The organism is Paraburkholderia sediminicola (assembly GCF_046027355.1).
GTDB classification, from domain to species: domain Bacteria; phylum Pseudomonadota; class Gammaproteobacteria; order Burkholderiales; family Burkholderiaceae; genus Paraburkholderia; species Paraburkholderia sediminicola_B.
In genome coordinates this window covers 114,169-344,854 of sequence record NZ_JAQQEK010000004.1, presented here as the reverse complement: position 1 = coordinate 344,854, position 230,686 = coordinate 114,169, and the positions used below count along the sequence as shown (strand labels likewise).

The window sequence follows — 230,686 nt, the reverse complement described above, 5'->3', positions numbered from 1 at the left end:
CAGGTGTTCAATCGCGGCGGCCGTGGCGGTCACTACTGGTTCACGCACGGCTGGAACTGGCGCGCGATGGGCGCGTGGATTCCGAGCGCGGCGATTAGCCTGTGCTTCGTGAATCTGCCGGATCAGTTCGTCGGTCCGCTCGGTCAGCTCGCCGGTGGTCTCGACATCAGCATGCCGGTTTCGCTGACACTGGCGGCCGCGCTGTATATCGCTTTGTTGCAGTGCTTTCCGGAACCGGACGGCGTGTATGGACCGCAAGGCCGACGTTGGCTGCGCGGTGGTTCGCAACACAATGTGACCGTGCATCCCGTGGTGCCGGCGACTAAGCTTAAAGCAGCCGCGCAGCAGCGGACGAAACCGCAACACGCCGTGGGTGCGGAACGCGAGCGCGAGGCAGAGCTGGACACGCAGGACGCAGGTTGAAGCGCACGCTAATGTGCGCGGCTTCGTGCAGTACAAGCAATGGTATTTAAATTGAGTAGGCAAACAGGATGAGCGAGTCAGTAAAGCGCGCGTTTGAAGGGGTAAAACTGTTTCCGTTCTGGCTGGACAATCCGCGCGCGCCGGCTGTCGAACGGGAATTGATCGGTCCGACCACTGCGGATCTGGTCGTGGTGGGCGGTGGCTTCACCGGTCTGTGGGCCGCCATTCAAGCGAAAGAAGCCGACCCGTCGCTCGACGTCGTGCTGGTCGAGGCGGGCAAGGTGGCTTACGGCGCTTCGGGCCGTCCAGGCGGCATCATCTCGACTTCGGTGATGCACGGTTTGCCGAATGCGACGCGCGTCTTTCCGCAAGACCTCGACGTGCTCGAAAAACTGGGCCAGGAGAATCTGGACGGCTTCAAGGAATCGTTGACGCGCTACGGCATCGAGGCGGATGTCGAATGGAACGGCGAGATGACCGTCGCGGTCGATCCGGGTCACCTCGATCATCTGAAGGGCGATTACGAACTGCATGTCTCACACGGGCACGACGTGGTGCTGCTCGACAGTCAAGGCGCACGCGAGCAACTCGATTCACCGCTCTTCGCGGGTGCGATGTGGTCGCGTAATCGCAGCGGCACGATTCATCCGGCGAAGCTCGCGTGGGGTTTGAAGGCCGCCGCGCTGAAACTCGGCGTGCGTCTGCATGAACATTCGCCGATCACGCGTCTCGAAGATTGCGGCGCGAAGATGATCGTGCACACGCAGGCGGGCCGCATCGAAACGCCGCGCGTGCTGCTCGGCACCGGTACGGCGGACGTCGGCGTGACGGACATCAAGCGCCGGGTGATGCAGGTGCGCGATCACATCATCGCCACGGCGCCGTTGAGCGAAGAGCAGATGGCGCGCATCGGCTGGAAGAATCGCCAGGGCATTTACGACACGCGTACGCAGCTCAATTATTTCCGGCTCACGAAAGACAATCGCATCATCTTCGGCGGCCGTGTGAGCTATCACTTCGGCGGCAACCCGAATCCCGCGGAAGATCGCGACGAAAGCACCTATTACAAGCTGGCCGAGGCGTTCTATCGCACCTTCCCGCAACTCGACGACGTGCGCTTCACGCATGCATGGGGCGGCCCGATCGACTATTGCTCGCGCGGCGCCGTGTTCGCGCGCCGCTATCACGGCGGCAAGAGCGTGTTCGTCGCGGGTTATACGGGCTTCGGCGTGGCGGGCAGCCGCTTCGGCGCGAAGATGGGCCTCGACATGCTGTGGCACCGTAAGACGGTGATCACGTCGCTCGATATTTCGCGCAAGGGGCCGTCGTATATTCCGCCGGAACCGGTGCGCTGGATCGCCGCGAAGATCACCTTCAACGCATTCGACGGCGCCGACGATCGCGGCGGCTGGCGGCGTCTGTGGATCAATTCGATCAAGGCGCTGGGTTTTCCGATGTAACCAGAAGGCGTCCGCGCAGTCGTGGCGGACGCGTTTTTTTATGTTGTGACTGGAATAAAAAAACCGCACCTTGACCAGTGCGGTTTCCGTTGAAGCAACGATGCAATGCAGTAAGACTTAACCGCAGTACACGATGCTGTACTTCTTGGTCGCCACCGGCATATGCCACGTGCCCGAGAAGCCTTTGTGCAGGATGAAGGCGTCGCCGGCGGCATAGCGTTCGCTGCGGCCGTCGTCGCTGGTGATCACGACTTCGCCTTCGATCAGCACGCACACTTCGTGGATCGGCAGGTCGGCCAGCTTCAGCGTGCCCGCATCGCATTGCCACACGCCCGCGGACAGCATGTTGGTGGCGTCGGAGTAAGCATTGAGAGCGTGCGGTGCCTTGGCGCCGTCGAGAATGACGTCGGCCGGATCGTGCAGGGCCGGGTTCAGGCCGGAAGCGCCAGGGCCTTTAGCGTCGATGCGGGTGAAAGTGATGTTGCTCATGTGTCTCTCCTGGTTGATTGGATCGAGGTCGCTATCGTTGAGTCGATGCGAAAAATGGATTCGAAGCCGGAGTCTGAGCCAAAGCTGCGTAGCGATGAATTTCGATTTGAAGACATTCAGATTGAGCGGCGTCGATGTAAAGCAGGCGATGCCGCCGCGGGTGCGATTTGCACCGCGTCTGACCTGAAACTTTCATGTAGAGGACAAGCCCCATGCAACACGCCAAGCAGTTTTATATCGACGGTCAATGGGTCGACCCGGTCGACCAGACCCACGCCGCCACACTCGACGTGATCGATCCGTCCACCGCCGCCGCATTCGCGCAGATTTCGCTCGGCAGCGCGGCGGATGTCGATCGCGCCGTCGCCGCCGCGAAGCGCGCGTTTCCCGTCTACAGCGAAACGACGATCGCGCAGCGCATCGACTTGCTGCAAGCGATTCTCGACGTCTATCGCAAGCGCTATGACGACATGGTGCATGCGATCAGCCGCGAGATGGGCGCACCGCTGCAGTACGCGAACGACGCGCAGGCATGGACTGGCGTCGCGCATCTGGAAACGATGATCCGCACGCTCGACACTTTCGAGTTCGAGTATGTGAAGAGCGGCATTCTGATCAGCAAGGAAGCGGTCGGCGTGTGCGGGCTGATCACGCCGTGGAACTGGCCGGCCTTGCAGATCACCACCAAGGTCGCGCCCGCGCTCGCGGCCGGCTGCACCATGGTGCTCAAGCCTTCGGAACTGGCGCCGTTGTCTGCCATCATCTTCGCCGAGATCCTCGACGAAGCGGGCGTGCCGGCCGGCGTATTCAACCTCGTGAACGGCGAGGGCCGCACCGTGGGCGAAGCGATGTCGTCACATCCGGACATCGACATGATGTCGTTCACTGGTTCAACGCGCGCGGGCGTGCAGGTCGCGAAGGCCGCGGCGGATACGGTCAAGCGTGTGCATCAGGAATTGGGTGGCAAATCCGCCAATCTGATTCTCGAAGATGCCGATCTGAAAGAGGCCGTGATGCGCGGCGCACGTGCCTGTTTCGACAATAGCGGCCAATCGTGCGATGCGCCCACGCGCATGTTCGTGCCGCGTGCACGCGAAGCCGAAGCGCTGGCATATGCCAAAGAAGCCTGCGAGACGTTGACGGTCGGTCCCGCGGACGCGAAGGGCACGGACCTCGGCCCCGTGATCAGCGAACAGCAGTTCGACAAGATCCAGCGGCTGATCGGCGTGGGTATGGAAGAGGGCGCCACGCTGGTGGCCGGCGGCCCGGGCCGCCCCGAAGGGCTGAAGGACGGCTACTTCGTGCGGCCGACGGTATTCGGCAAGGTCACGCCTGATATGACGATCGCGCGCGAGGAAATCTTCGGGCCGGTGCTGTCGATCCTCGCGTACGACTCCGAGGACGAAGCGATTGCGATGGCCAACGACAGCCTCTATGGTCTCGCCGGCTACATTCAGTCCGGCTCGATCGAACACGCGCGTGCGGTGGCCAAGCGCCTGCGCACGGGCACGATCTATCTGAATTACGCGGACTACAACCCCGAGGCGCCGTTCGGCGGCTTCAAGCAGTCAGGTAATGGGCGCGAGTACGGCGAGTTCGGTCTGGAGGACTTTCTGGAGATCAAGGGTGTGGTCGGTTACGCGGATTGAATCCGCACAGCGCCGGGAAATACTAAAAACTAAAGCAGCAACTCGATCGAATGAAACAGCCGGCGTTGCTCGGGATTTTGCGAGCGCGCTCCTTCGTCGATCACTTCACGCAGGCATTCGAGAAAGCACGCGGCCGCCGGACTCGTCGGCGCGCCGCGGCGTGATGTGATGCTGACGATGGTTTCGTCCACCGTCTCACGCAATGGCAGCGCCCACAACTGCTCCTTCGCGAGCGTCACTTCCACGAGCGGCCACGGAAAAATGCTGAGCATGTCCGTATGCGCGAGCAGACCCAGCACGACCGCTAGAGAATGCGCGAGAAGAATGGTGTGCGGCACCTGCATGCCGCGCTTGCGGAACACATTGTCCGAGATCGACTCGCGGCTCGCCGGGTCCCAATTCAATATCCACTCAGCGTCTTCCAGTTCGAGCAGCGTGCGGCAGCCGGCCTTCGGATGATCGCGCCGCGCGACCACGGCCGAATGCGTGGAGAAGAGCGGCACGTTGTGAAACTCCGATTGCGGCGACGCGGGTGGCGGCCGGCCGATCGAAAAATCGAGGCTGCCGTCGCGCAAACGCGGCTGTACGACCGCGAGCAAGCCTTCGAAAAACTCGAGTTGCACTTCCGGCATGCGCTGCCGGAAGCGCTGCACCGTGGGCGGCAAAAACGTCAACGCGACCCATGGCGTGACGCCGATCGACAACTTGCCGGCCGCCGCGCCGCGTAATGCCTCGATCTCGGCTTGCGCCCGCTGCAGTTGCCCCAACACCAGGCGCGCATGCACGACCAGCGCGCGACCGAATTCGGTAAACGCGACGCCGCTCGCGCTGCGCACCACCAGCGGCGCTTGCAGATCGGCTTCCAGTTCGCGCATCGCCTTGGTCACGGCAGCAGGCGACAGGTCGAGCGAGCGGGCCGCGGCCCGGATACTTCCAGTATCGGCAATGGCCGCTAAGGTGCTGAGTTGATGCAGTTTCATCTGACGAGGCGGGCGGTGGGGTGGCAACCACGAGTTGCTGCCGCAACGATTCTACGCCTGCCGCTGGAAAATCGGCGTCGTTATGCTGGGTTCACGCTTTCAATGACGGAGACACGACGTGAACACCATGGCCATTCCGGCGGGCATCGCCGAACTCGAAGACGAAATGATCGCGCTGCGCCGCCGCATCCACGCGCACCCCGAGCTGGCTTACGAAGAGTTCGCCACCGGCGATCTGGTCGCCGAACGCTTGCAGGAGTGGGGCTATACGGTGCATCGCGGGCTCGGTCAGACGGGCGTTGTCGGCCAATTGAAAGTCGGGGACGGCACGCGCAAGCTCGGGTTGCGCGCCGACATGGACGCGTTGCCGATTCATGAAACCACCGGCCTGCCGTACGCGAGCAAGCTGCCCGGCAAGATGCACGCATGCGGACACGACGGCCACACGGCCATGCTGCTCGCCGCCGCCAAACATCTGGCGCAGGAAAAGTGCTTCGACGGTACGTTGAATCTGATTTTCCAGCCCGCCGAAGAGGGCCTGGCCGGCGCGAAAAAAATGCTCGACGACGGCCTGTTCGAGAAGTTTCCGTGCGATGCGGTCTTCGCCATGCACAACATGCCGGGTTACCCGACGGGCAAGTTCGGCTTTCTGCCGGGCTCGTTCATGGCCTCGTCGGATACGGTGATCATCAAGGTAACCGGCCGCGGCGGCCATGGCGCGGTGCCGCACAAGGCGGTCGATCCGGTGGTGGTGTGCGCGCAAATCGTGCTGGCGTTGCAGTCCATCGTGTCGCGCAATATCGCCCCGCTCGACATGGCGATCATCACCGTCGGCGCGATTCACGCGGGCGAAGCGCCGAACGTGATTCCTGAGACCGCCGAGATGCGTCTCTCGGTGCGCGCATTGAAACCCGAGGTTCGCGATTATCTGCAGGAACGCATCACGGCGGTGGCGTGCGGCCAGGCGGCCGTGTTCGGCGCGCGGGCGGACGTGGACTATCAGCGTCGCTATCCGGTTCTCGTCAACGATGCGGCCATGACCGGTCTCGCCCGGCAAGTTGCGCTCGACTGGCTCGGCGAAGACGGTCTGATTGCCGACATGCAACCGCTGACCGGCAGCGAAGATTTCGCGTTCCTGCTCGAGCGTTGCCCCGGCAGCTATCTGATCATCGGCAATGGTGACGGAGAGGGCGGCTGCATGGTCCACAACCCGGGCTACGACTTCAACGACGATTGCCTCGCCACCGGCGCCGCCTACTGGGTGAGACTCGCGCAGACGTTTCTGGCCTGAGGCCACGGCGTTTGCACAAGCGGGCAAAGCCGCCGTGCATTCGCAGGAAGAACATCACGGAGACACAGATGGATTATTCCGCCACACCGCAACCCGCAGGCACCGACGCGTTGAGCATGCAGAGCACGCCGGCCGTGCAGCCTGTCGAACGCACGAGCCACGCCAAGGCGATTGCCGCCATCACGCTGGGCAACGGCCTCGAGTTTTTCGACTTCACGATCTATAGCTTCTTCGCGACGATCATCGGCAAGCTGTATTTCCCGGTGGAAGGGCAGCTCGCGCAGCTGATGCTGGCGGTCGGCACGTTCGGCGTCGGTTTCATCATGCGTCCGGTGGGCGGCATCGTGCTTGGTGCGTATGCGGATCGCGCCGGCCGTAAAGCCGCGATGAGCCTCACGCTGTGGCTGATGACGCTCGGCTCGGCGATCATCGCGTTCGCGCCGACTTATGCGGCGATCGGTGTTGCCGCGCCGCTGCTGGTGATTCTCGCGCGGTTGATTCAGGGCTTTGCGCTGGGTGGTGAGGTCGGGGCGTCGACGTCGCTGTTGCTGGAGTATGGGAGCAATGAGACGCGCGGGTTCTACGGCAGTTGGCAGTTCGTGAGCCAAGGGCTGAACACGGTGTGCGGATCGTTGCTGGGTGTCGCGTTGGCGGCGGCGCTTTCGAATGCGGCGCTGGAGAGTTGGGGATGGCGCGTGCCGTTTGTGATCGGCATGGCGATGGGACCGATTGGCATTTATATTCGGCGGCATCTGAATGAGACGCTGCCTGGTGTTGAAGATGGCGCGGCGGTTTCGCAGCCGGGTTTGCAGCCCGCCTCGCAGCCGGTGCGCAAGCTGTTTCGCGAGCATTCGCGCGTGATTACGACGGGCGTGTTGACGACGATCGGTGGCACGGTGGCGAACTATATCGTGCTGTTTTATCTGTCGACCTACGCGATCAGGATCTTGCATTTGCCGATGTCGTCGGCGCTCTGGGCTGCGTGGACCGCTGCGGTGGTGACGGTGATCTGTTCGCCGGTTGCCGGGGCGTTGTCGGATCGGGTTGGGCGTAAGCGCGTGTTGTGGGTTTCGCGGGTGTTGCTGATCGTGGCGGTTTATCCGGCCTTCATGATGATCAATGCTTCGCCGACGGTGCCGGTTTTGTTGTCCGTGGTCGCAGGGTTGGCTGTGCTCGTTGCGTTTACCGCTGTGCCTAATATCGTCATGCTGCCGGAGATGTTTCCTCGTGAGATTCGCGCTACCGGGATGTCGATTGTTTATTGTCTCGGGGTTTCTATCTTTGGTGGGTTTGCGCAGTTTTTTGCTACGTGGTTGATTCAGATTTCGGGGAGTAATCTCGCGCCGGCGTGGTATCTGATTGGGTGTGGGGTGGTTTCTTTGTTGCCGTTGCCGTTTATGCGGGAGACTGCTGGGCAAGATATTGGGTAGTGGTTTTTTTGGGGGGGGCCTGCGTGGCGGGTTTGGTTTGTGTTCTTTAGGGCGTTGGCCTTTCCTTGTGTTCTTAGTGGTCTATTGGCGTAGCCCCTGTGCGGGGCGGCACCTACTTCTCTTTGCCGCCGCAAAGAGAAGTAGGCAAGAGAAAGCGGCTCAAACCGCTAATTCTTAAGCGGGTCCCCCGCGCAGTCGCGGTAGTGGTGCATCTGGAATCTGTGCCCTCGCGCATTCCGCCCTGGTGACAAGGCCGTCATTCTTCCGGCGGCGCTGCGCGCGCCGTCGAGGTCGTTGCACCGTTGGCGGCTTTGCGTTTGAACGTTTCGTCGAGTTGTTGGTAGTTTTCTCGCGGGGCAGCTCGTAGGGCGCGCGGTCGGAATGTCTGATTTTTTGCGCGCGACCGTTCGAACCACCATTTTTGCCGCTCGTTATCTACTCTTTCAACGTGATATCGGCAGGCCGAGGGCAGGCAACTCAGGAATCCGTATAAATACATTCCCGCGTCATCGGGCACAAACATCGAGCCGACAGGAAATAAGTCGACCAACCCCAGATCGCGGACTGCTGAAGCACCACGACGGCGCGCGCAGCGCCGCCGGAAGAATGACGGCCTTGTCACAAGCACCGAATGTGCGAGAACACAGATTCCAGATGCACCACTACCGCGACTGTGCGGGGGGCCCGCTTATGAGTTAGCGGTTTGAGCCGCTTTCTCTTGCTTACTTCTCTTTGCGGCCGGCAAAGAGAAGTAAGTGCCGCCCCGCACAGGGGCAACGCTAATAGACCACTAACCAATCAAGGAAAGGCCAACAACACAGCCAAAAAACCCACCATCACCGCACCGCCGACTTCCCCCCATCCGCCACTGGCGCCTCATCCTCAGCCGCCGCATCGCGAGTCTCCGGCATCGCTGCCCACACGAGCAAAACAGCCAACGCCCCAGCCGCGGCCAATCCAAAAAAGCTAACAGCATTGCCAAAACGATCGGCGACAAACCCAGCAGCGGTAGTACTCAAAGTAGCCCCAATCCCAGCCGCCAACCCAAACAATCCAATACAAAGGTTATAGCGCCCCTTACCGCCAGCCACATCGGCGGCAATCAACGGCAGCATCACCCCAAACACCGCAGCACTCAGCCCATCGAGCATCTGCACCGGCACAAGCAAATAAGGGCTGCTGATCCCAGCAAACAACAACGCCCGTATCGGCAACGCAGAAAACCCGAGCAGCAGAATCGGCCGACGTCCCCATCGCTCGGCCGAGCGTCCGACCCACGGCGACATCATCGCCACGATCGCCTGAGGCACGATGATGCACGCCGCGATCACGAGTTGCACGTTATCACCCATGCCGGCCGTCACTTCGCCGGCAGCGAGATTGAGCATCGCCGCATTCGACAAATGGAACAGCACGATGCACGCCGCGAACAACAGCATCCGCTTGTCGCGCAGCAACTCGCGCAGACTCTCGCGCCGCTCGATCTGCTGCGGCGTCGGCGCGGACTTGGGCAACTCGACGGTGTCGGTGCGCTGGATCATCGTCAGCGCGAAGAGCGCGGGCACGGCAAGCGCGGCGGTCAGCCAGAACACCGCGCGCGGCGAATAGTACTCGCCGAACACGCCCATCAGGCCGGCCGCGACCGCGCTGCCGATCGACGCCCAGCGCGCATTGCGCCCCAACCGGTCGCCGAGATTCGCCCGTCCCACCAGCGCGAACGAGATCGCGGCGAGCGCCGGCGTCAGCATGCAACTCGCGAAGCCGTGAAAGACCTCGGCGGCGATCACCGGCAGCACCGTCGGGCTGACGGCCAGCAGCACCGCGCTCAGGATGATCGCGATGATTGCCCAGGCCGCCGCGCCTTTCTTGTTGCGCAAGGCATCGACGGCGGCGCCGCCGGGCACCTGGCTCACCATCGCGCTGATGGTGCCCACCGAGAGCGCCATGCCGATCTCGCCCTGCGTCCATTTATGCGAGGCGAGATAGGACGCGATGAACGGTCCAAAACCCGTTTGCACATTGGCGACGAAAAAATTCAGCCAATCGAGCGCGCGCAAGCTGCGCGCCGTTACCAGAGTGCGGCCGATCATCGGGCCGCCCGTGCGTTGGAAACCGCCGTGGACGTGGCCGCGGCAGCCGGCGCCGCAACAGCGGCGGGCGCGGAAGCAGGAGCCGGCGCGGGCGCAGGCGGTGGCGCCGGCGACACCGCGCGAATCGGCTTGTCGCTTGCGTATGGCGGTGTCGCGTTGATCTGCGCATCGCTCAAATCGATCAGCGGATGCAGCTCCTTGTCCTTGGTCACGAAGCGCAGCGCCGACCAGTTGGCGGCAATCGTGCGTCGTTCAGTGCTGACCATGCCGTTGACGTCGAGCACGACCGCCTGCGGCTGCGCATTCGCATCGATCAGCACGTCGATCACGCGGCCGACCTTGGCACCGTTCGAGCGCTCGACGGTGGCGTCGATCAGCGGCAATTGCACGGCAACTGCGGCGGCTTTGGCGGCGTTCGCCGGAACCGCGGCGGCATTGAGTGTGATAGGCGCGGCCTTCGCCGTCGGCGTAAAGCGGAACGCGCTCCACGGGAAGTTCACCTTGCGGTCGCCGACACCCAGGAAGCCTTGCAGATTCACGACCATTTCACGCGGCTTGCCGCCGGCGTCCGCGATCAGATCGACCGCGCGTCCGACCACTTTGCCGTCGGGCTTCTGCACTTCGCTGTCGAGCAGCGCGCGCGCCTCGTTGCGCTCGATGGTGCGCAGCACGATCAGCGGCGGGGGCGGCGGAGGGGGCGGCGGAGGCGCCGTAACAACAGGCGGCGGGGGCTCGACCTTGTGCGGCTTGACGACCGGCTTCTTCGGCTTTCTCGATTGCTCGGGTTCGGCCGCTTCGGTCTCGACCGGTTCGGGCGCGGAGGCGGCCACCGGCGCGCTGGCCGGCTCGACGGGCATCACCGTGGCGTCGACGATCGGCGCCTGCTGCGGGCCCCACAGCAGGCTGCAACCGGACAGCGCGAACAGCGCGAACACAGCAAGAATCAAGAGACGCCAGGCAGGACGCGAAAAACCGCCGCTCATCAAGAAGGACTCCATGGGCCGGTGCGGACGGGCGCAGTGAGCCGCCGCAGTTAAAACAGGTACGGGCCAGAGTGTAACCCGCGACGTCGGGCGGCCCCGGTTTTGCAGGCGATCTGACAGGTTGCCCCAAGCACGGTTCATGCCGCGCCTGGCCGATTCACTGGCTCGTCGAACTCTGTTTTCACGCGTGAAAACCCTCAAAACCCTTTCACATCTTCATGACAAACCGTAGGTGTAAACACGCGGACGGTGAAGCCGGTTTGGCGTCCCTTAAAGGATATAAGCATCGCGACATGTCAGGCATGCCATCCATGCGATGGGAGATATATTTGTGTTGCCCTACATTTCGAGACAGCAAAAAGCCCCATCCCACACTAAACCAACGCAACGAGACGACCCTGATGGCGACCGCACCGGCGGCTGCTTCAGTACGCTGATAAAGGAGGCACTCATCATGATGGAACCCCACGCCCAACCGATTTCTGAAGTCGGCGCCGAATCATTCGACGGAAAGGGCTTTCTCGACCGCTATTTCGAAATCTCTTCACGCGGCAGTTCGCAGCGTCAGGAAATCGTCGCGGGCATCACGACCTTCCTCGCGATGGTCTATTCCGTGTTCGTCGTGCCGGGCATGTTCGGCAAAGCGGGCTTCGACACCAGCGCGGTGTTCGTCGCCGTGTGTCTGACCACGGCTTTCGGCTCGCTGCTGATGGGCGTGTGGGCGCGCCTGCCGATCGCAATCGGCTGCGCGATTTCGCTGACGGCGTTCACCGCGTTCGGCCTCGTGCTCGGCAAAGGCCTGCATCCGAACGTCGCGCTCGGCGCGGTGTTTCTGATGGGCGTGGTGTTCACCGCGATCTCGGTGACGGGCGTGCGTTCGTGGATTCTACGCAATCTGCCGACCGGCATCGCGCACGGCACGGGGATCGGCATCGGCCTGTTCCTGTTGCTGATCGCCGCCAACGACGTGGGCCTCGTTGTGAAGAATCCGGGCGCCGGTCTGCCGGTCGCGCTGGGCAACATCACAGCCTTGCCGGCCATCATGTCGGTGGCGGGTCTGGCGGCCATCTTCGGTCTGGTGCGCCGCCGCGTGCCGGGCTCGATCCTGATCGTGATCGTGGCGATTTCGGCGATCGCCTTCGTGATCGATCCGGCCATGTCGTTTCATGGCGTGTTCGCGGTGCCGTCGCTCAGCGCACCGGGTCACGCTTCGCTGATCGGCGCGATGGACATCAAGGGCGCGTTGTCGATGGCGGTTCTGCCTAGCGTGCTGGCCCTCGTGATGACCGCGGTGTTCGACGCCACCGGGACGATCCGCGCCGTCGCGGGACAAGCGGGGCAACTCGACGAAAACGGCCGCATCATCAACGGTGGCCGCGCCTTGACGGCCGACTCGCTGAGCTCGATTTTCTCGGGCCTGCTCGGTGGCGCACCGGCTGCTGCGTATATCGAATCGACGGTCGGCGTAGCGGCAGGTGCCAAGACGGGCATGGCCGCAGCGGTGGTCGGCCTGCTGTTCCTCGTCGTGATGTTCTTCTCGCCGCTCGCCGCCCTCGTGCCTTCGTATGCGACGGCACCCGCACTCATGTACGTGGGTTTGCTGATGCTCTCGAACGTCAGCAAGCTGCATATGGACGATATGGTCGACTCGATGTCGGGCCTGATGTGCGCGGTGTTCATCGTGCTGACCGCCAACATCGTGACGGGCATCATGCTCGGCTTCGCGACGCTGGTGATCGGCCGCGTGGTCAGCGGCGAATATCGCAAGCTGAACGTGGGCACGGTTGTCATCGCCGTCGTGCTGGTCGGTTTCTATCTCGGTGGCTGGGCGATCTGATCGTCACGTCATGGGCACGGGCGTTGCCTGGGCCTCGCCGGGTTTCACTATCAATCTGTTGAATCTGTGCTGGAAAGCGAGAGCGGAGTGGTGCGATTCCGGCCGCTTTGCTCGAGCCTGTAGTCGGTTGTTCTCCACCTTTGACGCGGCGCGTTGCGGGCTTCATCCGCGGCGCGTCGCGTATCTTTTTTGCCGCGCTCCCCGTTTTACTTTCCACCCGCTTTACGAAAACGCGTACCTGGCCTTGACATCCATCGCTTCGTTTCTATACTTAACCTCATGGTTAAGTTTAACGAAGCGCTACTGGATCGCACCTTTGCCGCGCTGTCCGACCCGACACGGCGGGCGTTGCTCGCGCGTCTGTCGTCGAAAGATCTGTCGGTTAGCGAACTCGCCGAGCCGTTTGCAATGTCCTTGCCCGCTGTGATGAAACACCTCGACGTGCTGTCCGAGGCGGGTCTCATCACGCGTAGCAAAACCGGCCGCACGGTGGCGTGCCGCCTGTCCGCCGGGCCGATGGAAGAAGCCATGGAATGGCTTGGCCGCTATCAGCGCTTCTGGTCCGAATCACTCGATCGTCTTGCCGCTTTCGTCGAAGAGGAACAAGCCCCATGTCCACCCAGCCCAGCCTCACCCTCCAGCGGCGTCTCAACGCCTCGCCCGCCAAAGTCTTCCGCGCCTGGACGGAACCGGCGCAATTCATGACGTGGATGCATCCGGGCGGTGCGGACGTGGTGCGCGCGGAACTGGATGTGCGCGTCGACGGGCGCTACGCGATCGTCTATCGCAAGCCGGACGGCAACGAGGTCGAGGTCGGTGGCCGGTATCTTGAGGTGGTGCCCGACCGCAAGCTCGTCTTCACATGGGTGTGGCGCTACAGCCCGGAACATGAATCGCAGGTCACGCTGCTTCTGGAACCGGACGGCGACGCCACATGGCTCACGCTCACGCACGAACGTCTCGCCGACGATGCGCAGTGCGAGGATCATCGCCGCGGCTGGACCGATGGGATCGATTCGCTGGAACGCTACGTGGCGTGAGTTCGTTTGTATTCGTTAGTCTGCACGAAGCAGAGAAGGAGACGCATATGGAACCGCAACACCATACAGGTTCGAGAGAGGAATGGCTGGCCGCCAGCAGGGCATTGTTAGCCGAAGAAAAAGCGCACATGCGCGCCGGCGATGAACTCGCGCGCAAACGCCGCGCGCTGCCTTGGGTCAAGGTCGACAAGACGTATACCTTCGATACACCCCAGGGCCGCAAGACGCTGGCCGATCTGTTCGACGGACGCAGCCAGTTGATCGTCTATCACTTCATGCTGGGCGCGGATTGGGAAGAGGGTTGCGTCGGCTGCTCGTTCCTGTCGGATCACATGACGGGGATCGTCACGCATCTCGAACATCACGATGTCTCGTACGTGACGGTGTCGCATGCACCGCTCGCGAAGATCGAGGGTTTCAAAAAACGCATGGGCTGGACCTTCCCGTGGGTGTCATCGGCCGGCAGCGATTTCAATTTCGACTATCACGTGTCGTTCACGCCTGAACAGCTGGCGAGCAAGAAGGCGTTTTACAACTTCACCGAGCAGGACGTCGGCATCGACGAGCAACACGGCCACAGCGTGTTCTACAAGGACGAGAAGGGCGACGTGTATCACACGTATTCCTGCTATGGACGCGGCGACGAACGTTTCATCAACACCTACGCGCATCTGGACGTCACGCCGAAGGGCCGCAATGAAGACCACAGTCTGACCGACTGGGTCAGGCATCACGACCGCTATGAAGAGAAGCCGCAAGGCGGTTGCGCCGCGTGCGGTTCTTGACTGACGGACCGCGGCGCTAACTCAGGCCTGCGTCAAAAAAGGGGGGACGTCATGTACCTTGGCGTCCCGCTTCGTAAAAGAGCGCGAACAGTTCCGACTGTGAATTGACGTTCAGCTTCGTATAGATGTGCTTCTTGTGCGCGCGCACGGTCTCGAACGAGATCGTCAGTTTCTCCGCGATGGCACGCGTCGAAAATCCACTCAAGGTCAGCATCGCCACTTCCACCTCGCGCGCCGTGAGCGATGCGCGGCCGCCCGATGATGCGACCTGTTCGAAACGCGCGGTGTAGGCGGGGGTGTCCGTGGGCACGAGCGACTCCGTTGCGGTTGCCGTTTCGGTGCCGGCCTCGGTGAGGGCCGACCGCGCCGCATCGAATGCCTCGTACGGCAAGCGTTGCCGCAACAGCGCAATCACCCATGGCGCGCACAGCGCCAGCACGGCCAGATCACGCTCGCCATAGCGATGCGTCGCGCCGAGCGAAAAGGCGAGCGTGTGCCGCGTGTCGATCATGTAGTTGAAATGCACTTCGTCGCCGACGATATTCTTCCTGAAGTACCGCTGGTAGTAGTCGGTCATCGAGAAGTTGTCGGGCGCGACATCGGCTAGCGTGACAAAGCCCGACGCGGGCTTCTCGGTAGCGGCGATATAGAACGGATCGAGTTGATAGAGCGCGGCCAGATAGTCCTGGAACATCGCGTCCACGGTGCCGTCCGGCATCGGCGATTCGGCGCATACGAGCGGTGCCTCGCCGGGGGTGAGGCGCAACGCGACCCAATTGTCGAAGGCCACATAGCGTTCCAGCGCGCGCGTGAGGCGAGTCCAGAATTGCGCGCTATCGAGGGCGTCGATAACCGCGCCGATCTCGCGATGAAAGGCCAGATCGCGCCATTCGAGTTCCATGCGTGCTCCGATGAGGGTAACCCAGCAGGGTAATTACGAACAAAAATATGTCTGGTAATAATAGGCCCAACCTGATCGCGGGGCGGTTGAAAACAGCCGCTGTTCAAAGCGCAGCGAATCAGCATGCAAGGAGACACAATGCTTCAACTAGAACTGGCACAGATTCCCGTCGTGGACGGCGCCGTGGGCGTCGGCGGCGCGAACGTGCAACGCGTGCTGCAAATCATCGGCCAGCGTTCGGCCGAAACCGATCTGATCGTGTTTCCCGAGACCACGCTGTCGGGCTTCCCGACGCGCCATAACGTCGGCGACGTGGCGGAAACCATCGACGGTCCTTCGCTCACCGCCGTGCGCAATGCGGCGCGTGAAGCACGCGTGGCGGTGGCGGTAGGCCTCGCCGAGCGCGACGGCAGCCGCTTTTTCAACACCACGGTGCTGGTCGACGAACGCGGCGAGATTGCGCTGCGCTATCGCAAGACGCACCTGTGGGCGTCGGACGTCGGCGTATTCGAACCGGGCGACCGCTACGAAGTATGCAGCTTCAAGGGCATGACCGTCGGTCTGCTGATCTGCTACGACATCGAATTTCCCGAAACAGCGCGCGCGGTCGCCTCGCTCGGCGCCGATCTGCTGATCGTGACCAACGGCAACATGGACCCATTCGGGCCAGTGCATCGCCGGGCCATCGTGGCGCGCGCCATGGAAAACCAGATGTTCGCGGCGCTCGTCAATCGTATCGGTCCCGGCGACGACAACCTTACGTTTTCCGGCGAATCGGCATTGATCGATCCGTTCGGCGACGTGGTGTGCGACGCCGGCCAGCAGGAAACCGTGCTGCGCGCGACGCTCGACCGCGCGCGTCTTGAAGGCGCGCGCGAACACTATCGCTACCTGCACGACGCGCGCATTGCGCTCGATCTTGCTACCGTTGACGGTGCACAAGGACAACAGGCGCGCGTGATTCGCGCGCGCTGAAGCGGCGAACGCTCGACAGAAACACGACCGGGCCCGCGTGCCGCTCAAACAGTGGTGCGCACAAGCCCGGCACATCAGGCAAAGACAATCGGCGCGAATCCCGCGCTGCCAGCAAGTCCGATCGATCCGGCTCGACCGGGGCGCGTGCCATGCCGCGCCCGGGGCGACGCTTGTCCATTCGCAAGAGGAGACACTGTATGACTTCATCACCATCATCCGCCGCCGAATCCGCGGCCCCGCGCAGCGCGCATCTGAAGCGCACACTCGGCCTGCCTTCCGTCCTGCTGTTCGGCCTCGCTTACATGGCGCCGCTGATCGTCTACGGGACGTATGGCGTGCTGGCGAGCGCCAGCCAGGACACCGCGGCGCTCGCCTACCTGATCGCGCTGATTGCGATTGTGTTCACCGCGCTCAGTTACGGCAAGCTCGCGCGGCTCTTCCCGGTCGCCGGTTCAGCTTATACGTACACGCGCAAGAGCTTCAACCCGCATCTCGGCTTCATGATCGGCTGGGCCACCTTGCTCGATTATTTTTTCCTGCCGATGGTGATCTGGCTGATCGGTGCCGCTTATCTGAGCGCCGCTTTTCCGCACGTGCCGAGCTGGATCTGGATCGTCGCGTTCATCGTGCTGACCAGTGCGCTGAACATTTTCGGCATCGAACTCGCGAACCGTTTCAACATCGTGCTGATGGTGGTGCAACTGGCGATCGTCGCGTTGTTCGTCGTGCTGTGCTGCCACTATGTGACGGCGGCCGTCGGACCCGGCGGCCTCATTTCGGCCGAGCCGTTCTTCAAGCCGCACGTGCCGCTCTCGGCGACGATGGCGGGCGCCGCGATCGCCGCGTATTCGTATCTCGGTTTCGATGCGGTCTCGACGCTGACGGAAGAAACCATCGCCCCTGAAAAGACCATGCCGCGCGCCATCGTGCTGATCGCGCTGATCGGCGGCGCGATCTTCGTGATCGCGGCGTACACGGTGCAGCTCGCGCATCCTGGCGCGGTGTTCAAGGACCCGGATTCGGCCGCCTTCGAAGTCGCGCGCAAAGTGGGCGGCGATATTTTTGTCACGGTGTTCCTGGCGGGCCTGATTCTCGCGCAGTTCGCCTCGGGCATCTCGGCGCAGGCGAGCGTGGGACGTCTGTTGTATGCAATGGGCCGCGATGAAGTGCTGCCTAAACGCATCTTCGGTTTCGTGCATCCGAAGTTCAAGACACCGGCGCTGAACATCGCGATCGCGGGCGCCATCGGTCTGGTCGCCTTGAAGCTCGATGTGGCAACGTCGACGTCGTTCATCAACTTCGGTGCGTTCCTTGCGTTCACGGCTGTCAATCTCTGCGTGATCCGCCAGTTCTTCAACGCGAAGGGCAGTGCGAATGCAATGGGCGTGATCGGCGGGTTGCTGTTCCCGCTGGCTGGCGCACTCGCGGACGTGTGGTTGCTGGTGAGTCTGGAGAAGACGGCGCTGGTGCTCGGCGCGGTGTGGTTCGTGTTGGGCTTGTGCTATCTCGGCTGGATCACGCGCTGTTTTCGTCAGGCGCCGCCGGAAGTCGCGGTTTGACGGAACGGCTTGCGCTCATGTTCAGAGCGACATGTCAAAGGCGGGCCTGAGGAACAACTCGATCGCCATCACGACGAGTCCCATCGCGGCCGCCGACAGCGTCAACGTACCGTATTCGTCGTAGCGTGCATCGTAGAGACACGCCACGACGAAGAGAATCGCCAGCAGATTAGTTAGCCAATCGAAATTCAGCGCCAAAGTCATCGAACAAATCCGGGCTCATGTGCGGCTCGGATTGTCGAATCGCACGATCAGGTGAGCGCGATTCTATCGAGTCGAGCTTACGGATTCGCAACGGCGACGCTTACACTAATTACGCCCTGGAGGGCGCCATAGGCGCCCGGAAGAAGTCCTCTTGGAGGGGCGCCCCGGAGGCAATCCCCTTGGCTTACGCCGCGGACGAAGTCCTCGCGGGGGACACCATGTCGTGCTCGATCCAGTCGATCACTGACGTGCGCTTCGGTTGCCATCCAAGCAGCTTGCGGGCGCGTTCGCCGCGCACGCGGCTATTCGAGCCGAGGCCATACGAGGCCATTTCATAGCCCCATTCCTTTTGCGCTTCTTCGAGCGGCCAGTCTTGCGGCTCGCCGAGCTTCATCGCGCGCGCAATCGCCGCGCTCATCTCGCGGAACGACGCCTCGCCACTTTCGACGAAGTAGAAGGTGCCCGCCGGCGTCTTCTCCAACGCGAGGCGATACAGTTCGGCGACGTCGTCGATATGCACGTTCGACCAGATGTTGCCGCCGCTGCCCACATGACGCACCACGCCGCTCTTCTGCGCCTGACGCACGAGGCGCGGCAGTTGCACGCTCGCGCTGCCAGGCACTGCGCCGTGACCGTAAATCAGCGTGTTGCACAACACGGCCGAGCGAATATTCTGCTGCGCGGCATCGAGCACGAGCTGATCGATCGCGACGCGCGCGGCCTTGTCCGCGGTCGGCTCGGGCAGCGCGTCTTCGTGATAGATACGCGCCTGACCCGCTTCGCCGCCCGACGCATCGCCGACGATGCTCGAACCGCTCGTATGCAGAAACGTTTTGCCGGAGCCCGCGAGTCCGTCGATCAGCGCCTTCACCGCGCCTTCATGATCGCTGCTCGCGGCATTGATGACGGCGTCGGCGGCTTGCGCTTCGGCGATCAGCAACACGCGGTCGTCGAGCGTGCCGATTACCGGTTCGATACCAAGCCGCGTCAGCTCGGCGCTATGTTCGGGGTTGCGGATCAAACCGCGCACGGTGTGGCCGGCGCGCGCCAGATGCGCCGCAATCGAGCCGCCGATAAAACCGCTTGCACCTGTGATGAAAATCTTCAAGACGTTCTCCTTGATGAGAAACACGATGACATGCACGCAGTATCCGCCGACTTGATTCTCGCAAAAACCGTGTTAGTCTCAAATCAATCTTGATTTCAAATCAACAATGAAAACTTCCACCGACGAGTTGCTGGTGTTCGTCACGGTGATCGACAGCGGCTCGATCACCGCGGCTGCGGAGAAACTGGGCCAAACCGTCTCCGGTGTGAGCCGCGCGCTCACGCGCCTGGAAAAGAAACTCGACACCGCGCTGGTACGGCGCACGACAAGACGTCTGCAACTCACCGAAGAAGGCGAGACCTTCCTGCAGCGCGCCCGCGCAATTCTGGACGCGATGGAAGAGGCCGAAGAGTCCGTCACGCGCGGACGCGAGCGGCCTTCGGGACGCCTGCGTGTCGATGCGGCGTCGCCCTTCATGCTGCATTGCGTGGCGCCGCATATGACGGCGTTTTCGGCGCTGTATCCGGAGATCAGGCTGGAGCTGACCAGCAACGAACGGATCGTGGATCTGCTGGAGCAGAAGGTGGACATCGCGATCCGTATCGGCGAATTGCAGGATTCGACTTTGCATGCGCGCGCCCTCGGCACCAGCAAGCTGAGAGTGCTCGCGAGCCCGGCGTATCTGGCCGAATATGGCGAGCCGAAATCGGTGGAAGCGTTGCGCGAGCATCGGCTGATCGGCTTCACGGCGCCGGAGCATCTGAATCGCTGGCCGTTGCGGGAAGGGCGCAAGGGCGGGGCCGAATCGCTGAAAATCGAACCGGCGATCACCGCCTCGAGCGGCGAGACATTGCGGCAACTGGCGCTGTCGGGCTGGGGCATCGCGTGTCTGGCCGACTTCATGAGCGCCGCGGATGTGCGCGAGAAGCGTCTCGTGCCAATCCTCGGCAACGTGCTGGCGGACGAACGGCAACGGGTGAGCGCGGTGTATTACCAGAGCGCGTCGCTGGCGGGTCGCGTGCAGTGCTTCCTGGATTTCATCGCGGCGCGCGTGCAGCTTTAGCGGCGCTGTCCCATCACTAGTCCAATAAGAAGGAGCCTGCGGCTCGCCTGAGCACGCGGGCTTTTTTGCGTCACAAGCCGCCTCTCCTATAACGCTCTTATAGGCAGCGAAGCGTGCCGGTTCGCGGGCGAAATCTTTTTGTCCGCCTCGCGCCTGCCATTTTGAACGTGTATATACAAGTTGAGATTGGCTTCACTTGGAAGGCGGTCCGCAGCGCGCGGCCGCCGGAAATCGCGGCAGTGGCAAGATCCAAGCCAAGCCTGCATCCCACCCTAATGGAAACCCCTGGGCCAAAACCTCAAAAAACAAGTTGTATATACAAGCCGACGTCGCTAGACTTCTCTCAAATTGTATAGACAGGACGACAACCATGATGAATCTGAAGCCCGGCTACCTGACTCTCCCGCAACTGCGCCAGATCGCTCGCGAACATGTCGCGTTGCAACTCGATCCCGCCAGCCACGCCGCGATCGACGCCTGCGCGCAAGCCGTCGCCGATATCGCCGCGAAGGGCGAGCCGGCCTACGGCATCAATACGGGCTTTGGGCGCCTCGCCAGCACGCACATTCCGCACGACCAGCTCGAACTGCTGCAACGTAATCTGGTGCTCTCGCATGCGGTCGGCGTGGGCGAGCCGATGTCGCGTCCGGTCGTGCGTCTGTTGATCGCGCTGAAGCTCTCGAGCCTCGGCCGTGGTCACTCGGGCATCCGCCGCGAAGTGATGGAAGCGCTGATCACGCTGTACAACGCCGACGTGCTGCCGGTGATCCCGGTGAAGGGTTCGGTCGGCGCATCGGGCGACCTCGCGCCGCTCGCGCATATGTCGGCAACGCTGCTCGGCGTCGGCGAAGTGTTCGCGAAAGGCGAGCGCATGCCGGCCACCGAAGGCCTCGCGCTCGTCGGCCTCAAGCCGCTCACGCTGCAAGCCAAGGAAGGTCTGGCGCTGCTGAACGGCACGCAAGCTTCGACCGCGCTCGCGCTCTACAACATGTTCGCCATCGAAGACCTGTACCGCACCGCGCTGGTGTCGGGCGCGTTGTCGGTGGACGCGGCAATGGGTTCGGTCAAGCCGTTCGACGCACGCATTCATGAACTGCGCGGCCATCAAGGTCAGATCGACGCTGCCGCGGCATACCGCTCGCTGTTGCAAGGCTCGGGCATCAACGTCTCGCACGCCGATTGCGACAAGGTGCAGGACCCGTACAGCCTGCGCTGCCAGCCGCAAGTGATGGGCGCGTGCCTGGATCAGATGCGCCACGCTGCGAACGTGCTGCTGCTGGAAGCGAACGCCGTCTCCGACAATCCGCTGATTTTTCCCGACACCGGCGAAGTGCTGTCGGGCGGTAACTTCCACGCGGAGCCTGTCGCTTTCGCGGCCGACAACCTCGCGCTTGCCGTCGCCGAAATCGGCGCGCTGGCTGAACGCCGCATCGCGCTGCTGATCGACGCGACGCTGTCGGGCCTGCCGCCGTTCCTCGTGCGCGACGGCGGTGTGAATTCGGGCTTCATGATTGCTCACGTCACGGCCGCGGCGCTCGCCTCGGAAAACAAGACGCTCGCGCATCCGGCTTCGGTCGACTCGCTGCCCACTTCCGCGAACCAGGAAGACCACGTGTCGATGGCAACGTTCGCTGCGCGCAAGCTCGGCGACATCGCTGAAAACACGGCGAACATTCTGTCGATCGAGTTGCTCGCCGCCGCGCAAGGCGTCGATCTGCGCGCGCCGCACAAGACCAGCCCGAGCCTGCAGAAAGTGATGGACGCAGTGCGCAAGGACGTCGCGCATTACGAGCTCGATCACTACTTCGCACCGGATATCGCGGCGGTCACGCGTCTCGTGCAGGACGGCACGATCGCGAAGCTGAGCCCGCTCTCCTTCGCGTCTGAACAGTAAGCAGTCAGCGAGGCAGAGCAAGCCAATGAACGCACCGGCCTATCAGGGCATCAAGGACTTCATCCTCGCGCGCATTCATGCGGGCGAATGGGGTGAAGGCGACCAGGTGCCCTCCGAAAACGAGCTCGCGCGCGAATTCAACGTGGCGCGCATGACGGTCAACCGCGCGTTGCGCGAGCTGACCTCGGAGCAGGTGCTCACGCGTGTGCAAGGGTCGGGCACCTTCGTGGCCCGTCCCAAGTACGAATCGACGCTGGTGGCGATCCGCAGCATCTCCGACGAAATCGTCGCGCGCGGTCATCGTTATCAGGCGAACGTGCTGCACATCGGCGCGAGCATCGCCGACGAAGCGCTCGCCGAGGAAATGCAGGTGAGCGCGGGCAGTCCGGTGTTTCATTCACGTGTGCTGCATTTCGAAAACGACGAGCCGGTGCAACTCGAAGAGCGCTGGGTCAATCCGGCAGTCGCGCCCGAGTACGCGCTGCAGGACTTCACGAACACCACGCCGAATCAGTATCTCGTACGTGTCGCGCCGTTGCAGCGGGTCGAGTACCGCATTGAAGCGCTGGCCGCAGATGGCGATACGCGCGAGTTGCTGACCATGGACGAACTCGAACCCTGCCTCGTGCTGCATCGGCGCACGTGGTCGCAAAGCCAGGTCGCCTCGATCGCCAATCTCTGGCATCCCGGCAGCCGTTATCGCTTCACCGGACATTTCTGACAACGCCGTTTTTGCCGTACCCGAATCTTTTTCGACCATCTTCAAGCATTCCGAGGGCCCATCATGAACAACCCGAAACACATCGACCCGCGTCTCGATCCCACCCGCACGATCCGCGCACCGCGCGGCGCGGAAAAGACCTGCAAGACCTGGATCGCGGAAGCCGCGTACCGGATGATCCAGAACAATCTGGATCCGGAAGTCGCCGAGCATCCGCACGCGCTGGTCGTGTACGGCGGTATCGGCCGTGCCGCGCGCAACTGGGATTGTTTCGATCAGATTCTCAAGTCGCTGAAGGATCTCGAGGAAAACGAAACGCTGTTGATTCAATCGGGCAAGCCGGTCGGCGTGTTCCGCACGCATGCCGACGCGCCGCGCGTGCTGCTGGCGAATTCGAATCTGGTGCCGCATTGGGCGACGTGGGAACACTTCCACGAACTCGATCGCAAGGGCCTGATGATGTACGGCCAGATGACGGCGGGCAGCTGGATCTACATCGGCAGCCAGGGCATCGTGCAGGGCACCTACGAGACGTTCTTCTCGGTGGCGAATCAGCATTTCAATGGCGATCCTTCGGGCCGCTGGATTCTGACGGGCGGCTTGGGCGGCATGGGCGGCGCGCAACCGCTGGCGGCGACGATGGCCGGCTTCTCGATGATCGCGGTGGAATGCGACGAGACGCGTATCGACTTCCGTCTGAAGACGCGTTACGTCGACAAGAAAGCGGCGACGCTCGACGAGGCGCTCGCCATGCTCGAGGACGCGAAGAAAGCAGGCAAGCCGGTGTCGATCGGCCTGCTCGGCAACGCAGCGGATGTGTTCGCTGAATGCGTGACGCGTGGTATCACGCCGGATTGCGTGACCGACCAGACCAGCGCGCACGATCCGATTCACGGCTACCTGCCGCAAGGCTGGAATGTCGAAGACTGGCGCGAGCGTCAGAAAACCGTGCCGGACAGCATCGTGCTGCCTGCCAAGCAGTCGATGGCCAAGCAGGTGCAAGCCATGCTGACGCTGCAGGAACGCGGCGCCGCCACGCTCGACTACGGCAACAACATCCGCCAGATGGCGCTGGAAATGGGCGTGGAAAACGCCTTCGATTTCCCGGGCTTCGTGCCGGCGTATATCCGCCCGCTATTCTGCGAAGGCAAGGGCCCGTTCCGCTGGGTTGCGCTGTCGGGCGATCCGGAAGATATCTACAAGACCGATGCGAAGGTCAAGGAGCTGATCCCCGACGATCCGCATCTGCACAACTGGCTCGACATGGCGCGCGAACGTATCGCGTTCCAGGGCTTGCCGGCACGGATCTGCTGGGTCGGCGTGAAGGATCGCTATCGTCTGGGCCAGGCGTTCAACGAGATGGTCAGGAACGGCGAGCTGAAGGCGCCGATCGTGATCGGCCGCGATCACCTCGACACCGGTTCGGTGGCGAGCCCGAATCGCGAAACCGAATCGATGAAGGACGGCTCGGACGCGGTCAGCGACTGGCCGCTGCTCAACGCACTGCTGAATACGGCGGGCGGCGCCTCGTGGGTGTCGCTGCATCATGGCGGCGGTGTCGGCATGGGCTTTAGCCAGCACTCGGGCGTCGTGATCGTCGCGGACGGCACGGATGCGGCGAAAGAGCGCCTCGGCCGCGTGCTGTTCAACGATCCGGCAACCGGTGTGATGCGTCACGCGGATGCGGGCTATGAACTCGCGCAGGAAACGGCGCGCGAGGCAGGCCTCAATCTGCCGATGCTGGGCCGCTAATCGTGACGCTTCACGGCACGGTTGTCGGCAGCGGGGCGACCCTCACGCTGATTCGCGGCGCCGACCTCGTGGCGGCGCCGTGGAAGAACGGCGGCGGCGTCACGCGCGAAGTGGCGGCGTTTCCCGAAGGCGCGGGGCTCGATGCCTTCATGTGGCGGGTGAGTATTGCCGATGTCGCGCAAGCCGGACCGTTCTCGCGCTTTGCTGGTATCGATCGCACGCTTGTGTTGTTGTCCGGCGCGGGCATGTTGCTCGATGAAGCGGACGGCGCGCACGGCATGAAGACGCACTCGTTGACGCAAGCGCTCGACATGGCCCGTTTCACCGGCGAGGCGCAAATCGACGCGCGTCTGGTCGACGGCGCGACACGCGACTTCAACCTGATGGTGCGGCGTGACGCGGCGCAGGGTGAAGTCGAAGTGTGGCGGGGCGCAACGCAACGCACGCTTTCCGCCGACGCGGTCCTCCTGTATTGCGCGGAAGGTTCAGTGTCGGTCACCCCTGGCGACGCGCAAGCGCTGTCGCTCGCCACCGGCGACACGCTGCGCTTCGACACGCCGAACGCGCTCTCATGCGCAGTCGAAGGCGAGGGCGCCTTGCTCGCAATCAGCATCCGCTACACGCAACGATGACGACGATTCGCGTGCACGCTTGCTGCCTCTACGGCGTTTGCACGCGAACCACCACAGACACGCAACAAGCTGCAAAGAGCACGCGATGAAGCAAACCGTCTGGCATCACCTGAAACTTTGCCCACAGGGCGATCCCGAACACACGCTGCCCGATGCCGCGATCGCCGTTGAAAACGGCACGATCGTGTGGCTCGGCGCGGCTTCCTCATTACCCGCCGACTACGCCGCATGGCCGCGCGAAGATCTGCACGGCGCGTGGGTGACGCCGGGTCTCGTCGATTGCCATACGCATCTCGTGTACGGCGGGCAGCGCGCGGACGAATTCGCGCAGCGCCTCGCGGGCGTCAGCTACGAAGAAATCGCGCGGCAGGGCGGCGGTATCGTCTCCACGGTGCGCGCCACGCGTGCCGCCGACGAAGCCTCGCTGTTCCGTCAGTCGGCCGCACGGCTCGAACCGTTGCTCGCCGAAGGTGTGACCACGCTCGAGATCAAATCCGGCTACGGCCTCGACCTCGCCAGCGAGCGCAAGATGCTGCGCGTCGCGCGTCAATTGGGCGAGCGCTATCCCGTGACCGTCTACACGACGTTTCTCGGCGCGCACGCGTTGCCGCCCGAGTTCGCCGGCCGTGCCGACGCGTACATCGACGAAGTCTGCAACACCATGCTGCCCGCGCTCGCCGGCGAAGGCCTCGTCGACGCGGTCGACGTGTTCTGCGAGCGCATCGGTTTTTCGCTGGAACAAAGCGAGCGTGTCTTCGAGGCGGCGGAACGTTACAAGCTGCCGGTGAAAATGCATGCCGAGCAGTTGTCGAACGGCGGCGGCACGGCACTCGCGGCGCGCCATCATGCGCTGTCCGCCGACCACCTCGAATTTCTCGACGAAGCCGGCGTTGCCGCGATGAAGGAGGCCGGCACGGTGGCCGTGCTGCTGCCGGGCGCGTACTACTTCATCCGCGAGACGCAGTTGCCGCCTTTGGAATTGCTGCGGCGCTATGAGGTGCCGATCGCGATTTCGACCGACAGCAACCCCGGCACGTCGCCCGCCACCTCGCTGCTGCTGATGATGAACATGGCCACCACGCTGTTCCGCATGACCGTGCCCGAAGTGCTGCAAGGCGTGACGTCGCACGCGGCACGCGCGCTTGGCAAGGCGGATCGGCACGGCTCGCTGGAAGCGGGACGCGCGGCCGATTTCGCGGTGTGGTCGGTCGACTCGCTGGCCGAGTTGGCTTACTGGATTGGGCGTCCGTTGTGCGCGCGAGTCGTGCGCGCGGGCGAGACCGTTTATACGCGGCGTGAATTGAGCTAGAGCCTGAGATGACTGAAACGCACAAGCAATCGAATCAATCGCTGTTCGCCGAGCACGCGTACCTGCCGGATGGCTGGCGCCACAACGTGCTGCTGGAGTGGGACGCAAACGGCACGCTCACCGCCGTCACGCCCGATACGTCGACGCCGCCCGCCGGCGTGCGGAAAGCCGCGGGTCCGGTACTGCCTGGCATGCCGAATCTTCATTCGCACGCGTTTCAGCGCGCGATGGCCGGCCTCACCGAATATCGCGCATCCGGCGCGGGCGCCACGGATAACTTCTGGAGCTGGCGCGATCTGATGTATCGCTTCGCCGCACGCATCACGCCGGAAGGCCTGGCGAGCGTCGCGCAGTGGCTGTACATCGAAATGCTGAAAGCGGGCTATACGTCGGTGTGCGAGTTCCACTATGTGCATCACACGCCCACCGGCAGCCGTTACGCGAACCAGGCCGAACTCGCGCAACGCGTGGTGGATGCGGCGTCGGCGAGCGGCATCGGCATGACGATGCTGCCGGTGCTGTATCAGTACAGCGGCTTCGGTTCGCGCGCGCCACGTGAGGATCAGCAGCGTTTCATCAACACGCCGGAGAGTCTGCTCGATCTGCTCGGCACCTTGCGCGCGGCGCGCCCCGAAACTGCCGCGTTGCGTTATGGCGTGGCGCCGCATTCGCTGCGCGCCGTATCCGCGGATTCATTGCGTGCGCTGCTCGGCGGCATCGAGGGCACGGCGCCCGTTCATATCCATATCGCGGAGCAGACCGCCGAAGTCGACGCCTGCCTCGAAACCGAAGGCGCGCGTCCGGTGCAATGGCTGCTCGATCGTTTCGATGTCGACAGCCGCTGGTGCCTCGTGCACGCCACGCACGTCGATGCGAACGAAACACTGGCGCTTGCGAAGAGCGGCGCGGTCGCCGGTTTGTGCCTGACCACCGAAGCCAATCTCGGCGACGGCATTTTCCCGGCGCAGGACTATCTCGACGCGCAGGGACGCATCGGCGTGGGCTCGGATAGCCATATCGGCGTCGACTGGCGCGCCGAATTGCGTTTGCTCGAATACGGCCAGCGTCTCACGCGCCGGCAGCGCAACGTGCTGGCGTCGGCGCAGGCCACGCACGTCGCCGATCGTCTCTTCGACGCCTCGCTCGAAGGCGGCGCACGCGCGACGGGCCGTGCGGTCGGTGCGCTGCAACCCGGCCGCCGCGCCGATTGGCTCGTGCTCGACGCGGATCATTCGAGCATCGCCGAGCATGCGCCGAACGCCTGGCTCTCGGGCGTTGTATTCTGCGAGCATGGCGAAACGCCGATTCGCGACGTTTACGCGGGTGGCGAGAAGGTCGTCGATAACCGCCGGCATCGCGATGAAGAGGGTGCGTACGCGCGCTATCGCGTGGCGCTGGCGGACCTGCTCAAATGAGCGGCACGCGTTGAGCTGCTGAACTGATCCTTCGATCCTATCGATTCCGGACTGACATGACTGCTTCGAACACTCCGCCGGTTTTCTCGCTGCATCGGGGAAGCCTGCCGTTCCTCATTTCGATTCCGCATCTGGGTACGCAAATCCCGGCCGACATCGCCGCGACGATGACGCCCGTCGCGCAGCGCACCGACGATTGCGACTGGCATCTGGACCGTCTCTATGCGTTCGCGAAACGCATGGGCGCGTCGATTCTCGCGCCCACCTACGCGCGTTACGTGATCGACCTGAACCGTCCGCCCGACGGCGCGAACCTCTATCCAGGCCAGGACACAACCGGTCTGCTGCCGGTCGATACGTTCGACAAGGAGCCGTTGTACCTGGATGGCCATCTGCCGGACGAGGCCGAAGTCGCGCGCCGTCGCGAGGCTTACTGGAAGCCTTATCACGAGGCGCTGCAAGGCGAACTCGCGGCGCTGAAAGCGAAACACGGCAAGGTGCTGCTGTGGGAAGCGCATTCGATCCGCTCGCATGTGCCGCGTTTTTTCGAGGGACGTCTGCCCGATTTCAACTTCGGCACCTCGAACGGCGCGAGCGCGGTGGCGGGATTGGCCGAGGATATGGCCGCTATCGTCGAGCGATACGACGGCGGCTATACGGCTGTCGCCAACGGCCGCTTCAAGGGCGGCTATATCACGCGCGAGTATGGCCAGCCGTCGCAAGGCGTGCATGCCTTGCAACTCGAACTCTCGCAGATCACGTATATGGAAGAGCACATGCCGTATGCGTATGACGAAACGCTGGCCGCGAAAGTCGAGCCTCTGCTGGAAGCGCTCGTCGTGAAAGCGTTGGAGCGCGTCAAGGCTGCGTGAAGCGGCCGCTGTCCTTTCTTCTTCTCCACGCGATGCACGGTGCCGCGCAAGTTGCGCGAAGCCGTGTGCGCGTCGGCCGACACCGCAAAGGTGTAACAGCATGTGTCCGTGATTGCATGCTGCCGTTTTCGCGCAGAACGTATATAGCGCGTTGAAGAAATCTGCCTGCTCCGCGTCGATTTGATGACGAAAAAAAGCCCCGCCTGTAGCGGGGCTTTACGATGTGCCGTACCGGTCAGGGCTTGGCACCGCCATTAATGGCAGCGTTTTTCCCAATGATGATGAACGCGCACCTTGTGGCACTCGGGGTGATGATGCTCATAAGCTTGTGCGGGAGCGATGGCGCTCAGGGCTGCAACGGCTGCGGCGATGGCGAGGACGATCTTCTTCATTACAAAATCCTTAAATCAGTGTTGGGGTACTAACGGCGCGGCACGGGGCGTGCCGCGACCGCCTGCAAGCATGCCACATCGCGAGTGCAGAGCGGAGGAACGCTGAACAAATGCAGGTGTCAATTCACAACGACGATCGTCGTGAGCCGCCACCGGTAATGGATAGCGGGCAATGGTGCGTAATGGCGCAGTGGCGTGTAATTACGACAGATCGACGCTCACGCAATGGCATACCGGGATTGCGCGCCATGCGGTGAAGCGGCTACCCTTTCAAAACGATAACGCGCGAGAGGCGCGTGATCTCTACATCGGGCAAAAAAGATGGAAGACCCAGCGATGGAAGATTCCGACGAATTGCTGCTCCCGGTCTGGCGAGCGAACCTGGTGCTGCTGACCCGCGAGGTCGGCGCGGCGACGCGACTCGCGCGCATGATGACCTTCTCCGCGAGCTATCTGAAACTGATGTTGTCCGGCCAGCGCGAATTCAGCGAGGAATTCGTGCGTGGGATCGAAGCGGTCACCGGACTGCCGGGCGGCTGGATGAACGTGCCGCACACCGAGCACGACATCCCGCCCAACGCGCGAGAAGCGATCGACAACGAACAACCGCTCGCGCGGTTTCGCGGCACGGCGCATCCGGTGCGAAAGAAGACGGTGTTGCGGCCGCCCGAGCCGATTTTCGGTCAGCCGGGGCCGGCCAAGCGTGTCGAGGAAGAAATCCTCGACGCGGAAGCGCATCGGCGTCAGGCGCACTTTCGCAAGGTCCGCGACGTGGCGATTCAGGACGTGCGGCGTTTCGAGCGGCATCTGACTCACGCGCCGGTGGAACTGGCGACGATGCGCGCCAAGGTGGAAGACGTGATCGCCGCCGCCGATCTCGACGACCCGATCCAGGCGGATCTCGCGGGACGGCTCGAGCAGATCGAAAAGCATCGGCATCTGCTGCTCAGGCACGTCGAGCGATTGCAGGCTTTGCTCGGGCAACTCGGTGAAACGGAGTGATGCGGCGAGTCGCGAGCTAGCGCTCGCTTACGTAGGCTGAGAGGAGCTCCTGCGGCGGGCGTGAAACTCCGCCTCGAGTGTCCACGTCACGCCGTCCCGCGCGAGCGCCACGCCGGTCCAACGGAACGAATCCCGCGTGATGTCGGTGAAGTTCCATCGAATCGGCGTGCCGTCGGCGTGCGTGCCGATCTGCACGAGATGCTCGCCAATGCGGCGGCCCACCAACTCGTCACGCTGACCGGTGCGCGGATTGATATACGTGACCCGCCATGCTCGCAGCGCCGGGTCCCAGACACGCAAGGTCGTGCCGTACATTGCGTCGCTGGCCGTCGGCATGTCGCGTGGTTCGGCGAGCGGCGGCATGATCCAGACATCCTGCACGGCGCGGCCTTCCAGCACCCAGCCGAAATGAATTTCGCCGCGGCGGCGAGCGTTGCCCAGGTCGACGCGGTAATGCACCACGTCCATGTCCCAACTGCCGATCAGCCAGCCGTAGAGGTCGTCGGCGGCGTCGATATCGGCGGCCCGCGCGGGCGCGCTCAGGGCAGCGTGAAAGCCGCTGTCGAGGTTGTGCTCCAGTCTTTTCATCGTGTGTGCTCCTTCGGTGCATGGTGGGATCGGCATCGGCGGAACCAACGAAAACGCGCCGGCCGCCGATGTGCTAAAACCACGATACGGACTCAGCCGAGGTGCATCTTGGGGAAAATTGCCGTCACGTTGCAACAGGCGCTGGCCCGCCGCGAACAAGAAGGCGCGCGCGGCGGCACGTCGGCGCGTGCGCTCGCCGGCGACGCCGGGTGGGGCGTCGAGGATGTCTTGTGCACCTTCGGCCCGCGCGACCAGCCGTTCGAAGAGCGGCACAGCGGCGTATGCATCGCGATGGTGGTGGCGGGCTCGTTCGCTTATCGCGCGGCGACCGGCCGCGAGTTGCTCACGCCCGGCGCGCTGCTGCTCGGCAACACGGGCGATTGCTTCGAGTGCGGTCATCGGCATGGCGCGGGCGACCGTTGCATCGCGTTTCACTATGCGCCGGCATACTTCGAAAGGCTTGCCGCGGATGCGGGTCTGGCGAGCGGCAATCCGCAATTCAAACGCGCGCGTTTGCCGTCGCTGCGTGCGCTGTCGCCGTTGATCGCGCGGGCATGCGTCGGCGCAAGTGCGAGCGCCGACGGTTCGGGCCCAACAGCATGGGACGAACTCGCCGTCGAACTGGCCGCCGCGACACTGCAGGCGGCCGGCGCCTTGACGCGTCCCGCCGCGCCCGCCAGCGCCACGGCATGTTCGCGCGTCGCGCAGACCGTGCGGCTGATCGACGACACGCCGGGCGCGCCGCATTCGCTCGCGAGCCTCGCGGCCGCCGCGGGCCTGAGCGAGTTCTACTTTCTGCGCACGTTCCAGCGCGTGACCGGCGTGACGCCCCATCAATACCTGTTGCGGGCGCGCTTGCGCGCCGCGGCGCTGCGTCTTCAGGACGGCAGCGCGAAGGTCGTCGATATCGCATTCGATTGCGGCTTCAACGATCTGTCGAATTTCAATCACGCGTTTCGCGCGGAGTTCGCTTCGAGTCCGCGAGCCTGGCGCGCGCGGGGCACGGTGCGGCGCACATGACGCGGTGCGTGGCGTTTTTTCTCAGGCTGGCCTGCGGGTCGGCGCTAGGCGCGTGCGTCGCGGTCAGCGCGTTCGCCGACGACAGCGTGTCCACCGCATCCGGCGACGATCGCGCGCCTTCCACGATCGAGCGCGACGTCCATCTCTTCACGATCCAGAAAGACGGCTCCGTCGAGGAACACGACGACACCGTCTTGCGCGCCAACACGACGAGCGGCGTCGACGATATCGCGCAACGCTACGTGTGGTTCAACAAGGACATCGAGCAGGTGCAGTTGCTGGCCGCCGAAACGATCGACCTGGACGGCGCCGCGCATCCGGTCGGTCCCGAGGCGATCCGCGACGTGCAGGAGCCGCGCTCGGCAGGCGCGCCGAGTTTCGAGGACGGCGTGTTGCGCACGGTGATTTTCCCGGGCGTGGAGCCGGGCTCGCGCGTGCATCTGGCGTTTCGCAAGACGCGCACGACGCCCTTGCAGGCGGGCACCTTCGCGTATCTTGTCGAACCGACGCGCGACCCCGTCGAACTGCAGCGCCTGATTTTCGATCTGCCCGCCGACGTGCCGCTCTACGCCGACGCGCGCGGCTACGTCGCCGTGCCGCCGGTCACGGCGAACGGCCGAACCCGCTACGAGTTCGACTACCAGCACGGGCCGTATGCGCCGCTCGAAGCGGGCGCGGTCGGCTACGCGAACTGGGGCGACCGCCTGATGGTATCGACGGTGCCGGACTTCGCGAATTTCGCGGCGCGCTATCGCGGGCCCGCCGCCGACGCGACGGCGAGCGATCCAGCGATTGTCCGCCTCGCGCAAGCGCTGACCGCCGGCACCGACGATCCGCGCGTGAAAGCGCAACGGCTATACGACTGGATGCGTTTGAATATCCGCTACGTCGCCCTGTTTCTCGGCGAAACGGCGGCGATCCCGCACAAGGCGATCGACATCCTGCGCAACCGTTACGGCGACTGCAAGGACCACGTCGCGCTCTACGGCGCATTGCTGGCCGCGGTCGGCATCCGTAGCGAGGCGGTGCTGCTCAATCTCGGGCCGTACTACCGTTTGCCGGACGTGCCCGGCTACGGCTCAAGCGCGATCAATCACGCGATTGTCTGGATTCCTGAGTTGTCGTTGTACGCGGATACGACGGCGGGGGGCACGGCTTTCGGTTATCTGCCGCCGAGTGTGATGGACAGGCCGGTATTGCTGGTCGGCGAGGGCGTGCTGTCGCGAACGCCGGCCACGCAGTTGCGCGAACGCGGCGCGCGCGTGCAGATCGACATCGATGAAAGCGGGGCGGCTAATTACGCTTACCGCGCGGAGGACGCGGGTTTTACCGCCGAGATCGAGCGCAACACGTTTCGGCGCTCGACGCGGCAACGCACGCAGCAGATCGCCGCGAATCGTCTATTGCAGACGGGTTTGCATGGCACAACGCAATTGCGCACGGCGGATCTCAGCGCGACGAACGGACCGTTCGCCACGTCGATGCAAGGGAAGGTGGAGCACTTCGTCTGGACCGACGGCACCACCGCGGTACCGGCCTTGACGAGTTTCTCCGGCGGCATGGGCTCGCAGGTGCAGGCGTGGCTCGCGGAGCCCGCGAGGACTCAGCCCTGGACGTGCATCGGCGCAGAGTTCGACGAGACCTTGGAAATGACGCTGCCGCGCTTCGTGCGGGTGACGGATTTGCCGTCCGACACCGCGGTGCAAGACCGCTTTCTGACCTTTTCATCCCGCTACGTCTACGATCCGGCCGCGCGGGTCTTGCAGGTCAGGCGGCACTTGCGCGCCGCCTTTGGCCATCAGATGTGTTCCGCGAGCGAGTTCGCCGAGATGCACGACGATCTCGTGCGAATCGAGCGGGATCTCGAGGCCGAACTGGTGGTCAAGGCCGGCAATTCGAAGAACCCGTAGCGATTCCGCCGGCACGGGCGCAAGCATCGAAACCCGTGCCGGGATCACAAGTCGCTTAACTCCCGCTCTTCGTCACGATGGGCACCCACGCTCCATTCTTGACCTGATAGAGCGTCGATGCGCCGCTCTTCAACGCGCCGGTGTTGTCGAAGGAAATCTTGCCGGTCACGCCTTCGAAATCGATGGCCTTGAGCGCGGGTCGGTAGTCGTTCGGCGAGCTGGACTTGGCCTTCTGCATCGCCTTGATCGCGGCCCATGCGCCGTCATAGCCGAACGGCGCATAGGACAGGATATCCACCCCGAAGCGCTTCTTGAACTTCGAGGAGAAATCCTTGCCGCCAGGCAACTGCGCGAGTGGCCGTCCATATTCCCAGGCCATCACGCCTTCAGCAGAATCGCCGGCCAGCTTGATGAAATCCTGATCCATCACGCCGCCGCCGCCCACCAGTTGTGCGTTCATGCCCAGTTGCTTCATGCGCTTGGCAAAGCCCGCGGCCTGCGTGTCCAATCCGCCGAAGAAGATCAGATCGGCATTGGTCGATTTGATCTTGGTGATCTGCGTGCTGAAGTCGACCGCTTTGTTGTCGGTGTATTCACGCGTCACGAGGTTGCCACCGTGCGCTTTCACCGCTTTCTCGAACTCGTCGGCCTCGCCTTGGCCGAACGCGGTCCGGTCGTCGATGATCGCGATGCGTTTGGCCTTGGTCACTTCCACCGCATACACGCCCGCGTTGCCGGCGTTCTGCGCATCGGTGGAAATCACCATGAAGGTGTTCGCGAAGCCGCGTCCGGTGATGATCGGATTGGTGGCGGCCGGGTCGATCACCGGAATGCCGGCCTGCTCGTAGACCTGCGAGGCCGGAATCGTCGTGCCCGAGTTGAAGTGGCCCACCACGGCCGACACGCCCGCGTCGACCAGCTTTTGCGCGGCCTGCACGCCGACGCGCGGGTCGGCCTGGTCGTCCTCGGAGACGATCTGGAATTGGGCCACCTTGTCGCCGATCTTGATCTTCTGCGCGTTGGCTTCCTCGAGCGCGAGCCGGACGCCGTTCTCCAGGTCCTTGCCGTAGCCGGCGTTGGCGCCCGTCAGCGGCGCGGCAAATCCGACCTTCACCGGCAGGTCGTCGGCGTAGCTGGCCGGCGGCACGATGGCGAAGATAGCGCCAACGAACAGGGCAAGCGGTTTCAGCGTGTAGCGAAGACTCATGGTCTCTCCTTCCATCGACAGTTTCAGGTTGTGAAAGCGGCAAGGCAGTAGCGCTGGATCGACGCGCAAGCATGGACTTCGCATGGCGCGCATCGAGAGACTACGGATGATCGGTCGCTTTGAACAATGCGGGAATGCGCGCACTTGCCTTCAGGCGGAGATCAATCTGGCGCGAATATAGAAAGCCAATTTGCCGTCGTCTTGGCAGTTCGTGGCACTTTGAATGAGCATTTCGGCATAGGCGGCGCAGCGCGTTCGCTGGCGGCGTGTCAGCGCTGATGCGTGGGTGCGGATTGCGGCATATGCTTAAGAGACCGGCGCGAACGCGCCGGCGGTGATTGCGGCGCAGCGGCGGGAGCGATCCCGCGCCTGCGCAATGCGCCGAGGTAAAGCTTTGCTGTGAGCTAAAGCCGGGCGTTCAATGCTCGCCTTGCTGGCGCAACAACTCCTCGCGCAGACGCAGCAGCGGCGCCTTGGTGTCGTCGTCGGCCCAGGTGTCGAGGTCGTCGATGGCGCGCTGGCAGCCGTCGAGCACGAGGTCGAGATCCACCGGCACGCCGTTGTTCAGCGCGAACTCGATGGTCTCGGCGAACTGCTGGCATTCGTCCTCGCCGTACGAGATGTCGAGGTTGTCGGCGATCACTTCGGCGATATTGCTGCGCGCCTTGTCGTCAGCCGTCACCATGTCGACGATGCCGCGCGCCACGGCCGGCGAATAGTACAGCGCGATGTCGAGCCACTGCGCGGGATCGAAGTCGGCCTGGTCGAACTGGCTTTCGAAGAACTCGATCGCTTCCTGTTCGTGCACCTCGTCAGCGTCGACGCTGATGCACAACTGCTCAAAATATTCTTCCCGCTCGCTGCGGATATAACCGTCCATCGATGCCTCGTCTGCTGAATGCCGGATGCCTGAAAAATGCGGAGTGGGCGGGCGGGTGCCTCGTCCACGCGGCACGCATTATAGGACGGGCGGCTGACAGTCGAGAGACGCGGCGCGGATCGGCTGCCACGAGGCGTACATTACGGATTGCTTGCGCTGCGAAAAAACTGCCTTGAGGACGGTGGGATGATCCGACGCACTTTACGCGTTCAGGCGCGGCGACCGCAGCCCACGCCGATGACGCGCGCCGCGTTCCGCACAAGACGCGTCGAACACGCCTACGCTGCGCCCGCCACCTACGCCGTATCCGCCACCCACGCATCGAACCACTCGCGCGGCTGCGCGATTTCATTCTGCGCGGCCACCAGTTCGAGTTCATAGCGGCCGGCCTGCCAGGTCGTCTTCACCACCGCGTTCACGGCGGCCAGCGTGTGCTCGAAGGCCGCGCGAATCGAATCGCCGAGCAGCGTACGCGCGACGAACACCGCGCTCGTCAGATCGCCTACCCCCACCGGTTGCCGCGCGAACGGATAGAGCGGGCGTTGCCCCATCCACGATTCACGTTCGGTGACGACCAGCATGTTGAAACGGTCGGCGGGACTGTTGCGATCGAGCAGATGTTTGACCAGCACCAGCTTCGGCCCGCGTGCGATGAGTTCGCGGCATGCCGTCACGGCTTCTTCCAGCGTCTCGATCTCGCGTCCCACCAGGCGCTGCAATTCGGTGTGATTCGGCGCCATCGCGTCGGCCATCTCGGGCATGGTGCGCACAAGAAATTCCTGGATGCCCGGCTCGACCTTGCAACCGCTCGCGGCGCCCATCACAGGATCGCAGAAGTACCAGGCGCGCGGATTGGCGGCCTTCACGGCCTTGACGATTTCCAGCACCGACTGCGCCTGTTCGGGCGTGCCCAGATAGCCGGACAGCACGGCATCGCAGCGCGGCAGCATGCCGATCGCGCCGATGCCGTCGACCAGATCCTCCATTTGCGAGCCGTCGATCGCGCTGCCGGTCCAATGGCCGTATTGCGTGTGGTTCGAGAACTGCACGGTATTGAGCGGCCAGACGTTGACGCCGAGCCGACGCATCGGAAACACGGCTGCGCTATTGCCGGCGTGACCGAAGACGACATGTGACTGGATGCTCAGAACGTTTTTCGTCATGGTGTGGCCCGCGCAAACGGGTAGGCGCGATCAATGAAAACGGGAAGGGTGCGCCGCGGCGGCGATCCGGCTAGCACCGGACGCTTCATGCGGCAGGACTGCTTCAGATGGTGCAGGAAATCGGCACACTCTGCATCGTCAGGAAACAATACATGAGTTTGCCTTGCGCGAGTCGATCCGTCCCCGCGTTGTTGCGCCGAACCATCAGACGTGAGCGTGGTGAAGGACGGTCGCGAAGCCGTCCCTGGCTCATAAAAAGATGCGTCGCCCGGTTGCCCAACAGCCGTTCGAGCTCAGGCGAGCTCGCGATACAACGCCAGATAACGCTCCGCCGAGGCGCCCCAGCCGAAGTCCTGACGCATCGCGCGCCGCTGGGTCGCCTTCCATTCGGTGCGGCGCCCATAGAGCGCAAAGGCGCGGCGGATCGCGGCGCCGATACCCTTCGGTCCGAATCGCTCGAACACGAAACCGGTGGCGAGGTCGTCGGCGAGATTTTCGAGCGAGGCGTCCACCACCGTGTCCGCGAGACCGCCCACGCAGTGCACGAGCGGCAGCGATCCATACGCCAGCGCATACAGTTGCGTCAGACCGCACGGCTCGAAACGCGAGGGCACTGCGATCACGTCGCTGCCCGCGACGATCGTATGCGCGAGCGTTTCGTCGAATCCCAGTTCCACCGCCACGGATTCGGGATGCGTATGCGCGACGCGTTTCAAACCGTTCTCCAGCGCCGGGTCGCCGGTGCCGAAGACGATCAGTTGCCCGCCGTGCTTGACGATTTCGGGCACCGCCTCGAGCAGCAGGTCGAGGCCTTTCTGCTCGGTCAGGCGGCTCACCACGCCGAACAGTAGCGCATCGCTTTTCTGCGCGAGGCCGAAGCGTTTTTGCAATGCTTCCTTGCACGCCAGTTTGCCGGCGAGCCGCGTCGCGCTGTAGTGGTTCTCGAGCAGCGTATCGGTGCCGGGGCACCAGACCGTGTAGTCGACGCCGTTCAGAATGCCGCTCAGATCGTGCGAGCGATGGCGCAGCAGGCCGTCGAGCCCGCCGCCCTGGGCGAGCGTCTGGATTTCGCGTGCATAGGTCGGGCTGACGGTGGTGATGCGGTCGCTGTAGTAGAGGCCCGCCTTGAGAAACGACAGTTGCCCGTAGAACTCGACGCCATGCACGGCGAAATAATCGTCCGGCAGGCCGAGCTGACTGAACTGATGCGCGGGAAACACGCCTTGATACGCGAGGTTGTGCACCGTGAAGACGCTGCGCGCGAAGCGGCGGCCATGCTGGCGTTCCGCGGCTTTCAGATAGGCCGGCGCGAGCCCCGCGTGCCAGTCGTGCGCGTGGACGATCTGCGGCGACCACGCCGGATCCAGTTGCTGCGCGAGTTGCGCGGCGACCCAGCCGAGCAGCGCGAAACGCTGGGCGTTGTCGCCGTACGGCACGTGCTCGTCGTTCAGATAGGGATTGCCGGGCCGGTCATACAGCGTGGCCGCGCGGATCACATAGACCACCAGGCCGTTCGACGCCAGCGTGCCTCGCTCGAGCGTGACGCCCGGCGCGTCGAAGCGGCGGCCCAGTTGCGCGACCGGCGCCAGATCGGTCAGGCCGGCGACCACCGCCGGAAAGCCGGGTAACAGCACCCGCACATCGGCGCCGCGCTCGATCAGCGCAGGCGGCAACGCGCCCGCGACGTCGGCGAGACCGCCCGTTTTGAGGAGGGGATACAGCTCGCTTGCGACGTGCAGGGCGCGAATCGTCATAGGCTCCGTCTCTGTCCTGTTAGTGCGGGTTGGGTGGGCCGGCGGCAACCGGCCTGACTGACTACGCCTTCTGTTGCAACGCTTCCGGCGTGACCAGCACGACGCCGTCGTCGGTACGGTAGAAGCGCTCGGCGTCGCTCACCGGATCTTCGCCGATCACCGTGCCGTCCGGTATCGCGCAGCCGCGGTCTATCACCACCTTCTGCAACCGGCAGCTCGCGCCGACGGTGACCTGCGGCAACAAGACTGCCTCATTGATGTTACAGAACGAACTCACTTTCACATTCGACGACAGCACCGAGCGCGAAATCTGCGAGCCCGAGATCACGCAGCCGCCGCACACGATCAGATTGTTGCCCGAGCCTTGCAGCCCCTTCAGGTCGCGCACGAACTTGGCGGGCGGCAACTGTTCCTGATACGTCCAGATCGGCCAGTTGCGATCGTAGAGATCGAGCGTCGGGATGGTGGAAGCGAGGTCGAGATTGGCGGCCCAGTAGGCGTCGATCGTGCCGACGTCGCGCCAATACGGCTCCACGTTCGGATCCGACGACACGCACGACATGCTGAACGGATGCGCGATCGCCGTGCCTTGCGTGACGACGCGCGGCAGGATGTCCTTGCCGAAGTCGTGATCGGTGTCGACGGTGGAGATGTTCTCTTCGAGCAGCGAATACAGATAATCCGCGCTGAACACGTAGATGCCCATGCTGGCGAGCGCCATATCCGGGCGGCCGGGCATGGCGGGCGGGTCGGCGGGCTTTTCCACGAAGCCGGTCACGCGGCGGTTTTCGTCGACGTGCATCACGCCGAAGGCCACCGCCTCCATGCGCGGCACTTCGATACAGCCGACCGTGCAGTCCGCGCCGCTTTCCGCGTGGTCGGCGATCATGCGCGTGTAGTCCATCTTGTAGATGTGGTCGCCCGCCAGCACCACCACGTATTTCGGCCGGATCGAACGGATGATGTCGAGGTTCTGGAACACCGCGTCCGCGGTGCCGCGATACCAGTGCGCGCCTTCCACGCGCTGTTGCGCGGGCCACAAGTCGATGAATTCGCCCATCTCGCCGCGCAGAAAACTCCAGCCGCGCTGCAGATGCCGCAAGAGCGAGTGTGCCTTGTACTGCGTGACGACCGCGATGCGGCGGATGCCGGAGTTCAGACAGTTGGAGAGCGCGAAGTCGATGATCCGGTATTTGCCGCCGAAGTGCACGGCCGGCTTGACGCGTTTGTTGGTAAGCGGCCCGAGCCGCGTGCCCCGTCCGCCCGCAAGGACGATGGCGAGGGTGGTGCGTTGCAGATCGTTCAGCCGTGCCGGAGTGTCCATGTCTGTCTCCTGATTAGTATGCCCCGGATGGTTTGGTCGCTTGCTCTCCGCTGATGAATCGTGCTGCGAGGCGGCTCCGTCTTCGCGGGCCCGTCTGCTAGTTCTAGCACTGATTTGCCGCGGGCGAGTAGTCTGAATTGTGCGGATGCCGCTCGTGCGCCCACCTTGCGCACGATCACCCCTTGCATCGCGGCGATCCGTGCGCCACGACACACATAGAGCGTGAGGTGCCGAGCTGCAATATGCGTGCCACGCCCGCTATGCCGCTGTCAGCCAGCGCCGGCGGCAGCAGAGTCGGGCGGCGCGTCGTAGAATCGTGCGCTCCCGGCCGGAGGTTCGGGCGTTGGTCTCACCGTGCGTTTGCCTCGCATGCCTTCCGTGTGTTCTCCCTTTAGAAAAAACTTCGATGAGTTTTCGCCGCCTGTCCTTGCTCGCCACGCTGAGCGTTTGCGCGCTAGCCGCCACCTCCGCGCCCGCCGTTTTGGCGGCGTCAGCCGCCACGCCGGCGAGCGCCGCCGCGCCCGCGAGTGCCGCCGCGCGGAGCCAGGCGAGCGTGGCTAGTCCGGCCAGCCAGGCCGTTTCCGCCGCGACGAGCGCCGCCGGCGATACCGGTCAGGCTTACGGTCCCGAGTTGCAAGGGTTCAACTATCCGGCGCCGGTCGAACAGTACGACTTCACCTCGCAAGGGGTGGCGCTGCATATGGCGTACATGGATATCAAGCCGGCGAAGGCGAACGGCCGCACAGCGGTGCTGCTGCACGGCAAGAATTTCTGCGCGGCGACGTGGGATGTGACCATTCATCGGCTGAGCGACGCAGGTTATCGCGTGATCGCGCCGGACCAGATCGGCTTTTGCAAGTCGAGCAAGCCCGAGCACTATCAGTACAGTTTTCAACAGCTCGCGCGCAATACGCATGCGTTGCTGGAATCGCTCGGCGTGACCGACGCGACCATGATCGGCCATTCCACCGGCGGCATGCTGGCGATCCGCTACGCGCTGATGTATCCGCGCGAGACGCAGCAACTGGTGCTGGTCAACCCGATTGGTCTGGAGGACTGGAAGGCGAAGGGCGTGCCCTCCTTATCCGTGGATCAATGGTATGAGCGGGAACTGAAGACGACCGCCGAAGGCATTCGCCGCTACGAGCAGACCAACTATTACGCAGGGCAGTGGCGCGCCAACTACGAACCGTGGGTGCAGATGCTGGCGGGCATGTATCGCGGCCCGGGCAAGCAGATCGTCGCGTGGAATTCCGCGTTGCTGGACGATATGATTTATACGCAGCCGGTGGTGTACGAACTGGGGCAGTTGAGCGTGCCGACGCTGTTGCTGATCGGGCAGAAGGACACCACGGCGATCGGCAAGGATGCCGCGTCTGCCGAGGTGCGTGAGAAGATCGGCCATTACCCGGAGCTTGGCAAGGCCGCGGCGAAGGCGATCCCGCATGCGACGCTTGTCGAATTCGCCGAACTGGGGCATGCGCCGCAGATGCAGGATCCGCAGGCGTTTCATAAGGCGTTGCTGGATGGGCTCGCGGCGGTGCCGGCGAACCGGTGAGTCAATAGTCGGCTGACTCTCGCAGATCGAAAAAAGGGCAGCCGCTGGCTGCCCTTTCTACATTCGTCGACGTAATTACCTGCCTTACTTACCCGCCCGCCAACTCCTCCCGCACTTGCGCGCCAATCTCAAACGAACGCAACCGCGCCTTGTGATCATAAATCTGCGCGGTCAGCATCAACTCATCGGCACCGGTTTGATCGATGACCGACTTCAAGCCTTCGCGCACCGCCTCACGATCGCCGAGCACCGTGCAGGCAAGCGAATGCGCCACGCCATTCAATTCCATCTCCGACGCCTCGAGCCGTTCGACTGGCGGCTGCAACTGACCCGGCGTGCCGCGTCGCAAGTTGATGAACTGCTGCTGCAACGAGGTGAAAAGACGCTGCGCCTCTTCGTTCGTATCGGCGGCGAACAGATTGACGCCGACCATCGCATACGGCTTGTCGAGCGTAGCCGACGGACGGAATTGCGAGCGATACACCTGCAACGCCGTCAGCATGTAATCCGGCGCGAAATGCGAAGCGAACGCGAACGGCAACCCTAACGCCGCCGCGAGTTGCGCGCTGAAAAGCGACGAGCCGAGCAGCCACAGCGGCACGTTCAGTCCCGCGCCCGGCACCGCGCGAATGCGCTGGCCCGGCACGGGGTCGGCGAAATAACGCTGCAATTCGACAACATCGTCGGGAAACGAATCCGCGCTGTTTTGCAGATCGCGACGCAGCGCGCGAGCGGTGCTCTGATCCGTGCCGGGCGCGCGGCCGAGACCCAGGTCGATGCGGTCGGGATAAAGCGAGGCGAGCGTGCCGAACTGTTCGGCGATGACGAGCGGCGCATGGTTCGGCAGCATGATGCCGCCCGAGCCGACGCGTATCGTTTTCGTGCCGCCCGCGACATAGCCGATCACCACCGAGGTCGCCGCGCTGGCAATGCCCGTCATGTTGTGATGTTCCGCGAGCCAGAAGCGGCGGTAGTTCCAGCTTTCCGCGTGCTGGGCGAGGTCGAGCGTATTCCTGAACGCATCTGCCGGTGTGGCGCCCGCGGTGACCGGCGAGAGGTCGAGGACCGAGAAGGGGATCATTGTCTGTTCACTTGTTGTTTCCGGCGCTGTCGCGCGATGGGGCATTCTCGCAAAGCTTGCGTTTTTCTGCTGACGGCGCCGCGATGTCCACGTTCGTGAAATGGGGTTTGCCCGCACGCCGTGTCGGGAAGGCAAAACGCCGTGCCAGAAGCGCAGAGCGTTACATGCAAATCCGATATAGATATGGCCGATCAATATTTAACAAGCGCATGTCGCGCTGCTACCTTAACCCCTCGCACGAAAGCCATGCATCCAGCCAGTCACGTCACCGCCCCGCCGGGCAGAAACCATTCAGGGAGACACGAACGTGTCCATCGAATTCATCGGCATGATCCAGACCCGCAAGGTGTCCGAAACCCACGCGGCGCAGGGTCCCGTCATCGACATCGATTACGTCGAGCAGTTTGCTCGCGCGCATGAGGAAGCGGGCTTCGATCGCGTTCTCGTGCCGCATCATTCCACCAGCCCTGATGCGCTGTTGACGATCGCGCACGCCGCGAGCGTGACCAGCAAGGTGAACTTCATGCTCGCGCATCGGCCGGGCTTTGTCGCGCCGACGCTCGCCGCGCGTCAACTGGCGACGCTCGATCACTATTCGGGCGGCCGTCTCGCGGTGCACATCATCTCCGGCGGCGACGACACGGATCAGCGCCGCGACGGCGACTTCCTCTCGCACGACGAACGCTATGCCCGCACGGACGAGTACCTGCATATCCTGCGGCGCATCTGGACCGAAACCAAACCGTTCGATCACAACGGCCAGTACTATCGCTTCGAACAGGGCTTCTCCGAAGTCAAGCCCGTGCAGCAGCCGCATATTCCGGTGTACTTCGGTGGCGCATCGGCGCCCGCGCTCGAAATCGCCGGCCGTCACGCGGACGTCTACGCGCTGTGGGGCGAGTCGAAGGCGCAAGTGCGCGAGCAGGTCGCCCGCGTACGCGCGGAAGCCGCGAAGCACGGCCGCAGCGTGCGCTTCTCGGTGTCGTTCCGGCCGATTCTCGCGGCGACGGAAGCGGCGGCCTGGGAGCGTGCGGAACACATCCTCGAAGAGACGAAGCGGCTGCGCGCGGCGCAAGGCATTGGCGTGGGTGGCCCGGCGCAAAGCGAAGGCGCACGGCGATTGCTCGCGGCATCGGGCGATTCGGATCGCGTGGATGAACGTTTGTGGACCGGCGTCGCCAAGGAAATCGGCGGACGCTCGAATTCGACCGCGCTGGTCGGCACGCCGGAACAGGTGGCCGATACGCTCGCCGAGTATTACGCGCTCGGCGTCTCGACGTTCCTCGTACGCGGCTTCGATCCGCTGGAAGACGCCATCGATTACGGCCGTGAACTGATTCCCGCGACCCGCGAACGCATTACGCGCGTCGAGCGCGTCGCGGCGTGAACGGAGGCGCGATGACCGATCTTTCTCTCACTACCTTTGCGAAGGCACCACCGGCAATCCGGCGTCATGCGCCGCTGCGCAAATTCTGGTTCGACGATGTTCCGCCGCGCGAGAGCATCGCAGCGGAACGTCGCTATCGGCAGGAGCGGCTCGCCGTGGCGTTTCGTCTGTTCGCGCGCTACGGTTTCGATCAGGGGCTCGCCGGCCACATCACCGCGCGCGATCCGGAATGGCCCGATCACTTCTGGGTGAATCCGTTCGGCAAGCATTTCAGCCGCATCCGCGTGTCCGATCTGTTGCTCGTGAATGCCGAGGGCGAGATCGTGGTCGGCGAGGGGCCGGTCAATCAGGCGGCCTTCGCGATTCATGCGGCGATTCACGAAGCGCGCCCCGACGTGGTCGCGGCGGCTCATACGCATTCGCTATACGGCAAGGCATGGTCGACGCTGGGCCGCACGCTCGATCCGCTAACACAGGACTCGTGCGCGTTCTATCAGGATCACGCGTTGTTCGACGATTTTCGCGGCGTCGTGCTCGATACCGATGAAGGCGCACGCATCGCCGCGGCGCTCGGCGAGCGCAAGGCGGTAATCCTGAAGAACCACGGCATTCTCACGGCCGGCCCGAGCGTCGAAGCGGCGGCGTGGTGGTACATCGCACTCGACAACGCATGCCACACCCAACTGCTCGCTGAAGCCGCGGGCGCGCCGCAAGCGATTCCGCACGACGTCGCCACGCTCACGCATGAGCAGGTCGGCCGCGCGGGCGGCGCGTTGTTCGCGTTTCAAAGCCTGCTGGAAGGGCTGGTCGAAGCCGAGCCCGACGTCCTCACCTGAACGCTCCCACACGATGACTCAACGTTCGAATTCGCCGGTTTCGCACCGGCGCCGCCGGCTCTTGGCTGCGCTGTCAACCACGTTACCGGCTGCGGCATGGCTCGGCGCCGGCAGCGCTTTGACTGCCCGAGGCGCCATTGCGGCCACGCCCACGCCCAACACCGCAACCGATCCGCATCTGGACCTAAGCAAAGTCCGCCTGCGCGTCGCCACTTACAAAGGCGGCGACGCCACGCTGCTGAAAACCGCGGGTCTGACCGATACGCCTTACACGATCGACTGGTCAGAATTTCAATCGGGCAACGCGATGGTCGAAGCGATGAACGGCGGCTCGCTCGATATCGCCTCGGGCAGCGAGATTCCACCGATCTTCGCGCGCCTGCAGAACGCACAGGTCCGCGTGATCGCCGTCTACAAGGACGATGTCAACAACCAGGTCGTGCTGGTGCCCAAAGGCTCGACGATCCGCTCGATCGCCGATCTGAAGGGCAAGCGCGTGGGTTACCTGCGCGCGACCACCACGCATTACTACCTGCTGCGCATGCTCGAGGAAGCAGGCCTCTCGTTCAACGACATCCAGGCGACCTCGCTGGCGCCGCGCGACGGCTTCGCCGCTTTCAACGCCGGTTCGCTCGATGCCTGGGCGATCTACGGCTACAACGTGCCGCTCGCGATCTCGCAAGCTGGTGCGCGCGTGCTGAAAAACGCCAACGGCTATCTGTCTGGCAATTACCTGTACTACGGTCATCCGGCAACGCTCGCCGATCCGCTGCGGCGTGCCGCGTCGGCGGATCTGCTGGTGCGCCTGCAACGCGCGTGCACGTGGTTCAGCCAGCATCAGGACGCGTACGCGAAGGTGCTGTCCGCCGAGTTGCGCGTGCCGGAGGAGGCGATCCTCTCGCTCTATCGCAACCAGAGCCAGGCGCGCCGCGTCACCGGCATCACGGCGGCGGATATCGCCAGCGAGCAGCAGGTGGCCGATACCTTCGCGCGTGCCGCCGTGATCGAACGGCGTGTCGATGTCGCACCGCTGTGGACCGACACCTTCAACACCGCGCTCGCCCACGGTGCGTGAGCGCGCCATTCGAACCTATCTTCGGAAACACTCGATGACTCAAGCCCTGAGGCCGGACCGCCTGCGCGCGTTCGCCGGCCGGATTGCGTCGCTCGTCGACGAAGCGGCGCCCGAAGCGCATCTGCTGGAGACCGGCGGCGCCGCGCTGCGCGAACTGATCGCCCACGACGATTGGCTGCCCGATGCCTTCGCGCAACCCGATCCCGACCGGTACCAGCAGTACCTCCTGTACGCCGACGCGCGGCAGCGTTTTTCAATCGTCAGTTTTGTGTGGGGACCCGGGCAGGCGACGCCGGTGCACGATCACACCGTCTGGGGTTTGATCGGCGTGCTGCGTGGCGCGGAAATTGCACAGGGTTACCGTATCGCCGCGGACGGCGCGTTGAAGGAAGACGGCGCGGCAAAACGACTCGACGCCGGCGCCGTGGATGCGGTGTCGCCGCGCATCGGCGATATTCATCGCGTGAGTAACGCTTTTAGTGACCGTACGTCGATCAGCATTCACGTGTACGGTGCAAATATCGGCGCGGTGAAACGGTCCGTCTTCCATGTGGACGGCGCCGCCCGCAAGCCCTTTGTCTCCGGCTACGCGAACGACGTGTTGCCGAATATCTGGAATGTTGCGAAGGAGTCCCCGATCTCATGAGTTTCGTTCAGGCATTTCGTACCCGATCATTCGAAGACGTGCGCCGCGCACTGCTCGAGCGCGAGGAAATCGCGCTCGTCGACGTGCGCGAGGAAGATCCGCACGCCCGCAGTCATCCGCTGTTCGCCGCCAATCTGCCGCTGTCGCGGCTCGAACTCGATGCGCCCGTGCGTTTGCCGCGCCAGGCGGTGCCCATCGTGGTGTTCGATTCCGGCGAAGGACTCGCTGAACGCGCCGCGCGCCGTCTGGGCGAGCTGGGCTATACCGACGTCACCCTGCTTGAAGGCGGTTTGCAAGGTTGGCGCGAGGCCGGCGGCGAGCTGTTCCAGGACGTCAACGTGCCGAGCAAGGCGTTCGGCGAACTGGTGGAAAGCGTGCGTCATACGCCGTCGCTGGCCGCGGCGCAGGTGCAGGCGCTGCTCGATCATGAAGCCGACGCGGTGGTGCTCGACGCCCGCCGCTTCGACGAATATCACACCATGAATATTCCCGGCAGCATCAGCGTGCCGGGCGCGGAACTGGTGCTGCGCGCGCGCCAGCTGGCGCCGAATCCGGCGACGCGGATCATCGTCAATTGCGCGGGGCGCACGCGCAGCATCATCGGCGCGCAGTCGCTGATCAATGCGGGCGTGCCGAACCCTGTCGTGGCGCTGCGCAATGGCACGATCGGCTGGACGCTGGCCGGTCAGGCGCTCGCGCACGGCAGTTCGCGCCGCTTCGAGCCGATTGTCGACGATCAGTTGCGCCTCGCCGCCGCCGATTCGGCGCGCACGGTGGCGGATCGCGCGAAGGTGGGCCGCACTTCACGCGACGAAGCGCGCCGCTGGGCCGGCGAAGCGGTACGCACCGTGTATCGCTTCGACGTGCGCACGCCGGAAGAATACGAAGCGGGCCACGTGCCTGGTTTTCGCAGCGCACCGGGCGGCCAGCTCGTGCAGGAAACCGATATGTTCGCGCCGGTGCGCGGCGCGCGCGTGATCCTCGCGGATAACGACGGCGTGCGCGCGAACATGACCGCGTCGTGGCTCGCGCAGATGAATATCGAGGTGTATGTCGTCGATGGGTTGATGGCGGCGGACTTCGGCGAGAAAGGCGCGGCGCCCGCGGTCCGTCATGCGCCCACGCCGCCCGACGCCGATGAGATCACGCCGGCCGGACTGGTCACGCTGCTGCAATCGCGGGGCACCGCCGTACTCGATTTCACCAGCAGCGCGAACTATGTGAAGCGGCATATTCCCGGCGCGTGGTTCGTGATTCGCGGCGAACTCGAGAAAGCGCTGCACAAGCTGCCGGATGCACAGCGTTTCGTCGCGACCTGTGGCAGCAGCGAACTCGCGCGCTTCGCCGCTCCCGAAGTGGCGGCATTGACCGGCAAGCCGGTGCAGGTGCTGAGCGGCGGCACGACGGCGTGGATCGAAGCGGGCTTGCCGCTCGAGAGCGGCGAGACGCGCATGGCGTCGCCGCGCATCGATCGTTACCGGCGGCCTTATGAGGGCACCGATAACGCGCGCGAAGCGATGAACGCGTATCTGGAATGGGAGTATGGTCTCGTCGCGCAACTGGGGCGCGACGGCACGCATGGGTTTCGCGTGATCTGAGCGGTTTGCCTGGACGAAGCGGTCGAGGTAGGCGAAGCGGTCGAACCAGCCGAAGCGAACGAGGGCGGCGCGGCTCAGGCCGCGCGCTGCGCGCGCGCTTCCTTGAACTGCCGCTCGACGGCCGCGCCGAAGCGCTCAACCGGCTGTTGCAGTTTGCCGAGCACGCGCGGCTGCACGAGCCAGATGTCGATCAGCGGCTTGAAGTCGCTGATCGGAACGATATCGAGCGTGTCCGCGTGCGCGCTCGCCTGGAGTAAAGGCAGCGGCACGAGACCAAGACCGTTGCCATCCGCGACGAGTTGCAATTGCAATTCAGTGCCGAGCGTTTCCAGGTTCAGCTTGAGGGCGAGCCCGAGACCGGTGAGCGCGCGTTGCAGGCCGTCGCGGAATCCGCAGCCGTCCGGATTCAACACCCAGCCGATCGACTGGCATTCCGCCAGCGTATGCGCGCGCTTTTTCAGCAGCCCTTTCCGCGCGACCACCGCCAGTTTGATGCGGCCTAGCGAGCGGGCCGACAGCGCGTCGTCGAAGGTCTTGTTGCTGGGCAGCAGGATCGCCGCGGCGTCGAGTTCGCCCTGTTCCACGCGTTGCAGCAGCTGGCTGCCCCAGCCGGTCGACGCACGCGCCTGCAGATCGGGATAGTCCGCTTTCAGGCCGCGTATCGCCTCGCTGAGCGCGATATCCGCGATCGTCTGCGCGACGCCGAGGCGCAGCGTGCCGACCGGCGGCGTGTCGGTGGCGACGATCTCGCGCAGCACGTCGAGTTCGCGCTGGATCACGCGGCATTGTTCGTAGACGATGCGTCCCGTGGCCGTCGCCTTGAGCGGGCGCGTATTGCGGTCGAGCAGTTCGACGCCGAGCGCTTCCTCGAAATTCTGCAGCCGGCGCGTGATCGCCGGCTGCGTGAGGCCGAGCGAGAGCGCTGCCTGCTGCAGCGATTGACAGCGAATCACGGTGACGTAGGCGTCGATTTCGTCGATCTTCATGATGAGCGGTGAGCGGATAGAGGCGCAAAAGAATGCGCTCGATGATACCCGCGCCGACACCTGATCGCGTCGGGTCATGCAAGAAAATTTCGCATATTTGCTTAGCAGAATAATGCGTTTGTCTTATACAAAGGCGTGACTTATCGTCGATGGCAAATCAACTCGTTGCCACGACATACGCGCTGCCCATGACGACTTCCCGTTTTTCTTTCGCAATCCGATCTGTTCTGAAACGCGCGTTGTCCACAACGCCCGGCGTTGCCGCGCTTGCTGCGTCAGCATTACTGTGCGCCGCGCCTTCGTATGCCGCCGATGTGCCGGTGCTCAAGGTCGGCGACCAAGCCTTGCAAACGCGCGGCATTCTCGAAGCGTCCGGCCAGTTGAAGGACCTGCCGTACAAGATCGAATGGTTCAACTTCCCGGCAGCGCAGCCGCTCGGCGAAGCATTGAATGCGGGCGCGGTCGATGTCGGCGGTCTCGGCGATGCGCCGCTCGTCTTCGCGCTGGCCGCCGGCGCGCGGGTGAGGGCGGTCGCGGCGACACGCTCGAATCCGCTGGATCTGGCGATCGTGGTCGGCGCGCAGTCGCCGCTGAACGACGCGGCGAGTCTGAAGGGCAAGCGCATTGCCACGACGCGCGGCTCGATCGGCCACTACCTCGCGCTCGCCGCCTTGAAAAAGGCCAACGTGCCGCTCACCGACGTCACCTTCGTATTCCTCGCCCCCGCCGATGCGAAAGCGGCGCTCGCCTCGGGCAGCGTCGACGCATGGTCGGTCTGGGACCCGTACACCGCGCTCGGCGAAGCGCGCGATCACGACCGTATCATCGCCAACGGCGTCGGTCTGTCGGAAGGGCTGAGCTATCAGGTCGCGACCGAACGCGCGATCACCGAGAAACGCGCGCAACTCGCCGACTTTTTACGGCGGGTGGCGATCGGCCAGCGCTGGGCGCTTTCGCATCCCGACGAAGTCGCGACGATGCAGTCGCGCGTCACGGGCCTGCCGACCGATGTGCTGAAGACCGTCTATCAGCGCGGCCAGGTGCATCCGGTGGCGATCGACGACAGCGTCGTGGCCGCACAGCAGCGCACGGCGGACACCTATGAAGCCGCCAATGTGATCCGCGCGCATCTGGACGTGCGCCCGAGCTTCGATCGCAGCTTCCCTTTGCCTTGACCGGCCAGCCGGAGTCTCCGCATGAATGCCCCGATTGCCGACAGCGCCGTGACGCGGCGTCATCCACCGCTCGATAGCGATGCATTCGACGCATTGCTGGCGCAACTCACGAATGAGTTCGCCGCGAGCGCCGCGCAGCATGATCGCACGGCTGAATTCCCGCATGCGAATCTCGCGCGCCTGCACGCGTTCGATCTGCTTTCGCTGACCGTGCCCGCAACGCTCGGCGGCGCGGGCGCGAGCCTGCCGCAGGCCTTGAAGGTGGTACGCGCGGTGGCGCGCGGCGAGCCGTCCACGGCGCTGGTGCTGGTGATGCAGTATCTGTTTCATCATCGCTTGCAGGGCAATCCGCATTGGCCGGTCGAACTGCGGGAACGTGTGGCGCGCGATGCGGTGCGTGAGGGCGCACTGATCAACTCGCTGCGCGTCGAACCCGAACTCGGCACGCCGGCGCGCGGCGGCTTGCCGTCGACGATCGCGAAGCGCCATGCGGACGGCTGGGTGATCGACGGCAGCAAACTGTATTCGACCGGCAGTCCCGGTCTCACCTGGCTCGCAGTGTGGGCGCGCAGCGACGAAACGCCGCCGCGCGTCGGCGTGTGGCTGGTGCATCGCGACACGCCCGGCGTGCGCGTGGGCAGCGAGTGGAACCATCTCGGCATGCGCGCCACCGGCAGTCACGAACTGGTGTTCGACAACGTGTTCGTGCCGGCCGCGCATGCAGTGGACGTGCATCCGCCGGGCGCGCCGGGCGCCGGGCTCGATGCGCTCGGCCTGGCGTGGATGAGCGTGCTGTTGTCGGCGGTCTACGACGGCGTCGCGCGGGCCGCGCGCGACTGGTTCGCGCAATGGGCCGCCGATCGCACACCCGCCAATCTCGGCGCGCCGCTGTCGAGCCTGCCGGCCTTTCAGCAGACGCTCGGCCGCATCGACGCGCTGCTGTTCAGCAATCGCGTGCTGCTCGACGCGAGCGCGCGTGCCGAACACGTGACGCTCGACGAAGCGCCGCTCGTCAAATACACGGTAACGAATCAGGCGATCGAGGCCGTGCAACTGGCGATCGAAGCGAGCGGCAATCCCGGTCTTTCGCGCGACAATCCGCTCGAGCGTCACTATCGCGACGTGCTGTGCGCGCGGATTCACACGCCGCAAAACGACTCCGTGCTGCAGGCGGCGGGACGCGCGGGTTTTGCATCGACATCGCGCGATTGAAACGCCTCGTCGAAAGTCGCTGAAGACCTCGCCGCCCAACGCAAATCATCTGCCAATTCGGTGTAAACGCGCTCTCGTCTAAACCCGCCAATCCGTTTAGATTAACTGCACTTGGAAGGCTTATCGAGGGACCAGGGCGGCCAATCAAGCAGCGGTTTGCCATTCCGGCGATGGCGCAAGGTGAGCAGCCAAGGTTGCTCACCGCTTCGTCCGGGACCAGACCGCTGCGCGTCGTCCGCGGTGCTTCGTTTTCAGGCGGCCAGTTGGTCGCCGTCACTTTCCGGTTGACCGTATCGACCGACCCGGCGACGCTTTGCACAGCGTCGCCTTTTTGCTTGTGGCCACGGTTTTCAACGTGGTTTGCCACGTTGCCTCCCACCATCGCCGCTTCTTGCCACCGCCATCGTGTACGACGGCGCACACCGCCGTGCCGCGCCCGCTCGCGGTTTTCTCCGAGCGCGGTTATCCTGTAGCAGACACTACACAACGGGATGCGGGCCTTTGCGGCCTGCGTCCGTACAGGAAAAACTCGCTGTGAGCCTCAAACTGCTGACTGTCGCCATGCTGGCCGCGTGCGTCGCGTTGACCGGTTGCGACGACCAATCGAGCGACCGCGCCGTGCAAAAACTCAAGGAATTCTTCAACGCCGTCAAACCGGATGCCTTATTGCTCAAGGACATGACGCCGGGCGTCACGACCGAAGCGCAGATCCGCGACCAGATGGGCAAGCCGGAGACCGAGCGCACCTTCACCGACGGTTCGAAACGCTTTGAGTATCCGCGCGGCCCGCAAGGACTGAATACGTACATGGTCGACATCGATCGTGACGGCAAATTGCAGGCGATCACCCAGGTGCTGACGGCGGCCAACTTCGCGAAGATCCGCGTGGGCATGAGCGAGGACGAAGTGCGCCGCCTGCTTGGCAAGCCTGGGCAGATCGCGGTGTTTCCGCTCAAGCCGGAAACTGTGTGGAGCTGGAAGTGGCGCGAGGGCGGCGTGACCGAAGAAGGGATTTTCAACGTGCATTTCGACCAGTATCAGAAGGTGTACACGACATCGCGATCGGACGTGATCCGAGGGCGATAGAAGTTAGAAGACAGAAGCGGGGAAGAAGATGATTCGTCGACGTCGATACAGCCGGATCGGGCTGGTGTTAGGGGGCGGCGCCGCGCGCGGCTGGGCGCATATCGGCGCGATTCGCGCGCTGCACGATGCGGGCATCAAGCCCGATGTGGTCTGCGGCACGTCGATCGGCGCGCTGGTGGGCGCGGTGTACGCGAACGGCGATCTCGACTGGCTCGAGGAGTGGGTCGCGCGGCTCACGTGGCAGACGGTGGTGCGCCTGCTCGATCTGCGGCTCTCGGGCGGCCTGCTCGGCGGGCGCAAGGTGATCCAGCTCTTCGCCGACAAATTCAATGGCCGTTCGATCGCGCAATTGAACATGCCGTTCGCGGCGGTCGCCACCGAACTCGATTCGGGCCGCGAAAGCTGGCTGCAGGACGGCAGCGTGGTCGACGCGGTGCGCGCCTCGATTGCGATTCCGGGCATTTTCACGCCGGTGTGGCACGACGGTGTCTGGCTGGTGGATGGCGGCTTGAGCAACCCGGTGCCCGTTTCGGTGGCGCGTGGCATGCGCGCGGACTGCGTGATCGCCGTCGATCTGAACAACGATATTCTGAACGGCCGCGATTTCGGTGGCGCGGTGGTCGACACGCCCGCCATCGATCCGAGCGCGCCGCCGCCGCTCGCGCTGCGCCGCAACGGCAAGCCCTGGCCGCGCTGGCTCGCGCCCGCCGAAGGGCGCGCCACGGACGACGTGCGCGTGCCGCCCGCGCCGAGCACGCGCGTGCCATCCATGCTGAGCTCGATCGCGCAGAGCATTGACATCATGCAGGTGCGGATCACGCGCAGCCGCCTCGCGGGCGAGCCGGCGGATATCCTGATCCAGCCGCGCTTGGGCGGCATGGGGATTTTCGACTTTCATCGCGCGGCGCCGGCCATCGAGGAAGGGCGCGCGGCGGTCGAATATATGCTGCCCGCGATTCGGGCAAGGTTGGGGATCGATTAGCGTCTATCGAAAAAGCGACCCGAAACTTGCTAAATCGCGGCGGCGCTCGCCACGCGCTCCCCGCCTTACAAATCCCAATTCCCTGCAAAACCAAGCCCTGCAAGCCGTACAGCACGTCAAAGCCTGCTTTGCTGCGTCGCAGCAAAGCGCCGGCGCGCCTTTGAGAAATTAATTTTCGCTTGCGAGACTCCGCGCCATGCTGGACGAGTGGGGCAGACACAAGCCGACACCGTCCGAGACATCCTCAAACAACCTGGATGGAGACACGCGTGTTCCTATACGGCTTTGGTCCGGTGTTGCTGGCCGGCACGATCCAGACGATCGAGCTGTCCGTCCTGTCGCTGGCGGCCGCCGTGCTGCTCGGCCTCGCGGGCGCGGCGGCGAAACTCTCGTTCAACCGCCCGCTGCGGGCAATCGCGACCGGCTATACGACGCTGATCCGCTCGGTGCCCGACCTCGTGCTGATGCTGCTGCTGTTCTACAGCATCCAGATCGCGGTCAACAATCTCACCGACGCGCTGAATCTCCCGCAGTTCGATATCGATCCGTTCGTGGCCGGCGTGTTGACGCTTGGCTTCATCTACGGTGCGTACTTCACCGAGACCTTTCGCGGCGCCTTCCTCGCCGTGCCGCGCGGCCAGCTCGAAGCGGGCAGCGCGTACGGCATGAGCGGCGCGCGCGTGTTCACCCGCATCCTGTTCCCGCAGATGATGCGTTTCGCGCTGCCCGGCATCGGCAACAACTGGCAGGTGCTGGTGAAGGCGACAGCGCTGGTGTCGATCATCGGTCTCGCCGACGTGGTCAAAGCCGCGCAGGACGCCGGCAAAAGCACCTTCAACATGTTCTTCTTCATCCTGGTCGCCGCGCTGATCTATCTGGCGATCACCACCGCGTCGAATCTCGTGCTGATCTGGCTGGAAAAGCGCTATTCGATCGGCGTGCGGCACGCGGAGCTCTAAGACCATGATCGACATCCTCAATCAATTCTGGCGCGCGTTCCTGTACTGGGACGGCCAGCGCATGTCCGGCCTCGCGGTCACGCTGTGGCTGCTGGTGGCATCGGTCGGGATCGGCTTCTGCGCGGCGATTCCGCTGGCGGTGGCGCGCGTGTCGAGGAAGCGCTGGCTGTCGACGCCGGTGCGTCTTTACACTTACGTGTTCCGCGGCACGCCGCTGTACGTGCAGTTGCTGCTGATCTATACCGGTATGTACAGCCTCGAATTCGTGCGCTCGCATCAAGTGCTGGACGCGTTTTTCCGCAGCGGTTTTCACTGCGCGATTCTCGCCTTCGCACTGAACACCTGCGCGTACACCACGGAGATTTTCGCCGGCGCGATCCGTTCGACCTCGCACGGCGAAGTGGAAGCGGCCCGCGCCTACGGCATGAGCTGGTTCACGATGTACCGGCGCATTGTGATACCGTCCGCGCTGCGCCGGGCCTTGCCGTTGTACAGTAACGAAGTGATCCTGATGCTGCACGCCACCACGGTCGCCTTCACGGCCACGGTGCCGGACATCCTGAAGGTGGCGCGCGACGCGAACTCGGCCACTTACCAGTCGTTCGACGCGTTCGGCCTCGCGGCGCTGATTTATCTGGTGGTGTCGTTCGCGCTGGTGGCTTTGTTCCGCCGCGCCGAGCGTCATTGGCTGGGTTACCTGGCGGTGCGCACGCATTGAAACGCGCCGTGTTTGCAGTAGGCGGCGCCTTGCCTTGGCGCCGTCACGAAGAATGATCCGTATTTTCAAAGGGAGAGCATCTTGCTCCACACGACTCAAACCGAAGCTTGCAAGCTCGCCGTACAGGACATCCACAAGCGCTACGGCGACAACGAAGTGCTCAAGGGCGTGTCGCTCAACGCGAACAAGGGCGACGTGATCAGCATCATCGGCGCGAGCGGGTCGGGCAAGAGCACCTTCTTGCGCTGCATCAATTTTCTCGAGCGGCCGAACGCGGGGCAGATCGTCGTCGACGGCGAGACGGTGAAGACCAAAACCGATCGCGCCGGCAATCTCGAAGTCGCCGATCACAAGCAGCTGCAGCGCATCCGCACGAAGCTCGCCATGGTGTTCCAGCATTTCAACTTGTGGGCGCACATGAATGTGATCGAGAATATCGTCGAAGCGCCGATTCATGTGCTGGGTCTGAAGCGCAAGGAAGCCGAAGACCGCGCGCGCGAATATCTCGAGAAGGTCGGTCTCGCGCCGCGCCTCGAAAAGCAGTATCCGTCGCATTTGTCGGGCGGGCAGCAGCAGCGTGTGGCGATTGCGCGCGCGCTGGCCATGAACCCCGACGTGATGCTGTTCGACGAGCCGACTTCCGCGCTCGATCCCGAACTGGTCGGCGAAGTGCTGAAGGTCATGCAGAAGCTCGCCGAGGAAGGCCGCACCATGATCGTCGTCACGCACGAAATGGGTTTCGCGCGCAACGTGTCGAACCATGTGATGTTCCTGCATCAAGGCCGCACCGAAGAAGAAGGCTTGCCCGCGGAAGTCCTGACCTCGCCGCGCAGCGAGCGGCTCAAGCAGTTCCTCTCCGGCAGCCTGAAGTAACGCGCGGCTCGCGCCGTAGCGTTTGTCTCGTTCAGCGATGGCTCGCACGTCCAGCCCGGCTCGCACCACGCAGGTCGCAATCGTCGCCTTGCCGCCCGTGTCGATGTCGGGCGTCGGGCCGATTGTCGACGCGCTCAATCTCGCCAATGAAATCGACGGCCGTGCGCTGTACCGCGTGCAGGTGTGCTCGTGGGACGGCCGCGCGGTGCCGCTCGCGGGCGGCGCGCAATGGCCGGCCGACGCCGCCTTCGGCGATGCGATTTCATGCGACTGGCTGATCATCGTCAGCGAGCGCTTTCAGCAATTCGCCGATTACCGCCTCTTTCTTGCTAGCCTCTCACGCGTCGGCCAGCGCACGCCGCTTGTTACCGGCATTCATCACGGCGTCTGGTGGCTCGCCATGGCAGGGCAGTTGTCCGGCTATCGCGTGAGCGTCAACTGGGAAACCTATCAGCAGTTCTCGGAGCAGTTCGAACGCTCCATCGTCACGCAACAGATCTTCGAAATCGACCGCGATCGCGCCACCTGCGCGGGCGGTCAGGCGACCGTCGACTTCATGCTGGCGATGATCGGCCGCGAGCACGGCCCTGAACTCGCGGATCGCATTGCGGATACGCTCGGCGTCGGCGTGTTGCGCGCGGGCGAGGAGCGTCAGCGCATTCCGTTCGTGACCGCGCCGGGTGAGCGCCATCCGCGCCTGAACGACGCATTGCTGCTGATGGAAGCGAATATCGAGGATCCGCTCACCACCGACGAGATCGCGGGTCTGGTCGGCGTGTCGCGGCGGCAGTTGGAGCGCCTGTTTCGCCAGTATCTCGGCTCGATGCCGTCCAAATACTATCTGGGACTGCGGCTTTCGAAAGCGCGCACGCAATTGCAGCGCACCAGCAAGTCGGTGGTGCAGATTAGTCTCGCGTGCGGTTTTTCGTCGGCGGCGCACTTTTCGAATGCGTACCGCGAACGCTTTGGTGTCACACCGCGCGAGGATCGTCGTAACTGGATCGACAAGCAGACCGGCGCGAGCGGCGCCGCGGCCAGCGAGCCGCGGCCGGGCGCGCTGATCGAGCGGCCGGATCAGGCGGATTGAAGCGAACGAGCGCGTGGCCCGGGCCAAACCCCAGCCGATTCGCGTGGAACCTCATAGAAAGCGTCGCGTATGCGCAAGACGTATCGCCTGCGGTTTCCTACACTATCTGTATTACCTCTCACCTGTAACGAGGATTTGCCATGAACGACCTGACAGTGACACGCCAGACCTTCGACGAAGTCATGGTGCCGGTGTTTTCGCCCGCCGCCTTCGTGCCGGATCGCGGTCTCGGCTCGCGCGTCTGGGATACGCAAGGCCGCGACTATATCGACTTCGCCGGCGGCATCGCCGTCACCGCTCTCGGTCATGCGCATCCCGAACTGCTGAACGTGCTGCACGAGCAGGGCGGCAAGCTGTGGCACATCGGCAATGGCTACACCAACGAGCCTGTGCTGCGCCTCGCCAAACGCCTCGAAGACCTGACGTTCGCCGATCGTGCCTTCTTCGCCAACTCGGGCGCGGAAGCGAACGAAGCCGCGTTGAAGCTGGCGCGCCGCGTCGCGTTCGATCGCCACGGCGCGGATAAATACGAAATCATCTCGTTCACGCAGTCGTTCCATGGCCGCACGTTCTTCACGGTCAGCGTCGGCGGCCAGCCGAAGTATTCGGAAGGCTTCGGCCCGGTGCCGGCCGGCATCACCCACTTGCCGTACAACGACATCGAAGCAGCAAGGAAAGCCATCGGCGCGCAAACCTGCGCGGTGATCGTTGAGCCGATTCAGGGCGAAGGCGGCGTGATCCCGGCGGATCCGGCGTTCCTGAAGGCGCTGCGCGAAGCCTGCGATCAGCACGGCGCACTGCTGATTTTTGACGAGGTACAAACGGGTGTGGGCCGCAGCGGCTATTTCTACGCGTACCAGGAAACCGGCGTGACGCCGGACATCCTGACTACCGCCAAGGCGCTCGGCAACGGTTTCCCGATCGGCGCGATGCTGACCACCAACGAACTGGCCGCGTATTTCAAAGTTGGCGTGCACGGCACGACGTACGGCGGCAATCCGTTGGGCGCGGCGATTGCAGAAAAGGTGGTCGAGTTGGTCAGCGACCCGAAGCTGCTCGAAGGCGTGCGCGCGCGCAGTGAAGCGTTGAAGGGCCACCTCGCGAAGCTCAATGAGCGCTTCGGTCTGTTCACGGAAGTGCGCGGCCGAGGTCTTCTGATCGGTGCGGAATTGACCGACGCATTCAAGGGCCGCGCGAAAGATTTCGTCACGGCGGCGGGCCAGCATGGCGTGATCATGCTGATGGCCGGTCCTGACGTGCTGCGTTTCGTGCCGTCGCTGATCATGCCGCTCGACGATATGAACGAAGGCTTCGAGCGTCTCGCCAAGGCCATCGAAACGATCGTCGGCGCGCAGGCTGAAGCGGCGTCGCATTGATTCACGGCATTGATCACGCGTCACATTCAACAGGAACGATGATGCTCTTCGTACGCCCAGGCCGCCTCGCCGATCTCGACGCGCTCGAACATATGGCGCGCACCGCGCAACCGGTGCTGCATTCCTTGCCGCACGACCGGCGTGCGCTCGAAGCGCGCGTCGCGTTGTCGGAAGACTCGTTTCGCGCGGAGGTGGATTTTCCGGGCGAGGAGTTCTATCTGTTCGTGCTCGAAGATGCGCTAAGCGGCAAGCTGATGGGCACGGCGAGCATCGTCGCCGCGGCCGGTTACTCGGACCCGTTCTACGCGTTTCGCAACGACGCGCTGATTCATGCGTCGCGCGAACTGCACGTGAATCGCAAGATTCACGCGCTGACCATGTCGCATGAACTGACCGGCAAGAGCCGTCTCGCGGGCTATTACATCGATCCGTCGCTGCGTGGCGACGCCGCCGCGCATCTGATGTCGCGCGCGCGGATGATGTACATCGCCGCCAATCGCAAGCGCTTCACGCCCGAGGTGTTCTCGCTGCTGCTCGGCGTCACCGACGACAACGGCGTATCGCCGTTCTGGGAAGCGGTGGGGCGCAAGTTCTTCGGCCGCAACTTCGCCGACATCGAGATCGAATCGGGCGGCCGCAGCCGCACGTTCATCGCCGAAGTGATGCCGACGTATCCCGTGTATGTGCCGTTGCTGCCCGAGGCGGCGCAGCGCGTGCTCGGCGAGCCGGATTCGAAGGCCTTGCTCGCATACGATATTCATCTCGAGGAAGGCTTCGAGACGGATCGTTATATCGACATCTTCGACGCGGGTCCGGTATTGACCGCGCAAGTGGATCGCAGTGCCTGCGTCACGCGCAACGAAACGCGCGTGGTGCACGAGACCAATGCGGCTGCTGACGGTTCGACGTATCTGATCGCGCATAACGGCGCCGACGGCGAGTTCCGTTGCGTGCTCGGCGAACTGGCGGCGGGCAAGGAAGCGGGCGCGTCGTTGCCGCACGCGGCGCGCGCCGCGCTCGGCGTGGAAGAGGGCGACACGGTGCGCTGCGTGCCGCTGCACCAGCCGCATCAGGATGAACAATCGGGAGACGCACGATGATCGTCGTTCGCGTTGTGCAACGAGGCGATGTGGACGCGCTGATGCGGCTCGCGCAGGAAACCGGCCCGGGTCTCACCACCTTCAAGCCGGACCGCGAGGCACTCGCGGCACGCGTGGAACGCGCGCGCCGCACGATGGAAGACAAGGCCGAGCCGCATGAAGCCGGCTACTTCTTCGTGATGGAAGACACGGACACCGGCGACGTCGCCGGCGTGTGCGGCATCGAAACCGCGGTCGGCCTGCAACAGCCGTTCTACAACTATCGCGTGAGCACGGTGGTGCACGCGAGCCAGGACCTCGGCATCTGGACGCGCATGCGCGCGCTGAACATCTCGCACGACCTGACGGGTTATGCCGAAGTGTGCTCGCTGTTCCTCAGCCCGCGTTATCGCACGAGCGGCGTGGGCGGCTTGCTGTCGCGTTCACGCTTCATGTTTCTCGCGCAGTTTCGCGAGCGCTTTCCTCAGCGTCTGTGCGCGGAATTGCGCGGCCATTTCGACGCCGAAGGCACCTCGCCGTTCTGGCGCGCGGTCGGTTCGCATTTCTACCAGATCGATTTCAACGCGGCGGACTACCTGAGTTCGCACGGCCGCAAGGCGTTTCTCGCCGAGTTGATGCCGCGCTATCCGGTGTATGTCGAGTTGTTGCCGGAAGAGGCGCAGCAATGCGTCGGCCTCACGCACAACGACACGATTCCGGCGCGCCGCATGCTTGAATCGGAAGGGCTGCGTTACGAGAATCACGTCGATATCTTCGATGCGGGTCCGGTGCTCGAATGCCATATCGCCGACTTGCGCACGGTGCGCGAGAGCGTGGTGGTGCCGGTCGAGATCGGCGCGTCGAGTGCGCCGCAGGATGGACCGAAATCGATGGTGTCGAATACGTCGTTGGGCGATTTTCGCGTCGGCGTCGTGGCGGGCGTGCCGCAGGACGGCGTATTCCGCCTGAGCGCAACTGAAGCCGCGGCACTCGACATCAAGGCGGGCGACCTCGTGCGCGTGCTGCCGCAGAAACACAAACAGGGATGATCATGAGCGAGCTTTTCATCGACGGCGAATGGGCCGCCGGCACAGGACCCGCATTCGCGTCGCACAACCCGGGCACGGGCGCGACGGTGTGGGAAGGCAACAGCGCCTCGGCGGACGACGTCGATCGCGCGGTGCGCAGCGCACGCCGCGCCTTCGCCGCGTGGTCGGCGTTGAGCCTCGACGAACGTTGCGGCGTGGTGCGCCGCTTCGCCGCGCTCGTGACCGAACGCAAGGAAGCGCTGGCTGAGGCGATTGGCCGCGAAACCGGCAAGCCGCTGTGGGAAGCGCGCACCGAAGCGGCTTCGATGGCGGCCAAGGTCGAGATCTCGATTCAGGCCTATAACGAACGCACCGGCGAGAAGCGCTCGGCGATGGCGGACGGTACGGCCGTGCTTCGGCATCGTCCGCATGGCGTGGTGGCTGTATTCGGGCCGTACAACTTTCCTGGCCATCTGCCGAATGGGCATATCGTGCCGGCGCTGATCGCGGGCAATGCGGTCGTGTTCAAGCCGTCGGAACTCGCGCCCGGCGTAGCCGCGCTCACCGTGCAGATCTGGCGCGACGCCGGTTTGCCCGCAGGCGTGCTGAATCTCGTGCAAGGCGAGAAAGACACCGGCATTGCGCTTGCGAATCACCGGCAGATCGACGGCCTGTTCTTCACGGGTAGTTCGGATACCGGAACATTGCTGCACAAGCAGTTCGGCGGCCGCCCGGAAATCGTGCTGGCGCTGGAAATGGGCGGCAACAATCCGCTCGTGATCGGACCGGTGGCCGATGTGGATGCCGCCGTGCATCACACGATCCAGTCGGCGTTTCTGTCGGCGGGGCAGCGCTGCACGTGCGCGCGCCGCATTTTCGTGCCGAACGATGCATTTGGCGACCGCTTCATGGAACGCCTCACCGAGGTCACCTCACGCATCACCGTTGGTGAATATAACGCGGATCCGCAGCCGTTCATGGGCGCCGTGATTTCGGCACGTGCGGCGTCGCGACTTGTCGCCGCGCAGGAACGTCTGCTGGCCGACGGCGCCAAGGCGTTGCTGAAAATGGAACAACGCAACTCGAAGCTCGGGTTCGTGACGCCCGCGATTCTGGACGTCACAAGCGTGAAGAACCTGCCCGACGAGGAACACTTCGGTCCTTTGGCGCAAATCATCCGCTACGGCAGCTTCAACGAAGCGCTGGAGCAGGCCAACGACACCGAGTTCGGTCTCTCCGCCGGCCTGCTCGCCGACGACGAAGCGCTCTGGACGCATTTCCAGCGCACCATTCGCGCGGGCATCGTCAACTGGAACCGGCCGACCAACGGCGCGTCGTCGGGTGCGCCGTTCGGCGGGCCGGGCCGCTCGGGCAATCACCGGCCGAGCGCGTACTACGCGGCCGACTACTGCGCGTTCCCGATGGCGTCCGTCGAAAGCGCGCAACTGCAAATGCCCGCGAGCGTCTCGCCGGGCCTTCAATTCTAAGGATCGACGATGCAAGCCACTGAAGCCAATTTCGACGGCCTGGTCGGCCCGACCCACAACTACGCGGGGCTCTCGTTCGGCAACGTCGCGTCGCAGAACAACGAGAAGTCGGTTGCGAATCCGAAGGCGGCCGCGCGGCAAGGCCTGCGCAAGATGAAGCAACTCGCCGATCTCGGCTTTCATCAAGGCGTGTTGCCGCCGCAGGAGCGTCCGTCGATGCGTCTGTTGCGCGAGCTCGGTTTCTCCGGCGACGACGCGACCGTGATCGCGCGCGTGGCCAAGGACGCGCCCGAGTTGCTGGCCGCCGCAAGTTCGGCTTCGGCGATGTGGACCGCGAATGCGGCAACCGTGAGTCCGTCCGCGGATACGCACGACGGCCGCGTGCATTTCACGCCGGCGAATCTGTGCAGCAAGCTGCATCGCGCGATCGAACATGAATCGACGCGCCGCACGTTGCGCGCGATTTTCAACGACGCCGACCGTTTCGCGGTGCATGAGGCGCTGCCCGGCACGCCGGCGCTCGGCGATGAAGGCGCGGCGAATCACACGCGCTTTTGCGCGGAATACAGCGCACGTGGTGTCGAATTCTTCGTGTATGGCCGCAGCGAGTATCGTCGCGGGCCGGAGCCGAAGCGCTTCCCGGCGCGTCAAACCTTCGAGGCGAGCCGCGCGGTCGCGCATCGTCACGGCCTCGCGGAAGCCGCCACGGTCTACGCGCAGCAGAACCCCGACGTGATCGACGCGGGCGTGTTCCATAACGACGTGATCGCGGTAGGCAATCGCAATACGCTGTTCTGTCATCAACTGGCGTTCGTCGAACAGAACGCGGTGTACGACGAATTGCGCTCGAAACTCTCCGGCCTGAAGGCGGACTTCAACGTGATCGAAGTGCCGGACGCCCAGGTGAGCGTGGCCGACGCCGTCACTTCGTATCTGTTCAACAGCCAGTTGCTGACGCGCCCGGACGGCAAACAGGTGCTGGTGGTGCCGCAGGAATGCCGCGAAAACCCGCGCGTGGCCGCTTACCTCGACGATCTGACGTCGCGCACGGGTCCCATCGACGACGTGCTGGTGTTCGATCTGCGTGAAAGCATGAAGAACGGCGGCGGGCCGGCGTGCCTGCGTCTGCGTGTCGTGCTCGACGACGCGGAACGCGCGGCGGTGACGCAAGGCGTGTGGATCAACGACAAGTTGTTCGGCCGGCTGGATGCGTGGATCGAAAAACATTATCGCGACCGCCTCGCACCGGCCGATCTGACCGATCCGCAATTGCTCGCCGAATCGCGCACCGCGCTCGACGAACTGACGCAGATTCTCGGTTTGGGTTCGCTGTATGACTTCCAGCGCTGAGCGCGATATGCCGGTTTCGATGCTCGACGATTTCCTCGCCTACACGCTGGCGGGCACGCGGCCGGCCGCTGGTGAAGCACAAGGTACGTGTGCCGCCGGTGCGCGCTGGTCGTGGCTGGACGACGGCGTGCTGTTGATGGAACCCGCGGCGCGGGAAGAGGGCGTGCGCAGCGTGCTCATCTCCGCCGGCGTGCATGGCGACGAGACCGCGCCGATCGAACTGCTGGGGTTTCTGGTGCGCGACATCGCGCAAGGCACGGCCGCGCTGACGTGCCGGCTGCTGGTGATTCTCGGCAACGTCGACGCCATGCGCGACGCCTCGCGCTATCGCGACGACGATCTGAACCGCCTCTTCAGCGGCCGTCATCTGCAGGTGCCACAGAGCTACGAGGCGCCGCGTGCCGCCGCGCTGGAGCGGGCCGCGGCGCAATTCTTCGCGGCAGCGTCGGATCAGCCGGGCGCGCGTTGGCATATCGACATGCACACGGCGATCCGCGCCTCCGCCTTCGAACAGTTCGCGTTGCTGCCGCATACCGGCAAGCTGTTTTCGCGCGCGATGTTCGAGTGGCTCGGCGAGGCGCGTATCAGTGCGGTGCTGTTGCACACCACCAAGGGCAACACGTATTCGCATTTCACCGCGCAGGCATGCGGCGCCGAAGCGTGCACGCTGGAACTCGGCAAGGTGCGTCCGTTCGGTCAGAACGATCTGACGCGATTCGCCGGTGCAGATCACGCGGTGCGTCATCTGCTGGCCGGCATGCGTGGCGAGGTTCGTGCGGACCTGCCGCGCGCTTTCACGGTGATCGATCAGATCACCAAGCAAAGCGATGCGTTCGAATTGCTGGTCGCCGCCGATGTGGCGAATTTCACGCCGTTCGCGAAAGACACTGTGCTCGCGCGCGATGGCGAGTATCGCTATGTCGTACAGCACGACGAGGAACGGCTGGTGTTTCCGAACGCGACCGTGAAGCCCGGTTTACGCGCCGGCTTGATGGTCATCGAGACGACGCAGGACACGCTGTCGAAACTCGTGTAGTTCACGCAAGATCGAAACGTAGCGCGCCGGGGCGCGCTACGTTTCACATCAAACCCCTTAAGCCGCGTTCGCGCGGATCAAGCCTTCGGCTACCATCGCTTCACGCACCTTCGGCCGTGCCGCTACGCGTTCCAGATATGCGCCCAGGTTCGGATAAGCACCGAGGTCGATCGACAGCATGCGTGCCCAGCTCAGCACCGTGAACGCATAGGCATCCGCGGCCGAAAACTGTCCTGTCAAATAATCGCGTCCCGCAAACACACGCTCGAGTTCGCTAAAGCGCGTGGCGAGTTTCGCGCGGCATTCGGCCTTCGTCGACTCGGCCGTTTCCTGATGCCAGAGCCACGGACTGAACGTCTTGTGCAATTCCGTGCTGATATACGTGAGCCATCCGAGCGCTTCGAGCCGTCGTGGCGAACCCGCGGGCGGCAGCAAGCCCGACTCCGGCGCAAGATCGGCGACGTATTGCAGCAGCGCGGCGCCTTCCGTGTGACGCGAGCCATCGGCGAATTCGAGCAGGGGCACATAGCCGCGCGGCGAGACCGCGTAATAGTCGTCGCCGTTGGCGAGCTTGTGCGTTTGCAGATTGACCTTGACGCCTTCGAAGTCGAGATCCGCTTCGCGCAGCGCAATGTGAACCGCCAACGAACAGGCGCCCGGTGAGTAATAGAGTTTCATGATGGTTTCGCTATGAACGGGAGTGAAGTCCCGGCAGGTGCCGGTGGCGAGGCTCGTCGGCCGACAAGTCCATGTGGTAAAAGTAGCCCGGATCGCATTCGGAATAAACAGGCGGCTTGCCAAACCATGCGTGCAAAAACGCAATACGAACTGACTTCGGCGGATACGCAGACCATTCTCGCGCTGGTGCGCGCCGGCACGCTGGCGGAAGCCGCGCAGCGTTTGGGTATCGACGCGTCGACGATCTTTCGCTCCGTGCAGCGGATCGAACGCGGGCTGGGGCAGCGTCTGTTCGAGCGCTCGCGCAGCGGTTATCGCGCCACGCCGCTCGGCGCACAACTGGCGCGACATGCCGAGCGCATCGAAAGCGAGCTCGCGGCGGCGCGCTCCACGGTGCAGGCGAGCAGCGACCGCGTGTCCGGCAGTGTGCACGTGACGACCACCGATACCGTGCTCTACGGCCTGCTGTTGCCCGCACTGCATGATTTCGCGGCGTTGCATCCGGCGTTGTCGTTCGAACTGACCGCGACCAACGGTCTCGCGAGCCTCACCAAACGCGATGCCGATATCGCCGTGCGTGCCACGCGCCGCGCGCCGGATCATCTGGTCGGCAAGCATGTGGGTCCGCTGCGTATCGCGGTGTTCGCTGCTAAAGGCAGTGGCATCCATGCGAGCGATGCCGATGCGCTGGCGCGCTGCGACTGGGCGGCCCCGGACGCCTCGCTCGGCGATCATCCCTCCGTGTTGTGGCGCAAGCGTCATTGCCCGACGGTCGAGCCGCGCTACAAGACCAACAGCGTGATGGCCGTGTTCGAGCTCGTGGTGCGCGGTTTTGGCGTCGGCATCTTTCCGACTTTTCTGGCGCGCGGCCGCGACGATCTCGTGCAATTGACGCCGCCGCTCGACGAAGCCGAGTCGCAGGTCTGGGTGCTCGCACATCCGGAGTCGCGTCATTTGCCGCATGTGGCGGCGGTCTATACGCATCTGTCGCAGCAGATCAGTGGCGATTTCGCAGCCGGCGATGGCGCGCTCTAATGCGTTTGCCTTTGCTTGAACGCGACAGCTATTTACACCTTTACGCGTGAGTCCAAGGCGCGTACCCAACGACGCGCCGCGCGGCGCGCCCACAGGCGCGGCAGACGAAGCCTGTACAATCGCGGCCTCGCGGCTGTTGCGCCGCACCACACCGGCCGCACGAGTTTGAATCGCAATTTTGGCGCGGCAATCATGCTTGCCCGGATTCGGCTCCGTCTTATTCAATACCGTAGAGGAACACCCGTAATGAAGATGAATTGGCGAAACATGGCTGCGCTCGCGCTGTTCGCAGCGGCTTCGGTCACGGCCGGCACCGCATCGGCTGCCGATATCAAGGAAGTGCATTTCGGCGTCGAGGCATCGTATGCGCCGTTCGAATCGAAGTCGCCGTCAGGCGATCTGCAGGGTTTCGACATCGACGTCGGCAATGCCGTGTGCGCGAAGCTGAAGGCCAAATGCGTGTGGGTCGAGAACTCGTTCGACGGTCTGATCCCGGCCTTGCAGGCGCGCAAGTTCAACGCCATCAACTCGGACATGACGATCACGGATCAGCGCCGCCAGGCGATCGACTTCACCGATCCGATCTACACGATCCCGAATCAGATGATCGCGAAGAAGGGCAGCGGTCTCTTGCCGACGCCGGCTTCGCTCAAGGGTAAGCATGTCGGCGTGCTGCAGGGCACGATCCAGGAAACCTACGCGAAGGCGCGCTGGGCGCCGGCCGGCGTCGACGTCGTGCCGTATCAGACGCAGGACCAGATTTACGCCGACCTCGCCTCGGGGCGTCTGGACGCCGCGTTCCAGGACGCGGAAGCCGCGTCGAAGGGCTTCCTGAAGAAGCCGCAAGGCGCGGGCTTCGAGTTCGCCGGTCCGGCCGTCAGCGACGAGAAGCTGCTCGGCGCGGGCGTCGGCTTCGGCATCCGCAAGGGCGACAAGGCCTTGAAGGACGCACTGAACCAGGCGCTCAAGGAACTGAAGGCGGACGGCACGATCGACCGTTTCGCGGCGAAGTACTTCGATGTGAAGGTGGTGTTGAAGTAACGCGCTACGCGTCTCACGCGATTCGTTGAAGCTGATGCAAACGGCCCTATTGCGGCCGTTTGCGTTTGCATTGGCGGCGGCGCAAGGCCGACGCCAATCGTTCAACGCACGTTCGCTTCCGGCTGATCGAGATAATCGAATACCACTTCGCCGAGACCGAGCGTCAGATCGGCAATCAGATGACGCGCCTCGACAATCTCCAGCACCGGCAACTCGGCAACCGGCGCGAGCGCATGCGGCGCCAGTTCGAGCGCGGCCGGGCCGGTCCAGGCGCCTTTCAGATCGATGTCCTGCAGGTAGTAGCGCACCAGTTCGCAGATACGCGGCGTGCCGTCCACATGAGGAATCACCTTGAGCAAAAAGTTCGGCGTTTCGAGGCGCTTTTTCTGCTGCGCCAGATCGAGCTGCCGATGCTTGTAGCCCATCGTGCCGGTGGCGATACGCACCGGACCATAGTCGAGCGTGCCGACGAGCGTGTCGGTGTGGACGGCGAGCACCGGGTTCGCGAGCTTCTTCGGAAAGCCCCACAGTTCGCGGCCGCCGGCGATCGGCGGGTGGTCGTCCAGATACATGGCCAGCGTGTAGCCGCCCGCCACGCCCTTGTACGACACCGGAATCACCTGGCCGCTTTCCGTGTAATCGCCGAAACCCGTCGAATCCGGCATGCGGATGAACTCGTAATGCACTAGCGGCTCGCCGATTTCGAGCGGCTCGGGCACTACGGCGCGCAGTTTGTCCGGATCGGTGCGGTAGGTGATGATCAGAAATTCGCGGTTGATGAACCGGTACGGGCCCATGGGGAATGCCGGGCTCGTGATCGGCATCGCGAAGGCATTTGACAGCACGCTTTTGACGTCCATGTTTTTCCTTGGTGGTTAAACGCGGTTGGAACGCTTCTGCACTGCACAAGAGTATCGGCGATTTTGCGCCGGATCGCTTTCAGACTGATCTCCAATTATTTCCAGATATTGCTTCACGGACGTGTCCGCGCATGGCGGCCTGCGCTAAAATTGCCGGGTGCACCGCGGGCGCTACAGCCTTCACGGCTTGGAACGCGCGCTAACGGTGCGGCGAAAATCAAAATACAGCAGTAAGCGCCTGGGCGGCGCTTAGCGGGGGAGCGCAATGACCACCATCGCAATCGAGAATCCGGGCCACACGGGTGCAACGGACGATGCGCAATTGAATGCCAGCTTCGCGCGGCAGCCGATTCTGAATCGTGACGGCATGCTGTGCGGCTACGAGATCAAGGCGCGCGCACCGGAATGGACCGCGGAGATGCTGGAGGCCGCGCGAGCCGCCGCAGACGCGAACAGTGGTGCCGACACGCCGTCGTGCCGCGAACCCGATCCGGCGCAACGCGTGGCGCGAGCCATCATTCACGGCCTGCTTCAGGGCAATGTGCGCGGCGCGCTGACCGGGCATCCGGCTTATGTCGACGTCAGCCGCGACATGCTATTCGACGACGCGATCCTGCGGCTGCCCGCCGAGCGCTTCATGCTCGAACTGGCGCCGACGATCGAGTGCGACGAGGCGCTCGTGGCGCGCATCGTCAAGTTGCATGGCCGCCGCTATCGATTCGTGCTCGACGAGGTGACCCAGCCCAACGAAACCTTCGCCAAACTGCTGCCTTACGCGGAAGTCGTCAAGATCGATTTCACCGGCGTGCCGCGCGCGCTGCTGCCGAAACTGGCGAGCGTGCTCAAGTCGGCGGGCAAGCTGCTGGTGGCTTCGGGAATCGACACGCAAGCCGATTTCGAAACGGCCCATGAACTCGGCTTCGATCGCTTCCAGGGTTACTTCTTCGCGCGTGCGCAGACCTCGGCGACGCGCCGTGTCAGCGCGCCGCGCCATGCCTTGCTGAATCTGCTGCAACTCCTCTCGGGCGATCCGACCGTCGCGCAACTCGAAGCCGAACTCAAGCTCAATCCGGTGCTGGTGATGCATCTGATGAAGCTCGCCAATTCGAGCGGCCTCGCCGTCGGCCACAAGGTCACGACGCTGCGCGAAGCGATCAACGCGACCGGCACCAACCGCATCGCGCGCTGGACGCAGTTGCTGCTCTACGCCGACGGCCGCAAGGTCGCTCTCGAGGACGATCCCCTGCTGCAACTCGCCGCGACCCGCGCGCGTTTCATGGAACTGGCGATCGAGCGCTTGCCCGAAGCCGGCCGCGACGAAGCCGATGCGGCGTTCCTGACCGGCGTGTTTTCATTCGTCGACGCGGTGTTCGGCGGCTCGCTCGAAAGCACCTTGAACGTGCTGACGTTGTCGCGTCCGATTCAGGCGGGCATCCTGCATCGACAGGGCGTGCTGGGGTTGCTGCTCACCGCGGTCGAAGCGCTCGAACGCGGCGCGTGGGACGAGATCGAAGCGCTGTGCGCGCGCTTGCAGCCGTTGACGGTGGAAGAGGTCGCGGAACTCGGTCTGGCGGCGGGCGCGTGGGCCGGTGTCGCGGACCGCAGCGCGGAAGGGCTGGAAAGAATCGAGGATTGAGATCAGTGATTCGGCGGGAGGCCGCGGCATGCGATGCATGGCGGCCTCGGCGAGCCTGACTCGACTTCAACGTGGCGTAGGGCAAATACAGAACAGGTGAGAGTGAAGCACCGTGATCAACGATCACGCCAGGTCTTCACATCATCTCCATTTCCCGCATCTGCCCCAAGCCGAAAAAACGTCCTAACTCCCTGGCCAGTTCATTCAACACGCTCATCTCTTTCTGTGAGATGCGCCGTGGCTCCTGGCTATGCGACCAGTCGCCGTAGAGCAAGGCGACGGTTGTGTCGCTTTCATCGACGACCGGCAGCAGCACGAAGGCGCGGGCGTCGTCGAATGAGCGGCGGAACCATTCGGGCAGCCGCGCGACCATCTTCGGGTCGCGTGCGTTCTCGATGAAGATGCCCACCGAGTTCGCGATCGCCAGATGAAACACGTCGGGCTCGAAGGCGGTGTTGAACGTTAGCTTGGGCAACGCCGCGTCGATCTTCGATCCGAGACCGAGGCGCGCCTTGAAGGTGCCGTTGCTGTGCTTGACGAACACCACGGTGCGCGCAAAGCCGAGGCCGGCGAGCAGCGTTTCCGCGGCCATCGCCAGCGCCGGCTGGAGTGGGCTGCCGTCGGGCAGGCCGCGCAGATCTTCGACGCCCACCGCGATACGTGCCTCGGGATTGAGCGCCTCGCGCGCGATCGCGTCCGCATTGGCGCGCAACTCGACGATCTCTCGCATCACGCCGTCGCCGCCTTCTTCACGGGCGAGCGCCACGCTCATCTCGAGCAGCACTTCCGGATCGGTGTTCAGCGCGCCGCTATATTCCTGCGCCAGTTCGGCGATGCGTTGCTCGCGCTCCCAGTCCGGCATGTTCTGCTGGGTGAGCACGTCGGCGACCGCCGTCGAGTAATTGGTGATGGCGCGCAGCCACTGCACCTGGCGCGGCTGCGTGACGTCTTGCGGGTCGAACTCGCCCATGCCGGAGCGGATCATGTCGGGCAGGCGCCAGCGCACGGCGGCTTCGGCGCCGATTTCGTCGAAGGTCACGCCGAGCACCAGCACGCAGGCATCGGCTTCGAGCGTGCCGTCGTCGATATGGCGGCGAATCTGGTCCCATTCGGCGTCGAGATAGAACACCACCAGCAGCTTGCCGATCTGCCGCATCAGCGTGCAGACCACGGCTTCCTCACCGGCGCGCAGATCGCCGCGCTCGGTCAGCTTGCGCGCGACGCAGCCCGACAGCAGCGTGCGGTTCAGTTCGAGTTTCGCGTCGATGCGGCGCGGCGCGCTGTGATGGAAGTGATCGACGATCTTCAGGCCGACCACGAGATGGCCGACCGCGTCCATGCCGAGCACCATCAGCGCGCGCGACACGGTCGTGATGTTGCCGCCGAACGCCATGTACATGGCGGAGTTGGCGAGCCGCAGCACTTTTTGCGTCAGGGCGAAGTCGGACAGCACCACCTGCACGAGGCCGGTGAAGTCGAGGTCGTCATTGTTCATCGCCGCCATGGTGGAGCGCAGCGATTGCGACAGCATGGGGAAATCGCCGCGTTCGCTCATTCGCGTCCAGAGCCGGTCGAGCACCGCCGCCTTTACCATGTGAGTCCCGCCAAAGCCATACATGTTCCAATGAGTGCCACGCTGGCCAGAGGCCGGCTTGTTCCGCTGCATGAGCAGGCAAATGAGCCGCTACATGAGTGCTTTGCCTGCATCGCTAGGCGCTGTGCAAGTGAAGCGTGCGCGCTTCGAAACGCTGCGCGAGTTCGTCGGAGGGCAGTGCCTTGCAGACGAGCCACCCCTGGATGTGGTCGCATCCCATCTCGGTGAGCAGGGTGCGCTGCGCTTCCGTTTCGACGCCCTCGGCCACCAGCTCGAGATCCAGTGTCTGAGCGAGGCCCACGACAGCGCTAACGATTGCCTGATCGTTCCGGGAGGTTAGCAGATTCTCGACAAAACTCCTGTCGATCTTGAGCTTGGCCAGCGGGAAGCGTTGCAGGTAAGCCAGGCTCGAATAGCCGGTGCCGAAGTCGTCGACCGCGAAGCGGATGCCCATTGCCGTCAGGTCTTCGAGCAGACCCTTGGCATGCGCCGGGTCGTGCATCAGCAGGCTTTCGGTGATCTCGAACACGAGGCGGCGCGGATCGATGCCGGTCAGTTCGATCGCCTCGCGCACGGAGTCCTTGAAGCGCGGATCGCGGAACTGCTGCGGCGACACGTTCACGGCCACGTATTGCAAAGCGATGCCCTTCGCATCCCACTGGATCAACTGCATGCAGGCCACCTTCAACACCCAGTTGCCGAGGAAGTTGATCAGGCCGATCGACTCAGCAAGTGGGATGAACATGGACGGCGGCACCAGGCCGTGCACCGGATGCAACCAGCGGATCAGCGCTTCCACGCCGACCACGCCGTGCGTGCGGCTGCTCGTGATCGGCTGGAAGTGTAGCGAGAACTCGCCGTTGCGCACACCGTCGTAGAGGTCGGCCTCCAGCTTCAGGCGTTCGGCGTCGGCGGGGTTGTCGTCGGGGACGTAGAAGGCGAGCGTGTTGCCGCCGGCCGCCTTGGCCTGCAAGAGGGCATGGTCGGCCCAGCGCAGCAGGTGGGTGTCGTGCGCGGCGGTGTCGTTGGCGTGGCGCACGTCGGGATAGAGCGCGATGCCGATGCTCGCCGACAGATGCACCTGCTGGCCGTTGAACACATACGGCTGCTGGATCGCGGTCAAGAGGCGCCGCGCCAGCGTTTCGGCGGCGGCCGCGGCGTCGGTGCGGCTGGCGGCGGGCTTCACGAGGATCGCGAACTCGTCGCTGGCCACGCGCGCCACGGTCTCGCTCGGGCTCGTCATATTCAGTATGCGGCGTGAGGTGTCGCGCAGCATTTCGTCGCCGGCGTCGTAGCCGAGCGCGCGGTTCACGCGCTGATAGTCGTCGAGGTCGAGCAGCAGCAGCGCGGCCGGCGTGCCGTGCGCGTCGGCTTGCTGCTGGACGTCGAGGAGCGCCGGGATCAGCGCCGACTGGTTGGCCAGATTGGTCAGGCGGTCCAGATGCAGCGCCTGGGTCAGGCGTTCCTCGGTGGCCCGCCAGGCCGACACGTCGAAGCCGGCGATGGCATAGCCTTCGGTGCCGTCGTGGCTGCTGCGCACCACGCGCAGCTCGACGGTGATCGGGTAAGTGAGCGACTTGATCAGACCGAGCGTGGCCTTCTCGACGTTGCCCGACACGGCGGCGCGCGTCAGGAGGGTGTCGAGCCGTGGCACGTCGGCCGGCGCTACCAGGTCGTGCAGCGTGATCGTCTCGAGATACTCGCGGTGATAGCCGATGAAGCGCAGGCTGGCCTCGGACACATAGATGAAGCGCAGTTCGTCGTCGACGTGCGCCAGCAGGTCGACGGCGCCGACCACCTGTTCCAGTTGCGCAGCGCGGCTTGCGGCCGTCTGCGGTTTGCCGTCCACGCGCCGGCCGAACGCACGAAGCCGGTCGATGACCGTGCGCAAGGAGCCCCGGCGGGGCGCGGTGATCCTGTTCGCTTCCATGTTTATCGCTGGCAACCTGTATTCGTCTGCAGGCGGGGCGGCTCTCTGCCCGCCGTATGAGGGCGGTCGAGAGGTATCAGGCCGCCCCATCAGAACGAGATAACGACCCCTGCGGGGAAATCTTTAGCGCCTGCTGTAAAAAACAAGTGGTAAGGAAACGCTTGCGCGGCTTGGCGGCGGCCCGGGACCGATTCAGTTAAAGTGCGGCTATTCAACGTCCGTTAATAGGACAAACCTCTGTTGTGCAGTGCCGGCTGTGACGTCGCTGCTGCGTAGCTTCCCGAACACTTGCACCGATGCTCCATGTCTGAACGCCATCAAGCCAAGGCCACTGCCGGGCACATCGAGGTGCTCGACGCAACCGCCCAAGGCGCCGACCCGTCGCCTGCCACGCAATTCGTCTATCTGGGCCGCCAGCCGATCCTCGATCGCGACGGCGCGCTCAATGCTTACGAATTGTTGTTTCGAGCCGGCGCGCATAACTACGCCGAAGTCACCGACGACGCCCAGGCGACCGCGCAGGTGGTGGCGCGCGCGATCGGCGGGATCGGCGTGCCGACGGTGCTGGGCCAGCATCGCGGCTTCGTCAATATCGATCGCGCGCTGCTCTTTAACGACATCGTCCATCTGATGCCGCCCGAGCGCTTCGTGCTCGAAATCCTCGAGACCGTGAAATTCGACGCGCAACTGGTCCGCCGTCTGGGCGAGCTGCGCCGCGCCGGCTTTCAGGTGGCGCTCGACGATGTCAGCGAACTGTCCGACGAGCTGATCGGCGCGCTGCCGCACGCCGACATCGTCAAGATCGACTTTTTGCAGACCGACCGCGCCGTGCTGCCGAGGCTGGCGTCGCTGGTGCGCGGGCAGGGCAAGACGCTGATCGCCGAGAAGGTCGAGACGCGCGAGGATTTCGCGCTCGCGCGTGAGCTCGGCTTCGATCTGTTTCAGGGCTACTTTTTCGCGCGGCCGCAGGTGCTGGCCGCGCCGCGCAACCGCTCGCCGCGGCCGGGCCTGCTGCGCCTGCTGGCCTTGCTGTCGCGCGATGCCGGCATCGTCGAGCTCGAAGCGGAGCTCAAGCTGAACCCGAGCGTGGTGGTGCAGCTGCTGCGCCTCGTCAATTCGAGTGCATTCGGGCTGGGGCGCAATATCGCGTCGCTGCGCGAGGCGATCATTGCCACTGGCACTCGGCAGATCGCGCGCTGGGCGCAACTGCTGCTTTACGCGGACAGCGGTGACCTGCCGTGGCGCGCCGATCCGCTGGTGCAACTGGCGGGGACGCGCTCGCGCTTCATGGAGCTGGCCGCAGGCTGGTTGCGTCCCGCCGACGACGAATTCGCCGATGCCGCGTTCATGACCGGCATTTTTTCTCTGATTCACGTGGTGCTCGGCAGTTCGCCGGGCGCGGTGCTGGAGAAACTCGGCCTCGCGCCGCAGATTCGCGAAGCAATCGTGTCGCGGCGCGGCGAGCTGGGCACCTTGCTGCGCCTCGCCGAGGCGGCCGGCGAGGGCGTCGATGCGGTATCGATCGCGCTGGGCCCCGACGCGCCGGGCGGCTTCGTGGCCTTTACGCCCGAGGTGCTGGCCGAGCTGAATCTGTCGGCTGCAGCGTGGTTCGGCGCGCATATCGCCGAAGTGGCGGCCTGACGGGCAGTTTGGCCGGCTGCGCGTTTTGCCTGTGTTTGCCGTGGTCGCGTTCACGGCAACGACTTCCGCATCCTTCAGGCTGGTTCTTACGTACCTTCTGAGTACGTGGTCCAATAGCGAAGTTGGCCGGCGTTCTTCTGAGCGCAGCGGCCTTGGGTTCATTGGACGAACCGCGTGCATCCACGCCTGGAGAAAAGCAGATGAAGAAGAAATTCATATCGGCGGTACTGGTCGCCGCCGTGTCGGTGGGATTCGCCATGCATTCGCTGACGGCCTCGGCAACCCTCAAGCCGGGCGACGTGGCGCCGGCGTTCACCGCGCAGGCCTCGTTGGGCGGCAAGACCTACACCTATTCGCTTGCCGACGAACTGAAGAAAGGGCCGGTGGTGGTGTATTTCTATCCGGCGGCCTTCACCAAGGGTTGCACGATCGAAGCGCACGAGTTCGCCGAAGCCGTCGATGAGTACAAGAAATATGGCGCGACGGTGATCGGCGTGTCGCACGACAACATCGACACGTTGACCAAGTTTTCGGTGAGCGAATGCCGCAGCAAATTCCCGGTCGCGGCCGATGCCGATTCGAAGGTGATCGGTGAGTATGACGCGGGCCTGCCGATGCATGCGTCGATGGCCAATCGCGTGTCGTACGTGATCGCGCCGGATGGCAAGATCATCTATGAGTACACGAGCCTGTCGCCGGAGAAGCATGTCGAGAACACGCTGAAGGCGGTGAAGGATTGGGCTGCGACGCATAAGCAGCCTTAACGCTCAAGCTGGGCGCCCGCGTGATTTTCGCAATGGTTTCTTGCGGTAAGAGGCGGGCGTCGCTCGTGCTAGGCTGAGTTTTTTTGCCTTGTGAGCTCGCGATGCCGATTCTCGTTGCGTTGATTGCGCTGATCGCGCTGGGGTATGGCGCGGTGCGGGCGTTTTATGCCTTGCAGGCGGCTTTTGGTCTTGCCGTGGCGGTTGGCGTTGCCGTGCTGGTCGCTTTGCTGCTGGTTGCCGCGATGGCTTATTGGTGGCGGCGCCGCAAGGAAGTGGCAGCGAATGTTCGTGATGGAGATTGGACTCACGAACTCAAAGGGAGTTGGGGGTCGGTGCGGCTTGCTGCCGGTAAACGGCTGTGTGAGATTCGTCTTGGTGACGAGCAGGGGGCTTATATTTTTGCCGATCTGCTCGGGGCGGAGGTGCAGGGCCAAGGCGGGCAATGGCAGGTCGCCTTGAAGGTCAAAGATGCTAAGCATCAAACTTGGGTCTTGCCTATGCGGGATGAGCGGCAGGCTAAACAATGGGCGCGGATTGTGGTGCTCGCCGTGGAGCAGAAGCTTTAGGGGTTGGTTGTGGGATCCACGCTCGATCATGCCGAAGGCGTCGGCGAGACAGGGCCGCAACTGCGCGCCCGCCGCTGTCGGGCGATACCCGTATGGTCGCGTTCGAACAGACGGGCGCCAAGGGATTCCTCAAGCATCATGATCTGCCGGCTGACGGCGTCTTGGGTTACACATAGCGCCGCCGCGGTCCGGTTAAAACTCAGGTGACGTGCCGTCTCTTCGAAGAGGCGCAACGTGATCAGTGATGGCAACCGCCGCATGGATCACCTTCAGTCTTTCCGATAGCTCAGGAAAACGAAGCGTCTGGAAGGTGCCGGTCCACCAGCATTCAAGCCAACAGGCGGTCAAAGGGGAAAAACCCCGCCTGGTTAAACCTGCCACTGTTCGTGGACCAGCAGGTCCATTCGATCACACTTCAATGCCACCCAGTAGCGTTGTGTCGAAATTTGACAATCGACCGGCTTCGCTTCAGGTATTCGTTTCCGGCCTTCACTCAAGGCCTGCCTTTTTTCCGCGTACTCATGACCGCTCACGCCAGACTCGAAATCAGACTGCATCCGCAGGTGGCCTGATGGCCCTGCCGCGCAACGGGCGTACCGCAATCGGTTATTCCCGTGTCGCCTTCGAGGATCATATTGGGCTGGACGTCGGGGTGCAGCGGGCATTCTATGAGATCGCCCTTGCGGGCCACGCGCCGCCCGGCATAACGGAGAGTTTGGGAGGCGGTGACGACTTGGCCGCCGTGGTCGGTGGTGTCACCGAGTCGGATGAGGTCGATCATGAGGATTGCTTTCACACTCAGTTATTTGGTGAAGTTTAAAAGACGATGTACATGTGTGGTGACAGCCCACCCGTGCTTTTCTGTCTCCAGTTTGTCGACCCGCAAAGAAAAGTAACCAAGGCGTTCTGTCCATCCGGGAGCCAATATTTTTTGGATCATTTTATTTTCACGGATTGCAAAATATGCGTCGCAGCTCTCGCAGCGTCAACTTTTGATTTGCGATTCGGCATTTCACCGATCCAGTAAGTTAGGGACACCGTTTTGCCTTTCTGAGACACAACCAGTTCGTAGCATTGCGCACCATAAGCATGCGATCGACCGCGACTATCTGTCGTCGGACAAGCTGGAAATGCCTCATAGGCCGTTTGCCCGGTACCCATTGACCTCTTCGGCGCAACTATAGTTGTTGCGCTAAAAAGCATCAGTGTTCCGTCTTCGCTATACCAGTATGGCTTTACCCCGTCGTAGGAGCCACATTTGCGTATATCTCCCTTGCACACCGTCAAGATATCGTCGGCATCGACATCCCTGAGATGAAGAAGATAGGTATAGAAATTACTCTCTGAATTTGCATCGACTTTCACGCTATTGTATCGATTGTCCGGGTATGAAAGCTCAACATGCTCGTCTTCATATGTCCGAGTACCAGTTTTTGCAGAGACATTCGGGTTTGTGAGAAACAGGCATCCGCATAACGCTGCCACTGACAATTTCTCAAACAAACTCATAAGAGATCTCCAAAAAATTTGTACAACCTTAACGTGTGATAGGTTCTATTTTCGAGCCCATTGTCACCACCGTTAATTGCTCTTGTGACGCGCTGGATTTGATTTTCTGTCACCCCGACATCCGCAGGCACGTTTATCGTGCTTTTTTCATGCGGCAATCCGTGATTTGGTCCTGCTTCCCAATACCATGTACCGGCGTCGATTGCATTGTATGGAACAGTCAGCAAGATCTCAGGTGTCGTAATGCTCGGCCGAGTCGGGTGCGGGTGAGTCCACCATGAAGCAGTGAAGTCGCGCCTGCTCAACCATCCTCGATACACCCAGTATTCCGTGTAGTTATATTTACCCGTCAATTGCTTCATACCTCTTCCCCGGAATTTGTACCCATCCCCTGGAAGATCATTTCCGTTCGAATGAGCGTACATAGCGTTGCAGGACGCCTCGCTTCGATGCTCCTCCATCCATGCCAGCGTTCGCGACTCCTCCGCGCCTTGACCAAAGAAGTGTGACATTCGCATCGGGTTTCGGCTGATGGAATGCTTCTCCAGCAGTCGGTTCAGTATGTTTCGGTAGCGCTCGCGTATCTCGGCAGATATGGCATGCGTCGCCTGATGAAGTTGACCACTGGATTTTTCGACATAGGTATCGGGATATACCTGCTCCAGTTCTTTGGCGGAAAGCCAGCGGCATTGCCTGAACTGCCGCACAAACGCCGCCGGCGGGAAATGCCAGACCTCACTGGCATGCGGCAAACCGGGATCGCTGACGTCCTCCCAGAACGCCAGATCACGCGCATGCTCCATCAGCCTGTTGAAATCACTTTCCGACAACGGGTTGGTCAATGCCTCATGCGGACTCTTCAGCCAGTTGTATCGTGCTTCCAGTCCAGCCCGGCTCCACTCGGAAGGGAATTTGCACACTGCATGCCCCATGCGTTGCCGGATTGCACCGAGACCCAGTGCCTGCACAGCGTCAGCGTGGCTGACATGCCCGGAATGATTGACGTCCAGCCAGCGCTTTACCGTGGGCGAATCACACAGGCTGTCGGGCGCCGGATCGTCGTTGATGAAACTCCAACCAGCCCATTCGGGAAAATCAGCATCGCTATAGACGCGCACGCCCGCCTTCGAGAGATTGATCCATCCGTCACCGTCCGGTGTCCTCACTTTGCGCCAGTGATTGAAGCGCGCGCCGTCGGTAAGCTGGGCGTTGATGCAGCGCCCGAAGCGGAGCATCTCGAAGATGGCGCTGGGGGAGGCTACCGCGATGCCCGCGGGAATCCCTGCCAGACTGTTGTCGGTAAAACGCCCATGAAGTGCCATAGCCCTTTTGTACAGGTTGTACTCTGCTTCGCTCTCAACGGGCATGGCTCCGGAGGCGGACCAGTTTCCATCCGTATGCTGCTGGTAGGTCGTGAGCGTGCAGTCCTTCTCGTAATGCATGCGGATAACAAGATCGCGGCTCGTTCCGGCCGGGACGAGAGACGCCTGCGGGTGCAGCGTGGCAACGGCTGGATAGCTATCGTCTTCACGATACGGGTGCGGCTCACTCGCAAAGAGATTTGCGCCACGAGGAACGAAGAACCATATGTCGCCATAGACCGCGTCCGTTCGTGCCGGCGTACTAGCCAGCGGACCCGGAGCGCGCCCAATAAACTTCCGCAGATTCACCTCGTCGCAGACGATCTCAAAGTGGATTTGCGGAAACTGGCCGTAGATCTGGCCCGGTGTGCCGATCAGGTCCTTACGGTAGATCTTCCTGCCCACTGCGAGGGATGAAAGCACCTGCTGCATATGCATGTACACGGAGTAGTAGGTGACCTTCGCATTGTCGCCTTCGCCGATTTCCGTGTCGTGCCGGATGACGACGCAGCCGTCATCCGTGCGGACGTTCCGGTACTTGAGCGTCGGCTTGTGAGTCGTATCCGTCCGCCGCACGTAAACGATCCTGCCGTCCGCAATGGCACGAACGGGGGCAGGCTGATTGCCATCGGCGGGCGCCATCAGATGCGCGCCGCCATGCCAGCTGAGATTGAAGCTGACCGGATACGCACCGTTGCCGGGTGCACACTCCAGCATGCTGGAGCTGCACACATCGCTGTCGTGCACGACGGTGCTGCCGGCGGTCGCCGTGGGCATCATGTCATTCTGCTGCGGGTATGCTGCTGAAAGAAAGGGCGGGCTGATAATCATTCGATGGAATGGCGAGGGTTCAGAGGGAATGCGTATGACCGTCAGTCGGTGTGCCTGAGCCGAATGGGGCGAAACTGGGTATGCGGGCATCGGGGCCTGGAACGTCCCACGATGCGGTCCTTTCGAGAATCGGACCCGGCGACCCGTTGATGATCCCGCTGCCGTTGATCTGGATATACGAGCCGCCCGCGCCAATCCAGACCTCCTTCGCCGCTGTGACGACAACCCGGCCATTGGTGCTGGTGATCGTCACGTCTTTCAATGCGGTGAGCGCCATTTCGTCGCTTTGCGCCTGAACCTCTACCTTGCCCTTTGCCGCGATCAGCCTCATGCCAAGCTGATACGCGAACAGGGAAACGGCACCACGCACTGCTGCGAACAACGAGCGGCCCGACGCAATGCTCACGTCCCGCCCGGTCGTCACGGCCAGGTCGTACCTGCTCGCAATATGGGTGCTCTGCGCCGCCGTCATTCCGATCCCTGCTGCGCTCGCGAGTACCATGTCGGGCCGCGCCAGTTCCGGGAACGGATTGCCGTCCGCTTTCGCGTCGCCACGAATGGCGCTGGTCTGCGCCTTGATATCACCGATGGCGTCGCGCTGGTTCGTGTCGTCCTGCTGGGCATTGTGCTGCCGAGCAACGTCCGCCATATCCTCATGAAGTTCGCGCGCCTGCGTGAGCCGCTGCCCCGTCTCGCCCATGTCCTTGACGGGGGCCGTTGCACCCGCTCGCGTTTCGGTGCTGATGACCATGCCCCGATTGGCGCGCAGCGCGCCCCATGAATCCGTTGCCAGCTCCCACCCCTGGCCGCGTTCCTCCTTGCGCCCGTCGTTGCCGTCGATGTGCGTGTTATAGCCGAGCACCAGCCGCGACTGCGCGTAATCGCTGCTGACCTGCACCTGAAGTTTTCCGGGTGTATCGTCGGCGACGATCTGGTTGGCCTGTAATCCGTCGAGGTCTCGCGTGCGTGTGCCGCTCAGTGCATGATTGGCTGGAAGTTTCCATGGCGGCTGTCTGAACCGGTTGACCATCCGGTCAGCAATGTAGGGCTTGTCAGGGTCGCCTTCGTGATAGTTGACGGTCACTTCCTCGCCGATACGGGGCACATAGATCGTGCCGAACGAGTCACCCTGCCATGGCGATGACACGCGCACCCAGCAGCTTGCGTTTTCGTCCTTTGGCCTGTCCAGGTCCCAGAGGTAACTGATTTTCACCCGCCCGTACGCATCGACCCAGGTGGTCCGGTCTTTCGGTCCGACCACGACCGCCGTTTCCGCGTGACAGCGCGGCTTCTTTTTCGGCCCGTTCTTGAAGAACCGGTCGGTCGGTTGCAGCACGAAGTCGGTCACGCACTGGTACCGGCGTTGGTCGGGCATTCCGGCCGACACCGTCGTCTCGCTCACGCTGAAGATATCGACCGTCGTGGATACCACCAGATACTCAGCGTTAATAGCCGGCTCCGGGTGATCGGTGAGCCGGAATGTCCTGCCCGTTTTCAGGCCGAGCAGGTTACCGCGCCCTCTGAGACGCTCGTTACGCGAGTAAAGCGCATAGGCCCGCACGCCTGCGAGATAGCGGGCTTCCTCCAGATAACTGTTAGGCTGACCCGACAGGCCCATTGCGCCGGCAAGCGGCTGTGAATAGTCGCCCCAGTGCCGTTCTTCTGCCCGGTGCAGGTCTCCGAACGCGTCGTGTTCCTCGGGTAAATTCTGACGTGCGCGCGTATAGTCGTAATCGACCACGCTCACTTTCGCGGCGGTGATCCTGCGCGACGAATTCAGGCGGTAGATGTATTCCTCGTCGATGCGCCCGGCGCTGGGCGCGTGGTAGCGTATTGAGTCGTAAGCATTCCCATGAGGCCGGTGGACACCTGGCGCGTCACAGAACACGAGCCGGTTGTTATCCTCGAAGTAATACAGTCCCCATTCTCGCCACAGGCGGGTCAGGAAATCGAAGTCGGATTCCCACATCTGACGGACGAAGTCGCGCTCCGGGTAGCCGTTTTTCAGCCTGAAGGCGGACACCTTCATGTCATACAGAATCGGATAATCGCGCAGCACATCGCTGGTGATATCCAGCACGCTTCTGTTCTGGAATATGCGACTGCGCGACGTCTTTGTGGTCAGCCATAGGGTGGGCCGCACGACAAGGCGGTAGTACACGTGGCGATCATCGGCGCCGGTCAACTCGACTTTGCTGATGATCCCCGAAATCGTCCTGACGCCAGCGCCGACGTTTGCAGCACCGCTGTAGCTGGCGATGCCGGTGACAAATGTTCCCTTCCCGTCGAACTCAATCGAGATCGTCACCTCTTTGCCGACCAGTTTCTCGGGGGTGATCTGACGGCTGGTGCCGATCCTGGAAATAATCGGCGAGTAAGTTGTCGCCATGTCGAGCGTGTACCTGTACAGCTTGCCGAGTGCCTCAGTACCACGTAACCGCACGGGAAACAGGGTCTGCTTGCCGAGCTCGACCGGGAAGGCATCGCACGAGACACTCAGGGTGCGTGACTGGGTGGGGCTATACATGACCCCTCCATTGACTGACCTGATACAGCAGGCCTTCGCATGACTTCATATGCCTTTCCCCGTCAAAATTCTTTTTTATTATCAGATCGGCTCTATCGCGCGTATATAGGATTTCCGTAAAAATTCGTCAATGAAATTAAATGGATAAGTATTCCGCATAACCAAAAAAATGATTAATGAAGGAATGCAAAATTGGGAAATCTATTTTGAGGCGATTGCCGCCCGTGCGGGTGGCGCGAGGTCATCGACCGCGGGCAGCCATGCCATTGTCGTTCGGTTTCGGACTTGTCCCATAGCCGCATACGTCACCCGTTGGCATAACCATAGTTCTAGCGAACGTGGACGTATAAATGCCAAAAAAGATCGTTCAAAACCTCCTCACCGCAGCATTGATGGAATGCTGCTCCCCCGCTCTGGTCAATAAAATTGCAACGCATGCTCTGTGGCTTGCGGCAGCCAGAGCGGCCGAAAACGATCTGAACGCCTTCGCCACCAAGGACCCCGCATCCCGCGGTTCGGTCGAAGATATCGCCTTCGGATACTCGTCCTACAAAGCAGTACTTCACTACCGCCTTGCTCACGCAATTTTCGACATGGCATCGCTTGGCGGTGACCTCGACAGGGAAATCGAAAGTGTCGCTGCTCTGGTATCGGCGCGGGGCAAGCTGCTCTCGGGCGCGGAGATTCATCCGCGCTGTCATATCGGCCAGCGCTTCGTTCTGGACCACGGGTGGGGCACGGTGATCGGTGAGACGACTCGCATCGGCGACGACTGCTACATCCTCGGTGGCGTCGTGCTCGGTGCCACGGGCATATCCGCCAATCCGTCCGGCAAACGACATCCGACATTGGGCAACCGCATCGAAGTCGGTGCATTCACGCGAATCTTCGGCGACATTGTGATTGGCGATGATGTGTTTATCTCGCCGCATTGCGTGATTACAGAGAACATTCCGTCTGATTCGATCGTCACGCTCAAGTCCGCATTACAACTGACACGGAAGAGAAAGTCCCAACGCCCCGCCACCATTCTGATAGATCTATTCTGACTGCCATGTTTTCATTGAATCGAACGACCAGCAAGCGCTACTACGAAGATTTTAATCTGGACCGTTGCGTCGCAACGGTAGTCAAGATCGGTGCCGGCTATGTGGAGCTCGATGCCACCGTCGCCTATCCGGAAGGTGGAGGGCAGGACGCGGACCACGGAGTCATCGTTTTACAGAATGGCGTCGAAATTCGCTTCATCCATGCAAAGAAGATGTATGGCGATCATCTGACGATCGCGGATTTTCCTGACATCCAGGTAGGCGGGGTGGTTGAACATATCGTTCATCCCGATGACATCGGGCATCTTGCTAACGTGCGGGTAGGCGATCCGGTCGAGGTGCGCATCAACCGCTTGCGCCGTGCGCAACTTTCCCTAAGCCACACGGCTTGCCACCTGCTCCTGATCGGCGTGCAACAAATAAGACCTGACGCGGCTGCCTGGATACTCGGATGTCATATTCGGACTGACGCAGCACGGCTCGATTTTGCCGTGGACGAGCGTATCGCCACCGAAGAAATCCGCGAGATAGAAGACATCGCCAATGCATTCGTCCTGCGAGCCAGCGACGTGCGTGTCTATCCCCACGCGATCCATCCGGACGCCCGCTATTGGGAATGCGAGGGTAACGTGATCCCTTGTGGCGGCACTCATCTTGACAACACGAGGTTGATCGGGCGGCTGGAGATACGTCGCAAGAGCATGGGCGCGGGAAAAGAGCGTCTATCCTGCTCATTCAACGACGCCACGTTTGCCACAGACGTCTTTCATCCATGAAATTTGTCCGATCGCGCGCACTCAACCCTGCTTGGTCGCACCGAAGCGGTTCGTCTGGAGCGCGATAGGAAACGACGGCAACGGAGAATCGTTGCCGTTACTCGAAATAAGCCAGGTAAGACTCGACGCCGTCGTAAATCATGGTGAGCACGATAGCCCCTCTGGGCAGCGTTGTTCTCAGTTTGGAGACTGCTACGAGGTTGGCCGCCGAAGAAATTCCGAGGCTGATCGAGTCGCTCCGCATGGTTCGGCGAATCATCTCCTGACAGTCAGGTTCTGAAACCTTAACCATCCCGTCAAGTACGGACAAGTTCAAGATCGCCGGAACCACGCCGATCGACAATCCCTGGATTCCATGCGGAGCATGCTGGTCTGCGAGCAGATCGCATTGCTCCGGCTCGACGCCGAACACGCGAATATCGGGCCAATGCTGCTTGAGCGTCTCGCCAATGCCGGTGATATGTCCTCCGGTGCCTATGCCAGCCACAAAGCAGTCCACTTGACGGTCGCCGAAGTCGCGAATGATTTCCAGAGCCGTGGACTGTCGATGCGTTTCTGGATTGGCGTAGTTGCGCTGCTGATTGAGCATCACATAGTGGGGATTCTCAAGCTGCAATTCCATCGCACGTTGACCGTGAGAATTGTTTCCCAAGCGGCTGTCTGACAGCACCACCTTGGCACCATACAGTCGCAGCAGTTGTTGCTTTTCTGGACTGTAGTTATCGGGTATCACCAGTACTACTTCGTAGCCGAGAATATTGCCGGCGATCGCGAGTCCGATACCGGTGTTGCCGCCGCTGGGTTCCACGATAGTTTGTTGCTTGCCTCGTACAAGAATGCCTTTGCGCTCAGCGTCGAGGATCATACCCAAAGCGATTCGCGCCTTGTGGCTGCCGCCCAGATTAAGGGATTCGAGCTTCACATAGACATCCAGCCCAAGTTCGCCAGAGAGCGCCCTCAGACGAACGATAGGCGTGTTGCCTATGACTTCGAGTATCGACTGGTAAATCATCGGATTGGCGCCCGATTTTAGACTAATAGATGGGCATGTCGGGATCGACATCCTTTACCCAGCGCTTCATTCCGCCTTCCAGCACTTTCACGTCAGCGAAGCCGGCCTCCTGAAGGATGGTTGCCGCGCGCTCGGCCCGTAGGCCGCCATAGCAGATCAGATAATGTGTCTGACGCGAATCCAGCAGAGCGGTGCGCTCGTTCAGCTCATCCAGAGGGATGTGCAGTATGCCGGGCAGTCGACAGACTTCCAGTTCGTTCGCGTCGCGCACATCGAGCAATATATGTTCACTGTCTGCACGCGCCATGATCGCTTTGAGTGCACGCGGTTCGATGAAGAATTCAGGCGCCAGTCGTTGTTGGCCCGCGTTTGCGCTTGCACACAGTAACTGCTCGGGTTCGGAGAGTTTGCCTTCGCGATTTGGGGAGCACGACGGGCAGTCCGATCGGCGCGGGAATCGAACCTCGTTAAATCTCATGGTCAGCGCGTCGAAACGCATCAGCCGCCCAGATAGTGATTCGCCGATATCGAGAATCAGCTTGATTGCCTCCGTTGCCTGAATGAGACCGACGACGCCGGGTAGCACGCCAATGACGCCGCCGGCGCTGCAGTTTGGTGCCAGTTCCGGAGGTGGGCTCTTCGGAAAAAGGCAGCGATAGCAGGGCCCTCCGCGATGATTGAAAACACTCATTTGCCCTTCGAACCGCGATACCGCGCCGTAAACGAGCGGTTTGCCCAACTGCGCACACGTGTCATTCACCAGGTAGCGCGACGCGAAGTTGTCCGTGCCGTCGACCACCACGTCGTATTGTCCGATCAGATGCCGCGCGTTGTCCGCGTCGAGCGCGGCAGCATAGGTGTTGATCGCAATGTCTGCATTCAGATCATGCAGCCGCTGTTTCGCTGACTCCACCTTGAGCATGCCGAGCGTGCTGTTTCCATGCACGATCTGGCGCTGCAAATTGCTGCTCTCCACCACGTCGAAGTCGATCAGCCCGAGGGTGCCGACTCCGGCTGCGGCCAGATAAAGGCAGACGGGTGCGCCCAAACCCCCTGTGCCGATAATCAGCACTTTTGCCTTCTTGAGCCGCAATTGGCCCGCACGTCCGACGCCTGGCAGCGTGATATGACGTACATAGCGACGGATCTCGTCATTGGAAAGGTGGTCCGTATCGAGACCGCCAGAAGTGGCCAGCATGATTTCGACTTCACTGTGGGCTGCGGGCACATGTTCGAGGTCTGCGAGTTCGCCCGAACAGGTCAGGAGAAAATGTTCCTTGAAGGCGCCGTTTTCATAAAACAGGTGGGCACGAAGCCGCGGATGACGCACGCAAACGCGTTCGATTACTTCGCGCAACGTGTTGCCGTCGGCTTCCATACGCTGGGATGGCAAGTGTGCGGCTCTCGCGAGAACTTCCGGGACTATCACTACTTTCATTGGTCAGCTCCTGACGTGTGTCGTTGAGTCTTGTTCGTTGACTTGAAACTCCTGAATGCAGGCAAAACACTTGCCGTTCCACCGGAACAGCTTTGCCGACCTGGCCTGAGCCTTGTAGACATCCACGACCAGGTAGGCAACCGGGTATGTCGGCTTGCCCATGAACAGCGCCTTGTTCTCGTCTTCACGGCTGAAGTAGGCGCCGACATCCGGATGCGAGTGGTAGATGATCGTGACGGGGTTGCTGCTTCGAAAGCTTCGGTTCATCGCAAGCGTATCCGCGACGGAGAAGGTGTAGCCGTTGGTTGCGGTGCGCGTATGGATATCAGGCTGGCGGCGATTCAACTCGCTCTGGATATTGACGCCGCAGTGCACGGTGCCGTCGGCGAAAACAAAGCCACAACACTCCTCGGGATACGTGCTGCCGGCGTGGAGGTAAATGCGCTGCAGATTTTCGTGATTGAGCGTGTCCATATCGGCCTCACGACGACGTCCGGCTGTTTCTCGCCATGAGTTTTTCCACGGGCAACTTTGTAATGGCGAAGCCGAGGAGCAACATAGCTGAATAGAAACAGAGGTCCCTGGAAATCGGCAGCCCCTCGTACCAGGAGCCGATCACGACGGCAAACACAGGGAAGACGATGAACACGAACGAAAGAATGACCGGACTAAGTCGCTTGAGCAAAAAGAAATAGACGATGAATCCGCCGACTGAAGCCGCCAATCCCAAGTAGGTCAGCGCGCTCCATGAGCGAAGTGTGATCTCGGACAGTCTGGGGTGTTCGAGCAACGTTCCCGCAATGAACAGCATTAACCCGGCGATACCGATCGGCAGCGTGTTGAAGGTGATCACGCTGATGTGCGCGCCCTGACGCTTCGTGATGACGTAGCACAACGCATGCATGATTGCTGCGGCGAGAATCGCCAGAACCCCAAAGAGTTCGGCGTGATCCATGTGCATGCCTTGAGTTTTTACGATCATGAACAGACTGCCGAAACCGACGGCGATTCCGATGAATTGCGAGAGATAAATCTTTTCCCGGAGAAATAATGCGGAAAATATCAAGATAAAGACTGGCATGCTGCTAAACAATAGGGCCGTCAATCCCGATGCGACATGCATTTCCCCGTAGTTGAGAAAATAATACGGAACGCTGAAGTAGCCCAACGTGACGAAAATAAAGAAGCCGATTTTTTCGCGGGGGAAGAAAAGCGACTCCTTGCGGATCAACGCAAAGGCCAGGAACAGCGGGAAGGCGATCAGAAAGCGAAGGCCGGCGGAAGTCAGCGGCGGCGCGCTTTCAACGGCTATCTTGATGCCCAGCCAAGTGGTGCCCCAGCTCAGGCAGACGATCAGAAAGAGGAGGGACGTCACGAACCCAGTGCGCCAACCTCCGTGTGCCTTTTGCGGACTATCGATAGTGGCCGTTATCGCCATGGTGTCAATTGATCCCTTATCTTAATTTAAATCTCGATGAATCAGTAAAATGGGTATTGATCGCTTCAATAAGCGTATTAGGATGCCTAATGACAGTCAAACCAATTATTGACATGGTTTCAATTCTGAAGCCGGCGCTCGAGGGCGGGCAGGCGGCCAAATACAAGCGCCTCGCAGAGGCCTTGGCTGCACGGATTCACGACGGCTCGATCGCGGGCGGCGCCAAGCTTCCACCGCACCGGCTGCTGGCCGACAAGCTTGGTGTGACTGCCGGTACGGTCAGTCGCTCGTACGCTGAATTGGAGCGCATTGGACTGGTCGTCGCGAGGGTGGGAGATGGGACCTTCGTGCGCAAACGCGGCCTGGAGCGTTCACGCGACCGCGGTTTTAAGAATTTTATCGACGAGCCGCACCCGTGCATCGATATGAGCCGCAGCACGCACATTCCCGGACAGGTAGCCGCCATGCTCGCACGGAGCCTCGAGGAACTGGCCGGGGATGCCGAGACCTTGCGTGAGCTCACGCTTTATACGCCGGATCTCGGTTCGGCGCGCCATCGCCAGGCCGGTGCGCGATGGTTGACGCACGGCGACTTCAGGGTCGAGCCGGAGCAGATCGTGTGCGTCAACGGCGGCCAGCACGGGCTGCTCTGCGCGCTGATGGCTCTGCTTCGCGCGGGGGATATTCTGGTCACCGAACGCCTCACCTATCCGGGGTTGATCAGCGCGGCGCGCTTGCTCGGCATCAAGCTGATCGGCATCGAAATGGACGAAGAGGGACTCATGCCTCAAGCGCTACTGGAAGTTTGCCGCACTCATCGTGTTTCTGCCCTGTACTGCACGCCGAGCATCCAGAATCCGACCACCGCCGTGCTGTCGGCCGACCGCCGCGAGGCCATTGCGAGGATATGCCGGGCCCACAATGTCCTGATTATCGAAGATGAAGCGCATGGCGTATTGATGGCAAACCGCCCGCCGCCAATCAGTCTGTTTGCGCCCGAACGCGGCATCGTGATCGGCAGTTTGAGCAAGGTCGTCGCGGCGGGCCTGCGCGTCGGCTATGTCCATGCGCCTTTGCCGTTGATCGGCCGCTTTAGTGCAGCGGTGAGGTCCACCTGCTGGATGGCGACGCCTCTATCGATGGAGCTTGCGAGCCGCTGGATAGAGCAGGGTGTGGCGCAGACGCTCGTGCGTCAGCAGGCGGCTGAACTCGAACGACGCAAGCATCTCGTGGAGAGCTATCTTGCCGGACTGAACTACATGACGCACCCGCAGAGTCCGCACTTCTGGATAGAGGTTCCGGTGCCGGGGCGCGCGTCGGATGTACAGGCGGTTTTGGGGCAGCAGAACTGTCTTGTCAGCGCCGCTGACCTGTTCGCGGTAGGACAGAGCGTCGTGCCTCAGTTCGTGCGCGCGAGCGTCAGCAATACCGGCGAACGCGATGAATTGCTGCAAACCGGGTTCGCGGCGCTGTCAGCCACGTTGCGACAGCACGCGCCGCGAAACCCCAATCACTTCAGGACGGCGCAATCCCTGTTCTGCGCGCCTTCCTCGACTCCCACCTCACCCGAATCCGATCCATATAAAGATACACAACCGGCGTCGTATAAAGCGTAAGCATCTGACTCACAATCAACCCACCAACAATCGCAATCCCCAGCGGCGCGCGAAGTTCCGCCCCTTCACCCCGCCCAAACGCCAGCGGCAAAGCCCCCAGCAACGCAGCGAAAGTCGTCATCATGATCGGCCGGAACCGCAGCAAACAGGCCTGATGAATCGCATCCCGCGACGACAGGCCATGCCGCGACGCTTCAATGGCAAAGTCCACCATCATGATCGCGTTCTTCTTCACGATACCGATCAGCAGAATCACCCCGATCAACGCGATGATGCTGAACTCCGTCTTGAACAGCAGCAACGCCAGCAACGCCCCCACCCCTGCCGAAGGCAGCGTCGACAGAATCGTCAACGGATGGATATAGCTCTCGTACAGCATCCCCAGCACGATATACACGGCGGCCAGCGCGGCCAGAATCAAAATCGGCTGATCGGACATTGACTGCTGGAACGCCTGCGCCGTCCCCTGGAAACTGCCGTGGATAGTCCCCGGCATGCCGATCTGCGCCATCGTGTCGTAAATCGCCTGGGTCGCCGTCGACAGCGAAACGCCCGGCGGCAAATTGAACGAAATCGTCGAGGCAACGAACTGGCTCTGGTGATTCACGGAGAGCGGCGTACTGCCCGGACCGAAGCTCGCGATCGCCGACAGCGGCACCATGGTTTCCTTCGCCGTCGACACCGCCGCACCCGACGATGCGCTCGACTTGCCGCTCGCCGCGATCGAATTGATCGCCTGATTGCGCGCGGAGTCAGAGGCAATGCTCGCCGCGCTCGAGGCGGTCGTGCCCGCCGTGCCTCCTGTCGTGGCACTGATCGACGACGTCGTCGCGGCGGCGGCGGCCGTTGTCACCGTGCCCGCCGGCGCGTTGGTGGTCTGCGCGCCGCTCGCGCTGCCGCCTGACGTGCTGACGTAGATCTGCTTCAGCATGTCCGGGCTCTGCCAGTACTTCGGCGCGACTTCCATCACGACGTGATACTGGTTCAGCGGGTTATAGATGGTCGACACCTGGCGCTGGCCGAACGCGTCGTACAAGGTGTTGTCGATCTGCGCCGGCTTGATGCCGAGGCGCGCGGCGGTGGCGCGGTCGATCGTCACCATCGCTTCGAGGCCGCCTTGCTGCTGGTCGGAATTCACGTCCGCCAGTTCGGGGCGCGCCTGCAGCGCCTCGGTGAGCTTCGGTCCCCACAGGTACAGGTCGGGCGTCGAATCGGCCAGCAGCGTGAACTGGTACTGCGCGTTCGATTGCCGCCCGCCGACGCGAATGTCCTGCACCGCTTGCAGGAAAGTCCGCGCACCGGCCACGTCGCCGAGCGGCACGCGCAGTTCCTGAATTACCTGATCGGCGGAGGCCTTGCGCTCGGACTTCGATTTCAGTGTCACGAACATGAAGCCGGAATTGGTCTGCCGTCCGCCGGTGAAACCGGCCACGCTCTCCACGGCCGGATTCTTGCCGACGATCTCCATCATCTGCGCGAACTTGCCTTTCATGGACTGGAACGAGGTGGCCTGATCCGCCTGAATGCCGCCGATCAGCCGCCCCGTGTCCTGCTGCGGAAAGAAGCCCTTGGGCACAATGATGTACAGCCAGACGTTCAGGCCGATGGTCAGCAGCAGGACCGTCACGATCAGGCGCGGATGCAGCAGCGCCCAGCCGAGCGTGCGCTCATAGCCGCGCTGCATCGACGCGAAGCCGCGTTCCAGCCAGCGGCCGAAACGTCCTTCTTCCTTCCGCTCGTGCGGCTCGCGCAGGAGGCGCGAGCACATCATCGGCGTGAGCGTGAGGGAGACGATCAGCGACACGCCGATCGCGAGCGAAAGTGTGAGCGCGAATTCGCGGAACAGGCGCCCGACAATGCCGCCCATCAGCAGAATCGGCAGGAACACGGCGACTAGCGAAATACTGATCGATAGCACGGTAAAGCCGACTTCGCGCGCGCCGAGAAAGGCCGCCTTCATGCGCGGCACGCCGTTCTCGACGTGTCGAGAGATGTTTTCCAGCACGACGATCGCGTCGTCGACCACGAAGCCGGTCGCGATGGTCAAGGCCATCAGCGAGAGGTTGTCGATCGAGAATCCGAGCAGGTACATCGCGCCGAACGTGCCGATGATGGAAATCGGCACGGCCACGCTCGGAATCAGCGTGGCGCGCCAGTTGCGCAGGAACAGAAACACCACCATCACCACCAGCGCGACCGCGACCACCAGCGTGCGTTCGGTGTCTTTCAGCGAGGCGCGGATCGTGGTGGAGCGGTCGGCGGCCGGCGCGATGTCGACGTCCGCGGGCAGCGACGCGTGCAGTTGCGGCAGCATCGCCGTCACGCGGTCGATGGTGTCGATGATGTTCGCGCCCGGCTGGCGGTACAGAATCACCAGCACCGAACGCTTGCCGTTGAAGAGGCCGAGGTTGCGCAGATCCTCGACCGAATCGACCACCTCGGCCACGTCGGAGAGCTTCACCGCCGCGCCGTTGCGATAGGCGATGACCAGGTCCTTGTATTGCGACGCCTTGCTGGCCTGGTCGTTGGTATAGATCTGCACGCGGTTCGGGCCGAATTCGATCGAGCCTTTCGGGCTGTTCGCGTTGGCCGCGGCAAGTGCCGCGCGCACGTCTTCGAGACCGATGCCGTAGTGCGAGAGCGCATTCGGCTCCAGTTCGACACGTACGGCCGGGTTGGCCGAGCCGCTCACATCCACTTCGCCGACGCCGTCCACCTGCGACAACGATTGTTGCAGCACGGTGGCCGCGGAGTCGTACAACTGGCCGGCAGTGAGCGTTTTCGACGTGAGCGCCAGAATCAGGATCGGCGCATCAGCCGGATTGACCTTGTGGTACGTCGGGTTGCTGCGCAAGCTCGCCGGCAGATCGGCGCGGGCCGCGTTGATGGCGGCCTGCACGTCGCGCGCGGCGCCGTCGATGTCGCGGTTCAGGCCGAACTGCATGGTGATACGCGTCGAGCCGACCGAGCTCGACGAGGTCATTTCGGTAACATCGGCGATCGAGCCGAGATGCCGTTCGAGCGGACTGGCGACGCTGGTCGCCACGGTATCCGGACTCGCGCCCGGCAGCGTGGCCTGCACCGAAATGGTTGGAAAATCGACCTGCGGCAGCGGCGCCACCGGCAGTTTGGTGAACGCGAAAATACCGGCCAGTGCGATGCCGATCGCCAGCAGCGTGGTGGCGACCGGGCGGGAGATAAACGGACGCGACAGATTCATCGCTCAGTTCCCTGCATCGGTGACGGGCGGCGTAGGCTTGCCACGATTGAAGCGCTCACGCGCGCGACGGCCCAGCGAGTCGAACGCGAGGTAGATCACCGGCGTGGTGAACAGCGTCAGCAACTGGCTGACGATCAACCCGCCCGCAATCGCGATACCGAGTGGACGGCGCAATTCCGAGCCGGCGCCGGTGCCGAGCATCAGCGGCAGCGCGCCGAGCAGGGCGGCGAGCGTGGTCATCAGAATCGGGCGGAAGCGCAGCAGACACGCCTGATAGATCGCTTCGCGCGGCGGCTTGCCTTCCTCGCGCTCGGCATAGAGCGCGAAGTCGATCATCATGATCGCGTTCTTCTTCACGATGCCGATCAAGAGCACGATACCGATGATGCCGATGATGTCCAGGTCGTGCCCGGTGATCAGCAGCGCCAGCAACGCGCCGACACCGGCCGAGGGCAACGTCGAGAGAATCGTGATCGGATGGATGAAGCTCTCGTACAGCACGCCCAGCACGATGTACATCGTGACGATCGCCGCGAGAATCAGGAACAGCTCGTTCGACAGCGACGCCTGGAACGCCAGCGCCGCGCCCTGGTAGCGGGTCTGGAACGACGCGGGCATGCCGATGTCCTTCTCCGCCTGGTCGATCGCCTTGACCGCCGCGCCGAGCGACGAGCCCGGCGCGAGGTTGAACGACACGGTGGTGGCCGGGAACTGGCTCAGGTGCGTGACCAGCAACGGTGCGGGCTTCTCGATGAAACGCGCGATCGACGACAGCGGCACCTGTCCACCCGTGGATGTGGAAGAGGGCAGATAGATCGACTTCAGCGACTCGGTGTAATGCTGCATCTCCGGCTGCGCTTCCAGGATCACTCGATACTGATTCGACTGCGTGAAGATGGTCGAGATGATGCGTTGGCCGAACGCGTCATACAGCGCGCTGTCCACGGTGGCCGGCGTGATGCCGTAACGCGACGCGGTGGCGCGGTCGATTTCGATGTAGACCGACTGGCCGTTGTCCTGAAGGTCAGTGGCCACGTCCGCGAGTTCGGGCGATTGCCTCAACCGATCGATCAGCTTCGGCACCCACGTGGTGAATTCGCTGATGTTCGGATCGGTCAGCATGAACTGGTACTGCGTCGGGCTGACGGTCGAGTCGATCGTCAGATCCTGCACCGGCTGCATGTACAGCGACGCGCCGGGAATATGCGCCACGTCCCGCTGCAATTGGCGGATCACTTCGCTCGCGGTGTTGCTGCGGTCGTCGCGCGGCTTCAGGTTGATCAGCATGCGGCCGCTGTTCAGCGTGATATTGCTGCCGTCCACGCCGATGAACGAGGTCAGGCTTTCCACATCCGGATTCTTCAGGATCTGCGCGGCGAGTTCCTGCTGGCGCTCGGCCATCGACGCATACGACACCGACTGCGGCGCCTGCGTGATCGCCTGGATTACGCCGGTGTCCTGCACCGGGAAGAAGCCCTTCGGAATGAACACATACAGCACGCCGGTCAGCACCAGCGTGAGCACCGCGACGACCAGCGTGGAGCGTTGCCGGTTCAGCACCCACGTGAGCGCGACCGCATAACGCGCGATCACCCAGTCGATCGCGCGGTGCGCCTTGGCTTCGAAACGATGGCTCTCGTGCGGCGGCGTGTGGCGCAGCAGTTTGGCGCACATCATCGGCACGAGTGTGAGCGACACGACCGCCGAGATCACGATCGTCACGGCGAGCGTAATGGCGAATTCGTGGAACAGGCGGCCGACCACATCGCCCATGAAGAGCAGCGGAATCAGCACGGCGATCAGCGACACCGTCAGCGAAATAATCGTGAAGCCGATCTGTTTCGAGCCCTTCAGCGCGGCTTCGAGCGGCGCTTCGCCTTCCTCCACGTAACGCGCGATGTTCTCGATCATCACGATCGCGTCGTCCACCACGAAGCCTGTCGCGATGGTCAGCGCCATCAACGATAAGTTGTCGAGCGAGAAGCCGCACAGGTACATCACGGCGAGCGTGCCGATCAGCGACAGCGGCACCGAGAGACTCGGAATGATGGTCGCGTAGACGTTGGCGAGGAACAGGTACATGACCAGCACCACCAGCACGACCGACATGGCCAGTTCGAACTGCACGTCGCGCACGGAAGCGCGGATCGTGGTGGTGCGGTCGGTGACGATCTGCACGTCGAGCGCGGCGGGCAGCGCCTGCTGCAACTGCGGCAGCAGCTTCTTGATGCTGTCCACCACCTGAATCACGTTCGCGCCCGGCTGGCGCTGCACGTTCAGAATGATCGCGGGCGTGCCGTCGACCCACGCGCCGAGCTTGGTGTTCTCCGCGCCCTGCACGATGGTGGCGACGTCGGTCAGCATCACCGCGCGGCCGTTCTTGTACGCGACCACCGCGCTCTTGTAGGCGTCGGCATCGGTCAACTGGTCGTTCGCGTTGATCGTGTAGTTGCGCGTGGGGCCGTCGAAGTTACCCTTCGGCGTGTTGACGTTCAGGTTCGAGATGGTAGTGCGCAAGTCGTCCAGATTCAGACCGTACGCGGCGAGCGCGCGCGGGTTTGCCTGAATCCGCACGGCCGGACGCTGGCCGCCCGACAGGCTCACCAGACCCACGCCCGCCACCTGCGAAATTTTCTGCGCGAGACGCGTGTCGGCCAGATCCTGCACCTGGGTGAGCGGCAACGTCTTCGAGGTGATCGCGAGCGTGATGATCGGCGCGTCGGCCGGATTGACCTTGGCGTAGATCGGCGGCGCGGGCAGGTCGGACGGCAGCAGGTTGCCGGCCGCGTTGATGGCGGCCTGGACTTCCTGCTCGGCGATATCGAGCGGCAGATCGAGGCTGAACTGCAATGTGATGATCGACGAGCCGGCCGAGCTTTGCGACGACATCTGATTCAGCGACGGCATCTGCCCGAACTGGCGCTCGAGCGGCGCGGTGACCGACGACGTCATCACGTCCGGGCTCGCGCCCGGATAGAAGGTCTGCACCTGGATGGTCGGATAGTCGACCTCGGGCAGCGCCGAGAGCGGCAAAAAGCGCAGTGCGACGAGACCGACCAGCATGATCGCCGCCATCAGCAGCGCGGTGCCGACGGGACGCAGAATAAAGGCGCGAGATGGATTCATGCGGTAAGTGCCATGCCCTTATTGCGAGGCTTGCGCCGCGTGTTTGCCATGATGCGCGTGGGCGCCGGATGCGCCCGATGCAGCGGCCGCCCCCCGGGCACCTGAAGCACCACGAGGCTTGTCGGCCGGAATCGTGATCTTCGCGCCTTCCTTGAGCCGGTCCGAACCGTCGATCACGACGCGCTCGCCCACGGCCAGGCCGGATTGGATGCTGGTGCGCTCGCCATCCACGGGGCCGACCTTGACCGGCCGCACGGTCACGGTGTTGTCCGCCTTCACGACGTACACGAACGGGCCCATCGAGCCGTTGAGCACGGCCGGTGTCGGCACGATCACGGCGTCCTTGATCGTATCGACCAGCAGGCGCGTGTTTACGAACTGATTCGGAAACAGCAGGTTCTTGCTGTTCTGGAAGATCGCGCGCAGCTTGACCGTGCCGGTGGTGGTGTCGATCTGGTTGTCCAGCGTTTCGAGCATGCCGCCTTCGAGCGACGTGGTGTTGCTGCGGTCATACGCGGTGACCGAGAGCTTCGCGCCCGACTGGGTCTGCTGGATGATCTGCTGCAGATTGTCTTCGGAGGTGGTGAAGATCACGCTGATCGGCTGCAACTGGGTAATCACGACGAGGCCGTTGGCCAAACTCGGCGTCACGTAGTTGCCCGGATCGACCTGGCGCAGGCCGACGCGTCCCGACACCGGCGCGGTGATGCGCGCATACACGAGGTCGAGCTTGAAGGTGTCGATATTGGCCTTGTCGGACTTCACCGTGCCTTCGTATTGCCGCACCAGCGAGGCCTGCGTATCCACCTGCTGGCTGGCGATAGAGTCCTGCGAGAGCAGCGTCTGATAGCGCTTCAGGTCGAGGCGGGCGGTTTGCAGCAGGGCCTCGTCGCGCGCGAGCGTGCCTTGCGCGTTGTCCAGCGAGATCTGATAGGGGCGCGGGTCGATCTGGGCCAGCACGTCACCCTTCTTGACCATCTGGCCTTCCTTGAAATATACGTCCTGCAACACGCCGCTCAACTGCGGCAGCACGGTGACGTTGGCCAGCGGCGTGACCGTGCCGAGCGCGGTTAGCACCACCGGCATTTCGCCCTGCGTCGCGGCTGCCACATGCACCGGCTGAGGCATATTGCCCATGGCACCGCTGCGGCCCGCGCGGCCGGCTCGGGCGTCGCTGGCGCCGGCCGCGCCGCTCGCGCCACCGCCGGGACCGCCCCACGGATGCCAGCGCCACAGCACCACCCCGAGGATGACCAGCGCCGCGATGATCAACGCGATATTGCGGCCGCGGTGCCGCTTCACCATGCCTGGCGGCGGGTTCGGTGTGCCGGCGGGGCCGCCGCTGGAGGACGGTTGGGAAGCCGGAGGAACAGGGCGTGTGGTTTCCGAATGCTTTTGTTGTTCGTCCATCGGTTCGGTCAGGTGACTGGCTTGGATGTGAGCCGCTCGCGCGTTCGTGCCGTTTCGACAGTTCGGCGGACCGGCACGCGAATGGCATGACAGGCGGTTTCGACAACGGGTGCGCCGCGCTCGTTCAGCGCGATGCTACCCGAGGCGCGGGACAGAGATGTTAACGCAATGCGGCATCGAAACAGGCGGCCGGAACGTTATCGAAGGGGAAAACGGCAAGCCGGGCGCGCGTCCCGCGACAGGAAGGCATGATCCTACGTCGCGGGCTCTGTAACAGTCCACCCGCGTATTTTTCTTTTGATTACGAAGGTTACAGGATGTCTTGCAACAACCCTGGCCGCCGACCGGCGAACCCGCCGCCGTTTCAGGTATCCAGGCGGCGCCCCGGTGTGCCGCCGATCTCCAGCACGATTTTGGCGACGCACTCGAGCAGGGCCGGCGCGGCGCGCGAGATCAGCCAGTCGCGCGGGCACTGGTCGGCGGAGCCGCCGCAATTGACCGCATAGCGCTCGCCCGACGGTCCTGTGAAACCCAGTGCGATCGCGTTCAGTCCGTCGTACCATTCGCCCGTGGCAATCGCGAAGCCGCGCTCGATGGTTTCCTGTAATGCGCTGTCGAGCCGGCTGCTGACGTGGCCCCAGTCGTCGCCTTCAGCCGCCTGCAAGCCGATCAGCAATTTTTCCCGTTCCGGTGCTTCGAGCGCGGCCAGATAGGCGCGGCCGATGGCGGTGCGGCTCAGATTCATGCGCGAGCCGATCTCGAGGCGCGACACCAGCACCGCCGAACGCGGCCGGATCGCATCGATCACCACCATGTCGAGGCGGTCGCGCACGGCCAGATGCACGGACAGCGCAGTGCGTTCGGCGAGTTCGATCAGGAACGGCCGCGCGCGAGCGCGGATGTCGAAGTTGCGCAGAAAGCCATTGCTCAACTCCAGCACCGACGAGGTCAGCACGAAACGCTCGCTGTCGGGCAGACGGAACAGGAAGCCCGCGCTGACCAGCGTGGCGGTGATCCGCGACACGGTGGGCTTGGGAATGCCGGTCAGCTCGGTCAGTTCGCGGTTGCTGAGCGGCGCGTCGGCGGCTGCGACGGAGCGCAGCACCGTCAAGCCGCGCGCGAGGGCGGTCACTTCGTCGCCGGAGCCGTCTTTGTCTTTGGCCGGGTCTGCGGCGGTTCGGGAGGGCGTGGGTCGGTTCATGTGTTTTTCTGGAACTTTATTTCAATTTTTTTCTTCACAGTCTTGCTGGCAACCGTCTCTCAAAGCGCTAGCGACGCCCAAAAATGGGGAATTGAAGTGAATTTTCATCAGAAGATTCATTGTATCGGAATATTTTGCCGCGACGAATGACGCCTCTTTAGATTTTGCTTGACTTAGTCAGCATAACCATAAAAAATGGAATCTCATTTCGAAAGACGGTTTCAGGTTCTGTATTTTGAAGTTTTTGAACCTGCCGTGGCCCGCACAATGTCTGTGTCGAGTGTCTTCTCATAGTCCACCGCAACAGTCCATGTCGCGCACCGTACAGGCGCCGCATCGCAGGCCAAACTTTCGAATACCGTCTCTCAGGTTCTAGCACGGCCCTCGGAATGGCTAGAACTTTTTAAGGCGTCACGGCAACGTGACGCCTTTTTTTTCGGCTATGGGCGCACAACAAAGTTTGCTCCAAACGCGCGCGCTCCTCTTTTGCACAACAAAGTGTGCTCCAAGCCAAGATTCGGCGCCGCGGTGCAGCATCGAACATAGATGTCAACTATTAAGGAGTCGGATGAGTAGGCGCGATCCGCGAAACGAGAACAGCAACCGGGCCAAAGCGAGCCGTCATCTTGCGCGAAACAACCGTTGTACCGGCTCGGCGATAGCCGTCGTCAGAAAAATGCCCAGCTGTTGCCGGCGCTTGAGACCGTTCAAAAGTTGGGGAGGTCGATTTCGTCTGACCGCACTGGCTTATGGCAGGGTTGCAGGATCTGTTCTGTTCGTTGTTCGGTGCCGGCCTGGCAATGCTACCGTGGTGCATTCACCGTGTCGCGACGTGGCTATCTTGAACCCCGAGATGCGATGTGACGAGAATTCCCCGTTCAAAACTGCGACTCTGACCTGCGCCTTGCCATGCGCTCCTTTGTCAGTCCAGCGCATCTGTCGCTTCTTGGCCATACGGTAGCTGACAACCTGGTTCACCGCAGACTCGGCGATGCTGTTGCTGATCGGCAAGCCCTTGCGATGCCGCGCGCTGTAGTTGACCAACGTGCGCGCGTTGTTCTCCAGATAACTGGAGACGGTGTTCAGATTCCACCACAGCGTTTTGAATGCGTATCCTTCTCTCGCCAGCAACCGACTGTCCAGTGCCTTTATCCGCTCGACCGCCTTGCTGCCCTTGCCATGCCAGACCAACCACTTCGCGTGCGTGATTTCGGTCTCCACTGACTCCTGGTCCATCGAGTCGATCATCTTGCTGCCGAACACGGAACGCAGCGCCGCCTGGAACTTCATCGCAATGTGGAACCAGTCGAGGATCCGGCCGCGAGCCAGTTGACTGCCCTCGACCGTCTTTGCAAATTCACCAGCGTCGTCGCTGATCACGGTCACGCGTTCATCGCTCGCCACACCATTCCGGCTGAGGAACTGATCGAGTCGCGCTGCAGCCGAGGTAACCTCCCTGAGCACATACGCATACAGTTTTGGAGGACCATCGGTGAACGTCGCCCTCCCGGCGACGATATTGACGTGGCGGCCAGGGCCTCTCCCTGGGTCGCAATTTCGCAGCCACGCCGAGTCGACGCTCACGGCCGCGACATGGCTGGATTCGCGAACCTGCACGTCTGCGACGGTCTGGGTCAGCTTCGCAATGTCTCGCTCGATATCAGCGTCGAGCTCCTTTCCAATGTCGAGAATCCGATTCCGGATGCCGCTGGACGAAATGCCCTTGTCCAGCGGCAGCACTTCCTTGAGCATGGCCGCGGCCTGCCGGTATGGCAAATGAGCTGCCCACTTCGTCTGGAGGTATTCCAGCTCCGGTGCGACGCGCCAGCTTAGTTCTTTGGACAAAGGATGTACAACATGGTGTGGCGTCCGCGCAGTCCGCTGGCAAGCACACGACCACAGCCGCGGACTCTTCACCGTCACTTTGCCGTAGACGGTGCGCAGCACCGTCGATCGGCTGTCCTTGTGATTTAAGGCCGCACCGCAGCTGCGACAATGCGTCTGGCCTGAGAGCCACGACTGCACCTGTTTCGAAATGAGATCGGCCTGCACCTTTGCCAGCAGCGACCGCCCTTCCGCGAGAGTCAGGCCCAGTTCGGCAAGACAACAGTTAGGGCGCTCAATCACAGCCAGAACTCCGTCACCTTCCTCGACCGTATCATTGTCTGCGTCGACCAACCTTGCTTCGATGATCAACCGCATGGCTTGCTCCTACCGTGGCGAGACCGATCGGCCTACTCCAGACGAAACCGATGCCGCTACCGGTCGCACAAGCGGCCCTCCTTGCGAGCCTCCCCAACTTTTGCGCGCTCTCGTCTACGCTCGACGAGCGGATCAACCGGCATGAAGCACTGCTTCACCGGATCCACAAGTTCGGTCTGCACTGGTGGAGTTGGACGTTTCTGCAAGCATCGGAAGATTGCGGCCCGAAAGAAGATGCGGCGAACGGAATACGCCGAACATCTGGCTGAACACCGTCCACCGCCAGGTGTGGCGCCTGGCGCCGGTCTTCAACGCCTGTCAGGCAGCAGGATCCGCTCGTCCACCTGACGGATGTCAGTGTGGCCGCAAAAGGCCATGGTGATGTCCAGTTCCTTCTGGATGATCTGCAGGCACTGTGTGACACCAGCCTCTCCCATCGCACCCAGGCCGTAGAGGAAGCTGCGGCCGATCAGCGTGCCCCTGGCGCCGAGCGCAACGGCTTTCAGCACGTCCTGTCCGCTGCGGATGCCGCCATCCATCCACACCTCGAGGCGCGAGCCGATCTCACGCGCGATCTCGGGGAGTGCCGAGATCGAAGAGGGTGCACCGTCGAGTTGGCGGCCGCCATGGTTGGAGACGATCAGCGCGTCGGCACCGCTGTTGGCGGCAAGGCGCGCATCTTCGACATCCATGATGCCTTTCAGAATGAGTTTGCCACCCCAAAGCTTCTTGACCCACTCGACGTCCGCCCAACTCAGCGCCGGATCGAACTGTTCGGCGGTCCACGAACTCAGGGACGATAGATCGCCTACACCCTTTGCATGACCGACGATGTTGCCGAAGGTGCGCCGCCGGGTGCCGAGCATGCCGAGGCACCAGCGCGGCCTGGTCGCCAGATTTATGAGGTTCGCTGGGGTCAGTTTGGGCGGCGCCGACAGCCCGTTCTTGATGTCCTTGTGGCGTTGGCCGAGGATCTGAAGGTCCAGCGTCAGCATCAGGGCGCTGCACCGTGCCGCGCGAGCCCGCTCAATTAACCGCACAATGAAATCGCGGTCGCGCATCATATAAAGTTGGAACCAGAACGGCTTGCTGGTCTCGGCGGCAACGTCCTCGATCGAGCAGATGCTCATCGTGGACAAGGTGAACGGGACGCCGAACTTCTCCGCCGCGCGTGCAGCGAGGATTTCGCCGTCCGCATGTTGCATGCCGGTCAAGCCAGTCGGCGCGAGGGCTACGGGCATGGCGGCCTCCTGACCGACCATTTCCGTGCGCGTGCTGCGGCCCGCCATGTTGACCGCCACTCGCTGGCGCAGCTTGAGGCGCTGGAAGTCGCTTTCATTCGCGCGGTAGGTACTCTCGGTCCATGAGCCACTGTCGGCGTAGTCGTAGAACATGCGCGGCACACGCCGTTGAGCAAGCACGCGTAAATCTTCGATGCAGGTGATGACAGGCACAGTTTTTCTCAGCACAGGGAATAACGACGAGTGTACGTTCTCGGACGGTCGCTCGGTATTCTGGGAATGCCTGGGAAAAATTCACGCCCGCCACGCCGCCCCTTGCGGAAAGTGAAATTGGTCGAGCGACTCGGCGCGCATTTCGATGCTATAGCCGGGCAGTTGCGGCGGCTTATAGCGTCCGTTGCGAATTACGACGGGGTCGACGAAGTGCTGGTGCAGGTGGTCGACGTATTCGAGTACGCGGTTTTCAAGCGATGCTGACACGCAGATGTAATCGAACAGAGCGATATGCTGCACGTACTCGCACAGCCCGACACCACCCGCGTGCGGACATACCGGCACACCGAACTTCGCCGCCATCAGCAACACGACGAGCACCTCGTTGAGACCGCCGAGCCGGCAACTGTCGACCTGGCAAAAATCGATCGCCCGCGCCTGCAATAGCTGCTTGAACATCACGCGGTTATGGCAATGTTCGCCGGTCGCCACACCGATCGGGGCGACGCGCCGGCGGATGGCCGCGTGCCCCAGGATATCGTCGGGGCTCGTCGGCTCTTCGATCCACCACGGGTCGAACTCTGCGAGGCGCCGCATGTTGGCGACGGCTTCGTCGACTTCCCACACCTGGTTGGCGTCCATCATCAGCTTGCGATCAGCGCCGATTTCGTCGCGCAGAATGCGCGCGCGCCGCACGTCCTCGTCGAGATTGCCGCCAACTTTCTGCTTGAAGTGCGTCCATCCCTGGGCCACGCCTTCGCGAGCGAGGCGGCGGATCTTTTCATCGTCGTAACCGAGCCAGCCCGCCGACGTGGTGTAAGCCGGATAGCCGTTCGCCAGCATCTCCGTTTCGCGCTCAGCTTTGGTGGCCGCGTGGCGCCGCAGGATCGCAAGCGCTTCGTGGGGTGTTAGTGCATCTGTGACGTAGCGGAAGTCAAGACAGCGCACCAGCGCCTCCGGGCTCATGTCCACCAGGAGTTTCCAGACCGGTTTGCGTTCCGTCTTCGCCCACAGGTCCCACACGGCATTCACGATAGCGGCAGTCGCGAGGTGAATCGCGCCTTTCTCCGGACCGATCCAGCGCAACTGGCTGTCTGACGTGAGGGCGCGCCAGAACGAACCCATGTCGGCAACGATGTCTTCGAGGGTCTTGCCGACGATGAGCGGCGCCAGCGAGTTCACCGCGGTCACGCAAATTTCGTTACCCCGGCCGATGGTGAAGGTGAGTCCGTGTCCCGCCATCTGTTCCGGTGAGTCTGTTTCGAGCACGACGTAGGTGGCCGAATAATCCGGCGCCGCATTCATCGCATCGGAGCCATCGAGCGAGCGGGAGGTCGGGAAGCGGATGTCCCGAACGGACAGGTTCGTGATCGTGGTCATCTGGACGCCCCCCAAGGGTGGCCGGTGCGGCAGCCAGGATGGTACGCGCGTATGGCTCGCACCAAGCGCCGCTGGCAAGCACACACGAGGCCACATTCCAAGCGTTAGCACGCGTTGACAGCACTGATTTCACCACCTAGCATGCTAGCATGTTAGTCGTAAATCAAGCTCTCCGTGAGCCTCTTGATCCATGAAGTCAGCGGCCATCGGCCCTTATGCCGCATTGCAGAAACTGCAGGGCGGCGAACGGAGTAGTTTGACCGACGCCGTGGCAGAGGCGTTGCGCGAGGCTATCGTCACGCTGGCGCTGGAGCCGGGAATGATGATCGACAAGCAGGCGGTCTGCGAACGGATGGGTGTGTCGCGTTTTCCGGTGTCCGCGGCGCTTGCGAAGCTTGCAACCGCTGGGCTCGTCGAGGTGTTGCCGCAACGCGGCACGCGTGTGAAGCCGATCGTGATTCACGACATCCGCCAGCATCTGTTTATCCGCAGCGCGCTCGAAGTCGAGACCGTGCGCGGCCTGTCGTCGACGCGTTCCGACGCGACTCTGGAGGCGCTCGCCGCCAACCTCGACAAGCAACGCGAGGCCGTGGCCAAAGGATTGCGCCATGAATTTCACCTGCTCGATCTCGCCTTCCACGAGATCCTGCTCGACGCTATCGACTTGCCTCGCGTAAAGGAAATCGTCGCCACGTCGCGCGGCGCGCTTGATCGTGCGCGCCAGTTGCTGGGGAGTCCGGAACGTCATATTCATACACTCGAGGAGCACGTGCGCATCTTCGAGGCGATCGCGGAGCGTGACGCCGAAGCTGCGGCCCACGCGATGCACCGTCATCTGGATGAAGTCGTTGCAGAGTTGCGGCGCTTTGCCAGCGAACGGCCCGATTTGTTCGAGGAGTAGACCGGCCTTCGCACGAGTCTTCGTAGGAGTCTCCGGACCGCCGCAGTCCGGGCGCATCGGGCGGGCTGCTCGCCAGCCGCCGAGCGCAGCGTAGTCAACTCGGTATGGAGGAGACAAAAAATGAAACTCGTCAAACGTGCAAGCGTGGCCGTCGCCCTGGCGGCTGCGTGGTTCATGGCAGCGGGGCATGCGCTCGCTGCAGAAGATTTCCATGGCGTCACCATCAATGTGATGACGTTCGTGGGTCCACAAATCGCGGAGCCGCTGCAGCGCCGTGCGCCTGACTTCGAAAAGCTCACGGGTGCCAAAGTCAACATTCTGACCGTGCCGTTCTCCGACTTGTACCAGAAGCTGCTGACCGATTGGGCCTCCGGTACGAACTCGGTCGACGCCGCGGTGTTCGCCCCGCAATGGATGGTCGACTACACGAAGGGCGGCTTCCTCGAGGACCTGTCGGCGCGCGTCGCCCATGATCCGGCGCTGAAGGAAGACGACGTCATGCCGTTCTTCCGCGATTTTTCGGAGCGTTTCAATGGCAAGACCTATCTGGTTGCGCTCGACGGCGACTTCCAGATGGTCTACTACCGGACCGACATTCTGAAACGGCTCGGCAAGCAGCCGCCGAAAACCTGGGACGATTACCTGGACATCGCGAAGGCAGCGAACGGCAAGGTATTCGGCGGCGACGGTAAACCGGTTGCGGGTTCCTGTATTTCGAAGAAGCGCAACGCACAGGCGTACTGGGCGATCATCTCGATTGCGGGTGGCTACATCCAGTCGAAAGGGACGGCGCAAGGAGCCTTCTTCGACCCGGCCAACTTCAAGCCGCTCGTCGACAATGATGCGTTCAAGGCCGCGCTGAACGTCTACAAGGAATCGACCCAATACGGGCCGCCGAACGAAATCAATCTCGACGTCGGCGATACGCGCAGCGCCTTCATTTCAGGACACTGCGCGCTGACGCTCGACTGGGGTGACGTCGGCGTGCTGGCGATCGACCCGAAGCAGTCGAAGGTGATCGACAAGGTCGGCGCGGTCATCCTGCCGGGCTCGACGAAGGTGTTGAACCGTGGCACCGGCAAGCTGGTGGCGTGCGACAAGAGTACGTGCCCGTATGCGGTGGAGGGCGTCAACCATGCGCCTTTTGCAGCATTCGGCGGGTGGTCCGGCGGGATCAATGCCAAGGCCAACCCCAAGGTGAAGGATGCAGCGTACGCGTTTCTCTCGTACATGAGCCAGCCTGCTCAATCGAATATTGACGTGACGATCGGTGCGACCGGTTTCAATCCGTATCGCCGATCGCAGTTCACGGACATGTCGATCTGGAAGAAGTCCGGCATGAGCGACGCGGCGGCGGCCTCCTACCTCGGCGCCATCAAGGCCAGTCTGCAAAGCCCGAATATGATCATCGATCTGCGTATCCCGCAGAACCAGCGCTACGAGCAAGTCGTACTGGACACCGCGGTGGCGCGGTTTCTCGCGGGGGAACTTGATGCCGACGCCACCATGAAGGCGATCCAGACAGGCTGGGATGAAATTACCGATGACCTTGGAAAGGACGGCCAGTTGAAGGCCTACAAGGCGTCGATCGGCGCCAAATAGCCGCATGCCGCGCCGGTCTGCGGCAACCGGCGCCGCTTCCGAAGAGGCGATGACGAACGGCGTCCGAATGTCGTTCGTCTGCCGTAACGATGACACGAGACTGGCTCATGCAATCTTCGTCGCACGTTTCGTCACCTGCTTCACAGCGACGCGCGTCGCGCAGGTCATCCGTTGCCAACTGGCTGGATCGTCAGGCTCCCTACGTGTTCGTGCTGCCGGCCGTGCTGCTCATTCTCGGCTTTTCGATCTTTCCGCTAGTCACGTCCGCCTATCTGTCGTTGATCCGGTTCTCGCTCGGCGAGGGAGGCTACGAACTGAAGTTCGTCGGCATGCGCAACTACGTGAGGCTTTTCAGCGGCAGCCAGCAATTTCACTTTGTCGGTGTATTCCGGCCGCCTGGCATTATTAGCCTCTCGGTGATGGTCGCTGCCGCGCTCGCTACAGGCTGGTGGCTCCTCAGTTACCTGCGCGGCAGGCATCGCTCTGTCGTCGGCGGCATCGGCCGGCTGATCACTGCTGCGTCCTTGCTGGCGCTCGTGTGGCTTGCCGCCAATACGGTCGGTCACAGCGGCGAGCTGGGCAGCCTGATGGTGACGCTCTTTTACGTGGTGTTCGGCGTGGCGCTGCAGTTCCTGTTGGGTCTCGGGCTCGCCTACCTGTGCACGTTGCCGCTCAAGGGCGGCCGATTTTTCCGGATTCTGTTCTTTCTGCCGCTGATGGTGACACCCGTTGGCATCGCGTACATGTTCCGCATGATGGCGGATACCGCAGTTGGCCCGCTTGCGCCGGTTTGGGCGTGGCTTGGGCTGGGGCATATCTCGTGGGCGGCGGACCCGTGGCTTGCGCGCATTGTGGTCATCATCGGGGATACCTGGCAGTGGGTGCCTTTCATGTTTCTCGTTTTGCTGGCCGCGCTGGAAGGCACCTCGCGTGACCAGATCGAGGCCGCGCAACTCGATGGGGCGTCGAGCTGGCGGATCTTTCGCGACGTGACCTGGCCGTCGATCGCGCCGGTCGCCGCGAGCGCGGTGCTGATTCGCCTGATCGAAGCGTTCAAGGTGGTCGACCTGCCGAACGTGCTGACCAATGGCGGCCCCGGCATTGCGACAGAATCAATGACACTGCACGCATTCATCGAGTGGCGCACGCTGAATCTCGGCGGCGCGTCGGCCGTCGCCTACATGTTGTTCTTCGTGTCGACGATCGCGTGTGTGTCATTTTTTCAACTCGTCGTGCGGCGCGCGCGAGGGGGGCAATCATGATCCGGCGCCTCTTTGTTCCCGCACGGCTCGATGAGATCCCCATCGGCACCCGGGTGATTGCCTACGGCCTGCTTGGCTTATGGACGCTGGTCGTATTGTTTCCGTTGTACTGGATGGCGATCACGTCGTTCAAGCTGCCTATCGACGTATCGAACGGGCCGGCCTACGTGCCATTCATCGACTTCAAGCCGAGTCTCGACGCTTGGCATTACATCTTCGTCGACCTCGGGCCGGACACGTTTCGTCCCTACGTGAATTCGCTGATCATTGCCACGTTCTCCACGGCTGCCGCCGTGTTCCTGGGCTCAATAGCGGCTTACGCCCTCGCGCGCATCGAGTACAGACCGCCCGTCGCGGCGGTGGGTCTCGGCGTTCTGATGCTGGCCGTGGTGGTGGCCGCCGTCGGCTGGGGCGGTGTGGATCTGCGGATCGCAGTAGCCGTTTGCGGCGCGCTCTTTTTCCTGCTGCTGCGCCCGATCATCCGACGCGCAAGGCGCCATTTCGGCAACGACGACATTCTCTTCTGGATTATTTCTCAACGCATCTTGCCGCCGGTCGTCACGGTGATCCCGATCTACCTGACCTTCAAGAGCATCGGGTTGCTCGACACCCGGACCGCGCTGATCATCACCTATGCGACAGCGAATGTGCCGATTGTCGTCTGGCTGATGTTCGATTTTTTCGCCAGCGTGCCGAAAGAAATCGAGGAGAGCGCACAGATCGACGGCGCGACACGCTTTGCCATCCTGTTTGGCATCGTGGTCCCGCTCGTCGCGCCGGGTATCGTGGCGACAGGCCTGCTCGTGCTGATCCTCTCCTGGAACGAGTATCTGTTCGCGCTCTTTCTGTCGACGGCCAACGCGCAAACCCTGCCACTTCTCGTCGCCGCGCAGAACGCCACTCGGGGGCCGCAGTGGTGGAACATGTCGGTGCTGATTCTGATCATGATCCTGCCGGTGATGCTACTCACGCTCACGCTACAGCGCTTCATCGTCAAAGGCATTCTCGTGGGAGCGGTCAAAGGATGAACGACATGGAGACGCAGGCGCCACGCCCGTCGCATTTCGCGAGCTCGACGGTGCCGCATTCGAAGAGCGTCTCGCTGCGCAATGTCAGCAAGACCTTCGGAGACACGCGCGTACTGCACGACCTGTCACTGGACGTACATGCGGGCGAGTTTCTTGTCCTTCTCGGCGAATCTGGTTGCGGCAAGACGACCGCGTTGCGCATCATCGCGGGACTCGAATCGGCGAGTGAGGGGAGCATCTACGTCGGCGACAACGACGTGACACAGCAACTGCCGCGCGATCGTGATGTTGCGATGGTATTTCAGTCCTACGCGCTGTATCCGCATAAGACGGTGTTCGAAAATATTGCTTACCCGCTGATCGTGAGAAAGCGCGCGAAGGCCGAGATCGATGTGGCGGTGCGCGACGTGGCGGCGAGCGTTCATCTTGAACCGCAGCTCGACCGGTATCCGCGTCAGTTATCGGGTGGCCAGCGGCAGCGCGTCGCGCTCGCTCGCGCCATTGTTCGCCGCCCCGCGGCGTTTCTGATGGACGAACCGCTGTCGAACCTCGATGCGAAGCTGCGCGGCCATATGCGTGCCGAACTCAAGCACATGCAGCATGAACTCGGTGTCACTACGATCTACGTCACACATGACCAGATCGAGGCAATGACCCTTGCGCATCGTGTTGCGCTGATCGACAAAGGCGTGCTGCAACAACTCGACGTCCCAGCGCGCATTTATTCGGACCCCGCCAATCTGTTCGTCGCGGGCTTCATTGGTTCGCCGCCAATGAATTTTCTGCGCGGCACGCTGACGAACAACCGCTTCGAGTCGGAAGGTCTGGCGCTGGTTGCGGACGTAAATCATCATGGGGAGGCGGTGCTTGGCGTGCGTCCCGAAGACTGCATGCTCGTCACCGCGGCTGATGGTGAGTTCCGGGGACACATCTATTCGGTCGAATTGATCGGCGATCACTCGCTCGTCACGCTGAACGTCGGAGAGCAGCAGATAGTCGTGAAGGTGTCGAACATGTTTGCTGGAGAGATCGGCGCGGAGGTCGGCCTGCGGGCGAACCGCGAGCGTGTTTATTTCTTCGACCAGCGTTCGGGCCTACGTATCCGGCCGTGCTGAGTGTTGCCGGATGCGGGCAGCGGATTGACCCAGATTGGCGCGATGAAGAAACCGAAGTCGCTCGACCGTTGCCAAAACTTTTTGGCGGCAAGAGTTGGGGTGTTTCTGGCTTGGTTCTGATAATCATATAGCCGGCCTCCTGTGCGTCAAGTCGGTGGGTTTGCACCCTGACTATACGTCAGCCGTTCTAACGGAACGGAGGCAGGCCGGCCATATGATTATCAAAACCCAGCGGCGCCCGAGAAGCGCCGCGTCATGCCCTTGAGTCTCGCATTCAACAGCGTCTGATTTCAGGAGATCTCATTGCAGCGTCGCAGGAGATCGAGTACTGGCTGAATCTCCAGCCCGAAGATTCTCGCGCGCGGCGCGTTGAGCGAGTACGGTGCTTTCATCCTAACCCAGAAGGTCCACAGCCTTCGAACAGATCCCCGCAGGCAACTAGCCACTGACAGAGTCCAACGCAAAAAAGACGCCCACGTTAGATCGGCCTTCGGGCAAGTCGTCGGCTAAGGCCGAGTTCCCCACTCTCTACGCTGGCAAATCAATGGTCCGTTACGCTTCGACCGACCATGAAGGTCCCGTTGGATAAATCGGCCGGTGAGGGAGCATCGGGAGATCACGTCGCTCCGCGACGCCGGAGCAACGCCGTAAAGGAAGTCGGTTGCCGTCCGCCGGCGTGACTAATTGGTTATTTTCCTCCGCATTGCACGCACCCGGCGACACGACTGGGGCGGAAAGACGCAACTAACCGTCTGAGCCCCCACACCGCAGCACTCAGTCGGCGCTATAGTGATGCACCGGAACGGCAAACGCGAATCATTTGGCATTCTTGGGTACTTCGCTTCCGAGAACGCAGCATGCATGTTTGCCACTGAATACGTCAAAGCCCATATCGACGGTCGGCGACATCCGAGACCACCGTTCTCCCTCGGGTAAGTCTGCGCCGGCCGTTTGTGCTCTCGAAGTTAGGGACACGGGATGGCCGGCGCAAGTGCAGGAGATATTCCGAATTCATAAAAAAAGCCGCAGACATTGCTGCGGCCCGAACACACACGCCGCGCACGGGGGCGCTGACGTTGGCTCCATCCTACACATCCGCATTTCGGACGCAATCAGGTATTTCATCCGAATACTTGCGAAGGCGCACTGCCGCATCTGTCGGGGCGCGGGCTTTCGTCAATCGCTGATGCAGGCTTTGCAGAATGGCCACAGGGTCGGTCGTCCCGCGCCCGAATGTCACAGGCGACGTCATTGATCAAAAGGCTGGCGATGCCGCTCTGATCGAGACGATGCCCGTCGCCATGACCATCGCGAAGGCCGTTGGTGGAAATGCCTGCACCCCAGGATCGACCAGGATTGAACGTCGGATTCGTTGTTCCCTGATGCCTCCACGCACCTCGACTCTTCACCGGCATTCGATATGGGCCGGGCAGAGTTGGCCCGGGCCAAAGAGTCGAAAAAAATCCAGACTGCGATCGGTCCGCTGCGACGCCTGACGGACATCGACACGCGATATCGAGGGGGCTACCGTTCCGGTCGACACTGCTTGCTCATGCAACGACATGCAACTACATGTGGCTGAGCATCGGTGCGCCAGATTCAGGCCTTTTTCACGTAAGCGTTACACCATCCCTTTGCATAAACCAGCTTGCCGCCGTAGGTTGGGCAGGGGCCTGTCGCCGAGCCGGGCTTGCCCTGATACAGCTGGCAATTAGCGCATGTCTGCTCAGTCTGATACCGGGGAAATTTGGTCTTGTCCACTTTCGCAGCGTCCGTCTTGTAGCCAAGTGCCTGTGCGGTCGGATCGTTCTCGGCAAGCAACGGGGCGTCGGCTCGCGACTCAGCGGAAAGAACCGTCGTTGATGCAACGGATGCGGTAAGTAACATGAAACGCCGGCGGGAGAGTGCCATGGTACGGACTCCTGTAGAAAATGGAAACGACTGGTGCACGGCGTGTCGCCCTTTGTCCGATCACGTTGACTGGATCCGGTCGGTCCATCGAATACCGGTCGCGTACGCCATACCCACCGAAGCGATAACCGGATTACTGGTGCTTCGCGCGCCTCGAAATGAGCATGTTTTGTAATTTTTACGACATCCGCTCCGAACGGCGGCCTTATGAAGTAGTGCATCGTTCGCCTGCGTGGCGGGCGGCCATACCGGGATGCGTCCAGGCTCAGGACAACTGCACGATGGAACGTCGGCAGCTCGACCGGCAACAACTGCAGGTCGCCAGCACACATGCGCTCGAACGCCTGCCAAGCGGCTGCCCCTGTTCGGCCGACAGTAGACGGTCCGTTGCTTGATGTTAAGGGCCGCCGTACCCATTACTAGAAAGCAGGGGTATGCGGCGGGCCCATACATCAACAGTTCTATCGCACTTGCAACTGCCAATTGAGTCTTCCTGGCCTTCTCCTGAGGAAGTCAGGTATCTCTGCCTTCAGGGTCGAAAATATCGGAGGTCTCGTTATCATGGACTTCTCCGGAACCGTAACATCGTGTGCAGAGCTGCCACCGCTCTCCGTCGCATTTTGGGCATGTGATGGTGTTGGACGTGTGAGACATGTCTGAAACAGTCTCGATTTCGGTTATCTGCACCTTTCCCGTCCCGCCACATTTTTCGCACTTGATTTTTCCTTGGCCACCACATTGCTGACAGGCAGTCATGGTCTCCCCTCCTGGTGGTTAGGTGGACATGACCATACTACTCCGAGCGCCTGAGAACACGAAGCCAGATGCTGCCTCCACGAACTCGCGCAGTTCCTTGCCGGGCGACGAGAACTTGTGGGCATGGTACTGGGCCAATTGTGCTTTTTTTAGAACACGTGACGCACCTACGCGGCGGTCAGCCCCACGTCGAGCGTTTGTAGCACCTCGGCTCGCGCGGATTGCCCCTAAATACGCCCTCCCGATATCCGTACGTTCGGGGGGACTGATAGGGGACAAATCTACATCCCGCCGAATCGTGTCGAAGACTGGGCTCAATTCCTCGCAGAACCTGTAAGGCATTGGCGCACCGGCTACTCGGCCCGAAGCCTCGCACGGCTGGCAAGATGCCGATTGCTTTCCGTCGCAGCTCGCCGAGGTCCTAGCGACGACCGAGGCCCCTAATGGAACCTCCATGCTGCTCTGCCTTCCGGAGCATCAGGTTGCGCTTCCCGGCGGCAGCACCAAGTCCCAGAGTGACACTTGGGTACTTGGCAAGGCATGCCAATATTCAGGTTTCGCGACGGGTCACCGCCGGCGGGTAACCAAACGGCCGCCCTGCGGCGCTGCCGGTCGGCACAACATGTGCACTGGTTCTGGATGTGGGCGACCTTGGTCGCGATAAATAGTAGTGTTCAGAGCAGTGCACTTGGTGCACAAGCGGGGATTTAGGAATAATCTGGGGCGTTCCCGCCGCAGCGGTAGCCCAGGCGTACAGGCGGTGCCTGGTAGATGACATCACGGGCGAGGTAATTCAGGTCGTGAAGTGGTAACAGCGGCACCGTCGCCACAGAGAGGCACGCAACAGCGCGCAGGAACCTGACGTGCCCAAAGCGAAGTCAACACTATTCTTATCTCCCACATTGCGGCAGGAAGCCGATGCCGTGGCTGACGACATGGAATGACGAGGGCGGCCATGCCAAGCCGAATCTATTGCGTTTGCAAAGAGCAGCTCGATAGCGCGTTGCCGGTAGCGTTCCCGACTGTTCCAGCGCCATGTCGCAAAACGTTTCACGAGGGTACGCACTTTCATCTTAAGTAGCTGGCACTTGGGAACGCTTGCGACACTATCGGGCTCCAGTCAGAAAGTCTTGCCAGTCCTATGCGTACGCGCAGTCCATCGGCTCCGGGGCGTCTTCAATGAGATGACGCGTTGAGTAAGCTAGGTTGGTCCGGAAAAGCGTTCTCGCCGGTTCAGGTATCTCGCGCAGGCGCACATACCGTAGAACATCGCTTTCGTGCACGAAGACCTCAGGAAGAGTCGGTCTTGCTGGCAGTTGTTCATCGCCGTCATTGAGCGCGGCCGCGATGCTCCGTGCAACCAGATCCCACACCGACACGGATCAGCGAGGGTATCTTCATTGTTTGCATTGGGTCCAGAGGAGTGGCCTCTCGTCTGATCGAACTTGAATCGTCTGTCACACCGCGCTCTATCAAGGGGGCATACCTTCGTCATTACGCCGGTGTCAAGGCAGGACGGGGCGGCACACCAGCGAAGAACTTCGAGAAGTTACAGGAGAAGCGACGAGGTGATGCGGCGATGCAGTGGACGGAAAGAGACCTGCTCACCAGATTTGTCCCTTGGTGACCTGCGACAGTATCCGACTCCGCCCGCGCCCGGACGCATGAACCGGGCTACGGAGGGTCGCGCAGTCCTACGCCGACCTCGTAGCTGCCCGACCCGTGCGCGATGCCGGCTCCGTCAGCCGAAGACGCTGCTGAACTACTGCGCGTAAGCGCGCGTTATTCCACTGGTTGCCGTCCATGCCATGTTCTCGTGGCGACTGCTTTACTGTCATGGCAAACGCGACCGATGGCGCGTGCCATCCATCCGATGGTGCATCGCGACAATCGAGCATCCGGTTCGTATGCGCGGCTACCTTGCCGCGTGTGAATAACGGGCGAGGCAGTGGACCCCTTGTGCGCGCTGGCATCGCCCAGAATCGGGTTCGCACGCGCTGCGGTTTGAGTGCGCAACGCAGCAGTGTTCGTGCGGTAGCGCTCGTGCGTGCGAACTCCGGCGCGTATACGATATCTGAATGAACATGGAGGGGCGGTCATGACCACGGCTGCCAGTTTTCATATCGGCTACACGCAATACCTTGGCCCCGACGGCGAGCCTGCTCAGCCGTTGCCTGCGTTCGCACGGGACCCGACGGAGCTGATTCCGCTCTATCGCGCGATGGTGCTGACGCGGGCGTTCGACACGAAGGCGGTGGCGCTGCAGCGTACCGGCAAGCTCGGCACCTTCGCGTCGTCGGTCGGCCAGGAGGCGATTGGCGTCGGCGTCGCCAGCGCAATGCAGCCTGACGATGTGCTGTTTCCTTCGTATCGCGATCACGCCGCGCAATTGCTGCGCGGCGTCACGATGACGGAAAGTCTGCTGTATTGGGGCGGCGACGAGCGCGGCAGCGACTTCAGCGTGCCCCGCTACGATTTCCCGAACTGTGTGCCGATCGGCACGCAGGTGTGCCATGCCGCCGGCGCGGCCTACGCGTTCCTGCTGCGTCACGAACCGCGCGTCGCGGTGGCGATATTAGGCGACGGTGGCACGTCCAAAGGCGACTTCTACGAGGCAATGAACATGGCTGGCGTCTGGCGGGCGCCGCTTGTCCTCGTGGTCAATAACAACCAGTGGGCGATCTCGGTGCCGCGCAGCCGCCAGAGCGCTGCGCGAACGCTCGCGCAAAAAGCGATCGCTGCGGGAATCGACGGACTGCAGGTCGACGGCAACGACGTGATCGCGGTGCATCAGGTGGTCCACGCGGCGCTCGCCAAGGCTCGCCGCGGCGATGGCCCGACGCTGATCGAAGCGCTCAGCTATCGCCTTGGCGATCACACGACAGCCGATGACGCGACGCGCTATCGCGACTCCGAGGTCCTCAGCAAGCAATGGGAATACGAGCCGCTGCTGCGGTTGCGCACCTACCTGACGCGCATGCACGTCTGGGACAAGGCGCAGGACGAACAACTCGGCAAGGCGTGTCTTGCGCAGGTCGAGCAGGCCGTCGATGCGTATCTGGCGATACCGCCGCCGGACACCTCCGCCATGTTCGATCACCTGTACGAGACCTTGCCACAAGCGATGCGTGAGCAACTCGCGATGGCACAACGTTTTGCTCCTGCCACGGGGAACCAGCATGGCTGACCTCAACATGGTCGAAGCGCTTAATCAGGCGCTCGCCTATGAACTGGCGCACGACCCTGCCGTCCTGCTGCTTGGTGAGGACATCGGCGGGAACGGCGGCGTGTTTCGCGCGACGGTCGGGTTGCAGGCCCGATTCGGTGCGCAGCGTGTGATCGATACGCCGTTGTCCGAAACGGCGATTGCCGGCACTGCGATCGGCATGGCGGCGATGGGCCTGAAGCCAGTCGTGGAGATCCAGTTCAGCGGGTTCATCTATCCGGCCATCGACCACATTCTGAATCACGCGTCGCGTCTGCGGCATCGAACACGCGGACGGCTGACGTGTCCGCTAGTGATCCGTGCGCCGTGCGGCGCTGGGATTCACGCGCCGGAGCATCATTCGGAAAGCCCTGAAGCGTTGTTCACCCACATCCCTGGATTGCGTGTCGTGACACCGTCATCGCCAGCGCGCGCGTACGGTTTGCTGCTCGCGTCAATCCGTGACCCGGACCCAGTGATCTTCTTCGAGCCGACGCGACTGTACCGGCTCTTCAGGCAGCCGGTGGAGGATAGCGGCGAAGCGCTGCCGCTCGACAGTTGCTTGACGTTGCGCGATGGGTCGGACGTCACCCTGGTGAGTTGGGGGGGAGCATTGCAGGACGCGCAGGTCGCGGCCGATCTGCTCGCGCAGGAAGGCGTGATGGCCGACGTGATCGATGTGGCGACGCTCAAGCCGCTGGACATGAACACCATTCTTGCGTCGGTGGCGAAAACCGGACGTTGTGTGATCGTGCACGAGGGCTCGCGCACTGGAGGGGTTGGCGCGGAGATTGCCGCCAATATCGCCGAGCGCGGACTGTACTCGCTGCTCGCGCCGGTGCAACGCGTCAGTGGATATGACGTAGTGGTGCCGCTTTACAGACTTGAGAATCAATATATGCCAGGTGCGGAGCGAATCGTTGCCGCGGTCCGGCAGGCTCTGGAGGCGTCGTGAAGCCATGAAAATCTTCAAACTGCCCGATCTCGGAGAAGGCTTGCAGGAAGCAGAGATCGTCGAGTGGCACGTCAGGAGCGGCGAGGACATTCGCGCGGATCAACCGCTGTTGTCAGTCGAAACGGCGAAAGCGATCGTCGAAATTCCGTCGCCTCAAGCCGGCCGCATCGCGAAGCTGTTCGGTCAGCCGGGCGACGTCGTGCATCTGGGTGCGTCGCTCGTCGCATTCGAAGGAGAGGGCGACGAAGCCGATGCCGGCACTGTGGTCGGCCATATGGAGGTCGGCCAGCATGTTGTGCAGGAAGCGCCGGCGGCGTCTGGCGGCGGCATCGGCGCGGGTGCCGGTGTGATCAAGGCGATCCCGGCGGCGCGGGCGCTCGCGCGCAAGCTGGATGTCGACCTGGCGATGGTGACGCCGTCGGGGCCGGAGGGCGTCATCACGGCGGCAGATGTGCAGCGCGTCGCGAAGGTACTCGCCGAACTCGGGCCGCCCGAAGTGCTGCGCGGCGTGCGGCGTGCGATGGCGCAGAACATGGCGCGGGCGCAGAGCGAAGTGGCGGCCGCGACCGTCATCGACGACGCCGACATTCATGCATGGCCGCCGCATAGCGATGTCACGATCCGGCTGATCCGCGCTCTGGTGGCCGGATGCCGCGCCGAACCTGGGCTCAACGCATGGTTCGAAGGACACACGGGCCGGCGCCACGTGCTGGAGAAGATCGATCTTGGCATTGCCGTCGATCTGCCGGATGGCCTCTTCGTGCCGGTGTTGCGCGACGTCGCGCATCGCGACGCAGCGGATCTGCGCGGCGGGCTCGACCGGATGCGCGCCGACATCCGGGCACGCAAGATCCCTCCGGAAGAACTGCGCGGCAACACGATTACGCTGTCGAATTTTGGCATGATCGCCGGTAAATATGCGGCTCCCATAGTTGTGCCGCCCACTGTCGCGATTCTCGGAGCCGGGCGCATTCACGAGCAGGTCGTGGCGGCAGCCGGGATTCCCGCGGTGCATCGGATCTTGCCGCTGAGTCTGACATTCGACCATCGGGTCGTCACGGGCGGCGAGGCGGCGCGTTTTCTTGCCGCGACGATTGCGGATCTGGGGATGGCGCAGTAGCCATACTCGCGTGTTCGGACGCTCTCGCACCGGCGACATCAGATGGCTGACAATCAGCCTCTCAATGCCGTCCACGCTCCTGCCAATCCGGGCTTCGCGTCGACGCGGCACCCGTCGAATGGCCAGGCCTATTTGCGGGAAATCGGAAGGGGTGACTCGGTGTTGGACGCTCCTGTCATTACGTCCGTGGATCTTTGGCGTTTTGGCACGGTCCGGGCCATGAAGCGACTGTCGCAGTGCCCAAGCTGAGCGGATGCTGCTTCGCTCTTACCGGCCGTTCGTGGCTGGCGGGTCGAGCGCGACTCGGTCGGCGGGGTGTCCGTCCTGCTACTGCAAGCTCTTCATCAGTTGCCCGCGCAATGCATCAGCGATCTGCTGCAAGATGTCCGGTAGCAACACCTGCGCATCCAGTGGGTCGATCACCGAATATCCCGAACCAGCTGCGCCGTCGACGACTATCACGACTGCGCATCGGGCCTGAGTCATATCGCGGACGGTGTTGCATGCGGCATCAAACAGCCCCGCTGATTCACCGCCAGGCACGACTTTTCGTCCAGAGTTGTCGCTCATAGGCTCTCCTGTACAGTGGATGACATTCGTGGACAGTGCGTCGTCAATTCCCGCTGGCGTCTGCTGCGCGGGAGCGGTAGCGCAGCAGATGATCGGTGCCGGACTCGGACAGCCAGACTTCTCCTGGGCGGCCCATCATTTGACGTACGTTCGCGTGCGGACGCGGCAGCGCAAACACGTCGAACCGCGTAGTGCGCGGGTCGAAGCGCACTAGCGCGTTGGCGCTCCATTCACTGAGCCAGACGATGTCCTGGTCGTCTACGAATATCGCGTATGCATGGGGATCGTCGCCGGGCAGGCGCCATTCGCGCCATCGACGCGTCGCTGGATCAAATACGCCGACTTTTCCTGCGTTCCACTCGCTGACCCAGACACGCCCCTTCGAATCGGACCATACACGGCGCGCACCTTGATCCGGCGTCGGCGGATCGATGACCTGCGTTGCGCCGCTTCCGGGATCGATGCGGCCGAGATAACTTCCCGCTAGTGACGCGAAATACAGGCTGCCGTCCGGGGTCACGCAGATGCCGTAGGGGCCGTGCCCGCGCGGCGCATCGAAGACGCGCATGCTGGCGCGCTTCGGATCGAGCTCGCCATAGACGCCGCTTTGGCCGGTAAACCACAGATGCCCTTGCTTGTCGAAGACCGCGGTATTCAGATTGGCGGCCGGCCGGTCCTTCGGCAATGGAAAACGCGTGACGGCAAACGTCTTCGGATCGACGCGCACGATCGCGTTCTGGCCGCCGTCGGTGATCCATGCCGCGCGATCGGGCCCGACGATCACGCCGTGCGGTGCCGACCCATCGCCAAGCGGAATCCTGTCGATCCTGCCGCTACGCGGGTCCAGCCGACCGACCACGCCCTGCGCCTGCGCGGTGTACCACACGGCGCCGTCGGGCGCCGGGGCGACGTCATGTGGCGCACTACCGGTCGGGACGGCGAAAGTCTCGAACGACGGCGGTCGTACCTGCGCCTGCACCGGACAGATGGTGAGCGCGGCGCTTGCCATGGCCGACACAAGACACGGGGTCAGCCGGGATTCGAGAATCTTGCTTACGATTGCCACAAAGCGATCCCCATCTATCTCCAGCATGTTCGATTCCATGTCACAGGATGATTTTCAAAAGGCGCCGACGGCATTTTTATTGTTGCACTTATCCGTAGTTGTCGCTGCGCCGACTCATTCACAGACACTTGCCCGCTCTGGCGTCAATTTACGGCCGCGACGGGCATGGCCAACGTTGAAGGGCGGATCATGTCGACGGCGATGCCACAAATCGCGGCCGTACCCGGTCGTCAAGGCCTATGCGGCATGAAACGACAGCGACGGGGTGCGTCCGGACCTGGCGCGGGACCGGGTTGCGCTGGCAAGTGGGCGTGCTGCAGCCTTTCCTCGAGGGACCGATGAAAACCGTCGTGCTCGGTGAGTCGCTCGGTCAGTCCGCGTGCTTGCTGCGTGAGGCGTTCGACGTCGAGCGCGCGCTACTGCAATGCGGTCTGGCTGCTGCGTGCGCCGCCCGCTCGCGAGCGACGGCGGCGCAGCCTCGGTCAGTTGCAGGTCCGCAACGGCCTGCGCCTCTTCGTCCAGACACGCGGTGAGCCGGACTACAGGATCCCGGATTGCGTCGGACGGCGATCCAGCGCGTGTGAACGATACATCGTCCTTTTCTTGAGGATCGCCGTTTTGGAGCCGGTGTTGCCGAGCGCGATACGTATCGCGTCGAGCGATGGGTGCTGCCCCTGCGCGAGCAGCGCGTCGCGGGCGCGCGCGTTACGCCGCAATTTCTTTCCCGGAGCACCACACATATGCTGGTCTTTAGCGCAAGGTAGAAGGACGCGACGGCGTGTTTCTTGCGGCAGGTCTACATTTCTCGCGGCGTATTGATTGCCGTTGAACGCGTTTCACTCCCGTTTTTCCGACCACGCTCCTGCCTTGATGGAAGACGGAACGAGTCGCGGGCACGCGGGCAGGAGACAGCATGTGGTATTCGTGGCTTGAAGAGCAGCGTGGCCTGATGCAGTCGTTCAGCGACTGGGCAATGCCCGGATGCGATGCCTGGTTGTCGCCGTCGATGTCTTGCGTGCCCGTCGCCGCTGCTGGCTATGACTGGCTGCGCCGGCTGGTTCGACCGGCCCTCGTGGCACCGCCGTTCGGCATCGAGGCGGTGACGGTGGGCACCCGATCGGTACCGGTTGCCGAACAGGTGGTCGACAGCACGCCGTTTTGCGCGCTGCGGCAATTCACGCGCGCGCACTCGCCCGTTGCACCCAGGTGCGGTCAAAAACGCGCGGCGCCACCGGACATCTTTCTCTGCGCGCCACTCGCGGGACACCACGCGGTCATGCTGCGCGAAACGGTCGAAACGCTGCTGCAGGACGGCGATGTGTACGTCACCGACTGGGCCAACGCACGGGACGTGCCGCTCGCCGCCGGCCCTTTCGGACTCGACGACTATGTGCTCGCGGTCGAACGCTTTCTGTTAAAAGTGGGCTGCGCGCATACGCACGTCATCGCCCTCTGCCAGGCCACCGCGCCGACCCTCGCGGCTGCGTCATTGCTGGCGAGGGAAGGAGAGGCGCCGCCGCTCAGCCTGACGCTGATGGGCGGCCCGATCGATGCGCGGCTCAATCCGACCGCCGTCGACCGGTTGGCGCAAAGCCACAGCCTCGACTGGTTCCGCGACACGGTGATCGACACCGTTCCGCCCGGCTATGCCGGTTCCGGCCGCCGGGTCTGTCCGGGCTTCATCCAGCATGCGGCGATTGTCGCCGCGCATCCACACCGCCAGTTGGCACTCGAATTGCACTACTGGTCGAGCCGCTTCTCAGTCGATGCGAAGGCCATTGCGAACAGCCTGCGTGCACTGAACGAATATGCGGCGGTTCTCGACATGGCCGAAGATTATCTGCTCGACACGATTCGCGTAATCTTTCAGGAGCAGCAGCTTGCCCGTGGGAAATGGCACGTCGGCGGACGCTGTATTCAGCCGCAGGATCTCGCAGCTACGGCGCTTTGTACAGTCGAGGGCGACCGCGACGACATTGCCGGCGCGGGCCAGACGCATGCCGCTCACACGCTGTGCAGTGCGGTCCCAGTATCGAAGCGCTGCCGCCTGACGATACCGGATTGTGACCACTATGACCTGTTCACCGGCCCGAGGTGGCGCGAGGTGATTCACCCCGCCGTGGTCCGGTTCTGGAGGTCGATGCGCTGACTGAGGTGTCCCTATGGGCAAGGGCGAATCTCGGCCCTCGTGACGTCAAACGAACTAAAGTTGGTACGAGTTAGTCAATAAAGCTCGGACTTTTTCGATTCGGGGCCGGCCGAGGCAGCACTGGAGCTTGCCGAGTCTGAAGCGAGGCGGGTTATCGCCTTTTGAATGGATCTCTGGATTCAGCCTTGCGCGGCGTGCGCTGACCTTTACGGCCAGCTGGCCGCCACAAACCCGCACGACGAGCTGACGCTTAATGGCGCTAGCGACGTTCGAAAGGTGTTGCCTGAAAAATACGTCATGTCGACGATCAGGTTGAGGATCACGGGCAGTCCCAGCACGGGCGAAGCACAATGTGGAAATTGGAAAACACGATCAACGACCGGACGAGCGCGTGGCCCGCGCCCGCAATGCATTGATTTCATCGAGCAGGTCGGGCGCGAGCGCAATGCCAGGCCCGTTGATGTCGAGATCCTGTGCGATTCGTCCGGCGGTTCGCACGCGCTTCAGCGCAGCAACCGGTTAAGCGCCATTCGCGCGCCGTGGCGCCCTGCGGCTCGACTGCGTCTTCGATCCATAACGTCAACTGTTCTTCCGACGCGCCGCTTGCCAGGGACAATTCAGCGAGCGTGAACTCGACTCTCTTTCGACGAGCCATCGGGAGCCTGAACGGTTACATGGGCAACGAGTAGCGCTCCTAGGGCGCTGCCGGTACATCGAGCCAGACATCGTGTCCGTCGACACGAAAATGCGGATCCTCCCCGGAGGCGATTTCCAGATACAGGTCCCCGGCCGGGCCGGGCCCCGGGCCGACGTCGCGCTGACCGCCAAGACGCAGGTGCTGCCCACCTTCCGCAGGTCGCCGGTCGAATTTCCGCGTAATTTCCCGGGCGCTCGGGTAGGTTAGGGTTCGCGTGGTGCTTCGGCGTCTATCTGAGAGCGTCCGATGCACGAGCTTGCCTGCTCGACCCTACCGTAAATCGTCCCGTTTGGTAACAGAGTTTCCAGCATGCCACGCATCGCACACCGGGATGCCCCTGCCATAATTGAAACGAGTCTGTGTGAATCAGGGCAACGATTTTCGAAGGGCAGCCACTCATGGATCAAAAACCGCAGCGACGAGAGAGCAGGATGTGGCGTATTGAGTTGACCCGGTTCGACGAATTCGCTCGAGGAGGTGATGACGTACGGATGGTCAGGACAGACGACGCAGTGCAACTCGGGGCGTTGTTTTTTACAGCCTTTAAGGGCACGACCGACGACCTTCAGCAAACCGAAGCGGACTACCGCGCAAAAACAAACGCGCTTTTCGAAGGTCTCTATGGCGATTGCATCCTCGCCGCATCGTCGGTTGTCGAGCGTGATGGCGAATTGCTGTCGGCCTGCGTTGTTACCGATTACGAACCGTACGACTGCCCGCTTATCGCGATCGTGGCGAGCAGGCCCTCAATACAGGGAAATGGCATGGCAAGCAGCCTGGTCAAGGCTTCGCTGAGGAACCTTGTCATCGCTGGCCATAGCGCGTGTTGCGCGATGATCACCGTGGGGAACGGGCCCTCGGAACGGCTCTTCGAGCGTTGTGGTTTCGTGCCACGAAACATCGCGCCCGCGGGGATGCGGACAATAGACTCACGACCGTGAACAACGGAGCTGTTTGTGTTCTGACGCCGGAAAAGGTCGGCTACTGCTGGTCGCAAGCGTCCCGGTTCGGGCCAGGAGCGGGACGCAGCCAAGTGGCATGCACTTGCCTCTGCATGACCGGACACATGGTCACGCTTAGGTTGGTGAATTTGGTCGCTGGCGAAACTCGCGTGGCCAATGATATTTCAATGCGCTGTGTGGAGGCGACTCGTTGTAATGGTCGAACGCGATGGCCAGATTTTGCAGCGTCGTCGGGCATCCGGTTTGGGCAGGCCGCAAGGATTGGCGAGCGCGTTGATCGGACTCGATCTGATCGCGAAGAATGTGCAGATCAATGGGCCGCTGACCAACCGCTTGACACGCGGCGCTGGCGTGACGCTCGCCTCAAGCGGCAAGCGCTGCATCGACCGCGGCCAGGTAGTGCCTGAAGCCCGCCTGCAGCAGCACGGTTCGCACGCGCCCAAGCTCGCATCGCACGGCTTCGTCCGCAGGCTCCTGCAGGGGGCGCGCGAGCGCGCGGCCGCGCGCCGCGAACAGCTCGGCCCAGGGCAGCGGTTCGCGCCGCGTGTAGTCCTCTAGTGCCGTCACGTAGAGCAGCGCGCCGACCGGATCGGGGGCAGACAGCATCGCTTCGATGGCGTCGCGGTAGAACCAGAGGTGGTTGTGGCCGACCGCGCCGAGGCGCAGGAGGTTCTCGCCTTCTGCCAGGAGCCGCGCACGCTCGTCGTTCCCGTCGACCGCGCGGGACAGGGCGCCCAGGACCTTCGGCGCGCAGAACTGCGTGCCCACTTCGCGCGAGATCGCGAGCGCCTCGCGAAGCGCTTTCACAGCTTTGCCGCGGCATCCATCGTCCAGCCATACACGTCCCTGCATTTCCAGATTCTGCGCTTCGAAGCGGCGCGCGCCCAACTGCCGGATCACCCGCATTTCCTGCTCCAGATGGACTCGCGCAGCCTGCACATCACCGAGCTCGTAGCAGGCGAACACGCCGAGCGTCTCGCCCAGCAATTGCGCGCGCGGTTGCCCGATCAGCTCGGCGGCGTGCGCGGCGGCAAGCGCGTCTTCGCGCGCCTGCCACGCGTCGTTCAGATAGATGCGGCTGAAGCCCTGCATCGAACGATTCGCGACTTCGATGCGGCCGAACCCGTGCTCGTGGCTCAACGCCACGCAATCGCTGAAATGGCGGAACGCGGTCCGCATCCGTCCCTGCGCGTACGCGGCATCCGCGAGGCCGCCGAGCGCGCGGGCCTCCGCCTCGGGCAGGCCGAGGCGCCGCGCATAGGCGAGACCGAGTTCGTGCTCGGCGTTGCAGGCATCGATCTTCCCGAGCGGAAAGAGGATGTTGCCGCGCAGATGGTGAAGGCTCGCGAGCTCGGCCACCCGGTCGTCGCGCTCCGCGATCCGCTGCGCGGCTGCAAGCAGGTCTAGCGCTTCATCGAGACCTTCGCTGACGCGCAGGTCTTCCGCAAGCCCAAGCTGGCAGCGGCACAGACTGGCGTCGTCGGGGGCGGCCGCCAGCGCCGCGCGATAGGTGGCGATCGATCCGGCAATGTCGCCGAGGTCGCGCTGGAGCTCGCCCTTGCAACAGCTCAGGGCGTGGCGGTCTGCGTCGGTCTGCGCGATCTCGAGGCCGCGCTCGGCGAGGCGCAGCGCGGCCTCGACCAGGTGGGCCGCGCGCTGCGCGTCCGCGGCGGCCAGATAGGCCCGCGGCGCGCATTCGTCCTCGGCGCGGTCGAGATGCTGGGCGTGCAGCGTGGGGTCGCCGTGCGCGAACCAGTCGGCCGCGCGGCGGTGCAGCGCGCGCCGGCGCGCGCGCAATAGCGTCGAGTACGCGCTCTCCTGAATCAGCGCATGGGCGAACAGGAAGTCCTCGCCCTCCGGCAGCACGAGCGCATTGGCAAGCAGGCCGGCGCAGGCGTAGCCGGGATCGTCGATGAGCCGCCGCAGCAACGCGAGGTCGAAACGCTGGCCGATCACGGCGGCCGCCTGGAAGGCGAGGCGGTCGCGCGGCGCGAGCCGGTCCATCCGCGCGAGCACGAGGCTCCGGATCGAGGCCGGCACGGCGCTGCCGCTGCCTTCCTCGGCGTTGCGCAACAGTTGCTCGAGGAACAGCGGGTTGCCGCCCGCGCGCTCGATGAAGGCGAGCGCGACACGCTGCGTCGCGTCGATGAAGTTGCCCGCGAGGCTCAGGGCTTCGTCCTTTCGCAGCGGCCCGAGATCGATCGTCGCAAAGGGGGTGTCCCGGCAGCGCGCGCGCCACGTCGCGTCGATCGGATCGCCTTCCACGCGCGAGGTCATCACGAGCAGGCCCGGCCCGTTCGCGATGCCCGAGGCGAAGGCCGCGAGATAGTCGAGCACTTCGGGGTCAGCCCAATGCAGGTCTTCGACGACGATCAGGGTCGCGGCCTGCGTGCACGCGTCGTCGGTCAGTCTCGTCGCGAGCGCCTGCTTGCCGCGCTTGCGCGCGCCGTGGTCCATCGCGTCGTAGAGGGCTCGCCATTCGCCCGCGAGCGGCAGGTCGAGGAGGTCGTGGAGAAACGTGTGCTGCTCGGCCTTGACGACACCCTCAGCGGCAAGACGCGCGGCGGCGGCTTGCCGCGCGTCGCTCGATGCGCCGGCCGGCAGGCCGAGCAGGCTGCCGACGATCGCGTGCACGGGATCCTGGCCCTTGCCCACACCGAAATCGAGCACGAGGCCCCGATGGATCACGAAGCCCTGCGACTGCGCGTAGCGGCGCATCTCATCGACCAGACGCGTCTTGCCAATGCCCGCTTCGCCGCGCACATGGACGACGTGGCCGGCCCGCCTCGCGACGCACGCGTGGACGATGCCGTGAAATTGCTCGAGCTCGGCCTGACGCCCGACGAAGCGGCTCTGGCTCGCCTTCGCCGCTTCGCTCGCGATGGCGCGCAGCCGCCAGGCCCGCACCGGCGTGTCGATGCCCTTGAAGCGCTGCTCGCCGAGCGGGTCGCAGACGGCGGCGTCGCCGAGCGCGCGCGCCACGTCATCGGAAAGCCAGGTCTCACCGGCCGCCGCCGCAGTCTGGAGCCGCGCGGCCAGGTTCACAGGATTGCCGGTCACGGTGTAGTCCCGTGCGTCGACGCAGCCGAGCGTGCCCGCAACCACCTCGCCGCTCGCGATGCCGATGTGCGCCTGCAACGTCCGCGCCGCCTGTGCGCTTAGCTGTGTCAGCGCGTCATGGATGTCGAGCGCCGCGCGGGCCGCGCGCAGCGTGTCCGTTTCGTGCGCGCGGGGAGCGCCGAACAGCGCCATCACCGCATCGCCGATGTGCCTGTCGGTCGTGCCGCCATAGGCGAGCACGATGCTGTCGACGAGCGCCGTGTAGCGGCCGATCAGCGCGCGCAGTTCCTCCGGATCAAGCGTGCGCGACAGCGCCGTGAAGCCGCAGAGATCGGCAAAGAGGATCGTGACCTGCCTGCGTTCGTCCGCGGGGGTGTCCAGGACGTTGGGCGCCTGCGCCGCCGGCGGGGCCGCCGCGGCCGAGTCCCGCGCGGCGGCAGCGACGATGCGTTTGCGGTGGCCGAGCGACTGTACCCCGAGCTCCTTCAGATCCCCGTCGGTCAACTGCGCGAGCAGCGACAGATCGATGTCGTTCGCCGCGAACGCTTGCGCGTACTGCTCGAGCCCCAGGGCCTGCAGCCATTGTTCAATATCCATGTTCGCCGCCTGCGTCCAATGCCGGGCGGCGCGCGCTCCGTCGCGCGGGTCGCTTCCGGTTCCTTCCCATCGGCTCAAAACGCAGACGAAAGGCGTGCGCAGATTGCCGATGCGAACGGCCCCGAACCTATCGGGGATCGTGCCGATGAATACCCAGTGTAGGCGTCCGCCACGGACCACGTATGGCGTTTGACAGGCTTTCGTTCGAGGACGGATACTGGATCGCTCCCCATCGTGCCGCCGCATTCCACCGGGAATTCACGTGAAGCCGGGCCAGACCGTTTCCGTCTCCGACGTCCCGCCGCGCTCGCGCTTCGCGGGGCTGCCCGGCGATCTGGCGGCCGGGGCGGTATCGGCACTCGTCATGCTGTGCTACGCGATGAGCCTCGGCACGATGATCTTCAGCGCCGATCTGGCCCGCTACGCGATGCTCGGTGTGCCCACCGCGCTCGTCAGTTGTGTCGTCACGGCGCTCGTGATTGCCTTGACGAGCTCGATGCGCCTGAACATCGGCGGCCCCGACAGCAATGCGGCGGCGTTTCTCGCGGGTGTGGCGGCAGGCGTCGCGAGCAGCGTGCGCGCGGACGGCGGCTCCCCGCAGACCCTGCTCCTGACCGTGCTGATCGCGATCGCGCTCTGTTCGCTCGTGACCGGCATCGTGCTCTACGCAATCGGTTCGTCGAAGCGCAGCCGCTCGCTGCAGTTCCTGCCTTACCCGGTCCTCGGCGGCTTCCTCGCCGGCACGGGCTATCTGCTCCTCGCCGGCGCGTTCCGCGTGATGACGGGCGAGTCCCTGCAATGGCATACGCTCGCGCTATTGACTCATCTTCACTGGCTCGCGTGGCTCCCCGCGCTCATCGTAGGCGTGCTGGCCACCATCTTGCTGCGCACCTGGAAGCACGTCGCCGCGTTGCCGCTTACGCTGGCCTTCGGGATCGTCCTCTTTTACGTCCTGCTGCGCGCCGCGGGCCTGTCGATCGACGAAGCGCGCGGCATGGGGCTGCTGTTGCCGCGCGTGGCGCTGCGGCTCGCCGGGCTGCCGGAGCTGCACCTGACAGCGCAGCTCGCGCAGGGCGGCATCGACTGGCCGGCGATCGCCGCACACCTTCCGGAGAGCCTCGTGGTCACGTCGGTCTCGGCTGTCACGATCCTGATGAATTCGACGGCAATCGGTGCAGCGACAGGCGAGGAGGTCGACCTCAATCGCGAGATGCGGGCCGCGGGCCTCGCCAATCTCGCGAGCGGGCTGTTGGGCGGCATGGTCGGCTATCAGTCGTTCAATCGCTCGATGCTCAACGCGCGCGTCGGCGCGACGAGCCGGATGGCGGGCGTGTTCGCGTCGCTCGCGTGCCTCGTGGTGCTTGCCGCGTCGCCCGATCTCGTCGCGCTCTTTCCCGTACCGGTGCTCGTCGGCCTTCAGCTTTTCATGGGGCTGCGCCTCCTCGTGCAGTGGGTGGTCGGCGCCTACGCGAAGCTCAACTGGTATGAGTACCTGCTCGTGCCCATCATTCTCGGCACGATCGCGGGCTGGGGCGTGATCGTCGGCGTGGTCGCAGGCGTCGTCGCTGCTTGCGTGATGTTCACATTGCTCTACGGCCGGGTCAGTTGCATCCGGATGGAGTTCGACCTCCGCACCCGGACCTCGAATGTCGAGCGCAACATCGAGGAGACCGAAGCGCTGCGCGGACTTGGCGCACAGGTGTGCGGAATGTGCCTGCAAGGGTTTCTCTTCTTCGGTACAGCCAATTCGATCCTCCAGCGCATACGCGAGCGGGTCGCCGCGCGCGATCTGGCTGCGGTCCGATTCGTCGTGCTTGACTTCGCGTCGACCCAGGGCATAGACGCGTCCGCATCGATCAGCTTCGTCAAGCTGCGGCAACTCTGCGCGGCGACGGACAAGGACCTGGTCTTGACCGCGCTGCCGCCGCGCTCGCGCGATCTGCTGACTAAAACCGGTACGCTCAATCTGCGGATTCGAGAATTCGACACGCTCGATGCGGGCCTGGAATGGGTCGAAGACAAACTGCTCGCGTCAAGCGCGCTCGCGCTGAAGCGCGGTGACGACCTCCACGCGATGCTCGCGCCGTATTTCACGGCCAGCGCGCTGAACGCACTGTTCACCTATCTCGAAGTGCATGACCTGCTACGTGGCCAGCCACTGTTTCTTCGCGGGGAGCCGGGCGACGCGCTGTACATCATCGAGAGCGGGCGGGTCGCGGTTTCGCTACCGCTCGGTAACGGGCGGTCGGTGAGGCTGCGCGCTTCCGGCCTGGGCACGGTCGTTGGCGAAATGGCCGTGTACACGCAGCAGCCGCGCAGCGCGGACGTGTTCGCCGAGGTGCCGACGCGCGTGCGCAGGCTGTCGCTGGCCGCCCTCGTTGCTCTCGAGCAAGACAACCCGGCAGCCGCGCAGCAGTTTCATCGCTTTCTGGTGAAGGTCATCGCGTCGCGGCTCGCCCTCGCCACTGAGGCCCTGCGCGCGGCCTACTGAGCGGTGGGCGGGGGATGGTGTTCGGGGCAACTGCCGTGGCGCCTGGGAGGCGGCCGACGCGCGGTCGGGGCCGGACCCAGTGTAGCGAGGATACGAGAAGCGTGCTTAAGCGGCGTGAGTCCGGTATCCGATAGTACTCGACGTTTGAATGTCCATCGGAGCGCTCCGGCGAACGGCCGAAAGTGGCCCGGCTCCTGTCCCACACGTCGCACGCTTCTCGGCCCTTTCAGACCGTTTGGGCAAGCGCCGAATCAACATCTGCATCTAACCTTCATCGGACCTCTACGTCATCGCGAGTGCGTTCCGGCAATCGGCGCAAAGAAAGTCATATCAGTCCTTCGAACCTTCCCGGCCATTCAGTGCACGCGTGCCTCATTCGCGAGTTCCCTGGCACTCGTCGTCCGATTAACGGGCAAGCTCATACAGATGTGGTCGCGGTCGCTGACCGACCATCGACTGATGGGCACATGACTGGAACGTCCTATCTCAACCCGAAATAGCCCAGGACGAATAGAACGATGACCACGGCTCCGACAAGCCAGATGATGTTGTTCATGACGCTCTCCTCAAGTTCGACACTAGCCTGATCAGCGGTGCGACGCGCAGGTCGCGGACCAATTGGCGAAGCGTGCAGCGGCACCTGGCGTTTGGCATAACGAAGACTTGCGCGGTCGCGCCAGTTGCCGGCTACGAATGCGCGCCTCGCGAGAGACGCCTGGGAATCACCGGCGCACGGCGGACGCAACGTAGCTTTCTCACATGCGACAGGGTATGTCTGTACGGTAGCAGTCCGAGCGCCTGAAGAAAGCTAAGACGCTCAGAACGAAGTGGTAACGGTCGATCGTCACGGCAGCCTATGAAGCTACTCATGCGACACCTTCAGCGTAGTTAGCATCGGTAGCCGGGCCTATCAGTGTTGGCCGGGTCGCAGGCACGGCCCACGGGTGAAACCTGGACTCCGCTAGAGCCCTCGGATGAACAGATCGCCCATGCATACCAAGTCATCAACGGCACGTCCGTGATCAGGGTGATCTGCTCACTCCCATCGATAAAGCGAGGCACTACGCCGACGAGTGCGACTGGGAAGGAGAGCATATGCGTACGTCCGCCTATCTCTGTCGTGCAGCTCTTACCGCCGCGCCATCCGGATGCATTTGGGCACCCCGCGATGGCTATCGTGGTGATCGAAACGGGGTCGTGGCGGCGTCCACAAAAAGGCTTGGAATCAGGGATTCACGTCCGGCGACCACATGAATCATTCATGGCATCCCAACAGCCAGGGGCGCATGAGTCCGGGCAGAGGGAAGGAGGGTAGGTTCGCTGGGTTCATCGCATCAAAACGGCCGGTCAGCGTCCCTTCCGGTGCACGTCGTCATGACCGGCGCCACGGCTTCGAAATGGAAAGTCGCCAGGCGCAGATCAACCGGCGGTGGCACGTCGCAACACCGGGCGCGTTGCCGCGTGAAGCAGTGACGTATAGCTGGCTACGTATTTCCGCGCCATCGTTCTGGCGCTGAAGCGGCGTTCGAACTGGGTGCGGACTTCCGTACGTGACAGCTCATCGAGTCGTTGCAGCGCGCCTACGGCACTCTGCACGTCTTCGCAGATATAACCGGTGACGCCGTGGTCGATCACTTCGGGTACAGAGCCGCGATTGAATGCGATAACCGGGGTACCGCACGCCATTGCCTCGATCATGACGAGGCCGAACGGCTCGGACCAGTCGATCGGAAACAGCAGCGCCCTCGCACCCGATAGGAATCCAGGCTTCTGCTGCTCGCTGATTTCCCCGAGAAATTCGACGTGCGTCTGCGACAGCAGCGGCTCGATTTCCGTCTTGAAGTATTTCTGGTCGGCCCTGTCTATCTTCGCGGCGATCTTCAACGGCAGACCGCTTTGTGCAGCGATCCTGATGGCGACGTCTGCTCCTTTCTCCGGACTCAGTCGTCCCAGGAACGCGAGATATTGCGGCTCCTTCTGCGTTTGCGGCGTGAGCAGCGTTTCCGGCAGACCGTGATAGATCGTGTCCAGCCAGTTCGCCTGCGGCAGCGGCAAACGTTGTGAATCGGAGATCGACACGACCGGCGCCTTCGGAAACGTATTGAACACGGCTTGCAGTTCCGGCAGGTCGAGGCGGCCGTGCAGCGTCGTCACGAACGGCGTGTCGAGCCGCGAAAACAGCGAGAACGGCAGATAGTCGAGGTGAAAGTGCAACACGTCGAATTCGCGGGCGACACGGCGCACCTGTTCGAGCATCAGCATGTGCGGGGCGAGCACGTCGTGGGTCGACGGGTCGAGGCGCAATGCACGCGGCCACGCGGCCGCGAGCGTCGCCTTCGTGTGCGAGTCGCCGCTTGCGAACAGGGTCACGTCGTGCCCCAGGTCGACAAGCGCCTCGGTGAGGTAGGACACCACGCGCTCGGTGCCCCCATAGAGTGCCGGGGGAACGGCCTCATGCAACGGGGCAATCTGTGCGATGCGCATTGGTACTTCTCCCTGGAAAGTGCACGCGTTAAAACCATCCAGGGTTGAGGGCCCGCAGGGCAACGTGTACGAGGTCCTGGTGAGACGATCGGGACCGGCTCTGGGTGTCTCCCTGGATGGCGGCGCTTCCGGATCGCAGCATCCGGCGGATACGCGCCATGTCGCGACGGGATTGCAGGGCACCTCGTCGCACGCCGCGAAAGTCGCAGTGGATGCAATGTTGTGGAAGCCGGGACGTCGGTGTTTTTTCCGTGAGGACGATGTGTCCGTTTATACGTTCTCACTTCCAGCACGGCAGGTCTGTACGGTAGCGGTCAACACCCTTCATACGGTGCGTCAAGCCGCTGTTCCTGTTTCACCGGGTGATCGATCTGCCGTCCGTCTCCGCAGTGAGTACATTGAGCGGCGATGTAGCAACCGGTTTTCGCAACGGGGCACGTTCGATACACGCGGAGACTGACGCGCGCACGCAAAGAAATGCGTGTCCTGAGATCATCCAATGACGCCTCCGACCTCGATGCGCCATCATCACCAGATCGCTCGGCTCCCAAAAGTCCCGGGTCGGTCAATTGATGCAGCGCACACCGCTGCAGCCTGCACGATTCGGGAAGAACGCAACCGTGGCGCACTTCCTTAACAGTCTGGGAAACGGGCGGGCCCAGCCAGCGCGCTTGCGCCACGCGGAAGGAACCGGACCTGTGTGATTGCAGTGGAGAGTTCTATAGTAAACAGGCCGCCACCCGTCGATTGGCTGAGAACCGCGGCGCAGCAATATGCCACCTGGTTCAGGCAGGCGAGACTGACGGTACCACGTTGGGATCCAGCAAAACGGCGCCCAAACTTACCGTGGAACAACCTTCGAGGAGGAGGTTCATCATGCTGCAAGCCAGTGAAATCCAGAAGCGTTTCACCCATCTGGAGCAAACCATTGAGAAAGCCTCGCAAGTCTGTCACGCCGACGCCACAGTGCCCAAGGAGCTTATGGACTGCGTTGATCAACTCGATAAGAAATCCGGAGGCGCAAAAAAAATAATGGAATCAAAAGACGAAAAGCGCATGCGTCAATGGATCGACGACCTTGAGCAGGTCGGCGACCGAGCAGAGCAGGCGTGTCAACGTGCAACCAATGTAAATGCGAAAGTAAAAAGTGCCGTTACCTCCGTTCATGCCGAACTTTCCGATCTGAAAAAACAGTTGCACTAGCTCATTTCTAGTAAGGGCATCCCTGCCGTGGTTCGCACGAAATTCGCGTTAGCCGTCGCGCGCCGATCCGAGTCTGCACTCGCCCGTGGCGTGGCTGTTGCGGAATTGAAGGTCTGATCTTTTCACGAGGAGAACATCATGACCACACTTGACCCCAGCGCCCAACCGGCAACTGGCGGCAGCGGCGCGAAGATTGTCGGTGGAGGAACTGGCGAAGGCCCCTGCCCGGATGTGATGGCGGCAGCCACGCTCGACGGCGACAAGGTCATCACTTCGGATGGCGAAGATGTCGGCAAAATCTCCGACATCATGCTCGACGTGCGCGGCGGCCGGATCGCCTACGCCGTCCTGTCCAGCGGCGGGTTCCTTGGCATGGGCCACACCCTTTACGCCATCCCGTGGAGCGCGTTGACGTTAGACACTAACGAGAAGTGCTTCCGGCTCGACATCGCCGCCGACCGCATCAAGAACGCGCCCGGCTTCGACAAGGACCATTGGCCCGCGATGTCGGACCCTCAGTGGGGTTCGTCGCTGCACGAGTACTACAACCAGCGGCCCTACTGGCTGGCCACCCGCGGCGCAGTCGAAGGCCGGACGCTCGATCTTTAAGTCGTTAAAACCAGGGATGAGGGTGTCGGTGGTGGTCGAACCAGCAGGACGCCTTCGCCACCTGTTCGAAACGCCAGCCGCAAGGCTGGCGTTTTCCTGTCACCAGGCAGTTGCCGAAGGAGCTTCGAGAGACGGGCTACTGGCGCGGGCTTCCGCAGACACGCGTTCCAGAAATATGCTTCCTGCCGGCGAAGACGCAACCGAAGCCGTTACGGTGGACACCGCGGCGTTGCGCGAGCACGAAACCGGGACACCCAGCCATCTGCATAAGGTGGTCCCACACATGATGCAAACGCAGTTCAGGGAGTTGAGCACCCAATACCCGTACAAGGTGTGGTGCGGACAGGGATAATCGTTCGAATCGTGGAAAATCTGACGGTTGCTGTTCGGGCAGCCTCATCTCGCTTGGGATTCAACGTTTGATCTGGTTTTGCGCTGTGCGTGGTTCGTGAGTTTCTGAATAGGTGCGCTACGATTAGAGGAGCTTTTACAGTGACGTGGGGTCGACTACGGCCCGGCAGCGACGAACGTCGCTTCAAATCCCCATACTATTGAGCTCGTATGGAATCCGATACTGATCCGTCGTCAACGCCGCCCAGCAACGTCAATTCGTGGGTTGAGAAGTTAGGGCCCGGTCTGATTACCGGAGCGGCCGACGACGACCCGAGCGGCATCGCAACGTACTCGCAGGCGGGCGCAGCGTTCGGCTACAACATCCTGTGGACGATCCTGCTGACCTATCCGCTGATGGTTGCCATCCAGATCATCAGCGCCAGGATTGGCAGGGTCAGCGGCCACGGACTGGCGACCAATATTCGACGTCACTATTCCGCATGGCTGCTCTACGGCACGGTTATTCTCCTGCTCGTGGCGAATACGATCAATATTGCGGCGGATCTCTCAGCCATGGGCGCAGCCGTCAATCTGGTCGCTGGTGGCCCGACGCATGTCTACACGGTCGGGCTCGCGCTCTTTTCGCTCGTTTTGCAGGTTTTTGTTCCGTATCGACGCTATGTCCGCGTCCTCAAGTGGCTGACGCTTGTCCTGTTCGCCTACGTCGGCGTCGTGTTCGCCGTCCAGATACCATGGATGACCGTGGCGATCCGGACGGTGTTGCCACATCTGTCGTGGAACGGCGGCTACGTCACGACCGTCGTCGCGGTATTCGGGACGACAATTAGCCCGTACCTGTTTTTCTGGCAGGCCTCGCAGGAAGTCGAGGAGCTACGGGCACGACATGGACAGCTCGCGCTCAAGCATGCGCCGTCTCAAGGCGCGTCAAATCTGAAACGGATCAAATTCGATACGTGGATCGGTATGGGGTTTTCAAACCTGATCGCGTTCTTTATCGTTCTCGCCACGGCCGCGACCCTCCACGCGCGTCACATTACCGATATCCAGACGTCGTCACAGGCCGCCTCGGCGCTGAGACCGATCGCTGGGGAGTTTGCGTTCCTGCTGTTCAGTATTGGCATCATCGGTACCGGGCTGCTTGCCCTGCCGGTCCTGGCCGGTTCTGCAGCCTACGCGATGGCAGGAACGTTCGAGTGGAAGAACAGCCTGGAACTGGAGCCGAAGCTTGCCATGCGGTTCTACGGAATCATCATTCTCGCTACAGTGGTTGGCCTGGCCCTGGGCTTCACCTCGATTGACCCGATCAAGGCACTTTTCTGGAGTGCCGTCATCAATGGCGTCACCTCAGTGCCGATTATGGTGCTCATGATGAAGATGGCGTCGAATCCAGACATCATGGGGACGTTCTTTATTTCAGGCACCCTGCGGGTCGTCGGTTGGCTGGCGACGATCGTGATGGCCGCTGCCGTTATAGGAATGTTCTGCTTTCTGTAGGAAGCGGGCCCGACACATGACATTTGTCCAGAACGGGCCAGGCCTTGATGCGGATTGAACGGGTGCTTTTAGGGGTAATCGTCCTTTTCTTGGCATTGTCACGTTGGCTGATCGACGGCGCAAATCTACAGAGGACGCGTATTTGCTCAGACGGCTGACGGATTCTGGGTGAGTTCGGTGAAACGATGCCATGCGTCAAAACGCTGAGCGAGCTGTTTGCGGTAGAGAGAAGCGCGCAGCAAATGATGATCATGTAGCCGGCCTCCTCGCCGCGGTGGTTCTGTCGCGGTAAGGCAAGCGGATCAAGCAAAGATGATATGCGAAGGATGGCTTACGAAACCAACGAGTAAAATTGCTGGGCGGCAGACAGCGAAGTTCTGCCCGAACATTTCACCTGTCCTTTCTTGATCATGTGCATCAATTCGATGCCACTCAGAATGACGCGCGCGCAGTTGAAATCCTTGAACCCGAGCATCGGTCGGGTTCGGCGTTTGATGGCTCGATGGTCCTGCTCCACGATGTTGTTCAAATACTTGATCTGACGAACCTTGATGGGCGTCTCTCGCTCGGTGTTCACCTCGTTAAGCGCGGCCAAACTGGCGCCGCTTTTGTCGATGGTTACGGTCTCGGGCGAGCCGTTCTGACCAATTGCCTTTTCGAAGAAGCGCCGCGCAGCAGCCTTGTCCCGCTTGGCTCTGAACAGAAAATCGATGGTGAGGCCTGCCTTATCCACTGCCCGGTAAAGATACTTCCACGAGCCCTTGACCTTGATATAGGTTTCGTCAACACGCCAGCTCTTGCCGACCGGACGCTTGTGCTGACGAAATGTCTTTTCGAACAGTGGCACCATCTTGATGACCCAGCGATGCACCGTCGAATGATCGACACAAATGTCGCGCTCGGCCATCATTTCCTCGAGATTGCGAAGACTCAGCGAGTAGGCAACGTACCATCGCACGCACAGCAGGATCACTTCAAGCGGATAGTGCAGCCGCTTCAGAACCTTGGCGATGTCCGGAGCAAGCGTCGATCGTGGCGTCATTGTCTTCTTCATCGTGTGGCCAGAGCGTTTTCGTCCGCCTGGAATTTTACCTCGCCCGCGTTAATGCGACAGAGCCCAACTTGATGATCACTGTTGTCGGCAACGTCGTGCTGGTGCCGCTCGTGCTGTTCTATCTGCTCTATGACAGGCACGAGGCGTTCGATCGGCTGGAAAGCTTCGTGCCGCGACGCTGGCTGGGCAATACGCGGGACTTCATGAGTGAGACGGACCAGATGCTGTCGCAATACCTGCGCGGCCAGCTACTCGTGATGGGAGCGCTCGCCGCGTTCTATCCGATAGCACTGACGATCGCGGGCTTCGAAATCGCGCTACCCGTTGGTCTTTTCACCGGGCTCGCGGTGTTCATTCCGTATATCGGATTTGCGACCGGGCTGACCCTTGCGCTTCTAGCCGCGCTGCTGCAGTTCGGTAGCTGGTATGGCGTCGGCGCGGTGGTCGTCGTGTACAGCGTCGGCCAGATTCTCGAAAGCTTCATTCTCACGCCACGCTTCGTTGGCGAACGTATCGGCCTGCATCCGCTCGCGGTGATTTTCGCCTTGCTGGCCTTCGGCCAGCTCTTCGGCTTCTTTGGCGTGCTGCTCGCGCTGCCGGCCAGCGCGATCCTGGCGACGGGTCTGCGCGAACTGCGCCGCCGTTATCTCGCGAGTGCGCTTTACGGTAGCTGACTGATTTTTACGACGGCATAGGATCAAGCCCAAAACCGGAAGAACCAGCGCTAAGAGAACGCAAAAAACGCCGTATTCGAGCGCATGCAATTCTCCAAACATGTGGGCTGAGGAGACACGACTCAGTGACCCAGATGGGCGGGTGCTCCGTGGGCCTGACGCGATATTTCAATGCTTTCGACCATATAACGGCAGCCTTCACACGTTCGTTGTCGGCGCCGTTTTTCCGATCACAGCTACCTCGCTTGTGGTCTCGCCGCCCCTCTATCGGGGCACTGGGGCTGGAAATTGTCCACCCGATCAGCGGACAGGCGGTTTTGCTCGACAGACCTTGGTTTCTGGCTTACCCGTAGGCAACGGCAACTGCGCAATTCTCTCCGCCTCCGCGCGCTTGAGTCCAAGTGCCTGTAGCACGACCACTGCCGCGCGCTCCGCGAAGTTCTGTTCTCCAAGTCCAGATCCCTTCTGCCGCTGGGCCGCCGGTCTGACGGAGGCGGAAAAGTGCAGTTCAGCGGCGATCGCCGCGAAGATGATGCCCGTAACGGAAATGAGACACAGGAACTGGTCCGGGACGACAAAGCGGTTCGCGGAAATGCCACTTTGACTGTCGCGCAGCAGTCGTTGACCGAGACCCCAGTTCAGCGCATGCACCGAAAAACCCTCGCGGATCAGGAGCTGTCCCCACACGGGCTCGCGGCGGGCGCGCATCAACGTATGGCGCACACAGACTGCGACTACTTCCGCCGGGTCGGACAATCCGCTGGCCAGGCGGTCAAGCGAATCAGCGAACTCCTCGAACACCCACTCGACGAGCGCGGCGAAGATCCCTTCCTTCGACTCGAAGTGGTTGTAGAAGGAGCCGAAACCGACGTCGGCGGCCTCGGTAATGTCGTTGATGGCTACTGAACCCATCCCTTTCTCGGCGATTAGCCTGAGCGCAGCGTCGAGCAGCCGGGTACGAGTCTCCCGCTTGCGGCGGGTGCCGCGCGGCTGCTGCCCTTCGGTCGCCTCGGCCGGAGCCCGCAGCTTTTGTGTGCGCTGCCGGGTCGCACGGGAGTTCGGGGTATCAGGCATCGCGGCTCCAGATTGCTGTGTTGTCATAGTTGAGATTTACACGTCATAGTTGACAATATAATCAATTATGGGTTTAATGTCACTGTCGCGAACGGATTGGCGACCGCATGGACAGACGGATTGAGTTGCGACGGTGCCTGGAACAGGGTGTTGCAGCGGTGAAGATGAGTCGTCCACTGCCGTCCAGATCCACCAGCGCCGGGCTCGGGGCGAGGACCTTTTTTACGCTTGTTCTCTGGCTGTTTCGTGGGAGTGGCCGCGTGCGATGACGAAGTACGAAGAGTTGCAAGCGGTTGTATCAGACGCAGCGAGTAGGAATACTAACTAAGCTGCAGGCATGCCGGATCGAGCGCTAACGCATTTGGCAAAGCATGCTGCCAGACACACCGTGCCTTCCGATGCCTTGCCCATTTTTATTGCTGGACCATCACCTGCCTTGTGAACATCGTGAAACTTTCCGGTCTTAACGCGCAGACGCTTGCGCGTCCTTTCCTGCCGTCCGTCGCCCAGCCATCCCTCCGGGGACGTCTTCTCATTGTGGCTTGCGGCGCAATGCTGCTAGCGGCCTGCCACCAGCGCGAAACCGTCGCTCCCGAGCCCAGGCCCGTCGTCGCTGTCACGGTTCATCCCGACGGGCGCACGGCGAGCGCCTCGTTGCCGGCTCAGATACAGGCGCGGTATTCCACGCCTCTTTCGTTCAGGGTTGGAGGCAAGGTCACCGAACGGCGGGTGCGCATCGGCGATACCGTCAAAGCGGGACAGACCGTTGCGCTGCTCGACCCTACCGATCTGCGCAATAACCTGGCCAATGCGCGAGCGCAGCTCGATGCCGCCGAACATCGTCTCGTGTACGCCAAACAGCAGCTCGATCGCGACCGCGCTCAGGCGCAGGCAAACCTGATCGCAACGGCGCAGATGGAGCAGACCCAGGACGCCTACGCTTCCGCCCTCGCGCAGCGCGATTCGGCGCTCGCCCAGATGGCGCTCGCCGCGGATCACCTGCGCTACGCCACGCTCACGGCAGACCACGACGGCGTCATCACGTCGGAGGAGGCCGACACCGGCCAGAACGTTCAGGCAGATCAAGCCGTCTATCACCTCGACTGGACGGGAGACGTGGATGTTGTCTGCGACGCGCCCGAGCGGACGCTTGGCGCATTGACCGTCGGCAGCAATGCGCACGTGAGCTTGTCCGCGCTGCCCGGTAAGACTTTCGAGGCGCGCGTGCGCGAGGTGTCGCCGGCCGCCGATCCGCAAAGCCGCACCTGGCGCGTGAAGCTCACGCTGGCCGCGCCGAGCCCCGAAGTTCGCCTGGGCATGACGGCGAATGTCACGTTCGATGCCGTCGGCGACGCGCCAACGGCACGTCCGTTCGCGCTGCCTGTGACGGCGCTCTTTCACAAAGGCGAGGACCCCGCTGTGTGGGTGGTGCGCGCGGGCAGCGACACCCTTGAGCTGCGCCCTGTGAGCATCGCGCGCTACGACGAGCGCACGGTCTCCGTCACCGGCGGCCTGCACGACGGCGACCGTGTCGTGATGCAGGGCGTTCACGCAGTGAGCGCAGACCAGCACGTGCAGGTGGTGGCCCCGTTGCATCCGGAGGATTTTTCGTCATGAACGCACGCGATCGTGAAACCGCACGTGACAGCGCGCCCGTCATCCCGTCCGACGCCGAGGCACATGGCGAAGGCGGCTTCAATCTCTCCGCCTGGGCGTTGCGCCATCAGCAGCTCGTGATCTTTCTGATCGGGCTTGCAACCCTGTTCGGCGTGATCGGTTATACGCAACTTGCGCAGTCGGAGGACCCGCCATTCACGTTCCGGACCATGGTCGTCAAGACTTACTGGCCGGGCGCGACGGCCCGCGAGGTGCAGGAACAGATCACGGACCGAATCGGCCGTCAGTTGCAGGCGGCGCCGTACGTCGACAACATCAAGAGCTACTCGCGGCCCGGCGAGTCGATGATCTTCTTCGCCATGAAGGACTCGGCCCCGGTCAAGGAGGTCCCGGAGACCTGGTATCAGGTGCGCAAGAAAGTGGGCGACATCGCCGCGACGCTGCCCAAGGGGACCGTTGGACCGTTTTTCAACGACGAGTTCGGTGACGTCTACACGAACATCTATGCGCTCGAAGGCGACGGCTTTACGCCTGCGCAACTGCACGACTACGCGGACCAGTTGCGCACGGTCCTGCTGCGCGTGCCCGGCGTCGCCAAGGTCGACTACTTTGGCGACCCGGACCAGCACATCTTCGTCGAGATATCGAATGCAGAGCTGACGGGGCTCTCTATCACACCGCAGCAGCTCGCCCAGGCAATCGACGCACAAAATACCGTTGCGCCCGTTGGCACCATTACGACGGCGGACGACCGGGTGTTCGTGCGACCGAGCGGCGCGTTCAAGGACGTGCAGGCGCTCGCCGACACGCTGATCACCGTGAACAAGCGCACGTTCCGGCTCGGTGACATCGCGAAGATCACGCGCGGCTACGACGATCCGCCCGTCACCCAGATGCGCGTCGGGGGGCAGGCGGTGCTCGGCATCGGTGTCACGATGCAGAAGGGCGGTGATGTGATCAGCCTCGGCAAGGCGCTCGACGCGAAAGCCGCCGAACTGCAGGCGGCCATGCCGGCGGGACTCAAGCTGGCTCCCGTCGCGAGCATGCCTCACGCGGTCAAGCATTCAGTGGACGAGTTCGTCAGGTCGGTCGGCGAAGCGGTAGCAATCGTGCTGGTCGTGAGCCTCGTTTCGCTCGGCCTGCGTACCGGCATGGTCGTCGTGATCTCGATTCCGATCGTGCTCGCCGTGACGGCGCTCTGCATGCATGTGTTCAATATCGGGCTGGACCAGGTCTCGCTTGGCACGCTCGTGCTGGCGCTGGGGCTGCTCGTCGACGACGCGATCATTGCGGTCGAAACGATGGCCGTGAAGCTCGAGCAGGGGTGGAGTCGCACGCGCGCAGCGGCCTTTGCCTACTCGAGCACGGCATTCCCGATGCTGACTGGCACGCTCGTGACGGTATCGGGCTTCCTGCCGATCGCGCTCGCGAAATCGAGCACGGGCGAATACACGCGCTCGATCTTCGAAGTGTCAGCCATTGCGCTGATCGTATCGTGGTTCGCGGCCGTCGTGCTGGTCCCGTTACTCGGCTTCCACATGCTGCCGGAGCGCAAGGCCCACTGGCGCGACGGCGCTCATGACGAACATGACGTCTATAACACCGGCTTCTACCGGCGCCTGTCGGATTGGATCACATGGTGTATCGAGCGTCGCTGGGCCGTGCTCGGCGTCACTGCCGTGATATTTGCGATCGCGATGGCGGCCTTCACGCGCGTGCCGCAACAGTTCTTCCCCAACTCTGAACGGCCGGAGCTGCTCGTGGACCTTCGGCTGCCGGAAGGCGCTTCGTTCGAGGCGACCCTGCGCGAAGCGAAGCGCCTGGAAAAGGCGCTCGACGGCAATCCCGGAATCGACCACTTCGTCGACTTTGTGGGCACCGGCGCACCGCGCTTTTACCTGCCGCTCGACCAGCAGCTTCAGCAGCCGAATTTCGCGCAGTTCGTGATCACGGCCAAAAGCGTCGAAAACCGCGACGAGTTGATGCACTGGCTCGATGTCAAACTCGGGAGAGAGTTCTCCGGCGTGCGCACGCGTGTGGCGCGACTCGAGAACGGTCCGCCCGTGGGCTTCCCGATCAAGTTCCGGGTGAGCGGCAACGACATTGCGACCGTGCGCTCTATTGCTGAAAAGGTCGCCGGGAAGGTCCGCGCCGATTCCCGCACCCGCGACGTCCAGTTCGACTGGGACGAGCCGGCGGAACGGTCGATCTCGTTCGAGATCGATCAGAACAGGGCGCGCCAGCTCGGGGTGTCGTCGGAGGACGTGTCGAACTTCCTGGCGATGACGCTTTCCGGCTATACGGTCACGCAGTTCCGCGAGCGGGACAAGCTGATCAACGTCGATCTGCGTGCGCCGAAGAGCGAGCGTGTCGATCCTGCACAGCTCACGAGCCTCGCGATTCCGACGCCGAACGGCCCGGTTCCGCTCGGTTCCCTCGGACATGTTCGGGACGCGCTCGAGTATGGGGTGATCTGGCAGCGCGACCGCCAGCCGACGATCACCGTGCAGGCCGACATTCGGGGCAACGCACAGGGCATCGACGTGACCCGCGATATCGAGCACGCACTCGCGGAGCAAAAAGCCACGCTGCCGGTCGGCTATCGGATCGACGTGGGCGGCTCGGTCGAGGAAAGCGTGAAAGGCCAGACCTCGATCAACGCCGAGATGCCGCTCATGATCATCGCCGTGCTGACGCTGCTCATGATCCAGCTGAAGAGCTTCCTGCGGACGTTTATCGTCGTGCTGACAGCGCCGCTCGGGCTGATCGGCGTCGTGGCCGCGCTGCTCCTGTTCGGCAAGCCCTTTGGTTTCGTCGCGTTGCTCGGCGTGATTGCCATGTTCGGCATCATCATGCGCAACTCCGTGATTCTGGTCGACCAGATCGACCAGGACATCGCGGCGGGATACGGGCGCTTCGACGCGATTATCGGTGCAACCGTGCGGCGCTTCAGGCCGATCATGCTGACGGCTGCAGCCGCCGTGCTGGCCTTGATTCCGCTCTTGCGCTCGGCGTTCTTCGGGCCGATGGCGACCGCGCTGATGGGTGGCATCACGATCGCCACGGGACTGACCATTTTCTTCCTGCCGGCGCTCTATGCGACGTGCTTCAGGATCCGGCGCGATGAGCGCGGCATGCAACCGGTTGTCGTCGAGCATACGGAGATTTGATCATGAAGCTTGCCTATAAGACGTCCGTTCTCGCCGTGGCCACGGCGCTCGCGCTGACGGCCTGCTCGTTCGGCCCCAGCGGCGAACCGCCGGCGATGCCTTCGCCCGAGCACTACGGCGCGCAGGCGCAGCCGTCGAAGACGGTCGTGGCGGATGGTGTTGCGCAGCAGTTCGATATCGGCGCGACGGCCGTTCCGCAATGGTGGCGGCTTTACCGGTCCGACGCGCTCGATGCACTCGTCGATGAAGGCTTGCGCAATAGCCCGACGCTTGCAGGTGCGCAGCGAACGCTTGCGGCCGCGCAAGAGGAACTGCGCGCGCAGGTCGGTTCATCCACGCTACCGTCAGTCGACGGTGTCGCCCAGGTTGAACGCGCGCGTTCACCCGTCGTGCCGGGGCTCGGCCCTGAGCAGGTGCAGTACAACTTTTTCGCCGGGCAGATTCAGGCGCATTACACATTCGACTTTTTCGGCCAGACGCGTTACGCGAACTCCGCGAGCGCCGCTCGCGTAAATGTGCGGGCGTATGAACTGGAAGCGGCCCGGCGCGCGCTCGCGGCAAACATCGTCGGCACGGCGATCAATGTGGCGGCGCTTGATCGCCAGATCGCGCTGACCGAGCGGCTCGTTGCCGTAGCGAGCGAAACCGCAAACGAGGATCAGCAACGGTACACGCTCGGGTCCATTTCGCACGTGCAGGCGCTCAACTCGACACAGGACGCAGATTCGATCGCGGCGAGTCTTCCGGCCTTGCGCCAGCAGCGCGCCTCAGCGGTCCACGCGCTGGCGGTACTGATGGGCCGGACGCCGGATAACGAGCCGACCGTTCCCGACCTCGACAGTCTGGCGTTGTCCGACCATGTGCCCGTCGCCGTGCCGTCGGATCTGCTGCGTTCGCGTCCTGACATTCAGGCAGCCGACGCCGCCGTGAAGGCCGCCGCGGCCGACGTTGGGGCTGCAACCGCGCAACTCTTTCCGAGCCTGTCACTGACGGGCTCGATGGGCCGTGGCGGCTTTAGCTGGCCTGCAGTGCTCTCAGGAGCGGGCGGGCTCTGGGCAATCGGTGCGAGCCTGTCGCAGCCGCTCTTCCATGGTGGGGCGTTGTTCGCGCAACGCAGAGCCTCGATCGATACCTACGATGCGGCCGTTCTGCACTACAAGTCGACGGTCCTGTCGGCATTCCAGGATGTCGCGAATTCGCTGGCCGCACTGGATAACGACGCACAGACACTCGTGTCAACGGAAGCAGCGGCAAAGGCAGCGCATGCGGCATTCGACGAAACGGCGTCGCGCGCCCGCCTGGGTTCCCTGCCGACAACGGCACAGCACGCCAGCGAGCAGCGATTTCTCAATGCACAGCTTGGCGCGGTACGCGCCGGGAGCCAGCGCATGAGCGATACCGCTGCACTGTTCCAGGCGATGGGCGAATTGCCGGCCGATCCGCCGCACGTGGCGTCAAGAGAATGAACTTGATTCCGTGAGGTCGGGGAGAGCGTCACGATGAACCGGCCGCTCGCTATCGGGCGACACTGCCGGTGTTAGGTCAGCCCCGACCAGTTCGTTATGCAAGAAAGAGGGTGCGCCGTCGGCTAAAGCAATTGAGCCGGTGCTACCGCCTGTGCCGGATGCGGCCGTAAATCTCCCTTGTCGTGTCCAATATGGAACATCCGAAACTGATTGCCTGTCACGAATGCGATGTGCTATTCCGCAAACCTCCCAGGCTGGGAGGGTTGGTTGCGCGTTGCACGCGCTGCGGAGCGGGTCTGAAAGGAACACATCGCGTCGGCCTGCCGCTTGAGGGGATCTGCGCCTTGACCATCGCGGCGTTGATCACTTTCTGTATCGCGCAGGCGTTCCCGGTGATAGCACTCGAGACCAACGGCATTGCGTCGCAGACCACACTGCTCGGCGCAGTGCAGGCGTTGTGGGCGGGGCACATGCGCCTTGTCGCAATCATGGTGCTCGGTTCGTCCGTACTGTTCCCGCTGATTGAATTACTCGCCTTGCTTTATGTGCTGGTTGCTGTTCGGATGGGCAGGCGGCCACCGCACTTCAACCAGATGCTTCGCCTTATCCAATTCGTTCGACCTTGGGGAATGATCGAGGTATTTATGCTCGGCGTGCTCATTACGATCGTGAAAATGGTGAGCATCGCCCAAGTGATCCCTGGGACAGGACTGTTTGCGTTCGGCGCCCTGACCGTGATGTTGGCCGTCATCGCCGCGTTCGACCCGGGCATGCTGTGGGAGGTTTGCGACGAGATGAAGATTCGTCGACCCGCAGGCATCCCGCGGTCGAGCGTGAATGACAGGCGCATTGGGGAAGGTCGTGCGTCCAGTCTGCGGGAAGTGGCGGCAACGGGTCATGTCACAGCGAGACATGCCGGACTTGTTGCCTGTCATACCTGCGGCCTGATCCAGACGGCGATCGCGCATCAGCCGCACCAGCACTGCTCGCGATGCAACTCGCTGCTGCATGAGCGCCGTCCGGACAGCGTGACTCGCACCTTGAGTCTGCTTGTCGCCGCCGCGCTCATCTATGTTCCGGCGAACCTCTTGCCGATCATGCACGCATCATCACTGGGCCGCGCGGAGGACGACACGATCCTCGGTGGTGTCGCCTACTTCTGGACATCAGGAGACTGGCCACTGGCGGTCGTTATCTTCGTGGCGAGCGTCCTGGTGCCGATGCTTAAACTGGCCACTCTCGCGCTGCTGACGTTGACCGCTCGCCGGGGTTCAGACTGGCAGCCGCACGAACGCGCGAGGCTGTACAGGATCGTCGAGCGCGTCGGCCGCTGGTCGATGCTCGATGTCTTCGTTGTCGCACTGACGGTTGCTCTCGTGCACTTCGGCTCGTTTGCTTTCATCACCGCGGGGCCGGGCGCGCTCGCTTTCGGGGCGGTGGTGATTCTCACCATGCTCGCGTCGCACCAGTTCGACCCGCGGCTCATCTGGGACAACGTCCGTTGTCAACAGCAGCAGCTTCACGACATCGAGTCTGACCAGGTTCGTAGCTCCGTGGCATCCATAAACTGAAATCAGCAACATTATCTTCGAGCGATGCACCTTCCTGATCTACCCCGTCCTGAAATCCAGCCGCGAAAACGCTGGCTTCCCTCCCTGATCTGGTTAATCCCGCTGATTTCGGCCCTCATCGGCGTGGCGCTGGTGGTCCAATCCATTACTGGAAAGGGACCGACGGTCACTGTCTCATTCAATAACGCAGAGGGCATGGAGGCGGGCAAAACGAAGGTCAAGTACAAGGACGTCGAAATCGGCTTGGTACAGGCCATTACACTGACGAAAGATCTCCAGCATGTCATGGTGAACATTCAGCTCACCAGGGCGGCAGAAAACTTCGCAACCCGAGGCACGCGCTTCTGGGTCGTTCGCCCGCGCGTGGGCGCCAACGGCATCTCGGGCCTCGGTACATTGCTCTCCGGCGCATACATCGGCGTTGACATTGGGCAATCGTCAGAAAGGCAAACCGGGTTTGTGGGCCTCGAGAATCCTCCTATCGTCACTAGCGGTCAGCCAGGACATCAGTACTCGCTGCGAGGGGAGTCGCTCGGCTCGATCGATATCGGCGCTCCCGTCTTTTACCGTCGTGTTCAGGTGGGCCAGGTGGTGGGCTTTTCACTCGATCCACACGGCTCGGGCGTGGTCGTGAATGTTTTCGTCAATGCCCCGTTCGATCAGTACGTCGGGACGAATACACGGTGGTGGCATGCGAGCGGCGTTGACCTTCGTCTCGACTCGAATGGATTGAAGCTCAATACACAATCTCTGGCGACGGTGGTCGTTGGAGGCCTGGCGTTTCAGTCTCCACCGGGCCAGGATGCCGGACAACAGGCTGCTGACAAGGCGGTATTTCGACTCGCAGCGGACGAGTCGGACGCGATGCGCGAGCCCGACGGCCAGCCCCTCAATGTGGTGATGCGATTCAACCAGTCGCTGCGCGGACTGTCTGTTGGCGCGCCCGTGGACCTCCGCGGGATCGCGTTGGGGCAAGTGACGGACATTGGTATCGAATACAACGAACGGGGAAAAAGTTTCAGCATGAAGGTGTCCATGGCGCTTTATCCGGAGCGGCTCAGCAGGCGCAGCAGCGAGGCGCTGCCTGCTCCGAACACGCAAGGCGGGCATGAGTTGCTGCAACATCTCGTCATGGAAGGATTGCGCGGCCAGTTGCGAACCGGCAACCTCCTGACCGGGCAGCTCTATGTGGCGCTTGACATGTTCCCGAAAGCGCCGAGAGCGACTGTTGATGTCCACCAGAACCCGATCGAACTGCCGACCGTGCCCAACACGCTCGATGAACTGCAGGTGCAGATTGCGGACATTGCCAGGAAACTGAATCAGGTACCGTTCGAGAAGATCGGAGCCAACCTGAATGGCGCACTGGAAAACGCCAACAGGCTGTTCGGGCACCTGGATACGGAGGTGGTTCCACAGGCTCGCGACACGCTGGCAGCGGCGCAACGGACCTTCGGCACCGCTGAAGCGACGCTCCAGCAGGCCGCGCCGCTGCAGTCGGACGTTCAGGATGCGATGCAGCAACTGACCCATACGCTGCAATCCCTTAATGCGCTCGCGGACTATCTGGAACGTAATCCTCAGGCGCTTTTGTTCGGCAAGAAAGGAGATCGGCCGTGACGTTGCTTCAGTCTCATTCGCTGCGCGCTTTCGTTCGCGTGGCCACGGGGATCAGTCTTGCCGTTCTTGCAGCGTGCGCGTCCCCGCCGAGCCGGTTCTATACGCTGGGCTCGGAGGGCGGTTCAACCGCGGCAGATCGCACGGTAAGCCCCGCCATTCTGATCGACATGCGCCCCGTCACGGTGCCTTCTGCAGTAGCGAGGAGCCAGATCGTCGTACAGGTGAGCGCGAGTCAGGTGAAAGTGCTGGAGGACGATCGCTGGGCCTCGCCCCTGGCGGACGAAATCCGCAATGCAATGCTGGCGGCGGTGAGCCTGCAGTCAGGCGCGGCTGATGTGCACGGGATGGCACGCGCGGACAATGTGGCGGTGTACGACGTTTCTATCGACGTGCGACGTTTCGAGACGTGGCCAGGGTCACACGTGCTGATTGACGTCGTGTGGACCGTACGCCCGTCAAATAGTCAGGAAACGATGATCTGCCACAGCGTGGTCAGTCGGTCGGTGTCCGCTGGCTACGATGCCATCGTCGATGGCCATCGGCAGGCCTTGCAAAGAATCGCTACGCAGATTACTCAGGGCATCCGGGAGCCTGTAAAGACACCGACAGTACACCTGGGCCGTCAGGCAGCGACACGTTCGATGTCTTGTCCGACCATGGTCGAAGCTGAAACGAGGATTGATGCGCCAGTTTCAGGCGTGGCGCAATGAGAGGTTCGTCCGGTCACGTCCCGGGAACGCTTTTTACGGCGGGAGGCGAACGGTTCAAAAGAAGCGGACGCTTTTCGAAGTCATGATCGGGTTAAAGAATGGAACAAATTTGCAACCACAAATATTCGACACACGTTCGCGTGTGTTCGTGAAGAAAACAGCAATAGCCGTACGCACGACGATTATCGCTTGCGAAAATAGGTCGATGACCTATGTGTCGTGCTTTTCGATCGCTGGTGTGAGCGCCGCGAGATTACGCCTCTCGCTTATCTGCTGCACGCGTGGCCCTTATTCCCGTCGAAACCTCATCCAATCAAGCGGCTCGCAGCCGCGCTCCGTGATCTCTCAATGTTCCATGCGGAAACGCTTGACGATATGGAGCGCGAATTGATCCATAACATCCATGGCGTAACGGGCTACGACATATGATCGCGACAGCTGATTAGGCGCGACTTGAACGGTGCGCGCCAGGTCAAACCGGGCAAACCTTGCTCATCGTGCAGGATCGATGACCCCAATCCCGTAATGTACCTTAACGTCGCTCGCCTCATTCCCCATCGACTTCCGCCTCGATGAGCGGCAACGCTCGCATTGCAATCTTCTCCGCCTCCGCGCGCTTGAGTCCGAGTGTTTGCAGAAGCGTTGCTGCCGTACGCTCGGCGAAGTGCTCTCCGCTGAAACCAAGTTCTTCGAGCAACTGCGCCGCCGGCGCGCCCGGTGCGACGAAATTCAGCTCGGCCGCGGTTGCCGCGAGCACCGTGCCGCCCACTGAAAGAAAGCCGATGAAGGGGTCGGCGACCATAAAGCGCTTGGTGGCGATGCCATTTCCGATATCCCGCAGCAGCCGCTGACCCAGCCCGCGACTCAGCATGCCCGCCGAAAACCCTTCGCGTATCAGGAAGCGTCCCCATACGGGATCGCGCCGCGCACGCATCAGGGTATGACGCACCGAGACGGCGATCACTTCAGCGGGGTCGGACAGGCCCACGGTGAGGCGATCGAGCATGTCGGCGAACTCCTCGAACACGTTGTCCACAAGCGTCGCGTAGATGGCTTCCTTCGACTCGAAGTGGTTGTAGAACGATCCGAAACCGACGTCGGCGGCCTCGGTGATTTCGTTGATGGCTACGCCTTCCATGCCCTTTTCGGCCATCAGCCTGAGGGCCGCGTCGAGCAGGCGGGCGCGCGTCTCGCGCTTGCGACGGGCACCGCGCGGCTCGCGTTCTTCGGGAACGGCAACCGGGGAAACTGACGCCGCACGGGCAGGGCGCTTTGCTGTCGGGCGATTTGAAGTGTTCGGCATGATCGGTCCAGTTTTGGCCATATCGAAGTATAGATGCTATTGTCTATATTGACAAAACACTCAACTATGACTTTAATGTCACTAACGGCCACCGAGTGCCGGTCTAACAAACAACAGACGGAGTGACTGTGGAGACAGCAGCAAAAGATGGTTCCGCGCCTTGCAGCAGGGATGGCGAGGGTCGTGCGCCGATTGAGGCATTTCCGTCGGCCGTCGATGTTTTATTGGTGGGTTGCGGACCGGTGGGTGCCACGATTGCGAATCTGTTGGCACGACACGGCGTGAACGTGATGGTTGTCGACAGGTCGACTGAGGTATTCATGGCGCCCCGTGCGATCGCGCTCGATAACGAAGCGCTGCGCATCCTTCAGCTTGCCGGCGTTGCGGAGAGCGATTTCGAGACGATTGCCATACCGTACGTCCGCATGCGGTCGCCCATGCTGGGCCTGTTCGGCAGGGTGAATTCGCTGGGCAGTCTGGATGGCCACCCGAAGCTCGTCACCTTCTACCAGCCAGACCTGGAGCGGTGTCTGCGCGCCCGGCTCGAGACATACGACTGTGCGCATATTGCGTTGGGGGTCGAGCTCAAGAGCTTCACGGAGGAGCGGGATCACGTGCTCGCATCGTTAGATCTTGGCCAGGGGCGCACTCATCTGTTACGGGCCCGCTATCTGGTTGGCGCGGACGGGGCGAGTTCGTTGGTACGCCAGCTCATCGGGCAGGAATTCAAGGGCAAGACGTTCGCCGAGGACTGGCTGATCGTCGATGCCCGCCACGTATCGCGTCCGATCGATCACATCGAGTTCATCTGCGATCACCGTCGGCCGATCCCACATATGGTCGCGCCTGGCGGCCGTGAACGCTGGGAATTCATGCTCCGGCCTGGCGAGAATCGCGAGGAAATGGAGTCCGAGACGCGTATCCGGGAGTTGCTTTCCCCCTGGGGCAACCTGGAAGACATGATCATCGAGCGCAAGGCTGTGTACCGCTTCCATGCGCGCGCTGTCGATGCGTTCAGCAAGGGGCGAGTGTTCCTCGCGGGCGATGCGGCCCACATCACGCCCCCATTCGTCGGGCAGGGGTTGGTCGCAGGTCTTCGGGACGCCGCCAACCTTTGCTGGAAGCTGGCATGGGTGGTGAAAGGACGTGCGAATCCAGGGATTCTCGATACCTATGACCAGGAGCGGCGCCCCCACGCGAAGGCGATGATCAATCTCGCGAAGTTCATGGGCAAGCTAGTCATGCCCAGAAGTGGTGTCGTCGCACTATTGACTCACGGGCTGATGCGTCTGTCGAGACTGGTGCCGCGCCTGCGCGTGCAATTCGAGGAACTGCAGATCAAGCCGAAGAATGCATTCCGCCACGGGTTGTTCGTCAAGGGCCGCTCGTCGGCGAAGCTTGTTCGTGGCGCTGTCATCGCGCAAGGCTGGGTGAGAGGTTCGGATGGCTCCACGCGTCTGAGCGACGACGTGCTCGGACAGGGCCTCACGCTGATCGGGTTTGGCGTGGATGTGGCGGCTACGCTCGAGCATGCGACTGTCGCAGCGTTTGCGCGTGCCGGCGGGCGCGTTGTCCAGATTGCCCATCGGGGGCAACGGCTTCATCTTGCCCCGCACGACAGTTGGGAAGACCTCGAAGGCGTATTTCTTCCCGGGCTGGTGCCCCTCGGGTGGGCTGCCGTAGTCCGGCCCGACAAGACGATCGTCCACGATGGCCCGGCCACCGATGCAAACCGTATTGTGCGCGAGAGTCTTGCCTTGCTGGGTAATCCCGTGAGCGTGCGGACGCCGGAAGTCGAAACCGCTATTCGAACTGCCTGATTTCTTATCCGATATGAAACTGACCACTGCACAGCCGGCTCGTCACCCTGATCCCACGACGAAGGCGTCGGCATTAGCCTATCTGATATTTGACCGGCCAGACATCGGCAAAGCCGAGCAATTTCTCAATGATTTCGGGCTACGGACCGTATCGCGCGATGACGCGCTATTGCTTCTGCGGGGAACAGACGCTTCGCCCTTCTGTTATGTCGTCCGGAAAGCGCCGAAGTCCCGGTTCGTTGGTTTCGGGCTGCAGGTTGATAGCAGGGCCGATCTTGACGCACTTGCGATGCTGCCAGGCGCCGCCGAGGTCGAACGGTCGGACTTGCCCGGCGGTGGCCATGTCGTTCGGTTGACCGACCCTTCCGGGTTTCGCGTCGATGCAATATGGGGCCAGGCGCCAGCTTCAACGCTGTCCCACCGGCCGCCATTGCCGTTCAACTCCGTGGATGCGGCCGTGCGGATTAACGGGACGCAGCGACCGCCCGAGCGCGCACCTGAAGTTGTCCGGCTCGGACATGTCGTGCTTGAACTTGCCGACTTTCAGGAAACTTGCGCATGGTATACGCGGCATTTCGGGTTTATCCCGAGTGATGTGCAGGTGCTACCCGATGGTTCGCCCGTCGTCGCGTTCATGCGGCTTGATCTTGGTGACAAGCCGTCCGATCACCATACCCTCGCGCTTGCACAAGGCTTCCTGCCCACTTACAGCCATAGCGCCTACGAAGTCGTTGACGCCGACGCGGTTGGCATGGGCCAGCGCGTCCTGCGCGAGAAGGGCTGGACGCACGCGTGGGGGATCGGCCGGCATATTCTTGGTAGCCAGATCTTCGACTACTGGCAGGACCCCTGGGGCGACAAGCACGAGCACTACTGCGACGGCGATCTCTTTACGGCCGACGCGCCGACCGGTGTCCATGTCGTGAGCCGTGAGGCGATGGCGCAATGGGGACCGACAATGCCGCGCAGTTTCACGAAGCCCAAATTCACGCCAGCGAGCATCGTGGCGCTCTTCAGGAACCTGCGTCGCAGCCCCGACCTGACGCTGAGCAAGCTGCGCTCGCTGGCAAAGATTTTCGCCTGAACCAACCCCTTCCATCGAATCCGGAGATCGAAAAATGGCACTTCACGTTCTGCATTATTTGCATCAAGACCGCGCCCAGTGGGGCGTGGTCGCTAATGACGCTATCACGCCGATTCCCGGCGAGTTCAGCTCGACCGCTGAGTTTATCGAGGCCAACCCGGTCGAACGGCTGCTGGTACTAACCGGTCCCACGATTCCCGAATCGGAAGTGCAATGGTTGTCGCCCGTGACCGCCAATCAGCAGTTCATCTGCCAGGGCGCGAATTATCGCCAGCATATGATCGAGTCCGGCATGGACCCGGATGTGAAGAAATTCAACATGATCTTCACGAAGGCGACGAGCTGCATCGTTCCGGCCGACTCGCCCGTGGTTAAACCAGACGGGGTGCAGTTCCTCGACTACGAGATCGAACTCGGTCTCGTCCTCAGACGCGACATTTCGTCCCGCGAAACTGTCACCGAGGAGAACCTGCATGAGTACATCGCCGGCGCCGTGATCGTCAATGACTATTCCGCGCGCGATATCCAGATTCCGCAAATGCAGTTCTACAAGGGCAAGAGCTATCGCACGTTTGGCCCTGTCGGCCCTTACCTTTGCCTCCTGGAGAAACAGGATGTTCCGAAGCTGAAGGAGCTCGTGCTGACGCTGACGGTAAACGGAACGGTCCGGCAGAATGACTCCACGGCGGGCCTGGTCTATGGTCCGGCAGAGACCTTGACGGAACTCTCAGGCATACACGACCTGCGCGCCGGGGACCTGCTCGCGACCGGCACGCCTTCCGGCTGCGCACTGAGCATTCCGTCGCCCGAGAAGCAACGCGCCGCGGCGCAGCTGCCTGAAGCGGAGAAATGGCGTCTGTTCCTGAAGATGCAGGAGGAAAGGCCACAGTATCTGCGAGTTGGTGACGTCGTGGAGTCGTATATCGCCAGCTACGATCGCTCGATCAATCTGGGCGTACAGCGTAACGTCGTCGTGGAAGAGGCAGCATGACAGGCGTCGCAAACGTACACGATGTCCTGGCCATTGAAACGAAGGGGCAGCCAGCGGACCTCCCGTCGAGCACCTACGAGATGATCTGTCGGGGCGCGGCCCTCAATCCGTCGGCGCCCGCACTTTCGTTCTTTGCAACGGCCGACGACCACCGGAACGCTGAGTGCTGGACGTATAGCGAACTCGTACGCGATGTCACGCGCACCGCGAACATGTTTGCGCGCCTGGGAGTACAGCGGGACTCGGTTGTCGCATACGTTCTGCCCAACCTCCCAGAAACGCATTTCGTGATCTGGGGTGGGGAAGCCGCCGGGATTGTCTGCGCGATCAATCCGCTGCTTGAGAGTGAAGCCATTGGCGAACTGCTCAACGCCTCAGCGGCGAGTGTGCTCGTAACCCTGGCGCCGTTTCCCGGAATGGACCTTTGGCAGAAGGTGCAAGCCGTGCTGCACAAGCTCCCGTGCCTGGAGCATCTGGTGCTCGTGAATCCGGCCGAGCGCATCCCGGGCAAAAAGGGATTCGCGGACCGGGCGCTTCAACATGGCGAGTGTTCAAAACTGCATGGGCCTGGCGGCGTTCATGGTGCGGTTCCTTCGCATGTTGGTATCCACGAGTTTGGCACTGCCATCGCGGGAGAGTCCGGGGCGGCGCTTAACAGCACACGTCGAACGAGCATCGACGATGTATCGTCCTTCTTCTGCACAGGCGGCACCACGGGACTGCCGAAGATTGCGGTTCGGCGACACGGCAATGAGGTGGCCAATGCGTGGAGCGCAGGTCAATTCTTCGGCGAAAGCATTGGCCCGGGGAAGACGATTTTCTGCGGGTTGCCGCTTTTCCACGTCAACGCCGTGATCGTGACAGGTCTGCTTGCGTTCTCGCGTGGCGCCCACGTCGTGCTCGGCACACCGCAAGGTTATCGGGGCGAAGGCGTTGTCAAGCGCTTCTGGGAAATTGTCGAACATTACCGCATCAACTTCTTCAGCGGTGTCCCGACACTGTACGGATCACTGCTGGACGTTCCGGTTGGCGAGCGCGATATCAGCTCGCTCGAGTACGGGCTGTGCGGCGCCGCCCCCATGCCGGTGGAATTAATTCGCACTTTCCAAAATCGTACAGGAATCAGAATCCTTGAGGGCTACGGCCTCACGGAAGGTACCTGCGTTAGCAGCGTGAACCCACCGCTTGGCGAGCGCAAGGTCGGTTCGATTGGTCTTCGTCTGCCCGGTCAGGCCATGAAAGCAGTGGTCGTCGACGAAACCGGCCGGTATGTACGGGATTGCGTCGCGGATGAGATCGGCCAACTGGTTATTTGCGGCCCAAACGTGTTCGCTGGCTATACCCGGCCGGACCAGAACAGTGGCATCTGGATGGAGGGTGGTGACGGCGGGCGCTGGCTCAATACCGGCGATCTCGGACGCCGTGACCCCGACGGTTACTTCTGGCTCACGGGCCGGAAGAAGGAACTGATTATCCGGGGCGGACACAACATCGACCCCGCGGCAATCGAAGAACCATTGCATCGCCATCCCGCGGTCCAGATCGCGGCAGCCGTAGGCCGTCCCGATATGCACGCGGGCGAGTTGCCGGTTGCCTATGTCCAGCTAAAGCCGGGCACAACGGCAACCGAAGCCGAATTGGCCGAGTTTCTGCGTCACGAGATTAACGAACGCGCCGCGTTGCCAAAGGGGATACGGATCGTGGATGCGATGCCGCTGACGGGCGTCGGCAAGATCTTCAAGCCGGCGCTGAAACGGCGCGAAACGGCAGACGCCCTGGAGTCGGCCCTCGTAGAGGCTGGCGTCGAGGATGCAACCGTTAGCCTCATTGATGACACCTCGCGCGGGATTTCACTTCACGTCGAACTTGGCGATCCCGCGTTCGAAGCATTGGCCACTTCCGCGCTCGGGCGCTTTCCGTTCGCATTTTCGATCTCGGCCGCCGGGAGACAGCCAAAGGCGGAGCAGGCGACGGGGACGGACCCGGCAGAGACAGATGCGCCGGGCAGCCCAACGTGAGACGAGCCACAACATCAAAGGGACGCGTTCGGTCATGCGCCCGGATTAAAGGTTAATCAGGCGTACGCGCCGCAATGCCACGATTTAAATGCCTACTGGTATCTATAAATTAGTATGCCTAATGGTTTGGAGGAGAAAGGATGGGTATTACATCAGAAAGGTCTTTGCGTTCGCAGGTTGAAAAATGGCTCGGACCGACTTCTTCGACGCCGGTTCGGGTTACCCGATTCAGCCGCGCACGTTCGAATCAGAGACCGTGCGTGCGTATCGAGCTACTGCTACCGACAGGCCCGCTTGGATTCTTTTTCTTCCGGCACCGCGACGGTACGTGGTGCGTGTTCCCGCCTGAGACGGGACGCCTGACCATGCACGCTTACTAGATGCAGGGCGATCGGAGTATGTGGAATGTGTAACTGTACGAAAGGAAGAAAAAAACAAATGAGCAGATGCAGTTGCGGTACCAATGATTCATAAAAATTTCTAGACAGAGCGACAGGAGAAGAGACATGAGGAATTACAAACGCGCAGTCAGTTCGGTCGGTATGGCGGCTTGCATCTGCTCGGCTGCGCTTATCGACAATGCCAATGCGCAGTCGGCAGGAAGCATAACGCTGTCGACAGGATGGCTTCACGTTGCGCCACAGGGTGACGCAACGCCACTAACCGTGGAAAGCATTGGCGGCGTGGCGGTGAATCAGCAGCTATCTGGTAGCGGAGCGCATGCCAGCTCGACGGATACGATGGGAATTAACACCGAGTATTACGTCACCGACAATATCGGTGTCGCCACGCTCATTGGACTGCCACTCACAGTGAACCTGGTTGGTGAGGGCACGCTCAGTAAGTATGGAACCCTCGGGTCGACGAGACCGATCCCGCCCGCTATCGTCCTTCGGTACCACCTGTTTGCAGCCCAGTCAAAATTCCGTCCTTTCGTCGGATTAGGTGTGAACTATACGTGGTTCACCCAGGTTCGGACAACTAATAGTCAGTTTGTAACCGATAACCTTGGTCCGGGCGGTTCGGCGCACGCGTCACTCAGTTCATCCTGGAATCCTGTATTTGAGATCGGGGCAAATTATGCGATTACAAAACACTGGTCTGTCGGAACCGCGGTCGGTTACGTTCCGCTAAAGACTCACCTTACCCTGGACGGGACGACCGCAACTGGAACGCACATCGTTTCCAGATCGACGCTGCGAATCAATCCCATTAATGTCTTCCTGAACGTCGCCTATACGTTCTAGCGCGTACAGGTCGTTAATGCGCGAATCGAGAGGTTTGAACGCTCGTGAAGACATGGACGTTATCTTTTGCCACCCGGACCTGGCTGCGATCCGCGACTTCGCGGTCGAGTACGACATGTGGCGATACACGCTGCTGCAATGAAGCCAGGCGTGATCACGCTCGCCCGGGCTGCTCGCACGCCCGGGCAAGCGGTCAGTCATGCCGCCGCTTGCGCAACAACGCTTCTCTTTGGATCGAATAATGAAACGACAGGTCCTCAAGACCATTCTTTTTGCTTTGCCCAAGGTCCTTGACCTGACGGCACGCCGATTTCCCGCCTATCGTGATCGCCTGAAGGAGCGCGATCTTGTGGCCTGGATCGGACTCATGGATGAAAGCATTGGTCGCGTCATCACGTTCAGGAACGGGCGCGTTCGGTCGCGCGCAGGCAGGCATCGCCGGCCCGACGTGCGCATGGCCTTCAAGGATGTGGCCACCGCCCTGAAGTTCCTTTCGCCCAAGCCGGATCAGGGCGAAATCATCCACGCCGCCAAGAACTTCAAGGTGGTCACTGAAGGCGAGGACGAACTCCTGGTTTGGCTATTGCAAACCCTGAGCATGATGCAGACTGTCGGCCTGCCGATGGGCACGCCCATGCGCGATGGTACTCGCCGCTTTACCACCTGCACCAACGGCGGGCCTCTGTTCGTCTACGTCAAGGATGGCCGCGTCGTTCGCGTGACCCCCATCGATCTGGACAGCACGGATGCGCCAAGTTATGTGGTCGAGGCGCGCGGACGCCGCTTCAGTCCGCCACGGCGTGGATTGGTTGCGCCCCACGCCTTGACGCTCAAGTCCCTCGTCTACTCTGACAAGCGCATTCTTCATCCTATGAAGCGGGTGGATTTCGACCCTGACGGCGAACGTAATCCCCAGAACCGGGGCAAGTCTGGCTATGTGCGTATTGGTTGGGACGAGGCCCTGGACATTCTCGCCAAAGAAATCAACCGGCAGAAGCGCGTTCACGGTCCTGGTTCCATTACCTTTCCCCTGTCGTCCCACCACCAGTGGGGCAACGTGGGCTACTACCTCAGCGCGCTGACACGCTTTGCCAACCTGATCGGCTTCACCCGGGTCGCCGCCAACCCGGACAGTTGGGAAGGTTGGTACTGGGGCGCCATGCATCATTTCGGCAACTCGATGCGCATCGGCGTGCCATCCGGCTATGGCGGCGTCGAGGATTGCCTTCAGGAATCGGAAATGATTGTCTTCTGGTCCTGTGATCCCGAAAGTACCAACGGGGCCTATGCGGGATTCGAGGGGACGCCGCGGCGCCTGTGGGCCAAAGAGCTCGGCATCGAGTTCGTTCATATCGATCCGCACTGCAATCCCACCGCCCAGTTGCTGGGCGGGCGCTGGATCCCGGTCCGACCGCAAACCGACGCAGCACTCGCCACTGCGATCATGTATGTGTGGGCCACGGAAGGCTTGTACGACGAAGATTACGTCGCCACTCGCACGACCGGGTTCGAAGAGTGGAGGACCTATCTTCTTGGCGAAACCGACGGTGTTCCCAAGACTCCTGAGTGGCAGGAGAGCGAGACCGGTGTGCCCGCCAAGGACGCCCGGGCGCTTGCACGCCTATGGGGGAACAGGAAGGTCCATCTGGCCGTCGGGATGACTGGCGCGGGATTCGGTGGCGCGGGCCGAGGCGCGACGGGAGCGCAGTGGGCGCGCTGCATGATCATGATGATGGCGATGCAGGGCTGGGGTAAGCCGGGGGTCAATTTCGGCTGCCTGGAAGTCGGTGTTCCCCATGACCTCCATTTCTATTTCCCCGGCTACGCTGACGGCGGCATTTCCGGCGACCTGGCGTGGACCGCCAATGCGGTGAACAATTACCAGCGCATGCCGCACATCCTGACCATGAATCCTGTCAAGCAAATGGTCCCGCGGCAGCAACTGCCCGACGCCATCATCAACGGCCATGCCACGGGCTACCTCTGGGACGGCATCTCGCAGGAAGCCCAGTTCGCGCCGTTCAGCTACCCCATGCCCGGGTATTCGCCGATCCACATGATCTACCGTTACGGCGGGTCCGCCTTCAGCACGGTGACGAATTCCGGACGCTGGGCCGACGCGTACCGGCACTCCAGTATCGAGTTCGTGGTCAACCAGTCGATCTGGATGGAGGGCGAGGCCCAGTTTGCCGACATCATTCTGCCTGCGTGCACTTCGCTGGAGCGCTGGGACATCGGCGAATGGTCGAATTCCGGGGGCTACGCCCATCATGGGTATGGCACGGTCAATCATCGCATGATGACGCTGCAGCACAAGTGCATCGAGCCTTTGGGCGAGTCCCGCTCCGACTACGACATCTTCACCGCCATCCTGACCCGGCTGGGCCTGGGCGGGGTGTTCACCGAGGGATGCAGCGAGCTTGACTGGGTCAAGCGGGTCTTCGACTCGTCGGATCTGCCCGATCACATTTCGTGGCGCGACTTCTGCCGCAAGGGCTATTTTGTCGTGCCACCCGAAAAGCCCGAGTTGCGCCATCCGGTGGACATGCGCTGGTTCGCGGAGGGCCGGCGCAAAGACCTTCAGGAACCACATCCGCTGCCGTCCCAGTTCGCCGAAAAATTTGGCACAGGACTGCAGACGCCGAGCGGCAAGCTGGAGTTCGTGCCGGAGTTGCTGAAGCGGCACACTGCGGACAATCCCGAGCGCCCGGCGCTGAACCGGTATATCCCCTCCTGGGAGGGGCTGGGCTCGGACCTGGCTGAGCGCTATCCGCTGCAATTGATCGCCACTCACAGTCGTTACAGCTTCCATACCCATTGCGACGGCAAGAATTCCTCGGTTAACAGCATCGAGGACCATCGCGCGCTGATCGGCGGGCACCGCTTCTGGCTGCTGAGGCTTGGTCGGGAAGACGCAGCCTTGCGAGGCATTGCCCATCGCGACCTCGTGAAGGTTTACAACGATCGGGGCGCGGTGATCTGCGCGGCCGACGTCTCGCCGCTGGTCAACGCGGGAGTGGTCAAGTCGTACGAGGCGAGCGCCGAATTTCAGCTGATTGAAATCGACGGCGAGCGTGTCGAGATCGGCGGCTGCATGAATATGCTGACCCCCGACCGGCCTCAAACTGCCGGCACGAGCAGCATGAGCCCCAACTCCTGCCTCGTACAGGTCGAGAAATGGCGAGACGCCGAGGCGTTCGTGCTCGGATATACAGCATGAGGACTACAGAATGAGCAAGTGGAATCTGGTTATCAAGGTCGGGCGTTGCGAGAACTGCCAGAACTGCGTCATTGCCGCGCGCGACGAGCACGTCGGCAACGACTTCCCCGGTTATGCCGCGCCCGCCGCGGCCAACGCCGACAGCCCCGTGCGCATCCTGCGCCGTGTTCAGGGCGACTCGCATATGGTCGAGACCACGTATCTGCCGGTCATGTGCAATCACTGCGACGACGCGCCGTGCATGAAGGTGGGCGGCAGCGCCGTTCGCAAGCGCGCCGACGGCATCGTCATCATCGATCCGGACAAGGCGCGGGGTCGGAAGGACATCGTGAAGTCCTGCCCGTACAAGGCGATCGTCTGGAATGAAGAGCTGCAGCTGCCGCAGACCTGGATCTTCGATGCCCATCTGCTCGATCAGGGTTGGCCCCAGCCGCGTTGCCAGCAGTCGTGTCCCACCGACGTCTTCGAAACGGTCAAGCTGGATGACACAGCGATGGCCGAGAAGGCCCGGCGCGAGGGGCTCAAGATATTGCGGCCAAACCTGGGCACGAAGCCGCGCGTGTGGTACAGCGGCCTCGAGCGTTGGGAAACCTGCTTCATTGGCGGAAGCGTCAGCGCTCGGATGGGAGATGTGGTCGAGTGCGTCACGGATGCGGCGGTGGACCTGTACGTCGGCAACGAGAAGCTGGCCGAAACTGCCTCGGACGGCTTCGGCGATTTCCGGTTCGGTGGCCTCGCCAAGGAGAGCGGCATCTACCGGGTCGAAATCCGTCATGCCCTCGGCAACGCCTGGCGCAAATGCGAGCTCGACGAAAGCGTTTACCTGGGCGAGATCAGGCTTGTCCAATCTACGAACGGCGTCGGGGTCGCGTGATCATGAGCACCGCAACAAAACTGCTTTGCCTGGGACCGGCGGACCCGGTCCAACTGGAGACACGAAAGACCGCGATGCCCCGACCGGGAAAAGGCGAGGTTCTGGTCCGGGTCGACGCGACATCGGTCAATCCCATCGACGTCAAGCATGCCAAGGCGTAAGGCCGGCGACCTCCTGGGCCTCAAAGGGGCAAAAAAGTTTCGTCTGGTCCCCGGCAACGATTTTGCCGGAGAGATCGTTTCCGTGGGCGCCGGTGTCAGCTCGTCGCGACCGGGAGACAGGGTCATGAGGCTGGTGCACCGGTAAGAAAGGCGGTGCGCATGTCACGCACCTGACCATATGGCGAAGCGTTCTTTTCGCATGGGGCGATGACATGCCGCGTTCGTCCGAGGTCCGGGCAACGCGAAGTGCTGTCGGATCAGGCGGGAGCATGAGAGAAACGCCCGTGCGCGACGCGCATCGCGGAAGCGACATATCTGTTGTTCGCGCCTGCGGGTCGGTGCGTGACCATTCTCGGCGAGGTTGTTCACACGTGCAGCCGCTTTGACGAAAATGTGCTTTACCTGAGGGAGTTCGGGAATATCAGCCTTCGGCGCCGGATTACTGTGCAACCGCTCGGTCACGCGCCTGCGCGACACCGTGCCAGAACGCAGCGCACGCCGGAAGAACGATTCCGCCTTTTGCCTCCACTCAGTATAGATTTTATCGTCCTGATTGACTTTAACATCAATAGTGAGTTTAATGTCAGTTATTGGCGTAATGGTATCACAATTGAGGGCGGTGTCATGGACGGAGCGACGTGGCTGGCGACAGTCGGGAAGTTGCCGGGAACATCATGCAGGTTCCGAAAAAGCGTGCACGGGGCGTGCTCGAGTCGTGTGAGAAACGATTGTGCAGAATCCCCGATACTGCGGTGAATCGCAGCCATGAGGTCAAGCCGTTCGTAGCGTCATTCACTATCTGGAGGATTTGGCATGAGGCGTTTGAACTCGCGCGGGGGTCCCTCCGTCTCCGGGGCACTCGCCTTGCGCCCGCTGTGGGGGCCTCGCTCGACTTACCTCGGAGCGCTGGCCGACGCGACCTCCAGCGGGCGCGAGGTGAGTTCGTGTGCGTCGTCGACCGACGGCATTTTTACGCCTTCGAATACCGTGGCAGAAGGCCGGACCGCATCAAATTCAGCAGGCCGATAGAGCTCGCCGAGGCAACTTGATGAATGCAACGCTCCTATCAGCAATGGCGGCACTGTTCGGCGCATCGATCGCTGGCCTGACGTCCGTTGTCACGCAACGAACGCAGGCGAAGGCACAGTGGATTGCGCACGATCGCATCCGCCGGCAGGACCTCTATAAGGAGTTCATCGAGGAGGCGTCGCATTGCTATGTCCACGCGCTTCAGCACGATGAGCCGGACCTTGCTGCTCTTGTCGGTCTGTTCGCGAAGATAAGCCGCATGCGCGTCCAATCCTCGACAGAGGTTGCGAACGAAGCCGATCAGGTTGGACGAAGGATTGTGGATGCCTATCAAGCCCCGGAAAAGACGTTCCTTCAACTGCGCGAAATGCTCGCAGACGGTTCGATCGACGTCCTCGGCCGATTCAGCGACGTTTGCCGCGCCGAATTCGATTCGCTGCGGGCGCAGCAATTCTGAGTGAAGAATCAATCCATGGTCTGTGCGATGCGTCGGGGGCGGTGCCTGACATTGCCAAATCCCTGTCGAGAGAATCATTGCGAAACCCGTCATCTGACACGCGCGGACATGTGATGACGCCGCAGATGGCGATCTGACCGGTACCTTATGCCATGAAACGGGAACGCCTGACACACGGACAGCGCAGGGAGCAGACGCGAGAGCGCCTGCTTGAGGCTGCGCGGAAGATGTTCGTCAAAAAGGGATTGGCCGCTACAAGCGTGGAGGACATCGCCGAGGCGGCCGGCTACACCCGCGGCGCGTTCTACTCGAACTTCGGCGGTAAGCCGGAGCTGCTGCTTGAGTTGCTGCGCCGGGACCACGATAGCGCGCAGGTCAATCTGCGGGCGATCATGGAAGATGGCGGCACGCCCGCGGAAATGAAGGCGCGCGCCATCGCGTACTACAGCCGGTATTTTCGTGATCGAGACTGCTTTCTGCTTTGGGTCGAAGCCAACCTACTCGCGTATCGGGACGCCGCGTTTCAGGAGCGTTTTAACGCGTTCCGGCACGAAAAGCTCGACCAGATCAGCGCGTGCATCCGCACGGTGTCGGAGCGCGATGGCCGGCCATTGCCCCTGCAGGCGGACGCGCTCGCGCTCGGCCTGATGAGCCTGCGCGATGGTGTGCAGTTTTCCAGAATGTGCGATCCGCAGACGGCGAGCGACAAGGTGATGCAGACCGTGCTTGCCGGATTTTTTTCGTGCGTATTGTGGCGGCAACCGGAAGAAATACAGCACGCCGACCATCGCGCGGGCGCGCCCGGTCGCGGACGTCGGACGCCCACCGCGGGCGCCGACAACATCCGTGACCAGGGTCCAGCACAATGAAATTGGAGACAACTGCCTCGGCAACGCGCTGTACCCCGCTCAGCCTGTCGGTCGTTGGAATTCGGTGCCGTTACAGAACCCCTTCGGTCTCCTACGGTCGACGCGGGTAGTTGTGCATGTCAAGCTGTCAAAGGAGATAACCATGTTTTACGACCACACGAATCCCCAAAATATCAATCGCCGAGGCGGTACGAATGATCGAAGCGACGCAGGTTCGGCGTCGAACCATGTCGTCGAGGTGATCAATCCCACTTCGGCAAGGAGCTGGGCTTGGGCGCACCACAGCGACTCATACGACTGGATGGACTGGCACAGTCCGTTTCCTGCGACGGGTCCATTGGAGTGAACGCGGCATGGCGGCGCTACGCTATCGCTGGGGCGAAGCAACCGCCGGGGATGTTTCGCTCGCCACAGATTGCCGAGTTAATCGAGCAGCGCGGCCCATGGCAGCCCTCACTGTTCGACGAGCGCCGGTTGATCGCACTCGACAGCGCGCGCTATCCAGGCGAGCGGCTGGTGGTCTGCCGCAACCCGGCGTTGGCCGAGGGGCGCGTCAGAAAGCGCGCCGAGCTGCTGGCGGCGACCCAGGTGGAACTGGCCGGGGTCGCGCAGGCCACTGCGCGAACGTGTTTTTATGCATGCTGGCCTACTACGTCGAGTGGCATCTACGCGAAGCGCTCAAGCCCCTGCTTCATGACGATGAGGACCTGGCGACGCGGCGTGATCAGCGCGCGCCAATCCGGTGATGTCGACGCCGCGCCCCGCGGGAGCCAACGCCAAAGCCGCGCGCCACCGTACCGACGATGCGCTACCCGTGCATAGCCTGCACAATCTATCTTATTAGCAAGGACGTTCCTTGCCAGCCAGGAGAAAACATGAAGCTACTACACATCGATTCGAGCCCGCTCGGCTCCGCCTCCGTTTCGCGTCAACTCAGCCGCAAGACCGTCGCAGAATGGACGGCCAGCCACCCCGCGACCACCGTGGAATACCTGGACTTGGCTCTGAACGCCCCCTCGCACCTGGACATGGACTCGCTGGGCGTTAAGCTTGGCATCGATGCAACGCAGCTCACGCCGGCCCAGAAACGGGAAAACGCACTTTCCGAACAACTCGTGAGCCAATTTCTCGACGCTGATGTCGTTGTGATCGGTGCGCCTATGTACAACTTCACCATCCCGACCCAGCTCAAGGCTTGGATCGACCGCATCGCGCAAGCTGGCCGCACCTTCCGGTACACAGCAAACGGGCCCGAAGGGCTGGCCAAGGGCAAAACATTGATCGTGGTATCCACCCGCGGCGGTATGTATGCCGGCCTGCCTGTCGAAGTGATGGACCACCAGGAGTGCTACCTGAAGACGGTATTTGGTTTCGTAGGCGTTACCGATATACGCTTCGTGCGCGCCGAGGGGCTGTCCATGGGCGAGCAGGGCAAGACAAAGGCGCTCGCTGCGGCCGAAGTAGACATCCGCGCGCGGACGGGTCAGTCCGCCAACGACCCAACCGCAGCAGTCGTAGCCTAAGACTGTACCGAGGCACGTAAAACAGCAGTATCGAAGAGTAACACTTGTCCTTCGCCACTACCCGCGTACGGCGCGACATGGCCCGCATCGATCATCCGGAGATCCGGGTCGGCATGCGAGGCCGTCACGCTGCTGGTGCCGAGCCTACCTGAAACGCACCACGCCCTGCTCGACGCGCAGGCTGCCGGGATCGTGAGTCCCTCAATCCGATGCTCGACGTCGAATACAACGGGAGCATCGTCGAGGAAGCCGCCCCCGAGGCGCTGGTTGCATTCGCGCCGGCGCCCGAGAGCGACCTTGGGAAAGGCCATGGAAGTGGTCGACCGCTGCCCCCGGATGGGAGCGTTAAAAACCTTGGGGTTTCAGCGCGGGGCGCCTGGGATTCCGGCAGCCATGGCCGCCGGAGGTTGGGATGAAAATCACCATTCGCGTTGAGATCACCACCGATTGGGATGAAACAGATACGTTCGAAATCTGTCAGCTCGAACGTCCCTATCGCCGACTTGAACCGGAGAAGATCGGCCTGTCGCTGGCCGAAGGGAAAGATGTGCTGCACAGGCTTCAGAGGATTGTGGTGGCAGCGCAAGCTGAAGAGGTCTGCATGCTGCGACGCTTCTGTACCCGCTGTCATCGTTTCCTCGAGCTCAAGGACCGGCGGATTCGCAAGGTGGATACGGTCTTTGGCACCGTGCCCTTTCGCAGTGCCCGGATCGTTTGCTGTCCGTGCGAGACGCCCTTCCAGATGGAGTATCCGTATAGGCCGATGACTGAATTCGTCCCGGAGCGGGCGACCACCGAGCTGCTGTCGCCTGAAGCCAGGCTCTCGGCACAGATGCCGTATCGCCAGCTAGTCGCCATGATGCGTGAGTTCCTGCCTGTGCGGGAGACATTGAACCACGTGACCGTGCGGAACAGGGCGCTACGGGCGGGCGCGCGCGTCGAGGCTGTTCAGCCGGCTGCATGTCGCGTCACGAAGGAGGATACGGAGTGGACGCTGACCATCGACGGAGGATTCGTTCGGGGGCGCCGTAAATCAGAATGTTCGAGCTTTGAGGTTCTAACGGGGCGCCTGAGCGCCAGAGACCAGACTTCGCGCGTATTCGCGTTCGTGAGAAACCGGCTGCCGGATATTGTGGAGCGGCTCACCACCCTTGTAAAAGTCACATCCGGAAGCGATCAACCAAAATTGTCGGCCATCACCGATGGTGCCAATGGCCTGCAGTCGATCGCTTGTCAATTGCCGTTTTCTTCTACACCTGTCCTGGACTGGTTCCACATATCAATGAGGGTGAGGTATCTGGAGCAGATCATCAAGGGCATGTGTGCGCGGACGGAAACGGAAAATCGCCCTGCCGGTGTTGAAACTGCAGCTGCACAAAGGTGGAATCACGTCGTGGTGCAATGCCGTGCGCTGTCACCGACGCGAAGGCGTCGAAGGACATGTGTTGGCGACTATACGGATCCAGCCGCCGCTTCTCACATTGTCGTCATTTCACCAGCCGCAACTCACTGAGCGACCCCGAAATCGTACTGAAGATATTTTGCAGTTGCGAAGGATCCGGCGAATCGAATGCGTTCTCGGGCGAGCTGGCACAATGGGTCATCACTTTCGCGGCGTTCGGATCGTTGGTATCGGTACCTCCATAGCGGATCGTGTAGATGATGATGCCGTCCTTTTTCATCGCGGTGCACAGCGCGGTCTGCATGTTGTCCAGATCGACCGGGCTGCCCATATAGTTCTTCACCGTACCTGAATCGGTCGTGCCATACGGTGGTATATCCTTGCGGTTGATACCGCTCATGCCGTTGTAGTGAATCGCATCCGGATAGTCGGCGACGTCCGACGGATCCCAGGCGGTGATGACTTCGTTGCCGCCGTCGCTTAGCAGCACGACGACGCGCGTCAGATACGGATTGCTCGCCGGATCTTGCGGCAGCGTCGCGTGACCCCAGCCGGCCGAGCCTTTCCATAGCGGCGATAGCATCCGCCAGCCCCACAGCAATCCCTCGGGAATCACGGTCGAATATTTCGGCGGCTTCAGCGCGTTGAGCGCGTTGTTCAGCGTGGTCGTGTTCGACGTGAGGAAAGTCGCCGGATGCGATACGCAGCCCCAGTTATAAATCTTGCCTTCGTACTTGTAGTAATAAGGCTTGAATGGATGCGTCGCGGGATTGGTCGGCGTGAGCAGCAAATTGCCGCTCGACGCGCGTGGCTCGATCGTGCAGCCGCCCCAGTTCGACCAGCTAAAACCCGTACCGGCCCAGTCGGCGGGCGCCGTGCTCGACATCCATTTGCGGGTCGTCGCGGTATTGCCCACGTTGACGGTGGTGGCGAACGGCACGATGCCCATGTATGAATTCGAACTCGCGCTGGTCGAGTTGAACATCTCCTTGACGAGTGCCTTCGACGAAGCGATCAATGCCGTAATCTTGCCGTCTTCGATCATCGAGCCTGTGTTGTCGAGCACCAGCGCGACTTCGAGATTGCTGCGCGTCGTGCGCACCGTCTGATTCGAGCCGGGGATCAGGATCGAACCGAGTTTCAGGAGCCCCGCGCTCACGAGCGGCAACTTCAATTGCGCGGACATGGTCACGTACTGGCCCGTCGACGGCGCGCCCGTCAGCGCGACGGTGAAGCTCTTCGGATCGAACGAGCTGCCGAGATAGTTGGCCGGCATATTGGCGGTGAAATAGGCAAGCGCGTCGCTTTTCCATTGCGCGATGTCCGCGCTCGTCGCATTGGCCGACAGCAGCCGCAATTCGCCGCCCGCGCCGATCGCGGCGGCATCGAGCGAATATTGCAGCCGCGATTGGGCGAGATGAAAGCGCACCGTGTCGATGCCGCCGAGCAGCGCCATCAGCATCAGCACGATCGACACGGCGAACATCGGCGTCACGGCGCCACGGGTATCGCGAAACGGATTCATGGCACGAGCACCAGTTCCTTGCCGAAGCGCACGCGATAGAACGCGGGCTCATACAGCGTGAGATTGCCGGGCGCGGTCCGCCATAACGTCCCGGTCAGCGCGAACGGTTTGTAGGTGTAAAACACTTCGACCGCAACCACGCAGTCGGACGACTTGAACGGATAACCCGCCGGCAGCAGTCCCGCGCCGAGTAGAGACGTGGCGCCTGGCGACCACGGACTTTTGCGTTGCCACGAAAGATGCGGTTTGCCGTTGCCGGCATCGTCGATGACGGTGACGATCACCGCGCCGCTCGACGACAGCGCGATCGGGTTGGCCATCGCGATTGCTGCGTTCCAGTACGCGCCGAGGTTGGCCGCATTGGAGGCGTCCGTGTTATCGATCAGCTGGGTCTGCTGGCCGAGACTGTCGGCGAGCGTAAACGCGGTGCGCGTGACGAGCGCTGACGCGCGAAAGTAGCCGTACAGTTCGACGAACCCGAGCAGCATGATCAGGATGATCGGCAGCAGCACCGCGATCTCGATTGCCGCGATCCCGCGCGTGTCGGTGGAGGCGCGGGTTGCGAGCCGTTTTTTTAGCGGTGCTGACGCGCGCATGAGGAGTGGACTTTTCACGGTTCGTTCTGAATCAGGATGCTGCGGGTGAACGTCAGTTGGGTCACGCCGGCCAGGCCGAGAATGCCGGTGAAGGTCGGCCGCGTGAATGACACGTTGTAAAGCACGATGTCGCCGAGCCCGCCCATGCCGTTGGCAGTTTTGGCGCCGCTTGCATACGACGGATACGTGGTCGTCGTGATGATGATCTGTTGCGGCGATTTGACCCACGCGAACAGGTCGTTGTCGATCAGTTTGGTGACCGCCTCGTCGCGCGTTTCGCCGGTCGGCACCATGGTGGTTTCGCCGTAGCGCGACGCCTGGCGCACGGCGATTTCCAGCGACGCGTCGGCCATCAGGATCAGCCCCATTTCGAGGGTGCCGATCAGCAGGAACAACACGATCGGCAACGCAATGACGAATTCCAGCGTCGTCAGGCCGCGCTGCCGCGACGGTGTGCGCATGACACGTGACGGCGCGGGCGGGGTGGGTGAAGCCGCGCGCATCGTCACGCGTGGTTGCGGGCGCGCATTCATCGGGCGCCCAGCAGCGGGGTTTGCCGCAGCATGTCCCAGTGCTGAATGGCCGGTACTCGAGCCGGCTGCACGGCCGCGAGCGATGACGCCACGCCGCGATCCGGCTGCAACGCGGGCACCGCGGGCAAGACGGGCGGCAACGGTATCGCAGCCTGCGATTGCGGCCGCGGCCGCGCTTGCATTTGTGAAAGCGCCAACGCTTGCGAAGCTGCTTGCGCCGGAGCCTGCGTTTGCGTCGGGGGCGCACTGTCGAGCCGCGACCGCACGAGTTTGTAGAACGCGAGATTGTCGTCGGTCGAGCCGCGCGGCAGATCGCGCATCAGGATTTTGTCCGCCGCGGTGTTGTTGCCGAGCAGGCCGTACGCGAGCGCCAGATTCTGGCGTCCTTGCGGCGGCGTGCCCGGTTCGGCGGCGACGCTCAGCAGCAAGTTCGCGCCCTTGCGCACGTTGCCGTCGAGCACCATCGACAGCCCGAGGTCGATCGTCAGCATCGCGTCGCCGGGATGCTGACGCAGCGCGTCGCTATAGATCAGCTGTGCGCGCGCGGTGTCGCCCTTGAGCGCATAGGCGGTGCCGAGGCCGGCACTCGCGAGCGGGTTCGACGGTTCGTGCGACAGCACGCGCTGATACAGCGCGATCGCTTCGTCGAGCCGCCGCTGCCGGACCGCGATGCGCGCGAGCCCGAGGACCGGCGCGATGCGTTCGGGATTTCGCGCGGCGGCGCGCTCGTACATCCCGCGCGCCCGTTCCAGTTCACCGGTCAGCACCAGTGTCGCGCCCATTCCAGTCAGGGCGTCGAGGTTATCGGGCTGCGTCTCCAGCACCTTGCCGAACATCGTCGATGCGAGCGACAGGTCGCCGCTCTGCAATGCGCTCGACGCCAGTGTCATGTCGTCCAGTTTGGCCGAGCCGCCGCCGTTGCCGTTGCCGCTGCTATTGCCGCTAGCGGCCACGCCATTGAGCGTCGCGGGCCGCGTGTGCACCTGCGTCGCCGGCGACAGCATCGAGCAGCCGCTCGCGACCAGCAGGACGGGCACGACGAGCGTCGCCAGGATGAAGAGCGAAGCATGCCGCGCGTCCCCAAACGTAAAGCGCCGTGCGGAGGCCGGCATCAAGAGAGATTTCATCTGAGCACCGTCATCAAACGAAGCGCGGCTGGCCCAGCCGCAATCAGAATCACTGTTGGCAGAATAAAAAACATCATTGGCAGCGTGATCTTGGTCGACAACCTGGCGGCCTTTTCTTCCAGCAGATGCATATGCTGCGTGCGCTCGGCGCGCGCGAGCACGCGCAACGCCTGGGTGATCGGCGTGCCGTAGCGCTGCGACTGCGCGAGCGTCGTGACGAGGGTGCGTAGCGACGCCACGTCGACGCGTTCGGCGAGATTGCGCAGCACGGTCGTGGTGTCGCCGTCGATCCGCAGCTCCTGCGCGGTCAGTTCCAGTTCGCGTGCCAACGCCGGCGCGATGCTGCGCATTTCCTCGGCGATCCGCACGATGCTCGACGCGAGGCTGTGGCCCGCGTTGGTGCAGATGACGAGCAGATCGAGCGCATCCGGCAGCGCCCCGGCAATCTGCCTCTGGCGCCGCCGCGTGTACCACTGCAGCGCGAACTCCGGCAACATCATGCCGACCATGAACAGCGCGGCGATGGCGGCGATCCGCAGCACCATCCATTGCGCGAGCAGCGCGACGTGCGGGCTCGCGAGCAGCATGCCGAGCGCCGCGAGTGCGCCGCTCACCGCCTTGATGCCGATCAGCACCGACACCGGCCGCGCGCCGCGAAAGCCCGCCCGTGTCAGGCGTTTGGCGAGATCGCTACGATGCGCGGCTTCAAAGAGCGGGAACCGTTCGCCAAGCGCCGCGAAGCGCACCTCGATGCGCCGCACAAGCGAGCCGCCGGTCGCCGGCATGCCGAGCGCGACGCGCTGTTCGCCGGCCAGCGCGCGGGCTCGCTGCGCGATCCGCGCGGACACGCGATGGCCGCGCATGAAAGCGATCAGCGTCGCGGCGAGCACCGCGATGCAAAGTACGGTATCGACAGTAGAGAGCGTCATCTCAGGGTGTCCAGTTTGGCGACCCGCTGAATGATCGCGAGGCCAATAAACAGCAGCATGCCGCTCGCGACGAGGATCATGTGGCCGGCATGCGTATCGAGCATGATCTGCACGTAGTCGCGATCGACCACGTACAGCGAGCCGAAAATAAACGGCGGCACGCAGGCGATCACGCGGCTCGCAAGGCGGCTTTCCGCAGTCAGCGCACGGCTTTTCTGGCGCACGTCCTTGCGCGCGCGGACGATGTCGGCGAGACCTTCGAGCGTTTCGCCGAGCGAGCCGCCGGTCTCGCGCTGCAATAGCAGTGCGACGCAGAAGAACGAGAATTCGGGAATCCGCAAGCGCCGCATGGCATCGTTCAAGACGGTTTCGAGTTCAATGCCGAGTTGCAAACCATCGGCGATCTGGCGGAATTCGGAGGCGAGCGGCTGCGCGCATTCGTCGGCGACGATCTCGATGGCGCGCACGACCGGCACGCCGGCCCGCACCGCGCGAACCATCAGGTCGAGCGCATCCGGAAACACGTTGAGCATGCGCATGCGAAACCGTTCGACCAGGAGCCGGGTGAACCAGTTGAGCGCGCCGAGCGGCAACGCGATCAGCAGCGGTGGGGCGGCCCATGCGGGCACCACGTCGATTTGCGCGATCGCGAGCGCGAGCACCATCGCGGTCAGTACGACGAAGCCGGTCAACCGCAGCCCCAGCTTGCCGCTGACGACGCGAATCCGGCGCAGCCTTTCGTCAAGCCAGCCGCCGAGCCGCATGCGCCGCTCGCGCTCGTGAAATAGCGCGACGCCTTCCGTGACTCCGCCTGCGGGGGCGTCCGCATCGGCGAGCGCGAGTGCCCGCGCACGCATCAACGCGCGTGGCTGGGTACGCGCGATCTGCATCGCCGCCTGCACGAGCAGCCCGCCGATCAATACGATTGCGAAGACGGCGACGCCGACCAGGTTCTCGATCGTCATGAGTGAATCACGTTCATCAGGTTTTCCTCGAGGCCGTAGCGCGCCGCGCGCGGCACGAACGCGGGCCGCAGCGCCGAACATTCGAAGCGTCCACCTACTTCGTCGCCGGCGACGCCGTCGTCGTAGCGAAACAGAAACAGATCCTGAGTCAGGATCACGTCGCCTTCGAGGCCGACCACTTCGGTGATGTGCGTGACGCGCCGCACGCCGTCCCGCATCCGTTCGGTTTGCACGATCAGATGCACGGCGCTCGCGACCTGGCGGCGGATCGACAGAGGTGGAAAATTGCCGTTGGCCATCATCACCATGCTCTCCAGACGCGTGATTGCGTCGCGCGGCGTGTTCGCGTGGATCGTCGTCATCGAACCGTCGTGGCCGGTGTTCATCGCCTGCAGCACGTCGAATGCTTCAGGACCGCGCGTTTCACCGAGGATGATGCGGTCCGGGCGCATCCGTAGCGCGTTGCGCACCAGATCGCGTTGCGAGACCGCGCCGAGTCCTTCGGCGTTTTCGGGCCGCGTTTCGAGGCTCACCACGTGCGGCTGCTGCAACTGCAGCTCGGCCGCGTCCTCGATCGTGACGATGCGCTCGCGCGCGTCGATATAACGCGACATCGCGTTGAGCAGGGTGGTCTTGCCGGAGCCCGTGCCGCCCGAGACGATGATGTTGAGGCGGCACGCGCTGCCGATTTCGAGCGTGCGCGCCATTGCCGCCGACAGGCTGCCGTGCGTGGCCATCCGTTCGAGCGTGATGTCGCGCTTGGCGAATTTGCGGATCGCGATGCACGCGCCGCGAATCGCGAGCGGCGGCAGCACCACGTTGACGCGGCTGCCGTCGGCCAGCCGTGCATCGACCATCGGACTGCTTTCGTCGACCCGGCGGCCCACGGCCGCCGCGATGCGCTGCGCGACGTTGACCACGTGCGCGTTGTCGCGGAATTTCAGGCGCGTCAGTTCGAGCTTGCCGTGGCGCTCCACGTAAACCTGATCGGCGCCGTTGACGAGAATATCGGTGACGGTTTCGTCGGTAAGCAGCGGCTCGATGGGGCCGACGCCGAACATATCGTTGAGGATCTCGTCGATCACCTGCGACTGTTCGGTGAGCGTCATCTTGAGCCGCTCGCGCTCGACAATCTCGGAGGCGAGCCGCGCGATTTCAAGTTGGACCTGATCGCGCGTTTGCAGCACCGCGGCCGAGACATTCATCGACGCCAGGACCAGCGAGCGGATGATGCGGAAGCTGTCGGAGCGCACGAGGCTCTCGGGCTGCGCGGCTTGAGCCGTGCCGGCTGCATGCGCCGCGTTGCGCGCCATCCCGGCATTGCCCGCCATGCCGGCGCTGCTCGTCGTTGCGGATCTGGCAGCGTTGTCGCGTGTGTTGTCGGAATGACCTGCGCCGGTCGATGCGGCTGGTTCAGGCGCCAGTTTTGCGGCGTGTGCGGCATCCGGTTCGCGGCGTCCGTCGAGCATGTTGCGTTCGGCAGCCGTGAAATCTGCGTCAGCCAGTAGTCCCTCGCCAGTCAGCCGGGTAGCTGCCGGACCACCGGCCGCCGCGTCGCCGGCCGTTGAATCGTGGGCCCACGGAGCGCCGGCGGCCGGGGCGCCAGCCGCGCCGTCGTGTAACAGATCCAGCCGTGGCGGAGGATGTTTTTGTCCGAACATCAGTTGCTCCTGCGACGTGTGAAGCGGGTGTGCCAGCGCGCATGCCAGCGCGGCGCGGCGCTCGGCGGCTGACCGCTCAAACTGTTGGCGAGTTCGCCGATCACGTCGCCGAAACGCGATTTGCCCGGCGCGAGCGGTTGCGCCAGGTTCTCGGCGGCGGCGAGCGCGGCACCGTCGAACGGCAATTCGAGCAGCACGTTGCGGCCGATCGCGGTGGCGAAATCAGCCTTCTTGAGGCGCCCGGTCGGCGCGGCATTCGGCGCATTGAGCAGCACCGACAGCGATGGCGCCCGCTCGCGGCTGTCGAAGTGACGCGTGAGCCGCAACACTTCGCGCGCCGAATGGATCGATGCATCGGCAACGAGATAGAGCATCTGCGCGGCGGCGAGCGCCGTATGCGCAAGCGGATGCCCCTGACCCGGCAGATCGAGCAGGATGTAATGGAAATGCGGCTTGAGGCGTTCGAGCAGATCAGTGAGCGCACGTTCATGCGGCTGAAACTGCTCGCCATACGGCAATTCCGCCGATAGCACGAAGAGCCGGTTGTCATGCGCGACCAGCGAGCGTTCGACGAACTGCGGGTCGAGCCGGTCCGCGTCGCGCAGCACGTCGAGCAAACCGTTGTTGCTTTTCAGACCGAGCAGTGTGTTGGCCGCGCCGCCATGCAGGTTCAGGTCGATGAACGCGATGCGCCGGTTCGCGACGCCAGAGAGATGCCGCGCGAGACTCGCGGCGATCGTCGTCACACCGACCCCGCCGCGTGTGCCCGCGAAGCCAATCACCTTGCCGGTGCGCGCCCGTCGCACCGGTTGCGCGTTGCTGCTCGTGTGCAGCGAACGGCGCAGCAGCTCGACGGTCAGCGGCTTGACGAGATAGTCGTGCACGCCGATTTCGAGCAGATTGCGGAACAGGCCGACATCGTTCGCATCGCCGATCACGATCACCGTCACAGACGGTTCGCAGACCGCAGCCAGACGTTCGAGTTCCGACAATGGCATCGGCGTGGCCGACACGTCGACGATCAAGTACGACGGCGAGCGCGGCATCATCGTCAGATGCTCGATGGCCTCGCCGATGCGACCGCCCTTCACGACCGCGTTCGTGATGCCCTGCTCGAGCGCAAAACGCTGCACCAGATCGACGCTATGCGGATCGCCCACATACGCGACGAATGTCGCCGCGAGATTGCGGTGGGGCTGCGCGGCGACAAGTTTCAGCAACGGATTCATCGCGCACCTACTTGTTGAAGTTGGACGTGTCGTTGGACTGCAACGGTGTGATTTTTCCCGTCTCGTAGCGGCGCACCGCGCTGGCCGCGACCGCGGCGTCCGCGCCGGCGAACGGCTGCGGCGCGGCAAGGTCGGTGGGACGCGCGAGCACAGCCGCAAGATTGGTGAAGGTCGCGCAGCCGAACGCGTTCGCCGGGCGCGCCGCGCCCGCGTCGCGGAAGTCGCTGGGCGTAGCGAGCGCCGCGCAATCGGGCGCTGCCGCGTGCCCGTCGCGCAGCCCGATCACCGCCACGTCCGGCATGCCAATCGGCGGCGGCGTCGACAGACAGCCACCCAGCAGCAGGCAGACGAACCAGCCGGTACGGCGGCGCGAGCGCCACGCGATCGAAGCCAGCGACGACAGCGACGACAGCGACGCAAACGAGGGCCACGAGGCGCGGCGGTAACCCAACGATCTGATCAAGCTCATGCGCTCCCCCGTCAGTAAACGAAACCGGCTGCGCCCACGAGGCGCGGCGTCGAGCCGTCCAGCGGATCGAGCCCGGTCTTCTTTTGCAGGATGGTTTCGACATCCGAACTGGGCGACATGATGCTGTCGAGCGGGCTGGCCATCTGCGTTTCGCCCGCCGGCTGCACCAGATACGGCGTGACGATCACCACCAGTTCGGTCTTGTTGTTCTGATAATCCTTCGACGAAAAGAGCCGCCCCAGGATCGGCAGTTTGCCCAGCCCCGGCAACTGCGAAACGATGTCGCGCGTCTCGTTCTGCAGCAGCCCGCCGATCGCAAAGCTCTGGCCGCTCGACAACTCGACCGTGGTCTCCACGCGCCGCACCGACAGCCCAGGGATGCTGATCGCATTGGTTGTCACGCTCGCGGTCGTATCGATCTCGCTGACCTCGGGCCGCACCTTCAGGCTGATGTGGTTATCGGCGAGCACCGTCGGCGTGAAGCCGAGCGACACGCCAAACGGTTTGAACTCGACGCTCAGCGTGTTCTGGTTTTGCGCGACGGGGATCGGGAATTCGCCGCCCGCAAGAAAACTCGCGGTTTCGCCGGAGAGCACGGTCAGATTTGGCTCGGCGAGCACGGTGAGGAGGCCGTCCTGGTCGAGTGCATCGATCACACTCTGCACCGACGAGTTGCCCGTCTTGAAGCCGCCCAGCACGCCGGTCGCGTTCGATTGCGGCGGCAGGTACGCGCCGGTCGTCACGTCCTGGATTGCGCGTCCGCTCAGCAGACCGACCACGAAGTTGCCGATGCTGCCCACCGCGTTCCAGTTCACGCCGAGCTGCTGTGTGACGTTACGGTCCACCTCGATGATGCGCACGCGCAGATACACCTGGGTCGGCCGGCCAACCGCGAGATGGTTGATCAGCGTTTCCTTGTCGTGCAGCGCGGGCGTGAGCGTCTGCGTGATTGCATCGACGTCGGAAGGCGCGCTCACCGCGCCCGATACCATCAGCGAGCCGGGTGCGGAGGCGAGCGCGAGTTGCAGGTGCGGAAAGCGCTGGTGCAGCAGTGCGTTGAGCGCATCGAGATCGCGCCGCACGACCACCGAGCGGCGCAGGATCACGCGATTGTTCGGGCCGAGCGCGAACAACGTCGTGCGGCCTTCCTTCTTGCCGACGATGAACACCGCGCCCGAAGTCGGCACGTGAATGTCCGCGACATCGGGATCGGCGACGAATACGGCGACGGCCGGTTCGGCGAGCCGTACGACTTCGCCCGCGCCGGCGGTGACGGTGAGGGTATCGTCGGCATGGGCGGGGAGGGCGCAGACGAGCGCCGCGAGCGGCGCCAGCGCGAGCGCCGAAGCGCCTCCATGGGCGAACGATTGGCCGCGTGGAGCCTTGAAATGCCGCGCCATCATGGACTCCGCGTCGTGGGCGCGGCGGCTGCGGCAGGTGCCGAACCGCCAGGCGTGGCCGGCGCATCGCCGGATTGCGGTGCCGGCACCGGAGGATTGAGCGACGCGCGTGCTTCGGCGTCGCCGTGACTCGAGCCGCGATACACCAGCACGGCGGGCGCGGCCGAATCCACCGGACCGCCGCCGCCGTCGTGAGCCGCCGGCAGCGCGCGCACCGCGCGTGACACGTCGCCGGCCCACACCGGCGGCGAAGTGTCGGGCGTGTTGTCCGACACATTGGTGATGACGCCGTGGGCGTCGCTCGCGGCCCGCGCAAGTGTCGCGAAACTGCGCAGCGCGAGCGACAGTGTGCCGAGACGCGCCGAGATCGCCACCACTTCGGCGGTGCGTGGATTCACTTCGAGCGTGACCGTGCGCGCATGCGTTTTATCGGGCGTGGCGTCGTCTTTAGGACGCAGGAATTCGGAGCCGACCGCGAGCACGCGCACATGATTGACGACGGTTTCGCTCGCCACCGAAAGACGCGCGGAATCTGTCTTGCTCGCGAGATCCTGCGTGAGGATCAGGTCGATGTAATCGCCTGGCTGGATCAGCCCGGCGTTGCCGGAGACGTCGTCGATCGCAACCGACACGGCGCGCATGTCGGGCTTGAGCGCAGCGGCGAGAAAACCCGGCGCGCTCGGCACGACGACGTCCTTCGAGGTGATCGTGGCACCCGCCGTGAGTGGATGGAGCAGCGCCGCGCCAGCGACGTCGGGCGTTTGCGGATTGCCCTGCACGACCGCGCCCGCGGGCACCCGGCTTGGCTGCAGATCTTTCCACGCGAGGTCGCTATCACGCAGCAGCACACCGGGCGGCAGATCGGTCGCGGCGATCCGCACGCGTTGCAGGCCGGCCGATGTGCCTGGCGTGGGTTGCGCCGAGGCGGCGATGAACAACGAGCGCAGGATCAACGCGGCGATGATCGCCACGCCGACCAGCAGCGCTAGCTTGACTGTGCTCGACATGAGGTTTCCATAGGTCGGTTATCCCGTGACGAAGAGGCGCGGCAGCACCACGCAGCCACCGCCGAAGGCGAGCGCGACACCGTAGGGCACGCCGCGCCGCGCCGACCACAGGCGCGCAAACGATGCGAGCGCTGCGAACGGCGCGCAGGCATGCGGTGCAAACGGTGCAAACGGCTCGACCGGTTCGAAGGACGGATGCGGCCCGGCCGGGGCGAACCGGTCGGCGACGAGGCCGAGCATGACGAGCAGGAGGCCGGCGAGCGAACACAGCATCAGCGCCGGCAGCGCCGTGGCGGGACCGGCCCACAGCAGCACGGCGCTCGCAAGCTTGACGTCGCCGCCACCGAACTGGCCGGCTGCGTGGAGCGCCGCGCCGAACGCAAAGCAGGCTAGCGCAGTGCCGGCGTGCTGCGCGATCACGCACAACGACGCATGTGCGAGCCAGGCGTCGGCGCCATAGAGCGCACCGAATGCCGCGACGAGCGGGTTAGGCAGGCGCCGCGCGCGCAGATCCAGATGCGACAGTGCCACCAGCACCGCGCACGCGGCATAACGGACTACATCTGACATGATCGACACCCGGCAGCCGGCGCCGAACGCAGGTCTACCGCCGAAGCTTCGGCAGCGACGCGGCGCAAGAGCGCGAGCCGCACATTGCGGCACGGAGGCGCGAGCAGCCGCGAGCGGCCGCACGCGCCTCAGCGCGATTTATTTGCCGGTAGTGGCGGCCGTGTTGACGGTGGTGAGCAGCTTCGAGAAGAGACCCGGGATGCCGGTGGTGGTGTCGCTCAGGACAGTACCGGCAGCCACGACCGCGACGACGATGATGCCGGCGAGCACGGCATATTCCATCGAGCTGACACCGCGGTCATCACGTTGAAGGCGGCGAAGAGATTGAAGAAGAGTGAACATGAGATACCCCGTACGATGAGCTGGATTGGCCTGGTCTTGTGGTCCCGCCGGACGTCTTCGATCCGGCTGAGTGTGCCCAAACTATAGATAGCGGTAATTCGCGCGGCAATTCCGTTAATGCGTAGTGACAGAGAATGCAGGGCGAAATGAATTGCGCGGGACTACGAATCTTAGGTTCAAGTTCGCGCGCGCTCCTGCATGCACGTTGCCGGCGCATCTGATTTCTTTATACGGAGGATTTATTTTTTTCGTTCGCGTCCGTCCCGGGGTTGCCCCGAAAATCGCATCCCATGCAAATCGCCCCGGATGAATGGAGACCCACACGATGAACGCCCTGCAAGACACGACCGACAATCAATCGAACCAGAATGCGACAGCCGCCGACGCCAGGCGCTGGGAGTTCTGGGTGGACCGTGGCGGCACATTTACCGACATCGTCGCGCGCCGTCCCGACGGCACGCTCGTCACACACAAGCTGCTGTCGGAAAATCCGGAGCGTTATCAGGACGCGGTCGTGCAGGGGATTCGCGATCTGCTCGCGGTGCCCGCCGGCGAGCCGCTGCCGCAACACCGCATCCACGTGATCAAGATGGGCACGACGGTCGCCACCAACGCGCTGCTCGAACGCAAGGGCGCGCGCACGCTGCTCGCGATCACGCGCGGTTTCGCCGATCAGTTGCGTATCGGTTATCAGGAGCGCCCGGATATTTTCGCGCGCCATATCCAGTTGCCCGCGCTGATGTACGAGCGCGTCGTCGAGATCGACGAACGCGTCGGTCCGCACGGCGAAGTGTTGCGTCCGTTCGATGAAACCACGACCCGCGAAGCACTGAAAGAAGCGCGCGCGTGCGGCATCGCGTCGATCGCGATCGTGCTGATGCACGGCTATCGTTTCCCGGCGCACGAATTGCGCGTCGCCGAAGTGGCGCGCGAATGCGGCTTCACGCAAATTTCCGTGAGCCACCAGGTGAGCCCGCTGATGAAGCTGGTCGGCCGCGGCGACACCACGGTGGTCGATGCGTATCTGTCGCCGGAATTGCGCGATTACGTCGGCCGCGTGTCGCGTCATACCGGCCAGGCGCGCCTGATGTTCATGCAGTCGAGCGGCGGCCTCGTTGAAGCATCGCGCTTCCAGGGCAAGGACGCGATCCTGTCGGGTCCGGCGGGCGGCATCGTCGGCGCGGTGAAAACTTGCGAAGCGGTCGGCGAGCGCAAGGTGATCAGCTTCGACATGGGCGGCACGTCGACCGACGTCGCGCACTACGACGGCGCCTACGAACGGGTCTTCGAAACCCAGGTGGCGGGGGTGCGCGTGCGTGCGCCGATGATGGACATTCACACGGTGGCCGCGGGCGGCGGCTCGATCTGCAGTTTCGAGAATGGCCGCTTCCGGGTTGGCCCGGAATCGGCCGGCGCGTATCCGGGACCGGCCTGTTACCGCAACGGCGGCCCGCTCACCGTGACCGACTGCAACGTCATGCTCGGCCGCGTGCAGGCGGCGCATTTCCCGAACGTGTTCGGCCCGAACGGCGATCTGCCGCTCGACTCGGATACCGTGCGCGACAGGTTCGATCAGCTCGCGCGGCGCGTGTTTGTCGAAACTGGCCGCGAGATGAGCGCGGAGGCGATCGCTGAAGGTTTCCTCGCGGTCGCGGTCGACAACATGGCGCAGGCCATCAAGACGATTTCGGTCGAACGCGGCCACGACGTGGCGGGCTACGCGATCTGCGCGTTCGGCGGCGCGGGCGGTCAGCATGCGTGCGCGGTGGCGGAGGCGCTCGGCATGCGGCGCATCGTGCTGCATCCGTTCGCGGGCGTGCTGTCGGCGTTCGGCATGGGTCTCGCCGATTTGCGCGTGCTGCGCGAGCGCGCCGTCGAAAAGCCGCTCGACGCCACCTTGATCGATGAGTTGCGTGCCAGCTTCGATCTTCTCGAACACATCGCGGTGAAGGAAATTCTCTCGCAGCAGATTCCGCGCAATCGCGTGCAGACCGCGAACGCCGCGCGCCTCAAATACCAGAACACCGATTCGACGCTCGAAGTGCCGTTCACAGACGCCGCCACGATGGAGCAGGCGTTCGAAACGCTGCATCGCAAGCGCTTCGGCTTCGCGATGCAGAACAAGGCGCTCGTGATCGAATCGATCGTGGTCGAGGCCGTCGGTCTCACCGAGCGCGGCGCGGCGACGGCATCGGCGGCTTCAGGCCAACTCGCTCAGCTTGCTGAAATCACGGGAAGCGCGCGGGCGTCGGACAATATGAGGCCGGCACCGCAAGGCCACGCGCAAACCTCGATGTTCTTCGACGGACTCAGCCAGCAAGTGCCGCTCCACGTGCGTAAGGAGTTGCCGGTTGGCGCGCAACTCGACGGCCCCGCGCTGATCGCCGAAGACATCTCGACGATCGTGCTGCAGGCCGGCTGGCATGCGTCGGTGCTCGGCGACGGCACGCTGCTGCTGCAACGCGACGACAACGTCGGCGGGAACGACGCGGCGCACAGCCAATCCGCAGCCGGCACGATCACGACCGAGCGCCATCCGGTGCATCTGGAAATCTTCAACAATGTGTTCATGTCGATCGCGCAACAGATGGGTGCGACGCTCGAAAAGACCTCGTATTCGGTCAACATGAAGGAGCGCCTCGACTTCTCGTGCGCGATCTTCGACCGGGCGGGCGGCCTGATCGCCAACGCGCCGCATATCCCGGTCCATCTGGGTTCGATGAGCGACAGCGTGCTCAGCGTGATCAGCCAGCACGGCCGATCAATGAAGCGCGGCGACGTGTTCATGCTGAACGTGCCGTACAACGGCGGCACGCACTTGCCTGACATCACCGTGGTGATGCCGGTCTACGGACCACAAGGCGAAGCCGGTGCGACAGAGGATGCCGGTGGCGAGGGCGAACTGCTGTTCTACGTCGCCGCACGCGGCCACCACGGCGACGTCGGCGGCATCACGCCGGGCTCGATGCCGCCGAACAGCACCACCATCGAAGAAGAAGGCGTGCTGCTCGACAACGTGAAGATCGTCGACGCGGGCGCGTTCCTCGAACAGCCGGTGCGCGAACTGTTCCTCGCCGGTCCGTGGCCGAGCCGCAACGTCGATCAGAACATCGCGGATCTGATCGCGCAGATCGCCGCCTGCGAATGCGGGGCGACGGAACTGCTGCGCGCGGTGAGCCGCTACGGTGCCAACGTCGTGCTGGCGTATATGAACCACGTGCAGGACAACGCCGAGGAAGCAGTGCGCAAGGCGATCAGCGCGCTCGGCGACGGCGACTTCACCTACGAAATGGACGACGGCGCGGCGGTGCGCGTCAAAGTCACGATCGATCACGTGAAGCGCCAGGCAACGGTCGATTTCACCGGCACGAGCGAACAGCGTCCGAGCAACTTCAACGCGCCGCGATCGGTATGCAAGGCGGCGGTGCTATACGTCTTCCGCACGCTGCTGTCTGACGGCATTCCGATGAACGAAGGCGTGTTGCGGCCCATCGACATCGTGATTCCGCAGGGTTCGATGCTCAATCCGGTTTATCCGGCGGCGGTGGTCGCGGGCAACGTCGAGGTGTCCCAGTCGGTCACCGACGCACTGTACGGCGCGCTGAAAATCATGGCCGCGTCGCAAGGCACGATGAACAACTTCACCTTCGGCGACGCCGCGCACCAGTATTACGAAACCATCGCGGGTGGCTCCGGCGCGGGCGCGAGCCATCCGGGCACGTCGGCGGTGCAGACGCACATGACCAATTCGCGGATGACCGATCCCGAAGTGATCGAGTGGCGCTTCCCGGTGATCGTCGAGCAGCACGCGATCCGTGCGGGTAGCGGCGGGGCGGGACGGCATCCAGGCGGCGACGGCGCGGTGCGGCGGATCCGCTTCACGCGTGCGATGACCGCCAACATTCTCGCCAACCGCCGCCGGATCGCGCCGTTCGGGCTCGAAGGCGGCGAGAGCGGGCGCGTCGGGCGCAACTGGATCGAGCGCGCCGACGGCACCGTCGACCGCTTCCAGGCGACCCATACCGCAAGCGTTCACCCAGGCGATGTATTCGTGATCGAAACGCCGGGCGGCGGCGGTTATGGCCGCGCGAGCGAGTAAGACGGACGCCGTGAAGGGCGCCGTCACCGTGGCCGCGAATGGCATCGGCATGGCGCCGTTCACGGTCATCATGGGCAACGGCTTCGCGGCGTACCCGGTGATGACGGGCGGCATCGGATGTTCCTATAATGGCGGGACATTTCATGCGGTAGGGAAGCGGTGACGTGAACCTGAAGTTTCTCGAGACCTTTATCTGGGTGGCGAAGCTGCATAGCTTCAGCCTCGCCGCCGACAAACTCCATTCCACCCAGGCCGCGATCTCGAGCCGCATTTCGGTGCTCGAACAGGAACTGGGCGCGAAACTCTTCACCCGCGATCCCAAAGGCGTGACGCTAACCCGCGAAGGCGAGCGCGTACTTCAGCACGCCGAACAGGTCAGCGAATCGATGACGCGGCTGCGCGCGTCGCTGCAGGACGAAAACTTCGCGCCGGGCACGGTTCGCATCGGCGCGATGGATAGCGCGATCCATTCGTGGTTCATCGATTTCGTCTCCGCCGTCACCCGGCAATATCCGGCTCTCGACATCGAAGTGTTCTCCGAGACCGCGCTGCACCTGAATGAACAGTTGCGCCGCGGCATGCTCGATATTGTGTTTCAGACCGACATGCTGCGCGACGAAACGCTGCGCAGCGCTTCACTGCTGGAACTGCCGATCGGCTGGGTGGCAGCGTCGTCGCAGGTGGTGTCCGCCGGCGGGGCGACCTCGACCGCGGCGTTGCGCCAGCTCGTCGAAAAGCGGCTGATTACGTTTTCCCGCCATTCGAGGCCGCATCAGGATCTGTTGCGGCTGCTGCAGGCGCACGGCATCAGCGAGGCGAAGGTCAGTTGCGTGAATTCCGTCGCGGCGATGATCAAGCTCACCCAGGGCGGCTTCGGCGTGGCGGCGATGCCGCCGGCGCTGGTGTCCGATTTGCTGCGGCAAGGCCACCTGCAATTGCTCGAGGGTTTCGACACGCCGCCACCGATGCCGTTCGTCGCCGCATGGCGCGTCGGCTCCGAGCGTACCGAACGGCTCGTCGATATCGCACGGCAGACGGCGCACGATTATCTGTCCGCGGTCGGTGATGAGTTTGGTCGTGCCGGCGGCTGAGCAGCGCCATCGCGCGTCGCGCCACGTGACGGCACGCATTTCGTTGGATTTTCGGCGCCGAACGGCTGCCAGAAAATGGGCTGGCGAATGCCGAATGCGCAGCGATTAATGAGGAATCTTGATGGCGCCGTTGGCGAGGCCGTCGCTTTCGCATTCGGATACGATCACGATGCCCGGCGAGCAATGCGACTGCGCGAGTGCACGCTCCGGCCGCGCCGCGGCTCGCGCGGCGCGTTCCGCAACCGGCCGCCGCTGCGCGCGCGGCGCTCCCGCGAGAGGAATCGGCGCGATTTCCGTCGTCACGTCCACATCTGCGTGCGCAACGACTTTTTCCACGTAGCCGCTTTTAAAGCCGGTCGAAAAATCGCCGCTGTAAAAGCACGATAGCGCCTGCCGCAGCGCGAATTGCTGATCGCCACCGCCGCGCGCCGCCCGCGCGAAACATTCGCTCAGGATCGCGCCGGCCGCGCGCAGATTCGCGCAGGGCTCGAAGATCGATTCCGCCGTTTCACGAAAGCGCGCCAGGTTGTAGCGATTCACCTGCGCCAGACCGAGACTGAAGTTGTAGTCGAGCCGCGTCAGCATGTCGACGGTGGCGAGCGCCTCGGCGAGCGAGCGCGGCTGCCTCACCAGATGACCACCGACCACGCCGATCGCATACGGGTTGTAGCCGGATTCGACACTGACGATCGCAGCCAGCGTATGCGCATCGACCTGCGGCGCGCAACGCTGCGCGATGCCGAGAAAATCGTCGGCGCGAGCGCGCCCCGCGCTCGCGCCGAATAGCGCGATCAGGAGCAGAACGAACAGGACGCGCCGCATCGCCGGTTCGCCTTCAGCGGTCAGACAGACGAGTCTGTGCTCGCTCGTGCGGGCCTCATGATCCGCCATGCGTCTCTCTCCTCCATGGATGGTATGGCCGGGTTCGCGCGCCGGGTCGCCGGCCTTGAATATTACCGTGCGGCCGGCGGGGCCGGAACTGCGTTTCCTGGTAGTTCGGAGCCGTCGAATAGGGATGCAAGCGTCTTCGACTACGAAATTGATGACGGAGAACTTTCCATTCGACCCGATCGCCGACGCGCATTGGTGCATGGAATCGAACGAACCGTTTGGCAGGACGGTCGTGACCGTTTGACCGGCGGAGACGGTTGGGCGCGCAACTAGTCAGCCGTGCCGGATTCGCGGGACGGCGCCGGTTGCGGCTGGCCGGCGCCGCCTTGCGGATCGGCCGTGTCATCGGGCCGCGCGGCGTGGCGTTCGCATGCCTGCAAACCGGCCAGCGCCAATTGCACGTAGCCAGCGTCCGCGCATGCGTTGGCGAGTTCGTACGTGCGTTTCCAGGCAGCGCGAATATCATCCGCCGGCGCGCCGGTCGAGACACGTGCGCGCGCCAGCATGGCGTTCAGCCGCATCTCGACACGTGTATGCCGGGTCGGGTTCGCCCGCACGTGTGCGAGCGACGCCTGGATCGTGTGGATGTACTGGTGTTCGAGCGAGAAGAATTGCCACATCGCCTCGGAAGCGTCCAGCAGCGTGATGGCAATTTCATAACGATCGCTCTGCACTGCCCATTCGAGTGCCGCGCGCAGACCGTCGAGATCCGCGCGCTCGGCGCGATCCCCGCTGCGGCGCGCACCGCGAGTCCGGATTGCAGCGACGCGCGGCACATGCGAACGCGCGTGCGCCACTGCGGCGCGCTCGAATTCGCCTGCCTGCCGCAGCGCCGCGAGCGCGATCACGCGCACACACGTGGGCAAGCGGAGCATCGGCATCATATCGGCGCCGCCCTCGCATTCGCCGATGAGCCCCGCGCTGCGCAATTCATCAATGGACTGAGCGGCGGACGTTTCCGTGTGGATTCCCGTTGGCGCGCCAGAGTCCTGCTCGCAGCAGGCCAGCATGTCGTGCGCCGCGCGGCGCGAAAAGTCGCCGGAGAAAACGCTCAACCAGAAAAGCCGCTGACGGGTCACGTCTTCCAGATCGGCTATCGACAGACTCACTATCCGGACAAGCGGGTTTTCATGCGCTGCCGGCAGGCCGTCTGCATCGATTTGCAATGCCGGCGACGCGTCGAGGCGGCGAACGAATGCCCCAAGCGTGGCGTCGAGCGCGGCGAGTGTATCGATTCCGTCGAGCGTCTGGCGCCAGCGAACGCGCCGGACCAGCGCGGCGGCAGCGAGTTCGAGCGCGAGCGGGATGCCGTCCAGCCGCCACACGATTTGCGCTGCCGCGACGAGCGTCGCGCGGGTCAGCCGGCCGGCGTCGAAAGCGGCGAGCGTGCCGCCATAAAGCGGCGATTGCTCACGATAGCGTTCGCGTCCATCGAGTAACTGACCGATGCGCGCGATCAGCAGACGCAACGCTTCGAGTCCCGGCGTCTGTGCGGTCGTGATCCGTGTGATTTCGGGCGGTTGCAACGGTTCGAGCCGCACGACCGCTTCGCCGTCGATACCGAGCGGCGCTACCTGTATCACGATGAATCGCAACGACGATCGCGCGACCACCGAAAGTGTTTCGATGATCGAACGCACCGGCGCGACGGGCGCATCGCCCGAATCGACGATGAGCAGCATGTGCCGCTCGCGAATCGATCCGATGGTGGACGGATGAGCCGGCCATCCCGGCATGGGGAGCACACCGAGCGCCATCGCGAAGGCATCGGAGATCTGGCACGGGTGCAAGTGCGCCGGCAACTCGAGCGACACCACGCCGGCGGGTGCGCGCGCGGCGAGGCGGCGCGCCGCTTCGTGCGCGAGGCGGGTCTTGCCGACGCCTGGGCCGCCCGTCAGCGTGACGACCCGCGCATCCGGCACCAGCATGAGCAATTCGGACAACTCGGCATGACGGCCGATGAACGGCGTGGCCAGTTTCGTCACGTCCAGGCGCGCGGCATGCGGCCCGGGCATCACAAAGGACGAGGCGGGTTCCGGGGTGGCGGTTCGCAACGACGCGGATTGGGCGTCCGGTGGTGAATGATCGACGACCCGCACGTCGGCGGCGAGCCGATAACCGGCGCCGGAAACCGTGACGATCAGGTCGCGCTCGTCGCCGAGCGCGCGGCGCAAAAGTGAAATCTGCACCTGAACCGTATTGACATCGACGCATTGACCCGGCCAGCCGCGCCGCGCCAGTTTGTCGGCCGGGAGCGGCCGGCCGCGAGCTTCGGCTAGCGCGTACAGCAATTCGAGCGCACGAGCGCCCAACGCGATCGGCGTTCCGTCGACGGCATTGCGCAACGCATTGCGTTCGAGCACGAAGCGGCTGAACGCAAGCGCTGGCCCTGTCGTTCGTGATGACGACATCGTGGCTCTCTCCGGGGATAGTCGGACCGCTACAGGTCCGCGGATCATTCTAGGAGAAGCCTGGATATTGAACAACCGGCGCCGGCGACGGCCGGGATGCTGCAACTTCGCCGTACTGCGCGAGACCTGAGTCGATTGCGCGATAAATTCGTCCAAAAGCCATTGCGGCATGCAGCGGCACGCGCAAACTTCAACAGTTCTCAAATATGTGTGAATGATCAGATTTGTTGAAGATGTGCGACGCATAGCGGGATAGATTGAGGTCAAGGCATAGATGGTTGCAACCACAACCATTCTGAAATGCAGAGTCGTGCACGCATGGCGGACGGCGATAGATGCGCGCATCAACGAGGAGCTGCGATATGTTCTTGACGTTCTATTTCCCGCTTGCTGCCGCGCTGTCGGTACGGCATCTGCCGGACGGATTTCTCAACAAGATTCACGAAGGCAATCTCACTGCTGCGGGCGCGCAGACGAGCCGCTGGGCCGACAATTCGCAACTCTGCAACGAGATGCCGTGGCTGCTGCAACTGCATGCGGATATGCAAATGACGCTCGGCATCGGCGATGAGGCGGAAGAGCAATATCGCCGCGCGCAAAAAGTGATTCGTACGCCGCGTCAGGCGATTCGCGCCGCTTCGTGCCGCAATGCGGGCTGGCAGGCGCTGTTCCGGCATCGTCTGGCGACGTCGCTGTCGTGTTTCGCGCGGGTGATCGAAGAAGCCGAAATCGATGCGGTGCAGCGGCTCGAAGCACGCTTCGGCGTCGTTTGCGCGCTGCACGAGCTTGGCCGCGCGCGCGACGTGGCCGAAGCGCTCGACGAACTTGCGGCACTCGCCGCGTCGCCTGCGGACGGCGGCTCGGCGCAGTGGCGCGAGCTGACCGTGACCGTGCTCTACGACATTGCGGTACAGCGCGAACTGCGCAGTGCGGCAATGTTGGCCGATCACGTTTATTGGCAATCGGGGCTTGGCGACGAACGTTTGCTGCGCAGCAGCGATGCAACCGAGCTGGCCGACGCGCGTGGCATCGAAGCGATGAATGTGACGACGCCGCTTTTGCGCGCGCGGATCGATTATCTGCGGCAACTGCGCGCGTTGATGCGCGGCAGGCGCGATGCAATGGAGTGGATCACCCGGCATGTGAACTGGGCACAGCAAGCGGGGCTGCATGAGTACTTGCGCAGCACACGGCTCGAAGTGGTGCTGGCGGCGCTCGCATCGGAGGCGCCGCAACTCGCCGAGACGGTGCTCGAACCGTTGCACCGGCTGGACCAGACGGCATCGACCGGACACCGGCAACTCGAATATCTTTACTGCGTCGCCAAGGTTCACCAGGCTCGCGGACGCACGCGCGAGGGCATCCAGTTTTACGGTCGCTATGCATTGGTGTCGACGCAATGTCTGCGCAACGATGCGGAGGCACTCGCATCGTTCGTCAGCCGCGCGTCGCGCCAGACGCCGCACCTCGACGACGTCGGCGCGAGGCTGCCGGCCAAGTATCGCCGCGCATATCGCTATCTGCAGGAAAATCTCGACCGCCGCGACCTGTCGGTTCGCGAGGTGGCTGCGGAAGTCGGCGTCACCGAACGCGCGCTGCAAAGCGCCTTCAAGAGTTCGCTCGGCTTGTCGCCGACCGAACTGATTCGCCGGCTGCGCATGGAACGGATTCGTGCCGAATTGCTCAACGACGCATTTGCGAGCGACCGAACCGTATTGGACGCCGCGAACAAATGGGGCGTGCAGAACCGCTCGACGCTCGTCAACGGTTATCGCAAGCAGTTCCACGAAGTGCCTTCGGAGACGCTCGAGCGGTAGCGGCGCGCGTGATGCGCTACCTTCAGCCGGGCACGCGTGATCGATAGGTGCTTTGGAGCGCGGCGATTCCGTAGCGCTGGAATGTGCCGTCCGACTGGCAAAGCCGCACCCAGACGACGCAACGAACCCGGGCCGGCGTTGGCCGCTTCGCAACTTTGCTTCCTACTTCGCAGACGCGCGAAGGCTGTAAGGCAGCGTCCATAGCATCGGTGCTTCATTCACAGCGGGAACACGTCGTCATGTCAGATCGAATTGAAAGCGGAGGGGCGCGTGACCCGGAGTTAGGACACGTCCCACCCACCGGCGCGCAGCCGACTGACAGGTCGAGGGCGAGGCCGACGCCGCGTGCGCAGCATCCCGTAGCCGCCAACGCCTCCAACGCGAGCGGCGAGCCGGCTCGCGCAGGGGCCTCTTTCGGGCTCTCGAAATCGACAGGCGAGCAGCTGAAGGCGAGGCTGACCGAACAGGCGAGAGGGGTGACGGGTCTCGCGGGACTGCGAGAGGTTTTGAACGGCAGCGGCTTCGGCAAAGCGAGCGGAAATTCCCGGCACGCCCTGACACCGGCGCAACAGGAAAGCGTGCTTGCCGAACTCGCAAGCCGCATCGGCCAGTTGCCCGTTGGCGAGCGAGCCGCGGCATTCGACGAGATGTCCGGCGGGATCCGGGCATTGTCGAGTCGCCGAGGCGGTCCGCTGGCCCGGCTCGCGCTTTCCATCGAAAGTCTGCCCGAGCCTCGCGAGCACGCGTACAGCCAGGCCTTGCAACTGCTCGACGACAGCTGGAAGACCGGGGCGATCACACCGGATGGCAGTGCGGGCGTGCTGACTGCGCTAGCCCAGGCGACGCCTGCTCTTTCACCCGACGCGCAAGCCCGCGAAATTCCTGCCTTACTGCCGCGCCTGCGCAACGTGCAGCCAGAACTTCGCGCGTTCGCGCTCGGGCAACTCGGCGCGATGCGCGACATTCCTCCCGGCATTGCCGCATCGACTTATCGCTCCGTATTGAACGAGACGCAGGCACTCGATCCGCGCGCGCGTGGCGAGGCGCTCAAAGGGCTGGCCTTGGGCGTGACACAACTGACGCCGCCCGAAACGTGTCTCGCCGAATGCAACAAGCTCATCGACGCGGGGCGTGGAGCCTCGTCCGAGCACAATGTGCACATGCTTGCCAATCTGTCGCTCGCCGTGGGAAGCGTGCTCGAGGAGAGTCGAGCCGCGCTGTTCAACACGATCCTCGACGCATTCAATGCCGACCCGCACGATCCCATGTCCGAAACCGGCTTCGGCTATTTGGCGACGCAGCCGGGTCAACTGCCGGAGGGTGACCGCCTGGCCGCGTTCGACCGGCTGCACGCTGCGATCGGCGGCATGGAGAATTCGCCGATGAAAGCCGCGGCGGTGGAAAAATTCGCCACGGTGATTTCTCACCTGCCGCAAGCCGTCAGGTTCAGCCATTACGTGCAGGTCGGCAAACTGCTCGCGTCGCTAAGCCCCGACCTGCAGGAAAATGCCGCCCGGTCCTTGGGCGCGCAGGCGAACAACCTCACTCCAGCAGAAAAAGCTCAGGTTATCGCCTTCCTCCAGCGCAAGCTGGCCAACGAGGGCTAAACGACGGGCCGCAAAAAGCAACAGCGGCGTGCGAATCACCATGACGCGCGCCGCTATTGCTTTTCACCACGTTCCGCTATTCGCCGGGAGCGTAGGCGGCTTTCAATGTTTGCGCGCCGCCTTCGCCTCGCGAATCGGGCAACACGTTCCAGCGCCGCAGAATCGCCGCGATCTGATGCGCGTATTGATCGCGCAAGGCCGGCGTGGCCGAATGGTATGCACCGACGGCGGCCCACGTGTTGCCGTACAGCAGCACCTGACGGCGCAACTGCCAGGCGGCGATATAGATGTTCTTGCACGGCGACATCAGCGCTTCCTTGCCGATACCGTAGTGGGCCAGCGTGCGCAGATGAATCGTGTTGATCTGCATGACGCCGTAGTCGATCGAGCCGTTGGCGTTGACGTGCATTGCGTCCGCGCGGTTATGCGATTCCTGCCAGGCGATCGCGCGCAGGATCAAAGGATTGACGTGCTGATAGGCAGCCGCGTCGTTGAAGCAGTCCGCGTGCGCGGCCGAAGCCCAGCCGAGGCCGAACGCGAGCATGGCATGCACGAGGCGAGCGCGCGAGGCGCGGCTCGCGGATGCATCGAGAGAAGAGTGAGGCACGCTGCGGTGACTTGTCACGATGGGTGGGACCGGCGCTTCACGCCGCCGGCAGGTCGTTGAAGGTAGCGCATCATGCGCCGGCCGCGCTGCGCGCGGCGGCCGGCGCGCGAAGCGCACAAGCCCAATGCGAAGCGGGCAGGGCTGGATGGTACGCACGACGCGTCGGCGTCAGTCTCCTCAACAGACTCTGTTTTGCGCCGGTCGATGAGGTGCGAATTCTGGACCCGAGTTCGCATACGTGGCATTCGCTTCGCACTGGCGCCATATGAGTCGCCATAGGAGTGAACAATGGCCGCAGGCCCACGAAGGGTTCGCGTATCAGGTCGCTCGCGGCGTCCGGATCGCACCACTCTCACCGCATCTCCAACGACCACGTGACGCTCATGAGTAGTCTCCCCGGAATTTCAGGCAGCCAAGGCGGTGCAGGTATCGACCCGTCCTATGGGTCGCCAGCTGGATATCCCCCGCCGCCTGCTGCACAGCCTGTCGCCGGGAGCCCACAGGCCGCTCAGTACAATCCTGCGCTCGCCGGGATGCCGGCGACGGGTGCGCCGGCGGGCGCGCCGCGTCGCGCTAGCGCGCCTGGACAAACTGCCAATGCAAGTGGCATGGCCGCGATCCGGGCGCGCATGCGTCTGGCGAAGCAGGGGTTACTCGGCACCGGTCAAATGTCGCATGTGCGATTGCAGACTGGTTACCAGGAACCCGGCGACGGCTACGGCGCTACGTGGCCGAACGGGGATCCGTCGGCTTTTGTCGCCAACGGCTCGTCGGGCCGTTCGAGATTCGCGTATAGCGTCGGCGGGTTGGCAGCCGGCTTGGGCTCGTTTTTGCTCATGCATATGATCGGCACGAGCGCGGTTGGCGGGCTAATGTTGCCGATGCTGGTGGCGGGAATGGGTCTCAGATCAGGTCTCAATATGCGGAACCGCCTGCTGTTGCGGCAACATCTGGGTGGGAATGCACGACAGGTGGCTGAGCTTCGGCAGCAAGTGGCCGGGCTCCAGCAGCTTCTCCATCAGCTTGGTTATAGCGCTCCCGGCGCAATGAATCAGGGGCCGTACAACTCTGGACAGTGGCCACCTGCGCCGCCAGGCGGTGGCGTTCCGGCATCGCAAACGCAGCCGGCCGGCGGGTATCCACCGCAACCCGGAATGCAACCGCAACCGGCGGCGCCGGCGCGGGCGGGACAGCCTCAGCCACCGGCGGCACCCGCGCAGGTGGTACAGCCTCAACCGCCGGCGCGGCCTACGGGGACGGTTCCGCCGCCACCCACGGTGCCGCCTCAGCCAGCAGCGCCACCGGCGCAGCCAGCCGTAGCAGTTCCGCCGCCACCCACAGCGCAACCATTGGCGGCAGATTCCCCGACGCGCTCGCCTTGTGCGCCAACGCCATCGGTGCCGGTGGCGCCAGCGCAGCAAGGACAGGAGACACCGGCCGGCAGCAGTTGGGCGCGACAGGCCAACCGCCCGGGCGTCCACGAAGCACCGCCGGCAGCACCCGCCACTCCAGCCACGACCGCAGCCGCGCGTGTCGATCCGAGAACGAATTGGACAAGAACGCCCGCACCGGACGATCCGCCACCGTCAACGTAACGTGAAAACACCGCTGTCGCATCCTGGGCCAGCCGGCACGATCGTCCGATCGATCCGGTCGGCTCAGGCCGCAACCCTCTGTCGAGGACTCGGAGACCTCGCTGCCTGATTTTCACTCAGCGGCACGCATGACGTAACTCGTCACAAGCGCTCAGGTTCGCTCCAGCAGCTAGGCCGGCCACGCTGTTCTGGCCATGTCGGCCGTGCCGGGCGCTTCCGCCTCATGCCGCGCTTCCAGCGCCTCGAGCACTCCGAAAGGCACGCTCTCCGTCACGATTTCGCGGTCGCCGGTCGCGCTGGTTCGCGCGTTGAGCTGCACGATCGTGTTCAGGCCGATGCCGCGCGTCTCCGTGCTGCGCTCCTTGATCTTCAGCTCGATGGGCATCCACGATTCTGGCGTGCCGAGAATCGCCGCGTTGTCGGCTTCGATACGTGCGCGCACGTCAGGATCGCCGCCCGCTTGCGCGAGCAGCGCGGCGTTCGCATCGAGGCGGGCAGCCGTGCTGCGATGCAGCCGGTAGCGCAGTAAATACGTCAGATTGGGTCGCTGATTCTCCAACGCGTTGGACAGATGCGCGTCGATGCGCCCGGCCGCCATGCGCCGTATTTCGTCGGGCTCCAGCGTCGCGGTCTCACCAGCCGCCGCCGCGCGGCGTTGTTGCGCGACGATCTGCGCTGCAAACAGGTCGATCAGTTCAGTCCGGGCGACCTGGACCGCACGCGCGTACATGCGTGCATCGAGATACTCGATGTCGAGCATGCAGGCTCGATGGCTGAGCAGACCGTCCTCCCGCACGAGCTGCAATTTCGCGGAGTGATTGCGCTCGCCGAGCGTCATGGTCGCGGCGGGGGCGTCGACGGAAAACAGGCCGACGCTGTTCTTGCCGTTGGGATCGAGCGGATGCGAAAACCCCGGCGCGATGCCGCTGCGCAAGTGCCATAAGCGGCCGAGCCCGACGCGGTGCTGGTCGATCTGTATCCGGCCGCTCCGTTCGAGCATTTCGGACGTGAGGCGCGATTTTTCACGCGCGGCGCCGACTGAAGGTCCCGCGCGTATCGTCAGTTGCCGCGCCGTCTTGCCGGTGACCGGATCCGGTGCGGTCGCGCCGCCGAGATTGGCGAATTTGACCGTGGCGCTCGCATCGACGTATACCGCCTGCCGCGTCGTGCTCGTGCGGCTGTCGGTCCAACTGACCGACACGTCGAGGTCGTCCCAGTAGCGCTCGGCGAGCCGGTTCCAGATGCCGGCCGGACCATCGCCGTGCGCTTCGGTGGCTTCGTCGAACAGAAAATCGATGATCTGGCTGAGTTTCGCGCGCATCGCGTCGTCGTCGTAACCCGAGCCGTCGGGCTTCACGCGGCGCGCGACGCGCAGCGATACGCCGCGCGGCTCGGCCCGTTCGTGCGCGCGCAGAACCACGTTGGTCGTCAGCCCGGCGCGCACGCTGGTGAGGCCGGCTTCGATGTCGTAGCCGATCAGCAAACCCGCGCCGACGTGATGCAAGGTCGTGCGCGTGGTGCCGAGGAACAGTTCGACACCGTGAGTCGCGCGGCTGATTTCGACGACCGCCTCACGGGCGCGCGAGGCGCGCAGGTCGATGCGCGGCGACACGGGCAACCCGATGCCATGCAGGACCACGTGGGTGGTTTCATTGAGTCCGCGCGTGCTGACGCCTTGCCGGCCGCCATCGGACAGGCGCAGCCTGTGCCCCGACTGCAGGCCTTCGACGACTTCCTTGAGCGTCGCGCGGACTTCGTCGAGGTCGTCGGCGGGGTTCGGAGTCGGCGCTTGTGCGAGCCTGCGAAGTGCATCGACGGAACGCCAGTACGTGGCATCGTCGGGCATTCGCGCGACCTTGCCCCATACCGCCAGCCGTTCGACCGTGAACGGGCGTTTCGCGATCGCGCTGAACGGCCGCGTTTTCGCGAGTTGCTCCGCCGACAGCGCACTCCAGCGCAGCGTCAGGCGCTGGATTCGTGCAAGACGCGCGCTCTCTTCATCGGGCTTCGATCCGGCCGCGTCGACGCTCATCTGGTGAGCGCGCCGTGCGACCCGCACGAGCGTCTCGTCGTCGATCCGGCTGCCGGTAAAACCGCCGTGTTCGAGCCACGTGAGAAGCGCGGCCAGCTCCACCAGCGAACGCGCCGCGCGGACGTGCGTCAATGCCGCCGCGGGTTGCATCGCCGGATTCTCGCGAAGCGCCGCCGACGCATCGCGCAAACCTTTCTCGAACGCCGCGCGCTCCTGGGCAATGGTCCTGCGCGGCACGCCCTGAGTGCCCAGACTCAGCGCGGCGAGCGGAGCGCTGTGGGTGCCGCGAAACATGCGCGGCAACAGCGTTTTCCAGCGCTTTTCGCCGACTCGCGCAAGCGTGCGCAACGAAAATTTATGCAGACGCTCGCGCGCTTGCGACAGATCGCTATGCCGCCCGTCTTCGTCGAATGATTGACGCCATGCGAAAAATGCGCCTTTCTGATCCGGCGTCAGGGCATCGCGGCCACTTTCGAGCAGCGTCGCGGCGGCATCGAACGCTCGCGCGGCGAGTGTGACCGGTTCCGCCTCGGTGGCGTTGAGCGACGCGCGTGAACGTCCGGTGCGGATCGCGACAGCGCCTGGTGCGCCATCGTGTTGCGCAGCGGCGTCGGCATCGCCAGGCAAGGGGTCGAGCGCCTCGGCGCTTTGCAAGATCATCCTGACGGCGAGCCGCGCGGTGTCGTTCGCGAACGGCTCAAACAGCGCGGCACGCACATCGTCGAGCGCCTGGAAACCCGGGTGAGAACGGCTCAGCACCCGGGCGATGTGCCACGCCTGGCGGTCGGCGGCGCCACCGGAATGGCGGGTCTGCGGCGCGTCGAAATCGAGCATGCCGAGCCGTTCGAGCGCGACGTGCGCCTGCTCGATGCTGGTCACGCCGGCCTGCTTCATCGCCTGCGCGATCAATCCGCTGCGTGCGATCGTCGCGATCCGGGTCGCGCCGTTCGCATTGGAGCGCGACGTCAGGCGAATCAGACGCGACACGAGCGCGCTCGCGTCATCGATTTCATCGGCCAGGGCCGGCGCGCAGTCGAACTCCGCGCGGACATACGCGAGCAATGCGTCGCTCGATGTGAGCGCGTCGAGCGGCAACACGTGAGCAAGCGGCGAGGGCGCGAGGGCTGGATTCGCCGGCGCGCCCGATTCGGTGCCCGCGGTCGCCGCCGCAACCAGTTCACGCGTGGCGTTCTCGGCGGGTTTTTTCGCGCGTCCTGCAATCGGCGCATAAGGCCGCCGCGCCTCGACGAAAGTTTCGGGCCCCGCCGATCGGCCGTGCGTGGTGCGTTGAAACACGGCCGTGGTCATTTCGAAACGGTGAGCGCGGAATGCGCCTGGCGACCGCGCCTGCGAAGCCTTCAACCGGTCCAGCGCGCCATGCGGCGCGGCCGGCCGGGGCGTCACGCCGGCGTTATCCGGCGGGGCAGCTGCACTCAGCTCGGGATGCGCGTCGGGTGCGGATTCGACGAACGGGTGGAACAGCGAAAATTTGAACCGGTTGTGCTGGGACATGGCGCGTGGCGAAATGGCATCGCCTGGCACTATGTCGAGCGAATGTGACACGCCGGTTTTCGCGCATTGCCGAAACACGAAGGCAGGACATCCAACGCGAAGTCACGCGTCGTGCGTGCGCTAACGGTATTGGCACGGCGATCAGACCGGCTCCTTTCCGCGGCATTTCTCGACCCTTGCCGGGATGATCTCCCGCGGTGTGTTTTCCGTAAGCACCGGCACCGGGCGCGTCATGGCATACAGGTAGCTGTCGCCCGCGAACAGGTCGAGATTCGGACGGTACTCGTGATTCGTCAGGCGGCCTTCCAGCCTGAAACCGAGGCGCTCCATGCTGCTATGCGCATGACCGTCGACGGCGCAATACACGTAAATGCGAAAGATCGGCGGTTGCACGAGCAGCCATTTGAGCAGCCTGCGCAGCGCATACAGGCCGTCGCGCCGCCGTCGCGCCCCCCCGCGCCGGCTGATGATCACGCCGAGTTCGACGCGCGGCGGTTCGGGCCGCATCTCGATGAGCGCGGTAATCCGGCCGCTCGCCTTGTCTTCGAGCAGCCAATGAGCCAGCGCGCCGCTTTCCCAGCCTCGTTTTGATAACTCGATGAAGGCGAGCGTATCGTCCAGCGTCGTATGGCGCGGAAAGCCGAGATGCAAGGTCGTTTCGACGTCGCTGAGCATTTCGTCGAAGAGCGCCTGGGCGTCGCTCGGCTGCGGCGGCCGCAGAAGCAGCGTGTCCGATTCGATGAGTTGGGGCAGGCGAAATGTCGACATCGGGCGTCGGGTGGGGCGTGGCAACCGCACTATTGTCGTCCGCGCAAGTTCGCGCTTCCGTGCCGCCACGAAGCGCTGCGCAAGCGCGCGAACCGAGTTGTCTGGCATGCCGGGGGACGCGGCCTGACGCCGGACTTCGGAACGCATGCCGCGAGTTCGCATGACGATGCCCACGCGCGGAGGTTTGCCGATAGATTGCGTCATGGTGCGGAAGCGTCTATCCGCCGACGGCCTTCATGGAGATTCCAGCGTGGCGCAGACCGATACGATCGCATCCCCTGTAGACAGCGCCGCGGCGCTCGACGCCGCGCTGGCACCTGCGCAACCGGCGCAACCGGCGTCTGGGACGCTGCTGAAAAGCGGCGCTTCCAGAACCGTGCGTGCGGGCGCCGTGCTGGAAGGATTGCTTCAAAGAAAAGCTGCAGCCGGCAAGGCCTCGTTTGAGATATCGAAGGGTGGAGTCAAACCGGCTGGGAACGCGGTTCCCGCATCCGCGATGAATTCCGCCGCAGGCTACGCGTCCGCCGGTGCTTTCGCGAAGGCCATATCTGACGCGCAAAGCGCGCCGTCGAGCGTGCCCAACGTGCAGGCGCCGGCCTGGAAGGCGTCGCTGGGCAAGCCGGTGAGCGGCGTCAATCAAACGCTGGATCCGGGCAAGGTGGATGCAGCCGCGCCGGCCGCCGGCAGGACAGCGCCGCCGATGGCGCAGGCCGCCACGCCGCGCGCGGCACCGCACGTGGGCAACAATTCGGACCATGCACACCAGCAGGGGTGGGCGCTGTTCCAGCACGCGCAGAACGCGCGCTCGCGCATGCTCGACGCCTTGGTCCAGGCAATGACAACGGGTGCCCAACTGATTTCGAAAGTGTTCAGGTGATGGATGCGGCTTTGGGCCGCTGATTTACCCGGGGCGACCCGCCACGGATTATCGCCGCCGCGTTCTCACGCGCGTAACCACATATAGTTTCCAGAGGCCACGCCCTCGAACATCTCATCGGTGGATTCGAGGATGTTCTGCTGCCAGTACCGTCCGTGCTCGGCATAATGCGCCAGCAGATCGGCCAGCACCGTTCCGTCGACGTCGTAGGTAAACGGCACTCGCAATACCAGCACGATGCCGCCCGTATCGGTGTCGAGACCGAGCTGGGCCTGGTCCTGCGCGTAGATCATCAGGTTCGCTTCCAGCATCAGACGGAATACCGCGAGCGTACGTCCGGCGGTTACCGTGCCGTAGTGGAAATTCGCATACATCGCGTCGAGATCGTTCTCGAAGTACTCGAGCCGCACGTCGAAGCCTTCCACCTCGATGGAACGTGTCGTGAGCACGTGCTCGACGTCGGCGAGACCGACTGTCTCGCACAGATCGCGGACCAGTTGAGCATAACGCTCTGAGTTATCGTTTTCGTCCAAGTAGCGATACCGGCGTGAAGCGCGAAAGAAAAAGCAGGCGGCGAGCGTGAAAACGCAAACCGCCCGCATGGGGACGCGCGACGCTGCTGTTGCCAGCGCCGCTTCGGAGCAATGCGCCGTTATCGGGCAGCCGCGCTTTTCGCCATATCGGCGCCAGTTCTCGTTAGGCCGTTGATGGCTTCGACCTTCGACATTGAAGCTTGCTGTTGCGCGGCGAATATCGCCGTCGCCTCGCTTTGAGCTGTAATCGCGCTCATTGCACCCATTGACGCACCTGACGTAGCCATAAAGACCTCCTGGATTCAGATTGGAAACAACCGTTCAGCGCGACGCGAGGGCCGCGAACCGAACCGCTTCTACATCCGGCGCGCCGCGCCGGTAGCGCACGGCGTCACGCCGCACTGCGCTTTTCCATCAACTGCGAGACCACCCGGCTCGCCGCGAGCATGCCGCGATATAGCCTTGCCAGGTTGTTGCGTTCGAGCTCCGTGGCTCCCGTCGCGTCGCTGATGTTCTTCGCTGTCGCCTCCAGTGCGCCCTGAATTTCCATGAGACGCGCATCGCATTCCGGGTCGGCGAGCAGCTTCTGGATATTCGCAAAATCGGCGGCACAGGCTTCAAGAGGTTCGTACATTTTCATTGCTCCAGAGTGTCAGTGCGGCAAGGGCAGATAGGGTGATGCATACGAATGCGCGTGGTTTTCGACCGGCTGCACGATGCCGGCCGCCGCACCGGAGTGGATTACCGCGCCTGGCATCGAGTCGTCCGCGAGTTGAGTGCTCGCGAGCGCTTGCACCCGGGACGGAGCCGGCGATGCCGCTTTCGCCGGCCGTGGTCCGGCTATCGGCGCCAGGGTTGTCGCAGCCGCTGCTGGAGCTTGAGCCTGAGCCGGCGCAGCCAGTCCTGCCGCGGCGACGACGGGCGCCGGCGCCGCCAATGCTCCCGATGCCGCCACGACCGCGCTTGCTGGCACCGGATCGGGGAGCGCGTAGATATGCTTCACGCCATCCGGTGTTTGCGCGTAGCGCACGTCGTCGGCGGACATGACTTCGGAGAACGCCTGCGGCAACGTCATGCTGTCGGCGGATTGCGTGACATGGGTGCGAACTTCGCGCACGTTTTCGCTGAAATCGCGGCGTACGCGGCCAAGCCTCGCCTCCAGATCGGACGGGCTGCTCACTTCGCCCGTGACGTCGAACACACCGCGTCCCGCATAGGCGACGCGCACGCCTTTCGTCGCGAGCGAATCCTCGATGTTGCGAATGTCGTTCTGCGCGATATCGTAGTGCCGCACGATCGACGTCGGCGAGACTTGCGCCAGCAACTTGCGCACGGCGGTGTCTTCCTCGGGCGAAACGACCATCCCACTCACGGTGACACTCGAGCCGCGCGCCTGCGCATGCAATTCCGTCATGCGAGCCGCGGCGAGCGCCTGATCGACGCGTTGTGCAAGGTCGTGCGCGTTGCGCGGCAAGGCCGCCTGGCTCGTCATCGTGGTCATCAGCACCGTGCCGATGACGAGCACCGCGCCCAGCATTGCGCAACCGAGAGCGATGCCGACCAGCTTGCGCCGCCGTGACCGCTCGGCGTCGCGCCGCATCTGATCGGGTTTGATCAGCAGCGTCGAGAGCAGATCGAGATCGCTGGGCCATGCCTCGTCGGCGTTGCCCACGCACAGCACGGTATCGCCGAATTGCATCGGTACGAAGTCGATCAGCATCACCGTGCCGACTTCGGCGGACTCGGGTGTAGCGCCGGTTTCTTCCGAGCCGGAAAGCTCGCTTCCCTGCGCCTGTTCCGCCACGGCCACCGGCTCGACGCGGCGCGTATCGACCAGACCGCCTTCGTGGACCGTCAGCAGCACGTCGGTGCCGCGCCAGTCGGAGATCCGGACGTCGGCGTCGTCGTCGGCGGCGATCCGGTGCACGCCGGTTTCGAGCCGCAACTCGGCGCCCGCGTGAACGCCAGTCAGGATACGCAGCAGTTTCATGATGGGGAGGCTGGATTCATCGAATCAACGTTGTGCGCGCCGATGCGCGCCTCCGACCACTCTATGCTTCCAGAACTGCAAGCTCGTGCGGGATGCGAAGTGGATAGCGTTTATGCGAATCTACGATCAGGCCGCGAGGCCGAAATCGCGTTTGCTGTGCGCGACGCTGTCGCCGTATTGCGCCCTGCGCCTCGCGATGGCCGGCTCGCGCTGCGAGTCCGGCGTCGGTCTTTCAAACGCAAACAGAGCCAGCGGCATGATCAGATTCCAGCGCTGGACGCGGTCGAGTTCGCCGCGCTCCGCGCTCGCCGGCGATGTCTGCACGGGCGCGGTGGCGCCGGCGCGCCTGAGCCGGTCCGCCTCGATCAGCCGTTCGCGACACGCAGCCATTCCCTGCGGCGCTGCGGCGCCATAGTGTTTTTGCACCTTCAGCAAGTCGACGAAATCCGCATGCAATTGCGCATCGATTTTTGCTTTGGGATTGGCGGCCAGCGCGTCGCGTCGCTCCAGCATGAGATTGCACCAGTTCTCCCGCATCGCCGCGTCACGCTCGCTGGCGCTCTCGTGCGCGGCAGCGACGGCTTGCAGCTTGCTGGGCGGAAGCGATGCTGCGGGCGGCGCGCCCGGCAGACTGCGCAGCTTGAGGTCGGCGTTCGGCTCCCGATTGCCCTCGGATGTGCCATGGCCATCGTGGCCATCGTGCGACTGGCCGCCGCTGTTGTTGCCGCGATCGCCGCTGTCGCCACCGAACGTGACGCGCTTGCGCGCGCCACTCGGTGCGTCGTGTTCGAGACCGTCGCCAGCATCGGTGAACTCGCCGTTGCCCGACGCGCCTGCGCGGCGCGCCGCCGCTCGCCGGGCGGCCGCGCGCCGCCGCGCCGCCGCCTGCAGCGCCTGGAGCCTTGCGGTGCGCAGCGACGCCGAGGTGTTGCCGGACGGCGTTTGCGAATGCGCGAAGCGCGTCGTGCCGCGATAAAGCGTGGCAAAGCGCGCATTGCTGCCCGTGCCGCGAGTCTGCTCCGCTGCGTGCGCCTGATCGAAGTGGGCAGCGTCGGTCGGTGGTGGTTGAGAGATGCGCGTCATTGCGGTATCGCCGTCTGCATGATTTCGTTGGCGAAACGCAGGACGGCAGCCGCCGAAAAGGGTGCGGCGATCACGATCGCAATAGTCACGGCAACCAGCTTCACACCGTGCGAGAGCGTCTGATCCTGCATCGACGTGATAGCCTGCAGAAACGAAATTGCCAGCCCGACGAGCGCCGCCACGATCACGATCGGCAGCGACACGTACATGCATAACAGCATGCCCTGGGTCGTGAAGCGGATCAGTGTGTCGATGTCCATGCGCTTTCGGGATCGGGTGCGATGCGGGTTGTCATGAATAGCCTTCTGTCATCGATACGTCATCACGAGACCGTGGATCAGCGACGACCAGCCGTCCATCACGACGAACAGCAGCAGCTTGAACGGAATCGCGACGTTGGTCGGCGTCACCTGGTTGAGCCCCATCGCGAGCAGCACGTTGGCGATGATCAGATCGACCACGATGAATGCGATGTACAACAGGAAACCGATCTTGAAGGCGTCCGCGAGTTCGCTGAGTGTGAAGGCGGGCGCCAGTACGATCAGATCGGTGTCGTGCAGATTGTTGGCGGCTTCCTTCGGCCACACGATGCTCGCCGAGTGCATGAAAAAGCGCTTTTCGCGCTCTTTGGCATGCGCCTTCAAAAAGCCGCGAAACGGCTCGCGCGCGGCGCTGAACATCTGGATCAACGCCTGGGTCGGCTGTGGGGCCATCGCCTGGCCTTGCATCGATTGCGCGGCCTGCATGCCGATCGGCGCCATCACATAGAGCGACACCAGCACCGCGATGCCGTTGATCACCATGTTGGGCGGCACCTGCTGCACACCCAGCGCATTGCGCAGCAGGCCGAGCACGACCACGATCTTCGCGTACGAAGTCACGACCATCGCGACGAACGGCACGAGGCTGATCGCGACAATGACGAACAGCAGGCCGGTTATGTCACTGAACTGGACCATCGCCGTGCGCCATTCGCAGGATTCGGATGCCGAGATGTTCGCCGACGGTGACGAGTTCGCCGTAGCCGATGGTCTGGCCATGGGTGACAAGTTTCAACTGCGCATCGATTACCGGCGTCGGCAATTCCAGCACATAGCCTGGACGCAGCGCATACAGCTGTGACAGCGGCAGCGAAACAGTATCGACCTCGAACTGAACGGGCAGATCCAGCTCACCGATCTCGATCGGGTTCTCCTGCTGATCAGCGACGAGCGTGTCGTCTAGGCGAACTGGGTTCAGTTCATCGGTCATGGTGGCTTCCTTCATGATTAAAAGCTTGAGCCCGTCGAGGGTCACCGGCATCTGCGCGCGGACGAGGCCCGGCGTCCCCCAGGCCGCGGTCGCCGCGACCGCGGCGCGCTGGACGCCGGTGCCGTCAACCAGTGGCGCGAGGCTTGCGGGCAGTGAACGCAATAGCACGTCGCCGGGGGCGAGCGCATGCAGCGTCGCCACCGGTAGACGCCGCGCGCCGAGCACGAGCCGGCCAGGCAGCTCGAGTCGAGCGAGCGCCGCGAGCATGGAATCGGTGGTGTCGCCGGTGTCGTTTTCCACCAGCGCGGTGTGGATGAAATCCAGCGCGGCCGACGCCTGCCAGTTTTCGATGACGCTCAACAGGGCGGGAGCGAGGGTCACTTCGGCCTGATGGCGGCGTCCTTCGTAGGTGAAGGTAAGCGACAGCGGCACCGCTCCAGCGTGCGACGCCGCTGTGGCCACATCCGCGTCGCGTACCACGCGCGTCACGTGCAGACCGCCGAGTCCGAGCGCGTCGAGAATTCGCAGCAATGGTTCGAGCAGCACGCCCGCGACCGCGCTGCGCAGCGCGCGGGCGGCGTCGGTTAAGGCCGGAGGCGGAGCCGGGGCCGTGCCGCGCTCCGCCGACGCGACGATCGCGAGCGCCGGGTACGCCGCCAGATCGATGCGCACGTGGACGGCGCCCGCCGTATGCGCGAGTTCGATCACGCCTGGTCGCGCGAACGCGTGGCCCGGTTCGGCGCGGCCATCGCGAACGCGCGCGTCCCATTCATCGAGGCCGGGCAGGCGGCGCAGCAGATACGCCGTGCGCGCGTCGCTCACGAGTCTCGCATGGCGCGCGGCGACCGGCGCCACGGCCCGCAATCGCAGCGCCGCGATCGGGGCGTCCGGTGGCGTGTGCGGAACGCTTCGCGGCGCTGCGGCATCGCCCGTTTCCACGACCGCGTCCGAACGTGTACCGTCGGATTCGCCACTCGGCACTTCAGCAATCGGATAGCCCATGCGATGGCGGTCGAAATTAGACGGGTTGTACAGTCGAGGCAGAGCGGACGCCGGCCTCACCAGATCGTCAGCTCTATGTCGCGCGGCGTGCCCCATGCAGCCAGAAGCGAATCGAGTTCGCGTTCGAGCATGCCGCTGTGACACAAGAGTAGCTGCCTTGTTTCGGTGCATGACGTATCGAAACGAAGCGATAGCCTGAAACGCGAAACCGACACGTACAACGTCGTATCGGGCAGCACTTGCGGATCGAGCGGGATTTTCACTTCCCAGTTGCCGGCGTCGCCGACGGCTTGATCGGCGCAGAACGCGGCGACCTCGGTGGCGAGCGCCATCGCCAGCTCGAAAAAGCGGCCCTGCTGGCGCAACAATGCATCGACGGCGGGAAGGGTGGCGCCACCGACCTGCGCGGCGAGCGCCGCGTGCTGGTACGTCGCGATGTCGTCGTCGCGCGATGGCGGTTCGACGGGCTCGTGGTCCGCGCCGGCAAGTCCGGCGAACAATTCGCCGCCGCCCGGTTCGCCGTTGCCCGCCGCGATGTCGTCGCTTGCGCTGCCGGCCGCGCGCGAAGGCGGCCGTTGCGCGCGGGAGCGCCGCGCGAGCGTCGCATAGTCGAAGCGGCGCTTGCGGGCGTCGTCGATTTTCTGCGCGGTTTCAAGGTCGGTGCGAATGATGCGCAGCGGGCGCGGTTCGATGATCGACATGAAGACTTAAGCGGTGCGGGCAGCCGGGTTCAGATGGTCACGCGGCCGAGCGGCAGCACTTCGACGTGATCGCCGAGTTCCTGAAACGAATACACGGATAGCCAGCCGAGCCGCGCCTCGATCATGCGCCGCACGTAACGCCGGATATCCATCGACGTCACGAGCGCGACGCCCTCGCGTGGCACGTCGCCGACGAACGACTGGATCTTGTCGATCAGGAAGTTGACTTCGTCGGGCGGCAGCGCGAGATAGTTGCCGGTCGGCGTCTGCTTGATCGCCTGGCGAATATGCTGCTCGACCGGAAGATCGAACAGCACCGACGACAATTTCCGCTCGCCGCCGGTCGCGCGATGCGCGAGAAAACGCGCGAGGTCACCGCGTACGTACTCGGTCAGCATCAGCATGTCTTTTTCTTTCGCGCCCCAGACAATCAGGCTCTCCAGAATGTTGCGGATATTTCGGATCGAAATCTGCTCTTCGAGCAGACGCCGCAACACATCGGCGATCCGTTGCGGCGGCAGCACTTTCTGCACCTCGGCGACGAGGCCGGGATATTCGGCATTTTGCTGGTCGAGGATCCACTGCACTTCCTGGATGCCGAGAAACAGCTGCGCGTGACGCCGCAGCATCGCGACCGACGCGTGCGCGATGACCTGCTCGGCGCGCCACGCCGACGCCTTGGGCGGCAGCGACTTTTCGTCGACCCAAAAGGTCGGGCCGGGGCCGCCGTCGAGCCCCTTGAGTTGCTCGGCGCGGGCTGCGAGTTCGGCCCGTTCGGCTTCGATCTGCGGGTTTTTGCCGGCCAGGCCGGGCTCCGGCAACATCACCTTGCCGGGCGGCAATTCGATCGTGCAATACGGCACGTCGTGCATCAGCAGTTCGCAGGTTGAAGGCGGCAAGGCGTCCGTCGTCCACATCGTGATGCCCGGAAACGGCAGGCCGAGATATTCCTGAAGCCGCGCGCGCTCGCTTTCGAACGATTTTTCGAGCGCGGCGGACGACAGGCGTCCCACCAGTTCCGGCGCAATCCGCACGCCGAGAGGGCAGGCGAATTGCGGCGGGCGCGTCATGATGGCCGGCACGTCGGCCTTCGAACCCGAGCGCTGCATCGAGTTGACGGGGTCGCTGCCGTGCGACGACGAAGCGGGCGTGCGCTTGCCGAGCCGGAAGCCGCAGAACGCGAGGATCGCCGACAGCAGCAGGAACAGCGCGGTCGGAAAACCCGGCACGGCCGCGAAGCCGATCAGCAGCAGCGCGGCGAAGTAAAGCGCGCGCGCGCTGCTCGATAGCTGGCGGCCGATTTCATCGCCGAGCGACAGCGGTTTCGCGTCGCGCTCGTCGGCTACCCGCGTAATCATCACGCCCGCCGCGACCGACAGCAGCAGCGATGGAATCTGCGAGACCATCGCATCGCCGACCGACAGGATCGAAAAGCGGTTCGCGGATTCGGCCGCCGACATGTCGTGATACGCGACACCCACCGCGATCCCGGCGACGATGTTGATCATCGTGATGATGAGGCCGGCCACTGCGTCGCCTTTGACGAATTTCATCGCGCCGTCCATGCCGCCGTGCAATTGGCTCTCGACGGCGAGCGTGGCGCGCTTGCGGCGTGCTTCGTCCGGCGTCAGCAGGTTGGCGCGCAAATCGGCGTCGATGCTCATCTGCTTGCCCGGTAACGCGTCGAGCGTGAAGCGCGCGCCGACTTCGGCGACCCGCTCCGAACCTTTGGCAATCACGATGAACTGCACCGTGGTGATGATCACGAACACCACGAGTCCCACCACCAGATTGCCGCCGACCACCAGTTCGCCGAAGCTTTCGATGATGTGCCCGGCGTCCGCGTGTAACAGGATCGATTTGGTCGACGCGATGTTCAGCGACAGCCGGTACAGCGTCGTGAACAGCAGCAACGACGGAAACACCGATAACGACACGACGTTCGGCACGTACATCGTAATCATCAGCAAGGTCACGCTGATCGTGATGTTGAGCGCGAGCAGGATATCGATCAGCGTGGGCGGCAGCGGCAGGATCATCAGCGAGATGATCGCCACGACCAGCAGCGCGATACCGACTTCGCCGATTGCGGGCAGTCTCAGTGCCTTTGACATGGTTATTCTCCTGATCCGCCGTGGTCAACGCAGCTTGCGCACAGCATCGACGCTGTCCGCTGTCTGTTTTCTTGCGCCGATTGCGTCGACCCAGCGCAGGATCGCCGCGACCGCTTCGAACAGTTCTTCCGGAATCGGTTCGTCGACATCGACCTTGTAAAGTGCGCGCGCCACCGGCGGATTGCCGAAAATCGGCACACCGGCCTCCTGCGCGAACTGCCGCAGTTGCGCCGCGCTTTCGTCGACGCCCTTGGCGGTCACGAGCGGCAGCGGATGTTCGCCCGGCGCATAGCGGATCGCCACCGCGTAGTGGGTCGGATTGACGATCAGCGCATTCGCGAGGCCGACGCGCAGGCGTGGCGCGGCCGAATTGATCAGTTCGCGCGCGAGCCGCTTGCGCTCGCGCTTGATCTTCGGATCGCCGTCCTGCTGCTTGCGTTCGCGTTTCACTTCGTCCTTGGACATGCGCATCTGGCGCAGAAACAGAGCCTGCTGCAGCTTTGCATCGATTGCGCCAATCACGACGAAGACCGTCGCGGCAACGGCGCACAGTTTGAGCAGCAGGTCCCAGAACAGCTTCGACAGCGCGGGCAGCGTCTGATACAGCGAGCCGACGATCAACGGCATCATCGAGCGGATCGTCACCCACATCACGAAGCCCAGAATCACGGCGTTCAGAAGAGCCTTGCCCAGTTCGATCAGCGTGCGCCACGTGAAAATCCGCTTCAACCCGGCCATCGGACTGACATGCGACGGATCGGGCACGACCGGCTTGGTCGTGATCTGAAAGCCGACCTGCGCGATCGACGTGCCGACGACCGCCACCGCGGCGGCCAGCACGCACGGCAAGATGATCAGCAGCGCTTCGCTGCCGATCCCGACCAGCCGCGCAATCATCTCCGGCAGCGAATGATCGTCGGAGACGAAATCGAGCGCGGTGACGACGATGGTGCGAAACGCGCCGGCAAACAGCCCCGCTCCGACGAACAGCGTACCGATCACCGCCGTCATCGTGGCGGCTTCGGTCAGATCGCTGCTTTTCGCGGTTTCGCCGTCCTTGCGCGCGTCCCTGAGCCGTTTGTCGGTGGGCTTTTCGGTTTTTTCTTCACTCATCGGACATCCTCAGGCAACCGTTGCAGACGCGATGACGGAGGCCGCCGTGGCACGTGCCGCCTGTCGGCACGTGCCTGCCGTTGCACCGGCAGACGCCGCCCACCGGCGCCTGTCGGCATTCGAGTTCCGACGGTACCGGCACTGGCTCGCTTGTGGGTCGGCCGGTGCGAAGCAGGCGCGCACGAAGCGAAGCGAGAGGCCGGTTCGCATGCGCGGGGCGCCCCGGTTTCAATGCAACAGGGTCGCCCGGATGCTTCGTTCCTGTTGCGTTTGCTTCGTGTCGCACTGGAAATGGGCGGGCCGTGGCCAGTATCTTCGGGTATCGGTGCCGATCGAAGTCCGTGCGAGTGTTGGTCGCGGACTTCGTCGATTCGTCGACTTTCAATTCGCAGGAGCGCCACGCCATGAGCGTCACTACGCCGAACCATCTCGACTGCAGTTATGACATCGTTTGCGGTTTGATCGACATCCTTTCGGCCGCATTGAACTATGGCGATACCGTTCCACGCGTCAATCCGGAAGATGTCGAGGCGGTGCTCGACGCTACTCGCGTGTTGCGTCCGAAGCTAGCCGAACTCGGCGCGTTCGAGGCCATGCTGCATATTCAGCGCGGGCATTGGGACGATGCGATCCACGTGCTGACGCAGGTGAGCGCCGCGGCGCCGGGTTTCTGGTACGCCAAGGCCTTGATGGCGCTCTGTCTGTCGTCCAGGGGCGATGACGACTGGCGTCAATGGGCGGCGCAAGTCCTGGAGGAAACGACGGACCGCAATGCGCGCAAGCTGGTGCGCGCGCTCAAGGCCAAAGACGATCTGCGCGAAGCAACGCTTGCTCTGGAGACGACTGGCAAGTTCGAGGTTCCGCTGTCGATCGCGTTATTGAGCGATGAGGACGACCAGAGCGAGCCGCTTCTGGAAGCGCCGAAGGTTGCGCCGTTGCAGGACGAAGCGATCGCGCAACAAGGTTATCTACGTATCTGATCCGCGGATGATCCGCGACACGCTATCCACGCAATCCGGAGACCGGCCATGACCCCGTCCGTCACTTCAGCGCAGCTCGCAGCCGCAGTCAAATCCGCGACCCAGGCCGGCACGGATCCGTCGATGCAGCAGGCCGGCGAGCGCTTCAAGGCGCTCATGCAGAACCCGCGAATGGAGGCGCCCGCGGACCGTGCGGGCGATACCGGCATGGTCGGGAAACTGGCCGCCGCGCAGGACGCCGAGTTGCAGCAGGCGGTCTCCGACGTGACCACGTTTTCCGACCAGACATCGAACATGTCGATTGGCGAACTCACGTCCGGTGCGATCAAGGTGTCGCTCGAACTCGCACAGACACAACTCGACATGGAAGCGAAGATGGGCGTCGTCAATTCGTCGAAGTCCTCGGTCGAAACCCTGATGAAAAACCAGTAGATCATGCGTCGATTTCATGCCGGCTCAGCCGGTCCAATGCGCGCCGCCCGCGGCGCCGCTCTGTGTGCCGCGCTCGCGCTATGTGTCGTGCTGGCCGGTTGCCAGAAGGAGCTTTACGGCAACCTGTCGGAGCAGGACGTCAACGAGATGGTGGTGGCGCTGCTCGAACAGGGCGTCGATGCGTCGAAGGCGACCACGGACAACGGCAAGACGTGGGCGCTCGAGGTCGACGACGGACAGATCATGCGCGCGATGGAAGCGCTGCGCGCGCGCGGCTTGCCCCACAGCCGCTACGACGATCTCGGCAACCTGTTCAAGAAGGACGGACTCGTGTCGACGCCGACCGAGGAACGCGTGCGATTTATTTACGGGCTATCGCAGGAACTGTCGTCGACGTTGTCCAGGATCGACGGCGTGATGGTTGCCCGCGTGCAGATCGTGCTGCCGAACAACGATCCGCTCGCGCAGCAGATCAAGCCGTCGTCGGCATCGGTGTTCATCAAATACCGGCCCGACTCGGATGCGAGCGCGCTGGTGCCACAGATCAAGACGCTCGTGACGCATAGCGTCGAAGGGCTGACCTATGACGCGGTCAGCGTCACGGCCGTGCCCGCCGATCCGGTCGATCTGTCGAAGGTGCCGCAGACGCAATCGCCGTTGCGGGTGATCGGCGTCGCCGCGCTGTTCTTCCTCGTGTGCACCGCGGGACTTTATCTGTGGATCAGGCGCGGCATGGCGGCGGCGTCCGGCGCCGGCCAGGTCGGCGCGAAGCTGGGTGCGCTCTGGTTGCGGGTCAAGCGAACCAGATCATCGCCGGCTGCCTGATGGGCGCATCCACGGTATTTCCGTTCGCGCGCGCGGCCGCGGCCTTCGCCGCGTACGAGCGCAATGCGCGCGACGCGGTGCGCTGGGCGCATCCGTCGTGGCTCGAAGCGGCGCTCGGCGCTGAACCCGCTGAACTCGGCGGCCTGCGCACCGCGCTTGCCACGGCCCCGCGTGCGCATCTCGACGCCTGCTCGCTGGCGCTGATCGAGTTCGCCGGCGTCCGCACGCCGCCGTTCGACGCGCTGCGCTCGCCCAACCCGGCCGTGCTCGACGCGCTGCCTGCGGCGCAGGGACAGCGCGTGCTGCGGATGCGCTCGCTGTTTCTGCGCCGTGCCGAGGTTCGGCGTCTGATCGACAAGCGCAGCCGCCGGCAGATTTCGGAGTGGGTGGGTTTGCCGATCGATCAGTTGATGGCGATTTGGGCGAACGGCGCCGCGCTCGCCGACAGGTCTCGCACTGCGCCGGCTTCGCACGTGCTGGATCCTGGCCGGCTCGGCGGACCCAGCCGCTTTCCGGCGCTCGATCGTGTCGATGCCGAGCTCCTGGCGCAGGAAGGCTGCGCGTTGATGTTGCGCGATGCGCGCAGCGGCGTCGCGCCTTTCGTACTGTTGCGCCTTGCCTTGCCGGTGGGCCTGGGCGAGCCCGCATGGTTCGCCGATGGCGGGCGCGAAGTCGATCCGGGCGGCACGGCGCGGGTGCTCGCGAGTCTCCCTGAACTGCTTCCGGAGTGGCCGTGGTTATCTGGCTGAGAGCAGACCGGCGCCTCGACGGCGATCAACCCGACACCGCCGCGGCGCGTGTCGGCGTGCACGCGGACGTAATTCCGCGCGAGACATTCGGCGCGCTGCTGGAAATCGACGCCGCTTACGCGCAACTGGAGGCCGACCGTCAGGCGACACTCGACGCGGCGCGCGACGAGGCAATCGCGCTCGTGGCACACGCTCGCGAAGAGGCGCGCGCGATTCTCGATGCCGCGCGCGAGGAATACAACAGCGCCGCCGAACAGGGTTATCGTGACGGCGAACAGCATGCGCTGGCCGACTGGGTCGAACGGCTCGCGAGTGCGGGCGCCGACCAGCGGCGCACGCAGATGAAGATGCGCGAGCGACTCGCCGAGATCGTCACCGTCGCCGTCGAACAGATTGTCCAGGTGCAGCAGGCCGACCAGTTGTTCGAGCGCGCGCTGAGCACGGTCGACCGGATCGTCGAGGGCGCGACGTATTTGCGCGTCGCTGTCAGTCCGGGCGATTACGACAAGGCCCGTGATGCGTTCGAACGCCTCGCGACGCGCTGGCGTGAAGTCGGCCGGCCGTTTCCGCTGTCGGTGGTGGCGGACAAGCGGCTCGAACCGGGCAGTTGCCTTTGCGAGTCCGATTTCGGCGCGGTCGATGCGAGTCTCGCGACGCAATTGCGCGCGATGCGCTCGGCGGTCGCGCGCGCGCTCAAGCAGTCGGCGATCATGCGCGACGGCGATCCGTCCGACGCCGCTGATGCCGGCAGCGATGAAACCGGCGACCAGACTCCATTGCCGTCCGGTACGGACGATGCATATGGCGACGCCGACGCAAACGATGACGCAGCCGCCGGTGACGTCTCGCGCCGCGCAGCCTTCGCACCCGACTAGGCGCGCCGGACTCCGACGATGAATCTGCCAACCGGACCCAACCCGCCGAACGTCACGAACGTGGCCAGCGCGCCGGACGCGATCCCGCCACGCCGCTTGCGCGAGGTCGAGCGTCTGACCGACGCGATCGAGCACGAGATTCTCTCGACCCGCAATATCGCGCGGACCGGCAAGGTGCTCGAAGTGATCGGCACGCTCGTGAAAGTGGGCGGTCTCGACGTGACGCTCGGCGAATTGTGCGAACTGCGTTCGGCGCATGGCGAACTGTTGCAACTTGCCGAGGTGATCGGTTTTACTCGCGATGTCGCGCTGTTGTCGCCGTTTTCGCGGCTCGCCGAGATTTCCCGCTCGACCCAGGTCGTGGGACTCGGCCGGCCGCTCTCGGTGCGGGTCGGCGATGCGCTGCTCGGCCGCGTGATCGACAGCCTTGGCGAGCCAATCGACGGACTCGGGCCGATCGACGCCGACGAGGAGCGGCCGGTGTTCGCGAGTCCGCCCGATCCGATGAGCCGGCAGATGATCGAACTGCCGATCGCCACCGGCGTGCGCGTCGTCGACGGCATGATGACGCTGGCCGAGGGGCAGCGCATGGGTATTTTCGCGCCCGCGGGCGTTGGTAAAAGCACCTTGCTCGGCATGTTCGCACGCGGCGCCCAATGCGACGTGACGGTGATCGCGCTGATCGGCGAACGCGGTCGCGAAGTACGCGAATTCGTGGAACTGATACTCGGCCCGGCAGGCATGCAGCGCTCGATCGTGGTGTGCGCGACCTCCGACCGCTCGTCGATCGAACGCGCCAAGGCCGCCTATGTCGCGACCGCGATCGCCGAGCATTTTCGCGATCAGGGCCTGCGGGTTCTGCTGATGATGGATTCGTTGACGCGCTTCGCGCGCGCGCAGCGAGAGATCGGTCTGGCGGCGGGCGAGCCGCCCGCGCGGCGAGGTTTTCCGCCGTCGATCTTCGCCGAGTTGCCGCGCCTTCTGGAGCGTGCCGGCATGGGTCCGCGCGGTTCGATTACCGGCCTGTACACGGTTCTCGCCGAGGACGAATCTGGCAGCGATCCGATTGCCGAGGAAGTGCGCGGGATTCTCGACGGCCACATGATCCTGTCGCGGGACATCGCGGCGAAAAACCAGTACCCGGCAATCGACGTGCTCGCGAGCCTGTCGCGCGTCATGCCGCAGGTGATGACCGCCGAATACGTGCGGGCCGCCGCGCATCTGCGTGAACTGCTGGCCAAGCATCGCGAAGTCGAGATGCTGTTGCAGATCGGCGAATACCAGCCGGGCAACAATCCGCTCGCCGACGAAGCGATCCGCAAGATCGAGGCGATTCGCGCGTTTCTGTCGCAAGGAACCAACGAATTCACCGCGCCCGAAGACACCGAAGCGCGCCTCTTCGCGTTGGCGCGCGGGTGAGCCGATGACGACGTCCGCGAACGATCGCCGCCTGCTTGCGCTACGCCGGACCACCGCGCGCCGGACCCGGCTCGAGGACACGCTGCGTGCCACGCTCGCGTCGCGTCGCGCCGAACACGAGCGGGCGGTGCAAGGCCGCGACGAAAAATTATCCGCCGTACAGGCTAAACGCGGCACGCTCGCGCCCTGTCATGACCGCATCGCCCGGATGATGAGCGGCAACGAAGCGTTTTCATTGACCGAGATGACGGACCGCATGCGCTTCGCGGAACTTGTCGCGGAACAGTTGCGCGCGCTGGAAAGCGAGCTTGCCGCGCTGGAGCAAGCCGTGGAAGCACGTGCCGGCGAAGTCGCCGCGGCAGCGCGAGCGATTGCGAATAACCGCGGACGTATCGACATGTGCAACGAACGTATCGTCGGCATCGGCCGCACGCTGGAGGCGGCCGCCAACGATGCTGCCGACGAAGAGGCCGAAGAGTCGGCGCTCGCACGGATTCGCGGCGCGTCGGGCAAGCACGCATGAGCGATCGCGCTGCAGGCGTCGGCCTTGTCGCGGCCATCGCGAGGCTCGCGTTGCGCCGCCGTCCTGCGGGCCGCTGTCGTGCGCACTCTAAACATTGGCGATGAACGATTCCCTTACCACGCTGCCGCAACTCGCGGCGAGCGCGACTGGCCTGCTTGCGCTGATCGGTGTCTGTTCGACGCGCCTTTTTATCGTGCTCTACCTGTTTCCGCCGACCGCCGACGGAATCCTGCAAGGTGTCGTGCGCAACGGCGTCGTCGTGCTGTTCAGTTCGTTCATCGCCTACGGTCAGCCGGCCTCGCTGATGACGTCGCTGTCGGGCGTCGTGCTGGTCGAGATATTGATGAGAGAAGCGGTGATCGGGCTCGTGCTCGGCTTCGCGGCATCGAGCGTGTTCTGGGTGGCGGAAGCGGCCGGCACCTATGTCGACGATCTGACAGGCTACAACAACGTGCAGTTGACCAATCCGCTGCGCGAGGATCAGTCGACGCCGACAGCCACACTGCTCATGCAGATCGCCAGCGCGGCCTTCTGGACTTTCGGCGGAATGATGTTTCTGCTCGGCGTGCTGTACGAGTCGTATCACTGGTGGCCGCTGACGTCGTCGACGCCGGTTGCATCGAACGTGCTCGAAAGCTTCGTCCTGCAGCAAACCGATTCGCTGATGCAGACCACCGCCAAGCTTGCCGCGCCCATGCTGTTCATCCTGGTGCTCGTCGATCTGGCGTTCGGCTTCGGCGCGAAATCCGCCGACAAGCTGGACCTGATGACGCTGAGCCAGCCTGTCAAGGGCACGCTCGCCGTACTGATGCTGGCGTTGCTGGCGGGAATCTTCGTCAATGAAGTCAAGGACCAACTGATGCTGACTCACCTCTCCGACCAGTTGCGAAACGTCGCCGAGCCGCCGAAAACCGACCCGCCGAGGAAATAGCATGCCGTTCGTGGTGCCGTGCCAACGCAAATCTCAACCCTTCTCAAATACGTGCGCATAGTCAGATTTGTTGAAGATGTGAAACAGACGCTTCGATACATTGCGTTTATGCGTTTCGCTCATCTTCTGGCGCTGCGCTATACGCTGCCCGAGATTCCCGAACGGCCGCGCTACGGTCTCCGACATGCCGCGGCAGCGACAGCCGCGGCTTACTCCCAACCAATACGAAATCCATGAAGAAGAAACGGCTCATGCGCGCGGCCACGCTGGCGGCGTCTCTTGCAATCGCGTTCGCCGGCCAACTGGCCGATGCCGCGACGATCAACTGGCGCGGCGCCACGGTCCACGTCGTGGCCGAAGGCCAGGACCTCAAGGACGTGCTGCGCGATTTCACGGCGGGGCAGGGCGTGCCGGCCACGATCTCGGGGGACGTACACGGCACGGTGACGGGACACTTCGATATGTCACCGCAGCGTTTTCTCGACACGCTCGCGTCGACCTTCGGCTTTGTCTGGTTCTACGACGGCAGTGTGCTGTCGATCAGCGATGCTAACGGTGTGACGCGCCAGATCGTCAAGCTCGACCACGCGACCACCAACGATCTGCGTTCGGCGCTTCAGCAACTGCATGTCGACAACACGCGTTTCCCGCTCACTTACGACGACAAGCAGGGCACCGCGCTGGTGAGCGGGCCTGCGCCTTATGTTCAACTCGTCGCGGAGATCGCGCGGCGGCTCGACGACAGCACCGGCCAACGCACGGGCTCGGTAATCCGCGTGTTTCCGTTGCGCCACGCCTGGGCCGCCGACCATAACGTCGAGATCGACGGCAAGACGGTGACGGTGACCGGCGTCGCGAACCTGTTGTCGAGCATGTATCACACCGACGGTGCGGGCGCCGGCGCGAGAAGCGGCTATAGCATTCCGGGCTTTCGCAGCGCGACGGAGCCCACCGTGCGCCGTTTGCAACCGATGCAGGACGTCACGGGCAGCAGGTTGGGCGGCGCGCCAGAAAGTGGAATCAACCCGCCGTTGCCCGCTTCGCTCGGTCCCAACGGCGCGCCGGCGCCAGGGCTTGGCGGCCTGCTGAGCGGCATGGCCGCGGGCGGCAGCCCGCAGGGCAACATGCCGGTGCTGTCGTGGTATGGCGGCAGCGAAGCGGGGTCGAGCGCCAGCGGCGTCGCCGATACGTTTGGCGGCGGGTCACAGTCGCTGCCGGTGATCGAAGCCGATGCGCGTACCAACTCCGTGCTGATCCGCGATCTGCCACAGCGTCTCGACCAGTACCGGACACTGGTCGATCAACTCGACGTGAAGCCGAAGCTGATCGAGATCGAAGCGCACATCATTGAAATCGACGACGACGCACTCAAGCAGATCGGTGTCGACTGGCGCGCGCACAACAGTCACCTGGATTTCCAGACCGGCAATGGCACCACCCAACAGAACGGCTATAACGGCAACATCAATCCGATCTTCGGCACGCAGACGCTGCAGGACGGCGCCACGGTCATCAGCACGACGCCGGCGGGCGCGTCGCTGACGGCGGTGCTGGGCAATGCGGGACGCTATCTGCTCGCGCGCGTCAACGCGTTGCAACAGAGCAATCTCGCGCGCATCGACGCGAGCCCGACGGTCGCGACGCTCAACAACGTGGAAGCGTTGATGGATCAGAAGACGCGCTTTTTCGTGCGCGTGTCGGGTTATACGTCAGCGGATCTGTATAGCGTGTCGACCGGCGTGTCGCTGCGCGTGCTGCCGCTCGTGGTCGAGGAAAATGGCCAGACGCAGATCAAGCTGAACGTGCATATCGAGGACGGCTCGGTCACCTCGCAGCAGGTCGACAACATCCCGATCATCACGACCAGCACGATCAACACCGAGTCGTTCGTGACGCAAGGCGAGAGTCTGCTGATCGCGGGCTACAAGGTCGACAGCTCGACCAACGGCGAAAACGGCGTGCCCGTGCTGTCGAAGATTCCGTTCCTCGGCGGGCTGTTCCGCTATCGCAACGACGAACATAGCCATATGGAGCGGCTGTTCCTCCTATCGCCGCGCGTCATCGAGTTCTGAGCAGGCCTGCTTGACGCGCGCGCCGGATTGAAGCCCGATCGCCATTCAGCCGTTGGCCGGTAACGCTCAGTTAACGCTCAGTTGACGCAGCGGGTGCGCGACGGGAAGGTGGCGACCGGCCAACGCACGCACTTCACCTTCGGGCTGCTGGTACTGCAGTCGGCGACGCTCGCCGCGGCCGGATCGGGCCACGGCGCCGCATTGCATGCCGCCGGGCTGTCGGCCGGATGAATCTCCGCGTGCTGCGTCCCGGGCGATGCGAACACGTCCGCTACCGCGTGGCCGGCGCGCACGCGGCGGCGCGGTGCGTTCGCGATTGCCGCGATCCGTCGCGACGCGTTATCCGTCGATACGGCCGGCTGGCGCGCCGTCGTCAATGCGGGTATCGGTTCCGGCATTTCTGTCATGACCTCGCCGGCGAGTTCGATGCGGTAGCCGTGGGCGTACATGGTGCGCAGCTGGACGCCGTGTGGGCCGTTGAGCTCGAGTTTCTTGCGCAGCTTGTAGATGTGCTGCTCCAGACTGCGCCCGACGATATCTTCCGAACTGCTCCAGACCGCGCCAGCGATCTGCCGGCGGCTGATGTACTCGCCGGGGCGCGAAAACAGGAGCCATGCAATCGCGAACTCGCGCGACGTCAGGCGTATCGCGTCGCTGCCGATCCGCACGGTGCACGTGCTGCGGTCGAGCTGATAAAGACCGTATTCGAGGTGATCGTCCGCATCCACGTTTTGCACCGGCTGGAACCGCCGCAGCGTAAGGTGCACGCGCAGCATCAATTCGCGCGGATCGACCGGAGCCAGCACGACGTTGTCCGCGCCCGCAGCGAACAGTTGGTCGATGCGGGGACAGTCGTGGGGCACGCCAATCACGATCAGCGCGGCACGGCGCGCGAAATCGGTTGAAAGTCGGGCGAGCAGCGGCAGCAGCTCGTCTTCTTCGAGGTTCGCGTCGATCAGGATCGCATCGTAGCTGTCGATATCGATCGCACGGGTCAGCGCCGCCGGATCGCCGAACTGGCCACACGTCGCGTCATCGGCCTTGAAGCACTGACAGATCGCGCTAAAAAGCGCGACGTTCCTCGCCATGATGGCAAGCTTCATTTTTCCTCCACGAGTCGACGGTGCTGCGTGCGCGAGTGGACGAGTCGTCGCACTTCGCGGCTCCACGCATTCCGTTTGAAATGGACGGTAAGGCGCCGCGATGACCAGCTATGTAACATTGTGTTTCAAAGCGCGAGCGGGTGAGCGGTTCCCGGCAATGGCCCCGAGCAACTTCCGGCCGCCGGTTTCCTTGCTGCGTGCCTTTCGTGGCGATTCCGCGGCCGGCCCAGGCGTGTGTGAAATCGTTTTCAAAACGGCGTTTAAATCCTTACAGCTCGCGTGCTTTCAGCAGCCTGAAGGCCTTGCCCTGACTGAAGACATCGAACTTTTCTTTCAGTGGAGAAAGCCTTTGTTAAGCTGATTTGAGGATTGCCCTGCGATATCCGCCAATTGTCAGGCGAAAAGCGTCCGCTAGTGCGTATGAGCATTGTTGAGCGTGTCGCCAGGCGGCTTCTTTAACATCGGATCGACAATCGTATGCAGGCTCAACATCAAAAGGCGCGGGTGGTCGACGCGAAGCCAGTCAATGCCGTTTTTGTTCAACGCGTGGTACGTCGCGGCGTTCAGCCATGAAGTCACCGCGTCAGGGTTGCTTGCCCGCACCGTGCTGGAGCATCCGGTCGTGCTGTACCGCGATGCGGGCGGCGCGGCCATAGCGCTCGACGATCGCTGCCCGCACCGGTTCGCACCGTTGTCGCGCGGGCGTCTGATCGATGGTGCGCTGGAGTGTCCATATCACGGCCTGCGTTTTGGAACCTCCGGCGCGTGTGTGTTCAACCCGCACGGCGATGGACGCGTGCCACCCGCCGCGACGGTGCGGCGTTATCCGGTGCGGGAGCGATACGGCGCGATCTGGATCTGGCCCGGCGACCCGCGGCGCGCCGACGCCGCGCCGCTGCCGGACTTCGATTTTCTCGATCCCGAGCACAACGTGACGAGCGATGGCTACCTGCTGACGAACGCCGGCTATCAATTGAGCGCGGACAATCTGCTCGACCTCAGCCACTTCCAGTATCTGCATCCGGCCACGCTCGGCAGCGACGCGATGGCGCATGGCAGCGTGCAGGCAATCGAACAGGACGACACGGTCTGGGTTCGCCGCGACATGACGGCAGAACGGCTGCAGCCGCTCGTCGCGGATACTTTCGGCCTCGCGCGTGGCGTGCTCGCGGACCGGCGCCTCGACGTGCGCTGGAAACCGCCGGGACTGCTGACGGTGTTCGTGCGCGTGGCCGAAACCGGCGCGTCGCCGGACACCGCGCGCGTCGGCCTATCCGCTCACTGGCTGACGCCGCAAACGGCAACCAGTACCCATTATTTCTTTGCTTTCGGCTTGCCTCGCGCGATGGGCGACGCGGCCGCCATGCTTGTGCGCGCCGCGATCGAAGGTTTGATGCAGCCGTTTCGCGATGAAGATCTGCCGATGCTCGAAGCGCAGCAGCGGGCTATCGGCACGAGCGATTTCTGGTCGCTACGTCCGGTACTGCTGCCGATCGATGCCGGCGCGCTGCGCGCGCGCCGCATCATGGAGCGCTTGATTGCCGGCGAGCGCAACGCGGGCCGCGCGGCTGCGCAGGGCACGCCCGCCGGCACGCTCAGGGAGCCGGCCGAATGACGGCGACGGTCTCGGAGCCGAATCGTGTCGGGACCGCGCCGGCGTCATTGAACGAAGCCTGGGTCCGCTGCGTCGTGGACGCCGTGTGCAGCACCGGTGTGACGCGCGTCGTGCTGTGCAGCGGAGGACGCTCGTCGCTCATGTGTATCGTGTTCGACGCGGACCCGCGCATCGTCGGGCGGATGGCGTGCGCGGAGGAACGCAGCGGCGCGTTCATCGCCTTGGGGATGGCCAAGGCGAGCGGCGAACCGGTGGCGATCGTCACGACGTCCGGCTCGGCGGTCGGCAATGTGGTGCCCGCGCTCATGGAGGCGGATGCCTGCAATATTCCGCTGGTCGTCGTGAGTTGCGACCGTCCGCAGGCGTTGCGCGGTGCGGGCTTCGGGCAGATGGCCGATCATATCGGCGCGTGCGGGCCGTTCGTGCGCAGCCAGATCGATCTAGCCGATCCCAGCGACGACCCGGCGGCGCTGCGAGCGACGCACGAAGCAGTGACGCGCACGCTGGCGGCGTGGGTCGACGGTCCCGTGCATATCAACGTGCCGCTCGCCGGGGTGTTCGATTCGAGCGAACCGTCGGCGGTGAGCCGCGCGACTTGCGACATGCTGGAGCGTTTGTGTGCGCCAGATGGGCAGGGCGGCGGGTCGGCCGTCACGCTGCGCGGCGGCGCTCGTAGCGGCGCTGGCAATCGTGGCGACGACACAGGCGAGGCCGATTCAGCGCGCCGGATGGCGGCGCGTGTGTTGGCATCGACGGGCCGTCGTCCAGGTTTGCTGCGCGGTCTGATCGTCGCTGGTCCCGATCCCGAAATCGCGCCCGAAGCGATTCGCAAACTTGCGCACGCAACGGGTTTCCCCGTGCTCGCCGACGCGGCGAGCGGTGTGCGCTCGGGCATCGAGTCCGATTGCAATGCGCTGGTGCTGTCCGGCTTCGACGTGTTCGCGCAAGCCTCACCGCTTGCTCAGATGGCGCCCGATCTGGTGATTCGCGCCGGGCACGCGCCGGTTTCCCCGCTCGCGCTGGCGTATCTGGGCGCGCATCCGGCGCGCACGATCAGGATCGCGCGGAGCCGGCCGGTGCGTGACTATCTGCATCCCACGCTGGATCCGCGCGACGTGCTGGTCAGCCCCGGCGACGCCACGCTCGTCGCGCTCGCCGAAGCGCTGACCGGCGGCGCGGCTCCGACTACCGGAAGCCGTTGCGTCGAGCCCGCCTGGCGCGCGATGTGGGCGCGTCTCGCGAGCGACGGGCGTGCGTTGCGCGCGGCGCGTCTCGCGTCGCTGCCATGGGGCGAAGCGGTCGCGATGCACGCGTGCATCGCAGCCGATGGATTTGCGTTCATGCATGTCGGCAACTCGATGCCGGTGCGGCACGCCGACATCTTTTACGACAATCGCGCGGTCTCGCAGACCGTCTATACGAGCCGCGGTGTGTCCGGCATCGACGGCACGCTGTCGACTTTCATCGGCGAATCGATGGCGACGGGCGCTGCGGGGCTGCTCATCATCGGCGATCAGGCGTTCCTGCACGATCTGCCCGCGCTCGGCACGGCACAGCGGATTACGACTCCCGCATGCGTTTGCGTGGTCAACAACCGTGGCGGCGCGATCTTCGATTTCTTGCCGGTGTCGAGTGCGCCGGGTTGCGAGCGCGCGGTGCGCAATCCATACGACATCGACTTCGGCGCGCTCGCCGCGGGTTTCGGACTGCGTTACCGGCGAGCCGCCGAGCGCGCGTCGCTGCACGACGCATTGCAGCGGGGCGCACGCCATCCGGGCCTCAGCATTGTCGAACTCGACGTGCCGGCGCATTCCGCGCTGGAACAGCTTCGCGCGCTCGCGCAACCGCGTGTCGTACCCAGCCGATGAGCGCGATCTTCGCCACCACCGCCGCCGCTTCGCTCGATGCACTACGGCGTTACGAAAGCTCGGCGACGCCGGATGAAATATTTTTTGCCGACATGCTGGAACGCATCGAGGCCGCCCGCGCGCGGTGTGTCGAGCCGCGGCGACTCGCACGACACGCACGACACGGCGCGCCGCTGCGCGTGTTGTTGCTGAGCTACGCGGGCGCGGGCAACACCGGCGCGGATCTGCGCACGATCGAAACCATCCGGCAACTATCCGCTGTATTTGCGACGCGTCGTCTGGACATTGAACTCTTCGCGCGCGGCAATCTGTTTGATCATCCGGTGCTGGCGGCGGTTCGCAAATTGCAGCCGCTCCTGCCGTATGCGCCCGACCTGCTCGCGCAGGCGATGCCTTCATACGATCTTGTGCTGAACGTCGAAGGTTCGACCTATACGTCGAAGTTTTCGGATGCGCTGGCGGCGCTTCTGATCGGCGGGGCGGCGCTCGCGGCCGCGTACGGACGGCCAGCGTTCGCGTACGGCATTGACAGCGGCGCGATGACGCCGGCGTTGACGCGTTTCGCGCAACAGACGGCCGACGGTGTCGAGATTCTATGCCGCAACGAAGCCGCGCGCGAAGCACTGGCCGCGCTCGGCATCGTCGCGCAAGCGGGCGCGGACAGCGCGTGGACGTTCGCGCCGCGTGCGACGGCGCGAGTGCGCTCGCTCGGCGGCAAAGTTGCCGCGCTCTGCCCGGCCAATCCGTTCTGGTGGCCGGTGACGCCGCGGGGTACCGCGGCGCACGAGGGATCGGCCGCGCCGCACGGCATGCCGCCGCGTTACGCGGGCCGCTATTTTCATACGTGGGACGGCGCTCGCGCGCTTGCCTATCGCGGCTACATCGAACGCTTCGCGCGGATCGCGGCTGGTCTGCGCGCGGATGGTTTCACGCCGGTGCTGATCGCGATGGAGCAACTCGACCGTGCCGCCTGCGCTGACATCGCCGCGCACGTGGATTTTTCGATGCCTTGCATCGCGCGCGGCGAGGCCACCCTCGATGACGTGGCGGGCGCCGTGGGTCATGCGGCATGCGTGGTCACGACGAGGTATCACGCGGCGGTGCTGGCGGTTGCGCGCGGCATTCCGGTGTACGGGCTGTCGATGGATGAACGGATCGACCGGTTGCTTCTCGAAGCCGGGCTCGCTGGCTGGCATACGGCGTGTGACGATCCGCACGGCGCGGCTCGCGCGCTCGATGCGCTGTGCGGTGATGCTTCATTGACGCGGCACAGCCACACGTTCGCGGAGCGCGAGCGGGTTCGCTTTGCCGCGATGGGGGAGGCGTTGCGGGCGGCGGTGGGGTAGCGCGGCTCGGCGCGCCTTTTTGCAGGCGCGCAACGTGCCGCGTTCAACGCCGGCCCGCGATACTACGCGGTGGCGTCGGGCTGACTGCCCGTGCCGGGGCCCGCGCTCACCACCGTGCTGCTCGTCGTGTTTGCCGGCGTCTCGCCGCTCTGAGCGCCTTCTTCCGGAGCGGGCGGCGCGGCGGGTTCCCATTTCGTCAGGTTCGTGCCGGACCAGGTCGCATCGTGCGACGCGCGTGCGCCCCATTTGGACCCTTGCGAGCTGCTGCGGGAGGTCGTCCGGAACGTGTACAGACCCATCGGTTGCCAAGCCGACGGATCGTCCAGCCCCGCGCGCAATAGCAGTTCCAGGGCGGCGATTTTCGCGTCGCATTCCCTGCGCTCGCGACCGTTTTGCGCCTTGTCTTTCTTATCGCGCCAGATGTGGCACATCGTGATGTAGTGGTTCAACGCGGGGAGGCGATCTGGCTTGATCACCCAGCGTTCGCCGAATGAAAATTCACCGCTGGATTCCTGCAGGATTTCCTCGAAGAACTGTTGCAGCCGTGCTGGGCCAATAGCGGCTTGCCAGGAGGGGTTGTTCCTGATGTTATGCACAAAGTCATCCGGGTTGGTGTACATCACGTCGCGCAGCGAGGATTCGGGCATCAGACCGCGCGCATCGCTCGACAGGTAAATGAGGCCAGTACGTCCGACCCTGGCGAAATCCACCGACCCGGAGAGCACGGTCTTGCTGGCCGGATTGACCGACTTGATCTCGCCCGTGCCATCTCCGGCAGTGATCGCACGCGGTGCAAATTGCGCACCGGCGGAGACCGTCGCGTTCATCTGCACACTGGTCGAATTGACCTGATTGTTTTGCGAGCCGATTTCCGTGCGATTGCCGCTAACGAACAACCCGGTCGCGCCGCCGTTTGCGAAGACGCCAAAACGGTTCGGCGCGGGCGCTTCGTTTTCGATGTTGGCGCGCACCGCGGCGCCCAGTGTCACCGGCGTCGTACTGAGGGTCGTGCCGCCATTGGTTTGCATCACTAGCGAGATGCGTGGATTGCCTGCAACCCGCTCAGCCCAGACGTGCATGAATTCCTCATGTGAGCCGCCTTCCGCGGTCAGCGCGGCCGCGTCCCACAGAGCCGTGATCATTTCCCGGGTGTGTTTGCGCGAGTCGTCGGGATCGGGCGTACGCCCGAGCCGCGCAGCCGAACCGCGCTGCGTCCGTATCACGGCCGTTTCCTCACGCGACAATGCCGCGCTGGCGGTCGCGGAGCCGGTGAGTCCGGCAATGCCTCTTCTCGAGCCGACTTTGCCCGCGAAGCCGGCAAAGCCCTGCGCGCCGATCGAGGTGGTCAGGCGTCGGCGCCTGCCGTACTGGATCTGGCCGCCGTTATAGGCGGAACCGGCGGCATACACCACCTCGTTCGACAGCGTTGCCACTCCGATCGGACCGACCGAAAGCAGGCCTTTGAACGGCGTTTTGGGGCTGGCCCACAAGCTGGTGTCGACGCCAACTGTCCCACCGTCGTAGAACGAGTAGACCGTACCGTAGACGTTCGTCTCCGTCATCTTGATCTGCTGCTTGCGAATGTTCGCCGCGGTAATCTCCACGAGTGGGGCAACGCCGGGCTGCTTCGTCAACAGGCGCGCCTGGGCGATCCGCTCGTGCAGCGGTTCAGCGAGTTCAGGCGAATACTGGTCGATGCCGCTTTCGGTCATCCAGCGTTCGAGGGCGCGCAGGGTGAACCCGTTCTTCGCATCGTCGCCCGGCGCGCCGTGGCGCATTTCCTTGACGAACGCATCGCGCTTTTGCGGATCGTCGAACACAGCGAGCGTGCGCCGCGCGATGGCGTTGTTTGGCTCCCGCGTGCTCAAGGCTTCGACATGCGCGCGCGCGTCGTCCCACATCCTTCCCGCTTTACGCTCGCTGATCGTGTACGACTGCGGACGCCTTATCCGCAGCTCACGCGGTTTGGCGTCGTACGGCACGGTCGGTCGGGCCTTCTCCCAGGCGCCGAGACGCTCGATATTGAGAGCGCGCGCCAGCATCGTGCCGGTCGTGGCCGCCTCGCCCAGCGTGTCACGACTGTGCGCGAGGACACCGCTACGCACCTCGATCAGCGCGCGGTCGTACGCGCCGCGCGTCGTGTCGTAAAACGACACATCTGCACCAAGCATGTTGTCCATCGAGCGATACGGCGTGCCTTTACCAAGCAACGCGACCGGCGTGTCCTTGATTGCGAGTTCCGCGCGTGCTCTCATGATCTTCAGGCGCTGCCCGGGCGGCGCGCCGGCGATGGTGCCTTGCGTACGATCCACTAGGGCCTGACGTTTTGCGCCACGCTCGACCCAGTCGGTGCAGCCTTCGAACAGCAGCTTCGACGCCTTGTCCAGCGGCGAGCCTGGGCCGTTCTCGACGAATCCCATTTGCCAGGTTCGATAGGAAGTGATCTCTTCGGGTTCGCAATCACCGATATCCCACGCGTCAGCCGGGTTGGGCGGCAGATGACGTGCGGCTGTCAATGCCTGCATGGCCTGCCGTGCGGCGAGATCGTTGACGTTGCGGTCGTGCGCACGCCGGTCGTTGAGCGAGTGCGGTTGAGCGTTGAGATCCTCGTCGAGAGTGCGCAGCATATGACCGGCCTGCAGGTAGACGATCAGCCGCGCGGCTTGCCCGACGCCGCGCTCGGCGTCAGGCGCCGCCTCGCCGAACTGCAAGCGCAGCAAACCTTCGAGCGCGGAAGTCTTGACATGGGCGAGTTGCTGCGCGCATTGCCATGTCCGTTCTTCGAGGTCGGATCGTGTTTCGTCGGGTTCCTCCGCGTTGATATCGAGCGGCAGTTGAAGGCGATCGAGGATCCGGTTGGCGAGCGCAAGGTCGCCACCGCTGGCATCGGCGAGCGCTGTCGCCACCGGCAGCGCGCAACCTGGCGGTAGGGGTTCCACTCTCGCGGGCAGGGCCTCGCTGGCATGCAGCGGTCTCGGCCGTGGCGTCGTCAGGCGGTCGATCAGCCTTTTGAAATCGGCGTTGTGCTGGGATTGCACGCGCGGATCGTCATTGTCCGGAATAGGAAAGAGTTCGCGGACGGTAGCGGTCGGTCGGCTGACATGCAGGGCGACGTTATCGGCCCATTGACGCGCTTCTGCCGTCAACTTGCGGTGGCGCGTTCGCCTCAGTTGCTCGCGAACGACGTACGGACTGAAAAGCTTCAGTCCGGGCACACCGGCTCTCTCGTCGCCGCGAGTAACCAGTTGCGTGGTCACGCGTTGGACGGAACTGGTGCCCATCACGCGGCCCCCCGGCCCTATGCGAATTTCGTCGCCGACTGGCGCTTTATCGAGGTTGACAGGTTGCTTGCGCAGCGGTCGTGGAAATTCCGAATCCGCGGTTGGATTGGCGAGCGTTCCCGCGCTCGACGTCGTGCTTTCAAGCTTGACGGTGGTCGTGTTTGCAACACGAAAAAGGCGCGTGGCCGGGTTGCTCGCAAGGCGATCGCCGATTCGTTTGAGCCGGCCGACCGTGTCGCCGTCTGGTCCGTCTTGAGGCTGCCGAGGCGTTGCCCTTGACGCTGCAGCCTCGGGCTCGGTCGTGCCGCCCGCGTTGTCCAAATGCAGAAAAAATTGGGCTGCCCGTTCAAGGGGATTGAATTTCATCTGCTTCTCCAACATCGACAGTGGGTTCGCAAGCGGTCAAGCCCGGGTACGCGAAAAAAGGCTCTACTGGCTTTGCACGGCGGCAGTAACCGGTACCAATGTGTGCGACTCGGGCGCGGCTCGTTCATCGGCCGGCGCCGTTTCGCCCGGCGTGAACGGCGGCGTCGGCGACGTTGGTTCACCGGCCTGCGCCGCGCGATAAAACAGGTAGGTGGCCGAATAAGGCACGTAAAGCGAAACGCCTTCCTGAGAGCAGGCTGCATCGGGAGGAATGCCGCCCTTGGTGCGCACGCGCTGCACCGAGGTCACGCGAGCGAAGCGTCCTTCGCTCGCTGCCAGTCCGCGCTTGCCGTGGGCGGTGAGCCGTTGCCAGGGCAGCGCGCTTCCCGTGAAGATTTCCTCGCTGCCGACACGACCGATCAGGTAACTGCCGTCATACGCTGCGAAGTAGGAGTCGGGCATCACGGTGCCGACATTGTTGCGCCCTTTATCGACGAGGGTTGCTTCGGTGTGTCCTCCGGCCCACGACAACTGCGCGCCGTTGCGTTTGCAACGGTATATCGCGTCGCCGGTCGCTGTCAGCACGTCCTGCAGTACCTCGCCGGAGGTCGCGCGCAGTGTCGCCGGCAGCGTTTCATTGACGGTCGGAACCGGTTGTGGCGGTGACTTCGTCGCGCATCCCGCGAGCATGCCAACAGCCAGCATGAGGGCCACGATGGACAGCCGCGAGCGGTCATCGGTGGGCGCGATCGACGCAGAGCCTCGGGCGCATGACGCAGCAGCAGAGAGTTTCATTCAGAGCAGCAAGCTTTGCGGATGTTAGGTCGTTCGCAGTAGACCCGAAATGTATGCCGATGACACGAACCGACCCGAAGTTCTGAATGAGGTTGCGTAGCAATCTAGGCCACCCACCACGCATCGACAGCTTCGTTTCCTTACGCATCGATGCGCCCGCGCGGCTATCCCCGCAAATGGCTGCCGTACAGTCAGTTGGGTTCATCCCGTGAGTCGTGCGTGGCTTCGTTTGCGATTGGGCTGCCGGCACGGATTGCTCTCGTCTTTCAAGGAACCGTCATGTCGAATAGCTCATTGCTCACGTCCTCGTATGAGTCGACCGTGTTTGCGACGCCCGCATACGACTCGCTTTCGCACTCGCAACAATCCGAAGCCCAACCCGACGCGGAATTATCGGACTTTGAAAAGTGGGAGCAGGAGATACAGGAAAAAGCATCCACCGCCGATACGACGCTGGATAAATACGACGGTGATCTGCAGAAACAATCGGCCGCCGTCGGCTCGGCCTGGGGCAAGTGGCAAAACAAGGTGCAGACGAGTTCGGCTTACGCCGGTTTTCGCAAGACGGTCAGCAAGTTTTCGCTCAGCCCATTCGACGAAGCACTCCTCGCCCTTTGTCTGGCGATGACGAAGGCGTCGGGCGGTTCCACCGCGAGCGCGGGCGGCGGGGCGAACGTGACGTCGGTGGGCTCCGGCAATCCGGCCAGCATCGCCGAAAAGCTGCGCGGCCAGTCGGCGGCCAGCCTCAAGGCCGATCAGGCCGTACCGATGACGAACAACGCGCCGAACAACGAATGTTGCGCGAACTTCGTGTCCGCGGTTTTGCAGAAAGCCGGCGAACTGTCCGGATCCCAGCATACGGTCAGCGTCGCGCAACTGTCGAGTGAGCTCAGGAAGGACGGCTGGCATGTCGTCAGCAGGAGCCAGGCGAAACCGGGCGATGTGTGCATCGAGGGCGGCGATCAGCATACCGAACTGGTTGCGAGCAACAGCCACGGCAAGATTACGCTGATCGGTTCGAACAACACATCGGCGGCGGGACATCCGCAGGTGGTTTCATACGACAGCTACACCGGTAATCTGAGCAACGCGGTGTACCTGGAGAAATGAGCGAGGCTCGAACAGCAGATCCTCACGCGGTTTGTTTCGTATCTGGCAATGTGTTGAGCCGATATTTTTCAATCCTGTAAGCATTGTCTGTGAAAACTTCGTTTCGTTGTCCATGACATCGCGCCGTGGAAGTTCGGAATGGTTCGGGTCGTTAGAGTGATGCGATAGGTTCCGGGTGAATGCGAGACTCGAAGCGCTGTTGCGCAGGTGTGCCGAGCAGCTGCCGGCTGGCTCGACCTCATCTCTTATGCCGGGTGCGCTCGCCGCGCGTGCCCCGCTCGACGATTCCGATAGCGGCAATTCAAACAATGCAAATCAGAAAGGTAAACTGTCATGAGCGATAGTGGAAGAGTCGGTGCGTCCGGTGGAGCACTGCCGGACATCCCTGTAGAAACGGCGGAGGGGACACCGCAGCCGGAGGGCAAAAAGAGTTTGCTCCAGCACGCAGCCAGGAAACTGGCCGGCGCGTCCAGGAAGCTGGAGGATCTCGCTAATCCGGAGACTCGGAGCAGCGCCACCGAGGACATCAAGAAAGCGTTAGGTCAGCGATCGAGGAAGGTCGCCCTGCGAGTCACCACGGCGACGGCCGACAGCGCAGCTAAGGCGGCAAACCGCATCGCGGCTTCGCAAACCGCGGCCGCGCCCGAGGCCAATACACCGGCCCTGTCGAAAGAAGAACAGGCTATAGAGGCCCAGAATGCGCCTGCGTGGAGAAACCTCGATCGCGTGCTCACGTTCTTCACCAAGCGCGGCATCGACAAGTTCCACGCCGAAGGCGGTTTGAAGCGTTCTGCAGAGTCGCTACAACACGCCGAACGAGTGACGATACTTACCGGGTTCTCGGTCGACAAACGTAAGGACGGCTCTCCCTTGCCGGAAACCGATGGGCCCGCGGGCGCCGCTGCGCTTGCGCATTCGCTGATCGGCATGGGTAAAGTCGTTACGTTCATTACCGACAAAGCCAACGAGTCGGTATTGCGCGCGTCGATGCGGGCGCTGAACCCGGAAGCCGAGAAGTTCATGCATTTCGACGTGATAGACGAGCCGCACGGAAGCGAAGCGGCGGCGAGACGGGCCGACCAGCTTCTCGATCAGCATCGTCCGGACGCCGTGGTCGCGCTCGAACTGCCGAGCCGCAACGAAAAGGGCAAGCGCCTCAACATGCGCGGCATCAATATCAACCCGTTCAATGGGCCAGTCGATCAGGTGATGATCAACGCCAAAAAGCGGGGCATCACGACCATCGGCATTGGCGATGGCGGTAACGAGGCCGGCACGGCCGGATTGAAGAACATTCCGCTCGCGCTGAACGGGGAAAAAATGGCCGCTGCGGTGCCCGCCGACGTGGTCCTTACGGCGTGGAACTCGAATCTTGGCGGTCTTGCTCTCGGCGCGGCGGTGGAGCAGCTCACCACCGGTAAGCTTGATCATCTAGTCACCAACGAACAATACGCGGCGGCGGTCAAGGCCTCGCTGGCTGCAGGCGCGGTGGATGGCGTGACACGCGGCAGTGTCCTGAACGAGCCGACTGCCGATGGAAAGGGCGCCACGGGTGTCGACGGTTTCGGGATGAACATTCATTTCGCAATGCTCGACATGCTGCGCAACTACGCCTCGGATTTGACACCGAACAAGCAGGGCGTGCAGCGCGCATCTGGAAACGCGATCATTGCCGCTGTCGATTCCGGCGATGGCGTTCTCCACGCAGTGGCGGCGATGACCAATTTTCTCAAGCATCGATCGACGCGCCCAGTCCAGTTCGTTGTGCTGGCGGACCACGGCGCGGGCGCATACGGTGACTTGACGAAGGAGGAGGTCGCAAAGCGTACGCGAGATATCGTGGAGTCGGCGCGAAAGGTCAATCCGGATTGCATTGCCATCGATTGCAACACGATGGGTACGGTCAACGAGCCGTTCGGCCCCAATGTTTTCAATGTGACCGATACCACTGCCGCGGCGATAGTCGAGCACGGAGGCGCGCGGCCGGCCATGCTGTCGACCAGAATCACCGCGGAGTCGTTCACTTATCCGAACCTGATTGCAGCACACGCCGCGAAACATCCGGACGAATCGAAGCGCGGCATCAAGTTGAACGACGGATATGCGGTCGCCGCTCCGGGTTGGGCGAACGCAGTCAATGATCTCGATCACCTGGCTACCGATAAGGGCGTGCAGGAAAGGGTCGATGCACTGGTGCAAAAGTTTGTGGACCAGATACCGGCTGACGCGACATCGGTATGGTTGTGCTGCACCCATTTTCCGGGGCTCAAGCGACACGTCGAGAAGGCCATGGAGAAACGTGGGCTGGGGCATGTCAAGGTTATCGACCCGATCGAATACCAGGCGAACGCACTCGCGGCGCATATCGAATCGCAGATCATCGATACCGGCGACCGCATCTACCACGGCCATCCGCTGGTTCTCACGACCGGCAGCCGCCCGAAGGTCCAGG

181 protein-coding genes and 9 pseudogenes (2 of these 190 running past the window's edge) are annotated in these 230,686 nt (G+C 63.3%); 108 read left to right on the top strand and 82 right to left on the bottom strand.

Translation table 11 applies throughout. From position 1 onward, the window contains the following. Positions 1-423, top strand: the 3' end of a protein-coding gene (locus PQR42_RS09790) for a purine-cytosine permease family protein (protein WP_408386049.1). It extends 1,182 nt beyond the left edge of the window; 423 of the gene's 1,605 nt are visible here — the last part of the coding sequence; the start codon falls outside the window, past its left edge; its stop codon occupies positions 421-423. A 68-nt stretch (positions 424-491) separates the two neighbouring features. Beyond that, positions 492-1,883 (top strand): NAD(P)/FAD-dependent oxidoreductase, encoded by a 1,392-nt coding sequence (locus tag PQR42_RS09785; RefSeq protein ID WP_408386051.1) that lies wholly within the window; start codon positions 492-494, stop codon positions 1,881-1,883. Between the two features lie 117 nt (positions 1,884-2,000). Here PQR42_RS09785 and PQR42_RS09780 read toward each other — a convergent pair whose 3' ends face one another. Then, positions 2,001-2,372 carry a cupin domain-containing protein gene (locus PQR42_RS09780; RefSeq protein WP_012432544.1) on the bottom strand — a complete coding sequence of 124 codons (372 nt, stop codon included), beginning with the start codon at positions 2,370-2,372 and terminating at the stop codon, positions 2,001-2,003. Between the two features lie 212 nt (positions 2,373-2,584). On the opposite strand from PQR42_RS09780, the gene PQR42_RS09775 reads away from it, so the two are divergent. Continuing rightward, positions 2,585-4,021, top strand: coding sequence for an aldehyde dehydrogenase family protein (locus PQR42_RS09775; RefSeq protein WP_408386053.1), 1,437 nt, complete (start codon positions 2,585-2,587; stop codon positions 4,019-4,021). A 29-nt stretch (positions 4,022-4,050) separates the two neighbouring features. Here the strand turns inward: PQR42_RS09775 and PQR42_RS09770 are convergent, their stop codons facing one another. Continuing rightward, on the bottom strand, positions 4,051-5,001 hold the full coding sequence (locus PQR42_RS09770) for a LysR substrate-binding domain-containing protein (RefSeq protein WP_408207894.1): 951 nt from the start codon (positions 4,999-5,001) through the stop codon (positions 4,051-4,053). A gap of 118 nt (positions 5,002-5,119) precedes the next feature. Between PQR42_RS09770 and PQR42_RS09765 the strand changes: the two genes are divergently transcribed. Continuing rightward, positions 5,120-6,292, top strand: a complete 1,173-nt coding sequence (locus PQR42_RS09765) for a M20 aminoacylase family protein (protein ID WP_408386055.1) — start codon at positions 5,120-5,122, stop codon at positions 6,290-6,292. 68 nt (positions 6,293-6,360) lie between these two features. Further along, on the top strand, positions 6,361-7,722 hold the full coding sequence (locus PQR42_RS09760) for an MFS transporter (RefSeq protein ID WP_408386057.1): 1,362 nt from the start codon (positions 6,361-6,363) through the stop codon (positions 7,720-7,722). Between the two features lie 836 nt (positions 7,723-8,558). On the opposite strand, the gene PQR42_RS09755 is transcribed toward PQR42_RS09760, so the two are convergent. Continuing rightward, positions 8,559-9,812 (bottom strand): MFS transporter, encoded by a 1,254-nt coding sequence (locus tag PQR42_RS09755; RefSeq protein WP_408207885.1) that lies wholly within the window; start codon positions 9,810-9,812, stop codon positions 8,559-8,561. Then, positions 9,809-10,795 carry a PRC-barrel domain-containing protein gene (locus PQR42_RS09750; protein WP_408208122.1) on the bottom strand — a complete coding sequence of 329 codons (987 nt, stop codon included), beginning with the start codon at positions 10,793-10,795 and terminating at the stop codon, positions 9,809-9,811. The genes PQR42_RS09755 and PQR42_RS09750 overlap by 4 nt, the downstream gene beginning before the upstream one ends. 454 nt (positions 10,796-11,249) lie before the next feature. Between PQR42_RS09750 and PQR42_RS09745 the strand changes: the two genes are divergently transcribed. The 4 genes from PQR42_RS09745 (at position 11,250) to PQR42_RS09730 (ending at position 14,457) form a co-directional block, all read left to right on the top strand. Then, positions 11,250-12,632 carry an NCS2 family permease gene (locus tag PQR42_RS09745; protein WP_408248383.1) on the top strand — a complete coding sequence of 461 codons (1,383 nt, stop codon included), beginning with the start codon at positions 11,250-11,252 and terminating at the stop codon, positions 12,630-12,632. 279 nt (positions 12,633-12,911) lie between these two features. Beyond that, positions 12,912-13,337, top strand: a complete 426-nt coding sequence (locus PQR42_RS09740) for an ArsR/SmtB family transcription factor (protein WP_041758365.1) — start codon at positions 12,912-12,914, stop codon at positions 13,335-13,337. Then, complete coding sequence (locus tag PQR42_RS09735) at positions 13,244-13,672, top strand: SRPBCC family protein (RefSeq protein WP_408207880.1); 429 nt, start codon at positions 13,244-13,246, stop codon at positions 13,670-13,672. The genes PQR42_RS09740 and PQR42_RS09735 overlap by 94 nt, the downstream gene beginning before the upstream one ends. A 47-nt stretch (positions 13,673-13,719) precedes the next feature. Beyond that, on the top strand, positions 13,720-14,457 hold the full coding sequence (locus PQR42_RS09730) for a DUF899 domain-containing protein (protein WP_408386059.1): 738 nt from the start codon (positions 13,720-13,722) through the stop codon (positions 14,455-14,457). A gap of 49 nt (positions 14,458-14,506) precedes the next feature. Here the strand turns inward: PQR42_RS09730 and PQR42_RS09725 are convergent, their stop codons facing one another. Then, the gene (locus PQR42_RS09725; RefSeq protein WP_408386061.1) at positions 14,507-15,358 is read right to left on the bottom strand and encodes a helix-turn-helix transcriptional regulator; all 852 of its coding nucleotides are present in this window, start codon (positions 15,356-15,358) and stop codon (positions 14,507-14,509) included. A 138-nt stretch (positions 15,359-15,496) separates the two neighbouring features. On the opposite strand from PQR42_RS09725, the gene PQR42_RS09720 reads away from it, so the two are divergent. Further along, positions 15,497-16,333, top strand: a complete 837-nt coding sequence (locus tag PQR42_RS09720; RefSeq protein ID WP_408493626.1) for a carbon-nitrogen hydrolase family protein — start codon at positions 15,497-15,499, stop codon at positions 16,331-16,333. Positions 16,334-16,530: 197 nt separating this feature from the next. Next, positions 16,531-17,892 carry an APC family permease gene (locus PQR42_RS09715; protein ID WP_408386065.1) on the top strand — a complete coding sequence of 454 codons (1,362 nt, stop codon included), beginning with the start codon at positions 16,531-16,533 and terminating at the stop codon, positions 17,890-17,892. 21 nt (positions 17,893-17,913) lie between these two features. On the opposite strand, the gene PQR42_RS09710 is transcribed toward PQR42_RS09715, so the two are convergent. After that, positions 17,914-18,096 carry a hypothetical protein gene (locus tag PQR42_RS09710; RefSeq protein WP_012432554.1) on the bottom strand — a complete coding sequence of 61 codons (183 nt, stop codon included), beginning with the start codon at positions 18,094-18,096 and terminating at the stop codon, positions 17,914-17,916. Positions 18,097-18,280: 184 nt separating this feature from the next. Next, entirely contained in the window at positions 18,281-19,204 is a 924-nt protein-coding gene (locus PQR42_RS09705) for an NAD-dependent epimerase/dehydratase family protein (protein WP_408386067.1), read from the bottom strand. 106 nt (positions 19,205-19,310) lie between these two features. On the opposite strand from PQR42_RS09705, the gene PQR42_RS09700 reads away from it, so the two are divergent. From PQR42_RS09700 to hutG, 8 genes are all read left to right on the top strand, one after another. Further along, positions 19,311-20,207 (top strand): LysR substrate-binding domain-containing protein, encoded by an 897-nt coding sequence (locus PQR42_RS09700; protein WP_408207862.1) that lies wholly within the window; start codon positions 19,311-19,313, stop codon positions 20,205-20,207. A gap of 370 nt (positions 20,208-20,577) precedes the next feature. Then, complete coding sequence (gene hutH / locus PQR42_RS09695) at positions 20,578-22,101, top strand: histidine ammonia-lyase (protein WP_408207860.1); 1,524 nt, start codon at positions 20,578-20,580, stop codon at positions 22,099-22,101. Between the two features lie 25 nt (positions 22,102-22,126). Then, entirely contained in the window at positions 22,127-22,822 is a 696-nt protein-coding gene (gene hutC, locus PQR42_RS09690) for a histidine utilization transcriptional repressor HutC (protein ID WP_012432558.1), read from the top strand. A gap of 63 nt (positions 22,823-22,885) precedes the next feature. Beyond that, positions 22,886-24,574, top strand: coding sequence for a urocanate hydratase (gene hutU / locus PQR42_RS09685; protein WP_408386070.1), 1,689 nt, complete (start codon positions 22,886-22,888; stop codon positions 24,572-24,574). 2 nt (positions 24,575-24,576) lie between these two features. After that, positions 24,577-25,206 carry a HutD/Ves family protein gene (locus tag PQR42_RS09680; protein WP_408493625.1) on the top strand — a complete coding sequence of 210 codons (630 nt, stop codon included), beginning with the start codon at positions 24,577-24,579 and terminating at the stop codon, positions 25,204-25,206. An 85-nt stretch (positions 25,207-25,291) separates the two neighbouring features. Continuing rightward, positions 25,292-26,515 (top strand): imidazolonepropionase, encoded by a 1,224-nt coding sequence (gene hutI / locus PQR42_RS09675; protein WP_408386074.1) that lies wholly within the window; start codon positions 25,292-25,294, stop codon positions 26,513-26,515. 8 nt (positions 26,516-26,523) lie between these two features. Beyond that, the gene (locus tag PQR42_RS09670) at positions 26,524-27,930 is read left to right on the top strand and encodes a formimidoylglutamate deiminase (RefSeq protein ID WP_408386076.1); all 1,407 of its coding nucleotides are present in this window, start codon (positions 26,524-26,526) and stop codon (positions 27,928-27,930) included. A gap of 56 nt (positions 27,931-27,986) precedes the next feature. Next, entirely contained in the window at positions 27,987-28,802 is an 816-nt protein-coding gene (gene hutG / locus PQR42_RS09665; protein WP_408493624.1) for an N-formylglutamate deformylase, read from the top strand. 254 nt (positions 28,803-29,056) lie between these two features. Here hutG and PQR42_RS09660 read toward each other — a convergent pair whose 3' ends face one another. After that, the gene (locus PQR42_RS09660) at positions 29,057-29,194 is read right to left on the bottom strand and encodes a hypothetical protein (protein ID WP_165923849.1); all 138 of its coding nucleotides are present in this window, start codon (positions 29,192-29,194) and stop codon (positions 29,057-29,059) included. A gap of 336 nt (positions 29,195-29,530) precedes the next feature. Between PQR42_RS09660 and PQR42_RS09655 the strand changes: the two genes are divergently transcribed. Beyond that, the gene (locus PQR42_RS09655; protein WP_132375071.1) at positions 29,531-30,196 is read left to right on the top strand and encodes a hypothetical protein; all 666 of its coding nucleotides are present in this window, start codon (positions 29,531-29,533) and stop codon (positions 30,194-30,196) included. A 27-nt stretch (positions 30,197-30,223) separates the two neighbouring features. Here PQR42_RS09655 and PQR42_RS09650 read toward each other — a convergent pair whose 3' ends face one another. Further along, entirely contained in the window at positions 30,224-30,784 is a 561-nt protein-coding gene (locus PQR42_RS09650) for a hypothetical protein (RefSeq protein ID WP_408207843.1), read from the bottom strand. A gap of 108 nt (positions 30,785-30,892) precedes the next feature. Between PQR42_RS09650 and PQR42_RS09645 the strand changes: the two genes are divergently transcribed. Both PQR42_RS09645 and PQR42_RS09640 read left to right on the top strand, forming a co-directional pair. Next, positions 30,893-31,804, top strand: a complete 912-nt coding sequence (locus PQR42_RS09645) for a helix-turn-helix domain-containing protein (RefSeq protein WP_408386080.1) — start codon at positions 30,893-30,895, stop codon at positions 31,802-31,804. Beyond that, a complete protein-coding gene (locus tag PQR42_RS09640) occupies positions 31,801-33,714 on the top strand; it encodes a DUF3857 domain-containing transglutaminase family protein (protein WP_408386082.1) in 1,914 nt (637 codons plus the stop codon). The genes PQR42_RS09645 and PQR42_RS09640 overlap by 4 nt, the downstream gene beginning before the upstream one ends. Positions 33,715-33,769: 55 nt before the next feature. Here PQR42_RS09640 and PQR42_RS09635 read toward each other — a convergent pair whose 3' ends face one another. From PQR42_RS09635 to glgC, 5 genes are all read right to left on the bottom strand, one after another. Beyond that, the gene (locus PQR42_RS09635; RefSeq protein WP_408207835.1) at positions 33,770-34,921 is read right to left on the bottom strand and encodes a branched-chain amino acid ABC transporter substrate-binding protein; all 1,152 of its coding nucleotides are present in this window, start codon (positions 34,919-34,921) and stop codon (positions 33,770-33,772) included. A 418-nt stretch (positions 34,922-35,339) separates the two neighbouring features. After that, positions 35,340-35,801: a hypothetical protein gene (locus PQR42_RS09630; protein WP_408386084.1), complete on the bottom strand. Its 462-nt coding sequence runs from the start codon at positions 35,799-35,801 to the stop codon at positions 35,340-35,342. A 296-nt stretch (positions 35,802-36,097) separates the two neighbouring features. Continuing rightward, positions 36,098-36,964 carry a pyridoxal kinase PdxY gene (pdxY, locus tag PQR42_RS09625; protein WP_132375065.1) on the bottom strand — a complete coding sequence of 289 codons (867 nt, stop codon included), beginning with the start codon at positions 36,962-36,964 and terminating at the stop codon, positions 36,098-36,100. A gap of 293 nt (positions 36,965-37,257) precedes the next feature. Then, on the bottom strand, positions 37,258-38,718 hold the full coding sequence (gene glgA, locus PQR42_RS09620; RefSeq protein ID WP_408386086.1) for a glycogen synthase GlgA: 1,461 nt from the start codon (positions 38,716-38,718) through the stop codon (positions 37,258-37,260). Positions 38,719-38,779: 61 nt separating this feature from the next. Next, complete coding sequence (gene glgC, locus PQR42_RS09615; RefSeq protein ID WP_408207828.1) at positions 38,780-40,042, bottom strand: glucose-1-phosphate adenylyltransferase; 1,263 nt, start codon at positions 40,040-40,042, stop codon at positions 38,780-38,782. Positions 40,043-40,448: 406 nt separating this feature from the next. On the opposite strand from glgC, the gene PQR42_RS09610 reads away from it, so the two are divergent. Beyond that, positions 40,449-41,600, top strand: a complete 1,152-nt coding sequence (locus PQR42_RS09610; protein WP_408386088.1) for an alpha/beta fold hydrolase — start codon at positions 40,449-40,451, stop codon at positions 41,598-41,600. Positions 41,601-41,688: 88 nt separating this feature from the next. Here the strand turns inward: PQR42_RS09610 and PQR42_RS09605 are convergent, their stop codons facing one another. Then, positions 41,689-42,681, bottom strand: a complete 993-nt coding sequence (locus PQR42_RS09605; protein ID WP_408386090.1) for an LLM class flavin-dependent oxidoreductase — start codon at positions 42,679-42,681, stop codon at positions 41,689-41,691. Between the two features lie 307 nt (positions 42,682-42,988). On the opposite strand from PQR42_RS09605, the gene PQR42_RS09600 reads away from it, so the two are divergent. The 5 genes from PQR42_RS09600 to PQR42_RS09580 all read left to right on the top strand — a co-directional run bounded on the left by PQR42_RS09600 (position 42,989) and on the right by PQR42_RS09580 (position 48,223). Beyond that, positions 42,989-44,068, top strand: coding sequence for an LLM class flavin-dependent oxidoreductase (locus PQR42_RS09600; RefSeq protein WP_408386092.1), 1,080 nt, complete (start codon positions 42,989-42,991; stop codon positions 44,066-44,068). Positions 44,069-44,079: 11 nt separating this feature from the next. Next, a complete protein-coding gene (locus PQR42_RS09595; RefSeq protein WP_408386094.1) occupies positions 44,080-44,904 on the top strand; it encodes a class II aldolase/adducin family protein in 825 nt (274 codons plus the stop codon). A gap of 61 nt (positions 44,905-44,965) precedes the next feature. Further along, positions 44,966-45,979, top strand: a complete 1,014-nt coding sequence (locus tag PQR42_RS09590) for an ABC transporter substrate-binding protein (protein WP_408386096.1) — start codon at positions 44,966-44,968, stop codon at positions 45,977-45,979. A 34-nt stretch (positions 45,980-46,013) separates the two neighbouring features. Further along, positions 46,014-46,625 carry a cysteine dioxygenase family protein gene (locus tag PQR42_RS09585; protein WP_408386098.1) on the top strand — a complete coding sequence of 204 codons (612 nt, stop codon included), beginning with the start codon at positions 46,014-46,016 and terminating at the stop codon, positions 46,623-46,625. Next, on the top strand, positions 46,622-48,223 hold the full coding sequence (locus PQR42_RS09580; RefSeq protein WP_408207808.1) for a rhodanese-related sulfurtransferase: 1,602 nt from the start codon (positions 46,622-46,624) through the stop codon (positions 48,221-48,223). The genes PQR42_RS09585 and PQR42_RS09580 overlap by 4 nt, the downstream gene beginning before the upstream one ends. A 74-nt stretch (positions 48,224-48,297) precedes the next feature. On the opposite strand, the gene PQR42_RS09575 is transcribed toward PQR42_RS09580, so the two are convergent. Continuing rightward, complete coding sequence (locus PQR42_RS09575) at positions 48,298-49,209, bottom strand: LysR family transcriptional regulator (RefSeq protein WP_408386100.1); 912 nt, start codon at positions 49,207-49,209, stop codon at positions 48,298-48,300. 188 nt (positions 49,210-49,397) lie between these two features. Between PQR42_RS09575 and PQR42_RS09570 the strand changes: the two genes are divergently transcribed. From PQR42_RS09570 to astE, 14 genes are all read left to right on the top strand, one after another. After that, entirely contained in the window at positions 49,398-50,384 is a 987-nt protein-coding gene (locus PQR42_RS09570; RefSeq protein WP_408386102.1) for an ABC transporter substrate-binding protein, read from the top strand. Positions 50,385-50,405: 21 nt separating this feature from the next. Continuing rightward, positions 50,406-51,596, top strand: a complete 1,191-nt coding sequence (locus PQR42_RS09565) for an acyl-CoA dehydrogenase family protein (protein WP_408386104.1) — start codon at positions 50,406-50,408, stop codon at positions 51,594-51,596. 534 nt (positions 51,597-52,130) lie between these two features. Beyond that, on the top strand, positions 52,131-52,682 hold the full coding sequence (locus PQR42_RS09560) for an outer membrane protein assembly factor BamE domain-containing protein (RefSeq protein WP_408386106.1): 552 nt from the start codon (positions 52,131-52,133) through the stop codon (positions 52,680-52,682). A 28-nt stretch (positions 52,683-52,710) separates the two neighbouring features. After that, a complete protein-coding gene (locus PQR42_RS09555) occupies positions 52,711-53,664 on the top strand; it encodes a patatin-like phospholipase family protein (protein WP_408207793.1) in 954 nt (317 codons plus the stop codon). Positions 53,665-53,933: 269 nt separating this feature from the next. Further along, entirely contained in the window at positions 53,934-54,623 is a 690-nt protein-coding gene (locus PQR42_RS09550; protein WP_012432581.1) for an ABC transporter permease, read from the top strand. Between the two features lie 4 nt (positions 54,624-54,627). After that, positions 54,628-55,341, top strand: coding sequence for an ABC transporter permease (locus PQR42_RS09545; RefSeq protein ID WP_408207789.1), 714 nt, complete (start codon positions 54,628-54,630; stop codon positions 55,339-55,341). Between the two features lie 81 nt (positions 55,342-55,422). Further along, complete coding sequence (locus tag PQR42_RS09540) at positions 55,423-56,214, top strand: ABC transporter ATP-binding protein (RefSeq protein ID WP_132375049.1); 792 nt, start codon at positions 55,423-55,425, stop codon at positions 56,212-56,214. Between the two features lie 37 nt (positions 56,215-56,251). Next, positions 56,252-57,301 (top strand): GlxA family transcriptional regulator, encoded by a 1,050-nt coding sequence (locus tag PQR42_RS09535; protein ID WP_408207784.1) that lies wholly within the window; start codon positions 56,252-56,254, stop codon positions 57,299-57,301. A gap of 140 nt (positions 57,302-57,441) precedes the next feature. Beyond that, positions 57,442-58,677 (top strand): aspartate aminotransferase family protein, encoded by a 1,236-nt coding sequence (locus PQR42_RS09530; protein ID WP_408386108.1) that lies wholly within the window; start codon positions 57,442-57,444, stop codon positions 58,675-58,677. Between the two features lie 41 nt (positions 58,678-58,718). Then, positions 58,719-59,777 (top strand): arginine/ornithine succinyltransferase subunit alpha, encoded by a 1,059-nt coding sequence (gene aruF, locus PQR42_RS09525; RefSeq protein WP_408208119.1) that lies wholly within the window; start codon positions 58,719-58,721, stop codon positions 59,775-59,777. Next, positions 59,774-60,805 carry an arginine N-succinyltransferase gene (astA, locus tag PQR42_RS09520; RefSeq protein WP_408207778.1) on the top strand — a complete coding sequence of 344 codons (1,032 nt, stop codon included), beginning with the start codon at positions 59,774-59,776 and terminating at the stop codon, positions 60,803-60,805. Before aruF ends, astA begins: the two co-directional genes overlap by 4 nt. Positions 60,806-60,807: 2 nt before the next feature. Then, positions 60,808-62,271 (top strand): succinylglutamate-semialdehyde dehydrogenase, encoded by a 1,464-nt coding sequence (astD, locus tag PQR42_RS09515; RefSeq protein WP_408386110.1) that lies wholly within the window; start codon positions 60,808-60,810, stop codon positions 62,269-62,271. A 9-nt stretch (positions 62,272-62,280) separates the two neighbouring features. Continuing rightward, positions 62,281-63,621 (top strand): N-succinylarginine dihydrolase, encoded by a 1,341-nt coding sequence (gene astB, locus PQR42_RS09510; RefSeq protein ID WP_408386112.1) that lies wholly within the window; start codon positions 62,281-62,283, stop codon positions 63,619-63,621. Further along, a complete protein-coding gene (gene astE, locus PQR42_RS09505) occupies positions 63,605-64,657 on the top strand; it encodes a succinylglutamate desuccinylase (RefSeq protein WP_408386114.1) in 1,053 nt (350 codons plus the stop codon). Before astB ends, astE begins: the two co-directional genes overlap by 17 nt. 57 nt (positions 64,658-64,714) lie before the next feature. Here astE and gstA read toward each other — a convergent pair whose 3' ends face one another. Continuing rightward, complete coding sequence (gstA, locus tag PQR42_RS09500) at positions 64,715-65,335, bottom strand: glutathione transferase GstA (RefSeq protein ID WP_408386116.1); 621 nt, start codon at positions 65,333-65,335, stop codon at positions 64,715-64,717. Positions 65,336-65,461: 126 nt separating this feature from the next. On the opposite strand from gstA, the gene PQR42_RS09495 reads away from it, so the two are divergent. Next, a complete protein-coding gene (locus PQR42_RS09495) occupies positions 65,462-66,370 on the top strand; it encodes a LysR family transcriptional regulator (protein ID WP_408386119.1) in 909 nt (302 codons plus the stop codon). Positions 66,371-66,616: 246 nt separating this feature from the next. Further along, positions 66,617-67,411: an ABC transporter substrate-binding protein gene (locus PQR42_RS09490; RefSeq protein WP_408207762.1), complete on the top strand. Its 795-nt coding sequence runs from the start codon at positions 66,617-66,619 to the stop codon at positions 67,409-67,411. A 101-nt stretch (positions 67,412-67,512) separates the two neighbouring features. On the opposite strand, the gene PQR42_RS09485 is transcribed toward PQR42_RS09490, so the two are convergent. Then, a complete protein-coding gene (locus tag PQR42_RS09485; RefSeq protein WP_408207760.1) occupies positions 67,513-68,271 on the bottom strand; it encodes an acetoacetate decarboxylase in 759 nt (252 codons plus the stop codon). Between the two features lie 265 nt (positions 68,272-68,536). On the opposite strand from PQR42_RS09485, the gene PQR42_RS09480 reads away from it, so the two are divergent. Next, the gene (locus PQR42_RS09480) at positions 68,537-69,907 is read left to right on the top strand and encodes an EAL and HDOD domain-containing protein (RefSeq protein ID WP_408207757.1); all 1,371 of its coding nucleotides are present in this window, start codon (positions 68,537-68,539) and stop codon (positions 69,905-69,907) included. Positions 69,908-70,043: 136 nt separating this feature from the next. On the opposite strand, the gene PQR42_RS09475 is transcribed toward PQR42_RS09480, so the two are convergent. Next, on the bottom strand, positions 70,044-71,501 hold the full coding sequence (locus tag PQR42_RS09475) for an HDOD domain-containing protein (RefSeq protein ID WP_408386121.1): 1,458 nt from the start codon (positions 71,499-71,501) through the stop codon (positions 70,044-70,046). 115 nt (positions 71,502-71,616) lie between these two features. Then, positions 71,617-73,431 (bottom strand): putative bifunctional diguanylate cyclase/phosphodiesterase, encoded by a 1,815-nt coding sequence (locus PQR42_RS09470; protein ID WP_408207752.1) that lies wholly within the window; start codon positions 73,429-73,431, stop codon positions 71,617-71,619. Positions 73,432-73,734: 303 nt separating this feature from the next. On the opposite strand from PQR42_RS09470, the gene PQR42_RS09465 reads away from it, so the two are divergent. From PQR42_RS09465 to PQR42_RS09455, 3 genes are all read left to right on the top strand, one after another. Beyond that, on the top strand, positions 73,735-75,072 hold the full coding sequence (locus PQR42_RS09465; protein WP_408386123.1) for an EAL and HDOD domain-containing protein: 1,338 nt from the start codon (positions 73,735-73,737) through the stop codon (positions 75,070-75,072). A 200-nt stretch (positions 75,073-75,272) separates the two neighbouring features. Beyond that, positions 75,273-75,836: a peroxiredoxin gene (locus tag PQR42_RS09460; RefSeq protein ID WP_408386125.1), complete on the top strand. Its 564-nt coding sequence runs from the start codon at positions 75,273-75,275 to the stop codon at positions 75,834-75,836. 101 nt (positions 75,837-75,937) lie between these two features. After that, positions 75,938-76,402 (top strand): hypothetical protein, encoded by a 465-nt coding sequence (locus tag PQR42_RS09455; protein WP_408386127.1) that lies wholly within the window; start codon positions 75,938-75,940, stop codon positions 76,400-76,402. A gap of 15 nt (positions 76,403-76,417) precedes the next feature. Here the strand turns inward: PQR42_RS09455 and PQR42_RS09450 are convergent. The 5 genes and pseudogenes from PQR42_RS09450 to PQR42_RS09430 all read right to left on the bottom strand — a co-directional run. Next, positions 76,418-76,662 (bottom strand): annotated as a pseudogene (locus tag PQR42_RS09450) (LysR family transcriptional regulator); the annotation flags it as partial. A 269-nt stretch (positions 76,663-76,931) separates the two neighbouring features. Next, the gene (locus PQR42_RS09445; protein ID WP_408386129.1) at positions 76,932-77,183 is read right to left on the bottom strand and encodes a PAAR domain-containing protein; all 252 of its coding nucleotides are present in this window, start codon (positions 77,181-77,183) and stop codon (positions 76,932-76,934) included. Between the two features lie 155 nt (positions 77,184-77,338). Beyond that, entirely contained in the window at positions 77,339-77,911 is a 573-nt protein-coding gene (locus PQR42_RS09440) for a hypothetical protein (RefSeq protein ID WP_408386131.1), read from the bottom strand. Further along, positions 77,908-80,052, bottom strand: coding sequence for a hydroxyethylthiazole kinase (locus PQR42_RS09435; RefSeq protein WP_408386133.1), 2,145 nt, complete (start codon positions 80,050-80,052; stop codon positions 77,908-77,910). The genes PQR42_RS09440 and PQR42_RS09435 overlap by 4 nt, the downstream gene beginning before the upstream one ends. A gap of 70 nt (positions 80,053-80,122) precedes the next feature. Continuing rightward, a complete protein-coding gene (locus PQR42_RS09430; RefSeq protein WP_408386135.1) occupies positions 80,123-82,630 on the bottom strand; it encodes a type VI secretion system Vgr family protein in 2,508 nt (835 codons plus the stop codon). A gap of 350 nt (positions 82,631-82,980) precedes the next feature. On the opposite strand from PQR42_RS09430, the gene PQR42_RS09425 reads away from it, so the two are divergent. Together PQR42_RS09425 and PQR42_RS09420 are read left to right on the top strand one after the other, a co-directional pair. After that, positions 82,981-83,679 carry a serine O-acetyltransferase gene (locus PQR42_RS09425; RefSeq protein ID WP_408386137.1) on the top strand — a complete coding sequence of 233 codons (699 nt, stop codon included), beginning with the start codon at positions 82,981-82,983 and terminating at the stop codon, positions 83,677-83,679. 5 nt (positions 83,680-83,684) lie between these two features. Then, positions 83,685-84,455, top strand: coding sequence for an alanyl-tRNA editing protein (locus tag PQR42_RS09420; protein ID WP_408386139.1), 771 nt, complete (start codon positions 83,685-83,687; stop codon positions 84,453-84,455). A gap of 97 nt (positions 84,456-84,552) precedes the next feature. Here PQR42_RS09420 and PQR42_RS09415 read toward each other — a convergent pair whose 3' ends face one another. The 4 genes from PQR42_RS09415 to PQR42_RS09400 are packed head-to-tail and all read right to left on the bottom strand — an operon-like array spanning position 84,553 to position 88,280. Beyond that, on the bottom strand, positions 84,553-85,467 hold the full coding sequence (locus PQR42_RS09415; protein ID WP_408386141.1) for a PLP-dependent cysteine synthase family protein: 915 nt from the start codon (positions 85,465-85,467) through the stop codon (positions 84,553-84,555). 22 nt (positions 85,468-85,489) lie between these two features. Next, positions 85,490-86,905: a molybdopterin-synthase adenylyltransferase MoeB gene (gene moeB, locus PQR42_RS09410; RefSeq protein WP_408207739.1), complete on the bottom strand. Its 1,416-nt coding sequence runs from the start codon at positions 86,903-86,905 to the stop codon at positions 85,490-85,492. A 3-nt stretch (positions 86,906-86,908) separates the two neighbouring features. After that, entirely contained in the window at positions 86,909-87,379 is a 471-nt protein-coding gene (locus PQR42_RS09405) for a M67 family metallopeptidase (protein ID WP_408207737.1), read from the bottom strand. A gap of 7 nt (positions 87,380-87,386) precedes the next feature. Further along, complete coding sequence (locus PQR42_RS09400) at positions 87,387-88,280, bottom strand: DMT family transporter (RefSeq protein ID WP_408386143.1); 894 nt, start codon at positions 88,278-88,280, stop codon at positions 87,387-87,389. Positions 88,281-88,351: 71 nt separating this feature from the next. Here PQR42_RS09400 and PQR42_RS09395 point away from each other — a divergent pair, with 71 nt between their 5' ends. Then, positions 88,352-89,959, top strand: coding sequence for an aminotransferase-like domain-containing protein (locus PQR42_RS09395; protein ID WP_408386145.1), 1,608 nt, complete (start codon positions 88,352-88,354; stop codon positions 89,957-89,959). On the opposite strand, the gene PQR42_RS09390 is transcribed toward PQR42_RS09395, so the two are convergent. The 7 genes from PQR42_RS09390 to PQR42_RS09360 form a co-directional block, all read right to left on the bottom strand. Beyond that, positions 89,859-93,179: an efflux RND transporter permease subunit gene (locus PQR42_RS09390; protein ID WP_408386147.1), complete on the bottom strand. Its 3,321-nt coding sequence runs from the start codon at positions 93,177-93,179 to the stop codon at positions 89,859-89,861. The two genes, PQR42_RS09395 and PQR42_RS09390, sit on opposite strands and share 101 nt — an antisense overlap. 3 nt (positions 93,180-93,182) lie before the next feature. Then, positions 93,183-96,305, bottom strand: coding sequence for an MdtB/MuxB family multidrug efflux RND transporter permease subunit (locus tag PQR42_RS09385; protein WP_408207729.1), 3,123 nt, complete (start codon positions 96,303-96,305; stop codon positions 93,183-93,185). Between the two features lie 18 nt (positions 96,306-96,323). Next, positions 96,324-97,715: an MdtA/MuxA family multidrug efflux RND transporter periplasmic adaptor subunit gene (locus PQR42_RS09380; protein ID WP_408493623.1), complete on the bottom strand. Its 1,392-nt coding sequence runs from the start codon at positions 97,713-97,715 to the stop codon at positions 96,324-96,326. Positions 97,716-98,079: 364 nt separating this feature from the next. Continuing rightward, entirely contained in the window at positions 98,080-98,916 is an 837-nt protein-coding gene (locus tag PQR42_RS09375; protein ID WP_408386151.1) for an IclR family transcriptional regulator, read from the bottom strand. Positions 98,917-99,663: 747 nt separating this feature from the next. Continuing rightward, on the bottom strand, positions 99,664-101,118 hold the full coding sequence (locus PQR42_RS09370; protein WP_408386153.1) for an ISKra4 family transposase: 1,455 nt from the start codon (positions 101,116-101,118) through the stop codon (positions 99,664-99,666). A gap of 308 nt (positions 101,119-101,426) precedes the next feature. Further along, positions 101,427-102,572 carry an alpha-hydroxy acid oxidase gene (locus PQR42_RS09365; protein ID WP_408386155.1) on the bottom strand — a complete coding sequence of 382 codons (1,146 nt, stop codon included), beginning with the start codon at positions 102,570-102,572 and terminating at the stop codon, positions 101,427-101,429. Between the two features lie 81 nt (positions 102,573-102,653). Further along, positions 102,654-103,952 (bottom strand): L-fuconate dehydratase, encoded by a 1,299-nt coding sequence (locus tag PQR42_RS09360; RefSeq protein ID WP_408207719.1) that lies wholly within the window; start codon positions 103,950-103,952, stop codon positions 102,654-102,656. Between the two features lie 190 nt (positions 103,953-104,142). Between PQR42_RS09360 and PQR42_RS09355 the strand changes: the two genes are divergently transcribed. The 5 genes from PQR42_RS09355 (at position 104,143) to PQR42_RS09335 (ending at position 109,860) form a co-directional block, all read left to right on the top strand. Beyond that, the gene (locus PQR42_RS09355) at positions 104,143-104,853 is read left to right on the top strand and encodes a GntR family transcriptional regulator (RefSeq protein WP_408207717.1); all 711 of its coding nucleotides are present in this window, start codon (positions 104,143-104,145) and stop codon (positions 104,851-104,853) included. A 120-nt stretch (positions 104,854-104,973) separates the two neighbouring features. After that, positions 104,974-106,455, top strand: a complete 1,482-nt coding sequence (locus tag PQR42_RS09350; RefSeq protein ID WP_408386157.1) for an extracellular solute-binding protein — start codon at positions 104,974-104,976, stop codon at positions 106,453-106,455. Positions 106,456-106,562: 107 nt separating this feature from the next. Continuing rightward, positions 106,563-107,717, top strand: a complete 1,155-nt coding sequence (locus tag PQR42_RS09345; RefSeq protein WP_408386159.1) for a carbohydrate ABC transporter permease — start codon at positions 106,563-106,565, stop codon at positions 107,715-107,717. After that, positions 107,714-108,745 (top strand): carbohydrate ABC transporter permease, encoded by a 1,032-nt coding sequence (locus tag PQR42_RS09340; protein WP_408207711.1) that lies wholly within the window; start codon positions 107,714-107,716, stop codon positions 108,743-108,745. The genes PQR42_RS09345 and PQR42_RS09340 overlap by 4 nt, the downstream gene beginning before the upstream one ends. Beyond that, a complete protein-coding gene (locus tag PQR42_RS09335; RefSeq protein WP_408386162.1) occupies positions 108,742-109,860 on the top strand; it encodes an ABC transporter ATP-binding protein in 1,119 nt (372 codons plus the stop codon). Before PQR42_RS09340 ends, PQR42_RS09335 begins: the two co-directional genes overlap by 4 nt. A gap of 1,599 nt (positions 109,861-111,459) precedes the next feature. Here PQR42_RS09335 and PQR42_RS09330 read toward each other — a convergent pair. Both PQR42_RS09330 and PQR42_RS45825 read right to left on the bottom strand, forming a co-directional pair. Further along, positions 111,460-111,771, bottom strand: a complete 312-nt coding sequence (locus tag PQR42_RS09330; RefSeq protein WP_408386164.1) for a high-potential iron-sulfur protein — start codon at positions 111,769-111,771, stop codon at positions 111,460-111,462. Between the two features lie 513 nt (positions 111,772-112,284). Then, positions 112,285-112,527: a hypothetical protein gene (locus PQR42_RS45825; RefSeq protein WP_494478182.1), complete on the bottom strand. Its 243-nt coding sequence runs from the start codon at positions 112,525-112,527 to the stop codon at positions 112,285-112,287. 231 nt (positions 112,528-112,758) lie between these two features. Between PQR42_RS45825 and PQR42_RS09325 the strand changes: the two are divergent. From PQR42_RS09325 to PQR42_RS09310, 4 genes and pseudogenes are all read left to right on the top strand, one after another. Next, a pseudogene (locus PQR42_RS09325) lies at positions 112,759-113,191 on the top strand (DUF6946 family protein). A 1,434-nt stretch (positions 113,192-114,625) separates the two neighbouring features. Next, the gene (pdhA, locus tag PQR42_RS09320; protein ID WP_408386166.1) at positions 114,626-115,714 is read left to right on the top strand and encodes a pyruvate dehydrogenase (acetyl-transferring) E1 component subunit alpha; all 1,089 of its coding nucleotides are present in this window, start codon (positions 114,626-114,628) and stop codon (positions 115,712-115,714) included. After that, positions 115,707-116,687 carry an alpha-ketoacid dehydrogenase subunit beta gene (locus PQR42_RS09315; protein WP_408386168.1) on the top strand — a complete coding sequence of 327 codons (981 nt, stop codon included), beginning with the start codon at positions 115,707-115,709 and terminating at the stop codon, positions 116,685-116,687. Before pdhA ends, PQR42_RS09315 begins: the two co-directional genes overlap by 8 nt. 4 nt (positions 116,688-116,691) lie before the next feature. After that, positions 116,692-117,807 carry a dihydrolipoamide acetyltransferase family protein gene (locus PQR42_RS09310; RefSeq protein ID WP_408386170.1) on the top strand — a complete coding sequence of 372 codons (1,116 nt, stop codon included), beginning with the start codon at positions 116,692-116,694 and terminating at the stop codon, positions 117,805-117,807. 327 nt (positions 117,808-118,134) lie between these two features. Here the strand turns inward: PQR42_RS09310 and PQR42_RS09305 are convergent, their stop codons facing one another. From PQR42_RS09305 to PQR42_RS09295, 3 genes are all read right to left on the bottom strand, one after another. Further along, positions 118,135-118,377: a hypothetical protein gene (locus PQR42_RS09305; protein WP_408207699.1), complete on the bottom strand. Its 243-nt coding sequence runs from the start codon at positions 118,375-118,377 to the stop codon at positions 118,135-118,137. Positions 118,378-118,420: 43 nt separating this feature from the next. Then, positions 118,421-119,386 carry a Vgb family protein gene (locus PQR42_RS09300; protein WP_408386413.1) on the bottom strand — a complete coding sequence of 322 codons (966 nt, stop codon included), beginning with the start codon at positions 119,384-119,386 and terminating at the stop codon, positions 118,421-118,423. Positions 119,387-119,982: 596 nt separating this feature from the next. Further along, positions 119,983-120,183, bottom strand: a complete 201-nt coding sequence (locus tag PQR42_RS09295; protein ID WP_408207697.1) for a DNA-binding protein — start codon at positions 120,181-120,183, stop codon at positions 119,983-119,985. Between the two features lie 173 nt (positions 120,184-120,356). Here PQR42_RS09295 and phaZ point away from each other — a divergent pair, with 173 nt between their 5' ends. Beyond that, positions 120,357-121,592 (top strand): polyhydroxyalkanoate depolymerase, encoded by a 1,236-nt coding sequence (gene phaZ / locus PQR42_RS09290; RefSeq protein WP_408386172.1) that lies wholly within the window; start codon positions 120,357-120,359, stop codon positions 121,590-121,592. Positions 121,593-121,964: 372 nt separating this feature from the next. Here the strand turns inward: phaZ and PQR42_RS09285 are convergent, their stop codons facing one another. Both PQR42_RS09285 and PQR42_RS09280 read right to left on the bottom strand, forming a co-directional pair. Beyond that, complete coding sequence (locus PQR42_RS09285; protein WP_408207693.1) at positions 121,965-122,090, bottom strand: chaperone modulator CbpM; 126 nt, start codon at positions 122,088-122,090, stop codon at positions 121,965-121,967. A gap of 196 nt (positions 122,091-122,286) precedes the next feature. Then, on the bottom strand, positions 122,287-122,541 hold the full coding sequence (locus tag PQR42_RS09280; RefSeq protein ID WP_408386174.1) for a DnaJ C-terminal domain-containing protein: 255 nt from the start codon (positions 122,539-122,541) through the stop codon (positions 122,287-122,289). A 146-nt stretch (positions 122,542-122,687) separates the two neighbouring features. Between PQR42_RS09280 and PQR42_RS09275 the strand changes: the two genes are divergently transcribed. Next, positions 122,688-123,230, top strand: a complete 543-nt coding sequence (locus tag PQR42_RS09275; protein ID WP_408386176.1) for a GNAT family N-acetyltransferase — start codon at positions 122,688-122,690, stop codon at positions 123,228-123,230. A 135-nt stretch (positions 123,231-123,365) separates the two neighbouring features. Here the strand turns inward: PQR42_RS09275 and PQR42_RS09270 are convergent. Both PQR42_RS09270 and PQR42_RS09265 read right to left on the bottom strand, forming a co-directional pair. Continuing rightward, a pseudogene (locus tag PQR42_RS09270) lies at positions 123,366-123,502 on the bottom strand (IS3 family transposase); the annotation flags it as partial. Positions 123,503-123,614: 112 nt separating this feature from the next. Beyond that, entirely contained in the window at positions 123,615-126,908 is a 3,294-nt protein-coding gene (locus PQR42_RS09265; protein ID WP_408493622.1) for an adenylate/guanylate cyclase domain-containing protein, read from the bottom strand. A gap of 262 nt (positions 126,909-127,170) precedes the next feature. On the opposite strand from PQR42_RS09265, the gene PQR42_RS09260 reads away from it, so the two are divergent. After that, positions 127,171-129,399 (top strand): SulP family inorganic anion transporter, encoded by a 2,229-nt coding sequence (locus PQR42_RS09260; protein WP_408207685.1) that lies wholly within the window; start codon positions 127,171-127,173, stop codon positions 129,397-129,399. Positions 129,400-130,818: 1,419 nt separating this feature from the next. On the opposite strand, the gene PQR42_RS09255 is transcribed toward PQR42_RS09260, so the two are convergent. After that, a complete protein-coding gene (locus tag PQR42_RS09255; protein WP_408207683.1) occupies positions 130,819-131,883 on the bottom strand; it encodes a glycosyltransferase family 4 protein in 1,065 nt (354 codons plus the stop codon). An 876-nt stretch (positions 131,884-132,759) separates the two neighbouring features. Between PQR42_RS09255 and PQR42_RS09250 the strand changes: the two genes are divergently transcribed. The 3 genes from PQR42_RS09250 (at position 132,760) to PQR42_RS09240 (ending at position 135,543) form a co-directional block, all read left to right on the top strand. Then, a complete protein-coding gene (locus PQR42_RS09250; protein ID WP_408207681.1) occupies positions 132,760-133,086 on the top strand; it encodes a hypothetical protein in 327 nt (108 codons plus the stop codon). A gap of 138 nt (positions 133,087-133,224) precedes the next feature. Next, a complete protein-coding gene (locus tag PQR42_RS09245) occupies positions 133,225-133,695 on the top strand; it encodes a PRC-barrel domain-containing protein (RefSeq protein ID WP_408207679.1) in 471 nt (156 codons plus the stop codon). Positions 133,696-134,256: 561 nt separating this feature from the next. After that, positions 134,257-135,543 carry an NRAMP family divalent metal transporter gene (locus tag PQR42_RS09240; RefSeq protein ID WP_408386181.1) on the top strand — a complete coding sequence of 429 codons (1,287 nt, stop codon included), beginning with the start codon at positions 134,257-134,259 and terminating at the stop codon, positions 135,541-135,543. 146 nt (positions 135,544-135,689) lie between these two features. Here the strand turns inward: PQR42_RS09240 and PQR42_RS45775 are convergent. Continuing rightward, positions 135,690-135,788: pseudogene (locus tag PQR42_RS45775) on the bottom strand (IS6 family transposase); the annotation flags it as partial. Between the two features lie 86 nt (positions 135,789-135,874). Continuing rightward, entirely contained in the window at positions 135,875-136,585 is a 711-nt protein-coding gene (locus tag PQR42_RS09235; protein WP_408386415.1) for an IS6 family transposase, read from the bottom strand. A gap of 68 nt (positions 136,586-136,653) precedes the next feature. On the opposite strand from PQR42_RS09235, the pseudogene PQR42_RS09230 reads away from it, so the two are divergent. Beyond that, positions 136,654-137,271 (top strand): annotated as a pseudogene (locus tag PQR42_RS09230) (AI-2E family transporter); the annotation flags it as partial. Positions 137,272-137,571: 300 nt separating this feature from the next. On the opposite strand, the gene PQR42_RS09225 reads toward PQR42_RS09230, so the two are convergent. After that, a complete protein-coding gene (locus PQR42_RS09225) occupies positions 137,572-138,345 on the bottom strand; it encodes a TetR/AcrR family transcriptional regulator (RefSeq protein ID WP_408213105.1) in 774 nt (257 codons plus the stop codon). Positions 138,346-138,897: 552 nt separating this feature from the next. Here PQR42_RS09225 and PQR42_RS09220 point away from each other — a divergent pair. The 6 genes from PQR42_RS09220 to PQR42_RS09195 all read left to right on the top strand — a co-directional run bounded on the left by PQR42_RS09220 (position 138,898) and on the right by PQR42_RS09195 (position 148,499). Continuing rightward, positions 138,898-139,962, top strand: a complete 1,065-nt coding sequence (locus PQR42_RS09220; protein WP_408386183.1) for an efflux RND transporter periplasmic adaptor subunit — start codon at positions 138,898-138,900, stop codon at positions 139,960-139,962. Then, complete coding sequence (locus tag PQR42_RS09215) at positions 139,959-143,132, top strand: efflux RND transporter permease subunit (protein ID WP_408386185.1); 3,174 nt, start codon at positions 139,959-139,961, stop codon at positions 143,130-143,132. Before PQR42_RS09220 ends, PQR42_RS09215 begins: the two co-directional genes overlap by 4 nt. Positions 143,133-143,134: 2 nt before the next feature. Then, positions 143,135-144,598, top strand: coding sequence for an efflux transporter outer membrane subunit (locus PQR42_RS09210; protein WP_408386187.1), 1,464 nt, complete (start codon positions 143,135-143,137; stop codon positions 144,596-144,598). Between the two features lie 191 nt (positions 144,599-144,789). Continuing rightward, positions 144,790-146,169: a paraquat-inducible protein A gene (locus PQR42_RS09205; protein ID WP_408386189.1), complete on the top strand. Its 1,380-nt coding sequence runs from the start codon at positions 144,790-144,792 to the stop codon at positions 146,167-146,169. A 24-nt stretch (positions 146,170-146,193) separates the two neighbouring features. Next, positions 146,194-147,789: a PqiB family protein gene (locus PQR42_RS09200; RefSeq protein ID WP_408386191.1), complete on the top strand. Its 1,596-nt coding sequence runs from the start codon at positions 146,194-146,196 to the stop codon at positions 147,787-147,789. After that, positions 147,786-148,499 carry a PqiC family protein gene (locus PQR42_RS09195; protein ID WP_408386193.1) on the top strand — a complete coding sequence of 238 codons (714 nt, stop codon included), beginning with the start codon at positions 147,786-147,788 and terminating at the stop codon, positions 148,497-148,499. Before PQR42_RS09200 ends, PQR42_RS09195 begins: the two co-directional genes overlap by 4 nt. A gap of 547 nt (positions 148,500-149,046) precedes the next feature. Here PQR42_RS09195 and PQR42_RS09190 read toward each other — a convergent pair. Next, positions 149,047-149,802, bottom strand: coding sequence for a TetR/AcrR family transcriptional regulator (locus PQR42_RS09190; protein WP_408386195.1), 756 nt, complete (start codon positions 149,800-149,802; stop codon positions 149,047-149,049). A gap of 191 nt (positions 149,803-149,993) precedes the next feature. Between PQR42_RS09190 and PQR42_RS09185 the strand changes: the two genes are divergently transcribed. The 14 genes and pseudogenes from PQR42_RS09185 to PQR42_RS09120 form a co-directional block, all read left to right on the top strand. Continuing rightward, positions 149,994-151,622: a bifunctional 3-(3-hydroxy-phenyl)propionate/3-hydroxycinnamic acid hydroxylase gene (locus tag PQR42_RS09185; protein WP_408386417.1), complete on the top strand. Its 1,629-nt coding sequence runs from the start codon at positions 149,994-149,996 to the stop codon at positions 151,620-151,622. A gap of 13 nt (positions 151,623-151,635) precedes the next feature. After that, positions 151,636-152,706 carry a VOC family protein gene (locus PQR42_RS09180; RefSeq protein ID WP_408213080.1) on the top strand — a complete coding sequence of 357 codons (1,071 nt, stop codon included), beginning with the start codon at positions 151,636-151,638 and terminating at the stop codon, positions 152,704-152,706. A 34-nt stretch (positions 152,707-152,740) separates the two neighbouring features. After that, positions 152,741-153,697 (top strand): fumarylacetoacetate hydrolase family protein, encoded by a 957-nt coding sequence (locus PQR42_RS09175; RefSeq protein ID WP_408386197.1) that lies wholly within the window; start codon positions 152,741-152,743, stop codon positions 153,695-153,697. After that, on the top strand, positions 153,694-155,715 hold the full coding sequence (locus tag PQR42_RS09170; protein ID WP_408386199.1) for an acyl-CoA synthetase: 2,022 nt from the start codon (positions 153,694-153,696) through the stop codon (positions 155,713-155,715). Before PQR42_RS09175 ends, PQR42_RS09170 begins: the two co-directional genes overlap by 4 nt. A gap of 506 nt (positions 155,716-156,221) precedes the next feature. Beyond that, entirely contained in the window at positions 156,222-156,962 is a 741-nt protein-coding gene (locus PQR42_RS09165; RefSeq protein WP_408386201.1) for an OmpW/AlkL family protein, read from the top strand. Between the two features lie 241 nt (positions 156,963-157,203). Further along, positions 157,204-160,182, top strand: a complete 2,979-nt coding sequence (locus PQR42_RS09160) for a molybdopterin-dependent oxidoreductase (RefSeq protein WP_408213069.1) — start codon at positions 157,204-157,206, stop codon at positions 160,180-160,182. Between the two features lie 10 nt (positions 160,183-160,192). After that, positions 160,193-161,056 carry a 4Fe-4S dicluster domain-containing protein gene (locus tag PQR42_RS09155; RefSeq protein WP_408213066.1) on the top strand — a complete coding sequence of 288 codons (864 nt, stop codon included), beginning with the start codon at positions 160,193-160,195 and terminating at the stop codon, positions 161,054-161,056. A gap of 2 nt (positions 161,057-161,058) precedes the next feature. Further along, complete coding sequence (locus PQR42_RS09150) at positions 161,059-161,217, top strand: hypothetical protein (RefSeq protein ID WP_408386423.1); 159 nt, start codon at positions 161,059-161,061, stop codon at positions 161,215-161,217. Next, positions 161,204-161,362 (top strand): alcohol dehydrogenase catalytic domain-containing protein, encoded by a 159-nt coding sequence (locus tag PQR42_RS09145; protein ID WP_408386203.1) that lies wholly within the window; start codon positions 161,204-161,206, stop codon positions 161,360-161,362. Before PQR42_RS09150 ends, PQR42_RS09145 begins: the two co-directional genes overlap by 14 nt. A gap of 927 nt (positions 161,363-162,289) precedes the next feature. Next, a complete protein-coding gene (locus PQR42_RS09140) occupies positions 162,290-162,703 on the top strand; it encodes a hypothetical protein (RefSeq protein ID WP_408386205.1) in 414 nt (137 codons plus the stop codon). Positions 162,704-162,855: 152 nt separating this feature from the next. Continuing rightward, a pseudogene (locus tag PQR42_RS09135) lies at positions 162,856-163,458 on the top strand (TetR/AcrR family transcriptional regulator); the annotation flags it as partial. 516 nt (positions 163,459-163,974) lie between these two features. After that, positions 163,975-164,196 (top strand): annotated as a pseudogene (locus PQR42_RS09130) (IS1634 family transposase); the annotation flags it as partial. 251 nt (positions 164,197-164,447) lie between these two features. Then, the gene (locus tag PQR42_RS09125) at positions 164,448-165,095 is read left to right on the top strand and encodes an FMN-dependent NADH-azoreductase (RefSeq protein WP_408386209.1); all 648 of its coding nucleotides are present in this window, start codon (positions 164,448-164,450) and stop codon (positions 165,093-165,095) included. Between the two features lie 412 nt (positions 165,096-165,507). Then, a pseudogene (locus PQR42_RS09120) lies at positions 165,508-166,437 on the top strand (ISKra4-like element ISBte2 family transposase); the annotation flags it as partial. 145 nt (positions 166,438-166,582) lie between these two features. Here PQR42_RS09120 and PQR42_RS09115 read toward each other — a convergent pair. The 13 genes from PQR42_RS09115 to PQR42_RS09055 all read right to left on the bottom strand — a co-directional run bounded on the left by PQR42_RS09115 (position 166,583) and on the right by PQR42_RS09055 (position 178,850). Beyond that, positions 166,583-168,022, bottom strand: coding sequence for a TadE/TadG family type IV pilus assembly protein (locus tag PQR42_RS09115; protein ID WP_408213058.1), 1,440 nt, complete (start codon positions 168,020-168,022; stop codon positions 166,583-166,585). Further along, positions 168,019-168,636, bottom strand: a complete 618-nt coding sequence (locus PQR42_RS09110; protein ID WP_408493621.1) for a hypothetical protein — start codon at positions 168,634-168,636, stop codon at positions 168,019-168,021. The genes PQR42_RS09115 and PQR42_RS09110 overlap by 4 nt, the downstream gene beginning before the upstream one ends. Next, complete coding sequence (locus PQR42_RS09105; RefSeq protein WP_408213052.1) at positions 168,633-169,079, bottom strand: TadE/TadG family type IV pilus assembly protein; 447 nt, start codon at positions 169,077-169,079, stop codon at positions 168,633-168,635. The genes PQR42_RS09110 and PQR42_RS09105 overlap by 4 nt, the downstream gene beginning before the upstream one ends. A 68-nt stretch (positions 169,080-169,147) precedes the next feature. Beyond that, on the bottom strand, positions 169,148-170,278 hold the full coding sequence (locus tag PQR42_RS09100; RefSeq protein ID WP_408386211.1) for a tetratricopeptide repeat protein: 1,131 nt from the start codon (positions 170,276-170,278) through the stop codon (positions 169,148-169,150). Next, a complete protein-coding gene (locus PQR42_RS09095) occupies positions 170,275-171,207 on the bottom strand; it encodes a type II secretion system F family protein (protein WP_408213047.1) in 933 nt (310 codons plus the stop codon). The genes PQR42_RS09100 and PQR42_RS09095 overlap by 4 nt, the downstream gene beginning before the upstream one ends. Then, positions 171,204-172,172: a type II secretion system F family protein gene (locus tag PQR42_RS09090; protein WP_408213044.1), complete on the bottom strand. Its 969-nt coding sequence runs from the start codon at positions 172,170-172,172 to the stop codon at positions 171,204-171,206. The genes PQR42_RS09095 and PQR42_RS09090 overlap by 4 nt, the downstream gene beginning before the upstream one ends. After that, positions 172,169-173,833 (bottom strand): TadA family conjugal transfer-associated ATPase, encoded by a 1,665-nt coding sequence (locus tag PQR42_RS09085; RefSeq protein ID WP_408386213.1) that lies wholly within the window; start codon positions 173,831-173,833, stop codon positions 172,169-172,171. Before PQR42_RS09085 ends, PQR42_RS09090 begins: the two co-directional genes overlap by 4 nt. After that, on the bottom strand, positions 173,833-175,062 hold the full coding sequence (locus tag PQR42_RS09080) for a CpaE/TadZ family protein (protein ID WP_408213038.1): 1,230 nt from the start codon (positions 175,060-175,062) through the stop codon (positions 173,833-173,835). The genes PQR42_RS09085 and PQR42_RS09080 overlap by 1 nt, the downstream gene beginning before the upstream one ends. A gap of 7 nt (positions 175,063-175,069) precedes the next feature. Continuing rightward, positions 175,070-175,531, bottom strand: a complete 462-nt coding sequence (locus PQR42_RS09075) for a CpaD family pilus assembly lipoprotein (RefSeq protein ID WP_408386215.1) — start codon at positions 175,529-175,531, stop codon at positions 175,070-175,072. Positions 175,532-175,542: 11 nt separating this feature from the next. Next, positions 175,543-176,931, bottom strand: coding sequence for a type II and III secretion system protein family protein (locus PQR42_RS09070; protein WP_408386418.1), 1,389 nt, complete (start codon positions 176,929-176,931; stop codon positions 175,543-175,545). After that, positions 176,931-177,938: a Flp pilus assembly protein CpaB gene (gene cpaB, locus PQR42_RS09065; RefSeq protein ID WP_408386217.1), complete on the bottom strand. Its 1,008-nt coding sequence runs from the start codon at positions 177,936-177,938 to the stop codon at positions 176,931-176,933. Before cpaB ends, PQR42_RS09070 begins: the two co-directional genes overlap by 1 nt. An 18-nt stretch (positions 177,939-177,956) precedes the next feature. After that, complete coding sequence (locus PQR42_RS09060; RefSeq protein WP_408386219.1) at positions 177,957-178,508, bottom strand: prepilin peptidase; 552 nt, start codon at positions 178,506-178,508, stop codon at positions 177,957-177,959. Between the two features lie 138 nt (positions 178,509-178,646). Continuing rightward, positions 178,647-178,850 carry a Flp family type IVb pilin gene (locus PQR42_RS09055; protein WP_408213031.1) on the bottom strand — a complete coding sequence of 68 codons (204 nt, stop codon included), beginning with the start codon at positions 178,848-178,850 and terminating at the stop codon, positions 178,647-178,649. Positions 178,851-179,175: 325 nt separating this feature from the next. Between PQR42_RS09055 and PQR42_RS09050 the strand changes: the two genes are divergently transcribed. From PQR42_RS09050 to PQR42_RS09040, 3 genes and pseudogenes are all read left to right on the top strand, one after another. Further along, complete coding sequence (locus tag PQR42_RS09050; protein ID WP_408386221.1) at positions 179,176-182,949, top strand: hydantoinase B/oxoprolinase family protein; 3,774 nt, start codon at positions 179,176-179,178, stop codon at positions 182,947-182,949. Positions 182,950-182,971: 22 nt separating this feature from the next. Then, positions 182,972-183,094 (top strand): annotated as a pseudogene (locus PQR42_RS09045) (5-oxoproline transporter, DUF979 family subunit); the annotation flags it as partial. Between the two features lie 19 nt (positions 183,095-183,113). After that, on the top strand, positions 183,114-184,040 hold the full coding sequence (locus tag PQR42_RS09040; RefSeq protein WP_408213026.1) for a LysR family transcriptional regulator: 927 nt from the start codon (positions 183,114-183,116) through the stop codon (positions 184,038-184,040). Positions 184,041-184,145: 105 nt separating this feature from the next. Here PQR42_RS09040 and PQR42_RS09035 read toward each other — a convergent pair whose 3' ends face one another. Together PQR42_RS09035 and PQR42_RS09030 are read right to left on the bottom strand one after the other, a co-directional pair. Next, entirely contained in the window at positions 184,146-184,931 is a 786-nt protein-coding gene (locus tag PQR42_RS09035) for a lytic transglycosylase domain-containing protein (RefSeq protein ID WP_408386223.1), read from the bottom strand. Positions 184,932-185,200: 269 nt separating this feature from the next. Next, entirely contained in the window at positions 185,201-187,342 is a 2,142-nt protein-coding gene (locus tag PQR42_RS09030) for a winged helix-turn-helix domain-containing protein (protein ID WP_408386225.1), read from the bottom strand. A gap of 362 nt (positions 187,343-187,704) precedes the next feature. Between PQR42_RS09030 and PQR42_RS09025 the strand changes: the two genes are divergently transcribed. Then, positions 187,705-189,159 carry a helix-turn-helix transcriptional regulator gene (locus PQR42_RS09025; RefSeq protein WP_408213018.1) on the top strand — a complete coding sequence of 485 codons (1,455 nt, stop codon included), beginning with the start codon at positions 187,705-187,707 and terminating at the stop codon, positions 189,157-189,159. 647 nt (positions 189,160-189,806) lie between these two features. Beyond that, entirely contained in the window at positions 189,807-190,766 is a 960-nt protein-coding gene (locus tag PQR42_RS09020; RefSeq protein ID WP_408493620.1) for a hypothetical protein, read from the top strand. A 76-nt stretch (positions 190,767-190,842) separates the two neighbouring features. On the opposite strand, the gene PQR42_RS09015 is transcribed toward PQR42_RS09020, so the two are convergent. From PQR42_RS09015 to PQR42_RS09000, 4 genes are all read right to left on the bottom strand, one after another. After that, positions 190,843-191,310 (bottom strand): lytic transglycosylase domain-containing protein, encoded by a 468-nt coding sequence (locus PQR42_RS09015; protein WP_408386420.1) that lies wholly within the window; start codon positions 191,308-191,310, stop codon positions 190,843-190,845. Positions 191,311-192,621: 1,311 nt separating this feature from the next. Next, positions 192,622-192,807, bottom strand: a complete 186-nt coding sequence (locus tag PQR42_RS09010; protein WP_408386229.1) for a hypothetical protein — start codon at positions 192,805-192,807, stop codon at positions 192,622-192,624. A 330-nt stretch (positions 192,808-193,137) separates the two neighbouring features. After that, positions 193,138-196,512 carry an autotransporter gene (locus PQR42_RS09005; RefSeq protein WP_408386231.1) on the bottom strand — a complete coding sequence of 1,125 codons (3,375 nt, stop codon included), beginning with the start codon at positions 196,510-196,512 and terminating at the stop codon, positions 193,138-193,140. A gap of 141 nt (positions 196,513-196,653) precedes the next feature. Next, the gene (locus PQR42_RS09000) at positions 196,654-197,280 is read right to left on the bottom strand and encodes a GNAT family N-acetyltransferase (RefSeq protein ID WP_408386233.1); all 627 of its coding nucleotides are present in this window, start codon (positions 197,278-197,280) and stop codon (positions 196,654-196,656) included. A gap of 250 nt (positions 197,281-197,530) precedes the next feature. Between PQR42_RS09000 and PQR42_RS08995 the strand changes: the two genes are divergently transcribed. Continuing rightward, positions 197,531-198,157 carry a hypothetical protein gene (locus PQR42_RS08995; RefSeq protein ID WP_408386235.1) on the top strand — a complete coding sequence of 209 codons (627 nt, stop codon included), beginning with the start codon at positions 197,531-197,533 and terminating at the stop codon, positions 198,155-198,157. Positions 198,158-198,222: 65 nt separating this feature from the next. Here the strand turns inward: PQR42_RS08995 and PQR42_RS08990 are convergent, their stop codons facing one another. From PQR42_RS08990 to sctU, 10 genes are all read right to left on the bottom strand, one after another. Beyond that, positions 198,223-198,690, bottom strand: a complete 468-nt coding sequence (locus PQR42_RS08990; RefSeq protein ID WP_408386237.1) for a CesT family type III secretion system chaperone — start codon at positions 198,688-198,690, stop codon at positions 198,223-198,225. A 391-nt stretch (positions 198,691-199,081) separates the two neighbouring features. Continuing rightward, positions 199,082-199,324 carry a type III secretion protein gene (locus tag PQR42_RS08985; RefSeq protein ID WP_408212469.1) on the bottom strand — a complete coding sequence of 81 codons (243 nt, stop codon included), beginning with the start codon at positions 199,322-199,324 and terminating at the stop codon, positions 199,082-199,084. Positions 199,325-199,342: 18 nt separating this feature from the next. Beyond that, a complete protein-coding gene (locus tag PQR42_RS08980) occupies positions 199,343-200,680 on the bottom strand; it encodes a secretion protein (protein ID WP_408386239.1) in 1,338 nt (445 codons plus the stop codon). 126 nt (positions 200,681-200,806) lie between these two features. Next, entirely contained in the window at positions 200,807-201,763 is a 957-nt protein-coding gene (locus PQR42_RS08975; protein WP_408386241.1) for a hypothetical protein, read from the bottom strand. Next, positions 201,760-202,023, bottom strand: coding sequence for a type III secretion system export apparatus subunit SctS (sctS, locus tag PQR42_RS08970; RefSeq protein WP_408212478.1), 264 nt, complete (start codon positions 202,021-202,023; stop codon positions 201,760-201,762). Before sctS ends, PQR42_RS08975 begins: the two co-directional genes overlap by 4 nt. 48 nt (positions 202,024-202,071) lie before the next feature. Beyond that, on the bottom strand, positions 202,072-202,722 hold the full coding sequence (gene sctR / locus PQR42_RS08965) for a type III secretion system export apparatus subunit SctR (protein WP_408212481.1): 651 nt from the start codon (positions 202,720-202,722) through the stop codon (positions 202,072-202,074). Next, positions 202,706-204,016, bottom strand: a complete 1,311-nt coding sequence (gene sctQ / locus PQR42_RS08960) for a type III secretion system cytoplasmic ring protein SctQ (protein WP_408493619.1) — start codon at positions 204,014-204,016, stop codon at positions 202,706-202,708. The genes sctR and sctQ overlap by 17 nt, the downstream gene beginning before the upstream one ends. 56 nt (positions 204,017-204,072) lie before the next feature. Beyond that, the gene (sctP, locus tag PQR42_RS08955) at positions 204,073-204,717 is read right to left on the bottom strand and encodes a type III secretion system protein SctP (RefSeq protein ID WP_408212487.1); all 645 of its coding nucleotides are present in this window, start codon (positions 204,715-204,717) and stop codon (positions 204,073-204,075) included. A 29-nt stretch (positions 204,718-204,746) separates the two neighbouring features. After that, on the bottom strand, positions 204,747-206,831 hold the full coding sequence (gene sctV, locus PQR42_RS08950; RefSeq protein ID WP_408212490.1) for a type III secretion system export apparatus subunit SctV: 2,085 nt from the start codon (positions 206,829-206,831) through the stop codon (positions 204,747-204,749). Between the two features lie 24 nt (positions 206,832-206,855). Then, positions 206,856-207,944, bottom strand: a complete 1,089-nt coding sequence (sctU, locus tag PQR42_RS08945) for a type III secretion system export apparatus subunit SctU (protein WP_408386245.1) — start codon at positions 207,942-207,944, stop codon at positions 206,856-206,858. Positions 207,945-208,348: 404 nt separating this feature from the next. Between sctU and PQR42_RS08940 the strand changes: the two genes are divergently transcribed. From PQR42_RS08940 to sctC, 9 genes are all read left to right on the top strand, one after another. Further along, a complete protein-coding gene (locus PQR42_RS08940) occupies positions 208,349-208,924 on the top strand; it encodes an HrpB1 family type III secretion system apparatus protein (RefSeq protein ID WP_408386247.1) in 576 nt (191 codons plus the stop codon). 48 nt (positions 208,925-208,972) lie between these two features. Then, positions 208,973-209,356: a type III secretion protein HrpB2 gene (locus tag PQR42_RS08935; RefSeq protein WP_408386249.1), complete on the top strand. Its 384-nt coding sequence runs from the start codon at positions 208,973-208,975 to the stop codon at positions 209,354-209,356. A 3-nt stretch (positions 209,357-209,359) separates the two neighbouring features. Continuing rightward, positions 209,360-210,181, top strand: coding sequence for a type III secretion system inner membrane ring lipoprotein SctJ (gene sctJ, locus PQR42_RS08930; protein WP_408386251.1), 822 nt, complete (start codon positions 209,360-209,362; stop codon positions 210,179-210,181). Continuing rightward, complete coding sequence (locus PQR42_RS08925) at positions 210,181-210,930, top strand: type III secretion protein HrpB4 (protein ID WP_408386253.1); 750 nt, start codon at positions 210,181-210,183, stop codon at positions 210,928-210,930. The genes sctJ and PQR42_RS08925 overlap by 1 nt, the downstream gene beginning before the upstream one ends. After that, positions 210,915-211,805: a type III secretion system stator protein SctL gene (sctL, locus tag PQR42_RS08920; protein ID WP_408386255.1), complete on the top strand. Its 891-nt coding sequence runs from the start codon at positions 210,915-210,917 to the stop codon at positions 211,803-211,805. Before PQR42_RS08925 ends, sctL begins: the two co-directional genes overlap by 16 nt. Positions 211,806-211,823: 18 nt before the next feature. Then, positions 211,824-213,224 carry a type III secretion system ATPase SctN gene (sctN, locus tag PQR42_RS08915; protein WP_408493618.1) on the top strand — a complete coding sequence of 467 codons (1,401 nt, stop codon included), beginning with the start codon at positions 211,824-211,826 and terminating at the stop codon, positions 213,222-213,224. Between the two features lie 4 nt (positions 213,225-213,228). Continuing rightward, positions 213,229-213,747 carry a type III secretion protein gene (locus tag PQR42_RS08910; RefSeq protein ID WP_408386259.1) on the top strand — a complete coding sequence of 173 codons (519 nt, stop codon included), beginning with the start codon at positions 213,229-213,231 and terminating at the stop codon, positions 213,745-213,747. Between the two features lie 100 nt (positions 213,748-213,847). Further along, positions 213,848-214,678, top strand: coding sequence for a type III secretion system export apparatus subunit SctT (gene sctT, locus PQR42_RS08905; protein ID WP_408386261.1), 831 nt, complete (start codon positions 213,848-213,850; stop codon positions 214,676-214,678). Between the two features lie 233 nt (positions 214,679-214,911). Then, a complete protein-coding gene (gene sctC / locus PQR42_RS08900; protein ID WP_408386263.1) occupies positions 214,912-216,750 on the top strand; it encodes a type III secretion system outer membrane ring subunit SctC in 1,839 nt (612 codons plus the stop codon). Positions 216,751-216,827: 77 nt separating this feature from the next. On the opposite strand, the gene PQR42_RS08895 is transcribed toward sctC, so the two are convergent. Then, positions 216,828-217,853 carry a winged helix-turn-helix domain-containing protein gene (locus PQR42_RS08895; protein ID WP_408386265.1) on the bottom strand — a complete coding sequence of 342 codons (1,026 nt, stop codon included), beginning with the start codon at positions 217,851-217,853 and terminating at the stop codon, positions 216,828-216,830. A gap of 100 nt (positions 217,854-217,953) precedes the next feature. Here PQR42_RS08895 and PQR42_RS08890 point away from each other — a divergent pair, with 100 nt between their 5' ends. From PQR42_RS08890 to PQR42_RS08875, 4 genes are all read left to right on the top strand, one after another. Beyond that, positions 217,954-218,214 carry a hypothetical protein gene (locus tag PQR42_RS08890; protein ID WP_408386267.1) on the top strand — a complete coding sequence of 87 codons (261 nt, stop codon included), beginning with the start codon at positions 217,954-217,956 and terminating at the stop codon, positions 218,212-218,214. A gap of 165 nt (positions 218,215-218,379) precedes the next feature. Continuing rightward, positions 218,380-219,468, top strand: coding sequence for an aromatic ring-hydroxylating dioxygenase subunit alpha (locus PQR42_RS08885; RefSeq protein WP_408386269.1), 1,089 nt, complete (start codon positions 218,380-218,382; stop codon positions 219,466-219,468). Further along, the gene (gene menD, locus PQR42_RS08880) at positions 219,465-221,336 is read left to right on the top strand and encodes a 2-succinyl-5-enolpyruvyl-6-hydroxy-3-cyclohexene-1-carboxylic-acid synthase (RefSeq protein WP_408386271.1); all 1,872 of its coding nucleotides are present in this window, start codon (positions 219,465-219,467) and stop codon (positions 221,334-221,336) included. The genes PQR42_RS08885 and menD overlap by 4 nt, the downstream gene beginning before the upstream one ends. After that, entirely contained in the window at positions 221,333-222,682 is a 1,350-nt protein-coding gene (locus tag PQR42_RS08875) for a polysaccharide pyruvyl transferase family protein (protein ID WP_408386273.1), read from the top strand. Before menD ends, PQR42_RS08875 begins: the two co-directional genes overlap by 4 nt. A gap of 62 nt (positions 222,683-222,744) precedes the next feature. Here the strand turns inward: PQR42_RS08875 and PQR42_RS08870 are convergent, their stop codons facing one another. Together PQR42_RS08870 and PQR42_RS08865 are read right to left on the bottom strand one after the other, a co-directional pair. Then, positions 222,745-226,329 (bottom strand): hypothetical protein, encoded by a 3,585-nt coding sequence (locus PQR42_RS08870; protein ID WP_408386274.1) that lies wholly within the window; start codon positions 226,327-226,329, stop codon positions 222,745-222,747. 63 nt (positions 226,330-226,392) lie between these two features. Continuing rightward, positions 226,393-227,124, bottom strand: a complete 732-nt coding sequence (locus tag PQR42_RS08865) for a DUF3455 domain-containing protein (RefSeq protein ID WP_408386276.1) — start codon at positions 227,122-227,124, stop codon at positions 226,393-226,395. A 279-nt stretch (positions 227,125-227,403) separates the two neighbouring features. Between PQR42_RS08865 and PQR42_RS08860 the strand changes: the two genes are divergently transcribed. Beyond that, the gene (locus PQR42_RS08860) at positions 227,404-228,234 is read left to right on the top strand and encodes a hypothetical protein (protein ID WP_408386278.1); all 831 of its coding nucleotides are present in this window, start codon (positions 227,404-227,406) and stop codon (positions 228,232-228,234) included. 333 nt (positions 228,235-228,567) lie between these two features. Then, positions 228,568-230,686, top strand: partial view of a glutamate cyclase domain-containing protein gene (locus PQR42_RS08855; RefSeq protein ID WP_408386280.1) — the 5' portion only. The gene runs 203 nt beyond the window's last position; 2,119 of the gene's 2,322 nt are visible here — the first part of the coding sequence; the start codon lies at positions 228,568-228,570; its stop codon lies off the right edge, out of view.

What these genes read in the sequence shown, in the direction of transcription:
- PQR42_RS09785 (WP_408386051.1), top strand. Translation starts at nt 492, where the DNA reads ATGAGCGAGTCAGTAAAGCGCGCGTTTGAAGGGGTAAAACTGTTTCCG.
- PQR42_RS09780 (WP_012432544.1), bottom strand. Translation starts at nt 2,372, where the DNA reads ATGAGCAACATCACTTTCACCCGCATCGACGCTAAAGGCCCTGGCGCT.
- PQR42_RS09775 (WP_408386053.1), top strand. Translation starts at nt 2,585, where the DNA reads ATGCAACACGCCAAGCAGTTTTATATCGACGGTCAATGGGTCGACCCG.
- PQR42_RS09770 (WP_408207894.1), bottom strand. Translation starts at nt 5,001, where the DNA reads ATGAAACTGCATCAACTCAGCACCTTAGCGGCCATTGCCGATACTGGA.
- PQR42_RS09760 (WP_408386057.1), top strand. Translation starts at nt 6,361, where the DNA reads ATGGATTATTCCGCCACACCGCAACCCGCAGGCACCGACGCGTTGAGC.
- PQR42_RS09755 (WP_408207885.1), bottom strand. Translation starts at nt 9,812, where the DNA reads ATGATCGGCCGCACTCTGGTAACGGCGCGCAGCTTGCGCGCGCTCGAT.
- PQR42_RS09750 (WP_408208122.1), bottom strand. Translation starts at nt 10,795, where the DNA reads ATGAGCGGCGGTTTTTCGCGTCCTGCCTGGCGTCTCTTGATTCTTGCT.
- PQR42_RS09745 (WP_408248383.1), top strand. Translation starts at nt 11,250, where the DNA reads ATGATGGAACCCCACGCCCAACCGATTTCTGAAGTCGGCGCCGAATCA.
- PQR42_RS09740 (WP_041758365.1), top strand. Translation starts at nt 12,912, where the DNA reads ATGGTTAAGTTTAACGAAGCGCTACTGGATCGCACCTTTGCCGCGCTG.
- PQR42_RS09735 (WP_408207880.1), top strand. Translation starts at nt 13,244, where the DNA reads ATGTCCACCCAGCCCAGCCTCACCCTCCAGCGGCGTCTCAACGCCTCG.
- PQR42_RS09730 (WP_408386059.1), top strand. Translation starts at nt 13,720, where the DNA reads ATGGAACCGCAACACCATACAGGTTCGAGAGAGGAATGGCTGGCCGCC.
- PQR42_RS09725 (WP_408386061.1), bottom strand. Translation starts at nt 15,358, where the DNA reads ATGGAACTCGAATGGCGCGATCTGGCCTTTCATCGCGAGATCGGCGCG.
- PQR42_RS09720 (WP_408493626.1), top strand. Translation starts at nt 15,497, where the DNA reads ATGCTTCAACTAGAACTGGCACAGATTCCCGTCGTGGACGGCGCCGTG.
- PQR42_RS09715 (WP_408386065.1), top strand. Translation starts at nt 16,531, where the DNA reads ATGACTTCATCACCATCATCCGCCGCCGAATCCGCGGCCCCGCGCAGC.
- PQR42_RS09710 (WP_012432554.1), bottom strand. Translation starts at nt 18,096, where the DNA reads ATGACTTTGGCGCTGAATTTCGATTGGCTAACTAATCTGCTGGCGATT.
- PQR42_RS09700 (WP_408207862.1), top strand. Translation starts at nt 19,311, where the DNA reads ATGAAAACTTCCACCGACGAGTTGCTGGTGTTCGTCACGGTGATCGAC.
- hutH (WP_408207860.1), top strand. Translation starts at nt 20,578, where the DNA reads ATGATGAATCTGAAGCCCGGCTACCTGACTCTCCCGCAACTGCGCCAG.
- hutC (WP_012432558.1), top strand. Translation starts at nt 22,127, where the DNA reads ATGAACGCACCGGCCTATCAGGGCATCAAGGACTTCATCCTCGCGCGC.
- hutU (WP_408386070.1), top strand. Translation starts at nt 22,886, where the DNA reads ATGAACAACCCGAAACACATCGACCCGCGTCTCGATCCCACCCGCACG.
- hutI (WP_408386074.1), top strand. Translation starts at nt 25,292, where the DNA reads ATGAAGCAAACCGTCTGGCATCACCTGAAACTTTGCCCACAGGGCGAT.
- PQR42_RS09670 (WP_408386076.1), top strand. Translation starts at nt 26,524, where the DNA reads ATGACTGAAACGCACAAGCAATCGAATCAATCGCTGTTCGCCGAGCAC.
- hutG (WP_408493624.1), top strand. Translation starts at nt 27,987, where the DNA reads ATGACTGCTTCGAACACTCCGCCGGTTTTCTCGCTGCATCGGGGAAGC.
- PQR42_RS09660 (WP_165923849.1), bottom strand. Translation starts at nt 29,194, where the DNA reads ATGAAGAAGATCGTCCTCGCCATCGCCGCAGCCGTTGCAGCCCTGAGC.
- PQR42_RS09655 (WP_132375071.1), top strand. Translation starts at nt 29,531, where the DNA reads ATGGAAGATTCCGACGAATTGCTGCTCCCGGTCTGGCGAGCGAACCTG.
- PQR42_RS09650 (WP_408207843.1), bottom strand. Translation starts at nt 30,784, where the DNA reads ATGAAAAGACTGGAGCACAACCTCGACAGCGGCTTTCACGCTGCCCTG.
- PQR42_RS09640 (WP_408386082.1), top strand. Translation starts at nt 31,801, where the DNA reads ATGACGCGGTGCGTGGCGTTTTTTCTCAGGCTGGCCTGCGGGTCGGCG.
- PQR42_RS09635 (WP_408207835.1), bottom strand. Translation starts at nt 34,921, where the DNA reads ATGAGTCTTCGCTACACGCTGAAACCGCTTGCCCTGTTCGTTGGCGCT.
- PQR42_RS09630 (WP_408386084.1), bottom strand. Translation starts at nt 35,801, where the DNA reads ATGGACGGTTATATCCGCAGCGAGCGGGAAGAATATTTTGAGCAGTTG.
- pdxY (WP_132375065.1), bottom strand. Translation starts at nt 36,964, where the DNA reads ATGACGAAAAACGTTCTGAGCATCCAGTCACATGTCGTCTTCGGTCAC.
- glgA (WP_408386086.1), bottom strand. Translation starts at nt 38,718, where the DNA reads ATGACGATTCGCGCCCTGCACGTCGCAAGCGAGCTGTATCCCCTCCTC.
- glgC (WP_408207828.1), bottom strand. Translation starts at nt 40,042, where the DNA reads ATGGACACTCCGGCACGGCTGAACGATCTGCAACGCACCACCCTCGCC.
- PQR42_RS09610 (WP_408386088.1), top strand. Translation starts at nt 40,449, where the DNA reads ATGAGTTTTCGCCGCCTGTCCTTGCTCGCCACGCTGAGCGTTTGCGCG.
- PQR42_RS09605 (WP_408386090.1), bottom strand. Translation starts at nt 42,681, where the DNA reads ATGATCCCCTTCTCGGTCCTCGACCTCTCGCCGGTCACCGCGGGCGCC.
- PQR42_RS09595 (WP_408386094.1), top strand. Translation starts at nt 44,080, where the DNA reads ATGACCGATCTTTCTCTCACTACCTTTGCGAAGGCACCACCGGCAATC.
- PQR42_RS09585 (WP_408386098.1), top strand. Translation starts at nt 46,014, where the DNA reads ATGACTCAAGCCCTGAGGCCGGACCGCCTGCGCGCGTTCGCCGGCCGG.
- PQR42_RS09580 (WP_408207808.1), top strand. Translation starts at nt 46,622, where the DNA reads ATGAGTTTCGTTCAGGCATTTCGTACCCGATCATTCGAAGACGTGCGC.
- PQR42_RS09575 (WP_408386100.1), bottom strand. Translation starts at nt 49,209, where the DNA reads ATGAAGATCGACGAAATCGACGCCTACGTCACCGTGATTCGCTGTCAA.
- PQR42_RS09570 (WP_408386102.1), top strand. Translation starts at nt 49,398, where the DNA reads ATGACGACTTCCCGTTTTTCTTTCGCAATCCGATCTGTTCTGAAACGC.
- PQR42_RS09565 (WP_408386104.1), top strand. Translation starts at nt 50,406, where the DNA reads ATGAATGCCCCGATTGCCGACAGCGCCGTGACGCGGCGTCATCCACCG.
- PQR42_RS09555 (WP_408207793.1), top strand. Translation starts at nt 52,711, where the DNA reads ATGATTCGTCGACGTCGATACAGCCGGATCGGGCTGGTGTTAGGGGGC.
- PQR42_RS09545 (WP_408207789.1), top strand. Translation starts at nt 54,628, where the DNA reads ATGATCGACATCCTCAATCAATTCTGGCGCGCGTTCCTGTACTGGGAC.
- PQR42_RS09535 (WP_408207784.1), top strand. Translation starts at nt 56,252, where the DNA reads ATGGCTCGCACGTCCAGCCCGGCTCGCACCACGCAGGTCGCAATCGTC.
- PQR42_RS09530 (WP_408386108.1), top strand. Translation starts at nt 57,442, where the DNA reads ATGAACGACCTGACAGTGACACGCCAGACCTTCGACGAAGTCATGGTG.
- aruF (WP_408208119.1), top strand. Translation starts at nt 58,719, where the DNA reads ATGCTCTTCGTACGCCCAGGCCGCCTCGCCGATCTCGACGCGCTCGAA.
- astA (WP_408207778.1), top strand. Translation starts at nt 59,774, where the DNA reads ATGATCGTCGTTCGCGTTGTGCAACGAGGCGATGTGGACGCGCTGATG.
- astD (WP_408386110.1), top strand. Translation starts at nt 60,808, where the DNA reads ATGAGCGAGCTTTTCATCGACGGCGAATGGGCCGCCGGCACAGGACCC.
- astB (WP_408386112.1), top strand. Translation starts at nt 62,281, where the DNA reads ATGCAAGCCACTGAAGCCAATTTCGACGGCCTGGTCGGCCCGACCCAC.
- astE (WP_408386114.1), top strand. Translation starts at nt 63,605, where the DNA reads ATGACTTCCAGCGCTGAGCGCGATATGCCGGTTTCGATGCTCGACGAT.
- gstA (WP_408386116.1), bottom strand. Translation starts at nt 65,335, where the DNA reads ATGAAACTCTATTACTCACCGGGCGCCTGTTCGTTGGCGGTTCACATT.
- PQR42_RS09495 (WP_408386119.1), top strand. Translation starts at nt 65,462, where the DNA reads ATGCGTGCAAAAACGCAATACGAACTGACTTCGGCGGATACGCAGACC.
- PQR42_RS09490 (WP_408207762.1), top strand. Translation starts at nt 66,617, where the DNA reads ATGAAGATGAATTGGCGAAACATGGCTGCGCTCGCGCTGTTCGCAGCG.
- PQR42_RS09485 (WP_408207760.1), bottom strand. Translation starts at nt 68,271, where the DNA reads ATGGACGTCAAAAGCGTGCTGTCAAATGCCTTCGCGATGCCGATCACG.
- PQR42_RS09480 (WP_408207757.1), top strand. Translation starts at nt 68,537, where the DNA reads ATGACCACCATCGCAATCGAGAATCCGGGCCACACGGGTGCAACGGAC.
- PQR42_RS09475 (WP_408386121.1), bottom strand. Translation starts at nt 71,501, where the DNA reads ATGGTAAAGGCGGCGGTGCTCGACCGGCTCTGGACGCGAATGAGCGAA.
- PQR42_RS09470 (WP_408207752.1), bottom strand. Translation starts at nt 73,431, where the DNA reads ATGGAAGCGAACAGGATCACCGCGCCCCGCCGGGGCTCCTTGCGCACG.
- PQR42_RS09465 (WP_408386123.1), top strand. Translation starts at nt 73,735, where the DNA reads ATGTCTGAACGCCATCAAGCCAAGGCCACTGCCGGGCACATCGAGGTG.
- PQR42_RS09460 (WP_408386125.1), top strand. Translation starts at nt 75,273, where the DNA reads ATGAAGAAGAAATTCATATCGGCGGTACTGGTCGCCGCCGTGTCGGTG.
- PQR42_RS09455 (WP_408386127.1), top strand. Translation starts at nt 75,938, where the DNA reads ATGCCGATTCTCGTTGCGTTGATTGCGCTGATCGCGCTGGGGTATGGC.
- PQR42_RS09445 (WP_408386129.1), bottom strand. Translation starts at nt 77,183, where the DNA reads ATGATCGACCTCATCCGACTCGGTGACACCACCGACCACGGCGGCCAA.
- PQR42_RS09440 (WP_408386131.1), bottom strand. Translation starts at nt 77,911, where the DNA reads ATGAGTTTGTTTGAGAAATTGTCAGTGGCAGCGTTATGCGGATGCCTG.
- PQR42_RS09435 (WP_408386133.1), bottom strand. Translation starts at nt 80,052, where the DNA reads ATGATGCCCACGGCGACCGCCGGCAGCACCGTCGTGCACGACAGCGAT.
- PQR42_RS09430 (WP_408386135.1), bottom strand. Translation starts at nt 82,630, where the DNA reads ATGTATAGCCCCACCCAGTCACGCACCCTGAGTGTCTCGTGCGATGCC.
- PQR42_RS09425 (WP_408386137.1), top strand. Translation starts at nt 82,981, where the DNA reads ATGCCAAAAAAGATCGTTCAAAACCTCCTCACCGCAGCATTGATGGAA.
- PQR42_RS09420 (WP_408386139.1), top strand. Translation starts at nt 83,685, where the DNA reads ATGTTTTCATTGAATCGAACGACCAGCAAGCGCTACTACGAAGATTTT.
- PQR42_RS09415 (WP_408386141.1), bottom strand. Translation starts at nt 85,467, where the DNA reads ATGATTTACCAGTCGATACTCGAAGTCATAGGCAACACGCCTATCGTT.
- moeB (WP_408207739.1), bottom strand. Translation starts at nt 86,905, where the DNA reads ATGAAAGTAGTGATAGTCCCGGAAGTTCTCGCGAGAGCCGCACACTTG.
- PQR42_RS09405 (WP_408207737.1), bottom strand. Translation starts at nt 87,379, where the DNA reads ATGGACACGCTCAATCACGAAAATCTGCAGCGCATTTACCTCCACGCC.
- PQR42_RS09390 (WP_408386147.1), bottom strand. Translation starts at nt 93,179, where the DNA reads ATGAATCTGTCGCGTCCGTTTATCTCCCGCCCGGTCGCCACCACGCTG.
- PQR42_RS09385 (WP_408207729.1), bottom strand. Translation starts at nt 96,305, where the DNA reads ATGAATCCATCTCGCGCCTTTATTCTGCGTCCCGTCGGCACCGCGCTG.
- PQR42_RS09380 (WP_408493623.1), bottom strand. Translation starts at nt 97,715, where the DNA reads ATGGACGAACAACAAAAGCATTCGGAAACCACACGCCCTGTTCCTCCG.
- PQR42_RS09375 (WP_408386151.1), bottom strand. Translation starts at nt 98,916, where the DNA reads ATGAACCGACCCACGCCCTCCCGAACCGCCGCAGACCCGGCCAAAGAC.
- PQR42_RS09370 (WP_408386153.1), bottom strand. Translation starts at nt 101,118, where the DNA reads ATGCGGTTGATCATCGAAGCAAGGTTGGTCGACGCAGACAATGATACG.
- PQR42_RS09360 (WP_408207719.1), bottom strand. Translation starts at nt 103,952, where the DNA reads ATGACCACGATCACGAACCTGTCCGTTCGGGACATCCGCTTCCCGACC.
- PQR42_RS09355 (WP_408207717.1), top strand. Translation starts at nt 104,143, where the DNA reads ATGAAGTCAGCGGCCATCGGCCCTTATGCCGCATTGCAGAAACTGCAG.
- PQR42_RS09350 (WP_408386157.1), top strand. Translation starts at nt 104,974, where the DNA reads ATGAAACTCGTCAAACGTGCAAGCGTGGCCGTCGCCCTGGCGGCTGCG.
- PQR42_RS09345 (WP_408386159.1), top strand. Translation starts at nt 106,563, where the DNA reads ATGCAATCTTCGTCGCACGTTTCGTCACCTGCTTCACAGCGACGCGCG.
- PQR42_RS09340 (WP_408207711.1), top strand. Translation starts at nt 107,714, where the DNA reads ATGATCCGGCGCCTCTTTGTTCCCGCACGGCTCGATGAGATCCCCATC.
- PQR42_RS09335 (WP_408386162.1), top strand. Translation starts at nt 108,742, where the DNA reads ATGAACGACATGGAGACGCAGGCGCCACGCCCGTCGCATTTCGCGAGC.
- PQR42_RS09330 (WP_408386164.1), bottom strand. Translation starts at nt 111,771, where the DNA reads ATGGCACTCTCCCGCCGGCGTTTCATGTTACTTACCGCATCCGTTGCA.
- PQR42_RS45825 (WP_494478182.1), bottom strand. Translation starts at nt 112,527, where the DNA reads ATGACTGCCTGTCAGCAATGTGGTGGCCAAGGAAAAATCAAGTGCGAA.
- pdhA (WP_408386166.1), top strand. Translation starts at nt 114,626, where the DNA reads ATGACCACGGCTGCCAGTTTTCATATCGGCTACACGCAATACCTTGGC.
- PQR42_RS09315 (WP_408386168.1), top strand. Translation starts at nt 115,707, where the DNA reads ATGGCTGACCTCAACATGGTCGAAGCGCTTAATCAGGCGCTCGCCTAT.
- PQR42_RS09310 (WP_408386170.1), top strand. Translation starts at nt 116,692, where the DNA reads ATGAAAATCTTCAAACTGCCCGATCTCGGAGAAGGCTTGCAGGAAGCA.
- PQR42_RS09305 (WP_408207699.1), bottom strand. Translation starts at nt 118,377, where the DNA reads ATGAGCGACAACTCTGGACGAAAAGTCGTGCCTGGCGGTGAATCAGCG.
- PQR42_RS09300 (WP_408386413.1), bottom strand. Translation starts at nt 119,386, where the DNA reads ATGGCAAGCGCCGCGCTCACCATCTGTCCGGTGCAGGCGCAGGTACGA.
- PQR42_RS09295 (WP_408207697.1), bottom strand. Translation starts at nt 120,183, where the DNA reads ATGTGTGGTGCTCCGGGAAAGAAATTGCGGCGTAACGCGCGCGCCCGC.
- phaZ (WP_408386172.1), top strand. Translation starts at nt 120,357, where the DNA reads ATGTGGTATTCGTGGCTTGAAGAGCAGCGTGGCCTGATGCAGTCGTTC.
- PQR42_RS09275 (WP_408386176.1), top strand. Translation starts at nt 122,688, where the DNA reads ATGGATCAAAAACCGCAGCGACGAGAGAGCAGGATGTGGCGTATTGAG.
- PQR42_RS09265 (WP_408493622.1), bottom strand. Translation starts at nt 126,908, where the DNA reads ATGGATATTGAACAATGGCTGCAGGCCCTGGGGCTCGAGCAGTACGCG.
- PQR42_RS09255 (WP_408207683.1), bottom strand. Translation starts at nt 131,883, where the DNA reads ATGCGCATCGCACAGATTGCCCCGTTGCATGAGGCCGTTCCCCCGGCA.
- PQR42_RS09250 (WP_408207681.1), top strand. Translation starts at nt 132,760, where the DNA reads ATGCTGCAAGCCAGTGAAATCCAGAAGCGTTTCACCCATCTGGAGCAA.
- PQR42_RS09245 (WP_408207679.1), top strand. Translation starts at nt 133,225, where the DNA reads ATGACCACACTTGACCCCAGCGCCCAACCGGCAACTGGCGGCAGCGGC.
- PQR42_RS09240 (WP_408386181.1), top strand. Translation starts at nt 134,257, where the DNA reads ATGGAATCCGATACTGATCCGTCGTCAACGCCGCCCAGCAACGTCAAT.
- PQR42_RS09235 (WP_408386415.1), bottom strand. Translation starts at nt 136,585, where the DNA reads ATGACGCCACGATCGACGCTTGCTCCGGACATCGCCAAGGTTCTGAAG.
- PQR42_RS09225 (WP_408213105.1), bottom strand. Translation starts at nt 138,345, where the DNA reads ATGCCTGATACCCCGAACTCCCGTGCGACCCGGCAGCGCACACAAAAG.
- PQR42_RS09220 (WP_408386183.1), top strand. Translation starts at nt 138,898, where the DNA reads ATGCTGCTAGCGGCCTGCCACCAGCGCGAAACCGTCGCTCCCGAGCCC.
- PQR42_RS09215 (WP_408386185.1), top strand. Translation starts at nt 139,959, where the DNA reads ATGAACGCACGCGATCGTGAAACCGCACGTGACAGCGCGCCCGTCATC.
- PQR42_RS09210 (WP_408386187.1), top strand. Translation starts at nt 143,135, where the DNA reads ATGAAGCTTGCCTATAAGACGTCCGTTCTCGCCGTGGCCACGGCGCTC.
- PQR42_RS09205 (WP_408386189.1), top strand. Translation starts at nt 144,790, where the DNA reads ATGGAACATCCGAAACTGATTGCCTGTCACGAATGCGATGTGCTATTC.
- PQR42_RS09200 (WP_408386191.1), top strand. Translation starts at nt 146,194, where the DNA reads ATGCACCTTCCTGATCTACCCCGTCCTGAAATCCAGCCGCGAAAACGC.
- PQR42_RS09190 (WP_408386195.1), bottom strand. Translation starts at nt 149,802, where the DNA reads ATGCCGAACACTTCAAATCGCCCGACAGCAAAGCGCCCTGCCCGTGCG.
- PQR42_RS09180 (WP_408213080.1), top strand. Translation starts at nt 151,636, where the DNA reads ATGAAACTGACCACTGCACAGCCGGCTCGTCACCCTGATCCCACGACG.
- PQR42_RS09175 (WP_408386197.1), top strand. Translation starts at nt 152,741, where the DNA reads ATGGCACTTCACGTTCTGCATTATTTGCATCAAGACCGCGCCCAGTGG.
- PQR42_RS09170 (WP_408386199.1), top strand. Translation starts at nt 153,694, where the DNA reads ATGACAGGCGTCGCAAACGTACACGATGTCCTGGCCATTGAAACGAAG.
- PQR42_RS09165 (WP_408386201.1), top strand. Translation starts at nt 156,222, where the DNA reads ATGAGGAATTACAAACGCGCAGTCAGTTCGGTCGGTATGGCGGCTTGC.
- PQR42_RS09160 (WP_408213069.1), top strand. Translation starts at nt 157,204, where the DNA reads ATGAAACGACAGGTCCTCAAGACCATTCTTTTTGCTTTGCCCAAGGTC.
- PQR42_RS09155 (WP_408213066.1), top strand. Translation starts at nt 160,193, where the DNA reads ATGAGCAAGTGGAATCTGGTTATCAAGGTCGGGCGTTGCGAGAACTGC.
- PQR42_RS09150 (WP_408386423.1), top strand. Translation starts at nt 161,059, where the DNA reads ATGAGCACCGCAACAAAACTGCTTTGCCTGGGACCGGCGGACCCGGTC.
- PQR42_RS09145 (WP_408386203.1), top strand. Translation starts at nt 161,204, where the DNA reads ATGCCAAGGCGTAAGGCCGGCGACCTCCTGGGCCTCAAAGGGGCAAAA.
- PQR42_RS09140 (WP_408386205.1), top strand. Translation starts at nt 162,290, where the DNA reads ATGGCGGCACTGTTCGGCGCATCGATCGCTGGCCTGACGTCCGTTGTC.
- PQR42_RS09125 (WP_408386209.1), top strand. Translation starts at nt 164,448, where the DNA reads ATGAAGCTACTACACATCGATTCGAGCCCGCTCGGCTCCGCCTCCGTT.
- PQR42_RS09115 (WP_408213058.1), bottom strand. Translation starts at nt 168,022, where the DNA reads ATGAATCCGTTTCGCGATACCCGTGGCGCCGTGACGCCGATGTTCGCC.
- PQR42_RS09105 (WP_408213052.1), bottom strand. Translation starts at nt 169,079, where the DNA reads ATGCGCACACCGTCGCGGCAGCGCGGCCTGACGACGCTGGAATTCGTC.
- PQR42_RS09100 (WP_408386211.1), bottom strand. Translation starts at nt 170,278, where the DNA reads ATGAAATCTCTCTTGATGCCGGCCTCCGCACGGCGCTTTACGTTTGGG.
- PQR42_RS09095 (WP_408213047.1), bottom strand. Translation starts at nt 171,207, where the DNA reads ATGACGCTCTCTACTGTCGATACCGTACTTTGCATCGCGGTGCTCGCC.
- PQR42_RS09090 (WP_408213044.1), bottom strand. Translation starts at nt 172,172, where the DNA reads ATGACGATCGAGAACCTGGTCGGCGTCGCCGTCTTCGCAATCGTATTG.
- PQR42_RS09085 (WP_408386213.1), bottom strand. Translation starts at nt 173,833, where the DNA reads ATGTTCGGACAAAAACATCCTCCGCCACGGCTGGATCTGTTACACGAC.
- PQR42_RS09080 (WP_408213038.1), bottom strand. Translation starts at nt 175,062, where the DNA reads ATGAATCCGTTGCTGAAACTTGTCGCCGCGCAGCCCCACCGCAATCTC.
- PQR42_RS09075 (WP_408386215.1), bottom strand. Translation starts at nt 175,531, where the DNA reads ATGAGCTTGATCAGATCGTTGGGTTACCGCCGCGCCTCGTGGCCCTCG.
- PQR42_RS09070 (WP_408386418.1), bottom strand. Translation starts at nt 176,931, where the DNA reads ATGGCGCGGCATTTCAAGGCTCCACGCGGCCAATCGTTCGCCCATGGA.
- cpaB (WP_408386217.1), bottom strand. Translation starts at nt 177,938, where the DNA reads ATGTCGAGCACAGTCAAGCTAGCGCTGCTGGTCGGCGTGGCGATCATC.
- PQR42_RS09060 (WP_408386219.1), bottom strand. Translation starts at nt 178,508, where the DNA reads ATGTCAGATGTAGTCCGTTATGCCGCGTGCGCGGTGCTGGTGGCACTG.
- PQR42_RS09055 (WP_408213031.1), bottom strand. Translation starts at nt 178,850, where the DNA reads ATGTTCACTCTTCTTCAATCTCTTCGCCGCCTTCAACGTGATGACCGC.
- PQR42_RS09050 (WP_408386221.1), top strand. Translation starts at nt 179,176, where the DNA reads ATGAACGCCCTGCAAGACACGACCGACAATCAATCGAACCAGAATGCG.
- PQR42_RS09035 (WP_408386223.1), bottom strand. Translation starts at nt 184,931, where the DNA reads ATGGCGGATCATGAGGCCCGCACGAGCGAGCACAGACTCGTCTGTCTG.
- PQR42_RS09030 (WP_408386225.1), bottom strand. Translation starts at nt 187,342, where the DNA reads ATGTCGTCATCACGAACGACAGGGCCAGCGCTTGCGTTCAGCCGCTTC.
- PQR42_RS09025 (WP_408213018.1), top strand. Translation starts at nt 187,705, where the DNA reads ATGTTCTTGACGTTCTATTTCCCGCTTGCTGCCGCGCTGTCGGTACGG.
- PQR42_RS09020 (WP_408493620.1), top strand. Translation starts at nt 189,807, where the DNA reads ATGTCCGGCGGGATCCGGGCATTGTCGAGTCGCCGAGGCGGTCCGCTG.
- PQR42_RS09015 (WP_408386420.1), bottom strand. Translation starts at nt 191,310, where the DNA reads ATGCTCGCGTTCGGCCTCGGCTGGGCTTCGGCCGCGCACGCGGACTGC.
- PQR42_RS09005 (WP_408386231.1), bottom strand. Translation starts at nt 196,512, where the DNA reads ATGTCCCAGCACAACCGGTTCAAATTTTCGCTGTTCCACCCGTTCGTC.
- PQR42_RS09000 (WP_408386233.1), bottom strand. Translation starts at nt 197,280, where the DNA reads ATGTCGACATTTCGCCTGCCCCAACTCATCGAATCGGACACGCTGCTT.
- PQR42_RS08985 (WP_408212469.1), bottom strand. Translation starts at nt 199,324, where the DNA reads ATGTACGAACCTCTTGAAGCCTGTGCCGCCGATTTTGCGAATATCCAG.
- PQR42_RS08980 (WP_408386239.1), bottom strand. Translation starts at nt 200,680, where the DNA reads ATGAAACTGCTGCGTATCCTGACTGGCGTTCACGCGGGCGCCGAGTTG.
- PQR42_RS08975 (WP_408386241.1), bottom strand. Translation starts at nt 201,763, where the DNA reads ATGACGCGCATCTCTCAACCACCACCGACCGACGCTGCCCACTTCGAT.
- sctS (WP_408212478.1), bottom strand. Translation starts at nt 202,023, where the DNA reads ATGGACATCGACACACTGATCCGCTTCACGACCCAGGGCATGCTGTTA.
- sctR (WP_408212481.1), bottom strand. Translation starts at nt 202,722, where the DNA reads ATGGTCCAGTTCAGTGACATAACCGGCCTGCTGTTCGTCATTGTCGCG.
- sctQ (WP_408493619.1), bottom strand. Translation starts at nt 204,016, where the DNA reads ATGGGCTATCCGATTGCTGAAGTGCCGAGTGGCGAATCCGACGGTACA.
- sctP (WP_408212487.1), bottom strand. Translation starts at nt 204,717, where the DNA reads ATGTCGATCATCGAACCGCGCCCGCTGCGCATCATTCGCACCGACCTT.
- sctV (WP_408212490.1), bottom strand. Translation starts at nt 206,831, where the DNA reads ATGTCAAAGGCACTGAGACTGCCCGCAATCGGCGAAGTCGGTATCGCG.
- sctU (WP_408386245.1), bottom strand. Translation starts at nt 207,944, where the DNA reads ATGAGTGAAGAAAAAACCGAAAAGCCCACCGACAAACGGCTCAGGGAC.
- PQR42_RS08940 (WP_408386247.1), top strand. Translation starts at nt 208,349, where the DNA reads ATGAGCGTCACTACGCCGAACCATCTCGACTGCAGTTATGACATCGTT.
- PQR42_RS08935 (WP_408386249.1), top strand. Translation starts at nt 208,973, where the DNA reads ATGACCCCGTCCGTCACTTCAGCGCAGCTCGCAGCCGCAGTCAAATCC.
- sctJ (WP_408386251.1), top strand. Translation starts at nt 209,360, where the DNA reads ATGCGTCGATTTCATGCCGGCTCAGCCGGTCCAATGCGCGCCGCCCGC.
- PQR42_RS08925 (WP_408386253.1), top strand. Translation starts at nt 210,181, where the DNA reads ATGGGCGCATCCACGGTATTTCCGTTCGCGCGCGCGGCCGCGGCCTTC.
- sctN (WP_408493618.1), top strand. Translation starts at nt 211,824, where the DNA reads ATGAATCTGCCAACCGGACCCAACCCGCCGAACGTCACGAACGTGGCC.
- PQR42_RS08910 (WP_408386259.1), top strand. Translation starts at nt 213,229, where the DNA reads ATGACGACGTCCGCGAACGATCGCCGCCTGCTTGCGCTACGCCGGACC.
- sctT (WP_408386261.1), top strand. Translation starts at nt 213,848, where the DNA reads ATGAACGATTCCCTTACCACGCTGCCGCAACTCGCGGCGAGCGCGACT.
- sctC (WP_408386263.1), top strand. Translation starts at nt 214,912, where the DNA reads ATGAAGAAGAAACGGCTCATGCGCGCGGCCACGCTGGCGGCGTCTCTT.
- PQR42_RS08895 (WP_408386265.1), bottom strand. Translation starts at nt 217,853, where the DNA reads ATGAAGCTTGCCATCATGGCGAGGAACGTCGCGCTTTTTAGCGCGATC.
- PQR42_RS08890 (WP_408386267.1), top strand. Translation starts at nt 217,954, where the DNA reads ATGACCAGCTATGTAACATTGTGTTTCAAAGCGCGAGCGGGTGAGCGG.
- PQR42_RS08885 (WP_408386269.1), top strand. Translation starts at nt 218,380, where the DNA reads ATGCCGTTTTTGTTCAACGCGTGGTACGTCGCGGCGTTCAGCCATGAA.
- menD (WP_408386271.1), top strand. Translation starts at nt 219,465, where the DNA reads ATGACGGCGACGGTCTCGGAGCCGAATCGTGTCGGGACCGCGCCGGCG.
- PQR42_RS08875 (WP_408386273.1), top strand. Translation starts at nt 221,333, where the DNA reads ATGAGCGCGATCTTCGCCACCACCGCCGCCGCTTCGCTCGATGCACTA.
- PQR42_RS08870 (WP_408386274.1), bottom strand. Translation starts at nt 226,329, where the DNA reads ATGAAATTCAATCCCCTTGAACGGGCAGCCCAATTTTTTCTGCATTTG.
- PQR42_RS08865 (WP_408386276.1), bottom strand. Translation starts at nt 227,124, where the DNA reads ATGAAACTCTCTGCTGCTGCGTCATGCGCCCGAGGCTCTGCGTCGATC.
- PQR42_RS08860 (WP_408386278.1), top strand. Translation starts at nt 227,404, where the DNA reads ATGTCGAATAGCTCATTGCTCACGTCCTCGTATGAGTCGACCGTGTTT.